Origin of the sequence: Vibrio chagasii (assembly GCA_041879415.1) — a bacterium.
Taxonomy (GTDB): Bacteria; Pseudomonadota; Gammaproteobacteria; order Enterobacterales; family Vibrionaceae; genus Vibrio.
This window is the reverse complement of sequence record CP090851.1, coordinates 1,441,037-1,671,722: the sequence shown is the minus strand read 5'-3', so window position 1 is coordinate 1,671,722 and position 230,686 is coordinate 1,441,037. Positions and strand designations below refer to the sequence as shown.

Here is a 230,686-nt window from a genome sequence, read left to right as displayed (position 1 = left end):
CATGGCTTTGAATAAACCTTCTTTCTCGACACCTTTGAACGAGCCCTGTGCTTTTAGTGCATTGTTACGTGCGACCCAAAGCGCAGTAATGTTCGCGATAGTACCACCAGAACAAAACGCCCCTAATGAGTGATTGGCACTGTGCATCCAACGAGAATAGAACGCATCATCGTCTTGATAGATCAAGCGATGTAGCATACCCAGAACTTGACGTTCTAGGGGGGTGAAAGCTTTGGAAGTCTCGATCTTTACTAGGTTCTGATTGAGCGCAATCATGATTTTTGAAAGCGGCATCAAAAAGTAAGGCAGGGCAGACGTCATGTGACCAATGAAGCTTGGCGATGAAGTATGAACCGAGTGCGATACAAGAGAATCGAGGAGATGCTCAGTATGTTCAGAAACAAACTCAGGTTGCTCTGGGATATGAGCATTTGAAAAATCTTTCTCAATTTCACGCAGCGGCTTTTCTTCAGCCACGATGTGTTCACGTAAGAATTGATTCAGGTTTCGTGAAAGTTTGTCTTCAATTTGAGTGAGTGTTGAATCTGGGCCTTCAGGTACCGTGAAGATACGTAGAAGACTGTCGAAGCTAACATCTGCTGTTTTTTGTTCCGTAACCATAGCAAGCGAGTTATTTTTTTAATATTGACGCGAGCGGGACAATCTAAACGAAAACGGGAACAATGTCCCGTCTTAATTATGAAATCCAACTTCTCGCAAAAGCTTATTAAATGAGGGGTTACTTACATTTAATCGCTTCAAGTTCAGCGATAGAGCTGTTGTAGCGCTGAAGTGCAGTGTCGATTTGTTTAGGGTGGCTAAGCAGCTCTGCGAATGCCGAACGCAGCTCGTAATTTTGTTCATGAGGTTTTGATTGACGGTCGTCGAACGTCGTTTTAGCGACTTTGCCTAGCTCATCATCACGTTGTGATAGGGTCTTAATGTCATGCTGTTCAAGTTGCAGCCAGCCTTCAACAGGTTGTTCTGTTGCTACTTTGCTTGAGTCATTTACTAGGTAGTAGTGTACCGCCGCACGATTTAACTCGAAGTGGTGCTTACGGCCTTCAAGGAACCATTCACTTACTTCTGTTAGCTCTGGGTATTGCTCTGAGGTGAGTTCAGCAAGATCGGCGTACCAATTTAGAGAGGCGTCGATGTAAGCATCGTATTTTTTCGCTTGGCACTGGTTTGTTTCAGACATTGAATCTGCTGCAAAAGAGAAAGTAGAAGTTGAAGCTAGCAGTAATGCGACGCAAAGGCGTTTCATAGCGGGTCCTTTTGTAAGTTTATTCTTGTTATTACTTTGTCGTTACAGGTTACCGTGATCATTCTTTGTTGAGCAATGACACTTAGTGTCTTTTTATTTAGGTAACTGTATCGGTGTCTTGGGCAATGGTATTCGAGATGCATTCTAATCTAAATCGATCGCTATTCCTGCGATCTAGTTAGCAAGAGATACAAAGAACAACATCAAAATGGGCACGAGTAGACTCAATATAAATCCACTAACAATCGCGATAGGCACACAGCGAACGCCGCCTGTTGTTTGAATGACAGGCAAAGTGAAGTCCATGGCGGTAGCTCCTGCATAACCAATAGACGTACATGGATAGCTACGAATAAGCACTGGAATCAGGACTAACGCGACAAGCTCTCTCAGTAGCTCAAGCATGAATGATGCTCCGCCGTAGACCGGACCAAATGCATCGCCCATTAGTATTCCAGCCAAAGAGTACCAGCCAAAACCAGAAGACATGGCTAGCGCTTTAAACAGGGGAATATCCAACAAATAAGCAGCGATAACACCGCCTAACATAGAGGTGGTGACTATCGTGACAGCGATGACCATGCCATGTTTGTTGAGCAAGATTTGTCTCAGAGTCAGCCCACTGTTTCGCAGCTGGATGCCAATGAAGAATAGAAGAACGAACAGAATCCATTCACTTGCTGTATCGACCCAATGAAGGCCGATAGGCAGAATGAGTCCTGCGATAAGGCCTGAGCCGACAACCAAAATGAGTTTGGCAGACTCCATTGCCATCGAAGAAAGGGGCAGCTTCTTTTGACTACTGTCTGTTTTGAGTGGCAGTACTTTGTCTATCGCGGGCAGTGCCATCAGGTTACAAACGCTCAAGCAGACAAAGAAAGTGACAGTGTAAAGAAGGATTGTCTGTAGGTTGCTACCAAGATTATCAAGCGCGGCAAGGCTTAATCCCATCAGCGCTAGAATTACATAGATCAAACGCGATGTAGAGCGGTTGATGAATTCTAGCGTTTGGGTGTTTGAAATTGAGAATAGATACCCCACAACAAGTGGAGCAAATATGAAGATCATCCCTGTAAACATGCTTTCCTCTATTGCAATTACTTCAACTTTTTCTATGACTTAGAAGCCACTAGCGTTGATCACGTCGTTTAGCTTTGCATTAAAATCATGTTTACTCAAGTTGCTTAGATTATAAAGCACCTCTGCACCTGTCACGTTGAGCTCAACTTCGTGATCATCGATGTTCTCATCCTTGTTTCTGAACATCAGTAGGTGGTTAGCAATACGTGCGATATCTAAGTAAGAAACTTCACGTTCTTCTTGTTTGTTGATGGTGTTGCTGCACACGTCAATGAAATCGCTGTCGAAGCCCCAACGCTTGAGTACTAGCTTGCTGGTGGCTGAACATTGGCCTTGGAAAATCTGCAGCGCGATATCGTGGTCGAGGTAGTTACCGTTCTCAAGGTACAGGTGGTATTCGCTTACTAGGCAGAACAGCCCAATATCGGCTAACAAACCAACTAGCAAAGACTTTTCATGTTCAAGGTAGCGATATTCAGCAGGAGCTATCTCTTTAAAGCCATTGGTCACAAGTACCATGGTTGCGCCTAACTCTTTTGATACAGAAGCGCTTTGAATCAATAGCTGGTTACACTCTTTACTTAAATCAACTGAATGTTTGAGTTGCTCGATCGCTTGTGCTGTCACGATGTCACGAACACGCAATATGCCCAGGCGTGAAACGGCCGTCATAATGTCGACACAGGTAATGTTGCGTCTGTTGAAGACAACCGAATTTGCAACTCGAATGACGATGGCTGTAAGGCCTGGATCTTCAAGCAAGCACTCGGCAACTTCCGCAATCCCAGTCGATTCAAGGGTACAAAGTTTTTGGATTTTAAGTACAACGTTAGGGATAGGAGGAAGGGTTATTTTTCCCGCTGAGATGGAATGTCCAACAAGTTGGGCAAATTCTGATTCTAGGCCCTTAAGAAGAAGTGCCTTGTTTTGTGGTAGCCAGAAAAACGATAAATGATTCATATAAAAAGTAAAAACATGTATGTCCTATCATTTTACAAGCCACAATGCTGCGAGGCAATACTGATCAGTTCACACGAGCTTTTAAATATTGAACCGGTGTATCATCAAACGTCAAAATTCAATCGCGGAATGATAGCTTTGTGTGATGTTAATCATGAAAATGCGGAATACACAATTGATTGATGTGAACTAAGTCCAGACTTATTTTTCTTTTCGAAGTATCATTTATTTAAAGGTGAAAAACGCAACTATAATATTCACCTAAACAACAATAAAAAATTAGATTCAAAATTTTTCGCATAAAAAGCTGCTTGTCTGGTGATCAACCTAATCGGGGTAATTTGATTAAGGATCAACGGATATGACCGAGACAGCATTTATTAATTACGTGAATCAATTTGGTGAGCATCAAAAACGTTCTATGTTCGGAGGTATTGGCCTCTTTCAAAACGACGCTATGTTTGCCTTATTGAGTGAAGGTTGTTTATTCATTAGAGGTGGCAAGTCATTAGATAAAAAACTGGCAGATCTTGATTGTGAAAAGTATCGCCATGTGAAAAAACAGACAACAGCAACCGTAAACTACTACGATATTACTGATCTGTTCACATGCGAACATCCTGAATTGGATAGCATTATTCGTACTTCTATCGATAATTCAATTCAGCAGCGCAGCTTCAAGAAGTCATCTGCTAGCCGTAGATTAAGAGATCTTCCTAACATGCAGCTTACGTTAGAGCGCATGGTGAAAAAGGCGGGTGTCGACGATGTTTCTATGTTTATGCAGTTAGGCGCACCAGAAGTATTTAATAAGGTTCGCAAAGCGTACGGAAACGATGTTGACCTAAAACTACTTTGGAAATTTGCGGGTGCGATTGATGGTATCCACTGGAAACTATTACAAGAACCACGCAAGCAGCAATTACTAAAGAGCTGCCACTAAAGAAGTCGTCCTTATATGCTTGAAGTTACAGTTTATAAATAAAAACCGAGGAATAAATCCTCGGTTTTTTTGTTTCTGCCTCAACGAAAGAGGCTAAGTATTCTCTTGGAACCCAAAGGTTCGAACTCGTCAGCTAAGTATTAGTACTTGAAGCGAGCTGTGAACATTAGCTGATCACCGTAGAAGTCGTTGATACGAGCTTCAGCGCCAATAGAGAATAGCTCTGTAGAGTGGAAACGTGCGTAAACAGAACCGATCCAATCATCGTTGTCATCGATAGAAACGTAACCACCTTTACCACCAACTTCTAGTTGTGGACCAAGCCATTGGCGAACACCAATGTTAACTTCCATACCAATGTCAGTAGAGCTTGTGTGTTCAGGCTGAACGATGCGCGCTAGCATTTCACCTGTTAGGTCTGCCCAGTTGTTAATTGGAGCGTGGAAACCAAGACCAACAGCAGAGTCGAAATCACTTTCAAATTCTGAATCAATGCGTGCAATTGCGTGAGCATTCGGGTGGATTGACTTACTGAACGCGCCACCAAATGTAACAGGGCTAGCACCGATACGTGCTTCGAAGTAATCGTAGCTGAAGTTGCTCATTACTTGTGGTTGTTCTTCGACAGCTAGCGCTTGGCTTGAAGCCAACAGCATAGCGGTAGTAAGTAGTATTTTGCGCATAACGACCGTAAACCTTTATTAGTGTTAATTCCTTTGGTTTGAGAGAAATCGGCAAACCATAAACATCGAGACAGTTTAATCTAACTCACGGAAAAGTAATCCATTAAAATGTAAATCCTTAATCATTTAGTTAAAAAATAAACAAATTAAGGGCCAGTCTGCTACAGAGATCTCATGTTTTGGGGCAAATGAGAAAGTTGGACAAGTGAATCATCCAGATTTTATATGTGTCTGTTCGTGTCGTATATTGACTGCTGTTTATCTCATTGCCCTTCAAACGTTAATCGAAAGCGTTACTCTCCAAAGCTTGTGCGCTTATTTGCCATCGAGGTTAGGATGCGCTCTGTATCTAGAATCGAAGTCCAATTCAGTAGTTGTTTATCATTGGCAATCACATAGTCGGTCAGCTGCTGAGTTATGGTGTCTCTGAGTTGGTCGCCTTGCCAAGGTTTGGATATATAGAAATCGAGGGCCGCGTTATTAATGGCAGTTACCGTATCTTCAAGCCCGGCTTGCCCGGTGAGCAGCAGCTTGCGCGTAGGCTTTGTAGAATCGTGTTGGTTAAGTTCGATAAGAAAATCGATACCTGTTTTTTCCGGCATGATGTGGTCGCATAAGATCAACGCAAGCTTAATGCCGTCCTGCTCCATCTCTTTGATGACTTGTTTTGCTTCATCTACTGATTCAGCTCCCTCAACGATAAAGTTTTCTTCAAACACGGTTAAATCTTGAAGCACACTATTGAGCACTTCTGGTTCATCATCGACACATAAAATTAAGTACTTATTCATGAGGTGCTCCTTCTTGTTTGAACGGCAGCCATACTTGCATGTGAGTGTGGCTTCCAACCTCAGACTCCACCAAAATAAATCCTTGATGGGCCGAAACGATCTGTTGAGAAATAGATAACCCAATCCCTAAACCAAAGTTACCTTCTTTTTTGGTCGTAAAATTAGGGTTGAAAATAGAATGAATGTTTTCTTTAGCGATTCCAATGCCAGTGTCTGATATCTGTACCACTAGAAACGTTTGATTGTCTTTAGTCTGTTGTGAAGTGGAGATAGAAACCTTGCCTCGCTCTGGAATGGCATCGAGCGCGTTAGAAAGAAGGTTGGTCCAGACTTGTTGCAACGCCAGTGATTGGCAGAGCAAAGGTGGCAAGTTGGTGTCGTAGTGCTTTTCAGTTTGATGGTGCTTCAAGCGGTTTTCAAAGATCACTAAAGTGTCTTCAATGCCTTCGTGAATGTCTGTGTAATGGCGAAGCTCATCGTCTTCACGTGCATAGCTTTTTAGGCTCTTAACCATGTCGGCAATGCGCTTGCTACACACTTGAATGGAGCGGATAGAGTTGCCGACGTAATGGTAATGCTCCAAGTCGTTGAGTAACTCTTTACCTGCTACAGGGGACTCTTTTAGGGTCTCTAGAACCTTAACATCTTGGCTTAAGTTCAATCTCACTGCTTTTTTTGCGAGGGCACGATCATCTATGGTTGATGCTAAATGTTTTACCAGTTGTCTCTCCTGAGAAGTGGAGAGAGGTTTGGCTAATTTTGAACACGCTAATACCTCCGTTCCCTTATTAGAATGAGGAACCGATAGCTGCCCCAGTATCTGGTCTAGATGCTCTGATAGCGTTTCAATACTTCTCATAATTGCCGCTATTGGGTTATTAAGCTCATGCGCGACACCAGCGACAAGTTGCCCAAGCATGGCCATTTTCTCTTTTTCAATCAATTGCTGGTGTGCAGACTCCAATGATTCAAGTGTTTGTTGAAGCTTGATTTTGTTGGTGATACTACGTTGTAAGCGGCGATTAAAATGACGGAGCAGTAGGTTAGTAAACAAAGGCAGCAAAGTATTATTGGAATGCATCACCTGAGCAAAACTCTCTTTATCAAGTTTAATAACTCGAGTTGGGGTCAGAGTGATCCCTGTAGAGAAAGAAGGCTCGCCCGTCACAAATGACATTCCACCAACGATGTTGCCTTTAGAGTGACGTACCACTTCTCGCTGCTGTCCTAATTCATCTTTTTTATAGAGGGCGACTTCACCCTCAATGATCAACCATAAGAAGCGATTGTCTTCGCCTTCAACCGTTAATAAGTGCTCTGGAGAGTAATCGCGAATTGCTTTGTTTTTATCATCTTTGGAGAAGACCTCTTGCAAGGCATTAAAGACACGTTCAGCGAGCGCATTGTCTGAAAGCTGGTGGTAATCGTGAATAAAGCCTGATTGAAAAGATTGAATCTTTTGCTCTATATGAGCTCTTAGTAAGCGCTGTTGATCTAATGCATCACTGTATGACAGTAGATTTTCCGCATCGTATTGGATAACGAAAGAGGTCAGTTCCTTTTGTGCTGACTTGAAGAGAACCTGATCTTGAACCGGTTTGGTTAAGCAGTGATTAAGTCTGCCTTCGTTTACCGCAGTTAGAATGGATTGAATGTCTGACGATGCACTGACGAGTATCGTTCTCGCTGTATTACTATGAGGTAACTGCTCGAGCTCAATAAGAAACTGCACGCCATTGAACTGAGAGTGATGGTGAGTGATCACTAAAGCAACGGTTTGATGATTGTCGTGGATGTCTTCCAATGCGTGGTGCGCATCTTCAATGTTCTCGGCAGTGTAGATATCGAACACACAAGACAACGGAGCTAATTCCGTACGTATTCGCTCGATGCTAACTGGATTATTGTCCAAACAGATAACAGCGTATTGATTCACAGTTTTCCCTTAGTAGTCGCAACGCTTCTAGCCTAGCAAGAACCGCAGATTAAGGATGAGAGCTAGCCGTTAATTTGCTGAGTGATTTGAAGTATCGAGCAATAGACTGATTTAACTCAATGTTTCTTGTTTGCGACTGATGGGTTAGACTGAAAAAAAACAAACACATGTAGAAAGAGAACTCATGGAACAGTTAAGAAAAATTGGCGCAATTGGCGGCGCAATCTCATTGGCTCTTTGCTGGCCTCTAGCGGTTGGACAAATTGGACAAAATGCGATTACTGATGGCGTTGCAAAACTTAACAATTCGAGCATTCAAGCTGAGATCGTTGAGTACGATAGGGGTTACCTTTCTTCTAATGTAACCACTCGCATCACTGTGACGGATGAAAATCTAAAAGAACAGCTTGCGATTGATGGCTTACCAAGTGAGTTTGTCATTAACAGTGCGGTTAGCCATGGTTTGGTTAGCCTTAACGCTGTTTCGACGTTAGACAATGCAGACATCCTGCCACTGACCTTAACGACGAGCACAGAGCTGAACGGCAATACGGATTTCGACTTCGAGTTAAGCCAATTCAATCATCAAGGTACTGATGAGAATGGCACATCTGTGTCTATCACTAAATCGAATCTGACAGGTCATGCGACTGTGTTGGGCCAAGTGGATTACCAGCTTTCTATCCCTTCTGTTCAAATCGATTTTGAAACGGGTGAAGAGGTGACACTGTCAAACCTAAAAGGTACGGGTTCAGGCCAACAAGCTAAAGGTTACTGGCTAGGCACGCAGAACTTCACGATCGATAGTTTCTTGATTTCAGATTCGGCAATGCAGCCATTCATGACTATCGAGAACTCAACCTATGACTTTGAATCTCACCTAGATGAAGCGACTAAGCGTCTACGTAGCAATCTTAAACTGGATATCGCTAATATCGAGACGAGCGAAGGGCAAGTGAACAACTTAAACGTTGATTTCGAAATGTCGAAACTCGACAGTGAGTCGTTTGAAAAAATCTTTGAGATTTACCAGTCTAACCCTGTTCTTACACAAGAAGACGTTGCTGAGATCATCCCATTCATCGACATTCTGTTTGCTAAGGGCTTCGACCTTTCAATGAACAACATTTCACTAGAGTTAGGTAAAGGCCAGTTTGAATCGAAGTGGTTGGTGAGTGTTCCTGAAGGTACAGAAAACATCAGCAGTAACCCTTCAATGATTATGCCTGCACTAACGGGTAATCTTCACTCGAGCTTCTCAAATGGGCTTGTAGAAGAGTACCCGTTTATTCGTGAAGGTATCGATGAGTTGATCGTGATGGAAATGATCAAAGAAACGGACGAGGGTTACGAAATCAGCGCTGACCTAAAAAATGGAAACCTAGTGTTTGAAAATGGACAAGAAATTCCACTAATTGCACTACTTATGCCGGCTTTTGTTCAATAAAACTGAGTAGGCAAGAATACTCATAGGGCAATTTAGCGCATTAAGTTAAAGATTTTGTACTGTACGAAACAAAAGAGGTCATAAGACCTCTTTTGTTGTTTTTATGTTGAGTAAAACATGGTATTACTTGCATAGTTATTATTTAGCAGGAGCAATCATCCCCATGGAACTTACATTAGATAACGTATTCAATTTTAGTGCTGGCCCAGCGGCTTTGCCTAAGCCAGTAATGAAACAAGCACAAGCTGACTTCATTGATTGGAACGGTTTAGGCACTTCCGTTATGGAAATCAGCCATCGCAGCAAAGAATTTATTAAAGTTGCTGATGAGTCTGAGCAAGACCTACGTGATCTTCTGAACATCCCTGACAACTACAAAGTTCTGTTCTGTCAGGGGGGCGCTCGTGCTCAATTCGCAGCTGTGCCTTTAAACCTTCTTGGTGATGCAACAAAAGCAACTTACATTGATGCGGGCTACTGGGCTGAAAGCGCAGTTGCTGAAGCAAGTAAGTACTGTGAAATCGACGTGTTCAATGCAAAAACAACAGTCGATGGTAAAGCCGCTGTGGTTCCAGCAAAAGACTGGAAAATCGATCCTGAAGCAGCGTATGTTCACTTCTGCCCGAATGAAACCATCGATGGCATTGAGATCAGTGAGCTACCACAAACCGATAAACCTATTGTTGCTGATATGTCATCTAACATCTTGTCTCGCAAGATCGATGTGTCTCAATATGGTGTTATCTACGCGGGTGCGCAGAAGAACATTGGCCCTGCGGGTATCTGTATCGCTATCGTACGTGATGATCTGCTGGATCTTGCAAATGACGTATTGCCAAGCATTCTTAACTACAAAGTGCTTGCTGAAAAAGACTCTATGTTCAACACGCCACCAACTTACGCTTGGTACTTGTCTGGTCTTGTTTTCAAATGGTTGAAGGCTCAAGGCGGTGTTGAAGCGATGGAGCGTGTTAACCAAGAAAAAGCAGCACTACTTTACAATGCGATTGACGATTCTGATTTCTACAAGAACGAAGTACACGCAGCAAACCGTTCAAGAATGAACGTACCGTTCCAACTTGAGAAACCTGAGCTAGATGCGAAGTTCTTAGAATTGGCTGACGCTGCAGGTCTTAAGTCGCTGAAAGGTCACCGAGCTGTAGGTGGCATGAGAGCATCGCTTTACAATGCGATGTCTTTAGAAGGTGTACAAGCGCTTGTAAGCTTCATGAAAGATTTCGAAGAGAAATACGCTTAATCTGTCTACCCGAGATTAAACATTTAAAAGAGGAGCTAACGGCTCCTCTTTTTCTTTTTTAGTTTCGCAAACACTTATCTGTAACACTGGCTATCTTCTTTTACTGTTCAAACGAAATTGCTGTGGCGTGACATCGAAAGTTGCTTTGAAGGCTTTAATGTAAGAGGAGTCGTTTTGATAACCCACTTGATCAGCAATGCTTTGTATTGAGTCATCTTCGTCTAACAGGGACAATGAGTAAATTAGTCGTATTTGTTGGCGCCACAGCTGAAACGAGGTGTTGAACTCTTTCGCGAATAATCGCGACAAGGTTCGCTCGGATGCACCTACTTTTTCTCCCCATGCTTTGAGCGACAAATCTAAATTTGGCTCATCAGTGAGGGCTTCAAATATCAACTTCAAACGTCTGTCTTGTGGCAATAACAACTGAAATGTCTGTACGTTGTCTTTCATTATTTGGTCGTGCAATACGGACAGTAGGCGAGACACTTCTTCATCACTCGCCAATCCCTCACACTGTCTGCGAATCTCTTGCAATAACTCGTTTAGAAAGGGAGTCAGCGCAATCGTTCGAACCTCTGGGTCATACTTCGTTCCAAAGGCTGGGTTAAGGTAAATACCAACAAACGTGGTATGACTCAATGCGATAGATTCATGTGAAATACCGGCAGGTACAAACAAAGCTGAAGTGTGCGGCACAAGGTGTTGATAGTGTTCTGTTTGAGTTTGTAGCAAACCTTTGAGTGGAAAGATCACTTGATGCCATGTGTGTTGGTGCATCGCATCGATGTAACCTTTCGGCATGTCGATAGTCTTAACGAGCGCGGGCGAATTTGGATTGGCGGCCATCATCTTGTTGGAGGTGACAACTCCAGTACGAGAATCGATTTGGCGGGTTAGCATGGTTAAGTGTCCTTATGTCCCTATTCTGACGCGGCGACCCTAGGCTATCATGCTCGGCAAATAGAATGAAGCGAGAGGATATGCGTATGCGCTTTCAAGTAGAGATATCCAAACAGAACCAGCTTTTGTTTAAAGTTGATATAGAGAATATCGACCGCAGCAAGTGTGAAACATCACTCGATACCGTATTAGCTAAGTTTCCAATCGAAGAGGGCTATCAGCGTCATGTGTTGGTTTCTGATAGTGAGACTCGCTACCTCAAAAGCACCGACCAAAATATTGAAGTGTTGGCGGCGATTCCGATATTTAGATCATTAGGCGAGCGTTAGTACTGGTCGTAAAAGGCAATATTCTCGCAAGAAACAATAATAAGATTTAGACAAGAAGGGAGAGATATGAAGAAGTTAGGCGTGGTTAACAATGTATTGGCAGGCAAAACGGTTGCTTTCGCACATGGTGCAAAAAGTGCCATCAACAAAAAAGTCTTGTTGGAGCGTCAACACGCAACGGAGCTGGGTTTTACCAATGATGAGCAAGGTGATCCGCGTTTTCATGGCGGCATTCAGAAAGCCCTTCATATCTATCCAAGTGAACACTATCAAGTTTGGCAGCAGGAGCTGGGCGACAAAGGTGTTTTTCAATCAGCTGGCGCTTTTGGAGAGAACATCAGCTCAAGTGGCGTAACCGAACAATCGATTTGCTTAAAAGATAAAATCCGTATTGGCTCTACTTTGTTGGAAGTATCGCAAGGGCGCATGCCTTGTTGGAAGCTCAATGTGCGCTTTGACCAACACGATATGGCGCACAGACTGCAAGACACACTCAGAACCGGTTGGTACTTCCGAGTGTTAGAAGAGGGCGAGATAGGTGCAGGTGATGAGATCATACTGTGCGAACGTCCTTATCCTGACTGGTCGCTTGCTCGTATCATGGGTGCCGTTTTTACAGGTAGTTTAGATAAAGACTTATTAAGTCAAATGACGCAATTGCCATTGGTTGAGTCTTGGGGAGCGCTTGTTGCTCGCCGCCTCGAAACGGGTAAAGTCGAAGATTGGGAAATGCGCTTGGTTGGACCTACAGCGGTATAAACCAGTCGTTAGATAGAGAAAGCCCGCTATTGAGATATAGCGGGCTTTTTAATAGTGATAAGCTTTGTAAGAACCGTTACAACCAGAAACTCTTCAGCGGCATATCAGGCGAAAAGTGATGAGCAACCTGTGCTTGAAGCAACTCTGCGGTTGCAATGGCATCAGTAAGCGCATGATGTGGCGTGTAGTCGGGTAGGTGGTATCGACGACGGCTTTGCCCAAGTCGAACCGAGCCTGGTTTCTTACCTTTTAATTTATTCCATAAGCCGCCAGCCAGTTTGTTCTGGATCTGAGACTCAATCTCTAACGTGTCCAGCACCGGAAATTCGATGCCTTCATTCAATCGCACTTTCAATGCGTTGTTTAAGAAATCTCGCTCAATACGGCGGTAGTGAACAACGGGAATATGGCCAGCCATCGCTTGCAATACTTCGTCCAACACTTCATCAAGATCTGGCGCATCGATGATGTCATTGTGGGTAATGCCGTGGATTACCACTGACTCTTCCTCTAGCTTCTGCCTTGGGCGTAACGTCCAGTGCCTTGCTTGTCGAAGGTAGATTCGGTTAAGAGTAAATGGCACCAAACCTATGGTGATGATCCCATCTTTGGAAGGATTCAAACCGGTTGTTTCGAAATCCAACGCTAAGAACATCACCTCTGAAAGCGGTGTATCAGGCGCAGGAAGAGGCTGGCTGTAGAACTGTTTTAAGCGTTCATCCTGGGCACGTTCAAGCTTTTGAGCAAACTTAAATGGCCAATCGACTGCTGGTGATCTGAATAGTTTGTTCATAGGCCCTACTTAAACTTGTTACTGGCTTGGTAACGGAACTTAAGGAAGTTTTGCGCATTACTTAATATTTGGAATGCATCCTTCAGGTTACGACGTTCAAAATCAGACAGATTCTCTGGCTCAATGTTGTTATCTGGCTCGACATTATTATCAACATCGTGTGCTTGGTGGCGGATACGCACCAGAGAGATAAATTCCATCGCATCTTTAAGATCTTGTGCTCTACCTTTTGGCAGAATACCTGCGTCGATAATGTCATCTAAGCGCTCAAATGAGTTTTTAGAACGAGAGCCTACCGCTAGCGCATGGACACGAATCAAGTCTGCTAGAGGAGCCGTACCACGTCGTTTGAGGTTGATGGAGTTGTTATGACGACCATCTTTCTCCATAACAAAGTCTTTAAAGAAACCAAGTGGTGGAGTACGGTTGAGCGCATTACGTGCCAGACACGCTAGGAAACGGTTGTTCTTACGTGCACGTCTTACGATAAAGCTATTTAATTGCTCTGCCCATTTCAGGCGGCCATAAACACCGTCTAGGTCGAAGAAGATCGACGCGTTTAGCAGTGCTTTCGGGTTTGGATCATCAATCCAGTCAGCGAAGCACTCTTCCCATTCTCTGCGGGTCATTCGCCACGTCGGGTTGGTCGCCATAATGTCGCCCGTGCAATACACATAACCACACTGGTCTAAGCCATCACAAATGAACTTTGAGAGCGCTTCAAAGTACTTGCCGTGTTTTGCTTCGTCGTAGGTGTCGTCAAGAATGATGGCGTTATCTTGGTCTGTTACCAGCAGTTGTTCATCACGCCCCATAGAGCCTAATGCTAGGAAACAGTATGGAATTGGTGATTTACCTAACTGCTCTTCCGCGAGCTCGATAATACGCTGCTTGAAGCTACGACCAATTACCGACATTGCGGTGCCGACCATGTGAGCATTGGCATCTTCGTTAACGAGACGGACAAAGCTGTCTTTCACTTGCTCAGAGAGCACTTTGAGATCTTCGATACTTTGTTGCTGGAAGATACTACTTACTAATAGCAATGAGTTTTGAGATTCGTAACGGACGATGTCGGTCGCTTCGATAATACCGATTGGCTTCTTATCTTTCAGGACGGGTAAGTGGTGCACGTTGTAGCGAAGCATGGTCATCATGGCTTCGTATACGTAGGCATTGTGGTCAAGAGAGATAACCTCAGGTGTCATCACGCTAGAGACTTCATCGGATGGGTCTAGACCTTCTGCCAGTACGCGAGTACATAAGTCTCGGTCGGTGATGATACCGATAACGGGTGTCGAATCGTCTTCATCATCTTCCACGATGTCAGGGTCGATGATCAGCAAAGAAGAGACATTTTCTTCTGCCATCATGGTGGCGGCTTGTTGAATGGTGCGCGTTTTCTCAATCATCGGCGCTTCACTGGTCAGCAGTGTTTTCACTTTAGATGTCGTAAGGTCGTTGGCATCGTTATTACTTGAGTTTGCCTGACGTAAACGCGCGTTATCTTCAACCTCTACGAAATCAGCAAAAGAGTCGTAGTTATCGTAGAGTTCTTGGAAAATAGGCTCAGGAATACAGTAGAGCAGGGTATCTTCGGTCGCTTTTACTGGGAAGCGCACCTTGTTGTTGGTAAGCAGGCCCATTTGACCAAACAGGTGGCCTTCATCAAGGCGGTTATACAGTTCGCCTTTACGACGATAGACTTCAACTTCGCCGCTTCGAACCATATACAGATCATGAATTTGATCACCAAAGTGAATGATAGGTGTGTCTTGGCGGTAATAAGAAATTTCCACGCTACTGGTCACTTTCGTCAACATCTCCTCAGGGAGCTCATTGAAAGGCGGGTATTGTGCCAGAAAGTTTTGAATCTCTAATAACTCAGCATCCATAGTAATCATCCATTGGTTTGTATGATTTCATGGTACAACATTTGATAATAATTTGCCGTCACAAATCAATCTGTGAGCTAAAACCTTTTTAAAGTCTTAGGGATAGACTAACCTTTCAAATAATGGAGTGACAGTTTAAGGATGATGGGAATGTCGAAGTGGAAGTTTAGTTTTGTATCTGCAGTTTTTATGTTTTCTCCAAGTTTGTGGGCAGACACTCACAGTGTGGATATTCTTGATTACGACCACGTTTATGCAACGGCGCATTCAGGCAGTTTGAACGAAGATGCTGGGGGAAATAATAATGCATCGGCGTTTGGATTGGGTGTGAGCTACACCATGACCGACGATTGGTTACTGCTTGGTGATTATACCGCGCGTTTCATCCACCCTGACGAGAGTACGACTCGTATTGATACATTAATGGCTGGTACGGGTTATCGTTATAGCATCAAGAAAGACTTGGATATTGTCGCTTCTTATTTGCTTGGTGTGACTAAAGGGGAAGTTGAGCTGAATGGCACCAATGAGACTTTAGAATCTGATACGGAGTTTGTCCAAGGTGTTAAAGCCGAGCTTAACTATGGCTTTGCTAAGCGTTGGATTGCGAACGGTAGTGTACAGCTCAATCGAAGTGATTTATTCGATGAAGAGATTTACCACCTAGGTTTACGTTATCTAGTGACCAACAAGTTTGCGATTGGTGGTTCATACCAGCATAGAGATGGTGAGGGGAGCACAGGCGTAAGTGAGAGGACTAATGAGTTAGGTGTCGAGTTCTTCCTAGAGTACTAATTGAATTCAACCTCACACATTATGACAGCTACAAAAAAGCCAGCTTAATCGCTGGCTTTTACATATCTACTGTCTGCAAGAGCAGACTTGGTATTGTTACGATTAAAGAACCGCAGCGATACCTTTACATAGAGGGCCCATGTTTGACTTAGTCATGCCCGCAACGCTGATGCGGCCAGAGCCAACAATGTAGATTGCGAATTCTTCTTTTAGGCGGTTTACTTGCTCTTTGCTCAAACCAGAGAAAGAGAACATGCCGTTTTGGCGCTCGATGAACGTGAAGTCTGCATCAACACCTTCAGATTTCAGTGTTGCAACGAATAGCTCACGCATCTCTTGGATACGGTCACGCATCTCAGCAACTTCCGCTTCCCATTCAGCACGTAGACCAGCATCGCCAAGGATGTGAGTTACGACAGCACTACCGTGCGCTGGTGGGTTAGAGTAGATAGAGCGGATGATGCTCTTAACTTGAGAGAATGCTGTTGTTGCTACGTCTGCAGATTCAGCAACTAAAGTGAACGCACCAACACGCTCGTTGTATAGACCGAAGTTCTTAGAGAATGAGCTCGCGACTAAAATCTCTTTGTTGTACTTAGCGAAAGTACGAAGGCCAGCAGCATCTTCTTCAACGCCTTTTGCAAAACCTTGGTAAGCAAAGTCGAATAGTGGAAGAAGCTTTTTCTCAGCAACGAGTTTAGCCAGTACTTCCCACTCTTCAGCTGTTGGATCGATACCTGTTGGGTTGTGACAACAGCCGTGAAGAAGAACGATATCACCTTCAGATGCTTTCTCTAGGTCAGCAACCATGCCAGCGAAGTCTTTGTCTTTTGTTTCAGCGTTGTAGTAGCTGTATTGAGCTGTTTCGATACCCGCAGCAGCGAAAACACCGTTGTGGTTAGCCCAAGTTGGGTTACTGATCCAGATCTTCACATCACCAAGTTGACGCTTAATGAATTCACCTGCAACACGTAGAGCACCAGTACCACCCGGAGCTTGTGCTGTTTTAGCGCGTTGAGAAGTTACGATTTCAGCATCTGAACCGAAAAGTAGCTTCTGAACGGCAAGACCGTATTCAGCTGTACCTTCAATCGTTAGGTAAGATTTGGTTTTTTCGTTTTCAAGAAGTGCAGCTTCTGCTTTCTTTACTGTTTTAAGTACTGGCGTTTGACCATCTTCATTTTTGTAGATGCCAACACCAAGGTTGATTTTCTCTGCACGAGAGTCGTTTTTAAACTCTTCAGTAAGGCCGAGGATAGGGTCGGCAGGCGCAGCTAACACTTTTTCAAACATAATCTTCATCCATGTCAATTGAGAGGGGATAGTATCTATGGGTAGTTATACCTGTATGGAATTTTTAAGACAATACGAAGTGAACAGAAAGACCAAAAAAAATCCATTTCAATCAGATTTATTGACTAAAGAGGGTATTTGATAACAAAACACCCTACGGATTAACCTGTAGGGTGCAAGAAGTTAGTGGTTTTTGAAAAGATTATGCAGGCGAAGCAATAAGGCTTTCTCTCTCGAGTTCGTTTTCTACACTTTTTCCATCTTTGTAAGTGGCTGCGATTTCAACAAAAAGGTCTTCGACGGCTAAAAAGGCTTGAACAACTTGCGGATCGAAATGAGAACCTTCACCTTCTAAAATGATCTCTTTGGCTTGTTGATGTGTAAATGCCGGTTTATAGACGCGTTTAGATATTAATGCGTCATAAACATCGGCTAAGGCCATTAAACGACCCGACAAAGGGATGTCTTCGCCAGCCAGTTGATTTGGGTAGCCACTGCCGTTCCACTTTTCATGGTGTGTGAGAGAGATCTCTTTTGCCACCCTTAAAAAAGAACTGCTACCGAGCTGCTTTTCTGCAATAGATAAGGCTTCTGCACCAATCGCCGGGTGACCCTTCATTATTTCAAACTCTTCATCGGTTAATTTGCCCGGCTTCAGGAGCACGCTGTCTGGCACTCCGACTTTTCCTACGTCATGTAGGGGAGCAGACTTATAAAGTAACTCGATATAGCTTGGCGTTAATAATGCGGCGTGTTCTTGAGACTTACTGAGTTGTTGTGCCAAAACCTTTACATACTCTTGAGTCCTTAGAATGTGCGCTCCAGTCTCATTGTCTCGAGATTCTGCAAGTGCTGATAGGCTAACAATGGCGACGTCACGAGTCGTTTTCACTTCGTTCTGAGCCGTTTCTAAGCTATCAAGCATGGTGTTGGTCATCGCTGCCATTGAGCCCAGTTCGTTGTAACCAAAAATTGGTAGCCGCACACCTTGCTCTCCATTGGTCACCTTATTTAATGCACACTCTTGGCTAAGGAGAATACGCTTAATGAGCTTGCTCCAAAGTGTCATGATGGCAATGGCATAGCCGCCTAACACCAGTGCTAAATAGATGAATTCTTTGATTACGCTGATCTTGCCAGTGCCATCAAGTAAGCGTTCAGGGTTGTGTTCTAGCCAGAAGATGTCTTTGACCGCAATCATGGTCAGCATGGTCGTCAGTGTTACCAGAAGTACCATCACCAAGCCAATCATCTGCTTTACTAGTGAGCTTCTTTCACCAATCAATTGGAAATCAAATTGACCGGTCGCTTCCATGTTGTCGATTTGTGCTAACTTAGCGTGCAACTGGAGGATAGTGCCGGTGAAGAAGCCAAATAAGGTCATCCCAAATAAGACTTTTAGATTGCTGTCTACCGTGAACTCGTAACTAAGGTTGTAATACAGTGCGAATGGGAGACTCGTAGCGAAGAACAGAAAGGTGTCAAGCTGAGCAAATCTGCCTTGCTTAACCAAAGCGTGATTGGTGAATAAATAGTGACGTACAAGCCAAACTAAGACAAAGACGATGCTGACGTGAGTGAAAATCTCCAGTGTGGATAGGCTCTCAAGCATCGGGCACACTCGACTACCATAAGTGCCAAAGAGCACACCGGCGATAGCGTATAATTGGGTCGTTAGCGATTTATTATAGTTAGAAGTATCCATCGATAAGCCTTTGTTCTTGTTGATTTACATGAGCCTTAGATTGATTGGCGGATAAAGGCACACGTATGATTAACATAGATGACATGAATGAGACCGGAAATTCTATCGATAGCTTTCGCGGATTGATACAAGAAAGTGGTTAGTGTTGAATTTTTGTTAGCTAGGTGGGGAATATTACAGCGTTATTATGAAGAGGTTTGAATAGCCTCGGTTGAGTCTCGAGGCTATTACGTCGATGAGGTTGCGATTAGAACTGAGAAGATTAGCTTCAACGCGACCTAACGATCATAAAAAGTTGACTACTTTTTAAGATTGATTTCAGCTTCAATTGAGCCAGTTTCAATTTCTGGATGTGATGCCAGTTTGTCTGCTGCCCATTGGTTGATGTGCTTAAGAATTGCAGATACCGCGTGCTTTTCAGTAGGTGCTTGATCTTGGTCTACATCTAGCTTCTGCTTTGGATGTGAGCCTGTCGCATCTTCAGCAATATGGAGCCAATCTGGGTGCCAGTAGTATGGCTGGCCACTCGGTGTTGTCCAACTATGAACACCGTTTGACTCTCCTTTATAACTTAACTGATCTGCTTCTATTTTTTTCATTGTTATCTCGCATGTTTTTGGGTTACATCAAATTATTGAGGCGTAAAGCGAATTTAGCTCTTACCTTGGATACAAACTTAGCAAAGCTTACAAAGTTATCTGTGAACCAATTCACACAATTATAGAAATTAGGTGCAATCATATGGATAGAAGCAATAGTTGATCACGTTAATGATAAGATCACCCGTCCACAGGAATTTATCTAGGTAGTACAATTAGATGGCGCGTTATGAAGAGCTTGCAAAGGATATTCGAACTCAGATCGCTAATAACACATGGCGTTCAGGAGAGAAGATCCCCTCTGTGCGCATGAGCTGTCGTAACTACAACGTCAGTAATAGTACTGTGCTACAAGCCTATCAGTTGCTAGAAAGCGAAGGTTGGATCATTGCCAAGCCTCAGTCTGGCTACTTTGTTGCTCCTAAAGTCGACGGTGTGGATTATCAGCCGCCAGTAGCTCGAGAGAAGAAGGCGATTAACGATCGCTTATTTGATTTTCTAAAGTCCAGTTCTGCTGAGGGTATTGTTCCTTTTGGCTCCGCCTTTCCTGACCCAGATCTTTTTCCTTTACCCACCTTAACTCGAAACCTAGCCAGTGCAGGCAGAAAAATGACGGGTGCGAGCGTGATTAATAACTTGCCGCCAGGCAGCGAGTCATTAAGAAGGCAGATCGCACAGCGCTACTTACAACAAGGTATTAGCGTTAACCATCAAGATATTGTGATTACTTCGGGTGCGATGGAAGCTCTGAACTTGAGCCTGCAAACAGTGACTCAATCTGGCGACCATGTTGTGATTGAATCGCCGGCGTTTTATGGCGCTTTGCAAGCCGTAGAGAGACTGGGGCTTAAGCCTATCGAAGTGGATGTTTGCCCTGTCAACGGATTGGATATTGATCAGTTTGAAAGCGTACTGAAGAACAATAATGTGAAAGCATGTTGGCTGATGACGACTTTTCAAAACCCAACAGGCACAAGTTTATCGGACGAAGCCAAACGTCGAGTAGTCGAGATAGCAGAGCAGCACAACACGTACATTATTGAAGATGACGTTTATGGTGACCTTTACCATGAAGGGCACAAACCTAAGCCTCTGAAGGCGTTTGATAAAACGGACTCGGTTTTACTGTGTGGTTCTTATTCGAAAAGTCTCTGCCCAGGCTATCGAGTGGGATGGGTGGTGAATGCTCGATTCAATGATGCGATTCAGAAACTACAACTGCTTTCCACGCTCTCTAGTAGCGCGCCTGTTCAGCTTGGTGTCGCACATTTCTTAACTCATGAAAGCTACGATAATCATCTACGTAAATTACGTAAGAGTCTTTTGGAGCGAAAAGCGCGTTTTATAGAAATTATTAAGCAGTACTTTCCACACTCTATCAAAATTGAAGATCCTGCTGGTGGTTACTTCATCTGGATCCGCTTCTATTCTGACTTTGATAGCCAGCAGCTTCATCAACTTGCGATTGCGCAGGGAATAAGTGTCGCATCAGGTGACTTGTTTAGTGAGCAGGGGAGAGCTGACAATGCAATTCGTTTGAACTTCTCCTACGAACTCACTCAAGAGAGAGAACATGCCCTCATTTTACTCGGCAAACTCGCGCATCAGTTGACGCATTAAGTGCAGATATAAACGCTAACTGACTCATAAAAAACAACATAATGCTAACTGTACGGTTTTATTGTGGGGAAACTGTACGCCTTATTTACCGAACAGTTGTGATTCAATAACGTTAGACCAAATATTGGAGATACCGTTATGTTGAAAATGACTATGGGAAATGAAGTGAAGCTGATTGTCGTCGCGATTGTGTGTGCGCTTCTACTTATTCTTGGCCATGTATTATTGGCAAAAGCATTCGCTGATATGGCTTGGGCGGAATACACCACCGCTGCGATTCCATTTGTAATGATGGCGATATGTGGTCTCGCGATAAAGTATGCAAGTAATCAAGACGTTGATTAACACACCTATCAAGGAGCTTGGTTTGGCATGACTCCTAATAACATTTTCGTTCTGTTCTGAATATAAAAAAACCTCCGCAATTGCGGAGGTTTTTATTTTCTTTCTTTTAATTCGAGCTTAACGCGGAATTAGAAGTTCGCAGAGCGAGGAGTACGTGGGAATGGGATAACGTCACGTACGTTGCCCATGCCTGTTACGTAAGATACTAGACGCTCGAAACCTAGACCGAAGCCAGAGTGAGGTACTGTGCCGTATTTACGTAGGTCGCGGTACCAGTTCATGTGCTCTGGGTCGATACCTACTTCACGCATACGCTCGTCTAGGATGTCTAGACGCTCTTCACGCTGAGAACCACCGATGATTTCGCCGATACCAGGTGCTAGTACGTCCATTGCCGCTACAGTCTTACCGTCATCGTTAGCACGCATGTAGAATGCTTTGATGTCTTTCGGGTAGTTCTTAACGATTACAGGCGCCTTGAAGTGTTCTTCAGCTAGGTAACGCTCGTGCTCAGAAGACATATCGATACCCCATTCAACTGGGAATTCGAACTCACGACCTGAATCTAGAAGGATCTGGATTGCGTCAGTGTAGTCTACTTGTGCGAAGTCAGAAGTTACGAACTGCTCTAGACGAGTAATTGCTTCTTTGTCGATACGTTGAGCGAAGAACTCAAGGTCGTCACGACACTCTTCTAGTACGGCTTTGAATACGAACTTTAGCATGTCTTCAGATAGCTTAGCGATGTCTTCTAGATCCGCGAAAGCTACTTCAGGTTCAACCATCCAGAATTCAGCTAGGTGGCGGCTTGTGTTTGAGTTTTCAGCACGGAACGTAGGACCGAACGTGTAAACTTTGCTTAGTGCACAAGCGTAAGCTTCACCGTTTAGTTGGCCAGATACTGTTAGGAATGTCTCTTTACCGAAGAAGTCTTCGTTGTAATCAACATCGCCTTTTTCTGTGCGAGGTAGGTTTTCCATGTCTAGCGTTGAAACGCGGAACATTTCACCAGCACCTTCAGCATCAGAAGCAGTGATCAGTGGAGCAGATACCCAGAAGAAACCTTGCTCGTGGTAGAAGCGGTGAATCGCTTGAGATAGACAGTTACGAACACGCGCTACTGCACCGATTACGTTTGTACGTGGACGTAGGTGAGCTACTTCACGAAGGTATTCGATAGAGTGACGAGTTTTCGCCATTGGGTATGTTTCTGCGTCTTCAACCCAACCAACAACTTTAACGTCAGTTGCAGCAAGCTCAAAATCTTGACCTTTCGCTGGAGACTCAACAATCTTACCTGTTACTTCAACAGAGCAGCCAGTAGTTAGCTTTAGTACTTCGTTTTCGTAATTATTAAGATTATTAGGGACCACGGCCTGAATCGGGTCGAAACAAGAGCCGTCATAAATGGCAAGGAAAGAGATTCCAGCTTTGGAATCACGACGTGAACGGATCCAGCCGCGAACAGTTACTTCACTGTCTACCGCTAGCTTGCCGCCAAGTACGTCTTTTACAGGCGCGTAAGTCATGTTGGTTTCATTCTCCATTGAGGGACAAATTCAACGCAATGTTTGCAAGTGATTGTCTATAGTTCGCTAAGTTTTGAACAAAAAACAATCGAAACATTGAGTTGTATAAACTTTTTAAATCAATGGAACATATTACCTGTCATACAGAGAGCTTCAACCTTTATTCTTGCTTGTCGAAAGAAATATTGTGTATGTCCGCTATAAAACTCATAAAGGGTTGGTTTTTTGTTCGATCTCGCCGTGGGTTTAACTTTGGTTGTGGCTGCTTGTTAACTTTTGTTTAGTTCGATTCGCCTTGCGCGTGGCCTATATCGACTGAACCATCGCAATCTTTGTTTCCAATAATGATTGTGTGATTGCATCGAACCTCACACTATATTGTCGCGGCTTCTCCTATCTAGGAGACCATTCACCTTCTTTGTTTGGCACGAACTGATGTCGCTGCAAACTAAAGAGTTACCAGAGGAGTTTAATATTCACGTGTTAATTACGCCGCCTTAGCCCCTGCATTCTCTCTACACCCGCACTTTTCGAGCGCTCGCTCATTCATGAAAAACAGTTGATCACATGATGTCTGAACAAGGCAGGACTGGCTGTACAAGTAAAAGAGAATTACATGCTTAATTATTTAAAAACACACTGGTTATCAAATATCAAAGGAGATTCATTATCTGGGATTGTGGTTGCACTTGCATTGATCCCTGAAGCTATCGCTTTTTCCATTATCGCTGGCGTCGACCCTAAGGTGGGTTTGTACGCTTCATTTTGTATCTGTGTTGTCACCGCCTTAGTGGGCAGCCGCCCGGGGATGATATCTGGTGCGACAGGCGCAATGGCGCTGTTGATGGTCACATTAGTTAAAGAGCACGGGCTTGATTATCTACTAGCAGCATCATTTTTAGCTGGTGTTATCCAGATTATTGCTGGTTATTTGAAGCTAGGTAATTTGATGAACTTCGTGTCGAAATCTGTGATTACCGGATTTGTAAACGCGCTTGCTATTCTGATCTTTATGGCCCAATTACCTGAACTGGTTAACGTACCTTCAAGCGTTTATCTGTTGGTTGTTTTAGGCTTGGCGATTATCTATTTGTTGCCTTACTTACCCAAATTTGGAACTGCAATACCGTCACCTTTGGTGGCTATTATCGTGCTCACTATTATCAGTTTGATGTTTGGCTTAGATGTGAGAACCATTGGTGACATGGGAAAACTACCTGATTCACTCCCAATCTTCTTAATTCCTAACATTCCATTCTCATTAGAAACCTTCGAAATCATACTTCCTTACTCCATTGCTTTGTCAGTTGTTGGCATCTTGGAATCCTTGATGACTGCGACCATTGTTGATGATCTGACGGATACAGAAAGCAATAAGAATAATGAGTGCAAAGGGCAGGGGGTCGCGAACATTGTTGCGTCACTGTTTGGTGGTATGGCAGGTTGCGCTATGATAGGTCAGTCGATCATTAACATTAAATCTGGCGGTCTAACCAGGCTATCTAGCATGATCGCAGGCGTACTTCTTTTACTAATGGTAGTGTTTGCTTCTGATTGGTTAAAGTTGATTCCAATGGCGGCGTTAGTCTCTGTGATGATTATGGTATCAATCGGTACTTTTTCTTGGCGTTCAATTGTCGAACTTAAAGACCATACCTTACCGACGAATGTCACCATGCTGACTACGGTTGTTGTGGTCGTCTTTACTCATAACCTTGCGATTGGTGTCGCGGTTGGCGTAATACTTTCAGCCCTATTTTACGCTCACGCGAGTAAGTCTATGGTCTTCATCTCTGATGAGGTCGTGACCAATCAACTGCACACAACTCATAGAGTTAAGGGGCATGTGTTCTTTGCTTCTTCCGATGCCTTTGTGGATTTGTTCGATTACGACAAGGCGACTTCACTGGTTACAATCGATATTTCTGAAGCGTCCTTCTTAGATAACACCTCAGTCGAAGCGCTCGATAAGGTGGTGTTTAAGTTTCGCAAGAAAGGCGCTTATGTTGAGGTCGCAGGTATGGATGAGGTCAGCGCAAAGCTCATTTACAAGCATGCGATGTACCACAAGCATAAAGACTTATCAGCGGTGTCGATCACGCACTAGCGGCTGTTTGAACTCAGAGTTCTAAGCCTAAATAGAGGCAAATAGAAAGGTGAAGCGCTCATGATTGAGCGCTTTTTGTTGGGTTGCAGTTAGGTATTGCTCTCGATTTAGGCCTTATCTTTTTTACAAGACAAGGTGAACTGATTAATCAGGGATTCTAGGTGATCAGACAGCTCTTCTAAATCGTTACTGATATTACGCGTCTCACCAGCCGATAGTGATGTGTCATTAGCATGTGAAGTGATGGTTTCGACTTTCTGCTGAACATCTTTGGTAGCTTGGGTCGTAGATTTAGTCTGTTGCTGAATATTCTGCGCATGGGCAAGCACCTGTTTCATCTCTTCGACAACACCATTCATTTCAGCAGCGAGTGCGTCGATGTCACTTGAACTTCGATGCGCTTGTTCACATACACGGTCAGCGGAAGTGAGTGATTCTTCGCTGCCTTGTTGGAATTGGTGGATGATCGACTCAATACTGCCCGTGGCTTCTGCGGTTCGAGAGGCGAGATGGCGAACTTCGTCAGCAACGACAGCAAACCCTCGGCCTTGTTCTCCCGCTCTTGCTGCTTCTATCGCTGCGTTGAGTGCCAACAGGTTGGTTTGATCGGCAATACCACGAATTACACTCAATATCGAAGACACTTCGCCGGTTTGTTCATTGAGTGTGGTGATCTTGTGTTTGACCTCTTCGATACTACTTACAAGGTTCTTTATCTCGCTGCTTGCCTCATGGGCTTGGTTCGTACTGTTACAGGCAACGTCCGAAGTGTGATTGATCAGGTCGGATGCGGTTAGCGTTGCTTGCTCCACATTAATTTGTTGAGCTTGTATTCCTTCAATATTACTTTGAACTTCCGCCGTTTCATTTTGCTGGTCGCTAGCGGCTTGTTCAGTAATCTGAGCAACGCTCGTCAGTTGATTGGCGGACGCGTTCAGCTTATGAGAGGTGTCTTGTACTTGCTCCAAGCTGTTTGACACGGTGCCCATGAACGAGTTGATTGATTTGGCTAAAGTGCCAATTTCATCTTGGCTCTGTTCAGGCAAGCGGTTTGAAAGGTTTTTATCGCTACTGACTTGAGTCATAAAGAGCGAGGTTTGCTGAAGTGGGCGGACAATGATTTTACGAATCAGTCCCATCGTCAGTACAAAACCGGCAAAAGAGATCACCGCCATAATACCAATCGCAGCCATGGTTTGAGTGTTAATTAGAGAATTAACATGACTCAGATTGTACTCTAGTCGTATTGCGCCCAATACTTCGCCTTCTGGTGCCATATGACATGCGACACAATTGGTACCACGATAGTTTTCGCTAGATTTCATTGGCAGGGCGATCACTAACCCTTTCCCCCATTCTGCGGAAAATGGCTCGATAACCGTTTCGCCTGACAAGGCTCTCTTATCAATCTCGTCAACGGGTGTTTGATTTTCGTTGCCTGGGCCATACAACATACTTACGGCTTCGGCACGTAATACTCGAACGTCTTCAATGCCTTCTTGCGCTAACGCTTTCTGACGCAGCGTTTCTTTCTGTGCCATGGTGCCGGTCAGCATCATCATATTAAGGCTATCGAAATAGTTGCTCGCTTTATCGTGAAGTTGTTCACTTAGAACGGAATTAACCAGTTGCTTTTGTTGGGAATATTGAAAGTAGGTGGATATTGCCAGTAAAAAGGTAAATACAATGGCAAGAGCAACCAAGATCTTGAAGGTTATTGTTGAGCGCATAGGTGTTTTTATTAATTCTGATGACGCGGATACTGTACTGGCAAGAGTCCTTACCACCTATGGGGTATATTGAATAGTGTGACCACACTCCGGTTGTGGTTTTGTTTCTGTGATGTAGCGAGTTTGTATGTTAGCCGAGGTTTAATAGGAACCTCTAAAGAGTAAGGATCCGGTTTTGATAGTTTCGCCTAGCAAGTGAGTCGAAGCTGGTGCGAATAAAAGTACTATTTTGGATGCTTGAGTTGTATTAGTTAACAAGTCTTCTATTAATAATGATTATTGTTTTTTGATGTTTGGTGGTTAATTAATATCCAAATGCTTGTTTTGTTCAATTTAATAGCAAAAAATGTGGTTATAGCGTTGTGTTTCAGAGTTCATTCGATAATATGAAGTCACCTCTAATGATAGAGGAAGGGCAGCAACGGATACGCTGCTTTAAATAATATGGAATGTGACTTATTGATATTGGACACATACATGAAATTCAAGATTACATCACCGATCATCGAACCCACAGAAGGGTCACCACATCAGAACATGGCTTCTTCATCTGATCACACCTCTCTATACTCTCGCTTGTACTACTCGTTTTCTACTGCCTTTTCGCGATTTAACTCCGCTTATCGCTCCTATCGATATTCGTTTTAAAGCTTAACTTCTTTCGAATTTTCTTTGCATCTTGGCTGATGACAGAGAACTACACCTATTAAAAACTAAATAAATAAGTTAAAGACAATGAATATTAAAATGATGGGTAGCTCCCTAATTATCGCTGGTACCGCTCTCGGTGCTGGTATGCTTGCAATCCCAATGGTATTAGCTCAATTCGGATTGCTTTACGGCACAATGCTAATGGTTCTGATCTGTTTCGGTACCACTTACGCGGCATTACTACTTCTAGAAGCAACCATCAAAGCGGGTGGTGGCTTAGGATTAAACTCTATCGCTAGAAAGACACTAGGCAAACAAGGTCAACTAATCACCAATGGTCTGCTTTACGCGTTGCTGATTTGCTTGCTAATGGCTTACATCTTAGGCGCGGGTGACTTGCTGAGTAAGTTGCTGTCTAACTTTGGTATCGATCTTACCGCTACAACAAGTCAAATCACTTTTACCTTGATTGCGGGCGCTGTTGTGGCAAGTGGCACAGGTGTAATTGATAAGCTCAACCGTGCACTGTTCTTCGTGATGCTGGCAAGTTTGTTTGCAACGATGGCATTTTTAGCACCAAGCATGACGCAAGATAACTTAATGCAGGTAACGAGTCACAATCATGTTGACCTAATCAAAACGAGTGCAATCTTGTTCACCAGCTTTGGCTTTATGGTCGTGATTCCAACTTTGGTTTCTTACAACCATGAAGCGACCGATAAGCAGCTTCGTAATATGGTAATCGTAGGCTCTCTTATTCCTCTAGTGTGCTACCTATGTTGGTTGTTTGCTGTGGTAGGTAACTTGAGCGAAGAGCAGTTTAGAAGCTTCCATAATGTCTCTGACTTGATGGCTGCATTTGAAGCTCAGTCACCATGGGTAGGTACCGTGCTATCTATCTTCACGGGTTTGGCTCTGCTGACTTCGTTCTTTGGTGTGGCTATGTCGCTATTCAACCAAAACCGAGATATGTTCAACCAAAATACGGCGGTGACTTACTGCATTAGCTTTATCCTGCCATTAGCGGGTTCACTGCTGGCTGCGGACAAGTTTCTACAAGTGCTGAACTACGCTGGCATCATTCTGGTGTTCTTGGCGGTATTTGTACCTCTAGTAATGGTTCACAAACAACGCTTTATGAAAGTAGCAGAAGACAGATACAGTGCTGAAGGCGGCAAACCAATGATGCTTTTCTCATTGTTGTTTGGTTGCTTCTTACTTATCTCTCAAGTGATTTAACTAATTGTTTTAGTTGCTGTGCTGAACAGCAGCTGATATTGAGACATAAAAAAAGGAACGCATATGCGTTCCTTTTTTATTGCTTGTTTGTTAGCGAGAGTCGATTAACAAACAACCTTAACAGCCAAACCACCTTGAGATGTCTCACGGTATTTAGCGTTCATGTCTTTACCTGTTTCTAGCATTGTTTCGATAACTTTATCTAGAGAAACAGTAGGAGCAGAAGAACGACGAAGTGCCATACGAGTTGAGTTGATTGCTTTTACAGCAGCAATACCGTTACGCTCGATACATGGAACTTGTACTTGGCCAGCAACTGGGTCACATGTCAGACCTAGGTTGTGTTCCATTGCGATTTCCGCAGCCATACATACTTGCTCAGGGCTACCACCCATAAGCTCAGCAAGACCAGCAGCAGCCATAGAACATGCCACGCCAACTTCACCCTGACAACCAACTTCTGCACCAGAGATAGAAGCGTTACGCTTGTATAGACCACCGATAGCGCCAGAAGCCGCGAAGTAGCGGATGTAGTCTTTCTCAGTCACAGTTTGGATGAACTTATCGTAGTAAGCCAGAACTGCAGGGATGATGCCACATGCGCCGTTTGTTGGTGCAGTCACTACACGACCGCCAGCTGCGTTCTCTTCGTTTACTGCGAATGCGAACATGTTTACCCAGTCAACAACAGACATTGGATCGTTTGTTGTTTTTTCTGAAGTCATTAGCTGTTGGCGAAGTGCAGCAGCACGGCGAGGTACACGTAGTGGACCAGGCAGGATACCTTCAGTATTCATACCGCGATCCATACACTCACGCATTGTTTTCCAGATGTTTGCGAAGTAAGTACGAGACTCTTCGTCAGAGTGGAAAGCCGCTTGGTTTTTCATAACCAGTGTGCTGATAGAAAGACCGCTGTCTTTACACTGGTTAACTAGCTCTTCAGCTGTTGTGAATTCGTAAGGTGCTTTGATTGGGTTTTCTTCTTCTTTGCCGAAGTTCTCTTCGTCAACGATGAAACCACCACCAATTGAGTAGTAAGTTTTTGAGTATGCAACTTCGTCGTCAATCCACGCGTGGATGCTCATGCCGTTCTCGTGTAGAGAAAGGTTGCTAGTATGGAAGTTCATACCACCATCGCGAGGGAACGAAACCGTGTGACAGTGCATGCCAACAGGAAGGCGTTCAGTTTCTTCTACGCGAGCAATAAAGCCCGGGATAGAATCGATATCAACACGCTCAGGAGTATTGCCAGCAAGACCCATGATGATTGCGATATCTGTGTGGTGACCTTTCCCTGTCAGTGATAGTGATCCATATACGTCCACGGTGATTTTAGTGATGTCGCGCAATTTTCCCATTGAACGTAGGTCATCAATAAATTCTTTACCCGCTTTCATTGGTCCAACTGTGTGCGAGCTCGATGGACCAACACCGATTTTATAGATATCAAATACACTAATCATAGCGATTACCTCAAAAAGAGAGCCTCCCAAGGGGAGTAGGGAGGCTCATTTATTATCATTATATTTTGTGTCTAATCTCGCGATATAAGATGAAAGGCATCTTATAAAAGCTGCTTATAGATTAAAGAGCGCCGTAGATTACAGAACTAATAGCCGCTAGACCACATAAAGCTGTAAAGATTTGTACAGGTGCTGAAGTTTTGTACTTAGCCATTGCTGGTACTTTGTTCATCGCGAATACAGGCATTAGGAACAGGATAGCTGCAATCATTGGAGCACCCATTGTTTCAATCATGCCTAGGATGCTTGGGTTAACTACTGCAACAATCCAAGTAGTCACAACGATGAACGCTAGAGATACTTTTTCGATAGTGCTTACTGAAGAACCAGAGCGAGACTTGATTAGACCAACAAGACCTTCGTGAGCACCTAGGAAGTGACCGAAATAGCTAGAAGTGATTGCTGCGAACGCTACTAGAGGACCCATGTAAGAGATAAGTGGAGACTCGTGAACGTTAGCTAGGTAAGAAAGTACAGAGATGTTCTGTGCTTGTGCATTCGCTAGTTGCTCTGGAGATAGAGAAAGTACAACAGAGAATACGAAGAACATTACAAAACCCATTAGCATCATTGCTGCGCCGCCAGTGATAGCGTCAGTTTTCTTAACTGCGTTTTCACCGTATACACGACGTTGCTCTTTAGAGAACTGAGAGATGATTGGGCTGTGGTTGAAAGAGAACACGATGATTGGAATTGCTAGCCAGATAACAGAAGGCATTGTTGACCATTCAGGCGTTACTTCCATCATTGAAGTGTTCCAATCTGGAACTAGGTAGAAAGACAGTGCTAGTAGGATGAATACTAGTGGGTAAACCATTGCTGAAGTTGCTTTCAACATTAGATCTTTACCGAATACAACACCCGCTGTCATTGCAAGGATAAGTGCACCAGAAAGAAGAGGACGAGGAATAGATTCCATACCCATTTGGTTTACTAGGAAAGAATCAACAGTGTTTGTGATACCAACACCGTAAATTAGAACGATTGGGTAGATAGCGAAAAAGTAAGCGAAAGTAATAAGGTTTGCGCCAGTCTTACCGAAGTGTTCTTCTACTGTATCTGTAATGTCAGCTTCAGGATTTTTTGCAGACAGTACGAAACGTGCTAGAGATTTGTGTGCGAACCAAGTCATTGGTGCAGCAATAAGAGCTAGGATAACTAATGGCCAAAAACCACCCGCACCAGCTTTAATTGGAAGGAATAGTACACCAGCACCAACTGCTGTACCGAATAGTGATAAACACCAGGTAAAATCTTTATAGTTAAACTTGCTCGAGTCTTTTACGGCATTTGCCGAAGAAGTTGTTGTGTTCATGTTAAATTACTCATTTTTTGGGAACAGGAAATAAGTCGGGGCTAATTTTGCAGAATTTTCGTCGGCAAAAAATAGATCTAAATCATGTAATGAAACGGCGTGTCACATGATATGCGAAAAACGGATTTTTGATCACGAAAATGGCGTGCTACATGTGATTTATGTTCATGCCTGATATTAGTTTTTCTTATCTGAAAGGGGCGCTTGTACAGAATTATACCAAGTAAACGATTGCGTAAAATTGCATTAATAAATCTGTTCCATACAAAGCGTGTTGTTTGTTAACAGAGATTAAACAAAACGTAGTTGCTATGTGATTCGTTGCACTACATGCTGCTGCAGAGATTGGATGATTTGTGCCGTGACGCCCCATATAAGGTGCTCTTCGAAGGGCATCGCGAAAACACGATGTTTGATTTTCTTGAAGTTAACAGTGTGGCTGTGCAATTTCGCTTGGTCTAAAACATAGGTAGCCGGAACCTCAAAAATGGAAGCGACTTCGTTCTGATCAATGATGGGTTTATAGTCGGGATCAACTAATGCGACAATCGGCGTAACAGAAAATTTACTAATAGTACTCAAGGCAGGTAATTGCCCAACAATTTTAACCTGATCCGATCGAATTCCGACCTCTTCATGAAGCTCTCTAAGTGCCGTAAATTGCATAGATGGGTCAGAGAGCTCATGTTTACCTCCTGGAAAGCTAACTTGTCCTGGGTGATGTTTTAAATGGGCTGCTCTTTTAGTAAAAATGACGTGTAAACCATCTTCCCTTTCTACTAAACCAACTACCACTGCCGCTTTTCGCAATTCCTCACCACTGATATGAGAAACGCGTTCAACGGACTCTGGATGATAGCCAACAGGTGGGTTTAGTTGAAACTGTTGTAGGAAGTTATCTCGGTTCATAGCTTGCCAATATATTGATTATTATGCCTTTAAGTATAGGCACAACCTTTCGCGTAATGCCAACCTAAGAGGTAAGTACCATAGAGGCTATCGGTGAGCTAGAGCACTCAATATTGTTGGTTTTTGCTATATTTGAAGTGAGCATCTAGATGAGTATCCGTTATCAATGTCATAAAATAAGCTGAGAATCTCTACTTTTTTGATTAAGAATTTGATAACAAAGACTTAGTAGACCATTCTAAAAAGAAACAAAAGATAAGGTATGAGATGAAAGGAATCATATTCACCGAATTTTTAGAGCTTGTTGAAGATAAATTTGGACTAGGGCTACTGGAAGAAGTGCTAGAGATGTCTGAAGACGAGGGTATTTATCCCTCTGTTGGCAGTTATGATCACAAAGCCCTGGTTAAGCTCATTATCAACTTAAGCAAAAAAACGGATATCGATGCCGCAACGTTACAGCGCGTGTTCGGGCACTCCGTGTTTAAGAACTTACTAGCTTCGTTACCCAACAAAGCCAGCCTCACACACAGCAATACTACCTTTCAATTTATCCAGCACGTTGAGCGATACATTCACGTTGAAGTGAAAAAGCTTTACCCAGATGCTGAGCCACCAGAGTTTAGTTTTATCACCACGACGGAAGCTGAACTGGTTTTCGATTATAAAAGCGCACGATGCATGTCGCATGTCTGTTTAGGGCTAATTGAAGGCTGTGCGGAATACCATGGAGAATCGATCACGGTGGAAATGACGCCTCAGAATGATGACCAAAGTGTGGTTAGGTTTAATCTCAAAGTAGAAAAGTAATATGGATCCGGCCTCTGCCTTAGAGAAGAAACTAAAGCGCCAAATAGCCGCCCGCAAAGCGGCTGAAGCTCTGTTGGAGCAAAAAAGTCTTGAACTGTTCGAAGCCAACCAACAGCTGGAACTTGCCCTGCGCCAGTTGGAAAAGCGTTCTAATGCGAACATTCGTCGTATCGAGTTTCAAGAGCAAATCGATAATCTATTGATAGATTTTGGTCGCGCGTTTCTTCGAAGCGACTTAGATGATGTGATGCTGTCTCAACTGACCACAAACGTAACCAACAGTTACCTCATTGAAGCTAGCCGTTTGATATTACCTTCGAAGCTGCTCCCACAACTTCAAACCTACGATTATGGTGATGCATCGGTTGGTGATTTCGACCAAGAAATCGTAGAAACCCAATGGGAAGGTGATTTACTCACAGTACCACTTGAAGTAGAGAAGGTTATCGTTGGAGCATTGATCGTCAAGGTCAACCTATCTGAACAAGACGTCGACTTTATCGAGAGCCAACTCTTACTGGTTACAGATCTTATCTGCAGTGCCATTACTCACCAGTTAGCCATCAATCGAAACATTGAGTCTCGTAAGCGAGCAGAGGAATCTGAGCGAGCCACGCGCGATTTTGTCGCGATGATTAACCATGAGCTAAGAACGCCGCTCAACGGTTTATTGGGAAGTGCGGAATTAATCAGTGATACCGAGCTCAATAGTTCTCAACGTGAAATTGTGAATAACCTAAGCCAATCTGGTGAATTTTTAAGAACCATCATCAATGACTTATTGGACTACAGCAAAATCAATGCGGGTATGCTGGAGTTGATCCCTAAAAAGTTCTCTTTGCATGACTTAAGAAATACGATTGAGAGTATCTTTACCAATCGAGCCATTGAGAAACAACTCGACTTTAACATTAGCGTGGCTTCAGACGTCCCGTCACACTTCAAAGGTGATTTAGAGCGAATCACTCAGTTATTTGTAAACCTGATCGGTAATGCGATTAAGTTTACCGAGGAAGGGCATGTAAACGTTGATATCGAATGGCGTGATCAGCACTTCGTTTTCTCTGTAGAAGATACCGGAGTCGGTATTGCTGAGTCCGCTTATAAAACGCTGTTTGAACCCTTTACTCAAGCGGATAACTCAAGTAGCCGTAATTATGAAGGTACTGGGTTAGGTTTAGCGATTTGTCGTAAGCTCGTCGGCCTGATGGATGGCGATATAGGTGTAACCAGCATTGTTGGTTCAGGGACGACATTTACCATTTCAGTCCCCCTCCAAGTTGTTGATGTTCCTGATGGTAGCGATACGATTTCTAAAGGGTTTGAATCTGAAGTTGAACTTTCATTGCTGAAAGTGTTGGTGGTTGATGATATTAAGATGAACCAGATCATCATTCAGCAGATGCTACGTAAACATGAGATAGAGCCTGCGATTGCGAGCAATGGTGTTGAAGGGGTAGAGCTCGCGTCAGACACAGAATATGACATTGTGTTTATGGATTGCCGGATGCCACTCATGGATGGCTTTGAAGCAACTGAAACACTCAGAGAAAAAGGTTATTCTAGGTCTATTGTCGCGCTGACGGCAGGGACTACATTAGAGGAACGCGAGCGTTGTATTCAATGTGGGATGAACGACATCCTTAGTAAGCCATATACGGCTAATGACCTAAAAGAAATGCTTAAGAAGTGGGGGGGTGGACCTATCACTACTTCATAGTTGATGAGTGCATACTAGCGATAGCAAAAAAGTTCGTAAGAAAAAGCCGAAGTGATCATCGCGATGACTTCGGCTTTTTTCTGCTTTTCGTTTTGGCTTAGAGCTTGTATTAAGCGGTCAGTAAACTGGTGTTACTTAGCACTCTTTCAGTACAGGGAGGATTCGACTTAGTTTATCCAGTGTTTCTTGGTATTCAGACGCACAATCACTATCGAATACCACACCGCCGCCAGCCCAAGCATAAAGCGTATTGTTTTCCGCCACTAAAGTTCGGATGGTAATGCTAGTGTCCATTCTGCCATTTCGGCTGATGTAACCGATACTGCCACAATATGCTGAGCGTCTATGCGGCTCTAGCTCCTCGATGATCTGCATCGCTCGAACTTTAGGGGCTCCGGTAATGGAGCCGCCCGGGAAACAAGCTCTTAATAAGTCCGTTGCAGAATATTGGTAATCAAGGTCAGCTCTGATGGTGCTCACCAAGTGATGCACAGCAGGGAAGCTTTCAATATCGAATAATTTAGGGACATGAACCGTTCCTGGCTTTGCCACTCGACCGATATCGTTACGAAGTAAATCCACAATCATCAGGTTTTCTGCCTGATCTTTATCTGCGCTCGCTAAATCTTGTGCGTTAGTATCATCAATCACTTGGTCATCAGAACGAGGGCGAGTGCCTTTAATCGGCTTAGTCTCAATCACGTTGTCTTTAAGTTCTAAGAAGCGCTCAGGTGAGACACTAATAATGGCACTGTTGGCCAGACGGATGAAACCAGAAAACGGAGCCGAGTTATACTGCTCTAGTTTTTCGTAGGCCAACCACTCGCTGCCTTGGTATTTTGCATTGAAACGCTGAGCCAAGTTGATTTGATAGCAGTCACCGGACAGTAGGTATTCTTGGACGCTGTCGAACTTCTCTGCGTAGCTCTGCTCGCTCATGTTCGATTGCCACGGTGTTGTCAGGCTAAACTCTTCAACCGTAGGTTGAGCTTCTTGTTGTTGAGATAACCAACCCCAGTGCGCTTCTATGTTTTGCCCAACCACACAAGCTGCCTTCAACTTGTGGTCAACCACAATCGCCCATTCGTAAAGACCTACCGCCATATCGGGAGCATCAATATCACGTATTGAAGTAACCGGAAGTGTTTCCACTCTTCGACCCAAATCGTAGCTAAAGTAGCCTAATGCACCGCCGGTGAACGGCAACTCAGAGTGCTCATTCGTGGCTGGTAATAATTGCTGCTGATAGTGGTTTAGCAGTTCGAAAGGATCGGAATCTGAAACCTCGCACGTCTCTTTAACATTAATGGTGGTTTTTGCACCGATTGTTTCGAAGGTGGCGATGGGTTGAGCAACTAAAATGTCGTATCGACTATCAACGTGGCTTTCTGAAGCAGAGCGTAATAGCATTGCCCACGGTAGGTTTTCGATATGAGAAAACAGCTGTTTAGCTAAAGTTGATTGATATTCAAGCGGCTTGATTTGGATAGCGCGAAATTCGTTGTTATTCATTTGTTTAATTTGTGACAAAGAGTTCGATCACTGCATGGCTTGTGAGAGGAAGCAAGAGTATCATAAATTGAAAATAAAATGGGTTCTTGATTAGAACGGTGTAATCCAAGTGGTTTAGTTTAAAGCTATGCAAGCGATTGCTAAAGCAACTAAATACAGCTCAACATTATAAAAAGCTAAACCTACTGATCTCATTTAGCGGTATTCGTTAAATAGTGAACCCACATGGAACTAGAACAATAAAGAGGCATGCAATGACGGTTATTCGTAAGCAAGATGTGATCAGCAGTGTCGCTGACGCACTTCAGTACATTTCTTATTATCACCCTTTAGACTTTGTCCAAGCCCTAGAAAAAGCGTACGAGAAAGAAGAGAGCCAAGCAGCTAAAGATGCGATCGCTCAGATTCTGATTAACTCGCGTATGTCTGCGGAAGGTCACCGTCCTATCTGTCAGGATACAGGTATTGTTACTTGTTTCGTGAACATCGGTATGGATGTGAAATGGGAAACAGATCTAACAGTACAACAAATGGTTGATGAAGGCGTTCGTCAAGCTTACAACAACCCAGATAACCCACTGCGTGCATCTGTCCTTATGGACCCTGCAGGTAAGCGTGTTAATACTAAAGACAACACACCTGCGGTTGTTCACATTAATATGGTTCCTGGCAACAAGGTTGAAATTCAGATCGCGGCGAAAGGCGGCGGTTCTGAGAACAAAACTAAGATGGTTATGCTAAACCCTTCTGACGATATTGCAGAGTGGGTAGAGAAGACGCTACCAACGATGGGCGCAGGCTGGTGTCCACCGGGTATGCTAGGTATAGGCATCGGCGGTACTGCTGAGAAAGCAGCGGTACTGGCGAAAGAGTCTCTGATGGAACACATCGATATCCAAGAGCTTATCGAAAAAGGTCCTGAGAACGCAGAAGAAGAGCTTCGTCTAGACATCTTCAACCGCGTAAATAAGCTAGGCATTGGTGCACAAGGCCTTGGTGGTCTAACTACCGTTGTTGATGTGAAGATCAAGACTGCGCCAACACACGCCGCGTCTAAGCCAGTATGTTTAATCCCTAACTGTGCAGCAACACGTCACGTACACTTCACACTAGACGGCAGCGGCCCAGCAGAGCTAACGCCACCTAAACTAGAAGAGTGGCCAGACATCACTTGGGAAGCGGGTGCAAATACACGTCGCGTGAACCTTGATGAAGTAACCAAAGAAGATGTTCAAGAGTGGAAGACCGGTGAAACAGTTCTTCTATCAGGCAAAATCCTAACGGGCCGTGATGCTGCGCATAAGCGTATTCAAGGTATGCTTGAAAGCGGTGAAGGTTTACCTGAAGGCGTCGATTTCAAAGGTAAGTTTATCTACTACGTAGGCCCAGTGGATGCAGTAGGCGATGAAGCTGTAGGTCCTGCGGGTCCAACAACTTCAACACGTATGGATAAGTTCACTGACATGATGCTAAATGAAACAGGCATCATGGGTATGATCGGTAAAGCGGAACGTGGTCCTGCTACGGTTGAATCAATCAAAGAGCACAAAGCGGTTTACTTGATGGCTGTAGGTGGCGCGGCTTACCTAGTTGCAAAAGCAATCAAGAAAGCACGTGTTGTTGCGTTTGAAGATCTTGGTATGGAAGCGATTTACGAGTTTGAAGTTGAAGACATGCCAGTAACGGTAGCGGTTGACTCATCGGGCGCAAACGCTCACCAGATCGGCCCTGACACGTGGAAAGTGAAAATTGCCGAAGCTGAAAAAGCTTAATCAACCGAAGTCAAAAAGTCGTAATTGATGCTGACTCTAGCGTTTGAATTGCAAGTTTTGACAGAAAGTTAAAGACAAAAGTGCAGCATTATCTGCACTTTTGTCTTATTATCAATGATATAGTGATAAACACATCGTTTGATATAAGAACATAGGAGAGAGGAATGCCTCGTTTTATTCAGATCCTACAAATTATCTTGGCAGTGGTGATTGGTAGTTTCATTGGTTACGATTTGATCTTGCACGGAATCAGCATCTTTAACGAAAAATACGTAACCATTACATGTGTATTGTGGTTGATTGCTGAGATAGCACTGTTTGTTATCTACAAACTCATAGAAGACGATTAGTCTGCTATTCATTAAAAAATTTCAAAGCCCCTGATTATGAATGTAGTCAGGGGCTTTTATTCATCTAGCATTAAGAATGGATATTGCATACTCACTACTATTAGTAAAAGAACAAGCAACAGCATACAAACTATCCCAATAGGGAAAGAACATAGGCTTGCCTCTCTATCATCATAACCAGCTTGCCTAAATATCACGGAGTCGTTCAAATGAAACACCTAACTCAAGAAATGAGTGACTTTATAAGCAGAGGAACGGATTCTCACATTAGAGTAGCGGTTACGGGTCTGTCTCGTGCAGGTAAAACAGCATTCATTACCTCGTTGGTTAACCAACTTCTTCATACCTCTACTCATAAGAATTTACCGCTTCTTGCATCAGCGAGAGACGGAAGGATTATTGGTGCAAAGCGCATCCCACAACACAACATGATGATTCCGCGTTTCTCTTATGACGAAGCGATGGAATCATTAAATGGTCAGCCACCAGAATGGCCAGTACCGACGCGCGATGTCAGTGAAATTCGCTTGGCCATCAAATACAAGCCGGCAAAAGGCGCGAAGAAGTTACTGAGTAAAAACAGTACCCTTTATCTCGATATTGTTGACTATCCGGGTGAATGGTTACTTGATTTGCCATTATTGGATATGGATTTTGAAACGTGGAGCCAATCTCAGTTTGCCGCATTAAAAGGTGACCGAGAAACCTATTCGCAAGAGTGGAGTGCAATGCTTGGTGACATTGACCTGTTGGCTGAAGCTGATGAGAAGAAACTGGTCAACATTGCCGATAGTTACACTCAGTATCTCCATACTTGTAAGAGCAATGGACTACATTGGGTGCAACCGGGGCGATTTGTATTACCTGGTGAGCTTGAAGGCGCGCCTGTGTTGCAGTTTTTCCCATGCGCAGTACCAGAAGGTAAATTCTCGAAAACAAGTAACTATGCGGTGCTGAAAGCTCGCTATGAAGAGTACCAACAGAAGGTTGTTAAAGCGTTCTACAAGAATCATTTCTCAACCTTCGACAGACAAATTGTGCTGGTGGATTGTTTGCAGCCACTCAATGCAGGTTACGACTCTTTCATGGATATGCGTGGTGCACTTGAACAGTTATTGAAGAGCTTTAAATATGGCCGAAGCAATATCCTGAGACGTTTGTTTGCTCCGAAGATCGACAAGATCCTGTTTGCAGCGACTAAGGCAGACCATGTAACACCAGATCAGCATCCAAACTTGGTGTCACTGTTGCAACAGATGGTACACCAAGCGTGGCAACAGGCGGCGTTTGAGCATATCGATATGAGCTGCATGAGCATCGCTTCTATTCAAGCGACCAGCGCAGGTTATATCTCGTCGGGCTCGGCCAATGTGCCAGCGCTGCAAGGTGTTACTTTGGATAACGTTCCCCAGACTATGTATCCGGGTGAGGTGCCACGCAAGCTGCCGAACAAGCAGTACTGGGAAACTAACCAGTTTGATTTCACGAGCTTTAGGCCAATGGAGCAACATTCTGATGAACCTTGCCAACACCTAAGAATTGATAAGGTTTTAGAGTATCTCATTGGCGATAAGTTGAAGTAATTGAGGCAATAAAAGATGAGTGAATTAAAAACAAAGCAGGTCTTTAATGAGCCGCTGAAGACCTCTTTTGATGACAGTGATAATGCTTTGGGTAAACAAGGCGTGGGCGAAGCGAACCCAGAATTAGGCGCTCAGCAGTTGTTTACTGAACAAGAGAAATTTGTACCCGTTGCACCACAGGTTGAGAGCGAACTAGATGGTCAAGCCGAGCAACAACTAGAACAGATCATTCGTCCAAGTAAAAAGAGAAAGTGGCTGGGCTCTGGCTTAATGGTTGCTTTCGCAGGTTTAGTGGGCTGGCAAGCGATTGATTCTGTCATCACGGCGGTTCAATCAGCAGATTGGCTCGCACTCGGTTGGGCCGGTTTTGTCGCGGCAATCGCGTCACTGGGCTTGGGTGCAATCGGCAAAGAGCTGTGGAAGCTACGCTCATTGAAAGATCACTTTAGCGTACAAGAGCAGAGTGAAGAGCTACTGCAAAGCCAAAGTGTCGGTAAAGGTAAAGCGTTCTGTGAAAACATTGCTAAGCAGGGCGGCATCATTGCGGAGTCTCCGGCGTTCGATAAGTGGAGAAACAGCATCAACCCTGCACACAGTGATGCCGAAGTGTTGGATATGTACGACGCATTAGTTGTTGCTCAGCAAGACAAAGTGGCGACTCAAATCGTTACTAAGTTCTCGACTGAATCGGCAGCTTTGGTTGCGGTGAGTCCATTAGCAGCGGCAGACATGTTGCTGGTGGCTTGGCGTAACTTCACAATGATCGACAAGCTAGCTGATGTGTATGGCATTGAACTTGGATACTGGTCTCGCATCAAGCTGTTCAAGTTGGTGTTAATCAATATGGCAGCAGCGGGTGCCAGTGAACTCGCGATTGATGCAAGTATGGATTTAGTTTCCATGGATCTGGCCGGTAAAGTCTCAGCGAGAGCGGGGCAGGGCTTGGGGGTTGGTATCCTGACTGCGCGATTGGGTCTAAAAGCCATGACATTACTTCGCCCTATGCCTTGGCATAATGAACGCAAAGTAAAACTGGCCGATATGCGCAAAGCCGTCCTTTCTGAAATAAAGCGTATCACCCTCAAATAAAACGTACGTCTTTGAAACAAAATGTATGACATTGAGTGGTTTGCGAGCGAAGAGTAAACATATGTTTACTCTTCTTCTTGACTGAACTCAGACCTTAATTCACACTACTGTCAACTTATCCTGACACCTATAATAGGACTATTTGTGCGTCTTGAAGTATTGTGTGAAGACCGACTCGGCTTAACGCGTGAGTTGCTCGATATCTTGGCCTCAAAAAGCATTGATTTACGAGGAATCGAAATCGATGTTAAAGGCATTATTTACCTGAACTGCCCTGATATTGATTTTGATGCTTTTAGTGAACTTATGGCTGAAATTCGTCGAATTTCAGGTGTAAAGGATGTACGAAAAATACAATTCATGCCAAGCGAAAGGCACAACACTGAGCTGATCGCTTTGCTGGCTAACCTACCTGATCCCGTGATTGCGATTGACCTTAAAGGCTCAGTCGATATGGCAAACCACGCTGCACTCAACCTATTTGGCAAGCAAGAAGACGAAGTGATTGGCGAACCACTCGCATCCTTCGTACCTAGCTTTAACTTTGGTCGTTGGATCGAAGGTGAAGTCACACGCCATCGTGAAGTTGTTGTGTTGGACGGTTTAGACTTCTCTATTGAAATCCTACCTATCTATCTAGGTGGTGACGTCAACGAACCTGTGCTTGCGAGCGCGGTTATGACGATTCGTTCTTGCAACCAAGAGATGAATACCCCTGATGCGATTCCTGAACAGAACAATTTAGGCTTTGAGCATTTTGTTGGTGTTTCTAATCGCCATAAAGCGTTAATCAGCCAAGCAAAAAAACTGGCGATGCTAGATCAGCCTCTGCTGATTGAAGGTGATACAGGTACAGGTAAAGAGATGTTGGCGAAAGCGTGTCATAACCGCTCAAACCGCTCGTCTTTCCCATTCTTGATTCTGAGTTGTGCATCGATGCCTGATGACGTAGCTGAAACCGAGCTGTTTGGTCACGCCCCAGGTTCATTCAATCATGAACAAGGTCATAAAGGCATCTTCGAACAAGCCAATGGCGGTACCGTATTTTTAGATGAGATTGGCGAAATGAGCCCGCATCTACAAATCAAACTGCTTCGCTTCCTACAAGATGGTTCATTCCGTCGTGTGGGTGAAGAGGAAGAGATGCACGCTGATGTTCGTATTATTGCGTCAACGCGTCATCGCCTTTCTGAACTTGCTGATTCAGGCTCGTTCCGTGAAGACTTGTTCTATCGCTTGAATGTACTGACGCTCTCTATTCCAGCATTGCGTGAACGTTCTAACGACGTTGCACCATTGCTTGAACTGTTCGTAGCTAAATACGCACAACAGCTTGGTATGCTTAAGCCTAAGCTTACTCAAGAGCTAATCGACCAACTTGGTAACTACCAATGGCCGGGTAACATTCGTCAGCTAGACAACATGGTATTACGTGCGCTTACTGAACTGGATTCAGATACGCTAACGGTTGAGCAGTTCCACTTGCCTCAGTTAGAAACCATGACAACAGGCATGGCGAACTTGAGTTTAGATGGCTCTCTGGATGAGATCATGAAAGACTATGAGTCTCAGATTTTGGAGAAGCTTTACCAGTCATTCCCATCAAGTCGTAAGTTAGCCAAGCGTTTGAACGTGTCTCATACCTCTATTGCGAATAAACTTCGTGATTACGGTATTAGAAAGAACTGATCGAATAAGACCTAAATTATGGAAGATTTGAGCACACCAGAACGCATTTACAAGCGAGATGGAAATCTGATCCTACGTACCGCTGAGATAGACGACGCGACTATGATCAGTGAGTACTTTCAGGTGAATCGAGAGTATCTCAAACCTTGGGAACCGATTCGTGAAGATGCATTTTTTGAGAGAACAGGTTGGGCACAGCGCCTAATTAAGCTAAACGAGCTTCATAAAATGGGGCTTGGCTACTACTGTTTATTGATTAATGCCGATACTAACGAAATGTTAGGGACTATCTCATTCAGTAATTTGTCTCGTTTCCCGTTCTATGCGTGTAACGTGGGTTATTCACTCGCAGAGCAAGCTCAGGGCAATGGCTACATGCGCAGAGGCCTCAGCATGGCGAAAGACTATATGTTTGACGTGCAGAATATGCATCGCCTAATGGCGGGTTATATGCCTCACAATGAACGAAGTGCAGGCGTACTTGAGCACCTCGGTTTTATACGTGAAGGTTTTGCTAAAGATTACCTACAAATTAACGGTAAATGGGAAGACCACATACTGACAGCGCTCGTCAATCCTAACTGGGAAGATAGACGCAACATATAGACAACGCAGTCTATAAGCACACCAACGAGCAGCGATTAAAAAAAGGCAGTGAATATTAAGCGATGTAGCGTTGCTGCCTTTATTAAAAGAACATTGAGCTATGGTTGAACCATCGGCCTGAGAAGATATTTGAGGAATTTTGATGTCATACACAACTTTGGACGAATACCAAAGAAAATGGATTTTTACTCACCAATCTATGCCACTTCCGGCTGAGGATTTGGATAAGATTAAGCCAATGACACAGGCAAGAGCGTCTCAGTTTTGGAAAGAGAACGTGAGCCCTCAAAGCCCAGACGCTGAGCGACTAAGCTCGCAAGACTGGCCGAGCAAAGCATCGAACTGGAAAGAAGAGATCAGCTGGATGGCACATTGGGAAGCCGATGAGCCGGAAATGCCAGAAGAGATTCTTAACTTTATTGATTGGCAAGATGACGTAACTGTTTATTTTTGTTATGAAAAATATAATGTTCTTGAAACCAAATGGGCCGTTTTTAAGAAGCATTGGAAGAACTTTTTGTTCTACGATGATGGTCCAATTCTATTAGGTCGTCGTCGCTCTGAAGCGCTTTGGTTTGCGACTAATGGTACGGTGAAAATAGGTAACCGAGCGTAAGCTGAAACGAATTTTAAGTGGTAGAAAAGCGAGCATAGTGCTCGCTTTTTTTATTTTAGTTGGGCGTAACGTTTACTCATTTTGTTTTCGTACATTTGCTCATCCGTTAGTCGAATTAACTCTTCGATAGGTGGAATATTTGACGAGTAAATAAGTGAACCATGGCTAAAAGTTGCGTGACAATCTATACCCAGTTTTTGGGAGTGTTTGTTAAAGTCAGATTGTACTCGGCTTATTATCTTATTTAGGGAGTCTTCAGTGATGTCTCGACACAATAAGAGAAACTCATCCCCTCCAAGTCTTCCACAAATATCATCCTTACGAGTGTTACGTTGAAGTGAATGAGAGAAGGACTTTATATATTGGTCGCCAATATTATGTCCGAAGTTATCATTAACATACTTAAGCCCGTCGATATCAAAATAAACAGCTCCAATACTGACGCCATTTTCTATAGTGCTATCGATGAATTTGGGTGACTCGGTTAATATCGCTCTACGATTAAATACTTGAGTCAATTCGTCGTGATTAGACGTATACTTCAATTTTCGTACTCGTTCTGCAGTATGTACTTCTCTTTCTAATAGCGCGCGAATACTCTCCATTAAATTTATCTGTATTGGTTTATAAGAGGTCTCTTTCGTGTCTAGCGCGCAAAGTGTTGCGAACATGCTGCCGTCCGATTGGAAGATCGGCAAGCCTAGATAAGAGACATAGCCCATCTGCGTGAGTTCGGGATTGTCGCTCCATTCCTCTTTACCAGACGCATTTTTTACATAAAGCATGGCTCTGGTTTCCATCACTTTCTTGCAGTACAAATTGATGTCTCTGGGGATGATTTTGCCAGGGTTCGCTTTAACACCTGGTGAAGAAGACATCGCAATGTTCTGGAATCCAACTTCAGACGTAAGAATAAGCCCAACAGCGGGAGCATTAAGCACTTCTGCTATGTTATTGAGCATGCTTTTCCATAAAGAGAGGTCCATTTCTTTCACTAGATCATTGATGGCATATTTAGAGCTGGATTGATAGATATTGGTAAACGGCATTAATGATCACCTTTTTGGAATGTCATACTGTTGACTCTAATGTCAAATTTCTGCCTTTGCAATCTGAAATAATGTATTTCCTTTCGTTTGTATTTTTAATAAGACAAAGGCATAGCCCATAGGTGGTGTGTTTATAAAAACCATATAAAAAACACTTCGACCATATTTATTTTTTAATAAAAATAAGTGAATTCTATCTGTTTAAATAATGTGCTTATAAGGCGGTTTTCGATATCTAAATCACAAATTCACTATGGTTTAACCGGAAAGTATTGAATCAATAGGGCGGAGTCCTATATTGGGAAGTGTAGCCTTAGTGGAGGTGAAGTATTATGATTTGGGATACTCTCGAACGTGTAAATAAACTTCGCAAGGAAGCAATGGAGGATCCAGAATTCTTGGATTCAGCAAAAATGCATGAGGAATGGCTTTTGAGCGAAACTCATAATCAACCCAATAAAGGAGCCAAAGAAAAGAAACCCAAAAAACTGTCTGATATCTATGAGAATACAGACTTCACTATCAACCCAAACGGAACGAAACATTAACAATGATTAACCGCAACACGGCTGAGGCTCTTAACCCGAAAGCTACATATCAACGACACACACCAGCCTTTAGCCACCAATAAAAAAGCCACTTTCAACGTATCGAAAGTGGCTTTTTCTTTTCTAGCTGCTTAGAAGCAAGTTCTGCATTCAGCCCTAGTTGTTGATTAGACTTAAACCACTTGGTAAAGCATCACCAAACACACGCTTAGATTCGCTCTCGGACAGTTCAGTGACTTCACTAACCAGCGTTAACCAAGACTCTGGAACCTTACTCTGCTTTAGCTTCTCAATTACTTGATTACGATAATCGTAAGAAATATCAAACTGACGGTCGCCAGTTTTACGACAAATCATCACAGCGGCAAAGGCAATCATCTGCTCTTTCTGCCAGTTCTGCTCAAGTAATTTTGGTAACCACTGCTCTGCTTGCTCTCTAGGAATTACACTGTGCTGGCTGCCATATAGCGGGGTTCTTGAAGCCAGTCGACCTAGCGCCCACCAATGTGCTTGTTCAAACTGGTTGTGATTGATCGCTTTGCTTAGGAACCAAGACGCAAGAAGCACTTTGTCTTCAACTTCGAGTTGCTCGAGGGATGCCGCCAGCCTCACCATGGCTTCATAACCATTGTCTTGGGCATCTTTAGCACTCTTAGGGTTCTTCATAGCACCCGGGTGAAGGTACTTTGCAATGTCAGCCAAGATTGTCTCTTGCTGCTCTTGGTTCAAACCTCCGGCAACACGACGCCAGAAAACCCACCAGTCGGTCCAACCTGGGTGGTTCTTAAATTGAATGTTCTGTTGGTAGAGACCCCAAATCTGTTCGATACGCCATGAATCAGTAGGATCACCAAAGCCAGGACGCAGTGAGTAACCCGCTAAGCGTAACCAGTTTTTCTCATGTGCTTCTGAGCGGCGACGACGTTTACGACCTAATGACAAAGTATCAAATAGATGGCGGAGGGTGGTGAAATCCCACTCATCGCGTTTACCGAGTCGTTTCTCAAGATCTTTCGATAGGGTTTTGATCTCTTTCGATTCCGCACTCTTTTTGTTGCCGCTGTAAAGGCGAGATATCAGCTCTTTACACTCATCTAAGCGTGGGTGAAGCGTAGAATTATCGGATTCATCGCCTTGTTTGTTTCTGACTTCAAATTCAAGTAACCAACGTTTCGAGTCATCTTCAGTGCTTACGCACTCCATTTTCAGTGTGCCGACTTCGGTTAACTGACAAGCGAGCAGCACTTCAACGCGCTCTTTTTGGTTAGCTTGAAGCTCCGCTGTGCCTGACCCTTCCAGTGTCGAGATGTAAGGTGGAAGAGGGGAGAATAGGTCGGCATCCACATCGACCATCACACCATTTTGAATTGCCGTATCGTGAGCAATTTGATCGTGAGTTGAAGTCAGCAGGTTAAAACGAACCGGCTCGCCTAACGTCAGTGAGAAACGACGGCTGTTCAAACGGATTTCTTGGCCTTCTTCGGTACCTTTAGCAAGCAGACACAGTGCTTTACCCATCTTGTTCTTTTCTTGTAGATGCAAGAAGTAAGAACGAGCAGCACCACCACCGATTTTCAGCTGGACACCACGGCGAGCTTTACCAAACGCAACCGCGCCTAATGCCACAGACCAATCTGGGTTAGGGTTATCTAGTACAGTTATTGGATCGCCGTTCCAGTTACCTAGAAGCTGAGTAATACGCTCTGTGACAAGTTCACTGTTGAACACACCACCGTTAAGCAGCACACCCACTGGAATAGCTGGTTTGGTGTCATCGAATTGAACCGCATCTGAATTTTGTAGCGCCGCTTTAGACACTTGTTGATGCGTTGTCAGGAATTCAGCAACGTGCTTACTCACCGCCGGGTCCGCAACGTAAGGCAGACCGAATTCAACTACAGCGCTGCGACGTTTGTCTGGGGTTTCAGTAAATTCAGAGAGTGGGAAGAAGCCTTCTAATGCGATTTGATGAACTTCTTGCTTGGTTAAGCTAATACTCTTCGTTCCGCCTAATAGCTTCGAACCACTGCCAAGCATTGTGATTTTGACATCGTCTGGGGCATCAGCAGAAAGCAGGCTCTCTTTTGCTGCGCGAGTTTGTTGAATCAGTTTGGTGAGGCTAGAAGCATTCAGTTTCTTGTTTTGGTTGAAGCACTGCTCTGCAAGGTGAGCGAGAGCTAAATCTAGGTTATCACCACCCAGCATTAAGTGTTCGCCAACGCCAATACGGTCGAGTGCTAGCTCGTTATGACCAGCATGATCAGCTTCGAATTTAGCTTCAATTAAGCTCAAGTCGGTAGTACCACCGCCGACATCACACACTAAGATCAACGGGATCTGTTGTAGTTCTTCCGCCGCCGTTTGCTGGTGGCGTGCATACCAGTCGTAACAAACCGCTTGCGGCTCTTCGAGTAATAGAATTTTACCTAAACCTGCAAGTTCTGCGGCTTCAAGTGTCAGCTTACGTGCTGTCTCATCGAATGATGCTGGAACCGTAACAACGACATCTTGGTCTTCAAGCTTGTTGCTTGGGTTACGGTAGTTCCATGCTTGGCGAATGTGATTTAGGTAGCTAGCACTCGCGACAACGGGCGATACTTTATCGACATCCGCTGCGCCAGCCCAAGGGAGAATGTCTGAGCTACGATCCACCGCTTGGTGCGATAACCAACTCTTCGCACTTGATACTTGGCGCCCTTCAACCTTAGCGCCCAATTCACGCGCCCACTCACCGACGATAACATTGTTGATATCGCCTTCAACTGGGTTTGGTTCCCACGGCATAGTTAGGTCTGAAGGGGAGATTTGACCTTGTGCTGGGTGGTAACGAAATGATGGGAGGAGAGGCTTACGAACCACTTCACCAGGGCCAATAAGCTGATCGATTTCGAAAAGGGAAACGGGAGCGTGTTGTAGGTCGTCGTTAATTTCACAGTAGGCAACCACAGTGTTGGTTGTGCCTAAGTCAATGCCGACTAAAAAACGAGGAGTTGCCATACAAAACCTTATTCTTCCAGAGTGATGACCAGTGTGTTGATAGCTTTGGTCTTATTGTTGTTATTCGTCTACGTCGTTCCTGAGAAACAGGTAGGACTGAGTTGGGAATGGTATTGATAAAATAACGGCACCCGCTAAGGTGCCGTTGATTCATTATGCTTCGTCGTTTGAGTCGCTGTTCGAATCTTCACGAACGTCGAACTCAACATGCCATTTCTGACCATTGTCAGTGGCAATCGCTTCTAGGTATAAAGTACCTAGCTCAGTAACGCGAGAAGCTAAAGTAACCGGAACCACTTCACCTTCGCGACGGCCTTCAGAAACAGGCAGTGTCACTTGGATTTCAGGAAGCTCATCGAGCTCTTCCGGCGCCCAGTGATCAAGGTGAGTACCAGCTTCATCTTCACGGCGAGTTGTTGAACCGAAGAACTGGAAGTGAACTGGCTGACCAATCACTAGGCCAAATTCTTGGCTAGGAACTTGAACGCTTGAGCCTTCTTCCATACCAAATGGTGCAACACACAGTGCTTCCATTGGAGGAGCCATACCTGGGATTGCAGGCATCGCGCTTTCAATACCTACGTAGTAAGCAGAAGCGATACCACCACGGATACGAACGCCTTGACCACGACGTACCGCGCCGTAGTAAGAAGCACCACTTGCAACGGCTAGGTCAAGATCTAAGCCTGAAAGTTGTTTAGCAAATTCTGCATCAGCATTGATCAACCACTCGTTGATTGTGTCTGAAAGACGATCAGCAAGTAGGTTAGATTTTAGAACACCACCGTTGAACAGGATTGCTGTTGGTTTGATGAAATCAGCAGCAGGCGCTTCAGCACCAGGCATACCCGGCATGTTTGCAAACGGATTGAAATCTTGTTGAGCCGTTTCACCATTTCCAGAAAGCGCGTTTGCTTGCTTAGAAAGGAATGCGGCAATGTGACGAGTGATACCTGCGTCTTGAGCGTAAGGCAGACCCATTTGAGTCAGTGCACCACGTGTCTTTTGAACTGGGTGATCAGTCACAGCGACTTTAGGGAAGAAGCCATCAACCAATGTTTGTTGTACTTCTTGCTGAGTCAGCTCTGTTTTTAGCGTCGCGCCAAGTAGCTTAGAGCCACGGCTAGGAACCACGATTGGTACAGCTTGAAGCTCTGCATCATTCAGTAGCGCTTCTTTTGCGTCACGACATGCGTGAGTCATCGCTTGAACTTGCCAAGGTGCCAGTTCTTTGCCTTCTTGTGCTAGCTTCATCTTCAAGCGGTAAGCCAGAGCTAAGTCCATGTTGTCACCGCCAAGTAGGATATGTTCACCTACAGCGATACGGTTCAGGCTCAGGTTACCGTCGTCTTGAGTTACTTCAACTAAAGAAAGGTCGGTAGTACCGCCACCGATATCCACAACCAGCACGATGTCGCCAACGTCTACTTCGTCGCGCCATTTGTCGTTGCTGTTATCAATCCAGCTGTATAGAGCCGCTTGAGGTTCTTCTAAAAGCGTTAGATGAGTGAAACCAACGTTACGAGCGGCTTCTGCGGTTAGGTCGCGAGCCGCAGGATCAAACGAAGCAGGAACGGTGATTGTTACGTCTTGGTCAGCTAGCTTGTGTTCTGGATTTGCATGGTTCCAAGCATCTTTAAGGTGCTCAAGGTACAGCTCAGTTGTCTTAAGCGGAGATACCTTTTCCACTTCTTCTGGGCTACCAGCAGGAAGGAACGCGTCACGACGGTTTACACCACCGTGACAAAGCCAAGATTTCGCACTTGCTACTAAACGGATAGGGGTTTTAGCACCAAGATTACGAGCGATAGCACCAACCAGAGCTTTTGGCTCAGAAGACCAAGGTAGAACTCGTGACGCTTCGTTCATCTCGTGCTCGTGCGGTTGGTATAGGAATGAGCCAAGTTGGCTGCGAGTTTCTACTGTACCAGGAGCCGTAAGCTGAGGAATTGGCATTACCTCAACACGAGCATCTTCATTCGTTGTGTCGATGTAAGACAAAACACAGTGTGTAGTACCTAAATCGATACCAACGCTGAACTTAGGAGCTTGATGCTCTTGCGATGATGTCTGAGTTTGGTGTTCCATTATAGCTCTACCTCTGCCGGTGCAATTACAGATGCATCGTAGTTTTCAGCAAGCTTAGGCAGGTTCATGTCAGTTGCTTTCCAGCCTTTGTGAACAAGTGTGCCGTTGAATGGTGCGTTACCTGTTACGTTACCTGTTAGACGGATCTCTTGAGGGTTGAAGCCTTCAGCTACCGTGATGCGAGTCTCTTCATCTTCATTGCGGATGTGAGCAAGCGTTACGTAGTCCGCCAGTATTTTTTGACCACCAGTGTGAATAACACGAGCGGCTGCGCCAACTTCTTCGTCAGAGAATGAAGTAAGGTCTTCTTTTAGGAAGTCGATTAGACGTGCTTCTTGCTGCATGATAGACAGTAGTTGCATTGCAGAATCTGTTGGTGCTGTAGCTAGCTTGGATTCAACTTCTACTACTTTCTCGATGACTTTTTCTACTTCAACAACTTTTTCTACTTCGACAATCTTTTCAACTGGCTTTTCAACTTCAACGATCTTTTCTACTGGTTTTTCTACGACTTTCTCAACCACTTTGGTTTTACGAGAAACGGCAATTAACAGTAGTAAAACGCTTGATGCAGTTAGGCCTGCGTGAAGCATATCAAACGTCTGTGGGATTAGGTTCAAATCAACGATCATAGTGATTTTTCTCTTTAAATTGATTTAACGGTATATTCGTCGGTTATAGGGAATATACAGGTTAGAAAGAAACTCATGGGCACAAGGCCAAACGGTCACTTTCAAGCTATAAATATGGGGGGATACTAGCATATTCAAGGCTTAAGAGTGGTAATTTATGTTTTCAAACCAGTAGTTTTTGAGTGTGTTAGCTTGAAATTTAGTCGAGATTCGGTCGATTGTTAACCTGTGATGTGAAGGCAAAGTAAAGAGTGCGTCTTTTATGTCATTTTTAGGACGAAAACTTAAATGGAGCATCATTCCCTTCCGTTATATACTTTGTCCTCATCAAAGCCTATTTGGAACCTCTATGCCTCACACTACCGACCCACTAACAGGGTTGAAGAGACGAACGCTGCCACTGGTTGTATTTTCGGTCAGTTTTTTGATTACAGTGTTGTGTTTTATTTTGGTCATGCTCAATCAAAACCGTGCTTTGAACATGAATTTGGACAGTTTTGCTAAGCATCAAACACTGAGCTTGGAAGCGTTTATCGATAATGATGTGGCTTACATAGGTTCGGGCGCTAACTTTTTCTATTCTAATGATCCTGAAAACTGGGACAAATTTGACCGATTTGCACAGCAAACCATTAACGGCTCAAAAAGTTTAATTGGCTTACAGTGGATGCAGAAAGTTCAGGCAGATGAGATTGCCGAACACACTGCGGAAATGAAAGCAAAGTACCCATCTTACCGACTGTTCACCATCCCTAAACATGAAGCCAAAACCTATGGTTACCAGTTAGATGGCGAGCCTGCTTTTATTGCTACTGATATTTATCCGAATACTGAAGCGAATGACAGAGTGATTGGGTTCTACTCTTCACGCGAGCGATTTAAGCGTATTGTTGAAAATATCAAACAGACGCGCCAAGCGAATATCTCGGACAAAGTACGCCTTATTCAAGACGGTTTAACTCCAGATACTCCCAAGACAGGTATGTTGGTGTATCACCCTGTTTTTGAAGGGGAAAGTGATAACTTACTTGGTGTGGTGATTGGTGTAGTGCGTACCACTTATTACTTTGAAAACCTGTTGGCATCGGCTGTCGGTGATATGGATGTTTACATTCGTGTGACGGATACCGGTTTCGAAGCCGAAGATTCCCCAATCTTATTTGAAACTCAAGGCTATGAGGGCGTAACAGGTCACCATATAACTAAGACTATCGAATTGACCAACCGAGATTGGAAAATCGATTACAAGATAGACTCTTGCATCTCATTTTATGGCTACCTTGTACTAACTGGCATTGCGCTCGTCGGGACAACCATCTCATTGTTGCTAGCTTATATCGTTAACATGCAGATCAGAGAGAAAGAGCGCTTGTATCGCATGTTAGACAAAAGAACAGAAGAACTTCGATTCCTAGCGAACCACGATAGCTTAACTGAAATCTATAACCGACGAGCTTTCAATAAGATGTTTGATAGGGCGGTTAAGCGAAGTGAGTCATTTAGCTTAATTGGGTTTGATGTCGATAAATTTAAAAGCATCAATGACAAGTTTGGTCACCCTGCTGGTGATGCTTTGCTTGTTCATGTCATTAAGTTGATTTCGGTAAACTTGAAAGAAGGAGATAATCTTTTCCGTTTGGGCGGAGACGAGTTCTGTATCATTTCGAGTATCTCGGAGCCTGAAGCACTAGAGCGCTACTTACAATGCATTCTAAACACCGTCAGTCATTCTCATTGTGAGCATAAAGGGCAACAGTTGAGCTGTACTTTGAGTATTGGTGCGGCCATCCATACCAATGAAGACACTGAAGAGCTGCTACAAAAAACAGATAGCATGCTCTATCAAAGTAAGTTAAATGGTCGAAATCGAGTCACAATTGCAGGCTAAATGAGCACTTGATACAACTAGGGTCGAGTTCTGTATTGGGCTCATGTACAATTTCACAAAATTTTTGACGAGAGAATTAGGCGACGTATGAATCACAATCGAGTGGTGTGTTTCGATTTGGAAATGTGCTGTTGGAGCGAAAATGGTGTAGGAACAACAGGCGAGATCATTGAAGTGGGTCTTGCTGAGATTGATCTGGCGTCTGGAACCATCGTGAAACGAGCACAATACTACGTTAAGCCAGAAAAAGACGAAGTCTCTCAGTTCTGTGCCGAGCTAACCGGCATTACTCCGCGTAAAATCGAAAAGCAGGGGCGTCCGCTAGAATCAGTCATCAAATCGATGATCAAGAACTTCGGTGGTCCAAACAAGATCTATGCTGCGTGGGGACGCGATGACCTGATTTTACACAAAGAGTGTCAAGAGAAAGGTATCGAGCCACCATTTAGCGAGTTCATCAATATTGCGACGCTGTATCGCGTGCAGAACCGCTTGAAAGACAAACGCATCGGTCACCGAGCGGCTCAAGAAGCAAAAAATATCGAATGGGAAGGTCGCCAGCATTCTGGTTACGTTGATGCTTACAACCTGGCGAAGCTCGCTCTGACGATGCTTTAGCAATAAGTGAATATTGAATATTTGCTCCGAACTATAAAAAAGCCACCTAGATAAGGTGGCTTTTTTACATCTTCTGGCTAGCATAGCGACTAAATAAATCATCATCGTTCGTGTATTGAGATATTTATCTCCCCAGCATTAACTTGAGCTTATCACCTTTATCAAAAAAGTGATGTTTCAATGCCCCTAATATATGTAATGTCACTAACAACATAAAAACTTTAATCGCAGTAGCGTGAATTAAAAACAGTAGAGAAAATACTTCTCTAGAGGTTGCACTATCGCTAAATGCCCATGAGTATACACTGAATATTGGCGTATCAATCAGCGCCATGCTTAAACCTGATATAGCGATAAAGGTCAATGTAACTGCCTGAACCAATTGAACCAGTTTAGGGAAGGTGAACTTACGTTTCTCTGGTTCGGGATTAACTAACACTCTTGCAATCAATATATTGATGAGAATAAGGACAATTGAGCCGAGTATCTGATGAATTAAAATCGTTGGATACTTGTCTGAGAAAGGCAGAAGTCGGCTTGATATAAAACCGAGAGTTAACGTTAACATTACCCCACTAAACATCCCCCAGTGAAGAAAGTCGACTTTATTAGTGAGGTTATTCTTTACTCTATTATTTGATAGTTTTTTGAACATCACGAGTTCCATTATTAGCATGTGAAAAATCTATTATATTTCTCATGGCTTTGTTATGGATGTGTTTGCCGAATGTTTAATATTAATAATCGGATAGCTATTTAATTAATATTAAATCGTTAGCCTAGCTCTTGATGACTCTTTTATCTCTGTTAGCGTGTGCAACATCTAACCAACGGAGGTCCTATGAAGCGGTTTATTAAAAGTTCCATCGTATTGAGCTTATTAAGTATAAGTTCACTAGCGTTTGCACAGCCCGTTGTGCTTATCAACACATTTTCAGTCGATGCCAGTAAGTATGAAGAAACCTTAGCCTATTGGGAAAGTGCTAGGGACGTGTTGGTCCAACAACCCGGTTATATCTCTACTACGTTACATCGAGCGTTAAGCACAGACGCCACTTACCTTTACGTAAACGTCGCGAACTGGGAAAGCCAAAAGCACTTCATAGATGCCATCTCTGTAATGAGGGAGGAGCTACCTGCTCTTAATCTTGAGGGCGTTACTGCTGATCCTAACCTATACGAAGTCATCCGAAATTAATAGAGAGTGTTCTGAATGAAATATGTACCACGACTGTTTTTAGTTATTTTTAGCTTTTTGTTCTCGGTTAATAGCTATTCAGCTGCCTATGGCGTATCGGTTGCTTGGAAAACACAAGATGCTCAAGCGGTATTTGATGTGATGCCTCAACAGAAGAAAGCATTTGCTAACTTAATAGATGCTGGCTTAATTCACGATATGTTTGTTTCTGAAAGCTTTATTGGCGAAAAGCAGTTTCCAATAATTAAATTTGTAATGGAAGCCGATAGCGAAGAGGAAGTAAGACGCGTTATTGGAAACCTTCCTTTTCAATTTAAAGAGCTAGCTGAAATAACAGAAGTAAGAGACATCGGAAGTAAATGGCTAGATACTCAAGTTGCTTTTAAAAACTATGCGATTGAGTTGACTTGGAAAGAGCCAGAAGATCAAATGCTGGTAGATAAAATTATTAGCGTTGATTTGCAAAAAGTGGTCGATTGGAGCACTCAAGGTGTGATTACTTCGGCTTATATAAAAAATCAGTCTATTGCCGAGTCAAAGCCAAATCAGATAGCCATGATTCGACCAATATATTCTATTGCGGTATTAGCAAAGGATGAGCAACATGCTCTTGATATTGCAAGTGAACTTAACGCCGTTAAATTAGGCTTCGCTAGCGTTAATGTCAGTGAGTTGGGCTTTAAATTATCCCTGTGATTTTGAATTAATGTAAACCCTCGTGTTATTCTAAGGTGAGATTATTAACAGTGTTAACTCACCTTATGAATAATAATAAATTACAAGAGTATGATTTGGTTATTGAACTTGATGACCGTACATTGATTAACCCGTCATTGAATAAAGTTGTGACATTGTCGCCATCAGAGTGTCTGCTTTTAAAGTATTTAATGGACAATTGCTCACAAACTTTAGGTCGTGAATTCCTTTTAACGCATTGTTGGCCGGGGCGCATTGTTACCAATAGCTCTCTGAATGTCGCAATCAAAAATGTTCGCAGTGCTCTCAAAGAAGTAGGGTCCGACTGCAAAGTGATTACGGTACAAAAGGAAGGCTACTGTTTTGTTGCTCCTGAGAGCAGTGTCGAAACAGATAGCGATACCGCTTTCGAGCGCAATATTGTGTCTGAAAACCTTGCCGTACAAGACAAAGGCATACCGCAATCTGTCAGTTTGAGTGAACAGGATAGTTCTACTTGCTCAGAATCCACCGTGCTGGAGTCAAAATCAGCTTCTGATTTAAATGAAGTAGCTGACACTCAAGGGCTATCAGAGAATACTCAGGCACAAGGCAAGCAAGCATCTTCTAAGTTTATCCCGCTTATTTGTGGGCTCGCGGTAAGCCTCTTTATCGTCATTATCCTGTCTTATCTTGGGTTATTTATGGAAAGAGCTTCCATCAAGGGTGTCGATGTATACCACGATAGTGTCGAGTTGGAACAAGAGCTGGTGGAAGACTTAACTTCACTTGTGAAGCCGGGCGTAGAGGCGATCTATCTTCACCACATGGGTATCGAGTGTGGTGGTATGCAAGTGGTGGTGCTAGACGAAAGTGGTTGGCACGACATTAGTGCAGATTTCAAGTCTGGGCGCTGTTCACAAGGCCAGAAAGAGGATGAAAAGGTAGAAGGAACTGCAGATGAAGCCTAACTTTTGGCTGCCGATTGTTGTAACCGTATTTGTGATCTTAGCGTTTGGTTTAGTCTCAGGGGTAGCGACCAAAGGTTCGTATCAGTTTGAAAGTCAGTACGAGAATTATGGTTGGGAGGTCTTGACCCTTGAACTGAAGAATGGACGCTCAAAAATGCGCTATGTTGGCTACGACCGAAATGGACGAGTCGTGCAAACCAAGCAGTTGTTTGGTGTGTTCCTACGTTGGGGTAATCACTATTACTTCTATCAGCTAGAACAGCACCAAGCCCACGGAAATCAAACCTTCAACGTTAAAAATCTGTTTATCAAGCACCATGACAACAAGCGCAGCGTTTTGATATCCGATCAGCGAGGCGCGTACATTACGAAAGACGGTACAATTCTAGAGCTCAACGGCATTCTCTATGGGAAGGCAATGCGCTAATTGGTGATGCGGCAAGTTAAGCGCTTAATTAGGAAGTTTTTTGAAATGGGGCGTGGCTAACAATCTTAAGCAGCGTTAGGTTTATTGTCTAACGCTGCTCATTTGCATGATTAGCTTAGTCTTCGCCAAGCACGTCAAGTTTGCTTTTGATGAAGTCTTTGTGGTCAACGTAGAGCAGCTCAGCGGTTTTTCTGATCACTGAATCTTCAAGTGGATCAATCTCTCCGTCGGCATGCGCCACTTCCCACATCGCTTTAATCAGGTCGATTCGCACTGGCTGTGACAGTTCGCGCAGTTGTGAAGTGAAATCATACAAAGAAACAGATTGTTCGACTTGCGGCTCAGCTTGTTGTAACAAGGCTTTCGACTCTTCTTCTGTAATGCCCAACAGACGTTGCAGTAAGTTCAACTTCGCTTCTTGCTCTGATTCGTTGATCTCATGGTCTGCGCCTGCGACTTCGCATAACAAACTGGCGATAGCTAAGTTTGGTGAGGCGGTAGGCGTTTTGCCCAAATCAGAGCCTTCAACCAACTGTTTAAATAACGATGTAAGTGAATTAAACATATGAGCGTTCCAGTAATGGTGAATATTATAACTATTGGGCCTACAGAGTGTGATCGCAAGCCCCTTTACTTAAAACTGACATTACGTATAAGCCAGCAATAAGGAGCAATTAGCTCGGCTCTGGAAAGCGCGTCACTTTGCCATCCCCGCTTAGAGTGGTAATCGATTCTGGCTTACCATCGCTATCTAGCCGTAGCTCACCAATCGCGCTGCGGTTTGAAAGGCGATAGAACGTTTGGTTGTCTGGGCTACGCTTTTCTATTTTTAAACGCTTACGCTTAGTGAAATAGTTAAGTACCGAACGTGGGCTATACAACAAGCGGTCGCATACGTCGCAGAATTTTAGTAGTGGTGCAGGGAACTGGTTTTTAATACCGCTACAAGTAATTTGGTAGATGTTTGGACTGTTTCGGCGATACCTAAGCTTAATATCGTAAGCAAAGGAGTAGTGCACATCACCAGAAAGCACCACAAAGTTAGTGGGTGTTTTGGTATGGGTAAAGATACTGATCAGCGTGTTTGCACTGCCTGGGTGCGCCATCCAGTTCTCGGCGTCAATCACTAGTGGTTTTCCTAGTGTGGTCATCATCTTCTGTAGTGTTTCGATGAATTTAACCCCAAACATTGGCGCGGCAGACACGATTACTACTTTCTCTTGGTTAATTAACTGATGTTGAAACTCGGTGAGTGCTTCCCAGTCCATCAAACCCGAAGGCTTATTCATACGTGATTCAGAGCGCCAGCGGCGGGTGCGAGTATCTAACACAATCACCTTCGGCGAGGTGTTGATGGTGTAGTGCCACTCTTCAAAGCGATCGAGCATTTCAAGATACTGTTTGTGTCTTGTAGGTTCGAGTTGTCCAATAGGCGCCTCAATGGCTTGCTCACTCTGATTGGTATTCACCAACTCTGAGAACAGTTGTTTTGTTTGCTCCATGAAATCGCGGTTGAAGTTCTCTGGTGCGTTACCCCAACCTTGGCACATCCAATAAGCCGCAAGACCGTTACCAATGACTTGTGTCGCAAACTGGTTTTGATCTACCGCATGCTCCCAACCAACGGTGAGGTTCCAGTCGTCAGTGACATCGTGATCATCGAAGATCATGTACGTTGGAATATGTGCAAATAGACGCTGTACTTGCGGCAGACCAGCGATGAAATCATCGATGATGACACTTTCATCACGCCATTGTTGCTGCTCGGCTGGCGTGAGCTGGCGGCCTGCCTGCATGAAGTTATTCTCGATCAACCGTTCGCGGTTAATGCATTGCCACAAGGTCGGTGACCAAACCAGCAGATACATGGCAATAAATTCAGACAAGGTCACCAAGTGGTTTTCACAGTCGGTAGAGCTGAAGATTGGTATTCCGCGCTTAGGGAATAACTTATCGAGCAATGAATGTGATGTATTGTGGTGTGGCAGCAAGTGATCGCGTTGATAGAGGTGATATGCACTATTGAACAGAGCTTCACTGCTATCGATTTTTCCGTCTAATGAATCGGTCGGTAGATCTTCACTTACTAATCCAAGCAGTTGAATCACTTGATGAATTGCATCGAGTGTTGGACCTGCGACGTGATCAGCGTAGATCTGGTCTCCACTCATCATCAGCATGTCTGGTCGCTCAAGCACGCTTTGCTGTTCGATTTTATTATCTGCCGCGACTAGGCTGTCTTTGCTTGGATGATGAGGGTTACGACATGAACCATGCAAGATGTAGTCGGCGCTGGTTGAGATCTTAAAGGCTATTCTTGGCGCACCAGTGGTGTTTTGTGGATTTTGGTACACCAGATGCGGAGCCAACTCGGTTAACGCGCCTTGATCAGTCTCTATCTGATATTCCAAAGGCGTGTTGGTTGGAAACTCACCTTTTAATTGAATCAAGCTTACCCAAGCATGTGTACCGACCTGAATCGATTCGTGTTCGCTAAGTGGTGACGTATAGAAAGGGGCTTCTTGGCCTTGGTTGTATAGCTCTGCATTTCCATTGAGTGGTGTACTAGTGACAACCCAAAGCACAACCTCAGTTTCGGTCGTCTTCCTTAAAATAGGGCCAGCGAGTAAGAAGGGGAGAGAGGATGTCATCGGGCGTTTCAAGTCGATTCCTAAATCTTTGGTGGTTAGTCGTTAAGCGCTTCGGCGTTGCATTCTGGAGCGGACATTTCATCTTCATTGGGTTCAATGTCTGGCTCTGTTGATTCCAGGATTTCGATAACTTCTGAACTAGAAAGTTCATGTCCCATCAGAAATATTGCTAATAGGGCGTCGGCTTTCGTTTTAGTATCAGAAGGCTCATCCAACACTTGCTCGAGTTTTTCTCGAATCATTGCGATCTCGTGCTCTACAAAGCCACGACCTTCGCTGTCACCTTGGTTTTCTTCAGGGGCGTTGTCGAACTCAAGAAAGAGCATCTCACCGTCTAATTTTGTTTTGATCAGTCGCTCTGGCAACCACTCCTCACCCATAACGATATCTGGGTCGGAATCATTGGGTAAGTGGTCTATAATGTTTTGTAATTCTGAGACTTTCACAATACTTTCATTTAACCGAGAATATTCTTCATTGTAACGGTCAATCTCGATCAAACCTAAAAATTGTTGGCTAGAATAGTCAATAAATGTCTAACCAGTACCACAAAACTTATTACAAAGAGTAATTAAACAAGAATGAAGCGCAAATTTTCACCGAAGCTCATTTCGTATGGGGCAATTTTACTGAGTAACGCTTTCTTAGCGAATAGCGTGGCGTGGGCTGCTGAAGAGCAAGAGTGGGGCATTGCAGCAATGTTCCGTACTGCCAGTATTCCGTATGACACGTCTGGTGGTGATAAGACGGTAAGCTCGTTTGTACCGATGTTGTTCTTTAAAAACGACTACGTGTTCATTAATGGCACGGAAATGGGCGCTTACCTGTATCAAACCAAAGATGAAAAGTGGTCTTTTAATGCCATTTCTCGAATGCGCTTTATTGATATTCCGGCTTCTGAGCAGAATGCTATTGAGGGCGATACCGCTGACTTTGGCGGACAACTGACGTACCAACTGGATGATCAGTGGGCGGTTGAAACAGAAATCATGAGTGATAGTGAATTCAACCTTCACAGTAACTTACGTGCGAAAGCCAAGTACGAGACAGGCGATTGGGAGTTCTACCCAAGTGCAACACTGCGATATAAAAGCGCTGATTTTAACAGTGAGTACTACTCAGCTGCGGGTCAGTCGATCGGTGCTGGCGTAGATTTAAACCTTGGCGTTGAAGCGCGTTACCATGTTATCTCTAACCTTTACCTATTGGGTTCAACCAGTGTGACTCGATTGGATGATAACGCTTACGACTCTTCAATTATCGAAGATCGTTACCAAGGCGAGCTTTACCTTGGTTTTGGTTTCTTCAACGACAAAACAAAAGCGCCTAAGCCTAAGTTAAGCAATGCACCGTACTTACGAGTCGCGCACGGTTGGGCAACGCCGTCGAATATCGGCGACATCATGAAATTCAACACCGAGAAAGACGAGTACAATAACCAGCTCACATCATTCTTTTATGGCCACCCTTTAACTGATGAGATCTTTGGTTTGCCGTTGGATATCTACTTAACGCCAGGTATCGCTCACCATTGGAGTTCAGAGGTTCAATCCAGTAGCACGGAATACATTATTGCGATTAAAGCGTACTACACCTTTAACTGGCCAACGCAGTGGCGATTTGGCGTTGCAGAGGGTATGTCTTACATAGATTCGATTACTTACATCGAAGGTTCTGAAATGGACCGTAAAGGCTACACGGCAAGTCACTTGTTAAACTACTTGGACTTCTCATTTGATGTGAATGTCGGTGACCTTATCGGTAAGAGTGATCTCAACAATTTATGGTTTGGTTACTCACTTCATCACCGCTCGGCGATCTTTGAAAATGCGTCACAGTTTGGACGTATCAAAGGTGGCAGTAACTACAACACGGTTTACTTCCAATACGAGTTTTAAACCATTATTTCTACAATATAAAAATGCCGCTCTTAATGAGCGGTATTTTTTTATCATCAAAGAAAACACTATCAGCCACTGCTAGTCAATTATTCGAAAGTCACTTCAATTGAAACCTAATATATGAGTTTATTCTGATTATCTAATATTTCCTGCCTGCTTTTCGTATTTTACTACTATTTGATTATTTAACTTTCTTCCATCATTTGTTAACTTTTTTATATTATTTACAATGACTTATATTATGTTGCTATCCTGGACTTTTATGGTGTTCTAACTGTGTTTGTTATCTGTTAATCGATTGTTAATCGCTGTGCTGGTCACGTTAATTATTTAATTGCGTCTATATGATGAGCTCGAATTTATATAACAACAACGTCAGCTAGGAATAATAATGAAAGCATATGTATTTGATGGAAAAGACAGCGCGAAATTGGAAGAACGTCCAATCCCAACAATTGAGAAGCAAAGCGATGTCATAGTAAGAATCGAGAAAACCACAATTTGTGGTACGGATTTACATATATTAAGAAACAACGTTGCGACATTTAAGCCAGGCACAATCATGGGTCATGAAGGGGTTGGTATAGTCGAAGAGTGCGGTGAGTTGGTGAGTAAGTTTAAGCCAGGCGATCGCGTGATAGTGTCATGCATTACTTCATGTGGTAGCTGCAAAATGTGTCAAGTGTCTAAATTTGGTCAGTGTTTAGATGGTGGCTGGCTACTGGGTAATGAAATTGATGGCTGCCAAGCGGAATACGTTCGCGTTCCTTATGGTGATACAAGCCTACACCTTGTTCCTGACGACATCGACACAGACTCTCTGGTTCTATTAAGCGATATTTTCCCAACAGGTTACGAAGTGGGTGTATTAGAAGGGCAGGTTCAGCCTGGTTGCTCTGTTGCCGTTATTGGTTGTGGACCTGTTGGCCTTGCTGCTTTGATGACCTCTAAGTTCTTCACTCCAAGCGAAATTTATGCAATCGACAACAACCCTCATCGACTTCAGGTAGCGAAAGAGCTAGGTGCAACTCATGCTATCGATAACTCAGATGGTAGTGCCGTACAGCAAATTCTCGACATGACCGATGATGTGGGTGTGGATGTGGTGATTGAAGCTATTGGCATCCCTGCTGGTTGGGATATGTCTCAGAAGCTGGTTTGCCCAGGAGGCAATATTGCAGTACTTGGTGTTCACGGTAAATCTGCAACGATTAACCTAGAGGACATGTGGAAACGAAACTTCACTATGACAGCTGGCATGGTTCATACCAATACAACGCCAATGTTAATCAAGCAAATTAGAGCGGGTTATTTGGAGCCTCAAAAACTGATTAGTCACCAGTTCAATTTAACAGAGTCAGAAGAAGCTTATTCAACATTTATCCATGCTTCAGACCACAAGTCGTTGAAAGTCATCATTTCTAACGATTGTTCATAAACAGCGAATTGTTGAGGTTAGCTTGATTAGTAAACCATTTAAAATACTAGTGATAGGTTTAATCGTGAATCTATCGATCGGTATCCTATATGTATGGGGCGTTTTCAGTGAACCTTTGGCTGAGGCGCTAGGTGTTGATCCTAAGGACGTAGATGGGCCTTATCAGACTTCCGTGTTCGCATTTTCGGTAAGTCTGTTTTTGGCTGGGGTATGGCAAGACAAAATAGGACCAAGGAAGGTCACAATACTTGGTGTGTTTCTTGTCGGGGCGGGGCTTTTAGCGTCCGGCTATGCCTCAACATTAGCGGAATTGCAGGTTACCTTCGGGTGCATGGTCGGTGCGGGGATGGGCTTTGCTTATGCCTGTATTGGTCCGTGCACTATGAAGTGGTGGCCAGAGAACAGAAAGGGGTTGGTTAGTGGTTTAACCGCTGGTGGGTTTGCGATGGCGGCACTGTATTTGGCTCCGTTATCGACCGTTCTCATCGAACACTATGGCATCTTAGATACCTTCAAGATCCTTGGTGTCGGCCTGCTCTTTATGATCCCGATGGCTTCTCTGCTGGTTAATCCACCTAAAGGATATGTTTCAGAAATTCCCGGAGGAAAGGCTGCGGAATATGGATCAGACGTGAATATTCAGTGGCTAGATATGCTGAAAACCCCTCAATTTTACCAGATCTGGTTAATGTTCATGGTGTCATCAGCAGCAGGTATCATGCTTATCGGCTCTATTGGCAACGTTAGTAAATCGATAGGGTTAACCGCTGAAGAAATTGCGCTAGGTATCATTTTATTAGCGATTTTTAATACCGCAGGGCGAGTCATTGGCGGCGTTGTATTCGACAGGATAGGGCGTGTTCATACACTGGGCTTAATATTCATGTTGCAAGCGGTCAATATGGTCTTTTTTACAACCATTGAAACGACCATTCCTCTCATGATCGGTATCTCCGCAGGCGCTATGTCTTATGGTGCGTTATTTGGTGTTTTCCCTCCAGTAACAGCGGTCGATTATGGTTTGAAGACGTACGGGACCAACTTTGGAATACTCTATTCAGCTTGGGGTGTGTCGGGGTTCTTCGGGGGAATACTCGCCTCGGTAGCGGGGACGGCTGAAAATACCTATTTGGCTTACGCTGCGCTATTGGTTTCAATCACCGCAATGAATTACTTAATGAAACCCGTTGATAAGTCTGTGCTATTAAAAGACGAAGTTAATCTGGAATACTAAACGTGAGATCGGTGAGGCTCATATCAGATTAAGAGTCTCTACCGATAACGTGTTTCCACCTAATGTTGGCTTGGGCAATCTAAGCCAACATTTTTATACTCCATTCACCTGGTTAGAGTACTGTTACTGAAGCAAATTGCTCGTAATGTATCAACCATGTTCGTTCCCTTTCTTCCTGGTTGCCGCTTCTTCATATCCGAGTAATACGCTACTCGTTCTTTTTATGATACTGGCTAGAACATGCTAGTCCTCTCACATGTTTTAGCTTAAATGCTTAAAGGTTTAAGCAGTATGTTTCGATCTGACAAACCCATAATCACAAAAGGTAAATGACCACATTGCTGACAATGTTAGTCAGATGGGAATATCCGTTGTGAAACGTTTATACACAAAGGTTGATACGAGAAATGATAAAAAAAAGCCTTTTAGCCACCTGTACCCTAATGGCTAGCATGTCAACGTTCGCTGATGTCACCATCACCGAACTTACCGTTAACCCGCAACTCTACCCGGTAGGGTTTGAAGAACATTTGCAGAGAAACTTGGACTTCTTTGTTGATGGCGTAGGTGTAGATCAAAAAGCCAAAGTCCCATACGACACGATTTTTGTCGATAAAGATGGCCAGATTGAACACGCGTATTACGTCAATACGACAGAGATTGGTCTTTACCTAAACGTACTCGTTGAGGCACATAAAAATGGTAATGCCGATGCGTTAGTGCGTATTAATGAAACCTTGGATGCACTAGCCGGTGCTCCGACTTGGAAAGGGCTATTTTATTGGCCTTATGACATCGAGGGTGATCAGTTAAAGCCGAATAAAGACGGAATTGTCCCTGCTGTAGATAACGCTAATCTTGCCTTTGCGCTTGCTGGTGTAGCGGGTGCCTACCTTGATTCAAAGCAAGCGGATGAAAACCAAGTCGTTGCAAAGATTGAATCCATTCTTAAAAGCCAAACAGACGGTTGGTCAGCGTTGTATGACGAGGATAGAGGGCTACTTTACTCGGGATGGTCGGCTAAAACACAAGAACCCCTTTCTTACCACATTGACCGTAAAGCCAACGAAAGTCGTCTAGCTCCACTTTGGGCTCACCTCGTTACTCAAGAATCGGAGCAATCGGTTCCAACGACAGCGTTTAGCGATATGGAGTTATACACGCACGACTATTATCTGAAGGGTAAAAAACTTAGCCCTATGTTGACTTGGGACGGGGCTTACTTCCAAGGCATGCTATCAATGATCTGGTTGGAAGAACGTACATTGATCCCTGACTTCTCAATCATTGAAGATATGACAGAGGTTCAAAAGTACCACGCAATCAAGCATCAAATCCCTTTTGTCTCCTCAGCTGCAACTGTTGACGATGGTTATGCTGCATTCGGTGTCCCGCAATTGTCAGAGTCGAAAGTTCGTTTTAATAACGAGATCGCTGGTGGTGATACGGGAACTCCTCATGCATTGGCTCTTTCGTATATGGTGAAGCCATTTGAAGCAGTCAATCTATTGAACAAAGTCGTGGATTATTACCCACAAATAGAAACGCCTTACGGTTGGTATGACGCTATTAATAGTAAAGGCGAAACTTCGACAAAAATCCTATCTCTTGATCAAGGTATGTTCGTCGGTGCATTCCTCTCCCCTTCAATCAACAAAGATGTTCGCAAATATCTAGAAAGTAAAAACTATTACGCGGCCATCGTTGATATGTATGAAACCTTTGAACCAAATAATAAATAGACAGAGGAATGAACCGTGAACTTTGAAAAAGCAGTGAACGCAATAAAACTAACAAGCTTCGTTCCGTTGTTAGCGCTAACTATTCCTCTGACAGCCAACGCTGATGAGCTTGTAACAGAAGAACAAGCTGAAATAGAAACAGAAGTTGGATTATGGAGTGATCATGAGTATCGGGACCTTATTCTAAGTACCGAACCAGCACAGAGCAGTAATGCTGCCCCGCGAACTCGAGCACTAACGGGTATCGAGTACGAGCATATTGACAACGAAAACCAACCCAATGAAGAGCTTCTTCACTATATCTACGCTGATGGTTTTACCCGTGTGACTGATAACTTCAGCATGGGTTACGTATTTAAAGAAATACACCATAGCCGAGGTGGTGAAAGTACTGGATTGAGTAATTATTCCGAGCTGATTCCAAGTTTTTACTGGCGTCAAAATGACAATGTTGCTTACAACCTGATGTTGTCATATGAAAAAACAATTGGCGAATGGCACTACGACAAGTACATGGCAAAACCGGGTATTGACCTAAGTTTTGGCCGTCACTTCTTACACTTAAGTGCAGAGCTTGGCTACAAAGATGAAAGGCAAGGTCCGGGCAGCCGTGGAGCGTTCATTGAGTCTGAGCCTTTGTACCTTTACCGCTTAGATAACGGCATCAATATCGGTGCAAAGGTCATCTATGTTGAGGAGCATAACGACTTCAACTATGTCGAGTTTGCAGTTAAGCCTCTAGTACAATTTAACTTTGATAACGGCAATTACTTAGAGCTGCGTTATGAAAGAGGTACGTTAGATATGGGTTCAGATCCAAGTAATCGCGACCATTATGACTATGATGTTTACGCGCTATACACGGATCTTCCAATCAATGAACATTTCTCCTTCTTGGCAGATATTCAAGTAAAAGATCGCCACGCAGACACGGCACCTTGGACTGGGGACCAGTTGGTGTGGTTCTCCAAAGTCGGGATTGTTTGGAAGTTCTAACAAGCAACTTTAGTTACCGTGGGATTACAGGTTCGCCGCGAAAGGCGCAAATTTGATAATCCCACACTTAATCACTGCACTATTGTTTGGATATACCGCGAAGGAAGGTGTGACCTAAATAGTGAACGCATTTACAAATAGGAATGCAGAATCATGGCGAAAGTAACGCTACAAAATGTAAACAAAGTCTATGACAACGGCTTCCATGCTATTCACGATGTAAGTTTAGACATCAAAGATGGCGAATTCATGGTGCTTGTTGGTCCATCAGGCTGCGCTAAATCCACGATGCTGAGAATGGTCGCAGGCTTGGAAAGCATTACTGATGGGCAGCTTGTGATTGGTGAGCGAGAGTGTAATGACCTACCACCAAAAGACCGTGGTATCGCGATGGTATTCCAGAACTACGCTCTGTACCCGCATATGACCGCTTACGAAAACTTAGCATTTGGTTTAGAAACGGCAAAAAAACCGAAAGCAGAAATCAAAGAACGTGTCGCCAAAGCAGCCGAGCTTTTAGAAATCACCGACCTGCTTGATAGAAAGCCAAAGCAGATGTCAGGTGGTCAGCGCCAACGTGTTGCCTTAGGACGCGCAATGGTTCGTAACCCGGATGTGTTCTTGTTCGATGAACCGCTATCCAACCTAGATGCCAAATTGCGTGTGTCGATGCGTCGTCGAATCATTCGTCTACACAGCCAGCTTCAAGAATCAGGTAAACCCGCAACCATGATCTATGTAACCCACGATCAGGTTGAAGCGATGACTATGGGGGACCGCGTCTGCATTCTTAACCAAGGTCGCATCATGCAAGTCGATACGCCGATGAATGTGTATCACAAGCCTAAAAACAAATTTGTTGCTGAGTTTATTGGCTCCCCAGCCATGAATATGCTTGAAGGCACCTTGTTAGAACAAAGCGGAAATGTGTGCGTTCAACTCAATGAACACACCATCGAACTGTCGCAAGCACATCAAGAGAAAGCGAGAGAGTGGGTGGGGCACCGCGTTCACCTTGGTATTCGTCCAGAGCACTTGTCGGTCTCGAATCAAGCGAATCAAAACACGCTACCGGCAAAAGTTGAGGCGAAAGAAGAGCTAGGATCAGAAGTCTACTTACACGTCACTATCTTCGATAAACCAGTGGTTTGTAAGCTACTCGATACAGAGCAAACACCAGATGTCGGCACCCATTGCCACATTCAACTTCAAGTCGAGAAATGCCACGTCTTTGATGACGCTTCTCAAGAAAATATCCACTACACAGAATCAAAATAAGTTTGGAGTAAAGCTTTATGCACCACATTCAACCTGGATCACAAATGAGCGTCGGCAATGAAAGCCTAAACCTCACATTCAACGCAGATGGCGTACTAGGCGCAATTCGCAGTGATCGTTTAATGGTGTCTTTGTTCGATACGCCTGACTCAGAAATGGCTATCTCGAATGTATTTCTTCGTGTTAAAGGCGAAGGTAAATTAAATGTCACACCATTGCTTTTTTTTAATAACAAGATTGAAACGTTTAAGCAGAGCGATGGTTCACTACAGTGGGTAACAACAACCGAAGACTTTGAAGCCGTTGTGTCGATTAAAACGGCTGATCATACGTTTTTCTACGATGTGAACATTACCAACCTCTCTTCACAACCACTGACGTATGACCTGATTTACGGTCAAGATGTTGGCCTTGCGGATGAAGGCGCAGTTAAAACCAATGAACTGTACTGCTCTCAGTACCTCGACCATCAAATCTTTGAAAACCAAATGGGTTACGTGGTTTGTAGCCGTCAGAACTTGCCTCAATCTTCAGGCAACCCGCGCATTCAATTGGGTTCTCTTTCACCTGTTGTTGGCTACAGCACCGATGGTTTCCAGTTCTTTGGTAAAGAGTTCAAGTTAACCGGTGAGGCCGTAGCATTGAACGCGGCTCAACTTGAAAACCAAAAATATCAATATGAGATGGGCTACATCGCGCTTCAAACTGAAGAGATCACGCTTGCAGCAGACTCGTCTAAGGAAGTGGTTTTCTACGGCGTTGTCACTGCGGACTTGCCGAAATCAAATTCGGGTGAGCCCATTGAACTGGAAGAGATTACAGCTAAGCATGCTCAGCTGACGTTATCAGAAGAGATGAAACGTGAGCCTCTGTCTTGTGTGCACCAACCTAAAGGCGAGTACCTGCAGGGCGAAAAGCTGAGCGAGAAAGAGATCACAGAGTTCTTCGGTGATGATCAAACGTTCGCAGACGTTAAAGACGGTGAACTGCTGTCATTCTTCTATGGCGACAACAAATACGTGACCTTGCCAGAAAAAGAGAAGCATCTAGAGCGTATGACAGGTCATGTGATTGCATCGGGTAATAATCAAGATTACCAGCAATCTATCATGAGCTCGACACACTACATCAGCGGTGTTTTCAACTCACAGTTGACGCTTGGCAACACCTCATTCAATAAACTATTGGGTGTGTGCCGAAACCCGTTAAACCAATTCACTCATGCGGGGCAAAGAGTATGGGTTGAAGTGGAAGGAACCTACCGCTTATTGGGCATGCCTTCGGCTTACGAAACTGGCCAAAACTATTCGCGTTGGATCTATAAACTACTTGGCGGCTACCTAGAGATCGTTTCGTTCTCAAGTGCGCAAAGCCCAATCATCCAGCTAGATATCACCAAGCACGGAATTGAGGCTCCGCTTTCAATCAAAATGTCACACCAACTTGTTTTCGGTAACAACGAAGGCGAAGGCAGTGTAGAGATTGCAAGAGATGGCGAACTGTTCACAGTGACAGGCAAGAATGAACTGATTGATCAATTCATGCCGCAGCTGAGCTATGGCCTTGCAGTGTCAGGCATGGACGTAACGGCTGAAACGATCGGACGTGCGGATTCTGATTCAGTGGAGTATCTGGTACTGAACGGTTCTCTTGAAAGCCACTGTTCTATCGCGATTGGCGGTAAGACGGGCGAGCTAGACACTACTGCACAATTTATGGCGTTTGAGACGGAACGCGAGCAATACCAAAAAGGTATTCAGTCTTTGACTAAAGGCTTCAATGTTAATTTCAGTGATGACAACGGCAACAGCCAGCGCATCAATACGTGTCTGAACTGGTTCACTCACAACGCCTTAGTTCACTACTCAACACCACACGGCTTAGAGCAATACTCGGGTGCTGCATGGGGTACGCGTGATGTGTCTCAAGGCCCATTCGAACTGTTTATGTCGATGCAGGAATACGAGAAGGCAAAAGCGGTACTAGAAGAGATCTACAGCCACCAATACCAAGAAACGGGTACTTGGCCTCAGTGGTTCATGTTCGACCAATACGCGACTATTCAACAAGAAGAAGCGCACGGTGACATCGTAGTATGGCCGCTTAAAGCTCTAGCTGATTACCTAAATACGACGGGCGACATCAGTATTCTGGATGTTGAACTGCCGTACACGCTAGCAGAAGAGGGCTTTGTAAAGAGCGAAAGCCGCTTCACGTTAATTCACCACGTACAGACTCAAGTTCAGCATATGCTTGATAACCTTGTACCGGGTACATCGCTCTCTTGCTACGGCGATGGCGACTGGGACGATACGCTGCAACCAGCGAACCAATCACTGCGTGAGAACATGGTGAGTGGTTGGACAATTCCATTAACGCTACAAGCCCTTAAAGGTATGTACCAAGCCCTTCAAGGCAGTGAACATCAAGACTACGCGGCTTCTTTGATGGAGTTGGCCGACAAGATGGAAAGTGATTACCACCATTACTTGATTAAAGATGGCGTGATTGCAGGCTTTATCCACTTTGATCGTGATGAAAAGGGGAGTGTTAAGCAAATCGAACACTTGCTGCATCCATCAGACCAAAAAACGGGTATCAACTACCGTCTATTGCCAGCAAGCCGTTCAATCATTTCAGAAGTGTTTGCTCCAGAAATGGCGAGCTCTCACATGGACATCATCAAGCAAAATCTTGTGCACCCAGACGGTGTTCGCTTGATGGACAAAATGGCCGAGTACAAAGCAGGTAAACAGAGCTACTTTAAGCGCGCAGAACTGGCAGCCAACCTTGGACGCGAAGTGGGCCTTCAATACTGTCACGCTCATATTCGATTCATCGAAGCGCTATGTAAGTTGGGCGATGCTGAAGCGGTATTCGACAACCTGTACAAGATTATCCCTGTGGGTATTCAAGACCACGTGCCAAATGCTGAGCTTCGTCAGTCAAACGCGTACTTCTCAAGTTCAGATGCGAAGTTCAATGACAGACCAACGGCATACGACAACTTTGACCAAGTTAAAAACGGTGAAGTTGCGGTGAAAGGCGGCTGGAGAATCTACTCAAGTGGCCCGGGCATCTACGTTAACCAACTTATCTCTAACGTCTTTGGTGTTCGATTCGCGCACAACGATCTCATTCTTGACCCAGTAATCTCTCCGCGAGTTGGTCAAACGAAGATCCACTTTGAGCTTGATGAGAAGCCAGTGACCTTGGTTATCGATTTGGTTGAAGGTTCACACACTCCAAAAGCAATCTCGATAAACGGTGAAACGGTGCCATTTGAACTGACTGAGAACCGCTACCGTTCTGGTGGTGCGAAGATCTCACGCGAATGGTTGCTTCAGAGATTGAGTAGTGAAGAAAACACCCTTCATATCTCCCTTTAATAATCTGTTGGGCTCAGCGATGGGCCCAACCCAAAGGCTGAGTATGAGAAAAATACAAGGTGTGAAGAGCTGGGCTCTTAAAGGAAAGAAGTGAAATGAAAGTGACTATTAAAGACGTAGCTAAAAAAGCGAATGTCTCCATCGCAACCGTTTCGTACGCAATGAATGACTGCAATCGTGTCAGTGAAAAGACGCGTCAGCATGTTCTCAATATTGCTCACGAGATGAACTATGTCGCTAACACCAATGCTAAGCAGTTGAAGCAGCGTCGTAGCTATGCTATCGGCCTGTTTCTAAACAACTGGTTTGGCCCGATATACAGCGAACTTGTCAAAGGTATCGAGAAGGTCTGTCACCAGCGTGGCTATGATGTCGTGGCTTGTAGCATGTATGGCAATGAAGACTCTACGGCTCACAAGTATATTCGAGATCGAGTTGTTGATGGCGCGGTGGTGTTAACCAATTCATTTGATACCGAGTTTCTAAAGTCGGTCGCAGGCCCAGATTTCCCTATGGTGGTTCTAGACCGAGAAATAAGTGCTCCCGGTATCTATAACATCCTTATCGACAACTTTGGTGGCGCATTCAGTGCAACCAAAGAGTTGGTGCTTAAGGGCTGCAAAGACATCTACTTCTTCACTGGGCCAGAAGACTCATACGATAGCAAGAAGCGACTGGATGGCTACATCTCAGCTTTGGGCTATTTCAATATACCAGTTAAAAACCATCATTTGATCAAAAGCGATTTCACAGAAAAGACCGCTTACAAGCAGATGAAGGAATTATTGGAGCAAGGGCGCAGACCCGACGCGGTATTTGCGGCCAACGATGAGATGGCGATCGGCATAATTCGCGCAGCGAAGCGTTTTGAAATAGACATCCCGAGTGAAATGAAGCTCGTCGGTTTCGACAATATAAGAATGGCAGAGTTAATGATTCCTAGTTTAACCACCGTTACCCATGAGAAAGAGGGGATGGGGGAGCTTGCAGCATCAACGCTTATCAATGCGCTTGATGAAAAAGCTAAAGACTCACAAGCATTAACGATTTTGCCAACGTCATTAATTTTACGTGAAACTCTGTAGGATAGTTATGAAAAAGTGGTTGATTGGATGTGTGCTTGCGCTGAGTTCGCAAGTGTCACTCGCAGATAATACCCGTATCGAAGTCATGACCCCAGTGGGTAACTACATGGACTTTGTCCGTTCTGAGTTAGTTCCTGAGTTCAAAAAAAGGTATCCCAACGTAGATGTAGTCGTATCAAACGATGAAAACTTAGAGACCCGTATGGCAGCAGGTGATGTGCCAAACCTATATGCAGGTGTGTTTGGTTACCAACCCGCGAAATACGCGAAGATGGGTAAGCTCGCTTACTTAGAGCAGTTCGAAGGATTCAATGCGATGGAGGACAGGATCGATCCTGTATTCATGCAGAAAAATTACGGTCGAAGCTATTACATCCCTTGGAATGCAACAACGACGCTGATGCTCTACAACAAAGAGCTGTTCATTGAAGCGGGTTTAGACCCAGAGAACCCACCTCAAACCTGGGACGAATTTTTACACGCGGCAGAAAAGATCAGCCAACTGCCTCCAAGAGCAGATGGCAGCCCAGTGTACGGCACCGTATTCTGGAACGAAGCACTGTCTTGGGGTAGCTGGTACTGGAGCATGCTGGCTCAGATGTACTACAACTTCAACGACGGCCAATACGGCTTGCTTAATCGTTTCGGTACCAACCCTAACTTCGATAGAGAAGAAGCGAGCCTAGCGCTGTTTTTTGAAACGATGGCGAAGGCGCAGCAGTATGCGCCACTGACCATGGAGAAGAACTTCTTCTCACGCACCATTGGTATGTGGCCACAGTTTGGCTTTGGCTGGAAAGCAAACCTAACGGAAGCAGCAGGCAAGCCGATGGTGGTGGGAGAAGATGTTGGATTAGCACCGATTCCGACGCTGAACAAAGGCGATACCTCATATTCTACACTGGATGGCCGTGCGCTGATGATCTTCAAAAACAGTGTCGAGAAAGAGCAGCTGTCCTGGGCGTTCTTAGAGCTGATGATGGAAGACGAGTTCAACCACAAGGCCAACATGGCGCTGGGTCAACTGCCAACACTGATCTCGCTAAAAGACCGACCTTACTACAACACGCCAGAAGCTAAGCCATTTGTTGAACAACTACCAAATGCAAAATTGAATGAACCTTTTGCACTGTCATCAGACATGGCTGGCGTCATTCTTGAGCAGTATTCCAAAGCGGTGGTTAAGCAAGATGTTTCTGCTGAAGAAGCGGTGGAAGCAGCGGCGAAGCAAGCTGAAAAACTCATTAACGAATAGTGTGATAGGTCTAAGTGAAACTATGAAAAAAGATAACCTCATAACCGGCTACCTGTTCCTTGCACCATGGATTGTGTACTTCGCGTTTTTTTTGATTTACCCGTTCTTCTTGTCGTTTGAGAGCAGCTTTCTAAGCGTAAATATCTTGATGCCAGAGAACACCAAGTTCATCGGTTTAACCAACTGGATTACCGTGGTAACGGACTTCTTGTTCTGGAAGTCGCTGTTCAATGTGGTGTTTAACCAAGTCATTTTTGTATCGTTGAGCTTCGTTATTGGACTGGGTTTGGCCTTGCTTCTCAATGAGATTAAGTTCTTATCGAGCATGTTCCGCACCATCATGTTCATTCCAGTGGTGACCTCGATTACCGTAGCGATGATCATTTTCGACTTCGTGTCAGGCCCTTCAGGTCCCATTCAAAATACCATGGTGGGCGCGAATCTTCTTTCAGAGCCAGTGTTCTGGAAGTTTGAAGAGTGGCTACCAATGCCTGTGATTGCGGTGTTCAGTGCATGGAAGTGGTTTGGCGTTCAAATGATCATCTTCCTTGGTGGTATCGCCAGCATCGATAAGTCTCTGTTCGAAGCTGCTGACATTGATGGTGCATCGTGGTGGCGTAAGACCAAGAAAATTACTCTGCCGATGATCATGCCGCAGATCGTGTTCGTGATGACAATGAACATCATTAATGGCCTGCAGATGTTTATCGAAGTGTTCATGAACTTCGACTTAAACGGTGGCCCTTACCAATCGGCGCTGACCCCTGTGCTCTATCTATACCAAACCGGTTTTGAGCAGATGAAGATGGGTGAAGCTTCAACCATTGGCTTAATGCTCGCTTGCGTAATTTACCTGCTGACGATGATGCAGTTAAAAATCACCAGTAAGGAAGACTAATCATGAATGCTGATAAGAAAAAGAACCTACTGATTTACGGCACACTTCTGGTTGCCACCCTTATTGTGTTGTATCCGTTCTTCTACATGGTGATCAACTCATTTAAGACCGGTCCTGAGATCATGCACAGCCCGAACAGTTTACCTAAAGAGTGGTCGTTTGCTGGTTACATCAAGGTGTTTGATTCAGTGAACTTGGGAAGAGTGTTCTTCAACACCATCTTTATCTCAGTCACTGTCACGGTACTGAACACACTGTTCTCATCGATGGTCGCGTATTCGATTGTAAAAACCAACTTACCTGGTCGCGAGTTTTGGCTGAAAGTGATTCTTGGTTCGATGATGATTCCGGCGATTTTGTTCACTATCCCAACTTACATGATGATGTATGAGTGGAACTGGATTAACACCTATCGCGTGTTGATCATTCCGGGGGCAATCAGTGCATACAACATCTTCTTGATGGTGCAGTTCATGAAGCAGATAGACAACGCCTACTTGGAAGCGGCGCGAATTGATGGCGCGAGCGAGATGCGTATCTTCTTCAAAATCATTCTGCCTATGATGCGACCAGCTCTAGCAACGGTCGGCATTCTGACCTTCATGGGAGCATGGAATGACTTTATGGGGCCACTACTTTACGTACGAGATGATTCTTTGATGACGCTGCAGCTTGCGTTGTACAACTTTAAAACTGAAGTTCCGGGAACCAACCTAGAGCAACTATGGGCGATGACCACCATGATTGCGGTTCCTGTTGTGATTGTCTTTTTCTGCCTACAGAAGAACTTCATCAAGGCATTTACTGGCGTAGGGGTTAAGTAATGAAAGTATCGACAGGATATAAATTATTAGCGCTGACCTCGGTTGTTCTAATCGCCTACGGTTCGGCTTGGTTGAAAGCCTATTCACTATCTGAAAACTACTTTGCCTACGCAGAGCAGCAATACGAGCAAGGTGAATTAGTGACTGCGTTAAAAGGGATGAACAAACTCGAGCTTAGAATTGAAGACGAGTATTTGGGCGGCTATCAACAGGTGATTGAAACTTGGCGAAACGCAACGCTTGGTCCTAAGCCAGATGCTTACTACGAGTCATTAGAAAAGCCTGTATTGATCATTGAGCAACTTAACGAACAGCAGTTGATGGAGTTCATCGAGATCTACGTTCAGCTTGATTCTAGATATGTACCAACGGCGGCCGACCAACTGCGACGCTTAGCAAAGCAGTCTGGTAATGATGCGTTATACCAAGAGATGACTGAGTTTCTAGCTGAAGCTTTCCCACGTTACAAAATGAAAGAGATCTAATCGATGACTCTATACAAAGACAGCTCAGCAAGTTACCAAACTAGGGCGCAAGATTTACTGTCTCAGATGACGCTTGCCGAAAAAGTGGGTCAGCTTTGCCAATCGCCAATGCTGGATTATGACGACAACAAGAAAGAGTACTTGATGAAAGTAGAGCAGGGTGCGTATGGCTCACGCATCCTTGCTGACACGGCGTGGGCGGGTAATGCGCCGGGTGAATCGGTTGACCCGCACCAGCTGAATGAGATCCAAAAAGTGGCGATGGAAAAAAGCCGCCTTGGGATTCCAATCATATTCGCTCGTGATGTGATTTATGGCCAAAAGACAGTGTTGCCTATTCCGCTAGCTCAAGCCTGTTCTTGGAACCTAGCATTGGTTGGAGAAGCTTACGAGTGCATTGCGGCTGAAGCGGCCTCATTGGGCATCAACTGGACCTTTGCGCCTATGCTCGACATCGTTCGAGATCCTCGCTGGGGGCGAGTGATTGAGAGCTCTGGTGAAGACCCATACTTAACCAGTCAGTTTGCAAAATCGGTGGTGAAAGGTTTTCAAGGTGATGACCCTTCACAGCCAAATAAGCTGGTGGCGTGTGCCAAACACTTTGTAGGTTATGGCGCATCAGAAGGTGGTCGTGATTACGACACGACTGAGTTGAGTGATAACACCTTACATAATGTGCACCTGCCGCCTTTTGCTACAGCAGTAAAAGCTGGTGTTGCAACCATGATGTCTGGATTTAACGACCTTGGTGGTACACCGGTAACTGGCTCTCGTCCATTGATTCGAAACTGGCTCAAAGGCGAGCATAAGTTTGATGGCATGGTTGTCAGTGATTGGGGCTCTATTTCCGATCTGGAATACTTCCAAGTTGCGAAAGACCCATCGGCTGCGGCATTAAAGGCGTTGGATGCGGGGGTGGATATGGCGATGACGCACGAAGCCTACGAAGATACCCTTGAAGAGTTGGTGAAGAACAATCCAAGCTTGCAAGAAAATCTAGATGAAGCAGTCTACCGTGTGCTGTTAACTAAGTTCCGCGCTGGGTTGTTTGAACGACCATATATCGACCCTGAACTGCATAAGAGTGTGCTGGGTCTAGAAGATCATAAGCGCAAAGCGTTAGTTCTTGCTGAAGAAAGTATGGTACTGCTTAAAAACGACGGTGATTTGCTACCTTTGAAATCGCAAGGCTTAACCATTTCTGTGATTGGCCCTCATGCTCATTCACAGAGGCAGCACCTTGGTTCTTGGTGTTTAGATGGCAATGCGGACGACGTTGCAACGATTGCCGATGGCATCCAAGCCGCAGCGCCAGAGAACACCATAATTACTGATTCAAGCGCGTTTAGTGATGACATGATGGAGTGTGCGCATCGCAGTGATGTCGTCGTACTGTGTGTCGGTGAAAGCCATCGCCGAACGGGAGAAGCACGTAATATCGCCGAGCTTGTGCTACCACCGGGTCAAGAAGAGTTGATTGAGGCTATCGGAAAAATAGGCAAACCTCTGATTGTGGTTCAGTGTACAGGTAGGCCCGTACCATCACCTAAGATTGAGCAATACGCCCAGTCACTGGTTTATGCATGGCAAAGTGGCACAGAGACAGGCAATGCGGTCGGTAACTTACTGTTTGGTCATAGTAATCCGAGTGGCAAACTCACCATGACAGTACCAAGAAGTACAGGGCAAATCCCGATGCATTACGGCCGCAAACCGATAGGTAAAATGCGAGCGTATCAAGAGTACATGCCATATAAAAATGAGCAAGATACACCACTTTACCCATTCGGTTTCGGCTTAAGCTACTCGCAGTTTGAGTATAGGAAATTGACGGCGGTGACGCCTGAAATTACAGAGAACGAGAGCCTAATTGTTGAGGTTGAAGTTGAAAACACCTCTGCGATTGCTGGGCAAGAAGTCGTTCAGTGCTATATCTCACGTATGGTTTCTTCTACAACGCGTCCTCAGAGAGAGCTGAAAGCCTTTGCTAAGTGCCTTTTAGAAGGACATGAGCGCAAAACCGTGAGACTTGAGATTGAGGCAGATGAGCTAAAATTCTACGGTAGCCAACAATGCTTTATGTACGAAGAGGGTGAAGTGGATGTGTATGTCGGTGGAAGTAGCCTAGCGACAGATAAGGTTACTGTGACTCTGAAATAACCCAAACATGCTTTAGTCAATTCACATAGAAAGCAAAACAGAAGAGCCCCCTTTAGCATACTGTACCTAAAGGGGGCTCTTATTTACATCTATCAAACCAACACTACGATTTGCTGTGTCGGCATAGTTTTACACTAGCTCAGCAAGTTTGCTTTGTGCTTCTGAGATGCCTTTTGCTGCTGCGTCTTCACCCATGTTTAGTGCTTCTGCATAAACAAATTCCACATCCGTGATGCCAACAAAACCAAGTACAGTGCGTAGGTAAGGCGTTATGCTGTCAGTTGCTGCGTCTTTATGAATGCCGCCACGAGTCGTCACTACAATCGCTTTCTTACCTTCGATGAGACCTTTCACGCCGTTCTCTGTGTATGTGAATGTCACGCCAGCACGAGCAATGAGATCAATCCAGTTTTTAAGCTGAGTCGGGATAGTGAAGTTGTACATAGGTGCAGCAATTACGAGTGTATCTGCCGCTTTAATTTCTTCGATCAGCGTATTAGATAGATCAACAATCGATTGTTGGTCTTGAGATAGGTCTTCCGTCGCGCGAAGTGCAGTCGCTACCGAGAAGTCCAACACTGGTAATGGGTTTGCAGCTAGATCGCGAACCGTCAGTTTATCTTGGTCTACATTTTTGATGAACTCTTCAACCAGTTTAGTTGATTGAGAGTAGTCGCCTAGGATGCTTGATTTTAGGGCTAATACACGAGACATAATGGGAATCCTTGAATAAGTGTTTTTGTTATGTGATGGATTATAGGCAAACTAAAAACGCTCAAAAGGCGATTTATTCGCTGAACTTATTCGAAAAAATTGAATGACTGCTAAGTGCCGCTTTCCATTATCTTGTTTTAGCCCTTATGTGCTACAATCGCGCGAGTTTATATAAGAGAAAGAATAGGACACGCTGTGACTTCGTCTCCGGAAAAAGCAGATAAAAATAACCATGTCGTGAATACCAACGCGACATCGGACTCTGCTGCTGATCAAGCTAATCAAAAAAAGCAAAACAACAAACAACAAGCACCTAAAGCAAGCGCATCTCAAAATAGCCCAGCCTCTCTTCGTAAGGCCTTAAATGAGTGCATGATGCGCGACCGCTTCCGTCTAAGTAAGCGCATTTCTGGTGCAAGCCGTATTAAGAACGAAAAATCTAAGCATGCTGTTTTCGATGAAATCGCATTAGACATTGCCCAATCGATGATGACGGCAACCCAGCGTGCTGCGCAAAAACCAACCATTGAATACCCAGAGATTCTCCCTGTTAGCCAAAAGCGCGATGATATTGCGAAAGCCATTGAAGAAAACCAAGTGGTTATCGTGGCGGGTGAAACGGGTTCGGGTAAAACCACTCAGTTACCTAAGATTTGTTCTGAGCTTGGCCGCGGCCGATTTGGCCTAATTGGTCACACTCAGCCTCGACGTCTGGCTGCGCGTTCGGTTGCGAACCGTATTGCCGAAGAGATGGAAACCCAGCTGGGTGAATTTGTTGGTTATAAGGTTCGATTCAACGACCAGATTTCTGACAACACACAAATCAAACTGATGACCGACGGTATTCTACTGGCGGAGATTCAACACGACCGTTTCTTAAACCAGTACGACACCATCATTATCGATGAAGCGCACGAACGTAGCCTGAACATCGATTTCATCATGGGTTACCTGAAAGAGTTGCTACCAAAGCGCCCAGACCTAAAAGTGATCATCACGTCGGCAACCATCGACCCAGAGCGTTTCTCTAAGCACTTCGATAATGCACCAATCATCGAAGTATCGGGCCGTACTTACCCAGTTGATACACGCTACCGCCCATTAGGTGGTGACGACAGCGATTCTGATCGTGACCAAATGGAAGGTATCTTCGAAGCAGTTGATGAGCTGTGTGATGAAGGCTTAGGCGACATCCTGATCTTTATGAACGGTGAGCGTGAAATTCGTGATACTGCGGACGCACTAAGTAAGCGTAATCTACGTGATACTGAGATTGTACCTTTGTACGCGCGCCTTTCGGCGGGTGAACAGAACCGTATCTTCCAGTCACATACTGGCCGTCGCATTGTACTGGCAACCAACGTGGCAGAAACCTCGCTAACGGTTCCGGGCATCAAGTACGTAATCGATCCAGGTACTGCGCGTATCAGCCGTTACAGCTACCGCACCAAAGTACAACGTCTACCGATTGAGCCAATTTCTCAAGCGAGTGCGAACCAGCGTAAAGGTCGTTGTGGTCGTGTTGCTGAAGGTATCTGTATTCGTCTGTACTCTGAGGAAGATTTCGAGTCACGCCCAGAGTTTACCGATCCTGAGATTCTGCGTACCAACCTAGCGTCTGTAATCCTGCAGATGACGGCACTAGGGCTAGGTGACATTCAAGCATTCCCATTTGTTGAAGCGCCGGATAAGCGCAACATTCAAGATGGTGTAAGACTGCTTGAAGAGCTGGGTGCGATTGCTTCGGGTAAACCGAGCAATAAGAACAAGAATCAAGGCGACGATACTAAGAAGCTAACGGCAATTGGTCGTAAGCTGTCTAAGCTACCGATCGACCCGCGTTTAGCGCGCATGGTTATCGAAGCGCCAAACAACCGCTGTCTACACGAAGTGATGGTTATTGCGTCTGCACTTTCAATCCAAGACCCGCGTGAGCGTCCATCAGACAAACAGCAATCGTCTGACGACAAGCACAAGCGTTTCTTCGACAAAGACTCAGACTTCATCACCTTTGTGAACCTTTGGGACTACATCAAGAAACAGCAAAAAGCGCTGTCGAGCAACCAATTCCGCAAACAGTGTAAGCAAGATTACCTGAACTACCTGCGTATTCGTGAGTGGCAAGATGTGTACTTCCAAATTCACCAAGCAATGCGTGAACTGGATACCAAGCTCAACGACGAACCGGGCAGCTACGATGGTATTCACATCTCATTGCTATCAGGTTTGCTTTCTCATATCGGTATGAAAGACCAAGAGAAGAATGAATACCAAGGTGCACGTAACGCGCGCTTCCATATCTTCCCTGCGTCTGGCCTATTTAAGAAACAGCCTAAGTGGATCATGTCTGCTGAGCTGGTGGAAACCTCAAAACTTTGGGGCCGTGTGATTGCTAAAATTCAGCCTGAGTGGATTGAACCATTAGCGAAGCACCTAATTAAACGCAGCTACAGCGAACCACACTGGTCGAAGAAACAAGCGGCGGTAATGGCACACGAAAAAGTGATGCTTTACGGAATTCCAATTGTTCCTAAACGCCTAGTGAACTATGGCGCGATTGACCCAACGATTAGCCGTGAGTTATTCGTGCGTAGTGCACTGGTTGAGGGCGAGTGGGAAACCAAGCACGCGTTCTTCAAACAGAACCGCAAACTTCTACAAGAAGTGGAAGAGCTAGAGCACAAATCACGTCGTCGTGACATCTTGATCGATGATGATGAACTGTTTGAATTCTACGACCAGCGCGTAGGCGAAGAGGTGGTTTCAGGCCGTCACTTTGATACTTGGTGGAAGAAAACCAGCAAAGAGACTCCAGAGCTGCTTAACTTCGAGAAATCGATGCTGTTCCGCGGTGATGCAAGCCACGTTACCGATTTAGATTACCCGAACTTCTGGCACCAAAATGGCCTGAAGTTAAAACTGAGCTACCAGTTTGAGCCGGGCGATGACAACGATGGTGTAACGGTACACATTCCGCTGCCTATCTTGAACCAAATCGACCAGAACGGTTTTGATTGGCAGATCCCAGGCCTGCGTCAGGAATTGGTGGTTAGCTTAATCAAATCACTACCAAAGACGTTACGACGTAACTTTGTGCCTGCGCCAAATTACGCTGATGCGTTCTTGGCTCGTGTGACACCACTTGAAGCGCCGCTACTGGATTCTCTTGAGAAAGAGCTACGCCGCATGACGGGTGTAGAAGTGGTACGAGATGATTGGAAGTTAGACCAGATTCCAGAGCACTTAAAGGTAACATTCCGTGCGGTGGATCATCGCAAACGTAAGTTGAAAGAACACAAAGACTTACATGAACTGAAAGAGAGACTGAAAGACAAAGTTCAAGAAACGCTTTCTAAAGTTGCGGATGACGATATCGAGCAGCAAAACCTACATACGTGGAGCTTTGGTGAGTTACCAAAAGTCTACCAACAGAAGCGCGGTGGCTACGATGTAAAAGCCTTCCCAGCGTTGGTGGATACCAAAGACAGCGTAGAGATCAAACTGTTCGAAACGGAGCAAGAGCAGATCTCGGCAATGAAATCTGGTCAGCGTCGTTTGATCTTGTTGAACGTGCCGTCGCCAATCAAATACTTGCACTCGAACTTGCCGAACAAATCGAAACTTGGCTTGTACTTCAACCCATACGGCAAGGTTCTCGATCTTATCGATGACTGTATCGCTTGTGGTATTGATAAGCTGATCGAAGAGAAGGGCGGTTTGGTTTGGGAACCAGAACAGTTTGAAGCACTGAAAGAACACGTACGTGCAGAGTTGGGTGACACCGTGGTTGAGATTGCTCAGCAGGTAGAAACCATTCTTACTACCGCATTCAGCATCAGCAAGAAACTGAAAGGGCGTGTTGATCTTTCTATGGCATTTGCACTTTCTGACATAAAAGCTCAGGTAGAAGGTTTGATTTTTAAGGGTTTTGCCACAGAATGTGGATGGAAACGCTTGCCAGATATCCTACGCTATATGAAGGCAATCGAACGCCGCATGGAGAAGCTGCCAATTGACCCTAACAAAGATCGTTTGCATATGATCAAAGTTGAGTCAGTAATGAATGATTACAAAGAGCTGCTGAATAAAATTCCAAAAGGGATCGCGGTTCCAGAAAACGTAAAAGAGGTGCGTTGGATGATTGAAGAGCTTCGTGTAAGCTTCTTCGCACAGCAACTCGGTACGCCTTATCCAGTGTCAGATAAGCGTGTTAAAAACGCAATCGACGCTTGCTAAAGGAATAATGCTAGACGCAATGGCAAGGTTTGGGTATAAATCTTGCTTATTGCATTACTAATTGAATAGTTATTACATACAGGGCGACTTGGTGGCAATTTATTACCACTCAAGGCCTGCCACTAGGACGAAAAAGGTCGAATATGAAAAAAACGTTATTGGCACTAGCACTGCTAGGTGCATCTTCAACAGCAATGGCTGATTCTTGGTTGTACGGCGGTGTAATGGGTGGTCAAAACTCATTCGCAGGCGAAGATGAAAACGCAGTGGGCATCCACGTAGGTACAGGTATCCTGCCACTTATCGGTGTTGAAGCGGGTTACTGGGATCTAGGTTCTTTCGACAACGTTAGCTACGGCAACCGTGCTGCACAAAACGTTGACGTAAGCACAGCTTACCTAGCAATCAAACCAAGCATCGACTTCGGTCCTCTTCACGTATACGCGAAGGGTGGTCTTCACTCTTACGAAGTGAAAGGCGATAGCTTCAAGCAAGACGACGTTGATATCATGTACGCTGTAGGCGCTGAATACTTCATCTTTGGTCCACTATCTGTAGGCGCTAGCTACCAAAACTTCAAAATGAAAGATGACGACGCAGGCGTTTTCTCTCTGAACGCAACTATCCACCTACTGTAATTAGTCGGTCTTAGTCGCTAAAGAGTTCGTAAGAATTCATAAAAAATGCCAGCTTAATTGCTGGCATTTTTGTATCTATTCAATGTGTTTTTCACACTAGAAAGCGGGAGGCTACTTTTTGCTGTCGAGAATCTGTTGGATTCTTGGATTCAGCGCTTTACCGTGTTTGCTTTCGTACTCTTCACGCTTCAAATCATTCAAGTTCTTCACTGAGTTAGCAGCAAGTAGGAATTGTGGTAATTCCGTTTCAAGCATACCTTTCTCATCTAAACGTTTTGCTTCCAAGTAGTACTTCTTAAACAGACCATCAAGCTTGTTTTCCGCAGTGCGTTTCAAGTCATACAGCTTGTTTTGAATCAGCCATTTCTCAATCTTGTTCGCAGCGGTGCGAGACAATACTCGAATACGGCTATCCAACAGCTCTTCTTCTGTCAGAGAGTCTTTCAGAATCCAAAGCTCACCCATTTGCGGTGGCCAGCTGTTGCCTAGCTGAATACGCTCATGACAGTGCATAAGTACGCGGTTAAGGCCGTCAGAATCGACAGAGTTAGCAAACTCAATGAACTTACCACTTGGCTCACTACCGTACTGGTATTCCCACTGAGTCTCGTACACGCTCAAGAAAGAGCCGAACACATGGATACACCAGTCTGTTAGCTCAAGTTCTGGTGGATCTTGGTCAACCACAGGTACTTGTTGATTTGAGCCAGTGTCTGATTCAACAACAGGTACGGATGGCGACGAAACTGCCGGTAAAACTTCTGGAACGACTGTAGGTGCAGGATCAGAAGGTTGGCTTTTTGCCTTTTTGAATGAGCTGCTGCCTGAAGCGTTCAGATGGGCTAAGCTTTTGTCGATACCCATTTCCTTGAGCTTGTCCTGCATTTCCTGAATATTGAGAGGTCTTCTGCTGTTGTTGTCTTTCATTTTGCTTCTCGTTAACTAACCAGTACTGCAACTTAGATTCGATGCGAGAGATTGGCATGAGTTCATTGGCTTTGGCTTTATACCAGAGGACAAATTTTTTCCATATTAAGCTATGGTCACCAGCAAGGCCGGAGAATTTGAACGCACGTTCTGCCCATGTTGGAATGATCTCTTCATCCAAATCATGAGTGGAAACCGTGTTGCTGGTCATTGAGCCTCGACTTTGTGGGCGAGGGGCATGCTGCATGTTTTGCATTGGTGCCGGAGCAGGCTGAAACTTAGGTGCAGGTGCAGGTGCAGGTGCAGGTGCAGGTGCAGGTGCCGTAGAGTAGACCGGAATACTATTGACCGGTTGAGCCTCAACGGGTGCAGCAGCTTGCTCTTGCTCAATGAGCAGTTTGAATACGTGGATCTCTTTTTGATCTCGATAGTCTACTTTTACCTTATCGAGAATACCTTGGTCGACTAGGCACTTCAGGCAGTCGGCTAAACCAAACGTAGAGAGAGCACAAAGCTGACTTGCCGATTGCAGGCACACATTGGTGTAACCGGATTCATCCGCACCGTCTGCAAGCATCAATAAAACAAGCTTTTCTGCTGGGCTAGAAGTATTCACTTGCCAAGCTAAATAAGAATATTTGGCGCTCAATATCGTGTTCTCAAAAAAGGTAGGTCGTTGACTCTATTGTAAGTCACCCCTTACTGAATTTATAGCAACTTAGCAGAAAACCACATCAGTGAGACAAATATTAACCATAAGGAGAGGTTTGCCCCATAAAGGCAGCATGACCCGCCAATTTTTTCGTAGCACGCTCGCATAATTGCTATGTTCAAATGAGCACGTTTAGGGATTCTTGTTAAAACAGCACACCCAGTTTGCTCAACCGTTTACGCTTAGACGCCAAGCTAGCCCAAAAGCGAACAATCAACTCAAGGATGGACACGACAGAAGGAGACTGTATGCCAACCAGTGTGGAATTCACCATGATGCCGGAAAACGGCACCTCGTTTACCAAAACAGAGTGGGAATTGAAGAAAGAAGAAATCAAAAAACGCAAGCCAGAAGTTCTCAAGCATATCGAGAAATCGACTCATATGTCTCAAGGCTTTCGTTTGGTCAACAACAAAGCCTATCAACAAGCCTTAGCGGAATTGAAAGCCAGCCTACAAGGCCAATCCTTTCGTAATACAGAGCAGGGTAAAGTCGCCCAGTTGATGTATTCGATTTTAACCGATGACAATGCCTTCAAAACTTACCTTAGCGAAGAGATGCAGGGCAATGTGGTTACCTCACCCAATGGCACCTCCAAGATCATGTCGAAAGGGGCGAGTTTTAAAGCCAAGAACCAACTGGCGAATGCACACCTTAAACGCAAGCAACTGTTCATGATGTATCGCGAGATCATCCAAGCACAAGAAGAGCTGAAAGAGTTCTCTAAACACGTTGTTTCTCTGTTCAATGGCAAGCTCTCGGTTCCACCAGGAGCGTATGGCGGCATTAAAAGCTTCAATGGTGCACTGGATAAAATTACCAACCGTAACCCGCTAGATGATATCGGAGACCTAAAAGACTGCGCACGTATGACGATAGAGTTCGAGAGTGTGCGAGCGATGTCAGCGGCAAAGGTATTCATATCGAGAACTAAAGAGTTCAAAGATCTCCAGCACTACCAGTCAGCCTTGAAAGATCGTTATGGCCTCGGCTCGAAATTATCAGGGCTAAGCCAGTTCAATAAAAAAGCGCAAGGCTCGGGCTATAAAGACATCAAGTTCTTCTTGAAGATGAAGAACGGCATCATCGGAGAGTTACAGCTCAACATCTCAGGCATGTTGGTCGCCAAAGAGAAAGAACACGTCATTTATGACATTTTGCGTGATGCCAAAGAGGGGGCTAAAACCTTCACCATCGTCAACAAAGATGTGTTGGACAAAGTAAAACACCACATGAACCCGGATTGGTTTCAGTTTATCGATACTCGGATTCCGAGCGTGAGACCACAGTTGATAATAGTTCGACAGATGTTGAGCCGTTTGAATGGCAGTAGCGTGTCGTCGTTAACCGTCAGTGAAACTGAAACCGAAGCGTTGAAGACCATTAGTTTGGCGCTGTACGCCCAGGGCGAAAATGGTAAAGCCCTGTTGTAACAGAATTAGCAACAAGCACTAGTAACAAGCGTTAGCAATAAGAATTGGTGGGAGTGGGACTGTTCAATTCATGAGTGCCCATCAATCAGTATGAAACCTTTCAAGCCAGCAATTCGGATAGTTGCTGGCTTTTTATTGCCACTAAGTTAGCTATTGATGATTTACGTATCTATTCACAAAGCATATTAAATTTATAAAACACCTTGATATGATCAATAAATGAGCTATTATGACGATAAGTCAAAAATGACGAAGCGTCACAAAATGGTTAACTACATGAATTTACTATTCGTGTTAATATTGGATAGGAGTGTTTTAAATACTGGCTAAGCTTAGATAATGGCTAAGCTCAAATACGGACTGAGAAATTATGTTTGGCTTTGGTTGTAAAGGCGATAAACAAGGTATCTTTGGTTGCAAAGGCGTGTTGTCTAAAAAGCAGCAGTCTATTGCAGACCGAGAAGTAGAGTTGATGTTGTTGGCGAAAGATCTGGTTCGAGAACAAGGGTTCGGAAACCTAACGATGGACAAGCTAACGGCTGCGAGCTCTTATTCTAAAGGGACAATCTACAATCACTTTTGCAGCAAAGAAGACGTCGTTTTAGCGTTATGTATTCACTCTCTTAAAACAGAAGCAATGATGTTTGCTCGTTCTGGAGAGTTTGAAGGCAACACGCGTGAAAAGATCGTCGCACTGCATGTTGCTTACCGAATCTATGCTCGCATGGAACCGGTACTCTCAACCTGTGCGATCATGGCTAAAAGCCCGTGGGTACTAGAGAAAGCGTCTAGTGCACGCGTCGCCGAGATGAATGAACTGGAAGAGTTGGTGATTGAACAATGCGACTCTATGGTTAACCAAGCGGTAGAAGCGGGTGACCTAAAGTTCTCTTCTGGTGTTGGTTCTGATGCCATCGTTTTTGCTAACTGGTCAATTGCATTTGGTTCAAATGCTTTGTCACAGAATGCATCAAACAGTCATTGTATTAAGCGGTTACAAGACCCGTATTCAGTATTACACAACGCGAACATGATTCTAGACGGCCTCAATTGGCAACCCCTCTCTAGCGATTGGGATTACCGCAAAACTTGGCGTCGTGTAGAACAAGAACTGTTCAGTGAAGAGATCGCTTACTTAGAGTCTGTAGGTCGATAGCTTCCATTAAGCCCACATATGTGGGTTTATTAATAACCATTTTTGACGATTCGTCACAAACTTGAGATTGACCGACTGTGGTTGCTGTTTTCTTGAGTTTTTGACTAAGCATTGTGTCTTTTGTCAGCTTCGGCTGGCTTTTTATGACACAAATATGACGAATCGTCACAAATGGAGACTGTGATGAAACATGACAGCCAGAAGCCCACGTTCGATCAGCAAAACCGAGATAACCCTAATGCCGATAGTGCAAACGCAGATCTAAACAGTTGGCATTCAATACCTACCAAGCGATCGTTTATCGTTCTGCTGGTGGTGTTTTCAATCATCATTCTCTCTGCATTAGGGGCTAAGAGCCTCTACTTTAGAGGGGACTACAACATCTTCTTCGAAGGCACCAACAAGCAGTTGATGGCGTTCGATGAAATCCAAACCACCTTTGCAAAAACCGACAACCTTGCGATTGTTGTCGCACCTGAAGATGGCAATGTCTTCACCCCAGAAACTCTCACATTAATTCAAAACCTCACGGTTGATGCGTGGCAGATCCCGTATTCAAGCCGTGTGGATTCCCTTGCTAATTATCAGCACACCGAAGCCATTGAAGATGATCTTTTGGTGGAAGACCTGCTGTACGAAGAATACGAACACACACCAGAGCGCATCGCCAAAGTAAAACAGATCGCCCTTAACGAACCGTTGCTTAAGAATGCCTTGGTGTCGGCCTCTGGCGATGTGACGATTGTTAACGTAACCGTGCAGCTACCAGAAGTGGATAAGACCGCAGAAGTGCAAGAGGTGATTGCGGCAATCAATGCCATGATCGGTAAGTACCAAGCTCAGTATCCAAATGTCGAGTTCCATAAAGCGGGCATCATTGCCATGAACAATGCGTTTATGACTTCAGCTCAAGAGGACAGCTCAACGCTCGTTCCCTTAATGCTGTTGGTGGTGCTGGTGTTCCTGACCTTTATGCTGCGCTCGTTCTTTAGTGTCGTGGCGACGCTTATTGTGATTATCGCTTCAATTGTTGCCACCATGGGTTTATCCGGTTGGGCAGGGATGTTCCTCAGCACCGCGACGGTTAATGTTCCAACCTTGGTATTAACTCTTGCTGTCGCCGATTGTGTTCACGTGATTGTGACCATGAGACAAGCGATGCAACGCGGAATGGAGAAAGCACAAGCCATTCAATACAGCATCAAGCTCAATGCGATGCCGATTCTGATCACCTCAGTGACCACTGCGATTGGTTTCTTGATGATGAATATGTCGGACTCTCCAGTGCTCCGTGATTTCGGTAACTTATCGGCACTGGGTGTGCTCATCGCGTGCTTCTTGTCAGTGACTATGTTGCCTGCGTTGCTAAAACTGCTGCCAGTCAAACGCCTGCCTGCCAATCCTAAAGCGGAAGACCAAGTCACTTTTATGGATAAGCTGGGCGATTTTGTCGTCACCAACCGTAAAGCATTGCTGCCGATTTCAACTCTGGTAATTGTTGGCGCTGCCGCGTTAATTCCACTCAACAAAGTGAACGATGAATCGGTGAAGTATTTCGATACCTCAAGCGAATTTAGACAAGCCGCCGACTTCATGGAAGAGACCGTAAGCGGCATGACCACCATCAGCATTGCTGTTAAGACTAACGAGTCTCAAGCGATTGCCGATCCTGTATTTTTGCAAGCGATTGGTGACTTTACTGAGTGGCTACGCGTTCAACCAGAAACCGACCACGTGGCAACGCTTTCCGATGTTTACATGCGCTTGAACAAGAACATGCATGGCGACGATGAAAGCTACTACAAGCTGCCGCTTAACCGTGAACTTGCTGCGCAATACCTGCTGCTTTATGAGATGTCTCTACCTTATGGCTTGGACTTGAACAACCAGATCAACGTCGATAAGTCATCGATCAAAATGGTACTTACCGTCGACAATCTCGGTAGCGTTGAGCTAGTCGAACTCGAAGAGCGCATTTACTCATGGTTTGCAGCCAATGCACCTCAGTATGAAGTGGTCGCGTCGAGCCCATCACTGATGTTTGCTCACATTGGCGAAACCAACATGGCGAGCATGTTATCGACTCTGCCTATCACCTTAGTACTTATCTCTGGCTTGATGATCTTTGCGTTGCGCTCAGTTCGCTTAGGCATGATCAGTCTAGTGCCAAACATTGCGCCTGCGATTATTGGCTTTGGTTTGTGGGCGCTTATCTCTGGTGAAATCAACCTTGGTTTGTCCGTGGTGGTAACGCTCACTCTGGGTATTGTGGTTGATGATGCGGTGCACTTCTTAAGTAAATACCAGCGCGCAAGAATCGAAGGGAAATCAGCGGAAGAAGCGGTTCGATACGCTTTCCACACGGTTGGACGCGCATTGTGGATCACCACTGTGGTACTCGTGGCTGGTTTCTCTGTACTGGCAATGTCGAGCTTCAGACTCAACTCCGACATGGGCTTACTCAGCGCGATTGTGATTTTCATTGCGTTGGTGGTCGACTTCATCTTGCTACCAAGCCTACTGATGATCTTCGACAAACAGACCCACTATTCAGTTAAACCTCAGCACGAATCAAAGCCTGACACCAAGTCGCAGCCTAGCCCAACAGCCGAACTGACTACATCGACCAAATAAGGAAACGTCAGCCTGCTGCGGTGGGCTGACTCAAGGAGATATTTATGAAAAGCGTTAAACAATCATTCGTTACTACATTACTTACTGTTAGCTCGTTGACTGTGAGCACATTCGCCGCTTTCTCAGCGTTAGCAGACCCAGCGAAAGGCTTAGAAATCGCCGAGCAACGTAAAGCGGTCGATGTCGGGTGGGGCGATTCTGTCGCGACTATGGAAATGCTACTTCGCAATAAACAAGGCGAAAGCAGCACACGCCTGATGCGATTGAAATCTTTGGAAGTCGATAACGATGGCGATAAAGGCTTAACCATTTTTGATGAGCCGCGCGATGTAAAAGGCACGGCTTTCCTAAACCATTCGCACATCACCAAATCCGATGACCAGTGGTTGTATCTGCCTGCACTTAAGCGTGTGAAACGCATCTCTTCACGCAACAAATCGGGCCCGTTTATGGGCAGTGAATTTGCGTATGAAGACTTAAGCTCGTTTGAGCTAGAAAAGTACACCTTCAACTACATTGAAGACGCGAAACTGGAAGGCGTAGACACCTTTGTTTTAGAGCAAGTACCGACCGACAAAAACTCTGGCTACACCATGCAGAAAGTATGGCTAGACCAACAGCACTACCGCCCAATGAAAGTCGAGTTTTACGACCGCAAAGGCGCACTGTTGAAGACGCTATCGTTCCAAGATTACAAACAATACCTAAACCAATACTGGCGCGCACACACCATGGCGATGCAAAACCATCAAACAGGCAAAAGCACCGTATTAACCACGACAGATTTAGTGTTCCAGACCGGTCTTAAAGACAAGGATTTCCAAAAAAACACACTAAAACGTGCGAAATAAGGCAGGAATATGAAAAGGATTGTGGCAACAGGAACCCAATTATCCTTAACCTTGGCGGCGACTGTCGGGCTTATGCAGGTGTCGTTGCCTTGTGTGGCGGCAGGCTTTAGTCCTGAAATCGCAGGGCAGGTGAATATTGAACACAGACAGTTCTTTAGCGACGGCTTACAAGGGCAAGATAAAGGGCAAAGCTCACTGGTGTTGCAGCCAGAGTTTTACTGGGAGCAAGAAGAGGGCAACGGCAGCTTTACCTTCACCCCGTTTTATCGCCTAGACAGTGAAGACGATGAACGAACTCATGGTGATATTCGCGAAGCCTTGTATTTAACCTATTGGGACGACTACGAACTGCGAGCAGGTGTAGGCAAAGTGTTTTGGGGCGTGACCGAATCGGCGCATTTAGTGGATGTGGTAAACCAAACCGACGCCATTGAATCGGTCGATGGCGAATCCAAGCTAGGTCAGCCTATGGTGCACTTCACCTCGATAAAAGAGTGGGGCACCGTCGACGCCATGTTACTGCCGTATTTTCGTGAGCGTACCTTTGCAGGCGAAGACGGACGATTAAGGCCAACTGTGCCCGTTTCGGACGATGCGCTTTATGAATCCTCGCGAGAAGAAAAGCACGTCGATGTGGCGCTACGCTATAGCCAAATGTACGGTGATTGGGATGTCGGTTTAAGTTATTTAGGCGGTACAAACCGCGACCCTTACTACCGTGTGCAAGGCAACCAGCTCAAGCCATACTATGCGCAAATGCAGCATTTCGGATTGGATGTGCAGGGCATTATTGGTGACTGGTTATGGAAGCTGGAAAGCATTTATCGCGACAGTTACGACAACCACACCGGCGTAGCAACAGGCTTTGAATACACTTGGGTTGGGGCGCTTGAGTCGTACTGGGACATCGGCTTCATCGCTGAATACCTGTATGACAGCCGAGGCAACAATGCGCAAACCATCGGTCAAAACGATGTGTTCCTTGGCGCGCGTTTCGCTTTGAACGATGAAGACGGCACCGAAGTGCTGACTGGCATCACTCAAGACTTAGATAACAGTGATGTCTATAGTGCTAAGCTAGAAGCCTCAAGCCGTATTAACAACAACCTCAAGTGGCGATTGAATGCGTGGTTGTTTGAGAACGAAACCCCAGAGGACTTGCTGTTCTTCGCTCGTAAAGATGATTTTGTCGAAGTAGCATTGGAGTATTATTTCTAAAGGCTCGATGTTTTAGCTTCAGTTATTTACGTTCAAATTGAGCTTTTCTATGAATAAACCAAGGAGCGATGGCCTTAAACCTCGCTCCTTGGTCTCTTATCTCAGTTCTACCTAGTTATCTCAGTTGTACATTCTGATCTCAATTCCATCCTTCCTATCCAAATCCTGTGAACAACACTGCCTCAACCTAGCTTCGGTGAATGTAATCAAACTGTCTCACTTGGTGACGTTTTTGTATCGGTTTCTCTCTGATTTCACCGATTTCAATGAAATTCTGTTTTCTAACGTTAAATTTGCCGTGTTTTTAGGCAATAACTTGTTCTTTTAGCGATTCAATTTGGCATTGGTTGCGTGTTTGATTACTATGTGTAGCTATCTAAAAAAACTAATCATCCGATACGGACACTACCAACTGGTAGATGAGGAAATGATGCAACATCTAGAAGAGATCATTGCTAATGCAACGACTGCTATTGATACAGCAGATTCGTTAGTCGCACTTGATGAAGTGCGAGTTCAGTATTTAGGTAAGAAGGGTGAACTAACTCTTCAACTACAAAGCCTAGGTAAACTTCCACCTGAAGAGCGTCGCACTGCTGGTCAAGAGATCAACAAAGCGAAAGGTGCTGTTCAACAAGCGATCGCAGCTCGCAAAGACGCACTACAACGTGCAGAGCTTGAAGCGAAACTAGCTGAAGAAACTATCGATGTGAGCCTACCAGGTCGTCGCATTGAGAACGGTGGTCTTCACCCAGTTACTCGCACAGTTGAGCGTATCGAACAGTTCTTTGGTGAGCTTGGTTTTAACACTGAGTCTGGCCCTGAGATCGAAGATGCATTCCACAACTTTGATGCACTAAACATCGCAGACGATCACCCAGCTCGTACTGATCACGATACTTTCTTCTTCAACCCTGATCTAATGCTACGTACGCACACTTCTGGTGTTCAAATCCGTACGATGGAAAACGGCAAACCGCCATTCCGCTTCATTGCTCCGGGTCGTGTTTACCGTAACGACTACGATCAAACTCACACGCCAATGTTCCACCAAGTGGAAGGTATGTTAGTTGATGAGAACGTAAACTTCGCACAACTTAAAGGCATTCTTAACGATTTCCTTTGTAACTTCTTTGAAGAAGAAGTTGAAGTGCGTTTCCGTCCTTCATTCTTCCCGTTCACAGAGCCTTCAGCTGAAGTTGACGTGAAACGTAAAGATGGCAAATGGCTAGAAGTTCTAGGCTGTGGCATGGTTCACCCTAACGTACTTCGCTCTGTTGGCATCGACCCTGAGAAATACTCTGGTTTTGCATTCGGTATGGGTGTAGAGCGTCTAACGATGCTTCGTTACGGCGTAAATGACCTTCGTGCGTTCTTCGAGAACGACCTTCGTTTCCTTAAACAATTCAAGTAATCCGGGGCAGTCGAAACTATGAAATTCAGTGAATCTTGGCTACGCGAGTGGGTTAAACCTGCAATTAACAGCGAAGAGCTAGCTCACCAAATCACTATGGCTGGTTTGGAAGTTGACGATGTAGAACCTGTTGCTGGTGAATTCACCGGCGTTAAAGTAGGTAAAGTGGTTGAGTGCGGTCAGCACCCAGACGCAGACAAACTACAAGTAACTAAAATTGATATCGGTGAAGAAGAGCTGTTAGACATCGTATGTGGTGCATCTAACTGTCGTCTTGGCCTAACTGTAGCAGTAGCAACAGTTGGCGCAGTACTGCCTGGTAACTTTAAAATCAAGAAAGCAAAACTACGTGGCGTTCCATCGCACGGCATGCTTTGTTCTTTCTCTGAGCTAGGTATCGACGTAGAGTCTGACGGCATCCTTGAGCTGCCAGAAGGCACAACGCTAGGTATGGACGTACGTGAGCTTCTTGAGCTTAACGACGTAACTATCGACGTAGACCTAACAGCAAACCGCGCAGACTGCTTCAGCATCCGTGGCCTTGCTCGTGAAGTTGGCGTACTAAACCGCGCAGACGTTACAGAGCCAGCAGTTGAAGCTGTTGCTACAAGCATTGAAGACACAGTATCTGTTGAAGTTAAAGCAACTGATGCTTGTCCACGTTACCTTGGCCGTGTGGTTAAGAATGTAAACGTGAAAGCGGAAACACCAATCTGGATGCAAGAAAAACTGCGCCGTTGTGGTATCCGTTCAATCGACCCAGTTGTAGACATCACAAACTACGTGATGCTAGAGCAAGGCCAACCAATGCACGCATTCGATCTAGCTAAGATCGAAGGTGGCATCGTGGTTCGTCTAGCAGAGCAGGGCGAAAAACTAACACTTCTAGATGGCAACGAAGCTGAACTAAACAGCAACACGCTTGTTATCGCTGACCACAACAAAGCACTAGCAATCGCTGGTATCTTTGGTGGTGAAGAGTCTGGTGTAACAACTGAAACGACAGACGTACTTCTAGAAGCAGCATTCTTCGCACCGGATCACATCCGTGGTCGCGCACGTGCTTACGGCCTACACACAGATTCTTCTCTACGTTTCGAGCGTGGTGTTGACTCAACACTTCAAGCAGCAGCAATGGAGCGTGCAACACAGCTTCTAGTTGATATCTGTGGTGGTGAAGTTGCGCCAGTAAACGGCAGCGAATCTGAAGCTGACCTACCAAAAGCAAACGTAGTATCTCTACGTCGCGTTAAGCTAGACAGCCTACTAGGTCACGAAATCCCATCTGAAGACGTGGTAGAAATCCTAACTCGTCTAGGTTGTGAAGTGGAAACTACGGACGCAGGTTGGACGGCAACGTCTCCATCTTGGCGTTTCGATATCGCAATCGAGCAAGACCTAATTGAAGAAGTAGGTCGTATCTACGGTTACGATAACATTCCAAACCAAGCGCCTAAAGCGGCACTTAAGATGAACGACCACAAAGAAGCTGACCAACCGCTTAAGCGCGTTCGTGATCTTCTAGTTGACCGTGGCTACCACGAAGCAATCACTTACAGCTTCGTAGAACCAGAGCAGCAAAAACTTGTTGTACCTGGTGTTGAGCCGCTAATCCTGCCATTCCCAATCTCTGCGGACATGTCAGCAATGCGTCTTGGCCTAATCCAAGGTCTTCTAAACACAGTGGTTCACAACCAGAAGCGTCAACAGTCTCGCGTTCGTCTATTCGAATCAGGCCTACGTTTCATCCCTGAAGAAACAGCTGAAAACGGCATGCGCCAAGAAATGATGCTTGCGGGCGTTATCTCTGGTACTCGCGGCGAAGAGCACTGGGACGTTGCAACTAACACGGTTGACTTCTTCGACCTAAAAGGCGACCTAGAAGCAGTTCTAGAGCTAACAGCGAACGAGAAAGCTTACAGCTTTAAAGCAGCTAAGCACCCAGCACTTCACCCAGGTCAAACTGCGGCTATCGTAGTAGACGGTAAAGAAGTGGGTATCATTGGTACTGTTCACCCAGAACTAGAGCGTAAGTTTGGTCTTAACGGCCGTACTATCGTATTCGAAATCGAATGGGCAGCTATCAACACTCGCGTGCTTCCAGAAGCAGTAGCAGTATCTAAGTTCCCTGCAAACCGTCGTGATATCGCCGTTGTTGTTGACGAAGCAGTAGCTTCTGGTGACATCGTAGAAGCGTGTATCGCAGCTGGTGGCGAATTCCTAACAGACGCTAAACTGTTCGACGTTTACGTAGGTAAGGGCGTAGAAGAAGGCAAGAAGAGCCTAGCTATCGCGCTGACTCTACAGTCTGTAGAGCGCACACTAGAAGATGCAGACATCGCTGGTTCAGTAGATGCTATCGTAGCTTCAATCTCAGAGAAATTCGGCGCAGCACTTCGCGACTAATCTCTTCTGATAGATAGAAAAACAAAGGCCTCGCATTGCGAGGCCTTTTTTGTTTTTGTCGTACAAAGATTAGGGAATAACCCCTCAATGGTATCGTTATGCCTTTTAAAACCTTGTGAGACTTAGTGTTTTTGATATACTTGGTTAACTCTTTAGCGTTTTGGGTAGAATTTGATTTCAACCTTGTCGGGCGTTTCGCTAGACACTAACTTATTGAGTGTATTTAGGGTTGCGTTAGAACTTTTCTAACGATCCTTCGTACCTCAGGAGCGTCAGAGAAAGTTCTAACGCTAGCCTCTGAGTAAAGAGTAAATCACCATATAGGCGGGCACCTTGTGTCCGTCTATATTTTTAAGGGAACTAGCAGTAGTGAGTAAAAAATTCGAGGATGCCATAATAGGCGCGTTTGAGCCTTTTGATGTCAATAAGTTTAAGGTCAACTATCCCGACCATCGAATTTTTGTTTGCGGCGGCCCTATCGACGTAAAAGCACCAATCCCCTTGAGTTTTCGTCAACGCTTAATTGATAAGCTTGCCTCAAGCTACCCCGATATTGAAACTGAAGTTGTTCTAGCGGAAACATTTAAAGATTACTTTAGAGAGCATGCTTACAGTGATCTACTTGTATTTGAAGACGACATAGCACAGTTAGCATCAGTCGTTGTCATTTTGTTAGAAAGTCCCGGTTCATTGGTAGAGTTAGGTATGTTCTGTACCAAACCTAACTTTTATAAAAAACTTCTAATCGTGGCTCCGAGAGAGGAGACAGAAAGAGAGGATTCTTTTATCTATCTCGGACCATTAGATCACATTCGTAGTCGTGAAGCATCTTCTGTCGCAATATACCCTTGGCCTGATAATAGGGTCTTAGATTATCCCTCAATTCATATCCAAGACTTATGTGATACTTTGTTAGAAAAGCGGAACAACCTGCCTAAACATCCTGCATTTAATCAGAAGAACTCCGGACATGTAGCACTTTTAGTATTAGAGATCATTCGATTATCCTTTCCGATTCTACTAACTGAAATCGAGTTAGCATTAGTTTCATTGGGGCTTGATGAAGAGAGAGGAAAAATTACTAGGTTATTGTATTTACTAAGCAGACTAGGGTACTTGGATACTTACGAGTATGGAGGGGGTTATAAGTTCTATTATCCTCTGGATAGGACTAGCCCGAGAATCAAGTTTGGATCTAATAAACAATCGGCAGCATTCGACGAAAAAAGGTTAGTGATGAATTTAAAAATGTCATACGTAACTGACAATCATGATGGTGCTGCTAGAAAAAGAATAGCCGCTGCGACTGAAATACAGAAGAAACTTAAAGGTGGTGAGTAGTGAATTTAACAGATATATTAGCTAGTTCACTTTTCATGGACGATGAAGAAATTCGTTCATTTTCTGCTAGTTCGCCTTATCGTTATAAGGTCTACTCCATCGCTAAGCGAAACTCACAAGAAAGAAGGATCATTGCTCATCCTTCAAAAGAGCTCAAGTTTATTCAACGAATCATCGTAAGCCTACTAGAACAACAGTTGCCAATACACATGGCGGCAAAGGCTTACACCAAAGGGTTAAGCATTAAAGACAACGCTCAGCCACATGCCAAGTCAAAGTATTTATTAAAAATGGACTTAAAGGACTTTTTTCCTAGCATAACCCCCTCTCTTTTTTTTAGAGAATGTCGTGCTCATGGAGTAGAAGTATCTAAGCAAGATGCAGAGTTGTTGGAAGGTTTTCTTTTCTGGAAACGTAGAAGAGCAACTCAGTTAGTTTTAAGTATCGGAGCTCCTAGTTCTCCGATCGTCTCAAATTTCATTCTTTACAGATTTGATACGGTTATTAGTGAACATTGTAATAAATTAGGTATTAACTACTCTAGATACGCAGATGATTTAACGTTTTCAACAAATGAAAAGGGTGTTCTTATAAAGTTTCCTGCAAGAGTTAGGAAAGAACTTAACCACCTCTACGATGGCCAAATTAAAGTTAATCTTAAAAAAACAGTACTATCCTCGAAAGCACATAATAGACATGTAACGGGTATAACATTGACGAATGATGGCAAGTTGAGTGTAGGGAGGGAAACAAAACGCAAACTGTCAGCTTCTATACATCATTTTGTACAGCGGAAGTTATCTGTAAAGGAAATACAAAAACTAAAAGGAGACCTAGCACATACTGCATTCATTGAGCCTATATTCTTAGATAGAATGATAAAAAAATATGGATGTCACGCTATCAATGAACTCAAGCACTTCTCCGCAGAAAACAACTAACATTTCTAATGTTAGTTGTTCTATGTAAATAACTCCTATTATTTAATTGTCATACTAATACGTACTAGATAATGCTCGAGAGCGAGTATAACCTTTGAACTAATATCAATAAAAATAACGTAACTTTACCAGTCACTAGAATTTAGCTACAACTCATATCGGGGCAACAGTGAGTTCTTCAATTTATAATCGCCGAGGTTTTTCGTTAAAAATCATCATTGACCCATTTACAACTTAGCACTTTATCGTGGCACTTTCTGTATGCCCTCCAAAGTAAGCTGAGATACACTATGAAACGTTTAATTCTAAATACCACACTCTTAGTATTCATGGCACTTGGTAGCTTTAATACCATGGCTCATGATTCAACGCTTAAGTACGGTATCGCGATTTCTCACGATGGTGAGCAAATTGCATATGGCAAAAGTGGGAGTGGGGATACGGCGCTGATCTTTATTCACGGTTCGAGCTTAGACAGTAGGCTTTGGCAAAACCAAGTGAGCGAGTTTTCAAAGCAGTACCAAGTGATCACTATGGTTGCATTAGCCGAAGATGTGAAATCGGTAATCTCTTCTGATAGATAGAAAATCAAAGGCCTCGCATTGCGAGGCTTTTTTACATCAGGAAACGGATGCTAACTCATTATTGGATATTTCCGCGTTTAGTCATGTACTAATTTAGCTTCACACAGATAACTTTTCGTATTGAAAAATGACTTAGTGAGTTGTCCAGTATTGTCGGATCAGATTACTTTATTTCGCGTACCTCTTCACTCGTCCCTCCCTCTCTCAATCGGTGACTACGTTGAATGTCGTGCTTGCCGAGATTGGCGAGAAGATCGTGACAAGAGAGGACTTTGAGCGGATTTTAGGGCAGGTTGAGGGGGGATTAAAAAAGGCGTCATCGTGACGCCTTTCTCATGATACGTTTATGCTATTTAGCGATACTGGTTCTAATATCTTATCCTCTAGAGGACCACCTACACATTTCCTTAGATAAAGGTAAACGTGGGCTATTAACCTTCATGGTTATACTTACTAATCAAGATCTGAGCGTGAATAAGCTCTTTTTTGAAATAAAGTATTCCGCTTATTTGTGTCAATATTGAAGTATGATATCGCTACACCGAAATCGAAACGAGAGCCTAAGCTTTCAACATCAACGTACCTGTCTGAATTATAATTATAATAATTTTTGTAAATATCAAATTGCTTGCTGAGCCCTTTTGAACTCACAGATTGGGGAGGAATAGACAACTCCAAGTTCTTGATCGTATCAGCATGTTCACCCCAATAGATAGTAAAAGACTCTATATTAATAAAGTTGTCAGTTTTATTTGTTACTTTAAGAGTACCATCATCAATTACTGCATGAATATTTTTATCTTTTGCTTTATACACAAGCGGTAACATGTCGTACACGCCTGACTGAACTTGAACATCAACTTGATATTCGTCTCCAACAGCTAGGCGAGAAGGTGAGTAATTATACTTAATGTTTTGAACTCGTTGGTAGCTACGTGGCAATTGCATGGTCACCTTAATATAAGGGTCAACAAGCTCAAGTCCTGCGCGTTTTGAGTATTTGAACTCACCAGGAACCATTGTCAGTCGAACCCCGCTCTTGATTTTCTCATTTAGCTGTGCCGGATAAGCTGATGAAGCATGTACATTGATATTTGTACGCTCAAGTGCAGACGCTAACTCTGCCTCCATGATTTTTTTTTGTTGAACTAATGAATTAGGCTGGATAAGGGCTTCGTTATAAACTTTCACTGACGCTGCCAGGACCTCATCTACATATTCATTAAAACCATTATCCAAGCATAATAAGCAGTCCCTGACCCTCTCTTGCTTGCCGTGCCATTCTCTACTCATGATTTCACGGACGACCTGATTAGCCTCGTTGATAGTAAAATCATATTCATAGTCCAAGTTTGTCCCCCCTCGGTAAACAATGCTGCTCCCCGAATTATGGGATGAACGCTCTCGAGGACGCTTTGGATGAGGGCTTGCCACAAATGGAGATGAATCATGAACCGCTTCGAAAATTATCGTAAACAGCTCATTTTTCTCTTCCAGAGATAAAGTTGTTTCTGCAAGTGTTATTTTTTCTATGTCTTTAAAGTCTTCTTTGGTAGCACTGCCAGAATTTGATGCACATCCTAGTAGTACAGTGGACAGCAACAATAAAATTGTGATTTTTCCCATGAGAATTTTTATACTCCTATCGTTATTTTCTAGCACACGAGCGTGAAACGTTTCATACCCTGCTGAATTAATCCGGAAATTCAAATTTGTAAGCTTTTCCTTTAACTGAACCAAAAAGTACGATGACTGATTGTAAGTTGCGGTTTTGTAGTGAACTGCCCAATCATGAACTTATCTCTTATCGGTAAATTAAAACAGGCCCGAATCGCCTTTCCAAAACCAATTTTTCTTGAATTAAAATTCGCAAGGTCGGAAAGTTTTTCTATATCATATGTTGAGATGGAATGAATATCGTGAGTTATCCGCATCGGGTTGATGAGGTAACTGGGTTGGTTGACTCTCAAACCAAAAAATTAAGCCAGGCAGTAGGCTCACATTTAGTATATTTTCAATTTTTTTATATCGAAAATGTTCAGCGATACAATCTTATGCTGCCGCCCTGATCATACAATTAAAGTTTTTAAAAACAGTGACATAAGATGCAAAAAAACTATGTTTTGAGTATAAACTATCCAAAAAACTTAGTGTTTAGTTAATCGATATAGCTTTGTTGCGTAACTTGATGAAACTAAATCAAGGTATCACGAACTGAGCTGCTATGCTCACCAAGAGCAAGCCTAAGAAATTACAACATTTAGTTGATAATGATATCTAATCCATTCGGATAACTTCTAGTAGGGCAAATCAATATTAACAGACTGTAAATGAGTATTAGCTCTAGCACATAATGGGGCAGAAATGAGTTGGTTAAGTTACCAAGCTCGGGAGAGGTGTTCATCTAAATCACTATTGACCTGTCTAAAGCTTCACACTTCATAGTAGCTATATTGATTGAGAGGGGCACTTTGTGTGTTCCCTCCAAAGTAAGTGAGAGACACTATGAAACGTTTAATTCTAAATATCACACTCTTGGTATTCATGGCACTTGGTAGCTTTAATGCCATGGCTCATGATTCAATGCTTAAGTACGGTATCGCGATATCTCACGATGGTGAGCAAATTGCGTATGGCAAAAGTGGGAGTGGGGATACAGCGCTGATCTTCATTCACGGCTGGAGCTTAGACAGCAGGCTTTGGCAAAACCAAGTGAGCGAGTTTTCAAAGCAGTACCAAGTGATCACCATGGACTTAGCAGGGCACGGTAACTCATCGTTCAACCGCGAAGAGTACACCATGGTTGCGTTCGCCGAAGACATCAAAGCGGTAATCGAGAAAGAACAACTCGAATCCGTCATCTTAATCGGACATTCCATGGCGGGTGGAGTAATTGCAGAAGCCGCTAAATTGATGCCGAAAAGAGTGAAGGGCATTATTGGTGTCGACACATCGCAAAACGTAGCACTCGCGGTTTCACAAAGCGACCTAAATGTAATGACCAAACCGTTTGAAGCAGACTTCCAAGCGGGTATGACTATGTTCGTGAAAGACTCGCTACCAAAAGACGTGGACACGGATTTACTTTACTGGGTAACGCAAGACATGGCATCAGCACCGCCAGCTATCGCGATAAACCAGTTCCGTCATTATCTAGGCCAATACGTGACAGGCGAAGCTCACCGCGTGTATGAGAACGTGAATGTGCCAGTAATATTGGTTAACGCGCGCCTATGGCCAACGGACTCAGAAGCGAACAAAAAACACATTAAGGATTACAGCATTTACTACATTGAAGACTCAGGTCACTTCCCAATGCTTGAGCAACCACAGCAGTTCAACGCAACCTTGATGAAAGCGGTTAAATCAGTGAAGTAGGGGATTTGTAATCATTCTATAGATAAAACTAAGGCCTCGCGTGTGCGAGGCCTTTTTGTATTCTGTAACGCAAACAAAACAAAGTGGCAGATACGACTTACAATCCCCTCCTAACCTCCCCTTGGTTTACATTTCCAATCTCTTGTTGGCAATGGGAAAGGGGAGGAATGGAATACCGATCGTTATGTGTGTTGTTAGATTTATTCGCCATAACGCTTGTCAAAGTGATCAGGAATTTTTGTATTCGCAATAGTTAAGCTTTTTTGAAAGCAACTCTAGGCTAAGTGTTGCCAATATGTCTTTAAAAGGCGAACTATGTAAGGCAGTCGTGAGGATGTCGCGCTCTTCTGCTGAAAGCAAATTAGCATGCCTGAATAAGACATAATCTAATGCGATGTGTAGGTACAATGTTGAGAAGTCAGGCTTGAGCAAATCATCATTGTTTTTCAACTGCCCGATAAGTTCTTTAACGCTTCTTTGAATACCTTCCTTTCCCCTAATCGTTAGCTCGTTTTGCTCAGCTTCGAAGCGGCTCAATGCAGCACATCGAAATGCTACTTCCATCAACGTTTTACTTACTCCCAATAACGACATGCGTTGAGTATCGCTAGCCTTGGTCGCTGCTAGTTTTTCTGTTGGGTATGCTTGCATGAGGAACTCGCAGATCGTTAAGCTCTCGGTCAGTGCAACCCCATCACTGGTTTCTAGAACCGGAATGGTACTAAATGGATTAACTGCGACTAATGTGCTCGGTGTTTGCCACGGGTCGACCCATTCAAGAACCATTGGAGCATCACACAAATAGGCCGTTGCTAGCACTGCCCTGGAGAATGGAGAGGTGTCGTTTAAGTACAGTTTCATGAGCGATTCCTTTGCTAAGAACTTGTTTGAGCAGTGTTTAATGTCTGCTGTTTGGTTGATGTAAATGCGATGCAGAGTATCGACAAAATCAGTGCACTCGCGCTGATCATAAATAACAGGTTATAACTGGTGAGTTGAGGGGCGTAGTGAGCCATAACGAAGCCGACGATTCCTTGCGATATAGCAAACGCCATTGTCATTGCTCCCCAAGATTTCGTATGGAGTTGTGTCCCAACGATTTCTAAGGTGTAGGTTGATACCAGTGTTACGGTGCCAGGCGTAAACATACCGACCAACAAAGATGAAGCAAAAAGTGCTGTTTCACTGGTGCTTAAGAGCGGAAGAGCAACCCCGGCAGCTTTGCAAGTAAACGCCGCTAATAGTGCTTTTTTAAGTCCAAACTTATCGCCTAATATACCGGTTACTATTGGTCCAATCGCTGCTCCTATACCAAAAACAGCCCAATAAAACCCACCGCTCGCAAAACTCATTTTTAGCTCTCGAACAATATAGTCCACCCAGAAAAGAGTATGAGGTAAATAGCCGATAGCGCTGAAGGTATAGGCTAACAGTACACAGCTAACACTGATGCGCTCATTCTTAGATAAGGCATCAAACGTCGATGGACTTTTATCACAATGGGTTGGCTTAACCTCAAGAGACCAAGCGTTCCACGTCAGGACAGTTGCAACGAAAGCGATCGCCCCCATACCTAACCATGCACTCTCAACGCTCTGGTAGATAAGTAAAGGTATGATGGTTCCTGAAATCATCGCGCCAATGCCAATGCCTGAAAACACGACGCCACTGATTCTTGCTTTCATTTCTTGCGGGTGAAGGCTGGTGATCACAGGGGGAGCGAGTACCATGAGTATCGCTCCGGATACACCAGCAATAGTTCTAAGTGTTAAAAACCATTCAAAGGGGACAGACTTTAAGGCGCAACCCAGATAACTAAAGCTACTTAGCAATAAAGAGGCACGTATGAGTGTGCCTGTTGAATAATATCTTTGTAAAAAGCTCGAAGCAGGTGCTCCGAAAATATAGCCAATCAGTGTAGCTGCGCCGAGTATGGAGGCATCTTCGCTTGAGAACCACCCACTTTGAATGAGCACAGGCATTAATGCTATGTAGGCAAAGCGGCCAATACCATTCCCAACTAGTGTTGCTGCGAGCCCAGCGAAGGTGCTGCGGTTTAGTAGCTTTACGTGCTGCATATCTCATACCGTTGGTTTGCGTTAGTAACATTACGCTAACATTTAAGGCTGAGCTATCTAAGCTGAGTTTTTACTCTAATGCTTAAGGTTTGATGACAACTTACATTTTCTGTAAGTGTCAGATTGGTCATTTACATTTTCAGTCTCTTGTTGATAGTGGGCAAGGGGAGGAACTGAATACCGATCGTTATGTGTGCTGAGATACATTGAGCGACAAAGAATGTTCTCCCCCTCGAACGTATATCTCAAGAGATCGGCTGGCTTGATTTGAGGGGGAGCTAGAGGGGGAGGTTTCTATTTACTAATCTGAAAGTGACGACTTAGTTCTTGATGTCCTTTAGGTGTAATGATTACTTCACGGTATCCTGGGACTCGTTCTATCCAATGATGCATTTCGAGAAACTCGAGTAACGATGCTCCTAAGAACCCACCAAGGTGGTACTTTCGTTCACTCCAGTCCAAGCATGGGCAGCATTTCTTGCGTTTGGTTTTTGCTTTAAGACAAACACCGAGCTTTAGAAACTTCTCTTTCCCCTTCGATGTTAGATCACTTCCATCACTCTCAAGCCAACCATTTGAAACGAGTGAGTCATATAGCTTTACTGCGATGTCTCCAGCTAAGTGATCATAGCAAGTTCTTGCTTTTAGAAGTTCTTCTGGCACTTTTGATCGCGAAGGGTTACTTGTTTGAAAAGTCACACCCATCATACTTTCTAACAATGATGCGATACTCTGGTTATACAACCTAAAGTATCGATGCCGTCCCTGAGATAAGCTCATCAATAGGTTTGCTTTGACTAAACGCGATAGGTGCGAACTGGTTGTGGATGCGGAAATGTCCGCAACAGCGCTCAGTTCTGTTGCTGTCCAAGCTCTTCCGTCCATAAGAGCACATAGAATCTTCATTCTAGAAGAGTCGGACATAGCAGCAGCGAGTGCTGCCATGTCTGTTTCTTGACTATAACTTTCTGATACAACGGAAAGGTTATTTTGCTTGCTCAAACTCTTGGCTGCCTATGTCGTTAATTGGTACTTTCAATGTATCTTGGCTCGTGACGATTATCAATTCGTCATATTACCCATGAGCTTCGATGCTATCTTTAGGGGCTTCAGAGCGATGGTTCATACCATAATCTCTCATGACACCTGCGACTCTCAGTCGGTAGTCGTTAAATACGCCACCACGCCCTTTAGATTGTGCAAATCTATGTGATTCCAATGCACGCCATTCTTGAATGGATTCTTCATTTTCCCAAAATGACAGAGAAAGAACTTTACCTTCATTGGTAAGACTTTGAAAACGCTCAACGGAAATAAACCCCTTTATTTCAGCTAATTGTGATTTTATTTCATTGGCGATATCTAAGTACTCTGCCGTTTTACCTTCAGCAATTTGAACCTCAAAAATAACAGCAATCATATTTTTCTCTTTAATATATTTGAATTGATAGAATCATTCTAACGAACAGATTTATTGATACTTCGTTCTCGGTCGAAATATGGTGGTATATGGGTTTAAGTGTTGGTCTCGCTTAAAAAGGTGGCTTTTGGTGAAACGAACCACGGATAAAGCTAACTTTTTTCGTCGTAGGCTTTTCGAGCCTGCTTAATTTCTTGTTGATGATTGCCGCTAATCAGAGGTGGAGACATCGAAAACGAAAATGGCGTTTTCTAGCTTCTGTGTGGTACCACGTATATGGTTGTAATTGTTTGATAAAAACTGAGGCCTCGCGTTTGTGAGGCCTTAGTTTTAAATGGGGAGTTGAATGTAGGGTGTGAACCAAGAACTGGAAAAATACGCGAATGATTCAGGGTAAATAACGAAATCTAACCTGTCCTTTATTAGGAAGTTAAAGTTTTACAATGCCACGAGTCACTTTAATGCCACCAATCAAAGTCGAACCACCGTAGTCTTTCGCTAACCTTAATAACGTGTTATGAAATCCATGATTTGGGAAAGCTTGTTCTACTTCTGCAATCATGGACTTAGCGAGCCCTTTTTTAACCATTCCTTTTGATGCATCAATCCAATCAGCCTTTCGGCAAGCTTCTATCACTTTTTCATGTGGGCCTTTGTAAGGTGTTATTTTGTGATGCCAGTGAATAGCGCCTTGTAAAGCATCAGGGTTTAATCCCCAATTCTCCTGTTCATTGTCATTTAATGCCACGGCTTCTGATGGTTCAAGGTAAGCGAGTTCATGGTCAGTCCATAGGCCGATATCGTGATAGACAAATGCGGTTTCGACTAACTTTTCAAACTGTTCATCATAATCTAGAAAGTGCATTGCGTAAGTGATTGTTCTATACACGTGGTTACGATAACCAAGATAATCTTTCCCAATCTGTTCCTTATAACGCTCAAGTAGTAACTCTACCCGTGGTCGTTCTAGCTTTATTTGAATATCGCTTCCCATCAATGTTTCCTCATGATGCCATTCTATTGTTTATTTAGGAGTTTAGACCAACCTGCAATGAACAAGATAATTGGTTGTGAGTCTCTGAGTTAGGTTACTAAAAGTATACTGGTTGAAACTCGTCTCATAGTGTCTTACCTTTTGAATGAATAACTTATGGATTCGACCTAAGGATACGAGATGACATATTCACAGAAACTCAAAGCAGGTGATGCTTTTCCAACGTTAGAAGCAACAACTTTGGATGGGACTAGCGTTACATTGGGTAAGCCTCAAGGCGATGCAACATGGCAAGCGGTGTTTGTTTATCGAGGTAAACATTGCCCACTTTGTACTAAATATCTAAATGAAATCGAGACCTATAAACAGGCCTTCAGTGATGCGGGCGTTGATATTTTAGCTGTTTCTGGCGATTCTAAACAGCAACTGGAGCAGCATTTAGAGAAGCTCGATATCAGTTTCCCGATTGCTTATGGGTTAAGTGAGCAACAAATGAAGGCGTTAGGGCTTTATATTTCTCTACCGCGCTCTGAAGCAGAAACGGACCATAACTTTGCAGAGCCGGGGCTATTTGTGGTTAATGAGCACGGTAATGTCCATGTCGTTGACCTATCAAACAACCCTTTTGTAAGACCAGAGCTTGGCGCATTAACTCGCGGTTTAGCGTGGATCCGTGATCCAAATAATCACTATCCAATCCGAGGCACATTAGACTACTGAGTCTTCAGCCTCCAAGATAGAACGAAAAAGGCAACCTAATAGGTTGCCTTTTTTATAGGTTGTTTAGTGATTGTGTTAGTTAGCGCTATTTCAGTCTAATATTGTTACTTTCAGACCACTTTCTCAATTCATCGAGAATCGTTAGGGCGCTCTCTCCGAATTCTGTTAGCTCGTAGCTTACTGCGAGTGGCTTGTCATTGAGCACGCGACGTATGACCATATTTTCACTTTCTAGTTCTTTTAGGCGCTGGTCAACCATCTTCTTGCTGGCTCCCCCCAACATTCTTGAAAGATCATTAAACCTCACCGGGCCATCTTTCAGATGGTAGATGATTGAACCTTTCCATTTTGAACCTAAGATTCGCATGCCTTTTTCTATCGCACAAGGCTCACCGCAGGCACCGACAACGCTTTTACGCCCTTTTGGGTCAACTTCCACTCTTGCTTTCATACAACCTCACTAATCAAGAAACCAGATAGCGGGACTCATTCGTTGAAAGAAGCCACAATTATCTGGTTTTAGTCTTACGTCATAGTAGCACTGCGTGCCAATTGAATTAAGTTCGCAGTAATGAAATTAACAACGCAACACAGGAGCCTTCAACTAAAACTGTTCGTCTAGGTGTGCTTCAAAACGAGCAAAATCACTTTCGATATCGCTATTTTTCATCACGTCATAGCAAGCAAAAGTCGGTAATGCAGACATCCCGAAGAAACGGAAGTTAGCGTGCATATGGAACATCAAATCATCTACACCTTTACCTTGGAATAGGAATTCATCTTGATCATTAAAAGACTCTTTTGGTGCATTAAATGTTAGTGAAAGCATGTACTTGGTATTAGTACGAGTACCACCCGTACCATAGTTTTTGGTCGGTTCTTCTGCACTGCGACCATCAAAAGCACACAACGCACCACCCATACCTGCTGTGAAGACTTCATCCATATATTTCTTAAAAGACCAAGGGATCGTCATCCAGTTTACCGGCGATTGTAGAATTACGCGGTCTGCCCATTCAAAGTGTGCTAGCTGTTCATCAACAACCCATTCCTCTTGCATGGTGACAACACGAACTGAATGACCTTTTTGCTCTAATAGTGTCACAGCTTTATCTACCAAAGAGGCGTTAAGTTTACCTTCTGAAAATGGTGATGGTTCGTGCGCATTGATGATAAGAACGTTACTCATGATGTGTTACTCCGCAAAATTTGATTGATACACCTTTGTGCTGGTGGCTTGCGGTATATATTAGTGACCTGGAAATTCATTACAATTAGTATACTTTTAGTAACCTAGTCCAAATATTAGCTTGAGTGGCTTGCGCCAAGGACGACACAGAGCGGGAGAGCTAGGATACTTATAATCGTTAGATTAAAAAACAAGGGCCTCGTGTGTACGAGGCCTTTTGTTGGGAACAGCGAAGAAGGGGGCGGGTTCAAAGTGGGGAGTAACGACTTACGACTTATCAACTAACATCATTAATGTTGATTTAAATGCTTCGAATCGCTCTTTTCCTACTTTAGCAATTTGCTTTTGTTCAATGTCATGCAAAATACCAAACAGAATGGCATGAAGTTCTTGGCCTTTTTCTGTGACTACAGGCACCTTGTCGCGCTTACTGTTTGGAGCCTGAACCAACTCTATAACCCCAAAATCAACCAGTCTTAATAGAGATTTATGAATAGACTGCCTTGAAATTCCAGACATTTTTGCATATTCACTCAAGCTAATGACTTGACGTGAGATCATCATAAACACTTTACCATCGGCTGGCCGAATGCTGGCAAATTCCGTTTCATCCAAAACCGCTCGCATATCCCCCTCCATCATAAAGTAGAGGTCAGTCACTAGGCCTTTGATATTGCTCTTATCCAAATTAACTTTCAATTTGTCACCTTAGGTTGACATTTTTTCCACGTGCTTATTATTAAGCTCAATGTCAACCAGGGGTGACAATAAGCAGTTGGAGAAAATTAAATGAAAAAAGCTATTTTATCAGCGGTTACGGCTTCAGTCATTGCACCAGTGACATTTGCAGAAGAGATCTATGCTGGTGTTGATATGACTAAGGATGTAGCGATCAAAACGAGTGCTGGATATACCTTGAAAGGGAATCTATTTAAACCAACGACAGAGGGTGAATACCCAGTTATCGTGACAATGACTCCTTATGGCAAAGATAAAGAGCCTCATTATGGGCCTGAAGACGGCATCATCGATGCTTCAGAATATGCAGCCTATGAAGCTTTAGACCCTAAGTTTTGGGTTCCTAATGGTTATGCTTTGCTTGTTGTTGATACGACTGGAATGAATAACAGTGAAGGCCAGTTCTCTCTATTTACAAACCAAGAAGCAAAAGACTACTACGACGTCATTGAATGGGCTGGAACGCAAGAATGGAGTAACGGTGCTGTTTCAACTTCTGGCGTGTCATACCTTGCGATGAACCAATGGAAAGTTGCCGCGATGAATCCTCCGCATCTTAAAGCAATTATGCCTTGGCACGGTATGTCTAATATTTACCGTGACATGATGTATACAGGTGGTATTCAAGAAACCAACTTCTTTAGCTACTGGTATGGAAAAATCATCACAGGTAACGCGAGCGCGGCATTACCAGATGCACTGAGCTATCAACAAAATAACCCGGTCTACAATGATGTTTATGCTCAGCAAGTGGCAGACTTATCTAAGATCACGGTGCCAGCCTATATCGGCGCTGCATGGAGCGACAATGGTCTTCATTTATCGGGAACCATCAAAGCATTTGAGCGTATTGCTTCTGAAGAGAAATGGCTTGAGATCACGGGTCGTAAAAAGTGGGAACAGTATTACACGTGGGGAGCGCAGAACCGCATGCTTGAGTTTGCTGACCACTTCTTGAAAGGGAAAGATAATGATTGGGAGAAAACGCCTCAATTGCGTTATGAGCTAATGGATTCTTACTACCTTGGTGAAGAGAAGTACGCAGAGTCATTCCCACTACCTAATACGCAATACAAAAAGTTTTATGTAAATGCTAATACACTTGTCGAAACGACGGCTAATCAAGTTGAGCAGGTAGTTATCACTGATGAGCAGCCAGCCCGCTTCAACTATACATTTACGCAAGATACTGAAATAACGGGTCAGGTGAAAGCGCAGTTATTCGTTGAAACCACACAAGGGGATGATTTAGATATCTTTATCGAAGCGGAGAAATTGGATGCCAATGGCAATAAAATCAACTTCCCGATCTTTGGCTCAGATGATGGTGGATTTACCTTTGGTATGCTGCGAGCTTCTCAACGCCAGTTAGATAGTGAGTTTTCTACCGATTCTCTACCTGAGTACACATTTACGAACCCAAAGAAGTTAAAGCAAGGTGAAGTGGTTCAATTGGATGTCGCTTTATCACCAACGAGTGTGAAGTTTAAAGCTGGAGAGGTGCTGAGTTTGGTGGTGTCACAACACGACATTAACTCGAAAAAGGCTAAGCATGCTAAAACCGTTAATGAAGGGAATATTCTCTTAAAATTTGGTGGTGAGTATAACAGCTACCTGCAATTACCAATTGTTAAGTAACTGGCAGAATGAAAGAGTGTAGTGCGAGCACTTATCGCTAGTCGATTTAATATAAATAACGCCAAGCTTAGTTATTAAGCCTGGCGTTATTTTGTTTAAAGCCTTTTTCAGAGAAATGCTACTTTACTGCGTGAGCAAACTCCGCCGCGAAGTCTGTGAAGTTACGTGGTTTGTTACCGGTTACTTGCTCAACAGTATTAGTAACTTCTGCGTAGTGGCCTTCACCAAACCATGCGAGGATCTCTGCCAGTTTTTCTGCTGTCCAATCATCCATTCCAGCTTCTTTCATTGCCGATTCTGCTGCTTGTTGTGGAACGTTCACATACTGAATGGTTTTGCCTGCTGCTGCGCTTAAGATCTCAGCTTGCTGTGCAAAGGTTAGTGCTTCTGGGCCTGAAATTAAGTAGGTCTGATTCTCATGTCCTGATTTAGTCAGTGCAGCAATGACAACCGCCGCGACATCACGAATATCGATCACGCTCTGTTTTGCATCAGCAAGTGGTAAGAAGAACTGACCCATACTGTTAATGGTGGCTAGACTACCGTACAGGTTTTGGAAGAACGAGTTAGGCTGAACAATGGTGTAGGCAATGCCAGAAGCTTTAACGATGTCATCGGTTATTACGTGAGTACGAATGATCTCGGAACCGGCATCCGCTTTTGCACCCATGCCAGAAAGCTTCACAATATGCTCAACACCCGAGGTTTTTGCTGCTGTAACTACATTTTCAGTCCATTGCTCATTGCTTGGGCTTGCTGGCATCGCAACGTAGATCTTTTTCATACCAGACATTGCTTTGATCATTGCAGCCACATCGTCAAAAGTTGCGATACGCAGTTGAGACTCTTCTAAACCTAACTTTTCAGCTGCGCCATTGTTTCGAGCCATAATGGCAAACTCTTGCTTTGCTTCTTTGAGTTGACGTACAACCTCTGAGCCAGTGTTACCTGTTGCGCCTAGAATTAAAATATCCATCTCAAACCTCTTATTCGTGTGTTGTGTCGAGCACTGTCGTTGGTATGAAGAAACTATAGCTAATCCCATTAATGTTGATTAGATGGTTAATTTGAGTTTCAATATCCCATATATGGGATGAGTTGAAGAGGGCAGATGAAAGAGATATCGTCGTTACTACTATTAGCGAAGGTCGTAGAGTTGGGCAGTTTTGCTCAGGCGGCGCGTGAACTCAATGTTCCGACAACAACGGTCAGCCGTAAGATCCAACAATTAGAATCAGAGCTAGGCGGTAAGCTGCTTAACCGTTCGACTCGGGCGCTATCGCTGACTGAGCTAGGTCAGCAAGTTTTACCGAAAGCCCAGCTGATCGCCGATACGGTTTTTGAACTCTACAGTGAAGCGGAAGAGTTCTCATCACAGCCCAAAGGGACCTTGGTGATCACTGCTCCACATGCATTTAGCCAGGACATTCTAGCCCCAATGCTTGCTGAGTTTCAGCGACGATACCCAAGTATTACGATTAATCTCTCCTCATCGAATCGCTTTCAAGATCTCACTAAACAGAATATCGATTTTGCATTTCGCCTTGGCCCTTTGCACGATTCGTCGATGATTGCTCTCACACTCTCTCCTGTTCGCTATGTTCTTGTAGCAAGTAGAGATTATTTGAAGCGTAAGGGGGCAATTAATCATCCAAATGATCTTTATCAGCATCAATTGCTAAGAAATCATGTTGATGGCTACTTCCTACCTTGGCGATTTGAATACGAGGGTGAGGTAGCGGATATCGGTGAGACGAATGGTGTTATCTGTGATGACTTTAATGTCACTCAACAATTCGTTCTCAATCATGCTGGTATCGCTTATTTGCCCGCTTCGTTGTTCAGACATCAGCAAGTAAGAGACAACGTTGAATTTATCCTACCTGAATGGATCCCACAGCAGCGAAGCATGTTATTGGTTTATCAAAGTAAACAACACCTACCGTTGAAGTCGCAGCTCTTTATTGAGTTTGTGAAAGAGAAATTAGAGGATTTTGGTCAAGCGCTAAAATAAACAAGCTGACCTCATAGATACTGAATCTGTATTCCTTTCTCTCCTGCGACAAATAACCACTTCAAATGAGTTTCTCAAATAATTAAAAGTTATCTGAATACGTATCAATCCCAAAAAATAACATTCTAAAAGTGATCGTGTAACAATTTGTTAACGATCTGTATTGTCTCTGTGTTCTCGGTATTAGTTGCATATCGCACTGAACTAGGAACACAACATTATTTTTGAGGATCTGAATATGAACGGAAAACTAATAGCGGCTTTATTCATGCGTGATCATATTCAAGACTTCCTTTTAGAATCGGCGGCTTAAATAACTCTCTGGCTTAGACTTTTAACATCGCGGAGCTCATTCGCGATGTTGGTTATTATCGCTATTGCATCGGTGATAGCGAATACGGGGTGGCGAGTTGTGATGAACAACTTCGCTGTCGACACTGTTGGTATGACTGGGGCTGATGTGGGTGTACTGCAGAGCGTTAGGGAAATTCCTGGTTTGCTCTCATTTACCGTGCTGTTTCTGTTGTTTATCGCGTCAGAACAGAGAGTCGCGGTATTGTCGGTTGCCACATTAGGGTTAGGGGTTGCAGTGACTGGATATTTGCCTTCGATTTATGGTTTCTATTTCAGCACGACGATCATGTCTATTGGTTTCCATTATCTAGAAGCAGTAAACAAATCACTCTCAACTCAATTGCTGGCAACTGAGAATTTTAGTGAATCAATGGGAAAGATTCGCTCTGCCGCGTCATTTTTCTCCATGGTGACTTTTCTCGGTATTATGGTCGCGAGTTATCTGTTTGACGTTTCAGATAAGGTCATCTTCTTTACTTGTGGCCTAATATGTTTCTCTCTGGCGGTTTATTTAATCACGTTTCGAGATACTCCCACAGAAGTTAAGCAACACACCAAACTCGTTATACGGCGTGAGTACACAACCTATTACATTTTGACCTTTTTGAGTGGGGCAAGAAGACAAATCTTTGTGGCATTTGCTGGCTTACTGATGGTGACCAAGTTTCATTATACCGTCCCGATGATGGCCGCGCTGTTTATGGTCTCTAGCTTAGCTGCGACGTTTGCTTTGCCTTATGTTGGGCGCTTAATCGATAGAGTAGGCGAGAAGTTAGCGCTGATCATTGAGTACGCTGCGTTGGTGTTGGTGTTCTTATGCTACGCATTTGTGGATGATCATTATGCGGCGGCAGGGCTGTATGTTGTCGATAGCATTATTTTTAGTTTTGCGATTGCTTTAAATGCCTACTTTAAAAAGACAATTAGGGAAAATGAAGTGGCTTCAACGGCGAGTCTGTCGTTCACCATTAATCATATTGCAGCTGTGTTCTTGCCATTTTTGTTGGGAATAATTTGGATGTCTGGTTATCAATGGGTGTTTGTTACAGGAGCGGTGATTGCTTTGATTAGCCTATCGGTATCTCTGACTATGGGAACGGAGCTCCATCAGCGAATTAATGGGTTCCATAAGTTACAGAATCAATAGCGGCTCTAATCGAGAATCAAAGTACTTACATTGAAGGTTCTGCCCACTTCTCAATGCTAAAGCAACTAGAATAACCACAGCCGTTCAACACAAGGTTGATGGAAGCGGTTAAGTAGGGCGGTTGTAATGGTCAGGTAGGAAAACTAAGGCCTCGTGGTCACGATGCCTTAGTTTTTTGAGAATTGTAGAGCTAGCATGTCTAAACTCGAATAGGTTGGCAGTACGGATAGTACACACCTTTGCAACTAACGCTTGATACCATTTTGCTCTATGTTCGGTACCAGTATTTTGTACGCCTGATGAATAACATAATGAATTATGTCATTGCTTTGAGAATCCATTATTTTTTGTCTTGAGATTCCTTGTATTTTTTCGCAATCCACTCATGCAAGTGAAGTCCCGTTTGACGCTTCAGGAATACACTGATACCAGCCAAAATTAACAGTCCAATTATTGTGCCCATATTTATCTCCACGCTTTGTTTGTCGTTTGTAATTCAATTGAATCAACAGATGTTCGTATTTGAGTTAATCCATCGATTTCATCATTTTATCTATATTTAGCCCACCAAGATCCTCGAGGTTATTCTTGATCTCTTCATCGATTGATAACTGGTGTTCCACTTTCTTTATTTCCTTCTCAAGAAACTTTTCAACTTCTTGAGATACGTTGAACATTAAGCCCTGCTCACGCGCTGCTTTTCTCGCTCGTTTTAGGCGAAAATCTAACTCTGATGGAATTTTAATGTTCAGCGATACTTTGGGTTGTTTTTTTTGTAATGACATATCGGTTCTCAACTTTAGTTAGAAAATACTATAAACTTTTCTACCTTTTTAGCAAGAAAAAATGAACAAAAAGTAACCTTAATTGAGTTGGGTGTCTTATTTTTAGGTGTACAGATGAGCATTTTTCAGAGCATTAACCTGCGTACGGTTACACTAAGTGATATGATTTTGTTGAAGAAATTAACGAGTAAATGAAGTTAAAGGGTGAGTACGATGGCAAAAACGATCTCATTGGTACTTGGTAGTGGTGGTGCAAGAGGCTTGGTGCATGTTGGCGTTATCCGCTGGCTAATCGAACATGGCTACCAGATAAAATCTATCTCTGGTTGTTCAATTGGCGCACTTATTGGTGGTGTTTACGCTGCGGGTAAGTTGGATGAATTTGAAGAGTGGGTCACCAGTATTGACCAGTCAGATATGGCGATGATGTTGGATTTTTCGTGGCAATCGAGTGGTATATTCAAAGGGGATAAGATCATCGATACACTGCGCGAGTTGATCGGTGAGATTGCAATTGAAGATTTGCCAATCCCATATACTGCGGTTGCAGCCAACGTTGCGGATGAGAAAGAGGTTTGGCTTAAATCGGGCTCTCTGTTTGATGCGATTCGTGCTTCTATCTCTTTGCCACTGTTTTTCACTCCCCATGTCATTAATGGCGAAGAACTTATTGATGGTGGTGTACTTAACCCTGTACCGATTGCGCCTACCTTTGGGGACAATACAGACGTTACTCTGGCGGTGAATTTAGGTGGTGAACCTGAAATGGTACAACAAGAAGTGCCCCCTGTTTCTTTACCTGCGAAAGAGGGCAATTTGCACGATAAGGTCGTCCACTTTATCGATAATCTCGGTAGTAGCGTAAAAAGTAAAATGAGCTTTAACTTTGTAGCTTATGACATCGCAAACCAAGCATTTGATGCGATGCAATCGACCATTGCTCGTCAAAAACTGGCTGCTTATCCTGCTGATATTACGCTTGAGATACCTCGCAATGCTTGCGGTACCTTAGAGTTTGACCGCTCACAAGAGATGATAGACAGAGGGTATCATTTGGCACAGGCTAAACTGGGCAACCGCCTTTAAGATGAGAGACAGAAAAACATGTTGAAACGGTTACGTCAGATGAAAAAGTGGAAGCTCGCGTCGTTTAGCTTGGTCCTTCTCGTTGTCGCTTTTTATATCTATCATCAGTTCGGTAATAGCATGTCCCGTGTTGATGAGGCTAAATTTTTAATCGGGCAATTGAATACGGCTTTAGATGCCGCTGAGCAATATTCCCATGATAATGGTTCTTTGCCGCCAATCACTTCCGATACAGACCCGAGCTTCGGCTACCTAAATATCAATCACTTAATTGAGAACCCGAACTTACCAACATGGCAAGGGCCGTACTTACCTTATGACGATACGTGGATTGGTGGTGATCAGTACATCGACCACCCAGATTACATAGCAACCCAATTACTGATTAAGGAAAAGGGGAGTCGATGGGTTCGAGGAAGCTCGGAGACTGGTTGTAATGCGTCGTCATCAGCCTGTTCCCTTGCTGCTTGTATTTGGTTGGTGCCAACCCAAGTGGCGCAAGAAATCAATCGGATTGTGGACGGTAATATGAGCGAAGAAAACTCGGATGCGACAGGGAAAATACGTTACGACAACGCTTTTGGTGGGGCACTGGTATGCATGATTGGAGAGGATTATCCAATGCCTTCTATCCAATGAAGTGAAAGATTGCCGCGTCATTTATTAGAAAAATTTTATGAAAAATAAGCTTATGAGAAAACGATCCAGTTATAAAAAATTGGCTCGTTTTACTTTAAGCGCTATTAGGTTTTGCGCTGCATGCTTGGCATTTCTGTCTATATGCCTAGCTTGCTCTATCTATGGATTTGATTTGGTTAAGGTAACGAGAAAGGGCTTCCACTAAGTCTGACTTAATCAGTGGTTTCGTTAACACTTCATTTGCACCTGCCTCAATGAAAGCTGTGGTTGATGTTTGCATGATATCGGCAGTCCAGCCAAAGATTACAAGATCATCATGTCCAGCTTGTCGTATTTTTCGAACCGTTTCTAACCCATTCATTTTCGGCATATGGTTATCGATAATGACTAGGTTGAAACGACCTGTTTCTAAGTGTGTTAAAGCCTCGAAGCCACTATTACAGGTAACACACTCAACGTTTAATTTATCTAAGAATCCTTTGGCGATGATAAGGTTCATTTTGTTGTCATCTGTTACGAGGATCTTAAATGGAGACAGATCGACTTGCTCTGTTATTAATTGCTTATCATCTTCAGCCTTAATGGATGGTAGGTTAATAACAAAGCTGAACTTGCTTCCCGTACCAAGCTCGCTTTGTACAGTAAGTTTGCCGTTCATCAAGGTCACAAGCTTATGGCAAATGGCCAATCCAAGTCCGGTCCCACCATAATGTCGAGTCGTTGATACATCTGCTTGCTCAAACTCATTAAAGATTGAGCTCAGTCTTTCTGCCGGGATACCGATACCTGTGTCTTCGACCGTAAACTCCATCGCAGAGTGAGCCAGTGGGTTGATACTGACAGTAATTGAACCACTCGCTGTAAACTTCAATGCGTTTCCAACTAAATTTAGAATGACTTGTCGGATCCGAACTGAATCACCGCTGTAGACAGAGGACGCATTGCTGTTATCCAGTAAAGAAAACTCAATGCCTTTTTCTGAACACAAGGTTTGATAAGTGTTTAATACGGGGTTGGTGATATCGCACATTTTGAATGAGTGTGGGTCAATTTCTAGACTGTCATTCTCAATTTTGGCTAAGTCTAGAATATCGTTAAGAATGGCAATTAAGTGCTCGCCTGAGTCGAGGGCTAACTGAAGAACTTCTCTTTGCTCGGCTTTTTCCAAGTCTTCAACCAACATCTGTAGAATACCCAGTAAGCCATTCATCGGGGTTCGAATTTCATGGCTCATTGTCGCCAAGAATAGTGATTTTGCATCATTGGCTTGGCGTGCATTATTTGCTTGTTCTTCTAATTCCTTCTCAAGCTGCTTAAATTCTGTGATATCCCGTTCAATGGCGATAAAGCGTTCGACGTCACCTTTAACGTTGCGTAAAGGTACGATATCAATATCAATCCAGTAGGGCGTTTTGTCGATCGCGTAATTCAATATTTCCGCTTTAACTTGGTTCCCCTGTTGAATTGCAGAACCTATTCGATTTGCCGTGCTAACAGAAGTCCCTTCACCTTGTAGAAATGAGCCTGGTCTTAACCCTTTGATAGAGTCTAAGCGATAACCTGTCATTCGTTCAAAAGCGCTGTTTACCCATTCTATACGCCCTTTACTATCAGTTATCACAACGCCATCTCTGGCTGTTTTGACTACTGTGGCAAGAAGGTGACTTTCTCGTTCTTGCTCTGCTAGCCGCTTGTTGGATTCTTCTAGTAGCTTTTTAGAACCAGCCAATTCTTTATGAGGGTTAACGAACAATTTTTGCCCGATAAAAAACACTAAAATAGAGCTGAGCGCTAAGACGATCAAAAGCCCATTTAACAGTTCCTTCTGTAAGCTTGAGAGCTGGTCGGTAACAAATGAGCGGCTTACCCCTTGGGTTAATACTAAGTCTCCTCTTGTTAAAGCCGTTTGAGTCAATAACCAGTCTTCCTCACTGTATTTATTGGTAATTGGTGTGTGTGAACCATGACTATGTGAGTGTGTATGGGCGTCATCTTGTTCGATGAGAGAAGCGATCGGTGGGCTGACTTGGCTAAGTTCGTACCAACGTTCTCGATTGGTCACAAAAGAACCAAAGAAATCGTCGTAATCGACAGCGGTTTCACCATATAGCACGCCTACGAAATCACTGCCTTGAAGTAACGGCATAAATAGTTTTATACAAATATGATTGGTGTCATCGTGCAAAAGGTACAGAATGCGATCGTCGACTTCTTGATTGGCAATTGCTTGAAAGATAGCTTGCTCTTGCTTTGATGCAGGGTGACGAAATGTATCTTCAAACAACAACTGACCAGTGCGATCTCGCACGGCAAATTGCATTGATTGGTTCTGTCCCTTGAATCGCTCTAGATTGAATGACAGGCTCTCTATATTTGAGCTTGATGCTGCGTCGATGACTCCTTGATATTGCGAAGCTAAAATGATGCGGTCTTCTGCAACCTCGAGGTATTTCTCCATAAAAATTTTGGCCGATTCAAGCTCAAAGCTGCTGTTACCGCTTTGCAGTTGTTTGACGGTTGATTGGCTGTAACTAGAGAGCAAATAGAGTGAAATACCGCCGTATGTCAAAGACGTAAGCAAGAGAAAGAGTACAAGCAACACTTTGGGGCTAATTGAAGATAGCTTTGCCATGCTTAAATGACTTCCATGTTATTTTTCAGAGTTATATGAAAAATATAGGATAGATATCTTGTTTATGAGCTTGTTTGTCCTTTTTGTCGAATAGTCTAGGCGATGACTTACTCCACTCTCTTTTCCCTTGGTTAGCCGAGAATTTGAAAAACGCGCTTAAATATCTATGTTTAATATACGAACGCTAATACGAAAGGGGTATGTTAAACATGAATGCCACTCCCATTAAAATTCTGTTTGTGTGCGTGAAGAAAGGTGTAAGAGCGGCTATCGCGAAGGCGATGGTTGATCAGCAATCTAACGGGATGATTCAAGCTAGCTGCTCTGGTTTTGAGGCGGGACAAACCCCTCAAGTTATCTTAGACGAGCTGTCTAACGTACTTGACCTTGCAATAAGAGGCGAGAGTAAAACTGTATTTGAATACAAGAAGACCAATGAAAAATTCGATTATGTGATTACGCTTTGTTACCAATCGAGCAATGAGCAGTGCAACTTATTTGTCGGATGCGTCAACGTGATTTGTTCTCACGTACCCCATAGGCTCCATTGGGCTATCCCAAATCTGGTTGCTGCCCTAGAGCTATCAGGGAGCGAAAGGACCCAGTTTGTAAGAGAGGTTGTAGAACAGATTGATCTCAAAGTGACGCAACTTGTGGCAATCGCAAAAACAGAAGGCTAAATGGTCCCTCAGTTTTCATAAAAGTGGATTTACTTACCTTACTGGTAATTTGGTTTTTGTCTTTACCTGTCCAAAGGCGAAGCTGGATTCAATCGAAGCAATATTGGGCAGGCGAGTTAACTGTTTGCGAATAAACTGCTCGTAGCTTTTGAGAGACTCACTCACCACATGCAATAGGTAGTCGTGATTCCCCGTCATTAGAAAACACTCCAACACTTCATCAATCGCTTCAATGTGCTGCTCAAAGTCTCGCATGTTCTCTTCAGTTGGTTTTTCAAGCTTTACCAACACAAACACGTTTACGGGCAGGCCGCACGCTTCCTGATCGACACTGGCGTGATAGCCACGAATGATCCCTTGTTTTTCTAATGCTCGTACTCGGCGTAAACAAGGGGAGGGGGAAAGCGCTACGCGGTCGGCTAACTCTTGGTTGGTGAGTCGTGCGTTGCTTTGCAGTTCAGCCAGTATCTTTTTGTCAATTTCATCCATTGGCATATTCCATCAATATCAAACAACACTCGGCAATATTATTGCTCAAAGTGTATGTCTTACTTCGTAAATAGCAATATTTAACATCTATGTAACACTAAAATTAAAGGAGGTACAACAAGGATGGAATGACTAAGCAATTATGAATACTTCTACTCAACTTAGCCCACTGCGTAAAACTACTAAGCATGAACAAGCAGAAGCTCTTGCCATTGAGCAAGCAAAACACTTTGGTATTGATCCAAGCAGCGATTACGGTACCACGCTGGTGGAATTGGCGACGACACTGTACAAAGCCAATACCAAAACACACGATCTTTGGGCTTTGACGGTTGATGGCCTTTCAGAGCTGGATAAGAGTGACCGTATTGCTTGGTTTAACGCCAAACGTTTCTTGTCATTCCAGATCGCTAAGATCCTCGATAACTTACAAAACCCAATGCGTGCGACCTACCAATCTATTGCGACTAACAATGGTAATTTCGCCTCCAAAGGCGCGTATCCGATTTTCGACAATGTGGCGGCAATCTTTTCCGCCAGCCCGGTGATTACGCGCACGGCGACCTATCTGTTTGCTTGTACCGAATGGATTGAAGATGCATTCAACGGTAAAGAGCCACTTCACGATATTTACTCTCGACTGCTGAACCCAACCTCAATTTCTCTGGCGAACCACATGGTTGATCTTGAGGCAGGGTCTAGAGCCAACGAGTATCTTGCGTGGAACTTTAACTCTGGGATGGCGGCCATAGATGGCTTACTCAGTCACTTGCTAGGGCATGAAGATATTGTGTTGGCTTCACGCAACATCTATGGCGGTTCGTACCAACTGTTGGAAGATTGGTTTGGTAAGCCTTCGAACCTCAATGTTGCTGTCGAGTGGGTGGATGGTTATTCCGGTGATGAGTTTGCGACTCGTCTTGATGAGGTCGCACACAAGTATGCCGACCGCCTCGCTGCAGGTAAGAAGATCTACGTCTATCTTGAGTCACCGTGTAACCCACATGGCTACGTGTTAGATGTCGCCAACATAAGTAAGGTGACTCATTCTCGTGGTTGGGATGTGATTGTGGATTCGACGGTAGGTACGCCACTGTTACACCCAGTACTTAAGCGTGATGATGTGATGGAAAGGCCAGATTATGTGATTCATTCCTACACCAAAGAGCTGGCCGGTTCTGGCACCACCACAGCAGGTGTTGTGATTGGGCGCAACGAAACCATGTTTGTGCCAAAAGGGGAAGAGGTCACTTTCACCAAACCCAATAGCGATGAGACGACGATTCCTTGGAACGAAACCCTGTTTTGGAATGTGTATTACATAAAAGGTGCCTTCTTAGATGCAGACAAGGCGTTTGAAGTGCTCAACGGCATGAAAACCTATGAGATGCGTGTGGTGCAGAAAACCATTAACACGCTGACACTAGCAAAGATTTTTGATGCTCACCCAGACATTAATGTGTCGTGTCCTGCTTTGCCAGACAGTGATAACTATGACCACTGTCAGAACAACATGTACTTAGGGTTGCCAGCCGCGCTATTTACTATCGATATGGAAGGAAATGGCGATCGAGCACCAATCAATCGAGATGGATTTAAGCAGTTCTTCGACATGCTTGAACCCGCTATCGGTATGCAAGTAAGCCTTGGGCAAACCAACACGGTCGCCTTGTGTCCGGCACTGACCACGCACTCAGAATTGAGCGACGAAGCACTTAATGAGGCGGGTATCAAGCCAACGACTATGCGTATCTCGATTGGTTTAGAAGATCCTCGCATGTTCATTGCACACATTATCGAAGCCGCCAAGTTGTCGATTGACCGTAAACATGTTGATTTCTCATCGAGCTTCCCAAGTAACGAGCACATCGACGAGATCTATATGCAAACCTATATGGACGTACACCAAAAGTTTGTGAATAGTCTGCCTAAGTTTGGGCAGCTTAGTCAGTAAAGAGCTTAGTCAGCAAACATATTTAAAGTTTGAAATAGCAAGTAAGGGCACCCTACAGACGCATGAGTCGGCAGGGTGCTTTTCTTTATGTGTTCGATTTTCATTCTCTACGGTTGGTTGTAAATAGTTCGAATAGCGAACTTGATCGCGTGTCATCAAATGGCAATTAACGCTTTCTTCTGGTGGGTAATATGGCGTCAGATTTCAGAGCACCACTACTAACTAAGAGAGTATTTTATGTTCAAGAAAACACTGATTGCCGCTTCTTTAGCTATGACAGCTGCTTACTCAATCGCTGCTCCGGCGCCCGTTCAGGAAACGGCACCAGTCGCTGCAGAAGCGCCTCAAGTTGTTGTATTTAAGAACGTTAATGTTTTCAACGGAACTGAAAATAAACTGTACAAGAACCACTCGGTTGTCGTCACAGATAATAAGATCACCGCTATCACCAAAGGTGAGGCAGACATTCCAGCAGACGCCCAAGTGATTGATGGTGAAGGTCGTACACTGATGCCAGCCTTAATTGATGCGCACATGCACTTAACCATTCCAAAAGGTTTGCTAGGTACTGATGATATGCGCTGGACAGAGATTGCTATCCACGGCCAAGAGTTCGCAGAAATGTATTTAGACATGGGTTTCGGTACGATTCGTGATGTAGGTGGTGCTGATGGTTCATGGACCGATATGGAACGTGACGGTCGACTAAAAGAAGTACCGCGTATTTACGCATCGGGCGCCCCAATTGCACCTATCGGTTCGCATGCCGATGTTGGTTTACAGTCTCGTCGTCTTACAGATTCACCACAGAACTTGGAAATCCTTAATATCATGAGCAACGCGAATGGTGTTGAAGAGATCAAAGAACAAGCTCGATACAACTACCGTCAGGGGGCTCAGTTCACTAAGGTGTTCCAATCGGGCGGTGTGTCTTCGAAGTTTGACCCATGGCAGTACAACTCTTACCTAGACGATGAGATGAAAGCCGCGGTGGCAATCGCAGAATCTTATGGTTCTTACGTTGCAACGCACGTTTATTCCGAACAAGCGATGCATCAAGCGCTCGACCTAGGTGTGAAATCTTTAGAGCATGGCTTTATGTTCAAAGCAGAGATGGCGGGTAAGTTTAATAAAGAGGGAGCATTCATTGCTACAAACCTCACGGCATTCTCGCCAGATCTTGCGACCATTCCAGTGGTACAAGATCCTCTGATTCAGAAGAAGCTGGCTTCGGCACAAGCGGCGTTTGGTAGCTACCAGAAAGAGATGAAAGCCGCGGAAGATGCAGGGTTTGATCGCCGTGCCTTCAACGTAGACTGTGTAGGTGTTGCAGATACATGTGCCAAGCAGATTGCTCATGAGATTTGGTTGAACGCAGATATGTTCGGTAACTTCTCTGCGCTGCGTGCAATGACATCGACATCGGGTCGTATCTCTGCCGAGCTAATGCAACCATGGATTGACCCATACTCAGATGCAAAATTGGGTGTGATTGAAGTGGGCGCATACGCGGATATCCTACTTATCGACGGTAACCCACTGGAAGACATTACACTGGTTGGTGGTCGTGATACTTGGTTTGGTGAAGGTAACGATGCCAAGAAAGATGGTTCTCACCTAACGGAAATGGACCTTATCATGAAAGATGGTAAGATCTTCAAGAACACACTTTAAGGTCGAACACCAAAAAGTCCGGCGAATTCGCCGGACTTTTTTGTTTTGTGGATCGCTATCTTGAAAGTTGGGGTAAGTCCCTTGAGTCAACAGCCTTGAGTTGAATAGTAATATTGGGGTTCGCTCAAAGTGCTAAGCAAAGAGTAATGGAATAAACAATAGGTAGAGGTATCTGGGTGGATATTTTCGGTGCCTCTAGGAATGAAATAGAGAATACTTTTCCCTTGATTACCAGCATTCCGTGGGAATACACCCCATTCCTCTTGCGGTATATCATTGTGAGAACCTAATTTCTCCGAAGAAAAATTAATCACTTTAACAATGTTGTCGTAGGTTGGTTTGATATAGCCCCACTGAGTTTCGACATCTGTGCCATTAAAGGTCACACTACCTGCGGATAACTTTTCTTGCCCTTCAATAACCGCTTGAGAATAAACCAGTTGGTTGGCTTCTTTTACGCTTCCGCCTAATCCATGTAACGATGCTATTTGAGCATCTGAACTGAGATTTAAGAACCTCGGCGCTGCGATGGCTGCAAGTACACCCAAAACAACGATAACCACAAACAGTTCAATAACTGTAAACCCTTTACGACTCTTCAACACTGCTTCGGTCCTGCCCAAATTTACGAACCAAGGATCATACCGTGTGTTGCATATCCCTTTGAGAATATAAACAACTTATGAATGGATCCTGATTCGGAACATTCAGAGATGGGACTTTTAACTCAATAACGCGGACATTTAAGGCTTTAAGTTACGCCTAACTAAGTCGTGCATTTGTTTTATGGTCATTAGTGCTAACCAGATGATCTCTTCTACTGATTGCTGACCAGTGGTTGAAATTGGGTGATTGGCATCGGTTTTGTTGGTCAGTGTAGGTAGCTCATGTACTCGATTATCACGGATGGTGTTGATTAAGGCATCCATCGCATCATGTATTAGCGCCTCTACTTGTTGGGAACCTTGGTATTGGGTGCCTTTTCTTACCAGTGGAACGAGCAAGCAGAGATAATGGCTTAGCAGGCGATAGTGGCTCAACATATCTTCGTAGTAGTGAGGATCGGCGCGAGTGTGTTTTGGCTCTTGCTGCATCTCATTATAAATCAGTTCAAGGTCGCTTTCTGCGGTTAGCATGGCGGCACGTTGCTTGGTTAGTTCAATATGGTCATGTTGTTCGGCATCGATTTGAAGTTGTTCATAGCAATACAGGAACAAGCTTTTCGAACTGTTGAGTGCTTTTATCGCTTGATTATGGATCTCTTTGCCTCGCCATTGAGGCCATAGCAAACCATAGCCCAATAGAACTATCGCACCGCCAATCACATTATCGATCAAACGTGGCGCGGCGAAATCGAGCCCTTGGTGTGCCATGGTTTGGTAAACCAAAATCAATAGCGCGGTAATACAACCAATAGCCAATGAGTAGTGGCGCATAATATTAAGCATGGCGACGGGTAAGAGTATCGCGATCAGCACTATCATTGTTGTGGCTGATACACCTATTTGGATCAAAGACGTCGCAAACAATACGCCGGCAGCAGTGCCTAAGCAGCGTTTCCAAGTTTTACTGCGTGTTGCCAAAAAGCTTGGCTGAATCACCATCAGCATTGAGATAAGTACCCAGTCAGGGCGAATTAATTCATAGTATTCTGCGATGCCAGCACCAAGTGAAAACATCAAACCGACTCGGGCAACGTGGCGCCAAATAGGGTTATCTCGTTTGGGTAGGCGAAATGATAATTCGAACGGTTGTACTTCAAAAGACCGCTCATACGCGGGTTCACTCAACTCAATACGACGTGAGATGTGTTTTACGGCGAACGCCCAATAACGGAAGCGAGGTTGATCTTCTAGCTTCACCGCCTCAATCAAATCATCGGCTTCTTGTTCTAAGGAGCTTAAGTGCTGTATGTCTTCATTGGTGTTGTGCAGAAGTTGCTTGGCTTTATGTTTTAATCTTTGCTGGCAATGTTGGCTCCAAACTAACAGTAAATCACGCTTGTGCTTGTTGGATTGAAATTGGTTTAACAGATCTGGATTGCTGGTGTGGCTGCTTATTACGATTTCAAATATATCGATAGCGAGGTATAGAGCTTCCCGAAGTTTGTTAGCATCGTCATGTTTAGAACGGAATGACTCAGACTGTAGAGCCTGCTGGAACAGCTCGATTAGTTGATACTTAATACGTCTTTTTAACGCTTCATTTTCTCCACCTAACAAGAACTCTTGGCGATATTGAATGTAGTCTGCTAATGCTTCGTAAATTGCAGCTAAGCAGACACGTAACGCATAGTGCTTCCACAGCGCAAACCATAACCAACTAAACAGTGCGAAAGTAAGAGGCCCAAGTATCAGCATAGGGTACAAGCTGAGTGTGGTTTTGGAGCTGTGAAGTGATAAGGTGACAATAGCTATCAACAGGCTAGACATGCCAAGTCGTCCCCAGAATGGACCGTTTACTGCAGCGCTCGCAAGTAAAGCACCTAAGAGACCAAAGGTTACCCATAAAGGCAGGCCGCTAATAAGTAGCAGATAACTGACTGCTTGAGTTAACGCCCAAGCGGTAGCGGTAATAGCAAAGCGAGTCCAACGCTTTGGGCCAGCAGAATCCAGCCCACTAACTAAAGCGGCAGGCATTGTCATCAGCGCGGTCATCGCGACAGCCGTTTGATTGAATAACACACCTAAACCAAGAAACAACACAATGGCGCTGGTGGCTCGAAGCCCAAGATTGACCGAAGGGGAGTACCAGATTTTACGTAGAATGGCAGGGGAGAACGTCATAAAACCTCTTTACTTGCTGTGTCTTATTCAGTGTAACGCCAAACTCCATTGTTGTGCTGGTTTCAATCACAAGTTGATAAATTGAGAGTATAGAAACCTCTCAGCTAAGGGAGTATGGGGAAGGCGATAAAGAAAAACCTGCCATGCTCGGCAGGTTTTTTGTTTCAGCACCAGTTCTGTTTTAAAGGTAGAGTGCTTGGTATTCAATAGAGTTCGAAGAAAGTGAGATCTTACTCAATCCAATCTTTTCACTACGATTATATTCGTCGATAGAGTGGTCAAACCCGTAGGCTGTTGAAGGCGCCATATATTGAGTAATATCTTGTCGGGTCACTGTTATTCGATCATGCCCATGACCGCAAATGACTTCACGCACGCCATATTTTTGAAGTACCTTCATTACAATAAAATCGTTCTCCAGGCGAATTGCTTGCATCCAATCGGCACCGACGGGAATCACAGGGTGGTGAACAACAACGATAGGGTTGTCGGCTTTTCTCAGCTGTTTCTTTAATTGGGCGATGCCTCGATTATCGATACGCCCTGAACCGAGTGGGTGAACTCTGTTTTTAGGTTTGAAACTCGAATCGAGAAATAGAAATTCGCGCTCACAAACGGTGGCTTTATCGGTGACAAGAATCGCCGAGCCTTTTAGTTCTTCACGCATTAAGCAAGAGTCATCATGGTTGCCTGCAATCGCGTAAATCGACTTACCACTTACGTGTTGCTTAATGAATGCTTCCAATCCAACGTAGTCGCCAGGTTTTGGATTACAACAAATATCACCGGTTATGAAAATCGTATCGCAGTTTGGATCGCTATCGGCAAACTCCAACGCTTTACGCAAGTTGTTATAGCTGGCGTCATCAGAAAGGTGGCAATCGCTGATTTGGTAAACGGTGTTCATTGATGTAATCCGATTAAGAACATGAAGTTGATTGATGACAATATAGGTAACAAAAATGCCCACCAAATTGGCAGGCACTGATAGGGATTAGCTAGCTTTTGATGCTTTGTGCTGCTCAACCATAAAACTAATTGCATCGTCACTTAAGCATGACTTACTCACGTATTGGCGCTGCTTGCCAATATGAATGATAAAGCCAAGGTCAGTCTGCTCAAGCTCGTCGATCTGGCTCCACTTTATCGTGTTGGTGGTCTTATAGTTTTTGTAACTTACGCCGTCTAAATCACCTTGGAAAACTACTTTGCTACCAGCTCCTGAACTGATTCTTTGTCGCCACAACCACCAGGTTCGTTTGCAATACACGCTGAACGCTTCAATGACACTCAATACAATGAAGAACCAGCCAACGTAGCCGCTTGGTAATAGTTCAAATTCAAGTAGAACCCAACCAAAAAGAAGGAACAAAAACGCCTTTAAATACGCTTTAGGGAATTGAGTTGGTACGCTCGTTTGATCATAACACTCAGCAAAGAAAGCTTTGTCGAGGGTGTACTCTGTGGTGAAACCGGAATCTTTAGACATGTATGGCTACTTTAAGGTTCTCTGTAAATGGACTGTCAGTGGGCAGGTGTCCCACGCTGCGATTTCGCAACTTAATTATTGTATCGCTTCTCACTGCTTTTATTTAGAAATTTTGGCTCTGTTTTGTAAATCGATGATACTGGTAAGTCGTATTTAAGTTATTAGTAATGCAACGGTTGAATAAGGTGCATGCCAGTAAAGTACAAAAGGACTCTTGTTGAGAGTCCTTTAGTCTGTGGGGATGTTATGAGGCCTCTGGTAATTTTAGAGTGCATGTCTATCAATTACATAGTAAACACTGGCGACATGCCGCGGCCTTGCCCACTCATTAGCAATAAGCCAATCAAGACAAGTAAAACACCGCCAAACAGTTGTAAATAATGACCTGCGACTTTCAGTGACGCACTGTTATTTTTGTTACCTGCTGCCAAATAGCGTTTTACCAAGTTCTTACCCGTTAGTGTCATGATTGCAATCGTCGAGGTCGTGAACGCGGTACCTATCGCCATCGCAAAGGCACTGACAACGCCCATCCAATATAAGCCAACCATGTTTGCGAAAAGCAGAACCATAATCGCACCTGTACATGGCCTTACGCCAATCGTAACGATGATTCCTGCATATTCGCGAAGTGTTGAAGCTTTATTTATAGCGTCCGCATCGGCAACATGCTGGTGGCCGCATCCACAGTCTGCATGAGAATGATCTGCGTGAGCGTGTTCTGCAGGTTGTAATGCGTTTGATGGGGTCAACATCATTGAACCAGCTGGTACTGATGAGCGAAGCGTCATTGGTGGTTGGACTGAAATTGGAGAAGACGTATCGGCAGCTAATGTGGTGATCGCTTTTACTTTCAACTTTGGTTTGCGGATTGAGCGGTAGATGTTTCTAAGTGCTTTCCAGCAGATCAACGCACCAATCACCGCGACTAAAGCAAAGCTTAATGAAACAAACATGTTTGCTTTGTCGTTCACCATTCGCATAGAAGCGCTAAAGCCCCATAGCAAGACACTTACTAATAGGATCGCGACCAATGCTTGTAAAAATGCAGAGACGATAGTCAGAACTAAGCTGGCTTTTGCTTTTGTTGGGTGAGTAGCTAAGTAGGTCGAAACGATGACCTTGCCGTGTCCCGGGCCTAATGAGTGAAGCATGCCGTAGATAAAGCTGAACCCGATAAGGTAGCTGCCCGCACCCCAAGGGTTGGACTTCGCCTCGTAGAGGAGGTCAGCAAGCTCTGAATTAACTTCTCTTTGCCATTGAATGCTGGATATGACTAGTGATGGCCACATAACCCACAGCTGGTACGCACCTACTGCAACAAGTACTAAGGCTGCAGTGCCCATAAGGTAGTACTTTGTTTTTAATTGATTTTTCTGCATTAAAAGCACCTTTATCAGAAATCTTTTTCTCGATGATTAGATTGATTTAACGAGCGCAGACGCTTAATGGTCGAAACGCCTAATCGTAAAAAAACGCCTTGGTTAAGCACCAGGAACCGCTGCACAATGAAGCTCGACCGACTGAGTGAATAGCTGGCCTAACGTGTTGTCTGGATCGGCATCGGCTGGTAACGACATCGCATAACTCATTTGCTCAGGCGTTGGGTTCGGCTCGATAATTTCTAACTTACATTGCCTTGCGAGTTCTGGAGACAACGTCACGTCTTCATTAGCGATCCACGACATATCGACAAAGTAGCTCGGGTCAAAAATCAGCATACGTAAGGAGTCACGTGTTACAGGCTTAGGTTTTGAAAGAGGTAGATCGAATGTGAGTACCATTTTGGCTTTGTCACGCTTGAACTTCGCATGTTCAGCAACCTGATATTTAATTGGCTCCTCGCCATCGTAGAAATAGGTGAAGTAGTGTTCGTACATCATGTTTTCGATCACTGAGGCCGCAAGGTTCTTGAACGTCTCTTCCTCTTTATCTGGAGAAACGTCTTCACCATCCAGCATATACATAGAGGTCATGGCGTCAAAAGACCACTCCATAGAGAGGCCGGTAATCATGCCATTCTCACCCTCAATATGAGTTTTCATTTCGATCCAAGAGTGGGGGTGTGCTTGTAGGTTCGGAGCAAAAGTCAGTATTGCTAACCAAAGTGTTAAATGCTTAACAGAGCGTAATTGCGTTGAGAAACGACATAGATATCGTGAGGAGAGGCAGCTGAGCACCTTGGTTAGATTAAATAGCTGTTTCATGAGACATAATAGTTAATTGATGTAATGTTATATTATAACAACTGGTGGTGCTGTTCACATCAAATTTGTGTCATGTTTTAGCTTTCTTCCTTTAGTCTCCGTATCCAGAGTTCGAAGATTATAGCTTTGCTTAGATTTTGTCTTGCGGCGTGAACACGGATCATCGATATAGCAAATGAGCAAAGTTAGCACTTTGGACAAGTCATGTTTGTAGTGATCAACGAAATGAGGGCCTCAAGCTCGCGAGGCCTTCATTTGGTGAGAGACGCTGAATCTAGATACTCAACAGCAATCGTTACTTAAGTACCACAAATTGCTTGTGGTTAGCTCCAAATTTACATGGCACCGCTTGGTTTGCTCTGACTACCGCACCTTTGAGCTCGCTAAGAGTGATATACCCAGCCCCAAAATCACATTGAGCATTCGGTAGCTCGAAGTTACCTCTTTGGCTAGATATCAACAGGCTAGTTTCAGCAAATGCATAGGTTGTGCGTTTTGGTTTGATGCCGCGTAGCTGGAATATAGTGTCTCCGTGGTATTGATTGTAGGCAGTGGTTTGATAGGCATCTTGTTCAACGTCATAATTTAGGTTTAGTCGTTTTGAGTTGGTTGGGCTGCCATATTCACATTCTATTGTTGAGGGAACTGATAGTGTATCGCCCTTTAGATTCCCTAAAACCTCTAAACCATTACCGAAATCACACCTCGCTTGTGGACGTTCAACAGTTACTTGTTCTGACATTATCAGCATATGTGGATTGGAAAAAGAGTAGAGGCCAGATCGATGCTCTATGCCAGTTAGTGTAACTTCTGTCTGGCCATGCCATGCTTCGTACATGGTGCCTCTTAGAGTATGCTCTTTCGTTACGGTACCATCTGTATCAACACCTGACTCTTCAGCAATGATGGTGTTCAAGTAAAAGAAGAATTGAGAGCCGTTTTTTCTCCAAGAGCAGATAGGGCCTTGATTTTCTAAATCGTTAAAGTTCCATCGAGTGGTATTTTCTTCAGGCAGGCGACACCTCATCTTCCCCCCAATATCGTAACCCGCTTCAGCATAGAACTCAGGAAGGTACTCTTTTGTTCTTATGACTGCACCTAAGGTACCTTCATTCACAGCATTAGCGTCGGCTGTGACTAGGTCTACAGGGAGTTTTGCCCCAACCGTGTACACTTCGCCCTGTTGGTTGATGATAGTAACAGAGCCTGTGACCTTGTATTGATGTTTGATGACTTCGACTGCTGGTACCGAACTTGATGCCAAAATAGCTATGACAGAAATTAACTTTCTCATATTGATTCCCTGTTGTTTTGTGAAGGTATTCGCTGAAATTCCTTACTAACAAGGTTGTTCTTTGTTGCATATTGAGGCAATGAGTACCTAATGATAAACGAGTAATAAGTTGGTAATTCTTTACTGAGGGTAAGGTTGCTCTTTGTTAGAAGGTCAAGGTTAACTTGAGATGCTTAGGGCATAGCTAGAAAACGCCTCGCAAGTGCGAGGCGTTCTACGTTGGGCAAGGAGTTCACATTCTAGAAGAATTTCTTAATCGCTTTTTCGGCACATGCGACATCTAAGTGTCCACCTGGAGCACCGCCTACACCAATCGCACCAATCATGGCATTGTTCAGTTGTACCGGAACACCGCCAGCTAAGAACAGCAAGTTGTCATCCATATTTTGTAGTGGTTGCATGATTGGCTTCTCTGCAATGAGCTTCATCAGATTACCTGATGGCTGCTTCATGCTAGCGACCGTAAAAGCTTTCTTGCGTGAGCTATCAAGCGTGTGGATACCAGCGCCATCTGAGCGAAGTTGTGCAATCACATTCCCTGATAAACCGACGACCGTAGCCGACACCTTGTAACCATCAGCCTTGCATTGGCTAACCGCTTCATGAGCAAGCTTGAATGCCGCTTCTGATGAAATTTGAGTGAAAGAGACCGTTTGTGTTTCTGCCGCCATTGCGTTGTGAGAAAGGCTAAGGAAACCAAGAGTTGCTGCTATTACAGTTAGTTTTGTCATTTTCATGTTTACTCCATTAAGACATTCTTTTTCGTATATAGGGTTTCGATGAGTGCTGGTCTGATATTGACAAGTCACTCTTAATCAACAGGTTCATACTAACGAATGCAGGATTACCACTGGCTTTCTAGAACATTACAAAGTTGCAATGTTGGTTATATTCGAGACAGGATGTTGATAAAGTGTATTTAAGGCACAGCGAGGAGATAAATGGACGTTAATGAAAATACTGTTGATCGAAGATGACATTCATATCGCACGATTTTTAGTGAATGGTTTTCAGCAAGAAGGGATAACGGTGACTCACGCAATAGATGGTATTGATGGGGTGCACGAGGCCGTTACTGAAGAGTACGACGTGATCATTCTCGATATCATGTTGCCAAAGAAAGATGGATTTGAAGTGCTTGCTGAGCTAAGAGGGCAGGGCTACTCGACCCCCGTCATCATATTAAGTGCTAAGCATTCGGTAGAAGAACGCGTGCAAGGGTTGCAGTCGGGTGCGGACGATTACTTGGTGAAACCTTTTGCGTTTCCAGAGTTGCTCGCACGTTGCCAAACGTTGGTTCGTAGGGGAAAGCAGCCGTCACCTCAAGCCTTAGAGCTGCATTATGGTCCGCTTAGCTTAGATCTTCTGAAACACACACTACAAAGAGAGCAACAGACGATCACTATCAACCAGCGTGAGTTCATGTTGATGAAGTTACTGCTCGAAAACCCAGAATCTGTGATGTCGAAAACGGCGATTCTTGAGCATGTTTGGGGACATCAGTTTGATCCACAAACCAATGTGGTTGATGTGCTGGTGTGTCGACTGCGCAGCAAAGTCGACAAGGGCTTTTCTAAACCGTTGATTCACACACTTCGAGGGGTTGGTTATGTCCTCAAGTCGTAATATCGAGCAAGCGCTAGCTAAAACGCAGAGACATTTGTTATGTCGTTTTATGTCGACGTTACTACTTTGCTTGTTGCTGGTGGAAATGATCGTTGGGGCCATTTTCTTTTTCGACCTTTACCAAACTGAGAAGAAGATCCTTACGTCAATGTCGACGGAGTATCAACGTATTCTGACTTACGATTCTAGCGAACGTTTGATTCACGTTTTAGAGGCTAACCCCCATCGGTTACGTGAGAACAACATCGCCGCTTACAAGGTTGAAAAGGGTGCTTTATCTGAAAGAACGTTCATCGCGGGAACATCAAACCTATCTCCAGCACAGCCTTTATCTCACTTCCAAATTGATGAAAATCGTTCGTGGTTAGAAAGCTTTATCTTTAGTCCCTATATGTCTTTATCTATTCAAGGAGATCAATACGATTTCTGGTTGGTCTTGGACAACCGATCGAGAGATTATATCGCTTACAATCAATGGTTAATGACCTTGTATGCCTTGCTTGCACTTGTTGCGGTTACTGCGGTGTTTACTCGTAAAATTATTCACAGTGCGATGTCCCCATTGATTACTTTTGGTGATCTGCTCGATAAGCTTAAAAAAGGGCAGTTAGAGCTTCCAAGCCATAGCATTCAGGAAGATGCTGAACCTGAAACACAACAAGGTCTCAACGTTATCAGCTCTAGCGTTCACACCGCTGTTGCCAAGCTCCAGCATGTCACGACAACATTGAATACCACTGTCGATGCGATTGCCCATGATATTCGAACTCCTTTGTCACGTATTACCTTGGCGTCCCAAACTGCATTGCTGAATAATGTCGATGAGCAGGCTATGAAAGATGCATTGGCAGACTGTTCTGAGCATGCGATGCAGGCTAGCAATATGCTTACCGCATTGATGAAGCTTAACGACGAACTAACTGGCAAGCGCACTCCACAGAAGATGTCGACACAGGTGTCGGATGTGGTTAGTAATGTGGTGAGCTGGTATGAAGATGTCGCAGAAGATAAACAAATCGAGCTAGTGGTTGAAGGTAAGCGTGACCTTGTTGTTCAGTCCGACCCAGACAAGCTAACTCAAGTGTTGGTTAACCTTGTAGACAATGCCATTAAGTACACGGAACCAGAGGGGAAAGTGACGGTTCATATAGAGAAAAATGCTTTGGATAAGGTAGAGATTAGCGTTCGAGATACTGGTGTAGGCATAGAGCAGAAATATCTGGACCTGATTTTTGAACGCCTTTACCGAGTCGACAGCAGTCGAAGCAACGTTGAAGGGTATGGTCTCGGGTTATCTCTAGCACTTGCAATGGTTGAGAACTTGGAAGGAAGCTTAACGGTGGAGTCTGAATTAGGAGCAGGAAGTACCTTTACTCTTACACTGTGATGCTTTTGCTTTAAGGTTGCGTTGTATTAACGTTTGATACCGTCATCTCAAGCTTTGAACTTTAGCCCGCTCTTTTGCACATCAAAAGGAGCTTTTCTATAGTTAAGGTAATAACTATTAAAGCTAGGGCAGTATTGAACTCATCATAAAATACCTTCACTTCTGATCTCTCCTGTGCGTTTTCAGTTGATGAGCCTTCGTCTTCGATTCAATTCATCGCTGCCCATTCTGGAGGGCTGCTGATGCAAAATTTCTTCAAATTGGTACTTAGATTTTGTGCCGTTTTCTCTCTCTTAATTCTCCCTTTCTTTAGCTCAATGACTTCATCAGCACCACTTAAAGTTGGCGTTTATCCTTGTCCTCCTTTTGTTATTGGTTCGATGGATAATGAGTGGGATGGCCTCAGTATTGAGCTGTGGGAAAAGATAGCCAAAGATATGGATGTTGAGTTTACGATAGAAAAACATCCACTCGACGAGCTGCTCAACGCCATTGAATCAGAACAGATAGACATAGGGGTGTCTTGTATTTCAATCACTCCAGAGCGAGAGATTTTTGCTGATTTTTCCCATTCGTTTTACGAAACGCACCTTGCTATCGCAGTCAAAAAGAAAGGCTATCTTGAAACTTTACACTCGATATTCTTCAACCCAGCTTTGTGGTTGATCATCGGTGTGGTTGTATTTATCGCAGGTGTCATCGGCGCATTTTTCTATATGCTCGAACACGGTGAAAACCAGAAGCTCTATTCGATGAAAAGCCGAACTGGACGCTGGCTAGAGAGTTTTATCCTTGGTTTACTTTTCATTACTCGAGGCCCATTTAATTACTTTGAATTTAAGAGTTTAACGGGGCGGATTGCTACGGTGTTTATTGGCGTATTCAGTATGCTTTTCATTGCCAGTATTACTGCTGTATTAGCGAGTAAACTTACACTCAGTCAAGGATCTTCTCAGATCAAAGGTATTAATGATCTAGCGAATGTCAAAGTAGGCGCCAAGGTCGCGACTACGTCCTCTCTGCTATTGACCAGCTTTGGTATCAGACATGAGAACTATGTTGATATGCCTAGGCTTTTGGCTGCTTTAGAAGAAGGAGAAGTCGACGCCATTGTAGCCGATGATGTAGTGCTTAAATACATGATTGGGAATGGCAGAATGAGTGGCAAATTTGAAGATTTAGAGGTGTTACCGTATCAGCTAGAGAAACAAAACTACGGTTTTATCATTACAGAAAATAACCCTTACGAAGAAGAGATTAACCGCGCTCTGTTGCAAATTCGAGAGTCTCGTAAGTGGCGTAAAATCTTAGTCGAGTATTTTGCAGACAACTAACCGAGACAGCGATACATAGCGTAAGGTATTAGCTGTTAGTCTGCTCTGATTCCAGCGCTGAGGTTTTGCGTTTTTTGTAATGTTTAACACCTGTCCAAACGACATAAGCGGCTACAAAAACGATCAACGCAGAGCGGAGTAGGATAGGCGCATCATGCTCTAATTGCTTAACATGGGGGGCGATACTGGCAAACAAACGGCTGGTAAAAAGCATCCCCATTACAAACATAACAACTTTATTCATCTGACTCGCCACTCAATTAGATACGTTACACAGAGCACTTTCTTATCGGTTCGCTTATCAAAACGGCCAGGAACGACTCTGCTCGAAATAAAAGCATGCGCTTCTCAAGGCTAACCGTCAACGCGATATCGGTCTAAAGCCAGTAAGCTAAAGTTTCGTTTTTGGAAGTGAGAGTAGTTAGGTGTAGGAACTGTGCTTGATCGAAGCGTTTATAGACTCATACGAATAAGAACCTATAGACGCTTTTCATTGGTAAGAAAACCTTTCGGTTGGCGGTGTTAACCTCAACTCATTAGCTTGCTTTGGCGAGATCAACCGTTAAGGTGATAGGCGCTTGTAAGTGAGGGTTAATAGCGGCTCTGAGATCTTCTTCATATTGGTCTAACCAAGCGTAACGTTGGCGATATAGCTTTCGTTTTTGGCGTTTAAGCGGCTCAAGATCTTTTCTTATTGCGCGCAAAGGCAATACGTAAAAGTACTTGTTGTGCAGCTTTCCGTTGTGCTCTTCCCAAAGCTCATCGTATTTTAGAGTGAAGTTTTTACTTTTCTTTCCGTACCTAAGCAAATTATATGCATGGCTCGCTTCGTTAACTGCATAAATATTTTTAATACCAAGGCTTACCGCCAACAATCGGAGTGTCTCGACTATGAATGATTTAGGTCTCAAACCGTAAATCGCTTTAGTAAATGTACGGCTGAACCCGTTACCATTAGCACCACCTTGAACACCACCGATGTAGATATCATTGTTGAAGACTGAGAATGATAGGGTGTACATCTTATTCAATTGCGAATCGGTCAGTGACAAGGTGAGTTCACCTTCTTTCCTTGAATTACGTTCGAAGCTGAGGTTTAAGAGGTAAGTCAGCCCATCAATTTCTAACTCCATGAGATTAAGTATATCGTTGTATATTCTGATTCGAGCTAGTTTGTTGAAGGTATCTTCAAACCAATCGTAATGTTTTGACAAAATCTCGATTTTTTGTTTTTTATTAAAGCCATTGCATAGATAAGGGGTGACAAACTTCGATAGAAAGTTCGGATGCTTTTTGAATAAGAGCTTTCTCTCATCAGAATCGAAGTTCTCATTCATTTTTTTCATATCTGAGTAGTAAAACAGTGCTCTAATTGTAAATTTAGCTATCGCTCTATATTTACCTTTACTTTTATGGACATTAGCGTCAATTCCCATACGAACTACATTCATAATCACCTCAAAAGAAGAAGCATCCCCCGAACACATTCGCATTGGGTTTTACATTCTATACACTCATAAACATCAAGGCTGCGATGATAATGAAAAGTGAAATTTAGGTATGTATAGGTATGTATGACAATGTAATAGGACCAATTACTTAGTGGGTGGGTTTGTGAAGATCGAAACGGCTAGTTCACTGGTACTTGAGGTTAAACAAAAATGCCACTGCAAAGATGCAGTGGCATTGTTTATCTATCGCTTGTTATCAACGCAGGGCTAAATTAAAGCTCTAACAGTTTGGCCAGTTCACGCTCTTCTAGAAGCTCTTCAATACGTTGTCGAGTTTTAGGTGCTTGGTTTTCTGTTGATTTACCTGCTTTTTTAACGCGACTGCTTTTGGTTTTGTCCTGTGGCGTAGTCATCGTTATTTTCCTTATCGTTCTGCGTTTTAAGGCGCTAGTTTAAAGGTTACACGCCTCTTTTAACGCTTTACCCGCTTTGAATGCTGGTGTTTTAGATGCAGCGATTTGAATTTCTTCACCTGTGCGTGGGTTACGGCCGGTACGAGCTGCGCGAGTGTTTACTTTGAAGCTACCAAATCCAAGGATCGCTACTTCATCACCGTTAGCAAGTGTTGTTGAAATACCTCCTACAAGTGCATTTAGCGCGTTACCCGCTTGTTCTTTTGAAATGTCTGCAGATGTAGCGATGTGTTCAACTAATTGAGATTTGTTCATATTCTTGATTCCTTAGTGAGTAAGGCTGGTGTCTACCTTTGGCACCTAGCTTGAGCGATCTTATCAACACCAAGTACGATATTGTCAGTGATTAGGTAGGGCTTTGTTAAGTAACCAACAAGATCGTTTAGAAAACCACCAATTGACCGTTTGATACAAGTTGTTGATTTTTAGCGTTTTAAATACGAATAGTAGAAGGTCTTTCAGGACATTCTGATTTTGAGGGGTTGGAAGAGTCGTCATCGTGCTAATTATCTGCAACCTGAGTTATTCGTTTTTACTTGGTGATAGATATAGAAAAGCCCAGCGAAACGCTGGGCTTTGGGATAGGCTGCTCGAGCGATATTATTTATTGGTGACGAAAATCTGCTCTGTCTCTAGCGAGGTCATGTCACGAACTTGGCGCCAGATGTAGTAAAAAATACCTAGCATCATAAGCAGGCTTGGAATCGCAATCGCAGGGTAGCTATATAGAGTCAATTTACCGAGCTCTTCATTGAACGCCGCAGTACCCGCAGGGCTAGTAACAATCCAAGTCGCCAGGAAATAGTTCATCGCAGAAGAGAATGCGAACGTGCTAGCGAACATGTAGTTTGATGTCATTAGGCAACGATCAAATTTAGCTTGGTTTCCAAATTGCTTTAAACGCTCTTCAATTAGAGCAATGTTCAACAATGCAGGCGTGAAAATCACTTTTTGGATGAATGGATAGCGAGTAAAAGTAGAGCCGAGTACCGCTAGACCAATTAAGCCAGGGATTAAAGCTTCTTTTAGAGCTAACCAACGCGTGTCTAGCTCAAAGAAACCAATGCCACCAGTTAGTAACACGCTGACAAAGCCAAGTGCTGCGATGAAGTTAAACTTCTTGTTGCGGATTAGTTCCATACCACCGTAAGCAATAGGGAAGGCGAGTGCGACAAGCAGTGCTAAGCCAGTTCCGAGGTGCTCTTCTCCGCTGAACTTCATAAGGATGAATGACGGAAGAAGGACGTTAAATACGACTTCAAAAAGAGGACTCGATTTTTTGTTTTCAGTGTTACTCATAATCTCTAAATACATTGTGTTATGGATTTATTCTCAGGGATTGTTGTTTACCTCGCCTGAGATGTAAAGCCTAAAGGGGTCATGCTATGTAACGACATGTGACACCGACGACATCTTTTAAGGTGTTTTTCACGTATTGCAGGCCAATAAATGCATTATGCGCGACGCTTTTTAAAGGCGTGCCAGCCTGCCGTTAGAAGGGTTTTGACCACGACTCCTAGTGCGCTAAGTTTTGGATCTGCGTCTTTCCCTGCGGCAATTCGCCACATTTGGTGTTCATACCAAACCAACCCGACCATTGCCATTCTATCCAGCGCAGGTTTTCCTGTTGTAGGGACGTCTAATGGCATTCCGTGAGCTGGGTTTGCCATTAATTTATTAGGAAAGTCGGGGTCGACTGCCATTGTTCGAGCAATCCCAACGAAGTCAGTGGCTGATGTCTGCAAAGCGTCATTCATTGCCGGTGCTGTTCTAAAGCCACCAGTTACCACCAGAGGTGTGCTAACTAACTCTCTTACCTTGACCATATAATCTAAGAAATACGCTTCACGCTTAACTGTGCTTGCTTTTACGGGTTCACTTTTGTTCTTAGAACCCATCATCGACGGGCTCTCATAAGTGCCTCCGGATATCTCAATAAGATCGATACCCTCATGGCTGAGTGCTTGAACCACTTGCATCGATTCTTCTTCGGTAAAGCCGCCTTTCATGAAATCTGCGCTGTTAAGCTTGATTCCGACAGGGAAACTTTTTCCAACTTCATTACGAATCGCGCGGTATAGCTCGATCACAAAGCGAAGCCTGTTCTCTAGTGAACCTCCCCATTTATCGTCACGCTGGTTGTGTCTTGAAGATAAAAATTGGCTGATAAGGTAGCCATGTGCACCGTGTATCTGCACTCCAGTAAAGCCGGATTGCTTTGCTAGTTTGGCGCTTAAGGCAAACTTGTTAATGATGTCATGGATTTCAGAGTCGGTTAGCGCTCGCGGTGTATTGAAGCCTTTTTCTAGTCCACGCTCCAGACTAATAGCCGATGGAGCAACAGGTTTTTCACATAAGAACTTCGGGATCTGTTTCCCTGGGTGGTTTAGCTGCATCCAAATCTGCGAGCCATTTTGCTTGCCCGCACTTGCCCATGCTTCAAATTGAGTAAGGTCACTGTGCTCATCTAGAACCACATTGTTGGGTTCGCCGAGAGCGCCTCTATCAACCATTACGTTGCCTGTGATGGACAAACCAATGCCGCCCTGCGCCCAGCGTTGGTACAAGGTAGCTAGCCCTGGTTTAGGATTATGCTGTTTGTCGCCAAGTTGCTCACTCATGGCCGATTTGAATAGGCGATTCTTAATGATTTGACCGTTGGGAAGAGAAAAGGAGTCGCTTAGGCTGATAGAATTCATAATGGGTGGTTGCTGTATTCTTTTGAGTGTTGGTTGTAGGGCTTAGTATGTCCTATTTTAATGTCGCTTCCGAGTGGTTGGTTGGACTTTCGTTGGGGAGTGTGTGGAGGTTTGGACTTTACGCACACTCATAGGGTAATGCTGTGATTCTCCTATGAGTGTCTGGACTCGTGTTAACTCACTCTGTAATCGACCTTTATTTATCGAACATTAAGTTGAAGTTGAGTGGCACCTTATCGGAAAGCGCTAATCCGCCTACTGTTGCCGAAAGTTTGTTTAGATTGTCTGCCGAAATACCAAAATCTGCACCATTGACGATGATGGTCGAAGTTGAATTCACCATGACAAAACCATCAGAGGGTACGACTATGACTGGGAAATCGATGGTTTTGCTTACACCATGCAGAGTCACTTCTGCTGCTATCGTCGTATTTTGGGGTTCACCTGTTAACAGCGAAGGCTCAACGGATCCCGAGATCTTAACTTCAGGAAAGTTCATTGATTCAAAATACAGCTCGTTTAGCCTTTGATCACGAATAGACACACCAGTGCTAATACTTTTCAAGTCCAATACAATTGAAAATTTCCCATCTTCGGTAAGCCCGCCGGACGAAGGCTTGATGGAAGCGGGTTCAACGACGAACTGCTTTTTAATGGTTGCGAATGTGACATTCGACAGCTTCGGATCTAATGTGTAGCCGCTTTCTGCAAAAGACTGCGCTGATATGACGGTGCAAAGAAGCCCGATTGTTGTAAGTAGTTTATTCATAAGTTGTCACCACATAATGGATTACCAGTTGAACCAAATAGCGCTGTTCGTATTTTGAACAACTTTGAGAAGTATAGGAGCAAGCTCAGCTCAACACCTTACTCATGCGCTAAATTCGGTAGGGGGCACACAGGTCATATTGGTACTTATGGAACCATGATCTCCTGAGTTGTTTGAATGTGTGTTGTTATGTTATAACGTTTCCTTAATTTGTTGTTTTGGCAAACAGAGATATTGCCTCTAGAGAATACGAGCACGCAGCAAGGAGATAAGATAATGAATGCCGTTTTAGCTGAACCTTTGACAACGAGTTGTAATCAATCGTCAAGTATTGATGGAATGCTAGCTCATAAAGGGCAGAAGGGCCGAAATCCATCTTGTAGTGCAGCTTCATCCCCGACAGTGTTGGCTGACATTTACCAAGATGATATCAATGTCGCGATATGGCAGCGTAACTTTGATGAGAGTTTTATGTCTGAAATCAATGAGTTCATTGCGGCTAACCCAAATTTTAGTAAGTCTGTTAGCGTGTCGCCTGAAAACGCTTTCGACAAATTGGAATTCGCTACAGACGGAACGGCTTCAAAAGCCCTGCTAGAAAATATGACTGAGTTGGTGGACATGTTCTGTTGCTTGTTTGAGCTTGAAGAAGTTGGTCTCCGTTTGGCTGTATTGAATCAGGCAATGTGTCCTCGCTTTCATTTTGACCAAGTACCTTGCCGATTAGTGACAACCTATCATGGCATTGCGACTCAGTGGCTAGAGAACGATGCGGTTGACCGTTCTAAACTTGGTCGTGGAAGTAATGGCCAGCCAGACTCAGCATCTGGCCTCTACAATGACGAGTCTGACATCCAGCACATGTCCGCTGGTGATGTGGCGTTATTGAAAGGGGAGCGTTGGAGCGGTAATGAAAACAGAGGCCTTGTCCACCGTTCGCCTGTCACTTCATCTGAAGAAACTCGATTGTTACTGACCATAGACTTCGGTTAGTTCTTTTTGGCTGATGAGCTAGATGAGATGAGATGAGATGAGATGAGATGAGCAAGCAACGGGAGTGTCGCTTGCTCTTTTTCACTTAGGCGAAGATTCGAATGCGGTGGCCGTCTGGGTCAATCGCGACAAAGTTGATACCAAACACGGACTCTTCTGGTGCTTGTTCAAACTGGATTCCTGTCGCTCTCCATTCTTTATAGAGGTTTTCCAGAGCTTGTTTATCTGTCATTGCTATCGATAGCTCAGTGCCGCCACCAGTTACTTTGCTTGTTGGCGTTAGAGCGTCAGATTGCTTGAGGGTGATCTTCACGTTGCTTGCAAAAGTTAAGGCAGCAAACGTTGGTGATAGCAGTGTTGGCTCACAATCAAAGGCTTTGGAATAAAAATCCATGCTGCGGTGAATGTCAGTGACATAAAGGACAAATGAATCGATAGTAAACATAACTGCTCCTAGTTAGGTTATCTGGTGTGGTGTTTCTTTGGACAGCAGAAATATATCCCGACTTAGTGACAGTTTTTGTCAGTAGCGAATCACTTTGTCTGTAATTCCTTCCATGCTTTGCCATTCTTTGAGTAAGCTATGCCGTGACTTCGAATACTTTTCTTCCAACATGGCCCATTTGCTAATTCTATCGAGCCTGAAGTTTCGATAGGCACTGCGTGTTTCACACCAAGCGACCAATACATAACAGTTTTCAAATACGCCGATCAGCATAGGCCATATGACCCTAGAACTGACTTTTGCCTTGGCGTCTGTGTAGTGAATTTGTGCTTTGTTCTGGTGTTTAATCGCTAGTTTTATTTCCGACAGATCAAAACCTAAGTCTGCAACCTCAATAATTGAAGCAACACGAATGATATCTTCACTGTGCTTAGCCTGATGGTCTGGAGGGAGCACGGCCGAGATCTTGGCAATCGCATTTCTAGCCGATTCACTGAACTCTCCATTAGCTTGCTTAGCGACCCATTCGGCACCGAGTCGCAGCGCTTCTAGTTCGTCCGAGGAGAACATCATAGGTGGTAGAGTAAAAGAGGGTTTAAGCAGGTAGCCAACACCAGCTTCGCCATCAATTTCCGCGCCTTGTGCTTGTAGCGTCGCAATATCACGATAAATGGTACGTGTACTGACATTCAGTTCGTGAGCAAGGTGATCGGCAGGCACGGGATATTTGTGACAGCGCAATAATTGAAGCAAGTCAAAGAGGCGTTGGCTTCGAGACATAAGAAAACTCTATGGACATAACGACTTATAAGATTAATCGAATGATAGGGTAAACGCTATTTTGATTGTGATAGATGAAGCAATAGGCGTGGCATTTACCAATCACATGATACTTGTGAATTAATATTGACTCTTAGCGTATGATGTTCGACATTTTGGTTTGATCTGGATCTATCTTTCGGCTTACATATACCTTAAATACAATAGCTTAGGGCATTTTATAATTTATTTTAATGTGTAAAATATATCAGCTTGCTTGCAGCGTGGGAACGGTCCTGTTTTCGGCGCTATTTATACAAAAATTATAGGTTTCCTATGTTAAAGAAACTCTCACTTAAGAATAAGCTGGCGATCTCTGCCAGTCTGGCCATCATCCTGGGGGGGATTTTGGTTGAAGCACTTTCATTTCGCGCTTCATTGCAGCGTTTGGATACAGAAGTTGAACAGCGTTTAGAAGGTGCATCGGCTTCATACAATCAATACGTATCGGATTGGATCTTATCCAAAGAGCGTGCGCTTACTTCTCTGTCTCAAGAATCCCAAAAGGAAAGTTTGGTTACTCACCTGAAACAGGTTCGCGATTCTGGCTCTTTTGATAATGTCTTCTTAGCGTATCCTGATGGCTCACAAGAGAATGCCAACGGGGTAGTGCTACCACCGGGTAATGATGATCCTCGTTTGTGGGGCTGGTATACCAATGCGGTTGCAAACCCAAGTAAGGTTTTCATGGACAACCCTACGGTTGCGGCGGCAACGGGAGCGAATGTAGTTTCACTGGGCACTGCAATGCAACTGCATGGCCAGCAGGTTGTACTGGGCGCGGATGTTGAAATTACCGACATTCTAAATAGCCTTGAGAAAGTAATTCTTCCTGGTGAAGGTTACATGTTCATCGCGACCAACAAGGGCACGGTTTACACACATGCAGACACTAAGCTACTGAACAAAGATATCAGTTCACTTGGTTTGAATTTTTCAGATGTGCAAAAGGCATTGGTAAGCGGTAAGGACATCTCTATTGAGTTGAAAGGTACCGACTATGTCCTGTATGCGCGTGCAATTGATGGAACCAATCTAATTACGATTAGCGTGGTGAATCATGACTCTTTAGTGGCGCCACTCTTTGACGCTGTTATCGGTCAAGTGTTGGTGACATTGCTAGTGGTGGTGGTTTGTACGGTACTATTTAACTTACTTTGTACCATTTTATTCCGTCCACTAAATCATGTGTCTCAGGCTCTGGCGCAAATTGCGAACGGTAGTGGTGACTTAACTCAACGCATTCATGTTGATAATCAAGATGAAGTGGGTGAGTTGGCTCAGAACTTCAATACGTTTGTTGGTAGCTTGCAGCAGCTAATCGGTCATATCCGTAGCCAATCGGAGCAGTTGAATAGCCAATCTGAACAGAGCGCACAACGTGCAAATCTTTCGGTGAATGAGCTGAACCATCAACAGCAAGAAATCACCATGGTTGCAACGGCAGTTACTGAAATGGCGAGCGCGACGCAAGAGATCGCATCGCATGCAGAGCAAACGGCAAAAGCTGCGCAAGACTCAGCTGCGAGTACCAACAGCGGTCATGCATTGGTTGTCGACACTAAAGGTTCGATTAATAACCTAGCGAATGAAGTGAACGAAGCGGGTAGTGTGATTAGCGATCTGAATAAACACGCTCAAGAAATTTCGACTGTATTAGCCACCATTCAAGGCATTGCGGAGCAAACGAACTTGCTTGCTTTGAATGCTGCAATTGAAGCCGCTCGTGCCGGTGAACAAGGGCGTGGCTTTGCCGTAGTAGCTGATGAAGTTCGTGTGCTTTCTCAACGTACTCACTCTTCAACGGAAGAGATCAAGGCAACGATCGATGTTCTACAGCGCACAACAGCCCAAGCCGTTGAACTGATGGAAACGAGCTCGAAGCTAGCACTACATTCTGTAGAAGATGCAGACCGAGCTTCTCTAGCGCTAGAAGAGATCAACACGTCTGTTGCCTTGATTAGCGACATGGCGACTCAAATTGCGACTGCAGCAGAAGAGCAAACCCATGTAACGGGTGAGATCACACAGAACATTACGACCATTAAAGATGTGACTGACCACTTGGTGGTAGGTGCTCAGGACAGTTTAACCGAGTCGAATGAACTTAAGAGCCAAGCCGCTGGTTTAAGTGACAAAGTGGCGACTTTTAAGCTTACTTAAGCGTGTAATGGACTGATGCCTGATCAGTCTGCTTGCATTAAGCAATAAGCCAAAGCGACGTACATTACGTCGCTTTTTTTGTGCTTGCTAGCTTCAGTCTTCTGATTCACGAATGTCTGTTAGACAGGTCGTTGGTTTAATCTAGAAGATGATGACACATTAATTCGACAAACTCCTTTGGCGCTTCAAACATCGGAGTATGAGATACACCTTTAAGCGCTACTAGTTCAAGCGAGCTAAATGTCTCTTTTAAAGGCAACCACGTATCCAAAGGCGCGATGCTGAAATCAAGCTCACCAATGGCGACAGTAACATCCAGTTGGTTAGCATGGGGTAGCGTAGCGAGGTTTATTTTGCCAAAGGCATCACCCCAGAGCGAATCCAGTAGCGTCGTATTGGTTGTAACTTGCTCCCAAAAGGGGAGCTCATTAAAACTAGGATCTGCCCAACGCATCGGGCCTAATCTATGACACAAGTGCGCAAACTTCCTATGTGGTTCTCTGTTTATATCGTGTTCAAGTTTTCCAAGGCTTTGCTCCAAAAGGCGCTTTCGCTCGTTTGAGGCATTGTTCTCCCAGTAAAGCAACTGCTTAGCTTTCATCGCCTCCGACAAGTTTGGCGGAGCACCTACTACCATCACTTTATTAATTTGAATATCGGTCAAATTCGCGAAATGAAGTGCCATGTACGCGTGTCCGGAATGCCCCAGAATACTGGTTTTGCGAATATTGAAATAGTCGCAGATAGCTTCAATATCCTTGGAAATGATGTCCAGAGTGATGGTGTTGTTCTGCGTGTCGTTTACGGTTTGAGCAAAGCCTCGATGATCTAGGTACAGACAAGTAAAGTGATCGTGAAGCCTTGTTGGAATCACTCTTTTGTAATAATCAACACTGCCAATAATCAATAATTTCGGTCCTATACCATGCTGCTCTACTTTGAGTTGGTATCCATCGCGCTCAAAAATTTTCGATTTGTTTGCTGTCATAATTTGTTCTCCTTAGCGAATTTTCTGTACCTTATCGTGATAAATAATCCTGAAAAATAGGCTAATATGAGATTCAGTATTAGCAGTTTTGGGATAATTAATTGGAAAGAATCGATAATGCTTAGTTGAACTCATTTATTTGTGTCTTTGAACAGAGTAGCTTTGTAAAGGCATCAGAACGCTTGCTAATTCCTAGCTCAACGGTAAGTAGACATGTTCAACAGCTTGAAGCTGAGCTTGGTAATAAATTGTTCTACCGGACAACCAGAAAGGTGACGCCAACTTCGGCTGGTGAAATGCTTTACAACGAAATCCGAGAGCCTCTTCGTCAATTGAGCCAAACATTGCAAAATGTCAGCACTTCAACGGAGTCAATGAAAGGCAGTATTCGCTTGAGCTCACCAGACATCCCTTTCATTGGTGAGGTTCTCGCTGATTTTGCTCTGAGCTACCCCAATGTTTCTCTGTTTTGCGAACACAGTACGTCGATAGAAAGCGCGTTAAACAGCGATCCTGATATCGTTATTAGTTTTGAGCGAGGCTCGCTTGATGATCGTGACTGGGTTTCACGGGCATTGTGTCAATGGGAGAGTGCGGTTTTAGCTTCACCATCTTGCCTGGCGGAATATGGCTCACCGACCACAGTTGAGGAGCTGTCAGCAATGCCTTGTATTTCAAGTTATAAAGCGTTTGCTGGTAACCCCTGGGTATTTAGTGATGCAGAACACTTGAAGAACATGACCATTAAGTCAGACATCAATGTTGATGGTGGGTTTATCGCTAAAGCTATAGCTGTTAAAGGGTTAGGTTTTGTGGCGCTACCAAGAGAATTCTGTCGAGATGAGTTGGACCGGGGCTCGTTAGTCGAACAACGGTTAGACCTTGAACTAGCCCCATTAACGATTTACATCCATTATCGGTCAATGAGTTATCACACGCATCTCACCAAGCTCTTGGTCAGCTTTATACGTGAACGAGCGAACTCATCTACTTAGATCGCTTATGTTACTAGCTCACTTCTGCTAATTCGCTTCTGAGAATTCTCGAAGTGCGCTCATAGCTTGATCTGCTTTGTGCTTCTGGACGAAGATATGATCGTGATAATAACCTGCAATCACATTGGCACTGATTCCGTAAGAGCCAAGTTTAGTTGCAAACGCGGCAGTCAGCCCTACGGCTTCTAGGCTCGAGTGTACCGATAAAGTGATCATGCTAAACACACCGTCGAAACTTAACTGCGCTTGAGTCGCCACTTCTTCTGTTAGTACTAAAGTTAACCCTTCTTTTTCTCGAAAGGTCGCCATCGGATTGAGGTGGACATAGTCGGCTAGTCCTCCCTCTACCGTACAGAAAACATAATCACCTTCAATGAGCTCGGGTGACATGGACTTTAACAGAATGTCTAAATCGGTAATGGCGGTCATCGTTTTCCCTATGTAATCGCGTTGGTTTATGGTGTTGGGTAATGTAGCCAAGATAGAGATAAGCTGTCGGCGAGTACAATTAATAATATTTATTCACCATAAGTACGACTAATCGCATTTTGTTTGATGCTGCATTTTTTAATTTTTGCGGGATTTTTGGTGTGTGATATGTCAATAGTGAAGATCATTCCTCTCGCATACACCATTTTTATCCAACCATTCAACTTTTGTTAAAATTAGAGCTTTTGATCAAATTATATAAAATGTGATTGCATAAGCTTTTCAAAATAGTTTGTCCCGACTCGAAGTTCTTAATGTGATGAATGTAAATTAATAAGCAATCTCATTCGTACTGTCTTAGGTTGAATTTGTAACATTGTTGCTTCACGTATTGAGCGTATAACGCTAGCTGTCTGCATTTTCGTGTTTGTCGTAGGTAACAACCAACAAACCTAAAATATCAAGGAACAAGCTATGTTAAAGAAAGTATTAAGTTGTTGTATTGCAGCCACATTTGGTATTTATTCCGCATCAAGTTTGGCTCAGGGTTCTGCTTTAAATTCGATAGAAAACTCACAACAACCTATTGCTCCACTGATGTTGGCTTCATCAGATGACGCGATCACTGATCGCTATATTGTTGTATTGAAACAACCGCAGATGCTAATGAATGACGCGGCTGGATTACAGCAGTTTACTCAACAAACGGTAGGCCAAATGGCCAATTCGTTTTCAATCAAAACTGACGATGTTTTTGATAGTTCCATTATTGGCTTTGTGGCAAATCTAGACGCACTTCAATTAAAGCAACTCAGACGTGATTCTCGCGTTGAATACATTGAACAAGACCAAATACTAAGTATCGATCCTGTTGTTTCAAATGAAGCTGTTCAAAGTAACGCGATTTGGGGGCTGGACCGAATAGATCAGAGAAGCCTTCCTTTGGACCGAAATTATAATGCCAATTTTGATGGCTCTGGCGTAACGGCTTACGTGATTGATACGGGCGTTAATAACAATCATGAGGAATTCGGCGGTCGCTCGGTTTCTGGCTATGATTTCGTGGATAACGATGCTGATTCGAGTGACTGTAATGGGCATGGTACCCACGTTGCAGGAACGATTGGCGGCAGCCAGTACGGTGTGGCTAAAAACGTTAACATTGTTGGGGTAAGAGTACTTAGCTGTTCGGGTTCAGGAACCACATCAGGCGTGATATCTGGCGTGGATTGGGTAGCGCAAAATGCATCAGGGCCTTCGGTCGCCAATATGAGTTTAGGTGGCGGTCGATCAACGGCATTGGATAGCGCGGTGCAAGGCGCAATTCAATCCGGAGTGAGCTTTATGTTGGCAGCGGGTAACTCAAATGCCGATGCGTGTAATACATCCCCGGCTCGTGTAGCAAGTGGTGTGACGGTGGGCTCAACAACCAGCTCTGATTCGCGTTCAAGTTTCTCGAACTGGGGCAGCTGTGTTGATCTATTCGCGCCGGGATCTCAAATTAAGTCTGCTTGGTATGATGGCGGCTATAAAACGATTAGCGGAACTTCCATGGCGACGCCACATGTTGCCGGCGTTGCTGCCTTGTACTTACAAGAAAATAACGGCTTAACACCGCTTCAACTCGCAGGGTTACTGAACTCAAGAGCCTCGGAGAATAAGGTTTCTGACACAAGAGGAACCACCAATAAACTGCTGTATAGTTTGACTGATAGTGGTTGTGAACCGGATTGTGGTGGTCCAACACCTGGGCCAGATCCAGATGGAAAACTAGTTTCTGGCGTGCCGGTTAATGGGCTGAGTGGCAGCCGAGGACAAAAGGACTACTTCTACATAGACTTAGAACAGGGCCAACAGCTGACAGTGGTCACCATTGGTGGCACAGGCGATGCAGATCTGTATCTTCGTTTCGGGGATAAACCAACGCTTAGGACGTGGGACTGCCGACCTTACCGTTCGGGCAATAGCGAGACGTGTACGGTGAATGTCACCCAAAGCGGCAGATACCACGTGATGTTGAATGCATACTCGGCTTACAGTGGTTTGACGCTCCAAGCAAACTTTTAAATTTAGGTTTGAACGACGGTTTCAAAAAGTTACTCACTAGTTTGATAAGTTTAGAAGCCAGATAGCCAAAGCCCACCTTGTTGTGGGCTTTTTGGGTTTGTAGTAGGCAACAAAAGGATATGACGTTGTTTTCTTAGATTGATAAGCGGGAATTGACGCTACTTCGACGAACTTTCGGTTACGTCTCAGAAAAGCTTGAAGTTTGTATGCTAGATTTAGTAGTGATACACAACTGGAGATATCGATGATCTGGCTTTCGGTGAAAGTACTACAGATTGGACTTGTCTACGGATACAGGAAGTATCAACAAACAAAAAGAGCTCCAGTGTAGGGGCTCTTTTCTTTTGTTTTTCGAATGAACGCGTTTTATGTTGCGTGGTCAGGAAAGAAAAATCGTTTCTGTCCGGTTTAATAACGAGTAGCTAAATAACGCCACTTCATATCTCTTAACCGATAAGCGAAAGTATGTTGAAAATTGAACCCATTACCCCTCACATTGGCGCTCGTATTCATGGATTAAATCTTTCGGATTGCAGTGAAAGTGAACTTGATGATGTGTACCAGGCACTTGTTACTTATCAAGTCATTTTCCTAGATGAGCAAAGCCTCTCGCCTGAACAACACTTAGCACTTGCAAAACGGTTTGGACAGCTTGAACCCGCTCATCCTTTCTTCCCGTGTGTAGAACAAGTTCCGCAAGTCAGTGTGATAGAAACCACTCGAGGTAATGCGCCAATGGAGAGCTATTGGCATACCGACTTAACTTGGCGGGAGCGTCCGTCTAAAGCCTCGCTATTACATGCTCAACATGTACCGGATGTCGGTGGCGACACGATTTGGTGTTCGATGACCGCAGTGTTTGATTCATTAGATGAAAGCATGAAAGACAAGCTAAGAGGCTTATCAGCAACGCATTCATTAGTTGCGTTTGAGGGTATTGAATCGGAGCAAATCGAGCTAGATTGGCATAAGTCGTTGCTGAAAACCGCGCAAGAAAATCCGCCAGTGGAGCATCCCTTAGTACAAGTTCATCCAGAAACGGGCAAAGAGACGCTATATATCAACGAGCAATTTACCCGTTACATCAATGAGCTTGAGCGTGAAGAGGGTGATGCACTACTTAGCCAGCTGTTTGAAATTGCACGACGACCAGAGTATCAAGTGCGTTTCAAATGGAACAAGGGCTCAATGGCGATATGGGACAACAGAGTGACTCAGCATTATGCTGTGATTGATTACGGTGATACGCCAAGAAAAATGCACCGCGTAACAGTGACCTAAGGTTGTAAATCAAGTACAAGTCGAAGCGCCTAAATATTTTGACTCACCGATTAATGTGATTTATTTTTAGCGCTAATGTTCAACTCAAAACAAATACAAGGAGGATTTTTATGAAAGTGTGTGAATTTAACTTCGCGCATATTTTTTGGTACGACCAAAACTCAAGTTTTAAAACTATCGTGCTGCGATAACCAAAACTTGAGCGAAGCATTTCAATACAACCTTCAATAGAGTTTCTTCACTCTAGTTTACTTGGTTGTTGTCAGCGAATGACGACAGCGCTTTGTTGCGCTTGAAACTTGAGTAAACAAATGACTACATTAATATCAACATCATCCATTTCTTACGATCTAACATCATGCCGACTATTTGATGGGCTTTCCTTTACCATTAAGAAAGGTGACCGCATTGGCCTTATTGGCAGTAATGGTTGTGGCAAAAGCACCTTATTACGTCTGTTAAACAAAGATTTACCTGACTTTGTTGGGAATGTTTCCTTCGCCTCGAATGTCGTAGTTGCCTTGATTGAGCAACACCTGCCCAAGCGACTGTTGAGTCTCTCAATGCTTGATGCTGTGACCGATAACCTTAATTTAAACATGCAGCAAACAGAACAATGGCGTGCGCAAATTACTCTTTCTAATTTAGGGTTTGATGAAAGCTATTGGAGCCAGCCGGTAGGCACTTTAAGTGGCGGTCAATACGCGCGAGTGTTAGTCGCGAGAGCATTGATTCTTGAACCGGATGTCCTGTTGCTAGATGAACCAAGCAACCACTTAGATCTGCCGACGTTACTTTGGCTAGAGCAGTTTCTAAAAGATTGGAGAGGGACGTTTGTCATGGTTTCGCATGATCAAAGGTTACTCGACCACGTCACCGATTCTACATGGGTGTTACGTGACAAAAGGATACTTAGCTTTAGCCAAAAGTGCACCGAAGCTCGAAAAGCATTGGAAGATAAAGACCGAACGGATACTGAAAGGCAACAAGCAGAAAAGAAAGAGATCGACCGCATCGAAAAGAGCGCTCATCGTTTAGCGATTTGGGGGCGTGACTTTGACAATGAAGGTCTGTCGCGAAAAGCAAAAAGCATGGAAAAGCGAGCCGAAGGGTTACGTTCGACAATGACACGTTTAGATTCCGTTGAACCATGGACACTGAGCTTGTCCGGTGAATCCATGAAAGCCAATCGACTACTTGAATTGTCGGAGGTGCCAATTACCGCCGCTGACGACCAAGCGCCACTGTTTAAAGTGCTGTTCCAGCAGATAAAGAGTGGTGACCGTGTTGCTGTGCTAGGTAAAAATGGGGCGGGGAAGTCGTCGCTTCTGAAAGTACTGTGGGCGAATTATCAGGCGTCTCAACTTGGAGATGATGCTTGTTTTCACCCAAATGCTGAAGTCGGGTATTACGACCAAAGCTTGCACCAATTACGTGATGACCATTCACTAATAGATTCACTTTACTCATTTTATCCTGTTTCTCAGGAAGCTAGGAAAATGGCTTTGATTAGCGCGGGTTTTTCCTATGAAAGACACGAGCAAAAGATCGCAGAGCTGAGTGGTGGCGAGCGTTCTCGATTGCTGTTTGTTGGGCTATCGCTAGCGCGGTATCACTTCCTATTGTTGGATGAGCCCACTAACCACCTTGATATTGAAGGTAAGGAAGAGCTGGCGAATTGCTTAACTCAATTCGAAGGGGGGCTACTCTTGGTCAGCCATGATCGAGAGTTGATTGAAAAATCATGTAATCGGTTCTGGTACATCAATGACGGTCAACTTGTGGAAATGACATACTTAGATGCGGTGTATGAGGCGATGTCTGTCAGCCATCAAGGTAATAACGTGGAAACTTGCTCTGTGTCGATTCAGTCTAACTCTACAGTCTGTGTCGATTCAGGTTCTGAGTTGTTTAAAACTGCTCACCAGCAGTCGCAAAATGATGAAGAGCGCCTTTTAGAAAGGCTATTGGAGCTCGAAGAATTACTCAGTAAGGATCAAGCTCGTAAAGCAAAGCATCAGAAGCCTGATCTGCAAGTGAAATGGCAGCAAGAAATAGTTCGGATTAATACCATGTTGGAACTGAATTAGCCCGACTTGTAATGAACTGGGTATAACAGTGCTCAATATCTATTGTTAAGTAGAATTCGGCTCTTTAGTGCTGTATTGGCTAAAGAGCCTTTTGTTACGACTTAATATAGAATTAAACACAACGGTTAAATCAGTCTCGCAATCTCAATCAGGCGAGCTTAACGCCTCGTCGGTATTATCTCTCCGAATTCTTTATTGGGTAAGAAAAATGAATGTAGCGAAACATCACGAGCGACGAATACGAAATGTGTGTGATTTCATTGATAGACATTTGGATGAGTCATTAACTTTGGAGCAGCTGAGCTCAGTGGCGGCAAGTTCAAAGTACCACTTTCACCGTATCTTCAAGTCGTTTGTGGGCATTAGCACTATTCAGTATGTGTTGTTTGCTCGGTTAAAGCGCGCTTCTTTTCGTTTAGTTTTTGAGCCGGAGTACAGTGTCACCGATATTGCGTTGGAGGCTCACTTTGAGAGCCTTGAAGCATTTTCTCGAGCATTTTCGAGGCACTTTGAACAGACACCTTCTCAATTTAGGAAACAACCCAACTGGCCATATTGGCGTTCAATATATGAGTTTAACTCACCAAAGAGTGGAGAAGAGATAATGGATGTGAAAGTCGTCGATTTTTGCGAAACAGAGGTTGCATTGATTGAGCATAAAGGAAGCCCTAAGCTGGTTTACAATACTGCTGCTAAGTTTATTGATTGGAGGAAGTCGACGGGTTTTTCTCCGGTAAAAACCAGTGATACATTTGGTGTGGCTTATTCTGACCCTTCAGATACCCCTGAAGATGAATATCGCTTTGATATTTGCGGAAGTCATAACGGGGATGTGCCAGAAAATGTCTTTGGTGTTAAGAAGGGGATCATTCCGAGTGGTCGCTGTGCGGTTGCCGTACACAAGGGCAACCATGATTTAATCGGTGACACGGTAAGTTACCTATATCGTGAGTGGCTACCAACGAGTGGCGAATCTTTGAGAGATTTCCCGTGCTTTTTCCAGTACGTGAATCTAGTCCATGAGGTGGATGAATGTGATTTACTGACTAACATCTACCTGCCGATACGCTAGCTTTATGAGTCACAGATAACAAGAAATGAAATCAATATTAGGCCTCGTATCAACGAGGTCTTCATGTATTTGGCTGCTAGGTTGAAACAGATTAAATACAAAAGCGCGTATATATTTGATTCAAACCTCACTGCTCGGAGGTGATGTGTAATATAATCGTTCGGTTATAATAAAAACAAAAACTCAATCATAAAACTAGTAAACGTCTGGGCTTAGAGAATAAAGAATTTCGTATGAACGCTATTCGTAAAGTTTATCAATATGCTGAACCGAATCTAACCCTCGTAGGTTGGATGGGCTTTGTCGGTTTCCCTGTTTACTTTGTCGTGTGGGAGTATCTGTTCCCGCAGCCTTATGAAAATCTGACTCTCCGTCTATTATGCTCGGTGTTGTTCTTCGGCATCATTTTCCGTAAACACGTTCCGTTCGAATGGCGAAAGTATCTGCCTGCGTATTATCAAGTCGCGATTACGCTCTGTCTGCCATGTTTCTTCTTCTACATGTTGCTGATGAACAATTGGTCCAATGTTTGGGTCATGTCTTTCATGTCGGCAATATTCCTCCATATTCTTTTGGTTCATGTCACAGGAGTGATGTTTGCACAAACCTTTGCCGGAATAGGGATTGCGACCTTTTGTGCTTGGGTAGCACAAGGCTTCTATCTTGAGATAACCATGAACTGGACGCATGTGCCGATTTTCTTGTTTATCTATCTATTCGGTAACCTGTTCTATTTCCGTAATCAGGTGGAACACGAGAATAAGGTATCCCTAGCAAAATCTTTTGGTGCCGGTATTGCACACGAAATGAGAAACCCTCTTAGTGGCTTATTAACTTCTATTGACGTTATTCAATCGATACTGCCAAACCCAAAGAGTGGTGACATCAAAGAGCCATATGCACTGAGCGCCGAAGAGTTAAAACAACTGCGTGACGTGGGTGACGAGGCAATGGAAATCATCCATTCAGGTAACGAGACCATCGATCTATTGTTGACGTCGATTGATGAGAACCGTGTATCTCGTTCAACCTTTAAAAAGCACTCTGCACAAGCGGTGATCGAATATTCAATCGACAGCTTTAACTACAAGCGCGCGTCGGATAAATCAGCCATCTCTTTGGATGTACAAAGCGACTTTGATTTTTTAGGAAGCGATACTTTGTTGAAGTACGTGATGTACAACCTGTTCAAGAATGCGTTCCATCACCGTAGTCCGGAAGACTTTCACATTCATGTCACCATGAGTAGCGATGACGTTAGCAATCAAATTGTGGTGACGGACAACGGGGCTGGTATCTCGAGTGATGCAATACGTCATATTTTCCAAGACTTCTATACGACCGGTAAATCAGGCAATTACGGGTTAGGCTTACCATTCTGTCAGAAGGTGATGCGTTCGTTTGGTGGTGAGATTAGATGCCAATCAGAGGTCGGCCAGTGGACTCAATTTACGATGACATTCCCATCTTTAACATCAAATTCAGTCAACGAGATTAAGAGTGAATTGAGAAAGTTAAAGTCGGTATTGATGGTGAGTGATCAAACCGTCCTGAATAAGAAAATGACGGAAATGTCTCGATTTATGGGATTTGACCTCACGACTTTGGATGTGGCATCTGCACTTAAAAACAAAGAGTATCAGTTCGAATTTGATCTAGTGTTCGTCGACATGGAGAGTTTGGATTTGAGGGCAAGTAGCCTTGATAAGCTTGAGTCTTTGTTGTCGTTTACAGAAGCGCGAATTGTTTACTTGTATGAACATCATCCTATTCAACGGGTGAGAAATATTTCATTTGAACCGATTTGGGTCGAAACTCAAGTTTGGCTGTTGAACACCAAAGCAACGATTGACCGTTTACTGTTTGACTCGAATTACGTGATGCCTTCGGTGGCCGCTAAGCCAATAGAAAATGCAAATAAGCGTACCATTATGGTAGTGGACGATAACGAGTCTCTACGTCGTTTTACGGCGATGTTGTTGGAAAAACAAGGCTTTGAGGTGGTACAGAAAGAAGATGGTCAACAGGCATTAGACGCTCTAGACTCAGAGGCTATCGACTTGGTTTTGATGGATATTGAAATGCCTATCATGGACGGCGTCGAAGCTTCTCGACTCATTAGAAGTGCGAATAAGCCTTATTCTTCGGTGCCGATCATTGCGCATACAGGGGACAGCTCGCCAGTCACGCTAGAGAAAATGGAGTCATCAGGCATGTCTGACTTTATCGTGAAACCGGCAGACAAGAACCGATTATTCGATAAGATTGCTCATTGGATATAGTGGGCTTGTACGCGACTGTGTTTGAGGTTTGAAGTAGACCAAGTTAACTCGAGAAAGAGCTCAGCAATAGGCTGGGCTCTTTTAGTTTTGCGACATGATAGCGTCCATTCCGTCCTGCCGTTTGGTTGGTGATTAAATTAGTGGGTTCAGTGCTATACGAACTCTAGTTCTGGATGATGGTATGCCTGGTGACAAACCGTGAGCACATGATCGATATCCCTTGGTGTCATGTCTGCATTCACAGAGAAGCGGATGATGTTTTTGTTCTTGCCAGTCGCTGGGCGACAAAATACCGCACCGAACACATCTCGTTCCTCTAAGAAATCACGCACACGTTCCGTATTTCTCTCACTACCACACTCTAAAGCGATGATCTGAGATTCGCTGCGGATGTTAAAGCCAATTTGTTTAAGACCCGTAGTGAGTGCTTTAGCGTGTTTGAATAAAGCTTCTCGTTTATCGTCCGAATCTTTAATGACAGCCAAGGTTTTCTCTAGGCGAGCGACCTCTTGTGGTAATACGGTCGAGCTAAAAATCGCAGGGTAGGCGACAAAGGGTAGTGTCTCAGACAATTGTTTGGGGCCTAAGATCGCGCCAGCACGGTACGCAAAAGTTTTGGCCAAGCTTACAGTAATGAAATCGACTTGGTTAGTGAGTCCAAGTGCTTCAACGAGGCCTGCACCTTTGGTGCCATGAGTCCCCAGAGAATGCGATTCATCAACCACGAGTGCACAATCAAACTCTTGCGCCATTTCGTAGATGTCGCGGAGTGGGGCAATCGTGCCAATGGTGCTATAGACCGAATCCACAACAATGACGCCAGAGCCATAGCGCTCAAGCTGCTTGCGCAGATGGTTCATATTGTTATGCATGAACGGATGTGCGCTCGCACCTGCGGATCGAATACCTTCCCATAAAGACATGTGGGCAAAGAAATCAATATACACGGGGGTTTGTGGTGGACAGATGGTTTGCAGTAAGCCGATGTTCGCCGCCCAACCAGACTGAGACAGCAAGCAGCTCTCCATTCCTACATAGTTCGCTAGTTCATTTTCAAAAGCGGGTTTTGAATCCTCGTCTTGCAAAAAAATAGCTGACATGACGACATTGTCATCATGTTCACCAATCGCTTGCTGGTGGGCTTGTTGAATCTGTTTGTTGTGCGATAGCGCGAGGTAATCATTGCTTTGCATCACAACTGAATTGCGCCTAGGACGTTTACCCAGCACTAAGTGTGTTTGGCTTTCGTTCTGGGTAATGAGATCTTCTATGTAATGGTTTAAGCGTTCTTCAATAAAGGAAGGTAGTGGTTTATTTTGGGTTTTATCACTCATAATAATTCTCTTCATATACAGTAAAACGCCAGCGCTGACGGGTGTATATTGACGACAAAAAATGAGGTGTCATTAGCTAGGTTGCATAAATGGGCATACCCTTGCAAACTCAGCATTTAAGGGTTTTAAGGTGAGTGGATTTCCTTACGGTAACGGGCTTTAACCCAGTTTAAATCAGAATAATAAATGTCTTTTTATAACAAATAACGATGAAAAAATTAAAGATTCAAGCTTGAGTAGTAGCTATTTGCTGACACATTGGTAGATAAGTTCAATCAAGTCATCTAGCTGTTGTTTGGCCTCTCCCTCTAGCGCATAACCAAAGTTGATGCGTAAGCTGTTGCTGTAGAGATCAAGAGTGCTGAACAGATGCCCAAGCCGAATATCAATCTTCTTCTCAGAAACCGCTTGAGCAAACACGATATGGTTGAGGTTAGGGATCTGTAGCCAAAGTACCATGCCACCTTGTGGGCTGCTAATTTTGACGTCATCAGGAAGGTTTTGAGTCAAATAACTCAGGTATTGCTGGCGTAAAGAGAGGATTTGAGCACATCTTCTTCGAACGTGTTTTGCGTATTGACCAGATTCAATAAAGTCAGCGACAGCGAGTTGAGTGGGCAGGGCAACGCCGTAGCTTGCAGCAGAAAACTGCGCTTTGCACTCATTAATATACCTTCCAGGTAAGCACCATCCTAAGCGGTAACTCGGTGATAAGCTTTTCGAGACAGAACCACACCATAAAACATAACCACCTTTGTCATAGTATTTGGCGGGCAGTGGCGTGTGCGAAGAATAAGAGAGTTCTAGATACACATCGTCTTCGATGATCGGCACTCGATATTCATTCGCTAATGCCGCCAATTTCTGCTTTTGGCTGGCAGACATATTGATCCCTTGTGGGTTCATATGAGAGGTGCAGAAGATAGCGGCATCGACACGCTTACTTTTCAGATGTGCTTCCAACTGCTGCAAATCTACACCGTCGTCCAGAGATGGGATCTCGATGATCTTACGCGACATCTTGCCAAGTAATTCGAGTATGCCATTAAAGCATGGTGAGCTAATGGCAATGGTATCGCCTTCTTTGGTGCATGATTCAAGAGCGGCTTTTATTGCAGACATACAGCCAGCGGTGATCACAAGTTCGTCGGGTGAAAAATGCACATCAAGCTTAGCAAAGTGAGTGGACAATGCTTGTCGTAATATCGGCTCGCCTTGAGTATCAGGGTAATGGTTGAGCCTGTTACCCATGCGTTTGATAGAGCGGCGGAAACTGCGTTCTAGTTCAACGACCGATTGCTGATCATTGGTGGTGCTAGAAACCCCTAAAGGCCCATTTATTGCGTTGTGAGTCGATGCAGTTTGTCTAACTCTGGAAACCTTACTCTCAAACTGTGCCCATTCAGGTGTGGAGTGAGCAGGCTTATGAGGAGAAACAAAATACCCAGCTTGTGGTCGAGAGTGAATCCAGCCCTGAGACTCTAACTCTTGGTAACAGCTGACTACAGTCGACATGCTGACGGCTTGTTGCTTAGCTAATTGACGAAGCGAAGGCATACGCCCACCTTCGGGTCTTTTCCCACTTGCAATCTCATTAATAAACTGATTCGCAAGTTTTCTGTAAATGCTCATGACTGAAGTTAGCTGTACTGGTTTTTGTTGCAAAAATTGTATCTGTACCGCTTTTGTTGTTCAAGGGATACTCTTTCAAAACAAACGAGGGGGACAGTATGAAAAGAAATGATTTGTTGCTAGCGGTATTGGTGATGGCAATTTGGGGATTCAATTTCTCGATGATCAAAATGGGCGTAACCAATGTTCATCCGTTGCTGGCAACGGCCGCGCGTTTCTCGCTAGCCGTGATACCAGTGATATTTTTTGTCGCAAGGCCAAATGTCGCGTGGCGCTATCTTGTGAGTTATGGCTTTGTGTTCGGGGTTGGAATTTGGGGGATGGCATCATGGTCAATCACAGCTGGTCTCTCATCCGGGCTTTCCTCAGTATTGCTTTCAAGCAATGTGCTTATTGGAATGGCTGTTGGGGTATGGGTTTTCAAAGAAAGTGCGTCGGTTCGTAAATTAATTGGTGCGATGTTAGCTTTGTGTGCACTTGCGGTCTTAGTGTCGGCGGCGAAAGGGAATATCACCGTTAATGGCGTTATCTTGATTATGATTGCAGCGTGTAGTTGGACTTTAATGGGCGTGATTGTTAAGGCTTCCAAAACTAAGCAGGCGTTTGCGTTTAATGTGTGGGGAATGCTGTTTGCACCAGTGCCGTTGGTGTTGTTTGCTGTGATGTTGCACGGGGATCAAATCATCTGGCAGGGGATTGAACAATGGAATTGGAACACAACGATTGCGGTGCTGTTTCAGGCTTATCCAACCACGCTATTTGGCTATTGGGTGTGGAACAAGTTGTTAATCCAATATCCATTAAGCACAACTGCACCGTTAACTTTGCTCGTGCCAGTCTTTGCGCTGATCAGCGGATACTTTATGTACGACGAAGTATTGTCAGTCGCCCAAGTGGTTGCGTCGGTGTTGTTCTTAATCGGGATTGGTTTGATCGTTAAACCTGCAAAAGCGGTGATTAGCGGTACATCAGGTGACAGAGAAACGATTGGTGTCGGTAAACTAACGTAGTGATGCTTACTCCAATGTCTAAAAAGCCCTATGAATGTCTTATTTCATAGGGCTTTAGTTTTAATTATCGATAGGGCGAACTTAGTTAACAAGACAATTTAGAAGCTGGCTTTCCAGATCACTCTCTATGCCTTTACCAATGACTTCAATTCTGCTTTCACGGCACTCATCGAGTTCTGATTCGGTCAAACCATCCTCTGTTAAGTTGTAGCCAAAGATACCATTTGGAGTAATGAACACGGCCTTCATACGCTCAACTTTCAAGCCGACTAGAAAGTGTCGTAAACGCTGGTGATCAAACAGTTTATCAGCTGCAAATCGCCATCCAATACTCTCGAAGCCTTCACCTTGGTTGGTCGCTTTGAGCATGCCACTTTCTGGCATCGGTAGTTCAGACGCAAGTGGCTTATCTTGTTTATGAGCATGGTGGTGATGGTGCCCATGAGCTTGGTGATGATAAAAACTACTGCTTCCATCAAACTCGTCGTATGGGATCTTACCGTGATGAGCAAAGATCAGCTTAGTATCAGGGTGACAAATCTGAGCAACGTATTCGGCAAGCTTTTCTGCATCACCCTTGTTATAGAGGTCTAGTTTATTGCCGACGATCGTATCCGCAATGGTAATTTGTTGGTTGAAAGTATCGTGGTCAGAATAACGAGTATCAGACAGCTTGCGAGCATCTACCAAGGTGATGTTCTTTTGCAGTGACAGCACTTTACGATAATGTTCAGAAGATAATACTTCTAACACTTCTTTTGGGTGGCCAAGCCCAGTAGGCTCAATCAGTAAGCGGTCTGGCTTCGCCTCAAAAAGCAACTGATTGAGTGCTATCTGCATGGGTAGCCCTGCTGCACAACACATGCAGCCCCCTGGTACTTCGCGAATAAAAACTTGCTGCTGTTTGGTTTGATTGCCTTCGAATAAACTTCCATCAACGCCAATTTCACCAAACTCATTCACCAAAATAGCCCAATTCTCATCGGCTGGTTTGTGCTTCATTAAGTTAAGAATCGCAGAGGTTTTTCCTACTCCGAGAAACCCAGTAATAATGTTGGTCGGAATCCCAAGCAAGGGGGATTTATTAGAGCTCATTAGCAATCCTTCTGTAGCCTTGAACAAGAGTATGGTTGGCAGAGACAACCGATTCTGAAAACGCCGAGTATTCTGGTGGTACTTTTGAAATGCTGTTTAGATCAAAGCCTGAACCTATGTTGGTCATCGGTGGTACATGAAAATTCTCAGGAAGGTCGAGTCCGTCCACCACGCAGTTATGACGAATCACGCAACCTTTACCAATGACGGCATTGAAAACGACAGAGTTGAAGCCGATAAAGACATCGTCACTGACTTCACAAGGCCCATGGATAATGGAGCGGTGAGCGATAGAGGAGCGTTCTCCTATGGTTACCGCAGCACCGGCTTTTGAATGGATAACCACACCATCTTGAATATTGGTGTCGCGCTTAATCACGATGGCTTCCATGTCACCGTGTTCATTAACCTCATCGGCACGTATCACGGCATAAGGACCAATGAACACGTTGTCTTCAATGATGACCTTGCCACAAATAATGGCTGTTGGATCAATGAAGGCAGTTTCCGATACGTTTGGCATATGACCGTTAGGGTTTCTTCTTAACATATTGATTTCTTTTTATTGATGGTAATAACTGCTGAACTAGCGCTCGAATGACAGCCTCATTGCTGGAGAGTGATTTGTATCTTGGATGAAACTCGAATCTGCATTGCTATAAACCTTGGTGCCATTTACCCAAGTATGTTTGATCTGGGAAGAGAATTCGTGACCATTGAATGGAGACCAAGCACATTGATAAAGGTTGTTTTCCTGATCAACTAATGTTGATGCTTGTGGGTCGACGAGTACTAAGTCTGCGAAGTAGCCTTCACGAATATAACCGCGCTCTTGTATCGCATAACGAATGGATGGGTTATGTGCTGTTTTCTCTACGACTTGTTCTACGGTCATGGTTCCGGCATGCACGTGGTCAAACAGAGTTAAGAGGGCGTGTTGTACAAGAGGTAAACCGGCAGGCGCTTGCTCATAAGGAACTTGTTTTTCTTCCCATGTGTGAGGAGCATGGTCTGTGGCGATGATGTCTATTTGATTGGTGCTAAGGGCGGCAAGTAGTGCTTCTCTATCGCTTGGAAATTTGATGGCTGGGTTGCATTTGATTTGGTTCCCTAACCTTGGGTAATCTTCATTACTGAACCAAAGGTGATGAACGCACGCTTCAGCGGTTATGCGCTTACCTTCGATTGGCCCTTTATCAAATAGTGCTAACTCTTTCTCTGTAGTGATATGCAATACATGAAGCTGACTATTGTGCTTTTTAGCGAGCTCAACGGCATAAGAAGAAGAGGCATAGCAGGCTCTGTCATCTCTCAGGATAGGGTGGTCTTCAATCGTGAAATTTGCTTTCTCTCTTCTTAATTGCTCTTGGTTTTTAGCGATAACAGGCCCGCGTTCACAATGGGTGACAATCAGGACGGGAGAATGACGGAATATGGCATCGAGTGCTTGAGGGTCTTCAACCAACAGGTTACCCGTTGAAGCACCCATAAATACCTTTACGCCACAGTGCTTGGTCGGATCGAGCTGTTTGATTTGCTCTAGGTTGTCTTCAGTTGCACCTAGGTAAAAAGAGTAGTTAGCCAGTGAACTCTGTGCTGCGATATCAAATTTTTTCTCTAAGGCTTCAATGGTCGTAGTGGCAGGGTTTACGTTTGGCATTTCCATGTAGCTAGTAATACCACCGGCGACAGCGGCACGTGACTCTGTTGCGATTGAGCCTTTGTGGGTTAAGCCGGGTTCGCGAAAGTGGACTTGATCGTCAATCATCCCCGGGATGAGGTAGCAACCTTTTGCTTCAATGACTTCACAATTTGAATTGGGCTGTATGTTGTTTGCAACCTTTTCAATTCGTTGGTCGACAACTAATACATCTGTCTCGGTTACGGTACCTTCATTGACCACGTAGGCATTTTGAATGAGCGTTGCAGGCATAGCGTTTCACTCTCTCCTTGTTAATTAGGCTAATAAGATTGGAAGCTAGTTATTAGATGTAGGTACTCTTAGTAGGGTGTACTCACTTCGGGCTTAGCGCACTCATCACAAACACAGCTGATCTCTAACTGAGGGATTGTGACGGTGAATCCTTGTTGTTTCGCGTGAGATTTAAGATCGCGAATAATAGAAGGGTTGATGGTTTGTTCACTTATCTTGTCGCACTTAGAACAAATCAAAAATTGTGGGATGCCATGTTCATGATCACAAAGGATGTGGTCACAAAGGATGTATTTATTTGATACCTTAATCTTGTGTGCGAGGTGGTGTTGTTCTAAAAAATCCAAGACTCGGTAGACCGACATCGCTTGAACATGTTGATCAAAATGCTCTTTGCAATAGTCGACTAACTCGTAGGCAGACAGCGCTTTATCGGCATGTGCCAACGCACGCAGTATCAGCAGCCTTTTGGCGGTGAACTGTTTTCTATTGTCTTTACATCCTTGTTTGACGTGCTTAATGATCGCTTCAATATCTTTCATTCTAAGTACTAAAATCCTTCCTAATTGCAATGTTATAACATAACAATCTGACGCTGTGAAATGTACTTTGCTGCAGAGCGTCACTAAAGAGGGAGATTGACGGTATTTGAATACAGATGAATCACAGTAAAAGTCAGTACACAATCAGTGATAGCATTGACCGATTCGAATTAAATTCTGAAATGATACAAATCTCATATTTAATAATGATTATTTCGTAACCTCTGTTGAGATGGATATCAAATCAAGTGGCTGATTTTATTGGGGATAGGAGAAAAGTCTCAAAAATTATTATTTAGACGGGTAAAGTTTTAAATTCCAAATTATCAATAGTAATTGGAATATAGTTCTATTTGACAACTGTTAGGCAGATGTTTTTTAGCTATATATGTGAAATTCAGAGCGAGTTATCTTTCTGATTTGAAAGAATAATCTGACAGTTGAGATAAAAAAGTTGGCGAAAATCAGAAGCTTGGCATACACTTTCCTTGTAAACGACCTTATCTCATTGATTGAATAGGGTAAATGCTTTGGCGCTACTGGCGATAGTAGCAATGATTAACATAGCTTTGAGGAAAGTTTTATGGCACTCACGAAGGCCGATTTGGCTGAGAACCTGTTTGAGACACTCGGATACAGCAAGCGGGATGCCAAGGAAACGGTTGAAGTGTTTTTCGAAGAAGTTCGTAAAGCGCTTGAAAATGGCGAACAGGTAAAACTGTCTGGTTTTGGTAACTTTGATCTTCGCGAGAAGAACGAGCGACCTGGTCGTAACCCGAAAACTGGTGAAGACATTCCAATTTCTGCTCGACGTGTTGTTACTTTTAGACCGGGACAAAAACTAAAGGCCCGAGTTGAAAATATTAAAATCGAGAAGTAGCCAAGCAATAGACCACGCCTAGCGTGGTCTTTTTGTTTGTATCACTGTATTTCTTCTTGCCACTCGTTTTCATTCATCTCGCATCTCGCATCTCGCACGATTTCTCATCAGCGTTCAGTTCTCCTGAACGGTAGTTAATTCTAATTGAATTTAAATACACCGCTCTATTTGCTGTAATGCGTCCACTTTATGACCGATCAAACTGATTTTTTGATCCAGATCTTAGGAGGATGTGTGCGAAAAGCCGCTTTAGCTTGGGTATTGCTTTTGTTTCCCGCAATAGGCCAAGCAGCCGATTACCAACAAATTGCCAATATGTGCGTCGCTTGCCATGGCAGTACTCAAGACACTTCTTTTCCTTCTATTCCGAACCTGAAATGGCAGAACAAGCCTTACTTGGTTGAACAGCTCACGGCCTTTAAGAGTGGACAACGTTCCGATAAGACCATGTCTAAAGTTGCCCAGCTTTTGTCTGAGCAAGATATTGAGCAGCTTGCCACTTACTTTTACACACTGAATCACAAAGGATCGCAATAATGAGTTTAGATAGAAGGCAGTTCCTGAAAGCTGCGTTAACTGCAACCGCGGCGTCTGCGTTGCCGGTCTCTTGGGTGTTCGCAGCTAATCGCCCTGAAGGTTTAGAGGCCCTAGATATCAATGCCTTAACGTGGGCAAAAGCAGAAGATTTGCCGGATTATTATACCGTTTTAAATACCAACCCTTTGAATGCTTATCCGCCAGAAAGCATGCTTGAGCCCGCTGTTACGCCTGCCAATGTTCCATTTGTTCGATGGAATGGTTTGATGCCAGATTTCAATAAAATGGACCCGGATACTTGGACGTTCGAAGTGAAAGGGGAGTCTGTAAAACAGAGTAAAACTTACACAATAGCGGAACTCAAATCGAAATTTAAGCATCACTCTCAAAGCCTAGTCTTGGAGTGTGGTGGCAACAGCCGCAATAACTTTTACCCAAGCACAAAAGGCAATCAGTGGAATAACGCAGGTGTGTACTGCGCACAGTGGACAGGAGTGTTGCTTAGTGATGTGCTAAAAGACTGTGGTATCAAAGATGACGCGGTTTACGTGGGCAACCATGGCTTCGATAAGCACTTAAGCGGCAAAGGTGAGGCCATCTCACGTGGTGTACCGATTGAAGCCGCAATGACTGATAACGCTTTGATTGCATGGGAAATGAATGGCGAACCTATTCCATATCTTCACGGTTTCCCACTGAGAACGGTATTTGGAGGACGCCCAGCTTCTGTCTCTCAAAAGTGTACCACGGGTATCAGTATCCGTAATAAAGTGCATGATGGCCATAAAATGGCAGCACCCGCATATCAAGTGCCTAAGCACCCAATCGCACCTGGTGAAAAAGTAGAAAACAAGGATTTTAGAATCATTGAAGAGATGATTGTGAAGTCGCTGATCACCTCTCCTAAAAGCGGTACTGAGTTTACGCTAGGTAAAAAGGTCAAAGTGAGCGGGCATGCATGGGCTGGGCTAAGAACTGTCGAGAAGCTCCAAGTCAGTTACGATTACGGAACAACTTGGCATGATGCAAACCTCAAGAAACCCGTTAACAAAGGCGCATGGCAGCAATGGGAACTTGATCTTGAACTTCCTATGACGGGTTATTACGAAATATGGGCGAAGGCCACGGATAGTGAAGGTGATAGCCAGCCTGTTGTTCAACCACAATGGAACCCAAAAGGGTATCTGTTTAATGGTTGCCATAGAGTTGCGGTAAGAGTTTCGTGAGGAAAGTCATGTGTGATCATTCAACTCAGCACAACAAGCGCTCTTATCGTAAAGACATTATGAGAGCGGCGCTGGTCTGTAGCTTGTTAACCTCAATGCTTGTGCATGCCGATGAAGTACCGGATAACCCAAAGGCTTTCTATGGGGTAGATAAGAGTTCAGGTTTAATCATGGCTCCGGGATGGGAGTTAGTGAAAGGCCAATGTAATGCGTGCCACACGAGTCTTATAGTAGCGCAGAACAGTGGTACCCGAGAGCAATGGCGTGAAACGATTCAGTGGATGGTAGACACTCAGGGACTATGGGATTTGTCTGATACATGGGACCCAGTACTGGACTATCTGAGCACCTACTATCAAGACAAAGGGATCGACATGAACAAGTATCGACGTAAACCTATTGATAGCGCTCTGATGCCGCCTATGCCGGGAGAGCAATAATGAATCTAACTAAGTTCACGCTGCTCTGTGTAGCGTCGACAGCTGCTGTGATGTCACTCTCCGCATGCACTGATGACAACACTGCAACGGTGGGAAAGGTTTCGCCAAAACTGACAGTACAAAGTGACAAAACAGAACCTTATATACCGAGCCTGATGGCTGGTGAAAAGCTCGTTAACAACCTATGTAGCCAGTGTCACGGTGATAAGATCATTCCTTTCGTGAGGACTTACCCAAATATTAAGGGGCAAAAATCCAGCTACATCCTTAAACAATTGCATGATTTTAAAAGTGATGCACGTCAGGACTTATATATGCAGTCAGTCGTGAAGTCGCTATCTGATAAGGATTTACAGGATGTGGCTGCTTTCTATAGCACCTTAAAGCCGTTGGACTTGTATGAACGCTCACAGGAGTATTACCACCAATAGCGTTCGTTTGTGATTAATCAAAGATACGCTGAAATTAAAAAGGGCTGCGAGTGCAGCCCTTGTTCGTTTTTGTTTTGTAGTAGCGGTAAGGTTGGTGTTAAGCCGCTTTTATATGAGTCGTAATGTATGGTTGCCATGCTTGTTGATACAGCTCTAAAGATTGGCGTCTTAGGCTGTTAATTTGCGCCGCTTCAATGTCGTTGATTGGGCGCTTTTCAGCAATGGCATGGCGCTCAATACCTTGAATGATCTCGTATAGCTCATGTTCAGGACCACTTTTCACATCCGCTATCGCTTTTAAATGAAGTTGAACCTCGGCTATCATGTTGGTTTTTGGTAAGCGAACCAGTAGGTTAAGGTCACGGTAGCCAGAGTCAGCTGGTGACTTAAACTTGTTTTTCACTTTTACCACGTCCGCTTCACGGCTCAGTGCTTCGTACACTTCAACTATGCTTTCTACATCATTAGCGATGATTGTTGCGCGAGCTAGGTCGGTAATTCTTGTGTTGTCACCATCCAGTTCTAATTCAATTTTCTCTTGAGCGCGAGCTTGAGATTTAACACCAGCGAATAGGGCATCTGAATTAGTGAGAAGAGCAGTACTTTTACAGATTGTCTCTAGCTCTGCTTGCGCTTGGTGAGCTTTGCTGTAAAGGATGTCGAAGTCGGTATAAGGCTGAGTTGGACGCGAGTCGAATGCCTTGATGCCATATAGGCCGCTTAGGCTGTGGCGGAATACGTTTGATGAAACTTGGTTTTGCGAAGACGCTGTGCGCGATTGATCAGTTGAACTCGTTGAAACAGGTGCTGCTGCGAATGCAGGCGCTCGGCTCAATACTAGAAGCATTAGGGCCGTCGTACGGAGAAATACACTCATTCAAACTCCAAAATACAAGGTTACAAAAACGGGTAGTTAAAAGGGGTAACCAGTAACGCATAAGAGTAAAAAAGCTTAACTAAACTCACTACATATTAAATGGGGCTAGTTAAGGCAGAAACCAACTCTAACGTTTAATATTGCTTTAAAATGTGAACATATAGACAAATAATCCAAGCGTTTGTTCCGCAATTTTAAGAACTTTGAACCTAGCCAGTTTCTGGTGTTACTCGAAACCAATTTGGCACTTTAAGCCAAGCTAAGGTTGCTCTTACTTCTCTATACTGTACCCTTGCATTATGACTGTTTAACATGAACGAAAGATGAATAATCCTGAATTTTGGCACAATAAATGGGCAGCCAACCAAATTGGTTTCCACCTTGAAGATGTAAACCCGCTTTTGGTTGAGTTTTGGAAAGCAACTGAGCCTAGCTATGAGAAGAGTGTTTTTGTTCCTCTATGTGGCAAGAGTGAAGATCTGATTTGGCTGGCGTCAAAACATGAAGACGTTCAAGGTGTGGAATTGAGCCAGATTGCGGTTCGAGCTTTTTTCTCTGAGCATTTCTACACGCCAACCGTCACTCAAATTAACGGTCAACATGAGCTTTATCAGTTTGATGAGTTAAGTATTTACACTGGGGATTACTTCACTGCGCCAATTCAGCCTGTCGATATTATTTATGACCGCGCTTCTCTAGTCGCTTTGCCTGCTGAAATGCGTCTGCAATATGTAGAGCGCTTAAAGCAACTGCTGAAGCCAGGCGGCAAGATCCTACTTGTAACACTAGACTACGACCAAGATGAAATGGCAGGCCCTCCGTTTAGCGTACCTAAACTAGAAATCGATCAGTTGTTTGAGGGTTACAAGATTACATTGTTGAACCAAGATATTGCAGACGACGATCATCCTAAGATTGCTAAGAAAGGTTTGTCTCGATTCAGTGAAGAAGTGTATTTGATTGAATCGGAAGTCTAAACTAAGTTTACTTTCGAAGAGATAACACTAATTAAAAGACGGGCGCATGGCCCGTCTTTTTGATCGTTAAGATTCAAGATCTAAGAATTTGATTAGTAAATCACTTTTACCTTCGACGCGCTGTTGATTGCATCTTCAATCGCGGTTTCTGTGCGATTACGGCGTGTTAGTGCAACACCAAGGCGACGACGACCATCGATGTCTGGCTTACCAAACAGACGAACTTGTGTTTGTGGTGCCTCTAGTGCTTCTGCAAGGCCTTCAAAACGGATGTTCGTTGATGTGCCTTGTCCAAGGATTACTGCAGACGCACAAGGGCCATACTGAGTAATTGATTTGATAGGCATACCTGTAAATGCGCGTACGTGCAGTGCGAATTCTGAAGAGTCTTGAGACATCAATGTCACCAAACCAGTATCGTGTGGGCGAGGGGATACTTCGTTGAAGATCACATGGTCGCCTTTAACGAACAACTCAACACCAAAGATACCATAGCCACCAAGAGCATTAACCACTTGCTCTGCCGTGTACTGTGCCGCTTTTAGAGCGTTGTCTGACATAACCTGAGGCTGCCATGATTCACGGTAGTCGCCGTCTTCTTGACGATGGCCGATAGGTGCACAGAAATGAACACCGTCGACTGCACGAACAGTGAGAAGAGTGATCTCGTAATCAAAGTCGATGAAGCCTTCAACGATTACACGCCCAGCGCCAGTGCGACCGCCTTCTTGTGCATAGTCCCACGATTTTTGGATGTCTTCTTCGGTTTTGATAACGCTCTGGCCTTTGCCTGAAGAACTCATTACGGGTTTTACAACGCAAGGCATGCCGACAAATTCAACCGCGGCAGCGAAGTCTTCAAAGGTGTCTGCAAAGCGGTAAGGGGATGTGCTTAGCTTCAGCTCTTCTGCTGCAAGACGACGGATACCTTCACGGTTCATCGTTAGCTTAGTAGCGTTAGCTGTTGGAACGACATTCAAACCTTGAGCTTCAAGCTCGACCAACTTGCTGGTGGCAATAGCTTCAATTTCAGGTACCACGTAATCTGGCTTTTCTAGTTCAATAATAGCTTGAAGTGCATCGCCATCTAACATGTCCAGTACATGGCTACGATGCGCGACTTGCATAGCTGGCGCATCTGCATAACGGTCACAAGCAATAACTTCCAAACCTAAACGTTGGCACTCGATAGCCACTTCTTTGCCAAGTTCACCTGAACCTAATAGAAGTACACGAGTAGCATTTTCACGAGTAGCAGTACCAAACATAGAAATTCCTTCCGATCTTTTGAACGATTGATTGAAAACGGGGTGATCATACTTATTTAAATGACAAAAGCAAACGTTTGCGTGGGTTGTGGTGTTAATTACAAGCATAAAAAAAGCAGCCCTATAAAAATGGGCTGCTTATTTAAAAGATTGTTAATTGGATGTGCTTAGATTGCTAAGTAAGTCACTGGAATGTCAGGATTAATCGCTTCTAATGTAGATTGCGTATCCGCTAGGTGACTGATGCTACCTTCGGCGATTTCAACCAATGCTGCGCTTTCAATTTGTTCAAAGTCGAAGCCTGCAAGTTTTAGTTGAATCAACGCAACTTGTAGCGGCGGAAGGCTAGGGTTGAATGCTGCGTTTTCAGCGTAAGCACCAGTAAAGATCTCACCAGTTTTTAGCTGGAGCGACACACCACTTAAATTTTTAGTGTATGGCGCATGGCTGCGGTTAAGCGCTGCTAATGCTTCAACTACAATAGGAGTCGTCTCTTCTGTCGTGTACTTATGGTCGAGTTCAGACATTAAGCCTGTTGTTACGCCAAGATCAGAAGGTCCAAATGAATCAGGTAGGTATTCTTGTAGCGACATTTCATCACGCTGCGGAAGCTGAACTTTAAGCTCTTTCGCTGTAGTCAACTCATTCATAAATTGACGACAGTGACCACAAGGGCTGAAGTTAATTGTGATGTCTGAAATACCGCGCTCACCTTTCATCCAAGCGTGGCTGATTGCTGATTGTTCAGCGTGTACGGTTTGGCCAAGTTGCGCACCAGCGATTTCAAGGTTTGCACCAAAGTACAAAGTACCAGACAAACCACGAACGATTGCACCAACGTAAAAGTCAGATAACGGTGCGTATGAATACGCAGCAGCAAAAGGAAGTAGTGCGATACGTAGTTCGTCATCCTCTAAACCACTTGCTTCAAGCAGGCTAGAGAACTGTTCTGGAGACAATGTCGCGTCAAAGTTGTCTGCTAATACGATGTCACTTAAAAGCGCTTTCATTGATGATGGAGCACTTTCCAGCGCCAGGGTAATACGACTGTTCATGTTGAATCCTTAATTGACCTTAGGCTTTAAGTTTATGCAATGCTCAGGAATTTTCTGTGACAATGATCACTATTGTATTGTTGTTGTTACATTGGTTTGCATAATTAGAGTGAGGTCACACTTGAAATCGATTGCAAAGACCATTTTTACAGCTGATATCGCACTTATTGTTCAAAATCGCCTGTTATTAGCTGAATAAATGGCAACAAAAAGCCCAAGCAAACACTGATATCGACAGGGCTTGGCTTGGGCTAAGTCGGGTTGTGGGCGTCTTGGCTAGGAATAGAACCAGACCACCAAACCAAACACGCTAGGTGCGATTATTGAGGTGATAACGCCACACAGCACTAACGCCAGTGAACTGAAAGCCGCATCTTCTTGGTTCTTTTCAGCGCAAGTTGCCGTACCCAACGCGTGAGAAACTGTGCCCATGGTTAAACCCCTGGCAATAGGGCTCTTAATGCCAATTAGATTGTAGATAGGGTAAGCAAAAATTGCCCCAAATAATCCGACGATAAGAACCAGTATTGCAGCAATCGCCGCTTCACCACCAAGATGGCTTGATACTTCCATCGCAATAGGGGTAGTGACTGATTTGCCCAATAGACTCGCAATCAAACTTAGGTCGGCTTTGAAAGCGACGGCAATCATTGCCGCTGTTGTCATCGACATCACACTACCCAGCGTGCATGCAAAGGTAATGATTCGCCAGTTGGCTCGAATTTGAGGTAGTTGCTCATATAAAGGATAAGCTAGGGCGACAACCGCTGGCTGAAGCATGTAGGTAATCCAAGTGTTGTCTGCGTAGTAGGTCTCGAAGGGGACTTTAAAGAACGTCAGAATTGGAATGATGATGCCAATGCTTATTAGAAGCGGGTTACATAGTGGGGAGTTCACTTTCTGACTTACCCAACGAGCAAACAGAAACACCACAATAGTTAATAGAATCCACATGATTACTTACCTCTCGCTAGCAAGCGGTCTAAGAACCATGATAAGGAGACTAGTACAATGAGCGTGCCACCCACTGCACTCGCCATAATCGGCAGCGCGTTAGCGATCAGCATGTCAAAGTGTTCCATAAGCCCGACACTGATCGGGACAAACAGTAAAATCATCAAACGAATAATTAGGCTGGCACCAGGTTGTACCCAATGTGCCGGCACAATACCAATCACCATGGCAGTGAACAGAATTAACATGCCAAAAATACTGCCTGGGATTGAGGTGTCTAAGTATTGTTGTAACGCGTTGCCTGCAGTGAGAGCACCTATGATTAAGGTGAAGGAGATTAAGCAGTAAACGAGTTTGATCAATCTTTCTTTCAAGGTTTTACATCTCTCGATAATGGGTTAACTAGCTAGCTTTTCTACGTATTGATACACCGCTTTCAAAATAGCCATTTTCTTCTCGTCACTTTCATGTTCGTGTGCGAGGTTCTCTAGGTTGAGCATGTACTCTTCTAAGCGGCTTTCGTAAAACTCACGACAATGGTTTGCCCACTTAAGTTGCTCGGATTCATCTAGCGTCCATGGGAAGTTACGTGCGCGGTAACGGAACAACAAAGGCTTGATGCGTTCGTCACTGAAGGTAATGTCTAACGCTGATAAATTATTTGGGTCAGTCTCACGGATGATGTTCATCGCGGTTTTATCCGCCGGTGAGAAGAAGCCATCGTAAAGCTGGGTATCTACATCGTCGCTCTTTTCGTACTCACGTTCCTGTGAATATAAGCCAATCAATTTTTCACGAATTTCTGGGTGTTCGCGCAGGATCGCGAGGTTCTTCAAACACTGCTGACGATCAATACCAATGGTTTCAGCATTTTCAGCGGTTAACGTTTTTGCTGGCGCTAGAATAGGGCACTTGTTGAGTTGAACCAGCTTAATTGGCACTGGCAGCTCGTCTTCATTTAGGTCGCTGCGCTTGGTGTAAAGTCTTTCTCTGAGCTCATCAGTATCAAGTTCTAATAGCGGGCTTGGATCTTTTGCTAGGTCGACAACAATCACCGCGTTTTGATTGGTAGGGTGCCACGCCATAGGAACAATCCAGCTTGTGTAATTGCAGTCACGACCGAACATACCTGAAACGTGCATTAACGGTGTCATATTTACGATGTCGACCAGCTCATTCAACTTACGTTTGTGGCGCATGTTGTAGAGATAATCAAACATCTTAGGTTGTGCGGCTTTTAGCTTTTTCGCGAGTTCAATCGTCGCAATAACATCGGCCATCGCATCGTGCGCGTTTTCGTGTTCAATGCCATTTGCCACAGATAGATGTTCCAGTTTAAAGCTTGGGAAACCTTCTTCGTTTTCTGGCCAAACAATACCGTCAGGACGCAGGGCGTGTACGGCACGCATCACATCTAAAAGATCCCAACGAGAGTTACCGTTCTGCCAGCTCCATGCATACGGGTCAATGAAGTTACGGTAACAGGTGTATCGCGTGACTTCATCATCGAATCGAATACTGTTGTAACCAAGGCTTGTGGTGTTCGGCTTTGCAAGTTCAGCATGGATCTTAGCGATGAACTCTGGTTCCGCCAGGCCTTGAGACATGGCTTTTTGTGGAGTGATTCGAGTAATCAGTGCAGCTTCAGGTGCAGGAAGGTAATCAGCAGGAGGTTGGCAGTAGATGACCAATGGCTCACCAATAATATTGAAATCTTGGTCGGTACGAACGCCGGCGAACTGACTTGGACGATCTTTCGCTGGGCTCACGCCCCATGTTTCGTAATCGAAAAAGAAGTAGGTTGGCTGATTATCTGAACTCATTGAATTTCCTGAACAGTCTACGGGTAACTGTGTACTGTGGCTGAAGGTTAGTTTTGTTCAGTATCTGATAGTATGCGGTACGCGTGCAACCCAGATCACAAATAAATTGCAGGAAAGTGCTGCATTCCTATTCAATCAGACTGAAATCGGGGACTGGGTATCTTAGGTTGGTTATTTCTTGGCAAGATGGACCAACAAAGTGTTGCGGTTAAAGTACTCGAAGGGGAGGCAATTTGGGATTTGGAGTCAACCATAGACAGTTAAAAGACAGCCAAAGCATTACTGAGTCTAAAGATGAGTGTGTTACCGCTTTCAACTACCTTGCATCAAGCTTCTAATATCACGCGCTTTGCTGCACTTAACGCTCGTGAGAAATGAAACTGAATAGGTCATTAATATCAAATTATCCTCCTTTTTAGACGTTATTTAATAGTCTTAATCACCGTAACAAATAATAATGTTAGATGATTTGATATGTCTTATTTTTAATACACTATCAATAGTGAGGTTACATAAATTAACCCCTTGCCGGTTAATATTTCAATTTTATTACAAGGTTATGGTTTCTCTAGTTTGTTTCAAATTTGAGACTTTATTGCAACACGCTGATCTATATACGTCGTTTTCTCGTCTTACTTCAAATTTATCTCGTACTGTATTTTTAATATATTCTAAAAAATTTAAGTGTTCTTGATTAAATAAATATATTTATTAACTGATTAGGATGTAAAACAAGTTTTATATATTGTTGGATGAAATGCTCTAATACCATTATTTTTATTGGTGTTATTTATATCAATTAGCGTGATCTTATTCTCAATGCGTCCCATTTCTTTATAAATAAGTGTCAATATATATATTTTCTAAATAGGATTGTTGTTACTTAATTGTTAACTATGTTTGACTATTAGGTAACCCTAATAATAAAGCCGATTTTATATAAAGGATTAAAGAAATGAATAAAGTCTTTAAGGTTGTTGCCGTCTCTGCACTTTCTATCTCTTCAGCAAACGTTTTTGCTGTGAGTGACACTTTTGATGCAACACTAGAAGTAAAACAAGCGATTACAATGACAAAAACGAGTGATTTAGATTTCGGTATCATCACTTCAGATAACACGACAGATGTTGTTGTTGCTCAAGGTGATGCAGGAGCTGCGGCGTTTACACTTACGGGTGAATCAGGTGATACGGTGACAGTAAGTATTTCTGATACCAACTTAGTTAACGGTGTAAATACGATTGCTGCTGAGTTTGATTTTAACAACGCTATAACCCTAACTGGTGGTACTGCGGATCTTAATATTGGTGGTACGGCTCGTACTTCAAGCGCATCGTTGGTAGCTGGTACTTATGCTGCAAACGTTGCAGTTGATGTTACTTACCAATAATTAAGTGAAACTAGTATAATATTGTGGCTGTAATAGAGCAGCCGCTTTTACTATGAAGTCTCTATTTGAATGCGTAGTTAAATACGCGATATATATCGGACTGACTCTATATTCAAGCCCGTTCTATGCTCTGGAAATAATTCCTGAAAATATGGAAGTGAAATTTCCTGGTATGTATATCTCTGGTTCTGGACAAAATGCCGATGCTAATCCGGCTAATGGTCAGATTTACGTGGTTCGTTTTTATGTTGAAGGCGATCCGGGAAAAAAGATCGTGGTTTCGCTTCCTTCTAATCAATATCTTAACCATTCTCAAAAATCGAAACGTCTTCGAATCAGGAAATTTTATTTTGGCTGTGGCTTGTCTAAGAGAGGTCGAGCAAAAATTAAAGGGAATGGGAGAAGCAAACTTCTGTGTATTGGTGCAAAAGTAAAAATTGGCGCTAATCATCCTGCTGGCCTTTATACCAGCACTATCCCTTTTGAGGTCAATTATAAATGAAGTTATTTATCTCATGCTTTTTCGGCTTACTTTTCACTGCACAAGCTTACGCTCAACTCCTTATCGCACCGACTCGCTTTGTCCTAGACGCTGATGCCTCAGTCACGGAGAAAATTGTCGTGGAGAATAATTCAAATGAACCGATCCGACTAGAGATAAAGCCCATCTACCGTTCAGTAAAGGCAAGCGGCTTAGTTCGCACTGACGCTAATATTGCTGAGTCAGAAAACATTGCTGATTGGATTAAGGTCTCACCACCAATCATCCGTGAACTAAAGCCTAATCAAAGGCGCACTGTTCGTTTGCGTATGAACGCCTTACCTGACGATATGCCTGATGGAGAGTACCGTGCTTATCTATGGTTTTCACCAATAGCGAAAGCACCTGAAGCGACTGATTTATCAAGAACGGTGCGTTCGAACAATGGTTCAGCATTTGAGCTCAATTTCCATATCAATAGTTATGTTCCAGTGTATGTTCAAAAAGGCGAGCAAGTTCAGGACGTGAAGTTCCAATGTGCTGATCAAAACCTTAAGATCACGAATGATGGTAAGTTTCAGTTTAGCGCCAAACTGAATGTTGATGAACACAGTGAAAAGGTAGTGTTGCTTCGTAATGCGGAGTTAACTAAGCCGTTTCCGAAAGGATCTAAGGTGTCATTAGTACAAAACGACCAACCTTTGTACGAATGTGTTCTGTAGGCCGACGTCTCTATTATCAGTGACCAGGCGCTCAACTGAGTGACGACAAGAACCATGTTCCATCATCTGGTTTTCCGACTTGTCTTGCTTTACTCATTATTGCCTTTTCCCGCGCAATCACAGTTACAAGGTGAAGATGAGGCGAGCGAACTCTATCCTGCTCATATCGAGGTTCGAGTAGGACAAGTCGGTGATAGCTTTTATCGCGTGATGATGGATGACTACGAAGAGCCGTTTGTTTCGATATCCAATGCGGCATTTTCTCTACTAGAGATGAATGGCCAATGCGATGAAGACGGCTATTGTGAAATCTACCTGCCGCAAGATGTAGGTAGAGAGTCTCCTCCCTATATCGTCGATACCCAGCAAGCAATTTGTTATCGCGATGATACGAATATCCAGTCGATTAAGTTTGAGGTGATTGATGCAGAAACGTATATCCACTGGTACAGCTTACAAGCCTGTATTCCCGCAAAAGTCCGTTGGGATATTGATGATTATCGGTTAACAGTGTCGCCAGAGTTCAGCTCGTTAACTGAGCTGGAAGCGGTGATCTCAAAGATCAAAAATGAATCTCGAAAGAAAGCCGAAGAATTGAAACGAGCCTCTAACGTGCCTGTCGTAGAGCCTCAAGCAACGGTGGGCTTAGCGACACGCGTAGCAATGTCTGTATATCACGATAGTGAAGAGGGAGGTGATGTCTATGCCATTTCCGATACCATTCTAAGCACCGAACACTCCTTATCCCGATTATCTATCGATTCGAGAGAAGATCAGCCCATCGTCTATTACAACATCGCGGTTGAGACGAACGATGGTGAGGGTTCGCTTGAGTTAGGGCATGTATTGTTGGATGGCAGCGTTTTTACGGTTAACCAAACCCTTGAAGACGGTCTCTACTACACCAATCGGAACCGTCAGCCAGAGTTCGGCAACTTACAATTGGAGCGTACAACTCAACCGAATATCAGCATTGATGTGTTGGTTAATGGCATCTACCAAAGGACTTATCGCTCTGATGAGTTTGGGCGCTTTGTTATTGAAGAAGACAACATTTCCCCCGGTGACACCATTAAGTTTCGTTACTACTTATCAAAAGGGGTGTGGCAGGAAGAAGAGATCACCGTTGCTGGGTTAGAAGATGCTTTTTTGCCGCGTAACGATTGGGGCGTAGAGGTAGTAGGCAATGAGGGCGCAGATCGAGCGGGCGCGGTGTCTCTAGAATATGGCCTCGCTGATTACTTTACCGTGGGTAGTGCTTTCAGACGGCAGCATGGCAAAGATTTAGTCGGTTTTCAGGGGCGATATTTACCGACACATTGGTTTGCTGGACATATTGGTTGGTTACCCGATTTTAATCGGTTCCCCATGGAGTTTGATATCTTGTTAGGTGGCGATCAGTCTGCATCGATTGAGCTTAATAAGACCGATGAATTGGCTTTAGAGTCGATGGAGTATGATGTTTTCAAATACAACTTGTCTCTTGCCAATCTGACCGCCTTTTTAACGGTAAGAAACGATGATGACGAGTTAAGTGTAGAGCCAAAAGTGAACGCCAAAGTGTCGAGCAATCTGTTCCTTTCTTATGCTGGCGATTATCAATACGCGAAAGATACTCACCAAGACAGTTACTTGCATACTGTCGAGCTCGCTAAAAGCGGCTTTTCTGACACCTCGTGGAATATATCTGGAACAGTGAATGGATCTGGGCATCACGAACGCACGGAGCTTTCATGGAGAAATGCTTGTAAAGAGTGTGTGCTTGACCCTCTAGAGGTGTTTCAAGAGCTGACCACTAACGTATCTGCACGTTACCAGAAACAACAGGTCTCATTTACAGCCTCTTTGGAAGCTCGTGTGAATCCGTACCTACTGTTTAAACTGGAAGGGACAGAAGACCGGTATGGCGTGGAAATGACCACGGAATTTGGCGCAAAAACCTACTTCGATGAAGATATTGGCGAGTTTGTTGAATGGAATCGATACAACCACTCTAAACTGACCGGCATTGTTTATGACCATCATAAACAACCCATAGCCGGAGTTAGTTTACAGGTTCTCGATCAACGTGCTGTCAGTGACTCGAAGGGAAGGTTTGAGTTCTCAAGTGTGCCAGCTAGAGAAAAGCTACCTATTTATATCGATGAAGGGGCGTTAGACCTCAACTTAACTCCAATTCAGAATCCAGTGTTTGTGAATACTAAGCAAGTGGGACAGACTCATGCTCCTATTGAAATGGTGGTGTCGTTTGGTGTGGATGGCACAGTGGAAGGGGATATAGAAAGCAATGCGTACCTGCACTTTAAACACATCCAGAAAGGCACCGAATATTCCAGTGAAATAGAAAGCGATGGCTTTTACATGGTAGAGGGCCTGATTGCTGGAAAATACATTATCACGCTAGAAATGGGGGATAATCGATTCGTTCAAGGTGCCGATTTAGATGGCGACTTCTGGGTCAGCGACCTAACATTCCAGCTGATCGACTTTCATAAGGTTTACTAACTGGTTACGCTTAATCAGTAGGAGGTGAGAGCATGAGCTTTACTTTTTGTTGCAGCGTTAATCTTTGGCTACGTAAGTCTTTCAATATCGCTCTCCACTCTTGGAAAGTGACTGTAATGGGATTATAGCTGTTGACTGGCTTGGTGACGCCGTAACGTACGGTTTCAACTTCTGGCTCGAAAGTGCCAAATAGCTTATCCCAGATTATCAAAATCCCTGCGTAGTTTTTATCGATGTATTGCGGGTTTCTGCCGTGGTGCACGCGGTGGTGCGATGGTGTGTTAAACAGGTATTCAAGAGGCCCTAAGCTTCGAACCCACTGTGTGTGGACAAAAAACTGCAAACCAAGATTCAAAAGCACGACGAATATTACCCATTTCGGGTCGAACCCTATGATGACTAACGGCACCCAGAATAGCCACATCCCCGCGATTGGGTACATTAAGCTTTGACGAAAAGCAGTACTAAAGTTCATGCGTTCTGAGCTGTGGTGAGCGACATGAGCTGCCCACATCCAGCGAACACGATGACTTGCTCGATGGAACCAGTAATAGAAAAAATCCTGTAAAACCATGAGCAAAATGAAACTCAACACGCCTATCTCTATGTCCATTAAACGCCAACCAAATAACCAGAGGTAAAGCTGAACGACCAGCAGCCCGGTCAATAGATCCGACAGCTGATGCATGCCTGCCAATGTGAAATTACAAACCACTTCGGATAGCTTATAGCTGGAGTTATCTGGTAAACCGCCTTGCTTCTGGCCAATAAAATACTCGGCCAGCATGCAAATCATGAATAAAGGTGCCAGTACCAACAGCAGCCATTCTGGATGATTGATTAATGCGTCGATATTCATGTTGTATCCTTGTTGAGAAGTCATACTTGAGGTGTCTAGGTCATAACCCGTAATTAAGCCGTCAGAAGATTCGGTTACCAACGAGCAAAGTGGTCTTCCGTCAAACCAAGTACATTATTGAGTTGGTGCGTGATGCCATCATTGTCTTGGATTGAGCCAGAAAAGTGCCCGATGAACTGGCGAAAGTTACTCTTTAACAGCCATAGGTTGAGTTTCTCGCTGCGATGGTTGGAGGGAGTAAAAGTCAGGTTGATGCGACCATCTGCAGACGTTATCTGCCAAGGTAAATGGGCATCTTGGCGGCTAAATGTAAACTGAGCACCGTTAAGTAAGTGCCGGGTCCCGTTAATCCACAGTACGTTCTCACAGCCACCCGTCTCATTAACTCCGGCCGCGAGGTTAAGGCCAATGTTCGTGTTATTGACTAGCGTATTGATGCTAGCCCAACGCCAACTGGTTTCACGTCTCATGTATCCAGCAGAAAAGTCATAGCCAGCACGTGCATTGAGAAGAGAGACCTCATGTTGGTTTATCTTAAGTGTCCCAGTTACTCTGAGTGCATTGTGTTTTTGGGTGTAGGTCCACCCTGAATAACCGGTTGGTGTGCACATCGCCATAGGTAAGCTATCGGGATCTGGCAGCAAGCAAAATTCGGCATTGATGAGCTTGGTGTTGATTGCAACGTTCCACTGTCCTTCTTTGATATTGAAAGCGATGCTTTGACCTGCAATTTTTGTCGAACCTTCAAAGGGGGAGTGGGTGATCTGCTTATCAAGCCCTAAAGGTCGCAGCCAATTGGACTCTGTTAGGTGGTTACTCTCTATGTCGTATACGTAACAAAACGCTGAACTCAAGTAACGAATGTCAGCAATAGCTACGCCAATGATGTGAGTCTGTGTAACTAAGCTTACAAACTGAAATTGTTTGTAGTGGAAGTGTTTATGCCAAGGGTTTGCTTTTGCGTCCATGGCGTTTCGATAATCGAAGTTTTCTATGTTTAATTGTTTTGGGATGCCATCGAAATGCCCGATGGTTGGGTGACCATTGGAGTTAATCACGCAGTCTGGAGCTGGAAGTGTGTTTATCATTGCGAGGCTTCACATTAATTTAACAATTAACCCCATTGTGCGGTGAGTTTAGTAGAATTTGGAGGTCATATTCGGACAAGAGTACGTGCTAATTCACGACTTGGTCACTATGGAGTACTTCAGTGACCGAAGTGCAATGAGTGATGAGGGAGATTTGATTGGAAATTATCGCAGAGTATATGCCAACGGAGCATCGCCACCAGTTAGGTACCTTAGATGTCACACTTTTACTCAATACGTTAGATCAAAAAGGCGTAGACGTTGAAACACTGCTTGGTTGTGCAGGGTTGGAATACCTAGATTGGAGAGACCCAAATGGAAAGCTCACATACGCAGATAAACTGTTTATCTTTCGTATGGCGAATCAGAATTTCCCAAATGAGGGGTTAGGTTTGTCGCTTGGGGAGCATGCAAGCTTGAGTCATTTTGGGGTGTTAGGTTATGCGTTATCAACCAGCCCAAATGTTGAAGAGGCGATCAAAGCCGGCTTTAAATACCTGCGGCTAAATGGGCCTATCTTTTCTGTAAAGTTGATTCGTGATGGCGAACTCGCTGCGATACAAATCGAGAACACGCTAGAGGTCGGCGAATTGCTTCCTTTCTGCAGTGAGTACTTTCTTAGCTCAATCGTCTCCTTGTTTAAAGAGCTGACCGGGGAAGCGTTATCTATTGAAGCTCTATCGTTACCTTACCCAAGTCCAAATTACGCAAAACTCTATGATAAGCGCTTTCGGTGTAAGGTCACTTTTGAGCAAAATGTCTGCGAGCTTAGGTTCGATGCTTCTGTTTTATTGCGGGTGTTACCGACTCATGATGCCTCGACTCTAAAACGTTACCTTAGGTCTTGTCAGTCGATTGTTGAGACGTTGGAGTCTGAGCATCTGCTTACTAACCAAATCAAAACCATCTTTTATCAAACTGCAGGTCATTTCCCGAGCATAGAGCGACTGGCAGAGCTGTTTGGTTGCAGTTCTCGTACCCTTAGACGCGAACTGAGCAATTATGAAACGAGTTATCAGCAACTACTGACAGAAGTGCGAGTCGAATTAGCCAAAGAGCTACTGCTCGCTACAAACATGAGTATTGACGATGTTGGTGAAAGGCTTGGCTACACTGATCCTGCCAATTTCAGAAGGGCATTTAAGGGCTGGCTTCATAAAACACCAGCACAGTTTCGCGATGGCCTCAGCTGATCCGCTCTCACGCTAGCTGGCCTGGTGATTGGGGCTAGATTGTCGAAAGAGGTTATTTAAAGAAGTTCTCCCGAAAGCTAGACACTTGTTGTTGATAGTAGTTATCCCATTCTTGGGTGCTCCAATCCCTATGGCTGGTGGATCGCAGCACATCTAAGGAGGACTTAAGTTGAGCGAACTGTTCGTGATAAGTCGCCACCGTTTGCTGTTGCTGCGCTACTTGTTGTTCACGAGCTACAATGTTGTTTGCTTGTGATTCATCTAAATAGGTCTCTTGTAGTTCTTTTTTAATGGAGACTAGCTCGGTTGGACTCAGGCTACTCGGAAGTAACGAGATAGCGAGTTCGTATTTTTTGGCTGCGGTATCTGTGTTTAATACTTCGGCTTGGCCTTCCCATTCCATAAGTAGGTTTTGGTAATGTGAAAAAAATTCCGTTGCTTCGACTTCTTTGATTAAGCTAGCGCTAAGCGTGAAATTTAAGTGCGAGAACTGATCGGAAAATAGTTTGTGGGCGAGTTCCCCCCATACTTGTTGTGCAGACTGCTCAAATACACGAACCCTTTCTTCTAAGGTCTCTATCGATTCAAGAGGCATGGTGCTCTCGACCGATTTCCACTCTGCAGAGAGAGTTGGGTAGTGGCTGAGTAATTCAAACCATTCGCTCGGTAACTCATCTTGTAACACAGAGAGTCGCGCCTTGCAGCTGCTAGCTTGTTGGCACAGCCCCCAAAACTGGTCAAGCTCACTAAACAAGGTTTTTCCCTTGAGATCTAACAGCTGCTCTGCAAAAACAACGTGATCAAAAGATTCTGGTTCATCTGTTGGGTATGAAGTGTTTGTTCGATTGTCGGCGATGTGACTAGCGGTCAACGGGCGATCTTCGGTGAAATCAGAAACGCCGCTGTGTTGAACCAAAGGAGGAGAAGTTTCAGGTTCTTTTGATGACCATGAATAGCTAATCATGCCCACCAATGTGGTGAGCATGATGATTAATATAACACGATGCATTGGTACTTTACCGCGCTACTTGATGATTGCACTAACAGGGAAATGGTCTGAAAGATTGTAGTGTTTCCAGAGTTCACTACTGGTGGAGCGAGGCACATCGACGCGGTTATTGTTGTGAATTTTAACCGCGTACTCAGAGCTGACGACGACATAATCAAGATATTCAACGTTTTCTCCGCCAGACATTGGTTCACCGGCGAAGTTATTTATACGTGGGTCGAATGTCGACGCCGTATAGCCTGAATACTCGGGTTCAATCGCTTGAAGGTTGGCAAACATCTCTTGGTAATCGCTAGGAAATTTAAGCTTGTTTACATTGAAGTCGCCGCTGTAAACGACCGTTTCTGACGCTGGAATATCTAGAGATTGAGCCAACGCGCGCATTTGCTTGAATTGACGTTGTCGGTAGTCACGAGCGGTGTCCGTGTCGAACGATGCAGTGTGAGTACCGAACACATGGTAAGCCTGGCCATTTTTGATGATCTCAGCGTAGTTCACACCCTTGTCAGCAAAGCAATCTGTGCCGGTACAGTCGGGGAATACATACTGAGCTTCATTGACGATAGGGTAGCGGCTGACAATCATCACACCGCCGTCATAAATGTTGATGCCATCTTTATCGAGCATCTTAGTTTGGTAAGGGTACTCTTTGGCCAGTTCACGTAAGAATTCATCTCGGCCGTTAGCAAACACCTCTTGAAGCGCGAGTACATCGTAACCTTTGACATACTGCGGGATCAGGTCATAACGGTCACCAATGTGTGAAGCAATGACAGGGAGTGCCCATATGTTGTATGTCATGACTTTTAGTGTATTCGCATCTGGTTCTGGCTGTTCGTCTACTTTTTCTGGCGTGATGGTGTAGTAAATATCATCGTAGCGCGCGGTGTTATCGGCTTTCAGTGCAAGCTCGGTATTTACGTCAAAGGCATCGGTTGTACTGCGGTGGATATTACGGTCGTTGTGAAGGATTAGGTTGATATCAGCAGCACTTAAGCCATGTTGTAAGGTAGAGTTGTACCAGTGTCCCTTCATGGTTTGATTGAGAATGATACTTTCACCAACCGCATTCGAAACCACAGTATCAAACTGATAAGTTTCCCCTGATTTAACACCAGTCCAGCGATTAAAGCTGATCAGTTTTTTGGTCTCCCATGGACCAATCTGTTCAACATGTTGTTGCCATTCGCCTCCAAATTTAAGGAGGTCTGTACCACTGTGACTCGCTTGAATCGTCATTACTTGGTTGGTGTTATTGGTCAGATACACGTCGGTATCGGCGATAGCTGTGGTAGATAAGCATGAAGCTGATGCAAGTAATGCACTCAAGCAAGTCCATTGATTTTTCATTGTTTACGTTATCCTTACTGATGGGTGTAATGAATAACGTAGTCAATAGATATTACGTTTGAGTTATAACTCTATATGCAATATTAAATTATGAGATATATGCCAAGGTTTTATAAAATCAATCAGTTATTGAAAATGAAAGCATTGTTTTAATGGAATGATAAGTGTTACGCGCGCGTAAAATAGAGAGCAATTAGGTATCGGCAGAGGGCATACTCCTAACTACCTCCCAGTTTTAGGTAGTGAAAATCTAACCGGTTATTACGTCCAAAGTGTGAAGTGCGATTAACGTAAAGCGACACGACGATTTACCTAGAGTGACTGAAATAAATCTAATAATTGATCCGTAATTTCGATTTGTTCAGTAAACAGAAAGTACAAAAACAGGTATGATAGAGCCGTTTTTAATCCTGAACTGGGAAAGTCATGGCAAAGTTAACACTCCAAGAGCAGATGCTTAAAGCTGGCTTGGTAAATGAGAAAAAATTAAAGAAGGCGAAGAAGGGCTCTAAAAAGTCTCGTGTTCAAGCTCGTGAAGCAAAAGCGGCAGCAGAAGAGAACAAGCTGGCGCAGCAAGCGAAAGATAAAGAGCTAAACCAACAGCTGAAAGAAAAGCAGTTGAGCAAAGAGATCAAAGCTCAAGTGAAGCAGCTGATCGACATGAACAAGATCGACCTGAAAAATGGTGAAATCAAATATAACTTCACCGATGGTACTTTAGTTAAATACCTATACGTTGAAGAGCTGACTCAAAAGCAATTGAGTAAAGGTATCTTGAGTATTGCACGTCAAGGCGAAAGCTATGTTGTGATTCCAACAGCGGTAGCAAACAAAATCGCTATGCGTGATGAGGAGTCAATCGTTGATACTCAAACAGCAAGCACTGATGAAGTTGACGAGGATGACCCGTACAAAGACTTCGTGATCCCTGATGATCTAATGTGGTAACACCAAGTTAACTGCTGCTTGATTCGCTGTATGTTTATGGCGTTGAAAGACAAAAAAAGCCCTGATGATATTACCATCAGGGCTTTTTAATTTTGGAGAACATAAACGTAAGCTGAGACGCTTTACTAGCGAGACAATCTCCGTTTTTCAACCCTGTGAGAGTTAGTCAGCGATGACCTCTGTGATATCGAACGCTGAATCTTGTGGGTAGTCTTTGAGCTGATGATATTCAATATGAGATTGCTCATAACCATCAAAATAACAGTCACCAATTTCGTTACGTGGACAAATATGGATATCGTCTCGTTCGATTAACTCTGTTGAGCAACATGGACAGTATTTCATAGCTCCTCCTGTAAGGGATCTCTGTCTTTAGCCGGCTTCATTAACTCAAACTTTTGTGTCGCTGTGATTGCATTTTTAAGTCACGTAACAGATTTGCTTGTCATAAACTGGCCCTTTGGAATTGTGATTAGCCATTAACAAAGGGCCTGCTGGATATGACGTTTAGCTGGTCGCAAGCTGGCGTTTTGAGCCTTGTTTACTGGATGCTACATATATTGAAGCGAGAGCGGCTACCACCTCCAAGCATTCTCACATTGTCTTTTCTACCCAGCGTTTTCCATGCCGTGCTTTCTTCTGCGCTAAGGTTTGATGGTTGGTAATCCAAGTTAGCGTATCGCGATACAACCACTTGTTTTTGAATGTTTTCTGAAAGACTGTCGATAACATTTGTTGTTACTTTGCCGTCAGAGTAGGCCATCACTAACACTTCGTCATTGTCTTCTAGTGCTGAGGTTAGGGCTGTTTGGTTGCCTTCGTTGTATTGAACATCCTGGTAACCTTGAGTCTCTTCTGTTTTTTTACCTGAAATCGCTCGGTATAACAGATTCTTTTTCCGTTTCTTTAGCGAACTCAATGGTGTTTCATTGGCGGCGCTGTATAGGTTGATCACTTTGATGTCGTTCTGTGCGGCGTATTTCAAAATGGAACTCTGGTTACTAAGGCCTCTTCGTGTCAGCGCTGGCGAGTTTTGCAGGCTTTGAGAAAGGCGCTGCTCGGTAGCATCAACGATAACAATCGCTGGGTTACTCCCTTCATTCAATGATTGTTGGAGTGCTTGTTTAACTTCTATATGAGCTTGTTTTCCTTCCACGGTATCCCATTTAGGGGCATGCTGAGGTGTTGCAGATGGTCTGGTTTCAAGAGTATAGGGTTGATAGTTGTAGTGCTCTTTCGGCCAATAAGTATTGCGCTTCTCTTTTCCTAGATCATCAGCCAAATGAAACTCGCTCACCACTTTTTCATTTTTCAAATACGCCTTCGCTTTCTCTTGTCCCAGTGCTTTCCAATGGAAATACATCTCTTCGCGAAGGTTGATCATTGATTGTCTGGCACTACTGATTTCCGTAACAGGATCTCGCCCGTTTTCAGCGTTGTTGTAGTGTGCAATTCCTGTCGTTTGATACTCATAATTCGGAATGACATATTCTGTGATTTGATTGGTGTCGGGATGTCGATGAGACTGGGGTGTACTGCCTTGTGGAACAGCGCCAGAAGCAAAGTCACGAGCATGAATGAGCTCATGTCCTAAAGCGACAGTTTGATCAAATGGTGTGTTCTTCCCTGGAATATTAACCATCTCGGTGGTGGAGAAGAGAATCGTATTTGATACCCCTTTGCCATTAAATTGTCGTTGCCATGCCAATGAAGCCTTTTGCTGGTCTTCGAATATCGAAGGCACTGTCTCGAATAGTCGGCCTGGACCTTCTGGTTCTCTGATCACAGTGACAACAGTGGCCTTTGATTGATCGACTCCAACCGTATGTTCAATTAACGGTTCAACAGCATCATCGGGTGCATTTACTGGTTCGTAGGTAGCAACTTGTCGTAAAATCTCACGTCCTGTTGGCGATAGTTGCAGGTTGCGAATCAACACGCTCATATCTGCAAGGTAGGCGTCACTTTTGGTTTGCACGTATAGATTTCTGGACATGCGATAAAGGTTTCCATAAGCCGCAGAATTGTACCCTTCGATGACTTTTACGCCGTCTGGAGCATCATAAAAAAGTCCAAATTCAGAGCCTTTTCCAGCAAATGTATGGCTTGAATTAACGAGCAGTACCAAGGCCAAGAAGGTTCGTGTAATGTTATGTTTCATAGACTTATTCCTCTAATGCCAGTTGGATTTCAATCCAATCTTCTAGGTCTCTAAGCAGCATATGGTTGATGTGTGGAAGCATAGTGAAGTCATCCTCCTTAACGATGGCTCCTAGTTGTGTTACTGCCGTTTGAATATCCCCTTGGCTTAATGTGCTCTTGATATCAGCTAGGTGTGACCAAAGCGGGTGAGTTGAGATTCCACCAACCTGAAACGAAATGGTATCTTCATGTTCTTGTGACAGGTAGCTCAGATGCAGAGGTGATAGCGTGCTGTTGAACAGTTGATGTTGATGAGTATTGCCTAGTGAAGTGTTGGCTTCAGACTGCTGGTGTTGTGCAATTTGCAGATAAAGAGACAGGTCACCCAATAAGTATTGAAGTTCATTAGCACTGGTTGTCTGCATTGCCATTTCTGAGAGCTTATCGATCGCTTGCTGCATGTTTCGCTCGACATTAGCTGCCGGTTTAGCCAGCACATCGTCTAAGATGTCCGCCATTTTAGGAGCGTAGAATCTTAGATTTTGTGCAGCATAAACACTTGGGTACGGCAGCGAATAATTGAGGGAACGGATGTAAGACAGCGATATCGCACGCTCAAACTGAGGCTGTATAAAACTTTTAAAGACCTCATATTGGTTGATCTGGCTTAACACTCCACCTGTTGGGCGCTCGGTTAGCAGAAGTTCATACCAGCGACTGATCTGGTACCAGCTGGTGCGATTTTCCAGTTTAGAGCCATCGAGCCCCTTGTTGTTGAGGTAATCCGTCAATGTTGTTTGATAACTCAGAGTCTCCAAGTTTGAAAGGAGTGATAGTTGTTGCTCAAATATCTGATTAGAAAGTTGGCCTGATATGTAGGCGCTAGCGGTATTAATAAGTTGAGTTCTAAACAAGTCTGCAGGCCAGCCAGAGGTTACTCTCGATGCTATATATTGGTCGACATTGAACTCGACTCTTTTCATTAATACGTTTGAGAGTTCAGGGTCTTTTTTAGGGTGATAAGTATCGTATAAAGCGCCCGAATCTCTACATGCATCGATAGAAGCTTGGATTCCTCCAGGCGCAACGGAAGGAATGCCCCAGCAAGTTCTTGCGGGACGTATCTCTACAGTCGCGGTTTTGAGTTGTTCCTCGCTGAGGTAATCGATATCCCACATTTCTTTTGCATACTCTCTTAAGCCACTCTGTCTCGCTTGAAACTCCAAGGTGCCTCGGTTGAGTGTGCTTTGATTGATCATTGCAGTGATGTGTGGTTTTGCTCTGTTGCTTACTCCGTTGATTAATCTTTGTCGGTGTTCTTCCAGCTGACGAAAAGCAATGCCGACCAGTTCCGTTTTCTTGGCGTGTACTTTTAAAGCAAGTTCGTGATACTCGGGTGCGTTTAGCTTGTTAATGAGGTTATCAATTCGAGCTGGTCCTTGATGACTAACGCAGTTTTCGAGCTCACTGGGAGAGGTATATGAACCTTGGCATAAAGGTTGGTGCAAATTTGTATCAACAGAAACGTGGCCCAGAGATTTCAAAAGCTCTAGATCGATTCGTGCCATTTGCTTAGATAGTTGTCTATCGTATGCAGAAGCTAGTCGGCGATATTCGGTATCAGCTTGCAGAAGTAGGTGGTCGACATACATAGAAGCGCTCTGCTTTACGTGATTGTCATATTTATTGAGTAGTGTAATCGCGTCTTCTTTTTTGTGGTGAAACCGAGCAAATTCTGATGAGTGGTTAGCGAATACGTAGTGTGTTTGTTGCTCAAACTCTTCAATTTTCTGTTTGGCCGCGAAGTACTTGATATCACTCGACAATAGGTTTAACTCATCACCCACTAGCGGAACGATGGAAAAAACAGACGCGGCTTTATCAAGGCGGGTAGAGGATTCCTGAGAGAATGTACTCACCATATTGTCTAGCCAAAAGCCCACTGCGACAGCATCTCCAACTGGCCCTAGAACTTCCAATGTAGAAGATCCCGCTTTACCGAGGCGGTTGAATAGACTTTGCTCGCTTAGTGGACTTTCAAAAGTTTGCGGGACGCTCGCGAGTGCTTGCTCTGTTTGTGGCCAAGCTGCAGAAAAAGAATTCGTATGAGCACCGTGCTCGAGTTCGCCAAGTGCAATGCCAAACTGTGGCTCTGAATACACTTCGTTTCGAGCCCAGGATGTAATACGATTCTGGTTAATTGCATCTAATGATTGAGTATCTTGGACGCCGTCACTAAGACAAAATGCGACGGATAAGGGGCTATAGACAATGGCAGCGAGCCGCCATAAATGGGTTTTCTTGGTCATAGTTAAATATTGGCTTTTTTGGTGGTTGGGAGTAAAAGCACTTCTCGAACACTGCTCACGGACGACAGAGGGAAACTGCCCAGAATGGTTGTTGAATAAGTGCGTTGGCTTTTGGATATGGAAGTAGCAAAAAAGCTCACCACCCAAGTGATGAGCTTAATGTTGGGATACAGCTGTGTTTTTAGTGTTGTATTGGAGTAATCATTAGCTGGGCATCGCGATAACCGAGTCGATCTAGCGCTTCAGGGTCGAAATCGGTCACGACGGTTACATCACCAGCATGATAGGTTTTGTGGTTGGTTAGTACGCCCACAACATCAAATGAATCGACAGAGTGCTCAGCACCGATATCGATCATCCCAGAGTATTGTGATTTGGCATAAAACTGACCAGACACATGAGAGTAAAACGGGCGAACACTCGCGCCTGCGGCATATTGCATGCTGCTCAGGCCATATTCATTGATTGCCCAACTCCAATCCCACCATTTCATCTCACCAGGAATGTAACGGTGGTCCCATTGGTAACGGATATTGGCTTGCTCATCGCTGTTGGTACCCATGGTAAACGTGTGTGAGACTGTAGGGCGGTTGGTCGGGTGTGAATCTAAAGCATTGCCGCTGTAGCGCAGAAATCCTGTGAAGTTCACGTCGTAACCCATGTTTGCTTCGATGCGATAAGGGTAAGAGATAGTTGAGCGCAAGAACTCAACTTGAAAAGGAAGCACAGAGTTAGCGGGTACCGTTAAGATGGCTTGAAGGTCACTCGCCTCAGAATGTTGACCACTATTGGTATCAGAGAAATGTTGGCCTTTTTCTAACACCACTCGCACATCCGTTTTTCCTGCTTGAGGCCAGCTGAAGTCCTCGTCGAGTGTAACAACGTCCGCAAGATCAAAGCGATTGGTTTTGTTCCACTGTGTGGTCTGTAGGAAATGCAGATCGACGATGATCTGTTTCGGCTGATCTGTCTCGTTGATTGCATAAGCGGAAAGGGTGTTGATCTGCTCTTGGTCTGTCTCTTTAACGGTGCCGTACGAGAATCCCTGAGTATCCAGTGTGTAGGAAAACTTATCGACTGTAATCGTCGTTTTCTCATTACAACGGTCACCTGAACAGCTTCCATTACTATTCCCTTTGATTTCCCAACCATCACTAAGTTGCGTTATCGCCATGTCCTGTCCGACATAACGGCAATTGTCGCCGCCCACCCACGCATAACCAAGGTTGTTTGCTAGGTATGCTAATGGTCTAACGAAGTTCGAATTGTCGTTGACTAGAGTTCTTTGAACCTCAAGGTTGCTGCTTTCTGGGATAACTTGTGCATCGTAGTAAGGTAAGCCCGCTTCAGGTTTATTAGGGTAACACCAGGTTTTTTCATTTGGCTGGCCATGCTTGATAAGGCCGTGGTAGCCAGAGCCCATGATCACCCAATCATCTTGAAGGCCGATGATATCCCAAACGTTCATACGAGAAACAAGGGCGGCTTTGTGCTCCTGTGCTTCTGAGTAAGTAAGTGGGCGATAGTCATGACGACAACTATCCTCGCCAAGGTCGTCTAACACGACTTGGTCTGAGTAGATCTTTGCGTTAACGGAATGAGGCGTTAACGATATGGCAGCGCTAATTAGTACAGTTTTACTGACGTTGAACATGAATGAGTTCCTAATGGCCATTGTTTGGCATTTTATTAGATTCTATTTTTAGTTTTGTTTTATATATGGTGTGAAGCCGAGGGCTCCTAGCGGCACGTACTCTGTCACATAAAAGGATCGCAAAAATACTGAAATGAATTGAAAATAAATTCATATATATTTCAAGTGCTTATGATTGTTCGAGTGGCGTTTGAGAAAGCTTTTTCTTTTTGCATTCTATTTTGATGAGTAAATAGGTTGGATTAGAAAGTGACTGGTGTTGAGGACTCTAGAAATTGAAGGGAGATAGTTTAACTTTGGAGTATCACTGGCATAAAAAAATGCAGCGATAACCTTAGGGCCGTCGCTGCATTTTCATCTATTTAATTGCTCTAGTTAGAGCTTTATCGGTAACCAAAGAGTAATGCGTTATGCATCACCAGGCTTCTCGCGTTTGCTATTCCAACCCATAAAGTTGTAGATATTATACCTCGCAAAACCGATTTGCTCGTGCAGTGCGAAGTCAGTCACAGCAAAGTTGTACCACAAAGGAAGCCACGAAACCTGCGCTGCCATGTAATCGGATCTAACCGGAATGACCTCTAATCCGAAGTGGTTGAAATAGAGCTCACTGCGGCGAATATGTAGACCAGATGAAACCAGAATAATGTTGTCGAATTGGTGGTGCTTCATCAAGTCGCTGGTTAGCTGTGCATTTTTCCATGTATTCACGCTGTTAGGCTCTCGGATGATGTCAGCTTTTGGTACGCCAAGTCTCAGCAATTGTTGCTCGTAAATTTCCGCTTCTGTCACGCCGTTGCCTTGTGCGTCACCACCACTGATGATTACTTTGCACTTAGTCTCCGATTTTGCACAATCTTTATATTGGCTTGCCGTTTCACTGATTCGACCATAAGAGAAAAATGTTGGTTCGAAATCTTGTGTGCTTTGAATAAACTGAGTGCCAGCACCGAGAAGAACAATTGCATTATTATCCGACCATTGTATATCTGGTTTACTTTCGTAATTTGCTTGCAGATCATCTAATAAATAACGAGGAATTAACCCCGTACCAATCAGCACAAATGACGATAAGAGAATAAAGGAGAGAAAATAAGAGGTTTTTCGCCACTGAAGTAAACGAGTCGCGAAAACGAATAATAGAAGGAATAAAAGTATAATAAAGCTCATTGGAATCCTGTTATCGAACTTTTGCTATGGGTAAATGCTATGTTTGAAACGGTGCATCATATATCATTTTTATAAAATTACTCCAGATAACCCATTGTATTATTGAACAAATGCACGCTTAACGTTTATAACGAATGAATAAGTCCACAAAAACGCTTTATTATTGTTCGATAGCTCTTCTCAGATAATAGTCAGAAATTTATGAGGTTATTTAAACCTTTTGCTGTACTGTTAATTGCTTCCTGATCTGTAACCGCAATCGGCTATTCGTTTAAATTTTCAAAGTAACTCTGAACAAACTTAATAAACACTTGATGCTTTTTAGCAGGGTAAATAACTTGCGGATAGAACAGATAAATACTGTTACCTTGCTGCAGGCACTCATCAGGTAATACTCGTTCTAGCTCTCCACGTTCAACTTCTTTGTCAACGTAATAACTGGCAATACGAATAATGCCGTTGCTCGATAGGGCTTGCTGTTTAAGTAGGTGATTGTCATTGCTTGAGAGCCAGCCCGAAACATCAATGTTTGCAGATTTTAAAGGCCACTCAGTTTGATGCAGTGTGGCTAAACACTGGTGACTATTTAAGTCGCTCACACTGGTGGGACGACCAAATTGGTCAAGGTAACCGGGAGTTGCCACTAAATCATGTTGATAGGCGAACAAATGCTTCGCAATCATGTTGTCTGGTGGGGTGTTGGTTGCTCGAAAAGCGATGTCGATATCATCGTGGTTGAGGTTAAAGTTGGTATAACTGCTGTTTATCTCAAAGCGAATCTCAGGGTATTGCTGTCTAAATTTCTGGCAGATGTCGAACAAGAAGACTTCTGCAAACATCTTTGGTGCGGTGAGCCGCAAAGTACCTTTGACGATATCGTGCTGTTCGGAAACGCTGCGTTCAAGTTGCAATACTTGAGAACGAATGGTTAACCCTTGTTGCAACGCACGTTCACCTTCTTGAGTTAATCGAACACTGCGTGTAGTTCGAACGAGAAGAGGACACTGCAAGTCATTCTCAAGACGCTTAATTTGCTCTGAAAGGTAGCTCTTGGATATGCCGAGCTTTTCCGCTGCCTTGGTAAAGTTAAGTTGCTGAGCTAACTCTACAAATAGGATCAGTCGTTCTATTCTCTTATGCTCGTTCATTCGTGTATTCCTTCAAAACTGCTCGCCCCTATTGTTCGTCATAACAAACAATCATTTCGCTATTAGCATATTCTGTTTTTTTAAAAGAACAATAAGATAAAGGCATATTTAGTGGCATTAGACCTTCAAAGCGAGATCAGGTATGACGAACAACATTGATTCAACAAGCAAAACCGATAACAACATTCCTTTATCAAAATACTTACCGGGCGTCGGACAAATCGCCTATGGATGTATGGGACTGGGAGGTGGTTGGAACGATAACCCGGTAACGGCCGCTGATGCATCGCAAACACGTAGCGTAATCGACACGGCACTAGAGTCGGGAATCAACCTGTTTGACCATGCTGATATTTATACTTTCAGTAAAGCAGAGCAAGCCTTTGGCCAAGCGCTACAACAAGCACCAGAGTTGCGTGATCAAATGTTCATTCAATCCAAGTGTGGTATTCGTTTTGAAGGTGAAGGCAACGTGGGTCGTTATGATTTCTCGGCAGGTTGGGTAAGCCAATCGGTAGAAGGCATTCTGAATCGCTTAAATACCGAAAAGCTCGATGTGTTGCTTTTACATCGTCCTGATCCGCTGATGGGACTCGATGAATTGGCAAGAACGCTTGAGAATCTGAAAGCTCAGGGCAAGGTCGATTTCTTCGGGGTGTCGAACATGAACAGCCACCAAATCCAATATCTACAGTCGGCGCTCGGCCAACCTATTGTCGCCAACCAAATTGAAATGAGCTTAGCAAAGCTTGATTGGTTGAATGATGGTGTGATGATTAACTCGCAAGGTCATCACCAATCGGATTTTGCTGCAGGCACATTGGAGCATTGCCAAATGAAGGGTATTCAACTGCAAGCATGGGGCTGTTTGGCGCAAGGTCGTTTTGCAGAGCAAGGCTTGTATTCAGAACACGAGAACGTGAAAAAGACCGCGCATTATGTCGCGCAGTTAGCAAACCAATACGGCGTAGAAAGTGAAGCGATCGTATTGGCGTTTTTACTTCGTCACCCAGCAGGTATCCAACCTGTCATTGGCACTACCAACCTAGGTCGAATCAAGGCGTCTTCAAAAGCGACACAAATTAATCTCACTCGAGAAGAGTGGTACAACTTATACGTGTATTCGCGTGGTCAGGCATTGCCGTAGGAGCTTTATATGTTGAATCAAAATTTGGTGCAGCAGCTCGTAGACAAAGCCGTCGATATTGCTGGAAACAACGATCAAGCTATTGCAGTGAGTGTGTGTGATACACACGGTGAACTGTTGGCATTTATGCGAATGAATAACGTGAGTGTGCAAGCGGGGCTGTTGGCACAAAACAAAGCTTATACCTCAGCTAGAGATAGACAACCGAGTGGTAATTTGGGGCGCTGGGCAAGAGAGACAGGCAAAGACTTGAGCTACTGGACCGATTCTCGGATCACTGGCTTCAAAGGCGGTGTTCCAATTGAACATCAAGGGCAGGTGATTGGCGCTATAGGTATTAGTGGATTGAGTGAAGACGACGATGAGGCATTAGCTGAGAACGTGATTCGATTGGTGCTTTAAGTTCTACTTTTTACAAAGTGGTTCTGAGATAAGACAGATAATAAAAAACCGATGCATGGGCATCGGTTTTTGTCTATTTGTCTATTTGTCTTTGGATTCAGAATTAAGCGTTCGCTTGTTCCAAATCTTGTTGCTTGTCTTTCTTACCTAACAGGCGACTTGTAATTGTACCGGCTGTCATTGCACCAGATACGTTAAGCGCTGTACGAGCCATGTCGATAAGTGGTTCGATAGAGATAAGCAGTGCTGCAATTGTTACTGGCAGACCCATGGCTGGCAGTACGATAAGTGCTGCGAACGTTGCACCACCACCTACACCTGCGATACCGAAAGAGCTCACTGTAATGATTGCAATTAGAGAAAGGATGAAGTTGATGTCCATAGGGTCGATACCAACCGTAGGTGCAACCATCACTGCTAGCATTGCTGGGTAGATACCCGCACAACCGTTTTGACCAATTGTTGCACCAAAAGAAGCAGATAGGTTAGCAATTGCTGGTGGCACGTTTAGCTTCGTGATTTGAGCTTCAACGTTCAGTGGAATCGTTGCTGCAGAACTACGCGAAGTGAAAGCGAACGTTAGAACAGGCCAGATTTTTTGGAAGTACTCTTTTGGGTTTACGCCAACAAAAGAAACCAACACACCGTGAACAACGAACATCAGCAGAATTGCAACGTAAGACGCTACGATGAAACCAAGTAGGCTTAAAATGTCAGATGCGCTTGATGTTGCTACTACTTTCGCCATTAACGCTGCGATGCCGTATGGCGTTAGTGCCATGATCATCTTAACTAAGCGCATCACGATAGATTGAGCGGCTTCAACGAACGTACGAATTGGAGATTCTAGTTCTTCTTTCTCTGCCATTACTTTGCGAGCTGCAATACCCGTTAGCACACCAAAGATAACAACCGCAATGATAGACGTAGAGCGAGCACCCGTTAGGTCTGCAAATGGGTTGGTTGGAATGAAGCTAACCAGCATTTGTGGAATCGTTAGATCCGCAACTGTACCAATGCGGCTTTCTAGTGTTGCGATACGCGCTGTTTCGCGAGCACCTTCTGTTAAACCTTCAGCAGATAGGCCAAATGCTTGAGTCACAACAATACCGACAATTGCAGAGATTGCCGTTGTCGCAAGTAATACAGAAATCGTGATGCCAGAAATCTTGCCCAGTGAACCGCCTTTTTCAAGTTTCACTACTGCAGCAATCATTGAAACCAATACTAGTGGCATGATCACCATTTTCAGTAGGCCAACGTAACCACGACCGACAATGTTTACCCAGTCTAGTGTTTCTTTGATAACAGGATTACCTTCACCAAATAGCAACTGAAGGCCAAGACCAAAAGCACTACCGAAAACTAAACCCAATAGAACTAAGCGCGATAACGTGTTTTCTTTTTTCTGCTGTCCGTAGAGAAAGAAGAGGATACCAGTGAATACCGCTAAGGCAGCGATAGCTGAAAATGACATTTGTTTTCCTTATGAATTTCTTTAAATCGATAGGGCGCTTAGATATATGGGCGCGAATACTGTTAGCTACAGTAGCGACCTGTAACAAAACGTAAAATAAGGAAAAGTAATTAAATAGAACAATAGGTAATATCCACTGAATAGTATGAGTGGATATTCAACATTATGGTGAATAGGTGAGCTTTTTAGCGATATTTTGCCAATAAATTGAGCATGTCATTGGATGAGTAAATTTCGATATTTTGGAAATTATTTTCGAACAATCGGAACAACATGGCCTGAGCGACATCTTTCGATTGGATAGGGCGTAGGTTTTTGAATTTCCCAAACATAAAAGGCGATAGAAGTGGAAACACGCTTTGTAGCAGTTTTTCGTCGGCTCTTGGTTCTTCTCGTTCGCCAACCAATGGCCCTGGACGCGCAATGAACAGTTGCTTGAAGCCGATACGCTTTAAGTTCTGCTCCATTTGACCTTTGCATTTGAGGTAGTGTGAATAGGAATCGACCGATGCTCCATAGCTTGATACGACCGCGACCCTTTGCACTCCCAAGAACTTCATCGATTGTGCGACCTGACTGACAAGCTCAACATCGACCTTTCGTAATGCTTCTTTCGAGCCTGCCTTTTTCTTGGTGGTACCTAAGCAAATGACCCCGAGATTGGGTGTGGTTTTGGTTTCGTCCCAACTGGTAACTTGCAGATCACTGTGAATCAGCGTGTGGAGCTTTTCTGAGTGGAACTGTGGATCGAGCGCTCTTCGGGACAAAGCGTAAATGTGTTCTATTGCAGGCTCGTTGATAAGCAGGCTCATCACATGACGACCAATTAGCCCGGTAGCACCAGCCACTATGATTGATGTCTTATCTCCAGAAATGCTCATAACTATCCCTAACGTTTACGTAAGTCACTGTTTCAATTTAAACCTTCTTGTTCAATGACGAAAACTTGTTCGCTTTTAATGTGAAGGCACGTGCAAATTAGATACGAGCGATCGGCATTAGCTATAGGAAAGTTGTGTTGTGGGAACAAAAAAGCCCGCGTATACGGGCTTAAAGAGATCTGGCAAGAAATGTTCGTAATAGATTTTCAAGTTAAGGGATTAACACCCGTCATAGAATTTATTGATTGTCAGATCGCCAATGTTGATGAGTTGGGTTTGATCTAACGTGTAAGACCTAGTGAATTGCACAAAACAGTTATAGCCCTTTAGCTCTCTAAATTGCCTTTCTCTGCCCGTGTAGACTATGAGGGTTGGGTTGAATTTTGGCCCATAGCTGAGCAACTGATAGTCATCAGTCTGCATCGCGTTTTTGATATTGTCTGAATCTAATGCGATAGCACCCCATCGAATCCATATATCTTGGTCCGGCAATTGCGCGAGCTTTTCATTCTCTAAACCTTCAATGGTTGCTTTGCCCATGACTATTTCATTGGTTGCGTTGAAGGCTCCAATGAACCCATCGAGAGTGGCTATGGTTGCGTCAGACTTGATGTTCAAAAAGCGCGGTGCTGCTGCCACAGCGATAATGCCTAAAACAGCGATCACGGCGACTAACTCGATTAATGTAAAGCCTTTGTTCTTCATAAATCCCCTTAATGATTAATGGGGCGATACTAACAACTAGGATTCGAGAGTAAATAAACCCTAGTCACTTATAAGCTTATGAAATGTAAGGCTAAGTTTACGGAGTGTGACAAGTAAGCCAATGCTTGGTTTTTGGGTGGCAGAATGACTTTAAAGTGAACTGATTGTCTAACTATTGAGATTTTAATGAGCCAATGAAATCTTGTGTTGATATGATTTAAAAACTCAAAACCCCAAAAATAACAAAGCCCGTTGGGCGACGGGCTTGTTACTTGCTTCGCAAACTTAGGTGAAGGACAGTGGGATTTTCCTTACCTTTTTGCTAGTTTTCTTGCTTGATTTATTTGGTTTTCTTTTGCTTGAGTTTGGAATCATCGCACCTCCTAAATCAATTTACTGAGCTTTACTTTTTTCAACCGGTTGTGTTGCTTGGTGTTGCATTTTGTAGCTAACAGTGTGGGTGTTCACTGTATGGGTACTTATCAATGGAGAGATTAACAAGTACTTTGAAAAAAGCATAAAGGGTGCCAAAACGTAAGTTATTGATTCTTGGTTGTCATGGCAAACGAAGTACAATCTGTTAGTCTTTTTGATTCTCAAATTGAGAAAATGTCGGTTTAAACTGCTCAAATTAAGAACATCCTCCCCGCTTTAGTTGATATAACGATAGATACAGCCTCACTTAACACGTAAACTAAATCGTAATCCCCATAGACCAAGGATGTGCTATGAACCTCAAGCTAGATACTCTCGCTCCTACTCAGATTTACCACCTGATGACGCAAACCGTTGTCCCTCGTCCTATCGCCTGGGCGTTAACTGAATCTGCTGACCAAGAATACAATTTAGCGCCTTTCTCTTATTTCACGCCTGTTTCAAGTAACCCGCCACTGCTGATGTTATCGGTCGGGAAGAAGCCATCGGGAGAAATCAAAGACACCACTCGTAATGCCCATGAGACGGGTAAGCTAGTTATACATATCGCATCGTCGAATTCAGCTGAAGTGATGACCGCGACTGCAGCTACTCTTGAGTATAATGAGTCAGAAGTAACCGCGAATAACATTGAATTAGTTGAATTTGAGGGTTTTTCCTTACCGAGAGTGAAGCAGTGCGCTGTGGCTTTTGGTTGCACACTCTATGAGGTAAAAGAAGTCGGTGAGGTGCCACAAAGCCTTATCTTTGCGCAAATTGAGCAGGTGTATATAGCTGAAGAGGTGATCGATAAAGAGAGCGACCGCCTGAAGATAGATGCGCTCGAACTGGATCCTTTATCTCGACTAGGTGGAGGCGAATACGCCACGCTATCCAACGTGTTCTCGGTAGCTCGTCCTAAGTAAGCGTTATTCAATTGAGCTTCAACCGGATAATAACGCTAAACCCCATTCTGTAATCTAAGTACCAATAATTTTATGTTAGATACCAAATACTCACAGCAAATCCAACACCGTATTGATCAAAAAACTAAGCCGCTTGGGGCATTGGGTTTACTTGAAAAAACTGCCTTTCAATTAGCATTAATTCAGAGCCAAGGACAAGAGTCGGCGGTCGAACATATCGAATTGAACAAGCCGAGCATCATTATATTCGCAGGTGATCATGGCATCGCTGACGAAGGTGTGAGTATTGCGCCAAGTGCCGTCACGCAACAGATGGTCTTGAACTTCCTAAATGGTGGCGCGGCGATCAACTGTTTCTGTGCAGTGAACAACATCGACATTACGGTAGTCGACACGGGCATCCTATTGCCAGTTGAAGCTGATTCATCAATGCTAGTGTCACAACGCTTGGGTACACGAACCAATAACTTTGCCAACGAAGCCGCAATGAGTTTAGAAACGGTAGAACGTGGTATTGAACTGGGCGCGGAGCTTGTATCTAGAACCATTTCGAATGGCACGAACATTGTCATGTTCGGTGAGATGGGTATTGGCAACACCAGCAGCGCGTCTGCGATTTTAAGTGCGCTAGCAAACCGAACTGCGACAGAGTGTGTTGGTTTAGGAACCGGCATCAATAAACAACAACTCGCATGTAAAGTGGCGCTGGTTGAACAAGGTGTTGCGCGCTGTAAAGGGCTCGATCCTAAATCGATTTTAGCTCAAGTCGGTGGTTACGAGATTGTGCAAATGGTGGGTGCCTTCCTTGGTGCTTACCACAACAGAACGCCAGTATTGGTCGATGGTTTTATTGTGTCAGTTGCGGCGTATGTTGCGACTTTAATTGAGCCTAACTGTCGCGATTACATGATGTTTGCGCATCGCTCTGAAGAGTCTGGACACAAAATTTTACTAGACCTGCTCAATGCCGAGCCATTGCTTGACCTTGGTTTAAGGCTAGGTGAGGGGACAGGCGCAGCACTGGCGATGCCAATCCTTCGAGCGGCGGCAGAGTTTTACAACAATATGGCGAGTTTTGAGAGCGCTGGAGTCACCGTTTAATGAGTGATACGCCAGAAAGATCATTAAAAGATCGCGCAGCTTATCAATGGGAACTGTTTTCGTTAGCCATGGGCTTCTTTTCTCGTTTGCCGATGCCAAAGAATACGCCTTATTCAGAAGAGCGTATGAACCGCTCTGGTCGCTACTTCTCTACTGTTGGCTTACTACTTGGTGTGTTGTGCGGTGGGATATTTTTATTGCTTGATGCTGTACTACCAAGTGCTATTGCCATCTTTTTGATGATGAGTTTCAGCTTGATGCTCACCGGTGCTTTCCATGAAGACGGCTTGACCGATATGGCGGATGGCATTGGTGGTGGCATGACGCTCGAACGCCGTTTGACCATCATGAAAGATAGTCGAATTGGCAGTTATGGCGCATCTGCGTTGATAATGGCACTGCTTGGTAAGTGGGTGCTGTTGAATGAATTGGTCAGTATGGCCGGATTGTTCACGATCATTGTAACGGGTTACACCTTTAGTCGTGCGATTGCGGCATCCCTTATTTACGACATGCCTTATGTCAGCGATTTGGATACTAGCAAGAGCAAGCCTCTAGCCAATAAGCAAACTAAGGGCGAACTGGTTTTTCTTATGCTGATTGGTTTGTTGCCGAGCTTGTGGTTTGGTTTGGCGTTTACCTTTGTATTGGCACTCGTCGCTTACGTGTTCAGGATAGGATTCAAAAAGTGGCTCATCGCGCGAATCGGTGGCTTCACAGGAGACTGCTTGGGCGCTGCTCAACAGTTAATGGAACTACTGATTTACATCGTGTTTGTGGCGGGTTTTTATAACGGCTTTATGTAACGCATTCAGGGTATTAGAGGCCATACATGACAACGAAAAATCAAGCGTATCAGAGTCATCGACATCTTGTTTTAGGTGGTGCACGCTCGGGTAAGTCGAGCTTTGCAGAACAACAAGCATTATGTGCGCTCGAAGCATGTTCAAATGGTCGTTTGCATTACATTGCGACCGCTACGTATCTGGACGATGAAATGCGTGAGCGAATCGCTCATCATAAAGATCGTCGTGGTGAAGAGTGGATAGAACATGAAGTACCTGTCGAATTAGCCGCTAAACTGCAGTCATTCAAGAAAGACGATGTGGTACTGATTGATTGCTTAACACTATGGCTCAATAACATCATTTTCGAACTGGGTGATGATGCAACTAATGCCCAGGTTGAGGCTGTGATTGAATCTTTGGTTGTAAGCGTAGAGCATAGCCCAGCACAGATCATCATGGTATCGAACGAGGTGGGGTTAGGGGTTGTTCCTCTAGGGAAAGTATCGCGCTTATTTGTTGATAATGCTGGTCGCATGAACCAAGCACTTGCTCGCGTTGTCGAACATGTCACTCTAATAGCCGCGGGGTTGCCACTACACCTTAAGCCTTCAAATCATTCTATTAACGCTCAAGGCTAGGTCACTGATATGGTCAATGGAACCACCAAAAACATCTATTTGCTCAGACATGGCAAAGTGGAAGGGAAGGCTGCACTGAACGGTGTCTCTGACGTATTGGTCAATCTGGAGCTTCAACAGCAGATTTGTGATGCTCTTGTAGACCAGGATATAGCGGTTGATGCGGTCATCACTTCCCCGTTGAAGCGTTGCAGCGACTTAGCTCACTTGTACATGGAGCGCATGTCTGTGCCTTTGTCTGTTGCTCCTGAATTTCAAGAAATGAACTTTGGCGAAGTGGATGGTATCGCATTTGATGAGCTTGAAGACAAGTGGGCAATGCTCGACACCTTTTGGCAAGACCCATCGAACCATAAGCTCAATGGTGCAGAAAGTTTACGGAGCTTCCACGAAAGAGTAACTCAAGCTTGGTCGCAACTTTTGAACGATCCAAGTGACAATCTATTGTTGGTTACTCATGGTGGCGTTATTCGTATGTTATTGGCGCATTGCCTTGATATTGATTGGAAAAATCCGAGTCTGTACTCAAAGTTATCGATCGAGAATGCATCGATAACCCATATTCAAGTCACTCAGTTCGCGCAAAGCTTTATCAGTGTTAAAGCGATAGGGCTGCCCGTACTCTGAGTGCTAAAGCAAAGTTATAACAAACAATTTATTAAACCTATAAATAGAAAGATAGAAGTATAAGGCGGTATCCATAACCGCTGTACCAGATTGGTACTACTACCTACGTGAAAGGAATTTAGTCATGACAACACCTAGTTGGGATTTAAGCATTGCTTACCGCGGTCTTGATGATGCAAAAATTGAGCAGGACATTGAACTGATTCAACAGTGTATTGAGCTGTTACACCTACATGTTGAAAAACGCCACATCATTTTGGCAATGCAAAATGCCATCCAAACTTCAGAAGCTGCTGGCACATTACTTAGCACAATCAATACCTTCGCTAACTGCCACGCGTCGGTGGATGCAACACACACAGAAGCAAAAGCGTTGCTTGGCCGTGTTGCAAAGCTGAACTCTGAAATGTCTCAAGCATTTAGCCCATACGAAGACACTTTGATTCACGCAGAACCCGAGTTTATTGATGCCGTTTTAGAACACGAGAGCGCAGATGTTGCAGGCCAGCGCTTTGCGATTGAGAGCTCACGTAAATTAGCCAGCAGCCGACTCAGCGTTGCAGAAGAGCAGTTATTAGCAGCGATGAAAGTCGATGGGCGAGATGCATGGGGGCGTTTATATGACAACCTAACTGGTTCTTTGAAACTGTCGCTAAAACTTGATGGTGAAGAAGAAGCGCTTGGTTTCTCACAAGCCGCTAGCTTGCTTTATGGCAGTGAATTCGACAAACAAGAACCAGCATGGCGCGCTGTTCAGGGGGCCATGAAGACGCACCAAGAGTCATTTGCTTCGATCTTAAATGCGCTGGCGGGCTGGCGTCTGACTGAAAATAAAAAGCGTTCGAAAATCAGTGATGTACATTTCTTAGATCCAAGCTTGCATGGTAGCCGCATCGTGCCTGAAACATTAGACACTATGATGTCTGTCGCTAAAGCGAATCGCGAAGTGGGTCAGAAAGCGGGTCTACTAATGGCAAGAGTTCACGGCTTGGATGAGATGAAGCCTTGGAACCACTTAGCAGCAATGCCACCACTGGGTGACACTGAATCTAAGGTTTACCCTTTTGACGAAGCGATAGAGGTAATCAAAACCGCTTTTGCTGAAGTGAATCCAGAGATGGCTGATTTTGTCGCTTTAATGGTTGAGAATGGTTGGATTGATGCCGCACCAGCAGCCAACAAACGTTTAGGCGCGTACTGCACTAAGTTTGCTGCGACACGCACACCACTGGTGTTTATGACATGGAGTGGGAGCCGCTCTGATTTGATGACACTGGCACATGAACTTGGCCACGCGTTCCACAACTGGGTAATGAAAGATATGCCATTGTGTAAGACACGCTACCCGATGACGCTTGCAGAAACTGCCTCTATTTTTGCTGAAAATATCGTTCGTGATTACTTACTTAAACAAGCACAAACACGCAATGAGAAACTTGAAATGCTATGGGAAGAGCTCTCTTCCTCATTGGCTTTGATGGTCAATATCCCAGTTCGTTTTGAGTTTGAAAAAGCGTTCTATGAGCAGCGTGAAAAAGGTGAACTGACGGCTCAACAACTGTGTGACCTGATGGAGAGCACTTGGAAAAAGTGGTACGGCGATGCAATGACTGAGGCCGATCCTTACTTCTGGGCGAGCAAGTTACACTTCAGTATTTCTCAAGTGAGTTTCTACAACTACCCGTACCTATTCGGCTACCTGTTCAGTAAAGGCGTATACGCTCAGCGTGATGCGAAGGGCGAACAGTTCTATGGCGACTATGTGTCTTTGTTGCGTGATACGGGCAGCATGATGGCGGAAGAAGTGGTTCAAAAACATCTTGGAATGGACCTGACTAAAGCCGACTTTTGGCAACAAAGTATCGACATGGTCAAAGTTCAAATCGATGAATTTGAAAGATTGCTCAATCAGGAAGATTAATTGATCTCAATCTGTTCATGGTAGGTCAGAGTCGTGTTAGCTTACGTGGCTCTTATCTTGCTGAACTAACCTGAAGTAACGAAAAGTCGCTTTAAATGAGAAAGTTATTTGGCACAGGCCTCGGTTTGTTAATAAGCAGGAAATATAAATATATGGGTAGTATTTGTGAGTGATAACGGAGTTTCTATTGATAAGTGCGATCCTAGCAACACAATTTCTATGTACAATTTATTAACATACGGCCGTGCAATTAAGGAGTAGCGCATGACGAAGACCCTATTTCGCCAATCATTTCTTTTTGACAGCCTAGATCTTGAGCAAGAAGTGTTTGCAGGACAGACCGTACTGAGTAACGGTGTTCAAATTAAGCTTCATCAACGTGGTGTATTGGAAGTCATTCCCGCGGATTACAATTCTGAAACCAAGAACATCATCTTTTCAAGCGGTGTACATGGCGATGAAACGTCACCAATGGAGCTGATTGATAAGCTCGTTGAAGATATTGAAACAGGCTTTCAGGCAGTGAACGCTAGATGCTTGTTTATCATAGCTCACCCAGAAGCAACCAACGCGCATACCCGTTTTCTTGATGTGAATATGAACCGTCTGTTTGATGACAAACAGTACGAAAGTAATCGAGAAGTGGATATCGCCCAAAACTTAAAATTTCTGGTGACAGAGTTTTACAAAGAAACCAAGCCAGCAACTCGTTGGCACTTAGATCTACACTGTGCAATCCGTTTATCTAAGCATTATTCATTTGCGGTGAGCCCTAAGGTTCGCCACGAAGTACGTAGCAAAGAGTTATTCGACTTTATCAACAGTGCTCACGTTGAAGCCGTGTTGCTGTCAAACGCGCCAACCAGCACTTTCAGCTGGTACAGTGCTGAGAACTTCGAAGCGCAAGCTCTGACAATGGAACTTGGGCAAGTTGCGAGAATCGGTGAGAACCAACTGGATAAACTAACCGCTTTTGATTTAGCCATGCGTAATTTAATCGCGGAAGTAGAACCAGAGCATCTGCCTAAGCCAACCATTACTTATCGCGTTAGCCGCACTATTGTTCGCTTACATGATGATTTCGATTTCATGTTCTCAGACTCTGTAGAGAACTTTACTGCCTTCAAGCACGGTGAAGTCTTTGGTCATGATGGTGACAAACCATTGATGGCGAAGAACGAAAACGAAGCGGTGGTGTTCCCTAATCGGAATGTTGCTATCGGTCAACGAGCAGCATTAATGGTGTGTGAAGTGGAAACGCGATTCGACCATGGTCAGTTGGTTTACGATTAATCAGTAGAAGCGCTGACGCTTAGTTGAATAACCGCTCAACTGGTTGAAATATCAAGGTTCACATTACGGTGTGAACCTTGAGTTTATTTGGGGATACAGGTAAGGTTACGCGAACAATTTCAAAGTAGCTTGATATGGATTTCCAACAACTTCTTCACCAAAAACAGCGTAAATGGACGCGAGCCATTTATCTGATGGCAGCACTGCTAATCGCGCTGAGTGCTATTTACCTAATGGTTGGCGATCTCTTCATTTCCCCTCTGGGCACCTTGTCCACATTAGAACAAAAACTACTGATTGATTTACGCTTACCTCGATTACTGGCGGCTATTGCCATCGGGGCAGGGCTAGCTGTATCTGGCGCAAGCTTACAAGTCTTGTTGGGCAATGTACTCGCAGAGCCGGGTGTGCTCGGCATTTCTGGTGGTGCAAGCCTCGCCATGGTGATTGTGTTGTTCTTCTTGCCGTTTGCTCCTACCCCAGAGCTCTTCATGGTCGCAGCGGTTTTAGGATCCCTCTGTTTTACAGTGATTCTGGTGAGCATGGTAAAAGCAATGCGGCTTACCACGACCAAGCTGCTGTTGGTGGGTGTCGCATTAGGTATTCTTTCTGGTGCGATGGTGACATGGGCATTCTATTTCAGTGATGACATGAGCCTTCGTCTGTTGATGTACTGGCTAATGGGTAGCTTAGGTGGCGTGACTTGGTATCAACACTCGCTGACATTAGTGATGATCCCTGTGATTATCTGGTTGTGTCTGCAAGGTAGTAAGCTCGACAAACTGATGATTGGTGAGACCCATGCGGCGCAACTTGGCGTGAATGTGCCTAAGTTACGTTGGCGCTTAATCTTCGCAGTATCCATTTTGGTAGGTTGTGCAGTGGCGTTGGGCGGTGTAATCAGCTTTGTTGGTCTGGTTGTGCCACACTTACTGCGTTTAGCAATTGGTACCGACAACAAATATTTACTGCCTCTGTCTGCCGTTGCGGGGGCAGCGCTGCTGGTGTTTGCCGATATTTGCGCACGAACCTTACTCGATTCTGCAGAATTACCTTTGGGTGTGATGACCACAAGTATCGGTGCGCCTATCTTCATTTGGATGTTAATTAAAAATCATGATTCAAATTAAGAGCCTGAGCGTCGGCGCTCGTTTATTACCACTATCATTTGAGCTCAAGCCGGGCCAAGTGACCCATGTTATTGGGCCTAATGGCAGTGGCAAGAGTACTTTGCTGGAAGCCATTTCGAGTATTGGTGACAGCTATAAAGGTGATATCAAGCTCGATGAAAAAGACCTATCTGACTTATCGTTACAGGACCTATCATTGCACCGTGCGTACTTGTGTCAGAGTGCAAGACCGGCTTTCAACTTAGAAGTATTCCAATACCTAGCACTATCGCTACCAAGCTCGTCACAGGGGCTTGATGCTGAAATCAATGCAGCCTTGGAAGAGATAGCCCAGATGCTCGACATAGCGGATAAGCTACATCGCTCAATCCAAGCTTTGTCAGGTGGTGAGTGGCAGCGGGTTCGATTGGCGGGCATGTGCCTACAAGTTTGGCCAACACTTAACCCATATGCGAAGTTACTGATCTTAGATGAACCAGCGGCACCGTTGGACATTGCGCAAGAGGCGTTGCTCTATAAGCTCATTGAAAGAGTGGCACAAAAGGGTATCGCTGTAATCATGGCAAACCACGACCTTAACCGTACTCTAAGACACGCTGACCAAGTGCTACTGCTCGACAAAGGCGTTTTACAAGCTTCTGGTACCACGGCACAAGTGTTGACTCCAGAACAACTTGAGTCTGTATTCAACACTCAAGTGAAAAGTGTCTCAGTGGATGATCAAACTTACCTCATATTTGAGTAAGTGGATCTCTGATCAACCAACTATGCAGAAACATTAGGTGTTCTAACATAAGGAGTTTGTGTGTTTCGATACATTCAACGACGCAGAGTTAAAAAGGTAATCAAGCTTCTTTCAGCCAAGATGGTAAAGAGCTATGGAAGCCGTGATTTTTTCTCTATCGGACAAGTAGAAACCAGCTCTAAAGACCTGAGTAAGCGCCAACAACACATTGCTTTGGCTCTGTTTGCAGATCCTCAAGCTCTTAACGCTGAACTGGCGACCGATAATCAATTACTACGAAAAGATGTGTCGAATGACTTCTTCGCTGGCGAGGACTACAACGCACGCGATATTCTGAATCTTCTAGGAGGTGGTGGTTGGAAGGGCGGACGCATGGACGATGATATGTCGCATCGTATGGGCATGAATAGCCGTTACTAAAACCATATCACTCACTTCTCTCTTACTGTTCTCGTTAAAATCGTTATTTTGACGAGCAACTCCTTGTCAAAAATTCTCCACTCTTTAAACCCTACCGATTAAATAAGCCTAAAATTCAATTAACAACCAGTAGCTGATTCATTTCTTTTCTGGGTAAACCTCATGTTTTTCAGATATATAAGCCGCCCTCAGCCTTATGTCACCTTTGTTGAGTATCAATTAGGTTTATTGACTAAATAATCTAAACTTCATCAACCATTCTCAAGTTGAACAATATGCACTCACTTTATTAATGTTCGAGCCAAGCAACGATTAATGAAGTGTGGTCGTCGGTTCATGCAAGAAAGTCAAATCAGCTAGCAGGATAAGACAAGTAGCCTGCGGCTTGGCAAATAAAGTCTTTAATTTGGAATGGTTATGAGAATAAAAATCGAGAAAACGGCTTTAGCAATCGCTTTGTCTACAGTCTGTGGTGGTGCAATGGCACACGGTTTTGTGTCACTAAATGATGATGGCAACATCATAAGCCGTGTTGCTTTGTGTCACTTAGAAGACTCAGAGGGACAGCCGAAGAATATGGATTGTGGCAACATACAGTATGAGCCTCAAAGTGTGGAAGGTTTTGATGGCTTCCCAGAAAATGGACCACCTGATGGTTACATTGCCAGTGCTGAAATTGCAATGGCGAGAAACCTAGATGAGCAAACTTCCGAGCGTTGGCAGAAACGTTCAATCGAAGCGGGCTCCCAAGAGTTTGAGTGGACATTTAAGGCTAACCACGTTGCCGCTGGTTTTAAATACTACATCACGAAAGAAGGTTGGGACCAAAACTCACCATTGAAACGAGATTCGTTTGACCTTACACCTTTCTGTGAAGTTGATGGTAATGGAGAGATAACACAAGATACGGCGACTCACACTTGTAACGTTCCGGAGCGAGAAGGCTATCACGTGATTTTGGCGGTATGGGATGTTGGCGATACAGACAAAGCTTTCTATAACGCAATTGATGTTGTGTTTGATGGCCATGACTCTCAATTACCGGGTTGGGAAAAAGCAGGCCAGATAATTCCGACCATGAATTTGAAAGAGGGTGATGCGGTATACACACGTGTGTTTGATGGATCTGGTGAAAACCCATCATTGAGTACTCGAGTCGAGATTGCGAGCAGTGAGTCCGGACAACCAAAGAACTGGTCAAAGGCATTAGCGACCAAAGTTAACCAAGAGCATGACGATATTAAGTCTGGCGTATGGAGTGAAAACGGGTTCGATCCTATTTATGGCGTTAACCCTATATACGTTAATAAAGACAGTGATATCCAACGTGTAGAGATAGGCTACGATGTTGAGGTGCCTGAACCAGACACATCACTGACTGTTGAAGGGCTAGAGCCTGAATACATCATTGGGGATGAAGCGACGGTTCTCGATCTTACATTGATTGCAGAAGGTGACGCTCAAGCTGAGCTTACTGTCTATAACCATGGACGTGAGTCTCTAGCGCACTGGAGTGGCCAGGTCGAAGATGAAACCTCAGAATCGGTCAGGCTACCGCTATCCAAATCTGAGGCTGGTCACCATATGTTAGTGGTGAGTGTGAAAAACAGCGAAGGTAAGCTAGTCGGTCAGCAAACCTTCAATTTCCACTTGCTTGAAGCGGGCACTCCGCCACCACAACATGACTATGTTTACCCTGAAGGGTTTGGTAGTTATGTAGATGGAGACATTGTGCTATTTGAAGGTGAGGGTGTTTATCAATGTTACGGCCCTTGGGCAGCAGAATGTAACAATGAAGAGTACTTGCCGGGTGTCGCTGTCGATCCAAATTGGGTGGAACAGCAATGGAAAAAGCTCGACTAAGATCTCACTTACCTTTCTGATTTGATTCTCTTCTGTATAGGGGAATCGCAAAGCGGCTTATTCGTTAAGCCGCTTTTTTATTCACTTTGAATGTTATGTCTACAATCAAGACAGAATACTGAAATCCAATAATTCGAAGCAACATCATCTATCGACAACGCATTTATGTGAGTTGTGTGATTCCGATTCCTATCAATATAAAACTCGCTACCATTGATAAAATTGACGTATATATTTTTCGTTGTTCTTTAAGCAAAAACGATAAACCCATGAACTGCAACTTTGGTTGACAAATAACCTGTTGGTGTAGTGTGTAGGGAAAAATAAAAGAGAGTGGGAAAGTGACAACAATAAATAATAACATTCTAAAAATAGCAGTAGGTATGGCTATGCTATCGAGTGTGCCGTCAGTGGCAAATGCTCATGGTTGGTCTGAATTTCCAAGTGCACGTCAGAACACGTGTTACGAGCAAGGTGGTATTTGGTCGGGTACACCACCGAATGCAGCCTGTGCTCAAGCAAAAGAAATTTCTGGTTCATATCCGTTTGTTCAGCGTAACGAATATGCGAAAAATATTCAGGATTTCAACAACATTAATGCTGTAAAAGCAGCGATTCCTGACGGCACGTTATGTTACGCCAATGATTCGCAAAAGCGTGGTATGGGTGCACCTCACACGGGTTGGACACGCACTGAGCTAAGCACAGGTACGTTTGAATATGTATTCAACGCGACCGCACCACACAACCCTTCATTTTGGGAGTTCTACCTAACCAAACCAAATGCGGACTTGAGTAAAGGCTTGGCATGGGGCGATCTAGAGCTTATCCAAGAAGAGGGCAATGTTCCTGTAAATGGCGGTAAATACCGCATCAATGTAACCATTCCTTCAGACCGTTCTGGCGATGCAATTTTATTTGTGCGCTGGCAGCGTAATGATTCGGCAGGTGAAGGCTTCTATAACTGTTCAGACATCACCATTACTGGTGGTACAACTCCTCCGCCAGATCCTACACCGCAACCAGATCTAGTACGTGGCGACTTGTTTGTGTCTGACCAGTTCGGTACGCCAGAGGTTGGTGACACAGTGAAGTACGACATCATCAACAAGTATGGTGAAGTAGCACGTAGTTTCGACATCGTGATTGATGCAAGCAACGTTAACGATTGGGCTCGCTTACTTGCTTCAGAAATTAACGGTTGGCATGAAGAGTTTAAAGATGGCGCGGTCTTTATCGGCGACTGGCATGCTGAAATGCAGCACTACATGTACTTCCAGAATGATCCTTCACGTAACTTCTTCAACTCAAAAGATGGTCGAGCTTCAGGTCAATTGACATTGATTGACGGTGGTGATGGCGGTGTTGAACCGTTGAAAGGGGATATCTACGAACTTGTTAAGAGTGACAATGTAGTGAATGCGGGCGACAAAGTTGTGATTGCAACAAGTGAAGCCGCTAACCTTACGCAAACACAAGGTTCTGCAGTAAGCATCCAGAACAATGGTACGGCTTCAATTGTGGTTGATACTACAGCGATCACAGCGAACGAAACATTGTCTTTCATTGCTAGCTCTATTGAAAGTGAGAGTGTTGAAACCTTCACATTCGAAGTGATTGCTGAAGATGGTGGTGTAACACCTGACCCAGATCCAACGCCGGATCCAGATCCGACTCCAGACCCAGACAATGGCACATGGGATTCATCTAAGGTTTACCTTGGTGGTGAAGTTGTGACTTACTCTAACCAGTCCTGGAAAGCGCAGTGGTGGATTCAGGGTGGTGAAAACCCGAAAGCGACTTACGAAAACGACAAGTGGGGCGTTTGGCGTCCAGCTAACTAATCACGATTTGATGTGAGTGGGTTCAACAACCCTAGAAAGTAAAAACAAACACCACGCTCAGGCTATGAGTGTGGTGTTTTCTTTTCCTAAACAATAAGCTACATGCTCTCTAGCAATAGGTCTCGTTTTAGCTCCAATGACATGATCTCTTTTCTAAGTGCTTCTTTTTTCTCGGGATCTGTTGTGTTCGAGTGCTCTTCTTTTACTTCATCAATTTGCTTCATGAGCCTAACGGCTGGTGGCAAGCAGTTGGCATCTTTTAAGATCTTCATCGACATACGGTGTTCGGCCGGTGTCTGAAAGTACTCATCAAGGTCTATCTTTTTCCCATGGTAGGCATTGTTTTTGAGCTCACCTGTTTGCTCTGCGTTTCGAATCCATCCGGCAATCGCGTTGTCTATAAATAATGACATAGTCACCTCTACCTATTTTGGTGTTGTGAATGCTGAGAAATAAACCACTTCAAGCCTTCAATTGTTATCTTGATCCCATCCTCGAAATACAGCTCGTAGTTGACGGGGTTCGTCTGCTCGAATAGCCACGCTAAGTTGGGAAGCTGCTCCGTATCGATTTGCGGCAGGCTAGGTGGCTCTGCACCATTTTTTAGAAACTCTGCTCGCTCCTGATGCTGAACGATGTCTGTCACTTTGGTGAATACAGAAGCAAAAGCCATAAAGCCAACTTCGGCATCGACCTGTTGTTCACGGAAAATACCGAGTACTTCATTGGCAATGATGCTACTTGCTGGTGTGAATTGTTGATTGGCACGAACAAATTCAACAGAGCCGGGGCGTGACAATAGTGCCTCTCTAAAATTGGTGGCGAAGCTTAATAAATAACTTGCCCACTCCTTATCGTCACAAGAGCCGACACGCTCCATGACATAGTCGCAGCATAATGAGATCAACTCTTCCTTCGAACTGACATGCCGATAGAGTGCCGTTGCACTGACTCCCAGTTGTTTGCCAATGGAATGCATGGAGAGGTTTGAGAAGCCAAGGTTTAATGCGCACTCAATAATATCTGCTTTTGATACCTGAGATGGACGACCTTTTCTTTTGATATTTTCCATATACATGTGACTCGAAATATTAAGTTAACGCTATTAAGTTAATATGGTTAACTTAATAGCGTCTAGTAAATTAGTCAAGAGCTAAAAGGATCTTTTACGTCCAACAAGATCGTGATTCCTAGAACTGCAAAATGGGTAGCTAAGCTTTATATCAGTGTTTTGGGATGTTAGGGATTTATGTTTCGTGGCACGAAATGGTAAAACTCAGTGAGAAGGGTTGATTAGAATTATCTCAAACGCGACAAGTGCATAGGAAAAACACGAGTCACTTTATCTTATTTGAATGGATGCTTATTAACTCGAAAGAGGACTAATAATGTACGAACTAACACTAATTCTTAGCTTAATGATGGGTGGCACACCTAGTACGGCTGAAATGGAAGTGAATACGCAATTCACAAGCCTTGAAGAATGTAACAAAGAAGGCGCAGCTCTAGCTAAGAAGTTAAACACTACCGATTTAAAAGTCATGCAAGTTCAATGTGAGCGTGACTAACTCCAAGATATAATTAAGTATTGGGCACAGAAGTTTGTGCCCATGTTTCCTCATCTGTGTATATACCATTAGCGCACTTTAGCCTTTCTGAGTTTTACCTTTTAGCGTCAACAATTAAGGCTTGATTCAAAGTCATTGGCTCGCCTCGTTGATACTCATATTTAGTAAATTGTTAAATTGAAACAATTTTATCTAACCTATTGTTAAATATTTACTATTTGATAGTGTGTCTAGGTGCACATAAAAAGTGTACTTTAGATTTAGCAAAGAATAATAACAGTAGGAGTTGCGATGAGTATTGTAGTGAGACGCTCTGAACCGTCAGATGCAAGGGGAATAAAAGAAGTTTACGAATGCACTAATGCTTATACCGGTACGCTGCAACTCCCAAATCCATCTCTGGAAACCTGGCAAAAACGAATCTCAAATGTTCCAGATAATGTGTACTCTTATGTCGCGTTATTGGATGGAGAAATTGTTGGCAACCTAGGTTTAGAAGTATGTGTAAATCCAAGAAGGCGTCATGTCGCTTCTTTTGGTATGGGTGTTAAAGACGATGTGTTAGGCAGAGGTGTAGGTAGCCAGTTACTCGCAACGGCGATCGACTTATGTGACAACTGGATTAACATCAAACGACTGGAACTCACCGTCTATACCGATAACGAACGAGCGATCAGTCTCTATAAGAAGTTTGGCTTCGTGATTGAAGGGGAGTCAGCAGGGTTTGCCTTTAGAAATGGCGAATATGTGGCGGCTTACCATATGGCGCGACTGGTATAACGCCTAGGTTCGATTAATAGAAAATAAAACGCCACGTTGTTATGACGTGGCGTTTGCTATTTCAGTTGGCTACTTACTTAAACAGCCAATATTTGATGCACTTAAGCCGTTAGTGGCTCAAGGTTTGCTGGGCGGTAATGTACTGATTTCAGAACTTTACCTTGGCGAACTGTTTTACCTTCAGATACGAAATCTTCCGCACATTTGGCGATAATGTATTCACCTTTTTGAACCGCCATTAGCTTGATGTTCTGCTCAGCATAGAAAGCTTCAGTTTCTGCGTATTCTGTCTCGTTACGACATACTTTGCTCATGTTGCTTGAGTGTACTTCATCCCAGCAAGGTAAGAAGTCGATTGAGCGGTTTTTAGCAACGTTCAACAGAAGATCGATCAGGTAGCTGATCGTTAGGTTGTCTTCTACTTTAGATTGACCAAGGTGAACCAAACGTCCCATCAAAACATAAACGCTGTCTACAATAGCGTCCGCTTGTTCGATTTTAGAGTCAGCTTCTGCCAATTCTGTCAGCTCTTCGATCGCTAGAGAAGTATGTAGCGTATCGCCTTTTTCATCCATTGTTTCAGGAGCAGCAACAGGCAGATCAAAAGTACTGCGGAACTCTTTAATATCGCGGTAAAGGTGATCGTAGATTTCTTGGTTTAGTTGAGAAAGGTTCATATTCCTATCCATTCTGTTTCGTTAATGGGTCATTTTAACAAAGGTAGGAATAGGGTGCTAACGCAAAGTCGAAGAACACGACTTTTATTCATTGGACCAATGAGGTATTTTGCACACAAATCAATTGATTATTATGATTTTCTACTCTTTACTCTTGTTTATATTAGAAATATTAATGTTGTCGCTCACTAAGGCAGCAGTGGGATATCGTTATGCACCAAGCTAGTGAAAGCGAAATTGTTATACGCCGCTTGTATCAAATTACCAATGATTATCGAAAGGGCTTCGATGTTCAGATTTCTCAGTTGCTCACCATGGGGCTTGAGCGTTTTGATTTGGATATTGGTATCTTGTCAAAAGTGGACGGTAATACTTACCTTGTTGAGCACTGTGTCACACCAGAAGGTGTCGACCTGAAAAGTGGCGATATGTTTGATTATCGCTCGACTTATTGCGAGATCACATGTAGCTCAAGTGGACCTATCTGCATAGAGCATTGTGGTGAGCACAACACTTACGCGCGACATCCTGCTTATCAATCCTTTGGTCTCGAGTCTTATATCGGTATTCCTATCTTTGTCGATGATGAACTTTACGGCACGCTTAACTTTTCGAGTGGTAATCCTTATTACCGCGAGTTTAAAGAGTTCGATATTGATGTGATGAAGCTAATGGCGTCATGGATCGAGGTTGAACTCGTTCGCAGGCAGCAAGAGAGAAAGCTCCAAGAACTGAATGAGAAGCTTGAGTATCAAGCACTCTATGACCCACTGACACATTTACCCAACAGACGTTTTCTATTTAAAACGCTTAACGGAGAGGTAAAGCAACTTAAAGGCTCTTTGGGCAAAGGCACGTTGGCCGTGGTTGATATTGATTTCTTTAAGTCAGTGAACGACAGTTATGGTCATCAAATGGGCGATGTTGTGCTGAAGAAAGTGGCCAATGTGTTGAGTAGTAATGCTCAAGAAGGAGAGTTTGTTGCTCGTTTTGGTGGCGAAGAGTTTGTGATTTGGTACCCAAATATTCCAGTCAACAGGGTTGAGGATAAGCTTGCGACGCTGCTTGAGGAAGTGAAGAAGATTACTCTTGATCGAAAGCCTATCACTATCTCTATTGGTGCTTGCCATTTTGAACTTAGCCCAGGTGAGACAAGGAACGAGAGGATATCGGCGTTAGACTCATTGATCAAAGTGGCTGATGAATGTTTGTACGTTGCAAAACAAAATGGACGAGATCAGTTCGTGTCTCGCCCATATTTCCAATATTTAGACGCTTAATCTTGAGAGCTGAGAGCTTAACTAAACAGATACGGGAACAGTTTGCGGCGCTCTTCTGGTGTTAACGATTCAACTCGAGCGATGTTGGTGTCTGGAATCGCTTCAGGGTTAGGGTAATGCTTCAACACCTTTTCCATGCTCGCTTCACGAATTAAATGGTAAACAGGATATGGAGAGCGGTTCGTCAGGTTTTCATCGTCTTCAGGATCCGCACCGCCAAAGCAGTAATCAGGATGGAAGGTCGCCACTTGGTAAACGCCTTCCCAATCTTGCTGCTTTATCAAAGCTTCTACCCAATCGATGAACATGTTGTAGTCGAAGAAATCTTGCAGCATGTTAGGAACAACCACCAGAGTCGTTTCTAGTTCTGCGACTGGCGTGCTATCTAACTCAACAAATTGAGTCATGATGTCTTCAAGCAATGCCTCTTCGGTTTCCGCTTCACTCACAAAGATCTTAATCTGCTTATTACGTTGTGGCTTTGCTGCAAATGGGCACAGGTTTAGGCCAATAACAACATCGTCTAACCATTGTTTTACTTGGTCATGGATGGCTTGAAGATCAGTGTTTTGAGTGTTCGACATAACAGGTTCCGAAATGAAATTTTGCGTAGGATATCAGAACGGTTGTTAATCAAAAGCACTAATTGTCTCGAAAATGCTGTTGTTTCTATGCTTCTGCAAGTTTAGATGTCGATACTTGAAGTTGTTTCAACTGGTAGACCCAAGCAAATATCGCGACATAGAAGATAGAGCCTCCCGCAATAACACCATTCCAACCAAATAACTGCCAGCAGTATAAAAGTAAGAACCCGCCCAAGCTGCCACCGATATAGTAGTGTACAAGGTAGAGCGCTGTTGCCGTCGCTTTGGCGCTTGGTGCTTTTTGACTGACCCAAGAGTAGGCTAGGGTATGCGAGAAGAAAGCCCCGCCACTTATCAGCAGTAATCCTGCAAGCATGAAAGGAATCTCATCAACCGCAGAGACCAGCATACCCAGCAAGCTTATACACACACCGAGCAGAATGCCGTTTAACGGGTCGAAACGTAGCGTCCATTTGTTAGAAAGCTTAGAGCTGACGGTACCCGCCAGGTAGCAGAGAAAGATCAGTGATGCTAAGCCAACTGGGACGGAGTGAGGTTCTGACACCAATCTAAAGCCCATTACGGAATACAGGTTAACGAACAGAGCGAAGTTGGCTCCACCAATCAACATAGCAAGCCATAAGGTTCGATTGCGTAAATGCATCACAACTGAGCGATTATGATGAAAGAACAGCCCTTTTTGTGGCTTGAAGTTTTGCTGGTCGGGTAGTCGATAGGCAATGAATAAAGCGCCTAATAGTGAGCCCACGACAAAAATCAGTACAGTAGCGTGCCAATCGAAATAGTCTGTAAGCAAGCCGCCTAACACACGGCCAAAGATCCCTCCCAATGAATTGGCAGCAATATAGCCACCAATCGCGACAGCAAAGGCTTTGGGTGTTAGCTCCTCCACCATATAGGCGACGGCCACACCGGCGAACGCTGCGACTGCAATACCCATTAATGCTCTAGCAATAACGAGTTGCAACAGCGTGGTGGTAAATGCCATGCCTAAACCAATCATTGGAATTGCAAAAAGGCTAAATAGAATGATAGGTTTTCGACCAAATGACTCTGAAGCGATAGCCCACGGTACTAAGCTAATGGATAACCCCAGCGTGGTTGCAGCAAATAGCCAGTTAATTTGGGTTTCAGATACTTGGAAGTGTTCTGCCATGTGCGGCAAGATAGGTTGAAACACATAAAGATTACAGAAAATGATAAATGAACCAATCGCTAATGATTGAGTGATCCGTTTGTATTGAGTACTGCCTTTATCGAACATTTATCTTGTGCCTATGCGAGGGATTAAGCTATTTGTGAACAAGTTATCAGCACAATGATGATTAAAGAAATATATTAAAAATATCATCTCCATATATTTAATATATCGCCATGCTTGAATCAAAACCCCTTCGACATTTTCTCACCGTAGCTCAGTTTGGCAACTTTACCCAAGCAGCAAAAGCGTTACATATCGCTCAGCCAGCTTTAAGCATATCTATAAAAAAGTTGGAGCAAACACTTGATCTGATTCTGTTCCGAAGAGGAGATAAATCGGTCACTCTAACGGAAGAAGGGAAAGTACTGCTTGAGCATGCCAAGCGTATCGCGCAGCAGTTTGATGACGCTGAGTTGGCGATGAATGAATTGAAAGGCTTGGAAAAAGGGGAGGTACGTTTGGGTGCGCCAAGTATGATGGGGAGTTACTTCTTCCCGCAAGTCGTTATGGCATTTAAAAGCCAATACCCAAATCTCAAGCTGACGTTGATCGATGCGGGCACGGCTTCGATTCGCGAAATGTTATTAAACGGCGAACTCGATATCGGTGTTATCAATCATGAAAATGTACCGGATGACCTAGAAACCGACCACTTACTCAGTTCTGAAATGTTAGCCGTTGTCGGTAAAGAACACCCATTGGCGTCACAGTCATTTATCACCTTTGAAGAGTTTTTTGAGCAAGAGTTGATCATGTTTAAATCAGGGTATTTCCACCGAGATTTCATTGATGCGACCTGCAAAAAATACGATTTAGATATGACGATCGCATTTGAGACTAACTTGTTGCCAATGATTCTTTCTATTGTAAAGCGCGAGTTCGCTATTACCGCATTGCTTAGCTTGGTGACAGAGTATGAGGACGACGTGGTTGGTGTGCCATTCAAAGAACCAGTAAAACTCAATCTATCTTTGGCGTGGAGAAAAGAGGGCTATTTGTCTAAGGCTGACAGAACCTTTATCGATTTCGTTAAACAATATGTGTGATTAGTAACATATTAACCCTGGAAATACTTGGGACTAATGTCACATTTTTCATGGGATTATGCGACGCAAATCACTATTCTTAACACGGATATTAACAGTTTCTAATTTACTTGGTATGCATGCCCGTTAAATAATACTAGTACTTTTTGAGTAGTTAGTGAGGGACTATGAAATGTGGATGTAAGGAGCAAACGTTAATACGAATTCGTAGAACGTTTCTCGACCGGGTGTTAGGAATCAAGGGTCGATATAAATGCAGTAAGTGCGATACTGTCTTTAAAATAAAGGGCTAGGTATTGAGATGAGAGTAATGAGCCCGTTTGAAAATTAATTCGTCGATTATATTATTCTGTGAAAAATGTGTGCCCAACAATATGGTTAACAAGCGGTAGCTGGGAGATATTATCTGCCTTTAAATTAATCAATTAGGCAACCCTAGCTCCATGAAATGTAAGTGTAAAGAACGAAGGCTCATTAGAGTTCGCAGAACATCAGTCGACAAAGTTCTCGGTATAAAAGAGAAATACAGATGCGCGTCTTGTAGTGGCGTTCTGAAGGTAAAAGGATAGTGGCGAAAAGGGAAAGGTAGACCTTGGTTTCCGATACTGATAACACAAAGCCCGAATATCTTAGATGGGATATTCGGGCTTTGTTGTAAAGAGGTATAGCAACTTAAATAGTGTTAAGTGTTTTTTGAGTTATACATCTTATCGAAGTTCTTTTGGTTCCATCCGACCATAATCTGGTCACCGATTTTAAGCACTGGGATAGAGCGAGCGCCCATCGCTTGTAATTCTTTACGGCCGCGTTGCATCTTCGCATTCGTTAAGCGGTAAACAATCTTCTTAGAGTCCAAATATCTTTGGGCATCTTTACAGTGCGGGCATTTGTCTGCCACGTACAATACAACACGTTTCATCTTTACAGTCTCTTTTTGAGTCTAGCTCTTGGTGAATCTCGTTAAAGTGTAACGAATCCTAGGTGATTAGAAAAGTGTGATCAGTTACACTATGCGGCTCAATTTTCGACGTCACAATGTTTTGATGTGACGCAACTTGTACGGTCTTTCAGCATGCATCCTTCATTACGCTATATTCAAGGCTATCCTAAACACATTATCGATCCTGTTACTCAGCTTGTTGAGTCCGGTAAATTGGTGCCGTGGTTTGAAGCTCGCTACCCAAAGAATCACGAAATAAAAAGCGAGAAAGCCCTGTTTGATTATGCGATTGAGATTAAAAATCGCTATATGAAGAAAACACCACCCATTAGTAAAGTGATTTATGATGGCAAGATCCACCTAATCAACAATGCATTAGGTTTGCACTCTTATGTCGCCAAAAACCACGGTGGTAAGATCAAATCGAAGAATGAGATTCGTATCGCCAGTGTATTTCGTAATGCCCCTGAGCCTTTGTTGAGAATGCTGGTGGTACATGAACTGGCGCACATCAAAGAGAAAGACCACGACAAAGCCTTCTACCAACTATGCTGTCACATGGAACCGGAATATCATCAATTAGAGTTAGATGCCCGTTTGTTCATGATTTATCAAGATTTAAAGAAGTAGCCCAATGAGCCAATCACAAAAAAGAACCACGCTAAGCCTATCAAAAAATAGTGCTTCTGATGCAAACCGTAACCGTGCGGATTCAAAAGCGACTGGACAGAACAAAGCTAAGCGAGCTTCTGGTAAACCAAACAACAAAGGCGGGAAGGGCAAAGCTCCTTTTAAAAAAGACACTTCTAATAAGAACGCACCAAAAAGATCGAGCGGCTCTCAAAAGCCTTCTGGCTCGAAGCGCACCGGTGGTTCACAACGCAATAAGAATACCGTAAAGCCAGCAGCGGGTTTGCACCCAAGAAACCAGCACACAGGGCGTTACGACTTCGAGCTATTGGTCGCGGCTTTACCAGAATTAAAAGCGCGCTTAATTAAGAATCCAGTAGGTGAAGACACGATCAATTTCTCTGATCCATTGGCGGTTAAACTACTCAACAAAGCGTTATTGGCGCATCACTATGGTGTTAAGCACTGGGATATTCCGGCTGGATACTTGTGCCCGCCGATTCCTGGTCGAGCGGACTACATTCATAGAGTGGCAGACATTCTTAATAGCGATGGTCAGGGTGAACCTTATAATCATCAATCTGTGAAAGCGCTAGACATCGGTGTTGGTGCGAACTGTATCTACCCAATTATCGGCGCCACGGAATACAAATGGCGTTGCACCGGTAGTGATGTTGACCCTGTGTCGGTGAAAGCCGCGAATTTCATTGCTGCAAGCAACGTTAACTTAAAGGGTAAGATCAAAGCACGTTTGCAAGCGGACTCCGAATCTATCTTTAAGGGCGTGATCAAAGATAACGAACGTTACGATGTCACTATTTGCAACCCTCCATTCCACTCTTCTTTAGAGGAAGCAGAAAAGGGCACACAGCGTAAACTAGACAACCTAGCGGCAAACCGAGCTAAGAAAGCGGGCCAAACGTTCAAACCTGAAGCGAAAAAAGCCAAGCAAAATAAGCCAACCTTAAACTTTGGCGGTCAAAAAGCGGAGTTATGGTGCCCAGGTGGGGAAGCAGCATTCATCATGAAAATGGCAAGAGAGAGCCAATTGTTTGCGACTCAAGTGCTGTGGTTCACGACGCTAATTTCGAAGAAAGACAACGTTGATATGCTTCGTTCTGAGCTTGGTAAGCTTAAAGCGAAACAAGTAAAAGTCGTAGAGATGTCTCAAGGCCAGAAAGTGAGCCGCTTTGTAGCATGGACTTTTATGGACGACGAGCAAAGACAAGAGTGGATCGCGCTTAAATAACGGTTCACACGTCAAAACTCGAAAATATCGTTAACTCTATTAAATAAAACGGGCTTGTTGTTCAATCAACAAGCCCGTTTTTACTAGATTTGGTTAAGCAGAGAGCAAATCATTCAATTTACTTTGGTACTTCTGCTCAAGCGCGTGGTTTCCGGCTTTCTTTTCAAGATCGACTAAGATTTGAAGCGATAGAATTTGATAGCCATACCGCTGGTGGAACTTAAACAGACGCAGTCTAGCGTCATTATAATCGGCTTCGCTCACTTCAATTTTAGATAGCTGTAATATCGACTTTACTCGGTTCGGATCATGGTCAATGGCGCGGTTGAAGTAGTACTTGGCTTGTTCTGTATTACCTGCCTTAAATGCGCAAAAAGCTGCGTTCTCATAACTGGCGGATACTAAGTAGTAGTAGGGCTGGTCAATGGCGCGATTAAAGTACTTATCGGCCTGTTTATACTCGCCTTGCTTACACAAAAACGTCCCGTAGTTATTGAGCACGTTACCGTTTCTTGAGTCTAGGCTTAACGCTTTTCGATACGCAGACCTCGCTTCATCGACTTCACCCACTTGTTCATAGTAATGGGCCATAGAGAGGCGAGCACGGTAATAACTCGGTGCGTGTTTGATAGCAAGTTCTAGGTTTTCACGTGCCCTTACCATGTTGCCTTGGCCCATGTATCCCAAACCTAATTCAATGCGAGATTCTGACATCGCAATAGGATCGCTTTCTACTTTCGGTGGCCCTTCTGTTACAGAGACACAGCCAACCAATGAGAGAGAGGCAATCAGAGCTGAGAATAGGGGATTTGAAAACAATGACTTGGCAGGCATGTGAAGCTCCTTATGAACACCAGACAATCATATGAAATTGGTAAACATAAGGTGGTAAATCTATGGTGGAATGCGACCCACTCTCCATAAAAAGCTGCGCCCAATAAGCTTGTTTTCAACGTCATAGAAGTAAACAGCTTGTTGGGCGCAGCATTGTATCCTTGATAAACCAGCGAATAATTAATCGTCTTTGGTGAAGTTCTCTTCGCTGAAGTGATCCAAATCGTAAGGCGTTTGTTGGTAAACGCAGTAGTTTAGCCAGTTTGAGAACAATAAGTGTCCGTGGCTTCGCCAGCTCGCAACGGGTTTGTTGTCTGGGTTATTGTTTGGATAGTAGTTAATTGGGATGACTGGCTCCATGCCTTCGCCCAAATCACGGATGTATTCGTTGTGAAGCGTATGCGCATCGTATTCAGGGTGACCGGTTACAAATACGTTTCGCTTGTCTTTGGTTGCCGCTAGATACACACCGGCGACGTCTGAAGTTGCAAGTACATCAAGGTCAGTATGCTCTGCTAGATACTCTGGTGAGAAGTCTGCATAGCGAGAGTGTGGTGCTAAGAAGGTGTCATCAAAACCACGCAGAATAGGGTGGTAAGGGTTATGAATCTCGTGATTGTAAACGCCCGACAGCTTCTCTTTGCGAGTACGCTTCGGTAAGTCATACAGTAACTTTAAGCCCGCTTGAGCAGCCCAGCACACATAAAGAGTCGAGGTCACGTGCTTGTTAGCCCACTCCATGATGGTTTTTAGGTGATCCCAGTAGATAACATCTTCAAACTGAACCAAACCCAATGGCGCACCTGTGATGATCAATCCATCAAAGTTACGATTTTTTACCATCTCAAATTGACGGTAAAAGTTATCGAGGTGCTCAGTCGGTGTGTTTTTACTTGGACGGTCGTCGATTCGAAGCAGTTCAACATCCACTTGCAACGGGCTGTTCGATAGAAGGCGTAAGAATTGAGTTTCGGTTTCAATCTTCTTCGGCATTAGGTTGAGGATCAAGACTCGAAGTGGACGGATTTCCTGTGTCGATGCTCTTGATAGCGGCATAACAAAGATGTTTTCTTCACGAAGAACATCGCTCGCTGGCAATTGGTCTGGAATGCGGATAGGCACAGCTTTCTCCCTAAGCTAGATATGTAGACGTCTATACATCTAAATCTATAATAGTTTGATACGCTTGTCGATATACAAAATGGATAGTTGTAAATTATTTGTGTTTTAATCAAGAGAGCACTTAGTTGTCTTGTGGTTATTGTCTCTGCTTAGCAATGCGAAGACGTGTAGAAGAGTGATTAAGTGTTGATATCGCCAGTAATCAGAGCAACAGAGTACTATTTACGATAAACTCATGCTTTTGATTTAAGCCGTAATGTATCAATGAAGTTAATACTCATTCGAGGGCTGCCAGGTTCGGGTAAGTCAACAAAAGCAAAAACTTATGACGCCTTGCATGTCGAAGCTGATATGTATTTTGTCAACGAACAAGGTGAGTACTGCTTTGACCCTAAACAGTTACAACAGGCCCATGAGTGGTGCCAGAACACCGCTGAAAATGGTTTAAAGCAAGGGAGGGACGTCGTCGTATCGAATACCTTCATTAAGCACTGGGAAATGAAGGCTTATCGTCAACTTGCGCTCAAATACAAAGCGGATTTGGTGATTGAAGTTTGCCGAGAAAACTACGGCACTATTCACGACATTGAACCATCGGTGATCAAGCGCATGGCGAGAGATTGGCAAGAGTAGCTCAACATTCATGCTGCTCTATAGAGTGGGCAAACCCTCATATTAAACTAACAAAGCAATTCCAAGGTAACGATTGAAATGGCAAAACGTTCTGTTGTCGTAGAGATGACTTCTTACGGTATTTACTCCACGTGGGATTCTAAATCTAAAGACCTACCAAAAATCCAAGAGTTTACCACCACTGTTGACGCTGAAATCGACGTTGAATTTGGCTATATCTTGAATATTAAAAAAGCCAAAGGCGAAAAAATCCGTTACTGCATTTATCACCCGGATATCACGACCGATAAAGGCGAAGTGCTTGAGCCGTTCGATGGCGAAGAGTACGTTGGCAATAATGATTGGGATTTCTACCTAGGCGACACCATCTGGGCGCCAGTCTCAAACAAGATCGGTAAATGGCGCATGACGGTCGAACTCAAAGGCAACATCATCGCAGACAAGACATTCGACTTAGTGGCAAAAGATGAAGGCCAATTTTGGAAGCGTAGAGGATTCTAGCCTCTACGCTTCTAGACAAATTTGAACAACAAAAAAGCCGAGCCCTAAATGGGCTCGGCTTTTTGACATTAGCTAGGCGATATTCTTCATCTAGCTGAGAAGTAAGATTATTGTGTTACGTAAGCGACAACAAACTCAGTGACAGCAACCATGTCTTTAACTGCGATGTACTCTTCAGTGGTGTGAACTTTCGCCATACCAGTAGATAGGTTAACCGTAGTTAAACCTTTCGCATTGAAGTTGTTTGCATCGCTACCGCCGCCAGTACGTTTGGTGTTTGCAGTAACGCCAAGTTTCTCGAATGCCGATTTGATAGAAAGAATGTGCGGATGATCGTCTGCAATAACGAATGCATCGTAAGCACGAGTTGATTCGATTTCGACTTCAGCCCCGAATTGCTTTGCGCTCTCTTCAAACGTTGAAATCATATGTTCTACTTGCGCTGTTAGCTTGTCGCCATTTAGTGATCGAGCTTCCGCAACCACTTTTAGTTCTGGCATAACGATGTTAGTCGCTTGACCGCCTTCAACAATACCTACGTTCGCAGTTGTTTCTTCATCAATACGAAGTAGGTTCATTTTAGTAATAGCGTCTGCTGCTACTTGAATTGCACTGATGCCTTCTTCTGGTGCTAGACCAGCGTGAGCAGGGCGACCTTTGATAGTTGCAACGATCTTTTGTTGGCCTGGAGCAGCGTTTACGATTGTGCCGATAGGGCCGCCTGTATCTAGAACGATAGCGTGCTCAGATTGAATGTAAGACATATCGAAGTTCAAAGACCCAAATAGACCGCCTTCTTCGAACACTGTGAATGCAATTTCAATGGTCTTGTGTGCTTGACCTTCAGCTTGAATGCAGCGAACGGCCTCCATGATAGCCGCAATGCCAGACTTGTCGTCGCCGCCTAGGATAGTGTTGCCCTTTGAACGTATGATGCCGTCTTCGATGATTGGCTCAATACCGATACCAGGGGTTACTGTGTCCATGTGGCAGCTGAATACTGTGCTACCCGGCAGCGTGCCGTCTAAACGCGCGTAGATGTTGAAGCCATTCGATACTTCTTCAGGAACCGCCAGTTTGTGTACGTCAAAACCTAGTTCGCCTAACTGTTCAGCTAGCGCTTCAGCAATCGCTTTTTCGTTGCGAGATTCACTATCGATTTTCACAAGATCGCAGAAATGGTCGACTAGACGTTGTTCATTAATTTGGGTCATTGTTAATTCTCATTATGTGTCCGCTGGCTATAAAAAAGCCACGGAGGTAGGAACAGGAAAATCAATATAACGCCATTTTGCAGTATGATTGTCTGCGTTAAATCAAGAAAGTCATCTGATTGTTTCAAATAATTAGAAAAACACTAAGTGGATCATCTACTTTGTAGTGTTTTAATCTGTATGTCGTTCGGGTATACTGCGCAGCCGCGATAACCATGTAGCAATAGGCTAAGCATGCGATTAAGAATGGCACTGATGAATGAATAAAAACAATGTCTTAGGCTCATTTTTTCTCGTTGTTGCAATGAGTGCAATACTTGGATTGTATCTGCTTTACCCGTCTTACGATGACGATTTAAAGTCTATTCGAGCGACAAATCCAATTGCTTTTACTCCCGAGAAAGAACTATCGCTTACGCTGTATGGTTCGGCATTGAAGGACATTCTTCGCCTATCTCGAGGTGAGCCTCAGCGTGCTGCAGCAAAACTCGAATCACTCCAAGCATCCGCTCCTAATCAAAACAAAGCCATATACCGTGCTTACGAGCTAATGATCTTGTCTAACCTCGCGCAGCATCGACTTGATACACAAGCTGTATCGGACTACGTAAGAAAGATAAAAGCGTTGGCACAACAAGAGAACTTGGCTTGGTTAAATGCACAGTCCTTGGTTGAGTTATCTATTGAGCACATAAGAAAAGGTGAGTTGGAAGAGTCTGAACTTAAAATTCGTGAGGCCATTGAGATTGCTGAGTCCATCCACTACGAAGAGCTGTTGATTAAGGCTTATAACACCGCGGGTGCTATCAATAATATTCGTAATGACTTTCCTGACGCGCAGTATTTTTTCCACAAAGGGTTAGAACTCGGGAAGAAGTATCCTGATCATATCTATAACAGCAAGCTTGTTTCCAACATGGCGCTGCTCTACATCTATTTGGAAGATTGGCCCAAAGCACTATCAATCCTCAAGAAGGCGAAAGAGCTCTATTATAAGAGTGGATTACTTGAAAGCTCTACGATTGGCATTGTGTATATCAACGAGTCATTTGCGTACTTGCGTAGCGGTGACCTTGTACAAGGCCGGAAGTCTTACGAAAAAGCCGCTGAGTTGAGTCGTGAAAACGTCAGCGAGTTCTACAGGGTTGTTATACTCAAAGCACAGAGTGATGTTCTTTTAGCTGAAAAGAACTTCGAGTCGGCACAGAAAGTCGCGAACCTTTGTATCAACTATCCAGGAGTGGACAAATATACGCTGCAATTAGGCCAGTGCTATTTAAATAGAGCCCTCGCTAATATAGGCCTGAATCGAGATGATTCTGTATTTTCTGATCTTCAGATGTCTTCTGAAATGTTCGATGTAGTTGGTACTCGAAGCTGGAAAGTGCTCGGATTAAAAACTCTTGCCGAATACTATGATTCAAGGGGCGACAGTGAAAACGCGCTACGTTATTTCAAACTGTATTATAAAGGCAATAAAGCCCTTCTTTTTGACAAACGTCAGAGTGATATCTTTCTGCTTGAACAAGAGTTTGAAACGGCGTCATTAGCTCAGGAATATGAACTAC

Annotated in this window: 202 protein-coding genes and 2 pseudogenes (2 of these 204 cut by a window edge); 108 read left to right on the top strand and 96 right to left on the bottom strand. The window is 44.0% G+C overall.

Annotated elements, in window-relative coordinates; all coding sequences use genetic code 11:
- From panP to L0991_07445, 4 genes are all read right to left on the bottom strand, one after another.
- Positions 1–621, bottom strand: partial view of a putative pyridoxal-dependent aspartate 1-decarboxylase gene (gene panP, locus L0991_07460; protein ID XGB61286.1) — the start only. It extends 1,023 nt beyond the left edge of the window; the window shows 621 of its 1,644 coding nt (coding positions 1–621); it begins with the start codon at positions 619–621; the stop codon falls past the left edge of the window.
- A gap of 118 nt (positions 622–739) precedes the next feature.
- Positions 740–1,267, bottom strand: a complete 528-nt coding sequence (locus tag L0991_07455; protein ID XGB61285.1) for a hypothetical protein — start codon at positions 1,265–1,267, stop codon at positions 740–742.
- Positions 1,268–1,441: 174 nt separating this feature from the next.
- The gene (locus tag L0991_07450; protein ID XGB61284.1) at positions 1,442–2,347 is read right to left on the bottom strand and encodes a lysine exporter LysO family protein; all 906 of its coding nucleotides are present in this window, start codon (positions 2,345–2,347) and stop codon (positions 1,442–1,444) included.
- Positions 2,348–2,386: 39 nt separating this feature from the next.
- The gene (locus L0991_07445; GenBank protein ID XGB61283.1) at positions 2,387–3,307 is read right to left on the bottom strand and encodes an HDOD domain-containing protein; all 921 of its coding nucleotides are present in this window, start codon (positions 3,305–3,307) and stop codon (positions 2,387–2,389) included.
- A gap of 361 nt (positions 3,308–3,668) precedes the next feature.
- Between L0991_07445 and L0991_07440 the strand changes: the two genes are divergently transcribed.
- A complete protein-coding gene (locus L0991_07440; protein ID XGB61282.1) occupies positions 3,669–4,250 on the top strand; it encodes a TfoX/Sxy family DNA transformation protein in 582 nt (193 codons plus the stop codon).
- 140 nt (positions 4,251–4,390) lie between these two features.
- Here the strand turns inward: L0991_07440 and L0991_07435 are convergent, their stop codons facing one another.
- From L0991_07435 to L0991_07425, 3 genes are all read right to left on the bottom strand, one after another.
- Positions 4,391–4,933 (bottom strand): hypothetical protein, encoded by a 543-nt coding sequence (locus L0991_07435; protein XGB61281.1) that lies wholly within the window; start codon positions 4,931–4,933, stop codon positions 4,391–4,393.
- Positions 4,934–5,226: 293 nt separating this feature from the next.
- On the bottom strand, positions 5,227–5,724 hold the full coding sequence (locus L0991_07430) for a response regulator (protein XGB61280.1): 498 nt from the start codon (positions 5,722–5,724) through the stop codon (positions 5,227–5,229).
- Entirely contained in the window at positions 5,717–7,660 is a 1,944-nt protein-coding gene (locus L0991_07425) for an ATP-binding protein (protein XGB61279.1), read from the bottom strand. Before L0991_07425 ends, L0991_07430 begins: the two co-directional genes overlap by 8 nt.
- Before the next feature lie 184 nt (positions 7,661–7,844).
- Between L0991_07425 and L0991_07420 the strand changes: the two genes are divergently transcribed.
- Together L0991_07420 and serC are read left to right on the top strand one after the other, a co-directional pair.
- A complete protein-coding gene (locus L0991_07420) occupies positions 7,845–9,107 on the top strand; it encodes a YdgA family protein (protein XGB61278.1) in 1,263 nt (420 codons plus the stop codon).
- Positions 9,108–9,270: 163 nt separating this feature from the next.
- Positions 9,271–10,365 carry a 3-phosphoserine/phosphohydroxythreonine transaminase gene (gene serC / locus L0991_07415; GenBank protein XGB61277.1) on the top strand — a complete coding sequence of 365 codons (1,095 nt, stop codon included), beginning with the start codon at positions 9,271–9,273 and terminating at the stop codon, positions 10,363–10,365.
- A 90-nt stretch (positions 10,366–10,455) separates the two neighbouring features.
- On the opposite strand, the gene L0991_07410 is transcribed toward serC, so the two are convergent.
- Positions 10,456–11,268, bottom strand: coding sequence for a helix-turn-helix transcriptional regulator (locus L0991_07410; protein ID XGB61276.1), 813 nt, complete (start codon positions 11,266–11,268; stop codon positions 10,456–10,458).
- A gap of 86 nt (positions 11,269–11,354) precedes the next feature.
- Here L0991_07410 and L0991_07405 point away from each other — a divergent pair, with 86 nt between their 5' ends.
- Entirely contained in the window at positions 11,355–11,597 is a 243-nt protein-coding gene (locus L0991_07405; GenBank protein XGB61275.1) for a hypothetical protein, read from the top strand.
- A gap of 66 nt (positions 11,598–11,663) precedes the next feature.
- A complete protein-coding gene (locus L0991_07400; protein XGB61274.1) occupies positions 11,664–12,356 on the top strand; it encodes an MOSC domain-containing protein in 693 nt (230 codons plus the stop codon).
- Between the two features lie 76 nt (positions 12,357–12,432).
- Here the strand turns inward: L0991_07400 and L0991_07395 are convergent, their stop codons facing one another.
- Together L0991_07395 and L0991_07390 are read right to left on the bottom strand one after the other, a co-directional pair.
- Positions 12,433–13,149, bottom strand: a complete 717-nt coding sequence (locus tag L0991_07395; protein ID XGB61273.1) for a 3'-5' exonuclease — start codon at positions 13,147–13,149, stop codon at positions 12,433–12,435.
- A 5-nt stretch (positions 13,150–13,154) separates the two neighbouring features.
- Entirely contained in the window at positions 13,155–15,044 is a 1,890-nt protein-coding gene (locus tag L0991_07390) for a DUF294 nucleotidyltransferase-like domain-containing protein (protein XGB61272.1), read from the bottom strand.
- A gap of 150 nt (positions 15,045–15,194) precedes the next feature.
- Between L0991_07390 and L0991_07385 the strand changes: the two genes are divergently transcribed.
- Complete coding sequence (locus L0991_07385; GenBank protein XGB61271.1) at positions 15,195–15,839, top strand: hypothetical protein; 645 nt, start codon at positions 15,195–15,197, stop codon at positions 15,837–15,839.
- Between the two features lie 102 nt (positions 15,840–15,941).
- Here L0991_07385 and L0991_07380 read toward each other — a convergent pair whose 3' ends face one another.
- The 3 genes from L0991_07380 to L0991_07370 form a co-directional block, all read right to left on the bottom strand.
- On the bottom strand, positions 15,942–17,132 hold the full coding sequence (locus L0991_07380) for an aspartate/tyrosine/aromatic aminotransferase (protein XGB61270.1): 1,191 nt from the start codon (positions 17,130–17,132) through the stop codon (positions 15,942–15,944).
- A gap of 202 nt (positions 17,133–17,334) precedes the next feature.
- On the bottom strand, positions 17,335–18,837 hold the full coding sequence (locus tag L0991_07375) for an HD domain-containing protein (GenBank protein ID XGB61269.1): 1,503 nt from the start codon (positions 18,835–18,837) through the stop codon (positions 17,335–17,337).
- A gap of 299 nt (positions 18,838–19,136) precedes the next feature.
- Positions 19,137–19,436: a hypothetical protein gene (locus L0991_07370; GenBank protein XGB61268.1), complete on the bottom strand. Its 300-nt coding sequence runs from the start codon at positions 19,434–19,436 to the stop codon at positions 19,137–19,139.
- Between the two features lie 219 nt (positions 19,437–19,655).
- On the opposite strand from L0991_07370, the gene L0991_07365 reads away from it, so the two are divergent.
- Positions 19,656–21,056 carry a PLP-dependent aminotransferase family protein gene (locus L0991_07365; GenBank protein XGB61267.1) on the top strand — a complete coding sequence of 467 codons (1,401 nt, stop codon included), beginning with the start codon at positions 19,656–19,658 and terminating at the stop codon, positions 21,054–21,056.
- A gap of 138 nt (positions 21,057–21,194) precedes the next feature.
- Entirely contained in the window at positions 21,195–21,401 is a 207-nt protein-coding gene (locus L0991_07360; GenBank protein ID XGB61266.1) for a hypothetical protein, read from the top strand.
- Positions 21,402–21,529: 128 nt separating this feature from the next.
- Here the strand turns inward: L0991_07360 and asnS are convergent, their stop codons facing one another.
- Positions 21,530–22,930, bottom strand: a complete 1,401-nt coding sequence (asnS, locus tag L0991_07355; GenBank protein XGB61265.1) for an asparagine--tRNA ligase — start codon at positions 22,928–22,930, stop codon at positions 21,530–21,532.
- Between the two features lie 616 nt (positions 22,931–23,546).
- On the opposite strand from asnS, the gene L0991_07350 reads away from it, so the two are divergent.
- Positions 23,547–25,037 carry a SulP family inorganic anion transporter gene (locus tag L0991_07350; protein ID XGB61264.1) on the top strand — a complete coding sequence of 497 codons (1,491 nt, stop codon included), beginning with the start codon at positions 23,547–23,549 and terminating at the stop codon, positions 25,035–25,037.
- 107 nt (positions 25,038–25,144) lie between these two features.
- Here the strand turns inward: L0991_07350 and L0991_07345 are convergent, their stop codons facing one another.
- Complete coding sequence (locus tag L0991_07345; protein ID XGB61263.1) at positions 25,145–26,767, bottom strand: methyl-accepting chemotaxis protein; 1,623 nt, start codon at positions 26,765–26,767, stop codon at positions 25,145–25,147.
- 747 nt (positions 26,768–27,514) lie between these two features.
- Here L0991_07345 and L0991_07340 point away from each other — a divergent pair.
- A complete protein-coding gene (locus L0991_07340; protein XGB63867.1) occupies positions 27,515–28,657 on the top strand; it encodes a tyrosine transporter in 1,143 nt (380 codons plus the stop codon).
- A gap of 104 nt (positions 28,658–28,761) precedes the next feature.
- Here the strand turns inward: L0991_07340 and L0991_07335 are convergent, their stop codons facing one another.
- From L0991_07335 to L0991_07325, 3 genes are all read right to left on the bottom strand, one after another.
- Entirely contained in the window at positions 28,762–30,123 is a 1,362-nt protein-coding gene (locus L0991_07335; GenBank protein ID XGB61262.1) for an L-serine ammonia-lyase, read from the bottom strand.
- Between the two features lie 121 nt (positions 30,124–30,244).
- Entirely contained in the window at positions 30,245–31,498 is a 1,254-nt protein-coding gene (locus L0991_07330) for a septum formation protein (protein XGB61261.1), read from the bottom strand.
- Positions 31,499–31,807: 309 nt separating this feature from the next.
- The gene (locus tag L0991_07325) at positions 31,808–32,407 is read right to left on the bottom strand and encodes a CoA pyrophosphatase (GenBank protein XGB61260.1); all 600 of its coding nucleotides are present in this window, start codon (positions 32,405–32,407) and stop codon (positions 31,808–31,810) included.
- A gap of 267 nt (positions 32,408–32,674) precedes the next feature.
- On the opposite strand from L0991_07325, the gene L0991_07320 reads away from it, so the two are divergent.
- Together L0991_07320 and L0991_07315 are read left to right on the top strand one after the other, a co-directional pair.
- The gene (locus L0991_07320; protein XGB61259.1) at positions 32,675–33,217 is read left to right on the top strand and encodes a heme NO-binding domain-containing protein; all 543 of its coding nucleotides are present in this window, start codon (positions 32,675–32,677) and stop codon (positions 33,215–33,217) included.
- Between the two features lies 1 nt (position 33,218).
- Positions 33,219–34,937 carry an ATP-binding protein gene (locus tag L0991_07315; protein ID XGB61258.1) on the top strand — a complete coding sequence of 573 codons (1,719 nt, stop codon included), beginning with the start codon at positions 33,219–33,221 and terminating at the stop codon, positions 34,935–34,937.
- Positions 34,938–35,072: 135 nt separating this feature from the next.
- On the opposite strand, the gene pabB is transcribed toward L0991_07315, so the two are convergent.
- Complete coding sequence (pabB, locus tag L0991_07310; GenBank protein XGB61257.1) at positions 35,073–36,449, bottom strand: aminodeoxychorismate synthase component I; 1,377 nt, start codon at positions 36,447–36,449, stop codon at positions 35,073–35,075.
- A gap of 254 nt (positions 36,450–36,703) precedes the next feature.
- Between pabB and L0991_07305 the strand changes: the two genes are divergently transcribed.
- From L0991_07305 to L0991_07275, 7 genes are all read left to right on the top strand, one after another.
- The gene (locus L0991_07305; GenBank protein XGB61256.1) at positions 36,704–38,221 is read left to right on the top strand and encodes a fumarate hydratase; all 1,518 of its coding nucleotides are present in this window, start codon (positions 36,704–36,706) and stop codon (positions 38,219–38,221) included.
- Positions 38,222–38,385: 164 nt separating this feature from the next.
- Entirely contained in the window at positions 38,386–38,571 is a 186-nt protein-coding gene (locus tag L0991_07300; GenBank protein ID XGB61255.1) for a hypothetical protein, read from the top strand.
- 209 nt (positions 38,572–38,780) lie between these two features.
- Positions 38,781–40,154, top strand: a complete 1,374-nt coding sequence (locus L0991_07295) for a YcjX family protein (protein XGB61254.1) — start codon at positions 38,781–38,783, stop codon at positions 40,152–40,154.
- A 15-nt stretch (positions 40,155–40,169) separates the two neighbouring features.
- Positions 40,170–41,243 carry a YcjF family protein gene (locus L0991_07290; GenBank protein ID XGB61253.1) on the top strand — a complete coding sequence of 358 codons (1,074 nt, stop codon included), beginning with the start codon at positions 40,170–40,172 and terminating at the stop codon, positions 41,241–41,243.
- Between the two features lie 144 nt (positions 41,244–41,387).
- Positions 41,388–42,932, top strand: a complete 1,545-nt coding sequence (gene tyrR / locus L0991_07285; GenBank protein ID XGB61252.1) for a transcriptional regulator TyrR — start codon at positions 41,388–41,390, stop codon at positions 42,930–42,932.
- 18 nt (positions 42,933–42,950) lie between these two features.
- Entirely contained in the window at positions 42,951–43,538 is a 588-nt protein-coding gene (rimJ, locus tag L0991_07280) for a ribosomal protein S5-alanine N-acetyltransferase (GenBank protein XGB61251.1), read from the top strand.
- Between the two features lie 142 nt (positions 43,539–43,680).
- Positions 43,681–44,154: a DUF2947 domain-containing protein gene (locus tag L0991_07275; GenBank protein XGB61250.1), complete on the top strand. Its 474-nt coding sequence runs from the start codon at positions 43,681–43,683 to the stop codon at positions 44,152–44,154.
- A gap of 50 nt (positions 44,155–44,204) precedes the next feature.
- On the opposite strand, the gene L0991_07270 is transcribed toward L0991_07275, so the two are convergent.
- Positions 44,205–45,203: a sensor domain-containing diguanylate cyclase gene (locus L0991_07270; protein ID XGB61249.1), complete on the bottom strand. Its 999-nt coding sequence runs from the start codon at positions 45,201–45,203 to the stop codon at positions 44,205–44,207.
- 332 nt (positions 45,204–45,535) lie between these two features.
- Here L0991_07270 and L0991_07265 point away from each other — a divergent pair, with 332 nt between their 5' ends.
- A complete protein-coding gene (locus L0991_07265; protein XGB61248.1) occupies positions 45,536–45,751 on the top strand; it encodes a hypothetical protein in 216 nt (71 codons plus the stop codon).
- Positions 45,752–45,907: 156 nt separating this feature from the next.
- Here L0991_07265 and L0991_07260 read toward each other — a convergent pair whose 3' ends face one another.
- From L0991_07260 to L0991_07250, 3 genes are all read right to left on the bottom strand, one after another.
- Positions 45,908–48,748, bottom strand: a complete 2,841-nt coding sequence (locus tag L0991_07260; GenBank protein ID XGB61247.1) for a hsp70 family protein — start codon at positions 48,746–48,748, stop codon at positions 45,908–45,910.
- A 153-nt stretch (positions 48,749–48,901) separates the two neighbouring features.
- Positions 48,902–50,836 (bottom strand): Hsp70 family protein, encoded by a 1,935-nt coding sequence (locus L0991_07255; GenBank protein ID XGB61246.1) that lies wholly within the window; start codon positions 50,834–50,836, stop codon positions 48,902–48,904.
- On the bottom strand, positions 50,836–51,468 hold the full coding sequence (locus L0991_07250; protein XGB61245.1) for a DUF2760 domain-containing protein: 633 nt from the start codon (positions 51,466–51,468) through the stop codon (positions 50,836–50,838). Before L0991_07250 ends, L0991_07255 begins: the two co-directional genes overlap by 1 nt.
- A gap of 349 nt (positions 51,469–51,817) precedes the next feature.
- Between L0991_07250 and L0991_07245 the strand changes: the two genes are divergently transcribed.
- Together L0991_07245 and L0991_07240 are read left to right on the top strand one after the other, a co-directional pair.
- Positions 51,818–53,356, top strand: coding sequence for a sensor domain-containing diguanylate cyclase (locus L0991_07245; protein XGB61244.1), 1,539 nt, complete (start codon positions 51,818–51,820; stop codon positions 53,354–53,356).
- Positions 53,357–53,443: 87 nt separating this feature from the next.
- Complete coding sequence (locus tag L0991_07240) at positions 53,444–53,974, top strand: exonuclease domain-containing protein (protein ID XGB61243.1); 531 nt, start codon at positions 53,444–53,446, stop codon at positions 53,972–53,974.
- Between the two features lie 124 nt (positions 53,975–54,098).
- On the opposite strand, the gene L0991_07235 is transcribed toward L0991_07240, so the two are convergent.
- Positions 54,099–54,629, bottom strand: coding sequence for a cytochrome b/b6 domain-containing protein (locus L0991_07235; GenBank protein XGB61242.1), 531 nt, complete (start codon positions 54,627–54,629; stop codon positions 54,099–54,101).
- Between the two features lie 186 nt (positions 54,630–54,815).
- On the opposite strand from L0991_07235, the gene L0991_07230 reads away from it, so the two are divergent.
- From L0991_07230 to L0991_07215, 4 genes are all read left to right on the top strand, one after another.
- Positions 54,816–55,172 carry an antibiotic biosynthesis monooxygenase gene (locus L0991_07230; protein XGB61241.1) on the top strand — a complete coding sequence of 119 codons (357 nt, stop codon included), beginning with the start codon at positions 54,816–54,818 and terminating at the stop codon, positions 55,170–55,172.
- Between the two features lie 15 nt (positions 55,173–55,187).
- Positions 55,188–55,868 carry a hypothetical protein gene (locus L0991_07225; protein XGB61240.1) on the top strand — a complete coding sequence of 227 codons (681 nt, stop codon included), beginning with the start codon at positions 55,188–55,190 and terminating at the stop codon, positions 55,866–55,868.
- A gap of 65 nt (positions 55,869–55,933) precedes the next feature.
- Positions 55,934–56,818, top strand: a complete 885-nt coding sequence (locus tag L0991_07220; GenBank protein ID XGB61239.1) for a winged helix-turn-helix domain-containing protein — start codon at positions 55,934–55,936, stop codon at positions 56,816–56,818.
- Positions 56,808–57,245 carry a hypothetical protein gene (locus L0991_07215; GenBank protein XGB61238.1) on the top strand — a complete coding sequence of 146 codons (438 nt, stop codon included), beginning with the start codon at positions 56,808–56,810 and terminating at the stop codon, positions 57,243–57,245. The genes L0991_07220 and L0991_07215 overlap by 11 nt, the downstream gene beginning before the upstream one ends.
- A 115-nt stretch (positions 57,246–57,360) precedes the next feature.
- Here the strand turns inward: L0991_07215 and L0991_07210 are convergent, their stop codons facing one another.
- From L0991_07210 to L0991_07200, 3 genes are all read right to left on the bottom strand, one after another.
- Positions 57,361–57,810: a TerB family tellurite resistance protein gene (locus L0991_07210; protein ID XGB61237.1), complete on the bottom strand. Its 450-nt coding sequence runs from the start codon at positions 57,808–57,810 to the stop codon at positions 57,361–57,363.
- Between the two features lie 109 nt (positions 57,811–57,919).
- Positions 57,920–59,908 (bottom strand): alkaline phosphatase family protein, encoded by a 1,989-nt coding sequence (locus tag L0991_07205; protein ID XGB61236.1) that lies wholly within the window; start codon positions 59,906–59,908, stop codon positions 57,920–57,922.
- A gap of 23 nt (positions 59,909–59,931) precedes the next feature.
- The gene (locus L0991_07200) at positions 59,932–60,342 is read right to left on the bottom strand and encodes a hypothetical protein (GenBank protein XGB61235.1); all 411 of its coding nucleotides are present in this window, start codon (positions 60,340–60,342) and stop codon (positions 59,932–59,934) included.
- A gap of 135 nt (positions 60,343–60,477) precedes the next feature.
- Here L0991_07200 and L0991_07195 point away from each other — a divergent pair, with 135 nt between their 5' ends.
- The 13 genes from L0991_07195 (at position 60,478) to L0991_07135 (ending at position 78,581) form a co-directional block, all read left to right on the top strand.
- On the top strand, positions 60,478–61,794 hold the full coding sequence (locus tag L0991_07195; protein XGB61234.1) for a MipA/OmpV family protein: 1,317 nt from the start codon (positions 60,478–60,480) through the stop codon (positions 61,792–61,794).
- 394 nt (positions 61,795–62,188) lie between these two features.
- Complete coding sequence (locus tag L0991_07190; GenBank protein ID XGB61233.1) at positions 62,189–63,235, top strand: alcohol dehydrogenase catalytic domain-containing protein; 1,047 nt, start codon at positions 62,189–62,191, stop codon at positions 63,233–63,235.
- Positions 63,236–63,257: 22 nt separating this feature from the next.
- The gene (locus L0991_07185; GenBank protein XGB61232.1) at positions 63,258–64,469 is read left to right on the top strand and encodes an OFA family MFS transporter; all 1,212 of its coding nucleotides are present in this window, start codon (positions 63,258–63,260) and stop codon (positions 64,467–64,469) included.
- Between the two features lie 452 nt (positions 64,470–64,921).
- The gene (locus L0991_07180; protein XGB61231.1) at positions 64,922–66,211 is read left to right on the top strand and encodes a hypothetical protein; all 1,290 of its coding nucleotides are present in this window, start codon (positions 64,922–64,924) and stop codon (positions 66,209–66,211) included.
- Between the two features lie 15 nt (positions 66,212–66,226).
- Positions 66,227–67,207 (top strand): hypothetical protein, encoded by a 981-nt coding sequence (locus L0991_07175; GenBank protein ID XGB61230.1) that lies wholly within the window; start codon positions 66,227–66,229, stop codon positions 67,205–67,207.
- 153 nt (positions 67,208–67,360) lie between these two features.
- Positions 67,361–68,485, top strand: coding sequence for a sn-glycerol-3-phosphate ABC transporter ATP-binding protein UgpC (gene ugpC / locus L0991_07170; protein XGB61229.1), 1,125 nt, complete (start codon positions 67,361–67,363; stop codon positions 68,483–68,485).
- Between the two features lie 17 nt (positions 68,486–68,502).
- The gene (locus L0991_07165) at positions 68,503–71,874 is read left to right on the top strand and encodes a cellobiose phosphorylase (protein ID XGB61228.1); all 3,372 of its coding nucleotides are present in this window, start codon (positions 68,503–68,505) and stop codon (positions 71,872–71,874) included.
- Positions 71,875–71,969: 95 nt separating this feature from the next.
- Complete coding sequence (locus L0991_07160; GenBank protein XGB61227.1) at positions 71,970–72,959, top strand: LacI family transcriptional regulator; 990 nt, start codon at positions 71,970–71,972, stop codon at positions 72,957–72,959.
- Positions 72,960–72,966: 7 nt separating this feature from the next.
- Positions 72,967–74,214: an extracellular solute-binding protein gene (locus tag L0991_07155; protein ID XGB61226.1), complete on the top strand. Its 1,248-nt coding sequence runs from the start codon at positions 72,967–72,969 to the stop codon at positions 74,212–74,214.
- Between the two features lie 22 nt (positions 74,215–74,236).
- Entirely contained in the window at positions 74,237–75,112 is an 876-nt protein-coding gene (locus tag L0991_07150; protein XGB61225.1) for a sugar ABC transporter permease, read from the top strand.
- A gap of 2 nt (positions 75,113–75,114) precedes the next feature.
- Positions 75,115–75,936, top strand: a complete 822-nt coding sequence (locus tag L0991_07145) for a carbohydrate ABC transporter permease (protein ID XGB61224.1) — start codon at positions 75,115–75,117, stop codon at positions 75,934–75,936.
- Positions 75,936–76,421, top strand: a complete 486-nt coding sequence (locus L0991_07140; GenBank protein ID XGB61223.1) for a hypothetical protein — start codon at positions 75,936–75,938, stop codon at positions 76,419–76,421. The genes L0991_07145 and L0991_07140 overlap by 1 nt, the downstream gene beginning before the upstream one ends.
- Positions 76,422–76,424: 3 nt before the next feature.
- On the top strand, positions 76,425–78,581 hold the full coding sequence (locus L0991_07135) for a glycoside hydrolase family 3 C-terminal domain-containing protein (protein ID XGB61222.1): 2,157 nt from the start codon (positions 76,425–76,427) through the stop codon (positions 78,579–78,581).
- Between the two features lie 129 nt (positions 78,582–78,710).
- Here L0991_07135 and L0991_07130 read toward each other — a convergent pair whose 3' ends face one another.
- Entirely contained in the window at positions 78,711–79,295 is a 585-nt protein-coding gene (locus tag L0991_07130; GenBank protein ID XGB61221.1) for an FMN-dependent NADH-azoreductase, read from the bottom strand.
- A 372-nt stretch (positions 79,296–79,667) separates the two neighbouring features.
- On the opposite strand from L0991_07130, the gene hrpA reads away from it, so the two are divergent.
- Together hrpA and L0991_07120 are read left to right on the top strand one after the other, a co-directional pair.
- Positions 79,668–83,531: an ATP-dependent RNA helicase HrpA gene (hrpA, locus tag L0991_07125; GenBank protein XGB63866.1), complete on the top strand. Its 3,864-nt coding sequence runs from the start codon at positions 79,668–79,670 to the stop codon at positions 83,529–83,531.
- Positions 83,532–83,674: 143 nt separating this feature from the next.
- Complete coding sequence (locus L0991_07120) at positions 83,675–84,169, top strand: porin family protein (GenBank protein XGB61220.1); 495 nt, start codon at positions 83,675–83,677, stop codon at positions 84,167–84,169.
- Between the two features lie 111 nt (positions 84,170–84,280).
- Here the strand turns inward: L0991_07120 and L0991_07115 are convergent, their stop codons facing one another.
- Both L0991_07115 and L0991_07110 read right to left on the bottom strand, forming a co-directional pair.
- The gene (locus L0991_07115; GenBank protein XGB63865.1) at positions 84,281–85,033 is read right to left on the bottom strand and encodes a hypothetical protein; all 753 of its coding nucleotides are present in this window, start codon (positions 85,031–85,033) and stop codon (positions 84,281–84,283) included.
- Entirely contained in the window at positions 84,954–85,745 is a 792-nt protein-coding gene (locus tag L0991_07110) for a hypothetical protein (protein ID XGB61219.1), read from the bottom strand. Before L0991_07110 ends, L0991_07115 begins: the two co-directional genes overlap by 80 nt.
- A gap of 311 nt (positions 85,746–86,056) precedes the next feature.
- On the opposite strand from L0991_07110, the gene L0991_07105 reads away from it, so the two are divergent.
- The 10 genes and pseudogenes from L0991_07105 (at position 86,057) to L0991_07060 (ending at position 99,771) form a co-directional block, all read left to right on the top strand.
- Entirely contained in the window at positions 86,057–87,241 is a 1,185-nt protein-coding gene (locus tag L0991_07105; protein XGB61218.1) for a hypothetical protein, read from the top strand.
- A 370-nt stretch (positions 87,242–87,611) separates the two neighbouring features.
- Positions 87,612–88,397 carry a TetR/AcrR family transcriptional regulator gene (locus tag L0991_07100; protein ID XGB61217.1) on the top strand — a complete coding sequence of 262 codons (786 nt, stop codon included), beginning with the start codon at positions 87,612–87,614 and terminating at the stop codon, positions 88,395–88,397.
- A gap of 171 nt (positions 88,398–88,568) precedes the next feature.
- Entirely contained in the window at positions 88,569–91,031 is a 2,463-nt protein-coding gene (locus L0991_07095) for an MMPL family transporter (protein XGB61216.1), read from the top strand.
- Between the two features lie 44 nt (positions 91,032–91,075).
- Positions 91,076–91,882 carry an outer membrane lipoprotein-sorting protein gene (locus tag L0991_07090; protein ID XGB61215.1) on the top strand — a complete coding sequence of 269 codons (807 nt, stop codon included), beginning with the start codon at positions 91,076–91,078 and terminating at the stop codon, positions 91,880–91,882.
- Positions 91,883–91,891: 9 nt separating this feature from the next.
- Positions 91,892–93,100: a hypothetical protein gene (locus L0991_07085; protein ID XGB61214.1), complete on the top strand. Its 1,209-nt coding sequence runs from the start codon at positions 91,892–91,894 to the stop codon at positions 93,098–93,100.
- A 430-nt stretch (positions 93,101–93,530) separates the two neighbouring features.
- A complete protein-coding gene (gene pheS, locus L0991_07080; protein ID XGB63864.1) occupies positions 93,531–94,514 on the top strand; it encodes a phenylalanine--tRNA ligase subunit alpha in 984 nt (327 codons plus the stop codon).
- A gap of 18 nt (positions 94,515–94,532) precedes the next feature.
- Entirely contained in the window at positions 94,533–96,920 is a 2,388-nt protein-coding gene (pheT, locus tag L0991_07075; GenBank protein ID XGB61213.1) for a phenylalanine--tRNA ligase subunit beta, read from the top strand.
- A 369-nt stretch (positions 96,921–97,289) separates the two neighbouring features.
- Entirely contained in the window at positions 97,290–98,261 is a 972-nt protein-coding gene (locus L0991_07070; GenBank protein ID XGB61212.1) for a retron St85 family effector protein, read from the top strand.
- Positions 98,261–99,202: a retron St85 family RNA-directed DNA polymerase gene (locus tag L0991_07065; GenBank protein XGB61211.1), complete on the top strand. Its 942-nt coding sequence runs from the start codon at positions 98,261–98,263 to the stop codon at positions 99,200–99,202. The genes L0991_07070 and L0991_07065 overlap by 1 nt, the downstream gene beginning before the upstream one ends.
- A gap of 290 nt (positions 99,203–99,492) precedes the next feature.
- Positions 99,493–99,771, top strand: a pseudogene (locus L0991_07060) (alpha/beta hydrolase).
- Positions 99,772–100,239: 468 nt separating this feature from the next.
- Here L0991_07060 and L0991_07055 read toward each other — a convergent pair.
- On the bottom strand, positions 100,240–101,412 hold the full coding sequence (locus L0991_07055; GenBank protein ID XGB61210.1) for a hypothetical protein: 1,173 nt from the start codon (positions 101,410–101,412) through the stop codon (positions 100,240–100,242).
- 879 nt (positions 101,413–102,291) lie between these two features.
- Between L0991_07055 and L0991_07050 the strand changes: the two genes are divergently transcribed.
- On the top strand, positions 102,292–103,164 hold the full coding sequence (locus L0991_07050) for an alpha/beta hydrolase (GenBank protein ID XGB61209.1): 873 nt from the start codon (positions 102,292–102,294) through the stop codon (positions 103,162–103,164).
- Between the two features lie 228 nt (positions 103,165–103,392).
- Here L0991_07050 and L0991_07045 read toward each other — a convergent pair whose 3' ends face one another.
- From L0991_07045 to L0991_07025, 5 genes are all read right to left on the bottom strand, one after another.
- Positions 103,393–104,025: a glutathione S-transferase N-terminal domain-containing protein gene (locus L0991_07045; protein ID XGB63821.1), complete on the bottom strand. Its 633-nt coding sequence runs from the start codon at positions 104,023–104,025 to the stop codon at positions 103,393–103,395.
- A 14-nt stretch (positions 104,026–104,039) separates the two neighbouring features.
- The gene (locus L0991_07040; protein ID XGB63820.1) at positions 104,040–105,242 is read right to left on the bottom strand and encodes an MFS transporter; all 1,203 of its coding nucleotides are present in this window, start codon (positions 105,240–105,242) and stop codon (positions 104,040–104,042) included.
- A 294-nt stretch (positions 105,243–105,536) separates the two neighbouring features.
- Entirely contained in the window at positions 105,537–106,244 is a 708-nt protein-coding gene (locus L0991_07035) for a winged helix-turn-helix domain-containing protein (protein XGB63819.1), read from the bottom strand.
- A 73-nt stretch (positions 106,245–106,317) separates the two neighbouring features.
- On the bottom strand, positions 106,318–106,662 hold the full coding sequence (locus tag L0991_07030) for an antibiotic biosynthesis monooxygenase (protein ID XGB63818.1): 345 nt from the start codon (positions 106,660–106,662) through the stop codon (positions 106,318–106,320).
- Positions 106,663–107,092: 430 nt separating this feature from the next.
- A complete protein-coding gene (locus tag L0991_07025; GenBank protein XGB63817.1) occupies positions 107,093–107,656 on the bottom strand; it encodes a phosphohydrolase in 564 nt (187 codons plus the stop codon).
- Between the two features lie 180 nt (positions 107,657–107,836).
- Between L0991_07025 and L0991_07020 the strand changes: the two genes are divergently transcribed.
- Positions 107,837–108,376, top strand: coding sequence for a peroxiredoxin family protein (locus L0991_07020; protein XGB63816.1), 540 nt, complete (start codon positions 107,837–107,839; stop codon positions 108,374–108,376).
- A gap of 85 nt (positions 108,377–108,461) precedes the next feature.
- On the opposite strand, the gene L0991_07015 is transcribed toward L0991_07020, so the two are convergent.
- From L0991_07015 to L0991_07005, 3 genes are all read right to left on the bottom strand, one after another.
- Positions 108,462–108,827 carry a helix-turn-helix transcriptional regulator gene (locus L0991_07015; GenBank protein ID XGB63815.1) on the bottom strand — a complete coding sequence of 122 codons (366 nt, stop codon included), beginning with the start codon at positions 108,825–108,827 and terminating at the stop codon, positions 108,462–108,464.
- Between the two features lie 153 nt (positions 108,828–108,980).
- Complete coding sequence (locus L0991_07010) at positions 108,981–109,565, bottom strand: NAD(P)H-dependent oxidoreductase (GenBank protein ID XGB63814.1); 585 nt, start codon at positions 109,563–109,565, stop codon at positions 108,981–108,983.
- 267 nt (positions 109,566–109,832) lie between these two features.
- Positions 109,833–110,264, bottom strand: coding sequence for a MarR family winged helix-turn-helix transcriptional regulator (locus L0991_07005; GenBank protein ID XGB63813.1), 432 nt, complete (start codon positions 110,262–110,264; stop codon positions 109,833–109,835).
- Between the two features lie 90 nt (positions 110,265–110,354).
- On the opposite strand from L0991_07005, the gene L0991_07000 reads away from it, so the two are divergent.
- Positions 110,355–111,941: a CocE/NonD family hydrolase gene (locus L0991_07000; protein ID XGB63812.1), complete on the top strand. Its 1,587-nt coding sequence runs from the start codon at positions 110,355–110,357 to the stop codon at positions 111,939–111,941.
- A 118-nt stretch (positions 111,942–112,059) separates the two neighbouring features.
- On the opposite strand, the gene L0991_06995 is transcribed toward L0991_07000, so the two are convergent.
- Positions 112,060–112,917, bottom strand: a complete 858-nt coding sequence (locus L0991_06995; GenBank protein ID XGB63811.1) for an SDR family oxidoreductase — start codon at positions 112,915–112,917, stop codon at positions 112,060–112,062.
- A gap of 135 nt (positions 112,918–113,052) precedes the next feature.
- Between L0991_06995 and L0991_06990 the strand changes: the two genes are divergently transcribed.
- A complete protein-coding gene (locus L0991_06990; protein XGB63810.1) occupies positions 113,053–113,955 on the top strand; it encodes a LysR family transcriptional regulator in 903 nt (300 codons plus the stop codon).
- 358 nt (positions 113,956–114,313) lie between these two features.
- Positions 114,314–115,456 (top strand): MFS transporter, encoded by a 1,143-nt coding sequence (locus L0991_06985; protein XGB63809.1) that lies wholly within the window; start codon positions 114,314–114,316, stop codon positions 115,454–115,456.
- 527 nt (positions 115,457–115,983) lie between these two features.
- On the opposite strand, the gene L0991_06980 is transcribed toward L0991_06985, so the two are convergent.
- Complete coding sequence (locus L0991_06980) at positions 115,984–116,241, bottom strand: hypothetical protein (GenBank protein ID XGB63808.1); 258 nt, start codon at positions 116,239–116,241, stop codon at positions 115,984–115,986.
- A 213-nt stretch (positions 116,242–116,454) separates the two neighbouring features.
- Between L0991_06980 and L0991_06975 the strand changes: the two genes are divergently transcribed.
- Positions 116,455–117,327, top strand: coding sequence for a patatin-like phospholipase family protein (locus tag L0991_06975; protein ID XGB63807.1), 873 nt, complete (start codon positions 116,455–116,457; stop codon positions 117,325–117,327).
- 18 nt (positions 117,328–117,345) lie between these two features.
- Positions 117,346–117,966, top strand: a complete 621-nt coding sequence (locus L0991_06970; GenBank protein ID XGB63806.1) for a type II secretion system protein — start codon at positions 117,346–117,348, stop codon at positions 117,964–117,966.
- 145 nt (positions 117,967–118,111) lie between these two features.
- On the opposite strand, the gene L0991_06965 is transcribed toward L0991_06970, so the two are convergent.
- Positions 118,112–120,598, bottom strand: coding sequence for an ATP-binding protein (locus L0991_06965; protein XGB63805.1), 2,487 nt, complete (start codon positions 120,596–120,598; stop codon positions 118,112–118,114).
- 209 nt (positions 120,599–120,807) lie between these two features.
- Here L0991_06965 and L0991_06960 point away from each other — a divergent pair, with 209 nt between their 5' ends.
- Positions 120,808–121,278, top strand: coding sequence for a hypothetical protein (locus L0991_06960; GenBank protein ID XGB63804.1), 471 nt, complete (start codon positions 120,808–120,810; stop codon positions 121,276–121,278).
- A 33-nt stretch (positions 121,279–121,311) separates the two neighbouring features.
- On the opposite strand, the gene L0991_06955 is transcribed toward L0991_06960, so the two are convergent.
- On the bottom strand, positions 121,312–121,767 hold the full coding sequence (locus L0991_06955) for an Lrp/AsnC family transcriptional regulator (GenBank protein ID XGB63803.1): 456 nt from the start codon (positions 121,765–121,767) through the stop codon (positions 121,312–121,314).
- 142 nt (positions 121,768–121,909) lie between these two features.
- Between L0991_06955 and L0991_06950 the strand changes: the two genes are divergently transcribed.
- Positions 121,910–123,721 carry a PLP-dependent transferase gene (locus L0991_06950; GenBank protein XGB63802.1) on the top strand — a complete coding sequence of 604 codons (1,812 nt, stop codon included), beginning with the start codon at positions 121,910–121,912 and terminating at the stop codon, positions 123,719–123,721.
- Positions 123,722–123,958: 237 nt separating this feature from the next.
- On the top strand, positions 123,959–125,395 hold the full coding sequence (locus L0991_06945) for an amidohydrolase family protein (GenBank protein XGB63801.1): 1,437 nt from the start codon (positions 123,959–123,961) through the stop codon (positions 125,393–125,395).
- A 491-nt stretch (positions 125,396–125,886) separates the two neighbouring features.
- Here the strand turns inward: L0991_06945 and L0991_06940 are convergent.
- The 8 genes and pseudogenes from L0991_06940 to L0991_06905 form a co-directional block, all read right to left on the bottom strand.
- A pseudogene (locus L0991_06940) lies at positions 125,887–125,997 on the bottom strand (prepilin-type N-terminal cleavage/methylation domain-containing protein).
- A gap of 141 nt (positions 125,998–126,138) precedes the next feature.
- Positions 126,139–128,181: an FUSC family protein gene (locus L0991_06935; GenBank protein ID XGB63800.1), complete on the bottom strand. Its 2,043-nt coding sequence runs from the start codon at positions 128,179–128,181 to the stop codon at positions 126,139–126,141.
- A gap of 181 nt (positions 128,182–128,362) precedes the next feature.
- Positions 128,363–129,088 (bottom strand): metallophosphoesterase, encoded by a 726-nt coding sequence (locus L0991_06930; protein XGB63799.1) that lies wholly within the window; start codon positions 129,086–129,088, stop codon positions 128,363–128,365.
- A gap of 87 nt (positions 129,089–129,175) precedes the next feature.
- On the bottom strand, positions 129,176–129,670 hold the full coding sequence (locus tag L0991_06925) for a YcxB family protein (protein XGB63798.1): 495 nt from the start codon (positions 129,668–129,670) through the stop codon (positions 129,176–129,178).
- A 284-nt stretch (positions 129,671–129,954) separates the two neighbouring features.
- On the bottom strand, positions 129,955–131,052 hold the full coding sequence (locus tag L0991_06920) for a nickel/cobalt transporter (GenBank protein XGB63797.1): 1,098 nt from the start codon (positions 131,050–131,052) through the stop codon (positions 129,955–129,957).
- A 102-nt stretch (positions 131,053–131,154) separates the two neighbouring features.
- Positions 131,155–131,877: a DUF1007 family protein gene (locus L0991_06915; GenBank protein ID XGB63796.1), complete on the bottom strand. Its 723-nt coding sequence runs from the start codon at positions 131,875–131,877 to the stop codon at positions 131,155–131,157.
- Positions 131,878–132,172: 295 nt separating this feature from the next.
- Positions 132,173–133,171 (bottom strand): hypothetical protein, encoded by a 999-nt coding sequence (locus L0991_06910; protein ID XGB63795.1) that lies wholly within the window; start codon positions 133,169–133,171, stop codon positions 132,173–132,175.
- Between the two features lie 239 nt (positions 133,172–133,410).
- Positions 133,411–133,908 carry a heme-binding protein gene (locus tag L0991_06905; GenBank protein XGB63794.1) on the bottom strand — a complete coding sequence of 166 codons (498 nt, stop codon included), beginning with the start codon at positions 133,906–133,908 and terminating at the stop codon, positions 133,411–133,413.
- A 214-nt stretch (positions 133,909–134,122) separates the two neighbouring features.
- Here L0991_06905 and L0991_06900 point away from each other — a divergent pair, with 214 nt between their 5' ends.
- The 3 genes from L0991_06900 (at position 134,123) to L0991_06890 (ending at position 137,518) form a co-directional block, all read left to right on the top strand.
- Positions 134,123–134,797, top strand: coding sequence for a response regulator transcription factor (locus L0991_06900; protein ID XGB63793.1), 675 nt, complete (start codon positions 134,123–134,125; stop codon positions 134,795–134,797).
- Positions 134,781–136,184: a HAMP domain-containing histidine kinase gene (locus tag L0991_06895; GenBank protein ID XGB63792.1), complete on the top strand. Its 1,404-nt coding sequence runs from the start codon at positions 134,781–134,783 to the stop codon at positions 136,182–136,184. Before L0991_06900 ends, L0991_06895 begins: the two co-directional genes overlap by 17 nt.
- 242 nt (positions 136,185–136,426) lie before the next feature.
- Positions 136,427–137,518: a transporter substrate-binding domain-containing protein gene (locus tag L0991_06890; protein XGB63791.1), complete on the top strand. Its 1,092-nt coding sequence runs from the start codon at positions 136,427–136,429 to the stop codon at positions 137,516–137,518.
- Between the two features lie 28 nt (positions 137,519–137,546).
- On the opposite strand, the gene L0991_06885 is transcribed toward L0991_06890, so the two are convergent.
- The 7 genes from L0991_06885 to L0991_06855 all read right to left on the bottom strand — a co-directional run bounded on the left by L0991_06885 (position 137,547) and on the right by L0991_06855 (position 142,910).
- A complete protein-coding gene (locus L0991_06885) occupies positions 137,547–137,762 on the bottom strand; it encodes a hypothetical protein (protein ID XGB63790.1) in 216 nt (71 codons plus the stop codon).
- A gap of 292 nt (positions 137,763–138,054) precedes the next feature.
- The gene (locus L0991_06880) at positions 138,055–138,864 is read right to left on the bottom strand and encodes a VirK/YbjX family protein (protein ID XGB63789.1); all 810 of its coding nucleotides are present in this window, start codon (positions 138,862–138,864) and stop codon (positions 138,055–138,057) included.
- A 377-nt stretch (positions 138,865–139,241) separates the two neighbouring features.
- Positions 139,242–139,382, bottom strand: coding sequence for a hypothetical protein (locus L0991_06875; protein ID XGB63788.1), 141 nt, complete (start codon positions 139,380–139,382; stop codon positions 139,242–139,244).
- A 39-nt stretch (positions 139,383–139,421) separates the two neighbouring features.
- Positions 139,422–139,697, bottom strand: a complete 276-nt coding sequence (locus L0991_06870; GenBank protein XGB63787.1) for an HU family DNA-binding protein — start codon at positions 139,695–139,697, stop codon at positions 139,422–139,424.
- Positions 139,698–140,042: 345 nt separating this feature from the next.
- Positions 140,043–140,741: an MFS transporter gene (locus tag L0991_06865; protein XGB63786.1), complete on the bottom strand. Its 699-nt coding sequence runs from the start codon at positions 140,739–140,741 to the stop codon at positions 140,043–140,045.
- A 155-nt stretch (positions 140,742–140,896) separates the two neighbouring features.
- Positions 140,897–142,141: an NADH:flavin oxidoreductase/NADH oxidase family protein gene (locus L0991_06860; GenBank protein XGB63785.1), complete on the bottom strand. Its 1,245-nt coding sequence runs from the start codon at positions 142,139–142,141 to the stop codon at positions 140,897–140,899.
- A 196-nt stretch (positions 142,142–142,337) separates the two neighbouring features.
- On the bottom strand, positions 142,338–142,910 hold the full coding sequence (locus L0991_06855) for a YceI family protein (GenBank protein ID XGB63784.1): 573 nt from the start codon (positions 142,908–142,910) through the stop codon (positions 142,338–142,340).
- A 276-nt stretch (positions 142,911–143,186) separates the two neighbouring features.
- Here L0991_06855 and L0991_06850 point away from each other — a divergent pair, with 276 nt between their 5' ends.
- A complete protein-coding gene (locus tag L0991_06850; protein ID XGB63783.1) occupies positions 143,187–143,903 on the top strand; it encodes a DUF1826 domain-containing protein in 717 nt (238 codons plus the stop codon).
- 85 nt (positions 143,904–143,988) lie between these two features.
- Here L0991_06850 and L0991_06845 read toward each other — a convergent pair whose 3' ends face one another.
- Both L0991_06845 and L0991_06840 read right to left on the bottom strand, forming a co-directional pair.
- Positions 143,989–144,348, bottom strand: a complete 360-nt coding sequence (locus L0991_06845; GenBank protein ID XGB63782.1) for a VOC family protein — start codon at positions 144,346–144,348, stop codon at positions 143,989–143,991.
- A 78-nt stretch (positions 144,349–144,426) separates the two neighbouring features.
- A complete protein-coding gene (locus L0991_06840) occupies positions 144,427–145,128 on the bottom strand; it encodes a YafY family transcriptional regulator (protein XGB63781.1) in 702 nt (233 codons plus the stop codon).
- 315 nt (positions 145,129–145,443) lie between these two features.
- On the opposite strand from L0991_06840, the gene L0991_06835 reads away from it, so the two are divergent.
- Positions 145,444–147,330 (top strand): methyl-accepting chemotaxis protein, encoded by a 1,887-nt coding sequence (locus L0991_06835; protein ID XGB63780.1) that lies wholly within the window; start codon positions 145,444–145,446, stop codon positions 147,328–147,330.
- Between the two features lie 136 nt (positions 147,331–147,466).
- Here the strand turns inward: L0991_06835 and L0991_06830 are convergent, their stop codons facing one another.
- A complete protein-coding gene (locus L0991_06830; GenBank protein XGB63779.1) occupies positions 147,467–148,318 on the bottom strand; it encodes an alpha/beta hydrolase in 852 nt (283 codons plus the stop codon).
- Between the two features lie 182 nt (positions 148,319–148,500).
- On the opposite strand from L0991_06830, the gene L0991_06825 reads away from it, so the two are divergent.
- A complete protein-coding gene (locus L0991_06825; protein ID XGB63778.1) occupies positions 148,501–149,313 on the top strand; it encodes a LysR family transcriptional regulator in 813 nt (270 codons plus the stop codon).
- Between the two features lie 27 nt (positions 149,314–149,340).
- Here L0991_06825 and L0991_06820 read toward each other — a convergent pair whose 3' ends face one another.
- On the bottom strand, positions 149,341–149,742 hold the full coding sequence (locus tag L0991_06820) for an ACT domain-containing protein (GenBank protein ID XGB63777.1): 402 nt from the start codon (positions 149,740–149,742) through the stop codon (positions 149,341–149,343).
- A gap of 474 nt (positions 149,743–150,216) precedes the next feature.
- Between L0991_06820 and L0991_06815 the strand changes: the two genes are divergently transcribed.
- From L0991_06815 to L0991_06795, 5 genes are all read left to right on the top strand, one after another.
- A complete protein-coding gene (locus L0991_06815; GenBank protein ID XGB63776.1) occupies positions 150,217–151,809 on the top strand; it encodes a S8 family peptidase in 1,593 nt (530 codons plus the stop codon).
- A 465-nt stretch (positions 151,810–152,274) separates the two neighbouring features.
- Positions 152,275–153,090: a TauD/TfdA family dioxygenase gene (locus L0991_06810; GenBank protein XGB63775.1), complete on the top strand. Its 816-nt coding sequence runs from the start codon at positions 152,275–152,277 to the stop codon at positions 153,088–153,090.
- 311 nt (positions 153,091–153,401) lie between these two features.
- Positions 153,402–155,180, top strand: coding sequence for an ATP-binding cassette domain-containing protein (locus L0991_06805; protein ID XGB63774.1), 1,779 nt, complete (start codon positions 153,402–153,404; stop codon positions 155,178–155,180).
- 208 nt (positions 155,181–155,388) lie between these two features.
- Positions 155,389–156,252, top strand: coding sequence for an AraC family transcriptional regulator (locus tag L0991_06800; protein ID XGB63773.1), 864 nt, complete (start codon positions 155,389–155,391; stop codon positions 156,250–156,252).
- Between the two features lie 233 nt (positions 156,253–156,485).
- On the top strand, positions 156,486–158,534 hold the full coding sequence (locus L0991_06795) for a response regulator (GenBank protein XGB63772.1): 2,049 nt from the start codon (positions 156,486–156,488) through the stop codon (positions 158,532–158,534).
- 152 nt (positions 158,535–158,686) lie between these two features.
- Here the strand turns inward: L0991_06795 and cqsA are convergent, their stop codons facing one another.
- Both cqsA and L0991_06785 read right to left on the bottom strand, forming a co-directional pair.
- On the bottom strand, positions 158,687–159,868 hold the full coding sequence (cqsA, locus tag L0991_06790) for a quorum-sensing autoinducer CAI-1 synthase (protein XGB63771.1): 1,182 nt from the start codon (positions 159,866–159,868) through the stop codon (positions 158,687–158,689).
- 243 nt (positions 159,869–160,111) lie between these two features.
- Positions 160,112–161,500 (bottom strand): PLP-dependent aminotransferase family protein, encoded by a 1,389-nt coding sequence (locus tag L0991_06785; protein ID XGB63770.1) that lies wholly within the window; start codon positions 161,498–161,500, stop codon positions 160,112–160,114.
- Between the two features lie 98 nt (positions 161,501–161,598).
- Here L0991_06785 and L0991_06780 point away from each other — a divergent pair, with 98 nt between their 5' ends.
- On the top strand, positions 161,599–162,510 hold the full coding sequence (locus L0991_06780) for an EamA family transporter (protein XGB63769.1): 912 nt from the start codon (positions 161,599–161,601) through the stop codon (positions 162,508–162,510).
- Positions 162,511–162,591: 81 nt separating this feature from the next.
- Here the strand turns inward: L0991_06780 and L0991_06775 are convergent, their stop codons facing one another.
- The 4 genes from L0991_06775 to L0991_06760 all read right to left on the bottom strand — a co-directional run bounded on the left by L0991_06775 (position 162,592) and on the right by L0991_06760 (position 166,080).
- Positions 162,592–163,605 carry a GTP-binding protein gene (locus L0991_06775; GenBank protein ID XGB63768.1) on the bottom strand — a complete coding sequence of 338 codons (1,014 nt, stop codon included), beginning with the start codon at positions 163,603–163,605 and terminating at the stop codon, positions 162,592–162,594.
- Positions 163,595–164,155, bottom strand: coding sequence for a carbonate dehydratase (locus L0991_06770; GenBank protein XGB63767.1), 561 nt, complete (start codon positions 164,153–164,155; stop codon positions 163,595–163,597). The genes L0991_06775 and L0991_06770 overlap by 11 nt, the downstream gene beginning before the upstream one ends.
- 36 nt (positions 164,156–164,191) lie before the next feature.
- Positions 164,192–165,538, bottom strand: a complete 1,347-nt coding sequence (locus tag L0991_06765; GenBank protein ID XGB63766.1) for a dihydroorotase — start codon at positions 165,536–165,538, stop codon at positions 164,192–164,194.
- A 68-nt stretch (positions 165,539–165,606) separates the two neighbouring features.
- On the bottom strand, positions 165,607–166,080 hold the full coding sequence (locus tag L0991_06760; GenBank protein ID XGB63765.1) for a transcriptional repressor: 474 nt from the start codon (positions 166,078–166,080) through the stop codon (positions 165,607–165,609).
- Between the two features lie 583 nt (positions 166,081–166,663).
- On the opposite strand from L0991_06760, the gene ihfA reads away from it, so the two are divergent.
- The 5 genes from ihfA to L0991_06735 all read left to right on the top strand — a co-directional run bounded on the left by ihfA (position 166,664) and on the right by L0991_06735 (position 169,594).
- Complete coding sequence (ihfA, locus tag L0991_06755) at positions 166,664–166,960, top strand: integration host factor subunit alpha (protein ID XGB63764.1); 297 nt, start codon at positions 166,664–166,666, stop codon at positions 166,958–166,960.
- A 234-nt stretch (positions 166,961–167,194) separates the two neighbouring features.
- Positions 167,195–167,497, top strand: a complete 303-nt coding sequence (locus L0991_06750) for a c-type cytochrome (protein ID XGB63763.1) — start codon at positions 167,195–167,197, stop codon at positions 167,495–167,497.
- Positions 167,497–168,723, top strand: coding sequence for a sulfite oxidase (locus L0991_06745; GenBank protein XGB63762.1), 1,227 nt, complete (start codon positions 167,497–167,499; stop codon positions 168,721–168,723). The genes L0991_06750 and L0991_06745 overlap by 1 nt, the downstream gene beginning before the upstream one ends.
- Positions 168,724–168,731: 8 nt before the next feature.
- Positions 168,732–169,163 carry a cytochrome C gene (locus L0991_06740; protein XGB63761.1) on the top strand — a complete coding sequence of 144 codons (432 nt, stop codon included), beginning with the start codon at positions 168,732–168,734 and terminating at the stop codon, positions 169,161–169,163.
- On the top strand, positions 169,163–169,594 hold the full coding sequence (locus L0991_06735; GenBank protein ID XGB63760.1) for a cytochrome c: 432 nt from the start codon (positions 169,163–169,165) through the stop codon (positions 169,592–169,594). Before L0991_06740 ends, L0991_06735 begins: the two co-directional genes overlap by 1 nt.
- A gap of 97 nt (positions 169,595–169,691) precedes the next feature.
- Here the strand turns inward: L0991_06735 and L0991_06730 are convergent, their stop codons facing one another.
- Positions 169,692–170,471, bottom strand: coding sequence for a RelA/SpoT domain-containing protein (locus L0991_06730; GenBank protein XGB63759.1), 780 nt, complete (start codon positions 170,469–170,471; stop codon positions 169,692–169,694).
- Positions 170,472–170,794: 323 nt separating this feature from the next.
- Between L0991_06730 and L0991_06725 the strand changes: the two genes are divergently transcribed.
- Entirely contained in the window at positions 170,795–171,448 is a 654-nt protein-coding gene (locus L0991_06725) for a thiopurine S-methyltransferase (GenBank protein ID XGB63758.1), read from the top strand.
- 92 nt (positions 171,449–171,540) lie between these two features.
- Here L0991_06725 and purT read toward each other — a convergent pair whose 3' ends face one another.
- From purT to sbcB, 5 genes are all read right to left on the bottom strand, one after another.
- Complete coding sequence (gene purT / locus L0991_06720) at positions 171,541–172,716, bottom strand: formate-dependent phosphoribosylglycinamide formyltransferase (GenBank protein ID XGB63757.1); 1,176 nt, start codon at positions 172,714–172,716, stop codon at positions 171,541–171,543.
- Positions 172,717–172,883: 167 nt separating this feature from the next.
- Positions 172,884–173,771 (bottom strand): cytidine deaminase, encoded by an 888-nt coding sequence (gene cdd, locus L0991_06715; GenBank protein ID XGB63756.1) that lies wholly within the window; start codon positions 173,769–173,771, stop codon positions 172,884–172,886.
- A gap of 276 nt (positions 173,772–174,047) precedes the next feature.
- Positions 174,048–174,725 (bottom strand): LrgB family protein, encoded by a 678-nt coding sequence (locus L0991_06710; GenBank protein XGB63755.1) that lies wholly within the window; start codon positions 174,723–174,725, stop codon positions 174,048–174,050.
- Between the two features lie 2 nt (positions 174,726–174,727).
- The gene (locus L0991_06705; protein ID XGB63754.1) at positions 174,728–175,099 is read right to left on the bottom strand and encodes a CidA/LrgA family protein; all 372 of its coding nucleotides are present in this window, start codon (positions 175,097–175,099) and stop codon (positions 174,728–174,730) included.
- Positions 175,100–175,123: 24 nt separating this feature from the next.
- The gene (sbcB, locus tag L0991_06700; GenBank protein ID XGB63753.1) at positions 175,124–176,548 is read right to left on the bottom strand and encodes an exodeoxyribonuclease I; all 1,425 of its coding nucleotides are present in this window, start codon (positions 176,546–176,548) and stop codon (positions 175,124–175,126) included.
- A 955-nt stretch (positions 176,549–177,503) separates the two neighbouring features.
- Here sbcB and L0991_06695 point away from each other — a divergent pair.
- From L0991_06695 to L0991_06680, 4 genes are read left to right on the top strand one after another with little or no spacing between them, the layout of a single operon-like run.
- Positions 177,504–177,938, top strand: coding sequence for a DUF4402 domain-containing protein (locus L0991_06695; protein ID XGB63752.1), 435 nt, complete (start codon positions 177,504–177,506; stop codon positions 177,936–177,938).
- A gap of 52 nt (positions 177,939–177,990) precedes the next feature.
- Positions 177,991–178,440 (top strand): DUF4402 domain-containing protein, encoded by a 450-nt coding sequence (locus L0991_06690; GenBank protein XGB63751.1) that lies wholly within the window; start codon positions 177,991–177,993, stop codon positions 178,438–178,440.
- Positions 178,437–179,141 carry a molecular chaperone gene (locus tag L0991_06685; GenBank protein XGB63750.1) on the top strand — a complete coding sequence of 235 codons (705 nt, stop codon included), beginning with the start codon at positions 178,437–178,439 and terminating at the stop codon, positions 179,139–179,141. Before L0991_06690 ends, L0991_06685 begins: the two co-directional genes overlap by 4 nt.
- Positions 179,142–179,195: 54 nt before the next feature.
- Positions 179,196–181,646, top strand: a complete 2,451-nt coding sequence (locus L0991_06680) for a carboxypeptidase-like regulatory domain-containing protein (GenBank protein XGB63863.1) — start codon at positions 179,196–179,198, stop codon at positions 181,644–181,646.
- Between the two features lie 10 nt (positions 181,647–181,656).
- Here L0991_06680 and L0991_06675 read toward each other — a convergent pair whose 3' ends face one another.
- Positions 181,657–182,505 carry a sterol desaturase family protein gene (locus L0991_06675; protein ID XGB63749.1) on the bottom strand — a complete coding sequence of 283 codons (849 nt, stop codon included), beginning with the start codon at positions 182,503–182,505 and terminating at the stop codon, positions 181,657–181,659.
- Positions 182,506–182,579: 74 nt separating this feature from the next.
- Positions 182,580–183,593, bottom strand: coding sequence for a DUF2804 domain-containing protein (locus L0991_06670; GenBank protein XGB63748.1), 1,014 nt, complete (start codon positions 183,591–183,593; stop codon positions 182,580–182,582).
- A gap of 158 nt (positions 183,594–183,751) precedes the next feature.
- On the opposite strand from L0991_06670, the gene L0991_06665 reads away from it, so the two are divergent.
- Positions 183,752–184,786, top strand: a complete 1,035-nt coding sequence (locus L0991_06665; protein ID XGB63747.1) for an AraC family transcriptional regulator — start codon at positions 183,752–183,754, stop codon at positions 184,784–184,786.
- Positions 184,787–184,838: 52 nt separating this feature from the next.
- Here the strand turns inward: L0991_06665 and L0991_06660 are convergent, their stop codons facing one another.
- Together L0991_06660 and L0991_06655 are read right to left on the bottom strand one after the other, a co-directional pair.
- Positions 184,839–185,795 (bottom strand): chromosome partitioning protein ParA, encoded by a 957-nt coding sequence (locus L0991_06660; GenBank protein XGB63746.1) that lies wholly within the window; start codon positions 185,793–185,795, stop codon positions 184,839–184,841.
- Between the two features lie 15 nt (positions 185,796–185,810).
- A complete protein-coding gene (locus L0991_06655; protein XGB63745.1) occupies positions 185,811–187,145 on the bottom strand; it encodes a sphingomyelin phosphodiesterase in 1,335 nt (444 codons plus the stop codon).
- A gap of 426 nt (positions 187,146–187,571) precedes the next feature.
- Here L0991_06655 and L0991_06650 point away from each other — a divergent pair, with 426 nt between their 5' ends.
- Positions 187,572–188,093, top strand: coding sequence for a DUF2058 domain-containing protein (locus L0991_06650; GenBank protein ID XGB63744.1), 522 nt, complete (start codon positions 187,572–187,574; stop codon positions 188,091–188,093).
- A gap of 162 nt (positions 188,094–188,255) precedes the next feature.
- On the opposite strand, the gene L0991_06645 is transcribed toward L0991_06650, so the two are convergent.
- From L0991_06645 to L0991_06620, 6 genes are all read right to left on the bottom strand, one after another.
- Positions 188,256–188,438 carry a hypothetical protein gene (locus L0991_06645; protein ID XGB63743.1) on the bottom strand — a complete coding sequence of 61 codons (183 nt, stop codon included), beginning with the start codon at positions 188,436–188,438 and terminating at the stop codon, positions 188,256–188,258.
- Positions 188,439–188,634: 196 nt separating this feature from the next.
- Complete coding sequence (locus L0991_06640) at positions 188,635–190,254, bottom strand: type III secretion system effector protein (GenBank protein XGB63742.1); 1,620 nt, start codon at positions 190,252–190,254, stop codon at positions 188,635–188,637.
- Between the two features lie 4 nt (positions 190,255–190,258).
- Positions 190,259–192,544 carry a hypothetical protein gene (locus L0991_06635; protein XGB63741.1) on the bottom strand — a complete coding sequence of 762 codons (2,286 nt, stop codon included), beginning with the start codon at positions 192,542–192,544 and terminating at the stop codon, positions 190,259–190,261.
- A 181-nt stretch (positions 192,545–192,725) separates the two neighbouring features.
- Entirely contained in the window at positions 192,726–194,198 is a 1,473-nt protein-coding gene (locus L0991_06630; GenBank protein ID XGB63740.1) for an aerolysin family beta-barrel pore-forming toxin, read from the bottom strand.
- Between the two features lie 408 nt (positions 194,199–194,606).
- Entirely contained in the window at positions 194,607–195,368 is a 762-nt protein-coding gene (locus L0991_06625; protein ID XGB63739.1) for a YdcF family protein, read from the bottom strand.
- Positions 195,369–195,631: 263 nt separating this feature from the next.
- Positions 195,632–196,516, bottom strand: a complete 885-nt coding sequence (locus L0991_06620; GenBank protein XGB63738.1) for a LysR family transcriptional regulator — start codon at positions 196,514–196,516, stop codon at positions 195,632–195,634.
- A 142-nt stretch (positions 196,517–196,658) separates the two neighbouring features.
- Between L0991_06620 and L0991_06615 the strand changes: the two genes are divergently transcribed.
- Both L0991_06615 and L0991_06610 read left to right on the top strand, forming a co-directional pair.
- Positions 196,659–197,663, top strand: a complete 1,005-nt coding sequence (locus L0991_06615; protein ID XGB63737.1) for an aldo/keto reductase — start codon at positions 196,659–196,661, stop codon at positions 197,661–197,663.
- Positions 197,664–197,672: 9 nt separating this feature from the next.
- Positions 197,673–198,065 carry a heme-binding protein gene (locus tag L0991_06610; GenBank protein XGB63736.1) on the top strand — a complete coding sequence of 131 codons (393 nt, stop codon included), beginning with the start codon at positions 197,673–197,675 and terminating at the stop codon, positions 198,063–198,065.
- 103 nt (positions 198,066–198,168) lie between these two features.
- On the opposite strand, the gene L0991_06605 is transcribed toward L0991_06610, so the two are convergent.
- The 3 genes from L0991_06605 to L0991_06595 form a co-directional block, all read right to left on the bottom strand.
- Entirely contained in the window at positions 198,169–199,542 is a 1,374-nt protein-coding gene (locus L0991_06605; GenBank protein XGB63735.1) for an L-cystine transporter, read from the bottom strand.
- Between the two features lie 185 nt (positions 199,543–199,727).
- Positions 199,728–200,423: an NAD(P)H-binding protein gene (locus tag L0991_06600; protein ID XGB63734.1), complete on the bottom strand. Its 696-nt coding sequence runs from the start codon at positions 200,421–200,423 to the stop codon at positions 199,728–199,730.
- Positions 200,424–200,642: 219 nt separating this feature from the next.
- The gene (locus L0991_06595) at positions 200,643–201,128 is read right to left on the bottom strand and encodes a type II secretion system GspH family protein (GenBank protein XGB63733.1); all 486 of its coding nucleotides are present in this window, start codon (positions 201,126–201,128) and stop codon (positions 200,643–200,645) included.
- A gap of 728 nt (positions 201,129–201,856) precedes the next feature.
- On the opposite strand from L0991_06595, the gene L0991_06590 reads away from it, so the two are divergent.
- The 12 genes from L0991_06590 to L0991_06535 all read left to right on the top strand — a co-directional run bounded on the left by L0991_06590 (position 201,857) and on the right by L0991_06535 (position 214,838).
- Complete coding sequence (locus tag L0991_06590; protein XGB63732.1) at positions 201,857–202,468, top strand: flavin reductase family protein; 612 nt, start codon at positions 201,857–201,859, stop codon at positions 202,466–202,468.
- Between the two features lie 72 nt (positions 202,469–202,540).
- The gene (gene cobT, locus L0991_06585) at positions 202,541–203,569 is read left to right on the top strand and encodes a nicotinate-nucleotide--dimethylbenzimidazole phosphoribosyltransferase (GenBank protein ID XGB63731.1); all 1,029 of its coding nucleotides are present in this window, start codon (positions 202,541–202,543) and stop codon (positions 203,567–203,569) included.
- Positions 203,569–204,375, top strand: a complete 807-nt coding sequence (locus L0991_06580) for an adenosylcobinamide-GDP ribazoletransferase (GenBank protein ID XGB63730.1) — start codon at positions 203,569–203,571, stop codon at positions 204,373–204,375. The genes cobT and L0991_06580 overlap by 1 nt, the downstream gene beginning before the upstream one ends.
- 26 nt (positions 204,376–204,401) lie before the next feature.
- Positions 204,402–204,995, top strand: coding sequence for a bifunctional adenosylcobinamide kinase/adenosylcobinamide-phosphate guanylyltransferase (cobU, locus tag L0991_06575; protein ID XGB63729.1), 594 nt, complete (start codon positions 204,402–204,404; stop codon positions 204,993–204,995).
- A 9-nt stretch (positions 204,996–205,004) separates the two neighbouring features.
- Positions 205,005–205,622, top strand: a complete 618-nt coding sequence (locus L0991_06570) for a histidine phosphatase family protein (protein ID XGB63728.1) — start codon at positions 205,005–205,007, stop codon at positions 205,620–205,622.
- A gap of 124 nt (positions 205,623–205,746) precedes the next feature.
- A complete protein-coding gene (locus L0991_06565) occupies positions 205,747–207,543 on the top strand; it encodes a M3 family oligoendopeptidase (protein ID XGB63727.1) in 1,797 nt (598 codons plus the stop codon).
- A 264-nt stretch (positions 207,544–207,807) separates the two neighbouring features.
- On the top strand, positions 207,808–208,836 hold the full coding sequence (locus tag L0991_06560; GenBank protein ID XGB63726.1) for a succinylglutamate desuccinylase: 1,029 nt from the start codon (positions 207,808–207,810) through the stop codon (positions 208,834–208,836).
- Positions 208,837–208,970: 134 nt separating this feature from the next.
- The gene (gene btuC, locus L0991_06555; GenBank protein XGB63725.1) at positions 208,971–209,966 is read left to right on the top strand and encodes a vitamin B12 ABC transporter permease BtuC; all 996 of its coding nucleotides are present in this window, start codon (positions 208,971–208,973) and stop codon (positions 209,964–209,966) included.
- A complete protein-coding gene (gene btuD, locus L0991_06550) occupies positions 209,953–210,711 on the top strand; it encodes a vitamin B12 ABC transporter ATP-binding protein BtuD (protein ID XGB63724.1) in 759 nt (252 codons plus the stop codon). Before btuC ends, btuD begins: the two co-directional genes overlap by 14 nt.
- Positions 210,712–210,771: 60 nt before the next feature.
- Positions 210,772–211,131 (top strand): hypothetical protein, encoded by a 360-nt coding sequence (locus tag L0991_06545; protein XGB63723.1) that lies wholly within the window; start codon positions 210,772–210,774, stop codon positions 211,129–211,131.
- Positions 211,132–211,548: 417 nt separating this feature from the next.
- A complete protein-coding gene (gene gbpA / locus L0991_06540; protein XGB63722.1) occupies positions 211,549–212,994 on the top strand; it encodes an N-acetylglucosamine-binding protein GbpA in 1,446 nt (481 codons plus the stop codon).
- Between the two features lie 389 nt (positions 212,995–213,383).
- Complete coding sequence (locus tag L0991_06535) at positions 213,384–214,838, top strand: lytic polysaccharide monooxygenase (protein XGB63862.1); 1,455 nt, start codon at positions 213,384–213,386, stop codon at positions 214,836–214,838.
- A gap of 98 nt (positions 214,839–214,936) precedes the next feature.
- Here the strand turns inward: L0991_06535 and L0991_06530 are convergent, their stop codons facing one another.
- Together L0991_06530 and L0991_06525 are read right to left on the bottom strand one after the other, a co-directional pair.
- Positions 214,937–215,251, bottom strand: a complete 315-nt coding sequence (locus L0991_06530) for a DUF1992 domain-containing protein (GenBank protein XGB63721.1) — start codon at positions 215,249–215,251, stop codon at positions 214,937–214,939.
- A gap of 8 nt (positions 215,252–215,259) precedes the next feature.
- The gene (locus L0991_06525) at positions 215,260–215,910 is read right to left on the bottom strand and encodes a TetR family transcriptional regulator (protein ID XGB63720.1); all 651 of its coding nucleotides are present in this window, start codon (positions 215,908–215,910) and stop codon (positions 215,260–215,262) included.
- Between the two features lie 316 nt (positions 215,911–216,226).
- Between L0991_06525 and L0991_06520 the strand changes: the two genes are divergently transcribed.
- The gene (locus L0991_06520; GenBank protein ID XGB63719.1) at positions 216,227–216,406 is read left to right on the top strand and encodes a hypothetical protein; all 180 of its coding nucleotides are present in this window, start codon (positions 216,227–216,229) and stop codon (positions 216,404–216,406) included.
- Positions 216,407–216,697: 291 nt separating this feature from the next.
- Complete coding sequence (locus L0991_06515; GenBank protein XGB63718.1) at positions 216,698–217,186, top strand: GNAT family N-acetyltransferase; 489 nt, start codon at positions 216,698–216,700, stop codon at positions 217,184–217,186.
- A 101-nt stretch (positions 217,187–217,287) separates the two neighbouring features.
- On the opposite strand, the gene L0991_06510 is transcribed toward L0991_06515, so the two are convergent.
- Positions 217,288–217,863 (bottom strand): nucleoside triphosphate pyrophosphohydrolase family protein, encoded by a 576-nt coding sequence (locus tag L0991_06510; GenBank protein ID XGB63717.1) that lies wholly within the window; start codon positions 217,861–217,863, stop codon positions 217,288–217,290.
- Positions 217,864–218,075: 212 nt separating this feature from the next.
- Between L0991_06510 and L0991_06505 the strand changes: the two genes are divergently transcribed.
- Positions 218,076–219,143, top strand: coding sequence for a sensor domain-containing diguanylate cyclase (locus tag L0991_06505; protein ID XGB63716.1), 1,068 nt, complete (start codon positions 218,076–218,078; stop codon positions 219,141–219,143).
- 17 nt (positions 219,144–219,160) lie between these two features.
- Here the strand turns inward: L0991_06505 and L0991_06500 are convergent, their stop codons facing one another.
- Together L0991_06500 and L0991_06495 are read right to left on the bottom strand one after the other, a co-directional pair.
- The gene (locus L0991_06500; GenBank protein XGB63715.1) at positions 219,161–219,727 is read right to left on the bottom strand and encodes a DUF1415 domain-containing protein; all 567 of its coding nucleotides are present in this window, start codon (positions 219,725–219,727) and stop codon (positions 219,161–219,163) included.
- Between the two features lie 85 nt (positions 219,728–219,812).
- On the bottom strand, positions 219,813–221,012 hold the full coding sequence (locus tag L0991_06495; protein XGB63714.1) for an MFS transporter: 1,200 nt from the start codon (positions 221,010–221,012) through the stop codon (positions 219,813–219,815).
- Between the two features lie 110 nt (positions 221,013–221,122).
- Here L0991_06495 and L0991_06490 point away from each other — a divergent pair, with 110 nt between their 5' ends.
- The gene (locus tag L0991_06490; GenBank protein XGB63713.1) at positions 221,123–221,995 is read left to right on the top strand and encodes a LysR substrate-binding domain-containing protein; all 873 of its coding nucleotides are present in this window, start codon (positions 221,123–221,125) and stop codon (positions 221,993–221,995) included.
- Positions 221,996–222,677: 682 nt separating this feature from the next.
- Here the strand turns inward: L0991_06490 and L0991_06485 are convergent.
- Positions 222,678–222,914 carry a glutaredoxin family protein gene (locus tag L0991_06485; protein XGB63712.1) on the bottom strand — a complete coding sequence of 79 codons (237 nt, stop codon included), beginning with the start codon at positions 222,912–222,914 and terminating at the stop codon, positions 222,678–222,680.
- A gap of 153 nt (positions 222,915–223,067) precedes the next feature.
- On the opposite strand from L0991_06485, the gene L0991_06480 reads away from it, so the two are divergent.
- Positions 223,068–223,565, top strand: a complete 498-nt coding sequence (locus L0991_06480) for a M48 family metallopeptidase (GenBank protein XGB63711.1) — start codon at positions 223,068–223,070, stop codon at positions 223,563–223,565.
- 4 nt (positions 223,566–223,569) lie between these two features.
- The gene (gene rlmF / locus L0991_06475; GenBank protein ID XGB63710.1) at positions 223,570–224,814 is read left to right on the top strand and encodes a 23S rRNA (adenine(1618)-N(6))-methyltransferase RlmF; all 1,245 of its coding nucleotides are present in this window, start codon (positions 223,570–223,572) and stop codon (positions 224,812–224,814) included.
- Between the two features lie 93 nt (positions 224,815–224,907).
- Here rlmF and pilW read toward each other — a convergent pair whose 3' ends face one another.
- Both pilW and metA read right to left on the bottom strand, forming a co-directional pair.
- Positions 224,908–225,648, bottom strand: a complete 741-nt coding sequence (gene pilW / locus L0991_06470; protein ID XGB63709.1) for a type IV pilus biogenesis/stability protein PilW — start codon at positions 225,646–225,648, stop codon at positions 224,908–224,910.
- Between the two features lie 180 nt (positions 225,649–225,828).
- A complete protein-coding gene (gene metA, locus L0991_06465; protein ID XGB63708.1) occupies positions 225,829–226,770 on the bottom strand; it encodes a homoserine O-succinyltransferase in 942 nt (313 codons plus the stop codon).
- Positions 226,771–227,034: 264 nt separating this feature from the next.
- Here metA and L0991_06460 point away from each other — a divergent pair, with 264 nt between their 5' ends.
- Together L0991_06460 and L0991_06455 are read left to right on the top strand one after the other, a co-directional pair.
- Positions 227,035–227,403: an ATP-binding protein gene (locus L0991_06460; GenBank protein XGB63707.1), complete on the top strand. Its 369-nt coding sequence runs from the start codon at positions 227,035–227,037 to the stop codon at positions 227,401–227,403.
- A 78-nt stretch (positions 227,404–227,481) separates the two neighbouring features.
- Positions 227,482–227,904, top strand: a complete 423-nt coding sequence (locus tag L0991_06455) for a DUF3859 domain-containing protein (protein XGB63706.1) — start codon at positions 227,482–227,484, stop codon at positions 227,902–227,904.
- Between the two features lie 107 nt (positions 227,905–228,011).
- Here the strand turns inward: L0991_06455 and L0991_06450 are convergent, their stop codons facing one another.
- Positions 228,012–229,118: a M20/M25/M40 family metallo-hydrolase gene (locus tag L0991_06450; protein XGB63705.1), complete on the bottom strand. Its 1,107-nt coding sequence runs from the start codon at positions 229,116–229,118 to the stop codon at positions 228,012–228,014.
- 259 nt (positions 229,119–229,377) lie between these two features.
- Here L0991_06450 and L0991_06445 point away from each other — a divergent pair, with 259 nt between their 5' ends.
- On the top strand, positions 229,378–230,686 hold the 5' portion of the coding sequence (locus L0991_06445; GenBank protein XGB63704.1) for a diguanylate cyclase. The gene runs 662 nt beyond the window's last position; 1,309 of the gene's 1,971 nt are visible here — the first part of the coding sequence; the start codon lies at positions 229,378–229,380; the stop codon falls past the right edge of the window.

Bases quoted from the DNA above. Each gene is read 5' to 3' on its own strand.
- L0991_06745 (XGB63762.1), top strand. From the start codon at position 167,497: ATGAGTTTAGATAGAAGGCAGTTCCTGAAAGCTGCGTTAACTGCAACC.
- L0991_06845 (XGB63782.1), bottom strand. From the start codon at position 144,348: ATGTTTACTATCGATTCATTTGTCCTTTATGTCACTGACATTCACCGC.
- L0991_07240 (XGB61243.1), top strand. From the start codon at position 53,444: ATGAATCACAATCGAGTGGTGTGTTTCGATTTGGAAATGTGCTGTTGG.
- L0991_06740 (XGB63761.1), top strand. From the start codon at position 168,732: ATGTGTGATCATTCAACTCAGCACAACAAGCGCTCTTATCGTAAAGAC.
- L0991_06495 (XGB63714.1), bottom strand. From the start codon at position 221,012: ATGTTCGATAAAGGCAGTACTCAATACAAACGGATCACTCAATCATTA.
- L0991_06950 (XGB63802.1), top strand. From the start codon at position 121,910: ATGAATACTTCTACTCAACTTAGCCCACTGCGTAAAACTACTAAGCAT.
- L0991_07015 (XGB63815.1), bottom strand. From the start codon at position 108,827: ATGAAAGCAAGAGTGGAAGTTGACCCAAAAGGGCGTAAAAGCGTTGTC.
- L0991_07410 (XGB61276.1), bottom strand. From the start codon at position 11,268: ATGCTAACCCGCCAAATCGATTCTCGTACTGGAGTTGTCACCTCCAAC.
- L0991_06905 (XGB63794.1), bottom strand. From the start codon at position 133,908: ATGAAAATGACAAAACTAACTGTAATAGCAGCAACTCTTGGTTTCCTT.
- L0991_06690 (XGB63751.1), top strand. From the start codon at position 177,991: ATGAAGTCTCTATTTGAATGCGTAGTTAAATACGCGATATATATCGGA.
- L0991_06680 (XGB63863.1), top strand. From the start codon at position 179,196: ATGTTCCATCATCTGGTTTTCCGACTTGTCTTGCTTTACTCATTATTG.
- L0991_07020 (XGB63816.1), top strand. From the start codon at position 107,837: ATGACATATTCACAGAAACTCAAAGCAGGTGATGCTTTTCCAACGTTA.
- L0991_06990 (XGB63810.1), top strand. From the start codon at position 113,053: ATGAAAGAGATATCGTCGTTACTACTATTAGCGAAGGTCGTAGAGTTG.
- L0991_06485 (XGB63712.1), bottom strand. From the start codon at position 222,914: ATGAAACGTGTTGTATTGTACGTGGCAGACAAATGCCCGCACTGTAAA.
- L0991_06840 (XGB63781.1), bottom strand. From the start codon at position 145,128: ATGTCTCGAAGCCAACGCCTCTTTGACTTGCTTCAATTATTGCGCTGT.
- L0991_06835 (XGB63780.1), top strand. From the start codon at position 145,444: ATGTTAAAGAAACTCTCACTTAAGAATAAGCTGGCGATCTCTGCCAGT.
- L0991_07265 (XGB61248.1), top strand. From the start codon at position 45,536: ATGATTTGGGATACTCTCGAACGTGTAAATAAACTTCGCAAGGAAGCA.
- L0991_06615 (XGB63737.1), top strand. From the start codon at position 196,659: ATGACGAACAACATTGATTCAACAAGCAAAACCGATAACAACATTCCT.
- L0991_07430 (XGB61280.1), bottom strand. From the start codon at position 5,724: ATGAATAAGTACTTAATTTTATGTGTCGATGATGAACCAGAAGTGCTC.
- L0991_06580 (XGB63730.1), top strand. From the start codon at position 203,569: ATGAGTGATACGCCAGAAAGATCATTAAAAGATCGCGCAGCTTATCAA.
- L0991_07440 (XGB61282.1), top strand. From the start codon at position 3,669: ATGACCGAGACAGCATTTATTAATTACGTGAATCAATTTGGTGAGCAT.
- L0991_06785 (XGB63770.1), bottom strand. From the start codon at position 161,500: ATGAGCATTTACAGAAAACTTGCGAATCAGTTTATTAATGAGATTGCA.
- L0991_07295 (XGB61254.1), top strand. From the start codon at position 38,781: ATGAAACACCTAACTCAAGAAATGAGTGACTTTATAAGCAGAGGAACG.
- L0991_07360 (XGB61266.1), top strand. From the start codon at position 21,195: ATGTTGAAAATGACTATGGGAAATGAAGTGAAGCTGATTGTCGTCGCG.
- L0991_06975 (XGB63807.1), top strand. From the start codon at position 116,455: ATGGCAAAAACGATCTCATTGGTACTTGGTAGTGGTGGTGCAAGAGGC.
- L0991_07305 (XGB61256.1), top strand. From the start codon at position 36,704: ATGACGGTTATTCGTAAGCAAGATGTGATCAGCAGTGTCGCTGACGCA.
- pheT (XGB61213.1), top strand. From the start codon at position 94,533: ATGAAATTCAGTGAATCTTGGCTACGCGAGTGGGTTAAACCTGCAATT.
- L0991_07275 (XGB61250.1), top strand. From the start codon at position 43,681: ATGTCATACACAACTTTGGACGAATACCAAAGAAAATGGATTTTTACT.
- L0991_06880 (XGB63789.1), bottom strand. From the start codon at position 138,864: ATGAAAAAAATGAATGAGAACTTCGATTCTGATGAGAGAAAGCTCTTA.
- L0991_06895 (XGB63792.1), top strand. From the start codon at position 134,781: ATGTCCTCAAGTCGTAATATCGAGCAAGCGCTAGCTAAAACGCAGAGA.
- L0991_06455 (XGB63706.1), top strand. From the start codon at position 227,482: ATGGCAAAACGTTCTGTTGTCGTAGAGATGACTTCTTACGGTATTTAC.
- L0991_06600 (XGB63734.1), bottom strand. From the start codon at position 200,423: ATGAGCATTTCTGGAGATAAGACATCAATCATAGTGGCTGGTGCTACC.
- L0991_07225 (XGB61240.1), top strand. From the start codon at position 55,188: ATGAAATATGTACCACGACTGTTTTTAGTTATTTTTAGCTTTTTGTTC.
- L0991_06610 (XGB63736.1), top strand. From the start codon at position 197,673: ATGTTGAATCAAAATTTGGTGCAGCAGCTCGTAGACAAAGCCGTCGAT.
- L0991_06560 (XGB63726.1), top strand. From the start codon at position 207,808: ATGACGAAGACCCTATTTCGCCAATCATTTCTTTTTGACAGCCTAGAT.
- L0991_06980 (XGB63808.1), bottom strand. From the start codon at position 116,241: ATGTCATTACAAAAAAAACAACCCAAAGTATCGCTGAACATTAAAATT.
- L0991_06725 (XGB63758.1), top strand. From the start codon at position 170,795: ATGAATAATCCTGAATTTTGGCACAATAAATGGGCAGCCAACCAAATT.
- L0991_07180 (XGB61231.1), top strand. From the start codon at position 64,922: ATGTCAACGTTCGCTGATGTCACCATCACCGAACTTACCGTTAACCCG.
- L0991_07375 (XGB61269.1), bottom strand. From the start codon at position 18,837: ATGGATACTTCTAACTATAATAAATCGCTAACGACCCAATTATACGCT.
- L0991_06685 (XGB63750.1), top strand. From the start codon at position 178,437: ATGAAGTTATTTATCTCATGCTTTTTCGGCTTACTTTTCACTGCACAA.
- L0991_07055 (XGB61210.1), bottom strand. From the start codon at position 101,412: ATGGGAAAAATCACAATTTTATTGTTGCTGTCCACTGTACTACTAGGA.
- L0991_07350 (XGB61264.1), top strand. From the start codon at position 23,547: ATGCTTAATTATTTAAAAACACACTGGTTATCAAATATCAAAGGAGAT.
- L0991_06730 (XGB63759.1), bottom strand. From the start codon at position 170,471: ATGAGTGTATTTCTCCGTACGACGGCCCTAATGCTTCTAGTATTGAGC.
- sbcB (XGB63753.1), bottom strand. From the start codon at position 176,548: ATGAGTTCAGATAATCAGCCAACCTACTTCTTTTTCGATTACGAAACA.
- L0991_07215 (XGB61238.1), top strand. From the start codon at position 56,808: ATGAAGCCTAACTTTTGGCTGCCGATTGTTGTAACCGTATTTGTGATC.
- L0991_06985 (XGB63809.1), top strand. From the start codon at position 114,314: ATGTTGGTTATTATCGCTATTGCATCGGTGATAGCGAATACGGGGTGG.
- L0991_07320 (XGB61259.1), top strand. From the start codon at position 32,675: ATGAAAGGAATCATATTCACCGAATTTTTAGAGCTTGTTGAAGATAAA.
- L0991_07365 (XGB61267.1), top strand. From the start codon at position 19,656: ATGGCGCGTTATGAAGAGCTTGCAAAGGATATTCGAACTCAGATCGCT.
- L0991_07085 (XGB61214.1), top strand. From the start codon at position 91,892: ATGAAAAGGATTGTGGCAACAGGAACCCAATTATCCTTAACCTTGGCG.
- L0991_06710 (XGB63755.1), bottom strand. From the start codon at position 174,725: ATGTGGATTCTATTAACTATTGTGGTGTTTCTGTTTGCTCGTTGGGTA.
- L0991_06625 (XGB63739.1), bottom strand. From the start codon at position 195,368: ATGAGCTTTATTATACTTTTATTCCTTCTATTATTCGTTTTCGCGACT.
- L0991_07300 (XGB61255.1), top strand. From the start codon at position 38,386: ATGCCTCGTTTTATTCAGATCCTACAAATTATCTTGGCAGTGGTGATT.
- L0991_07340 (XGB63867.1), top strand. From the start codon at position 27,515: ATGATGGGTAGCTCCCTAATTATCGCTGGTACCGCTCTCGGTGCTGGT.
- L0991_06855 (XGB63784.1), bottom strand. From the start codon at position 142,910: ATGAATAAACTACTTACAACAATCGGGCTTCTTTGCACCGTCATATCA.
- cobU (XGB63729.1), top strand. From the start codon at position 204,402: ATGACAACGAAAAATCAAGCGTATCAGAGTCATCGACATCTTGTTTTA.
- serC (XGB61277.1), top strand. From the start codon at position 9,271: ATGGAACTTACATTAGATAACGTATTCAATTTTAGTGCTGGCCCAGCG.
- L0991_07135 (XGB61222.1), top strand. From the start codon at position 76,425: ATGACTCTATACAAAGACAGCTCAGCAAGTTACCAAACTAGGGCGCAA.
- L0991_06885 (XGB63790.1), bottom strand. From the start codon at position 137,762: ATGAATAAAGTTGTTATGTTTGTAATGGGGATGCTTTTTACCAGCCGT.
- L0991_06910 (XGB63795.1), bottom strand. From the start codon at position 133,171: ATGAGAAAGTTAATTTCTGTCATAGCTATTTTGGCATCAAGTTCGGTA.
- L0991_07045 (XGB63821.1), bottom strand. From the start codon at position 104,025: ATGAAACTGTACTTAAACGACACCTCTCCATTCTCCAGGGCAGTGCTA.
- L0991_06970 (XGB63806.1), top strand. From the start codon at position 117,346: ATGTTGAAACGGTTACGTCAGATGAAAAAGTGGAAGCTCGCGTCGTTT.
- L0991_06820 (XGB63777.1), bottom strand. From the start codon at position 149,742: ATGACCGCCATTACCGATTTAGACATTCTGTTAAAGTCCATGTCACCC.
- L0991_06460 (XGB63707.1), top strand. From the start codon at position 227,035: ATGAAGTTAATACTCATTCGAGGGCTGCCAGGTTCGGGTAAGTCAACA.
- L0991_06505 (XGB63716.1), top strand. From the start codon at position 218,076: ATGCACCAAGCTAGTGAAAGCGAAATTGTTATACGCCGCTTGTATCAA.
- L0991_07210 (XGB61237.1), bottom strand. From the start codon at position 57,810: ATGTTTAATTCACTTACATCGTTATTTAAACAGTTGGTTGAAGGCTCT.
- L0991_06735 (XGB63760.1), top strand. From the start codon at position 169,163: ATGAATCTAACTAAGTTCACGCTGCTCTGTGTAGCGTCGACAGCTGCT.
- L0991_07100 (XGB61217.1), top strand. From the start codon at position 87,612: ATGTTTGGCTTTGGTTGTAAAGGCGATAAACAAGGTATCTTTGGTTGC.
- L0991_06775 (XGB63768.1), bottom strand. From the start codon at position 163,605: ATGAGCTCTAATAAATCCCCCTTGCTTGGGATTCCGACCAACATTATT.
- L0991_06805 (XGB63774.1), top strand. From the start codon at position 153,402: ATGACTACATTAATATCAACATCATCCATTTCTTACGATCTAACATCA.
- L0991_06800 (XGB63773.1), top strand. From the start codon at position 155,389: ATGAATGTAGCGAAACATCACGAGCGACGAATACGAAATGTGTGTGAT.
- L0991_06535 (XGB63862.1), top strand. From the start codon at position 213,384: ATGCTATCGAGTGTGCCGTCAGTGGCAAATGCTCATGGTTGGTCTGAA.
- cdd (XGB63756.1), bottom strand. From the start codon at position 173,771: ATGAACAGTCGTATTACCCTGGCGCTGGAAAGTGCTCCATCATCAATG.
- L0991_06935 (XGB63800.1), bottom strand. From the start codon at position 128,181: ATGACGTTCTCCCCTGCCATTCTACGTAAAATCTGGTACTCCCCTTCG.
- L0991_06520 (XGB63719.1), top strand. From the start codon at position 216,227: ATGTACGAACTAACACTAATTCTTAGCTTAATGATGGGTGGCACACCT.
- L0991_06890 (XGB63791.1), top strand. From the start codon at position 136,427: ATGCAAAATTTCTTCAAATTGGTACTTAGATTTTGTGCCGTTTTCTCT.
- L0991_06900 (XGB63793.1), top strand. From the start codon at position 134,123: ATGAAAATACTGTTGATCGAAGATGACATTCATATCGCACGATTTTTA.
- L0991_07195 (XGB61234.1), top strand. From the start codon at position 60,478: ATGAAGCGCAAATTTTCACCGAAGCTCATTTCGTATGGGGCAATTTTA.
- L0991_07220 (XGB61239.1), top strand. From the start codon at position 55,934: ATGAATAATAATAAATTACAAGAGTATGATTTGGTTATTGAACTTGAT.
- L0991_07290 (XGB61253.1), top strand. From the start codon at position 40,170: ATGAGTGAATTAAAAACAAAGCAGGTCTTTAATGAGCCGCTGAAGACC.
- L0991_07105 (XGB61218.1), top strand. From the start codon at position 86,057: ATGCCAACCAGTGTGGAATTCACCATGATGCCGGAAAACGGCACCTCG.
- ihfA (XGB63764.1), top strand. From the start codon at position 166,664: ATGGCACTCACGAAGGCCGATTTGGCTGAGAACCTGTTTGAGACACTC.
- L0991_06830 (XGB63779.1), bottom strand. From the start codon at position 148,318: ATGACAGCAAACAAATCGAAAATTTTTGAGCGCGATGGATACCAACTC.
- L0991_07150 (XGB61225.1), top strand. From the start codon at position 74,237: ATGAAAAAAGATAACCTCATAACCGGCTACCTGTTCCTTGCACCATGG.
- L0991_06650 (XGB63744.1), top strand. From the start codon at position 187,572: ATGGCAAAGTTAACACTCCAAGAGCAGATGCTTAAAGCTGGCTTGGTA.
- pheS (XGB63864.1), top strand. From the start codon at position 93,531: ATGCAACATCTAGAAGAGATCATTGCTAATGCAACGACTGCTATTGAT.
- L0991_07245 (XGB61244.1), top strand. From the start codon at position 51,818: ATGCCTCACACTACCGACCCACTAACAGGGTTGAAGAGACGAACGCTG.
- L0991_07450 (XGB61284.1), bottom strand. From the start codon at position 2,347: ATGTTTACAGGGATGATCTTCATATTTGCTCCACTTGTTGTGGGGTAT.
- L0991_07405 (XGB61275.1), top strand. From the start codon at position 11,355: ATGCGCTTTCAAGTAGAGATATCCAAACAGAACCAGCTTTTGTTTAAA.
- L0991_06770 (XGB63767.1), bottom strand. From the start codon at position 164,155: ATGTTAAGAAGAAACCCTAACGGTCATATGCCAAACGTATCGGAAACT.
- pilW (XGB63709.1), bottom strand. From the start codon at position 225,648: ATGCCTGCCAAGTCATTGTTTTCAAATCCCCTATTCTCAGCTCTGATT.
- L0991_07000 (XGB63812.1), top strand. From the start codon at position 110,355: ATGAAAAAAGCTATTTTATCAGCGGTTACGGCTTCAGTCATTGCACCA.
- L0991_06925 (XGB63798.1), bottom strand. From the start codon at position 129,670: ATGTCTAAAGATTCCGGTTTCACCACAGAGTACACCCTCGACAAAGCT.
- L0991_07030 (XGB63818.1), bottom strand. From the start codon at position 106,662: ATGATTGCTGTTATTTTTGAGGTTCAAATTGCTGAAGGTAAAACGGCA.
- ugpC (XGB61229.1), top strand. From the start codon at position 67,361: ATGGCGAAAGTAACGCTACAAAATGTAAACAAAGTCTATGACAACGGC.
- L0991_06815 (XGB63776.1), top strand. From the start codon at position 150,217: ATGTTAAAGAAAGTATTAAGTTGTTGTATTGCAGCCACATTTGGTATT.
- L0991_06995 (XGB63811.1), bottom strand. From the start codon at position 112,917: ATGGATATTTTAATTCTAGGCGCAACAGGTAACACTGGCTCAGAGGTT.
- L0991_06865 (XGB63786.1), bottom strand. From the start codon at position 140,741: ATGAGTAACACTGAAAACAAAAAATCGAGTCCTCTTTTTGAAGTCGTA.
- L0991_06955 (XGB63803.1), bottom strand. From the start codon at position 121,767: ATGGATGAAATTGACAAAAAGATACTGGCTGAACTGCAAAGCAACGCA.
- L0991_06765 (XGB63766.1), bottom strand. From the start codon at position 165,538: ATGCCTGCAACGCTCATTCAAAATGCCTACGTGGTCAATGAAGGTACC.
- asnS (XGB61265.1), bottom strand. From the start codon at position 22,930: ATGACTTACGCGCCTGTAAAAGACGTACTTGGCGGCAAGCTAGCGGTA.
- L0991_06860 (XGB63785.1), bottom strand. From the start codon at position 142,141: ATGAATTCTATCAGCCTAAGCGACTCCTTTTCTCTTCCCAACGGTCAA.
- L0991_07315 (XGB61258.1), top strand. From the start codon at position 33,219: ATGGATCCGGCCTCTGCCTTAGAGAAGAAACTAAAGCGCCAAATAGCC.
- L0991_07455 (XGB61285.1), bottom strand. From the start codon at position 1,267: ATGAAACGCCTTTGCGTCGCATTACTGCTAGCTTCAACTTCTACTTTC.
- L0991_07010 (XGB63814.1), bottom strand. From the start codon at position 109,565: ATGAGTAACGTTCTTATCATCAATGCGCACGAACCATCACCATTTTCA.
- L0991_06760 (XGB63765.1), bottom strand. From the start codon at position 166,080: ATGAAAGATATTGAAGCGATCATTAAGCACGTCAAACAAGGATGTAAA.
- L0991_07395 (XGB61273.1), bottom strand. From the start codon at position 13,149: ATGAACAAACTATTCAGATCACCAGCAGTCGATTGGCCATTTAAGTTT.
- purT (XGB63757.1), bottom strand. From the start codon at position 172,716: ATGTTTGGTACTGCTACTCGTGAAAATGCTACTCGTGTACTTCTATTA.
- L0991_07400 (XGB61274.1), top strand. From the start codon at position 11,664: ATGAAGAAGTTAGGCGTGGTTAACAATGTATTGGCAGGCAAAACGGTT.
- L0991_07260 (XGB61247.1), bottom strand. From the start codon at position 48,748: ATGGCAACTCCTCGTTTTTTAGTCGGCATTGACTTAGGCACAACCAAC.
- L0991_07120 (XGB61220.1), top strand. From the start codon at position 83,675: ATGAAAAAAACGTTATTGGCACTAGCACTGCTAGGTGCATCTTCAACA.
- L0991_06605 (XGB63735.1), bottom strand. From the start codon at position 199,542: ATGTCATTTTCAGCTATCGCTGCCTTAGCGGTATTCACTGGTATCCTC.
- L0991_06870 (XGB63787.1), bottom strand. From the start codon at position 139,697: ATGAACAAATCTCAATTAGTTGAACACATCGCTACATCTGCAGACATT.
- L0991_06595 (XGB63733.1), bottom strand. From the start codon at position 201,128: ATGAAGAACAAAGGCTTTACATTAATCGAGTTAGTCGCCGTGATCGCT.
- L0991_06450 (XGB63705.1), bottom strand. From the start codon at position 229,118: ATGACCCAAATTAATGAACAACGTCTAGTCGACCATTTCTGCGATCTT.
- cobT (XGB63731.1), top strand. From the start codon at position 202,541: ATGTTAGATACCAAATACTCACAGCAAATCCAACACCGTATTGATCAA.
- L0991_06670 (XGB63748.1), bottom strand. From the start codon at position 183,593: ATGATAAACACACTTCCAGCTCCAGACTGCGTGATTAACTCCAATGGT.
- L0991_06500 (XGB63715.1), bottom strand. From the start codon at position 219,727: ATGTCGAACACTCAAAACACTGATCTTCAAGCCATCCATGACCAAGTA.
- L0991_07160 (XGB61227.1), top strand. From the start codon at position 71,970: ATGAAAGTGACTATTAAAGACGTAGCTAAAAAAGCGAATGTCTCCATC.
- L0991_07445 (XGB61283.1), bottom strand. From the start codon at position 3,307: ATGAATCATTTATCGTTTTTCTGGCTACCACAAAACAAGGCACTTCTT.
- L0991_07325 (XGB61260.1), bottom strand. From the start codon at position 32,407: ATGAACCGAGATAACTTCCTACAACAGTTTCAACTAAACCCACCTGTT.
- L0991_06850 (XGB63783.1), top strand. From the start codon at position 143,187: ATGAATGCCGTTTTAGCTGAACCTTTGACAACGAGTTGTAATCAATCG.
- L0991_07050 (XGB61209.1), top strand. From the start codon at position 102,292: ATGAAACGTTTAATTCTAAATATCACACTCTTGGTATTCATGGCACTT.
- L0991_06565 (XGB63727.1), top strand. From the start codon at position 205,747: ATGACAACACCTAGTTGGGATTTAAGCATTGCTTACCGCGGTCTTGAT.
- L0991_06655 (XGB63745.1), bottom strand. From the start codon at position 187,145: ATGAAAAATCAATGGACTTGCTTGAGTGCATTACTTGCATCAGCTTCA.
- L0991_07040 (XGB63820.1), bottom strand. From the start codon at position 105,242: ATGCAGCACGTAAAGCTACTAAACCGCAGCACCTTCGCTGGGCTCGCA.
- L0991_07140 (XGB61223.1), top strand. From the start codon at position 75,936: ATGAAAGTATCGACAGGATATAAATTATTAGCGCTGACCTCGGTTGTT.
- L0991_07025 (XGB63817.1), bottom strand. From the start codon at position 107,656: ATGGGAAGCGATATTCAAATAAAGCTAGAACGACCACGGGTAGAGTTA.
- L0991_06490 (XGB63713.1), top strand. From the start codon at position 221,123: ATGCTTGAATCAAAACCCCTTCGACATTTTCTCACCGTAGCTCAGTTT.
- gbpA (XGB63722.1), top strand. From the start codon at position 211,549: ATGAGAATAAAAATCGAGAAAACGGCTTTAGCAATCGCTTTGTCTACA.
- L0991_07130 (XGB61221.1), bottom strand. From the start codon at position 79,295: ATGTCTCGTGTATTAGCCCTAAAATCAAGCATCCTAGGCGACTACTCT.
- L0991_06530 (XGB63721.1), bottom strand. From the start codon at position 215,251: ATGTCATTATTTATAGACAACGCGATTGCCGGATGGATTCGAAACGCA.
- L0991_07250 (XGB61245.1), bottom strand. From the start codon at position 51,468: ATGATCGTTGATTTGAACCTAATCCCACAGACGTTTGATATGCTTCAC.
- L0991_06640 (XGB63742.1), bottom strand. From the start codon at position 190,254: ATGAAACATAACATTACACGAACCTTCTTGGCCTTGGTACTGCTCGTT.
- L0991_07115 (XGB63865.1), bottom strand. From the start codon at position 85,033: ATGGGTATCGACAAAAGCTTAGCCCATCTGAACGCTTCAGGCAGCAGC.
- btuC (XGB63725.1), top strand. From the start codon at position 208,971: ATGGATTTCCAACAACTTCTTCACCAAAAACAGCGTAAATGGACGCGA.
- L0991_06620 (XGB63738.1), bottom strand. From the start codon at position 196,516: ATGAACGAGCATAAGAGAATAGAACGACTGATCCTATTTGTAGAGTTA.
- L0991_07145 (XGB61224.1), top strand. From the start codon at position 75,115: ATGAATGCTGATAAGAAAAAGAACCTACTGATTTACGGCACACTTCTG.
- L0991_07420 (XGB61278.1), top strand. From the start codon at position 7,845: ATGGAACAGTTAAGAAAAATTGGCGCAATTGGCGGCGCAATCTCATTG.
- L0991_07230 (XGB61241.1), top strand. From the start codon at position 54,816: ATGAAGCGGTTTATTAAAAGTTCCATCGTATTGAGCTTATTAAGTATA.
- L0991_07235 (XGB61242.1), bottom strand. From the start codon at position 54,629: ATGTTCAAAAAACTATCAAATAATAGAGTAAAGAATAACCTCACTAAT.
- cqsA (XGB63771.1), bottom strand. From the start codon at position 159,868: ATGAGTGATAAAACCCAAAATAAACCACTACCTTCCTTTATTGAAGAA.
- pabB (XGB61257.1), bottom strand. From the start codon at position 36,449: ATGAATAACAACGAATTTCGCGCTATCCAAATCAAGCCGCTTGAATAT.
- L0991_07255 (XGB61246.1), bottom strand. From the start codon at position 50,836: ATGGAACACCAAACTCAGACATCATCGCAAGAGCATCAAGCTCCTAAG.
- L0991_07165 (XGB61228.1), top strand. From the start codon at position 68,503: ATGCACCACATTCAACCTGGATCACAAATGAGCGTCGGCAATGAAAGC.
- L0991_07345 (XGB61263.1), bottom strand. From the start codon at position 26,767: ATGCGCTCAACAATAACCTTCAAGATCTTGGTTGCTCTTGCCATTGTA.
- L0991_06635 (XGB63741.1), bottom strand. From the start codon at position 192,544: ATGACCAAGAAAACCCATTTATGGCGGCTCGCTGCCATTGTCTATAGC.
- L0991_07155 (XGB61226.1), top strand. From the start codon at position 72,967: ATGAAAAAGTGGTTGATTGGATGTGTGCTTGCGCTGAGTTCGCAAGTG.
- L0991_07435 (XGB61281.1), bottom strand. From the start codon at position 4,933: ATGCGCAAAATACTACTTACTACCGCTATGCTGTTGGCTTCAAGCCAA.
- L0991_07090 (XGB61215.1), top strand. From the start codon at position 91,076: ATGAAAAGCGTTAAACAATCATTCGTTACTACATTACTTACTGTTAGC.
- L0991_07190 (XGB61233.1), top strand. From the start codon at position 62,189: ATGAAAGCATATGTATTTGATGGAAAAGACAGCGCGAAATTGGAAGAA.
- L0991_06590 (XGB63732.1), top strand. From the start codon at position 201,857: ATGAACCTCAAGCTAGATACTCTCGCTCCTACTCAGATTTACCACCTG.
- rlmF (XGB63710.1), top strand. From the start codon at position 223,570: ATGAGCCAATCACAAAAAAGAACCACGCTAAGCCTATCAAAAAATAGT.
- L0991_07390 (XGB61272.1), bottom strand. From the start codon at position 15,044: ATGGATGCTGAGTTATTAGAGATTCAAAACTTTCTGGCACAATACCCG.
- L0991_07370 (XGB61268.1), bottom strand. From the start codon at position 19,436: ATGAAAAAAATAGAAGCAGATCAGTTAAGTTATAAAGGAGAGTCAAAC.
- L0991_06525 (XGB63720.1), bottom strand. From the start codon at position 215,910: ATGGAAAATATCAAAAGAAAAGGTCGTCCATCTCAGGTATCAAAAGCA.
- L0991_06570 (XGB63728.1), top strand. From the start codon at position 205,005: ATGGTCAATGGAACCACCAAAAACATCTATTTGCTCAGACATGGCAAA.
- L0991_06810 (XGB63775.1), top strand. From the start codon at position 152,275: ATGTTGAAAATTGAACCCATTACCCCTCACATTGGCGCTCGTATTCAT.
- L0991_07385 (XGB61271.1), top strand. From the start codon at position 15,195: ATGTCGAAGTGGAAGTTTAGTTTTGTATCTGCAGTTTTTATGTTTTCT.
- rimJ (XGB61251.1), top strand. From the start codon at position 42,951: ATGGAAGATTTGAGCACACCAGAACGCATTTACAAGCGAGATGGAAAT.
- L0991_07335 (XGB61262.1), bottom strand. From the start codon at position 30,123: ATGATTAGTGTATTTGATATCTATAAAATCGGTGTTGGTCCATCGAGC.
- L0991_06660 (XGB63746.1), bottom strand. From the start codon at position 185,795: ATGCATCGTGTTATATTAATCATCATGCTCACCACATTGGTGGGCATG.
- L0991_07095 (XGB61216.1), top strand. From the start codon at position 88,569: ATGGAGACTGTGATGAAACATGACAGCCAGAAGCCCACGTTCGATCAG.
- L0991_06675 (XGB63749.1), bottom strand. From the start codon at position 182,505: ATGAATATCGACGCATTAATCAATCATCCAGAATGGCTGCTGTTGGTA.
- L0991_06960 (XGB63804.1), top strand. From the start codon at position 120,808: ATGAATGCCACTCCCATTAAAATTCTGTTTGTGTGCGTGAAGAAAGGT.
- L0991_06515 (XGB63718.1), top strand. From the start codon at position 216,698: ATGAGTATTGTAGTGAGACGCTCTGAACCGTCAGATGCAAGGGGAATA.
- L0991_06915 (XGB63796.1), bottom strand. From the start codon at position 131,877: ATGAAACAGCTATTTAATCTAACCAAGGTGCTCAGCTGCCTCTCCTCA.
- L0991_06510 (XGB63717.1), bottom strand. From the start codon at position 217,863: ATGAACCTTTCTCAACTAAACCAAGAAATCTACGATCACCTTTACCGC.
- L0991_06965 (XGB63805.1), bottom strand. From the start codon at position 120,598: ATGGCAAAGCTATCTTCAATTAGCCCCAAAGTGTTGCTTGTACTCTTT.
- L0991_06780 (XGB63769.1), top strand. From the start codon at position 161,599: ATGAAAAGAAATGATTTGTTGCTAGCGGTATTGGTGATGGCAATTTGG.
- L0991_06920 (XGB63797.1), bottom strand. From the start codon at position 131,052: ATGCAGAAAAATCAATTAAAAACAAAGTACTACCTTATGGGCACTGCA.
- L0991_06480 (XGB63711.1), top strand. From the start codon at position 223,068: ATGCATCCTTCATTACGCTATATTCAAGGCTATCCTAAACACATTATC.
- btuD (XGB63724.1), top strand. From the start codon at position 209,953: ATGATTCAAATTAAGAGCCTGAGCGTCGGCGCTCGTTTATTACCACTA.
- L0991_06795 (XGB63772.1), top strand. From the start codon at position 156,486: ATGAACGCTATTCGTAAAGTTTATCAATATGCTGAACCGAATCTAACC.
- L0991_06695 (XGB63752.1), top strand. From the start codon at position 177,504: ATGAATAAAGTCTTTAAGGTTGTTGCCGTCTCTGCACTTTCTATCTCT.
- L0991_06875 (XGB63788.1), bottom strand. From the start codon at position 139,382: ATGACTACGCCACAGGACAAAACCAAAAGCAGTCGCGTTAAAAAAGCA.
- hrpA (XGB63866.1), top strand. From the start codon at position 79,668: ATGATGCGCGACCGCTTCCGTCTAAGTAAGCGCATTTCTGGTGCAAGC.
- L0991_07380 (XGB61270.1), bottom strand. From the start codon at position 17,132: ATGTTTGAAAAAGTGTTAGCTGCGCCTGCCGACCCTATCCTCGGCCTT.
- L0991_06945 (XGB63801.1), top strand. From the start codon at position 123,959: ATGTTCAAGAAAACACTGATTGCCGCTTCTTTAGCTATGACAGCTGCT.
- L0991_07330 (XGB61261.1), bottom strand. From the start codon at position 31,498: ATGAACACAACAACTTCTTCGGCAAATGCCGTAAAAGACTCGAGCAAG.
- L0991_06630 (XGB63740.1), bottom strand. From the start codon at position 194,198: ATGTTCAACGTCAGTAAAACTGTACTAATTAGCGCTGCCATATCGTTA.
- L0991_06645 (XGB63743.1), bottom strand. From the start codon at position 188,438: ATGAAATACTGTCCATGTTGCTCAACAGAGTTAATCGAACGAGACGAT.
- L0991_07270 (XGB61249.1), bottom strand. From the start codon at position 45,203: ATGCCGTTTACCAATATCTATCAATCCAGCTCTAAATATGCCATCAAT.
- L0991_06930 (XGB63799.1), bottom strand. From the start codon at position 129,088: ATGAACACCGTTTACCAAATCAGCGATTGCCACCTTTCTGATGACGCC.